Here is a 225,495-nt window from a genome sequence, read left to right as displayed (position 1 = left end):
TCCCGCAGACGATCCGCGGGCTGTCGGAGGCGCGGCCTTTGCGCCGTCGTCGAGCATCAGCTTCTCGCCCCTCGTTTTGCCAACGCGGCGACTTGCCAACGCGACGAGGCTCGGGCGCGTTCCGTCAATCGCGCGACCAGTCGCCCAGGACAGCCTGGATCACGGCCAAGGCAGCGACGGCCGCCGTATCGGCCCGAAGGATCCGGGGGCCGAGCGAGATCGGCAGCGTGTTGGGACGCGCCGCGATGAGGCGGCGCTCGGCGTCGTCGAAACCGCCTTCGGGTCCGATCAGGACCGCGACCGGGCTAGGAGGCCGGCGGGCCAGCGCGGCGATAGGGCTCTGCTGCGCCATGTCCTCATCGCAGAAGATCAACAGGTGCTCAGGAGGCAGCCCGGCCAGCGCCGCTTCCAGCGGCTGCTCGGGCTCGATGCGCGGCAGGCTCAAAATGCCGCATTGCTCGGCAGCTTCGATCGCATTCGCCCGGAGCCTCTCGAGGTTGATGCGCGAGACCTGCGTGCGGCGGGTGAGCACGGGCTGAAGCACGCCTGCGCCCATTTCCACCGCTTTCTGCGCCATATAATCCAGCCGCGCGTGCTTTAGCGGGGCAAAGAGATAATGCAGCGTCGGTGGCGGCGGCTGCGTCCTGACCTGCTCCGCGAGCGTCAGGCTCGCCTGCTTGCGTCCCTCCGGCGCGACATGGGCCAGCCATTCTCCGTCGCGCCCGTTGAAGACCCGTACGGCCTCGCCCGCCTTCAGGCGCAGCACGTTCAGCAGATAATTCGCCTGGTCGCGCTCCAGCACGAGCGTGCTGCCCACGCTGTAGGGAGCGTCGAAATAGAGCCGGTGGCGGGCGAAATCAGGCAGGGACATCGGCAAAGGAACCTCGCCGCATCGGCGGATGCGTAAGTTGAGTCGCAAAAAGCGCCACAATCCCGCTCTAGGGCAAGGGCTTCCGACAGAACGATGCGATTCCATCGATGTCTTCATGATGCGTCTACGCTGAAGGCCTCATGGACTCGCACGGGTTTTTGGCGTTAACAGCGGCAGCTGTTAAGCATAGCGGGCGGGAACGGCCAGAGGCGGCCGAGACAATCTGGAGAAGGACGGCATGCGGCGAAAGATGGCTTCAGGAGTGCTCGCGACCCTCGGCCTTGCGGCCGCGTCGCTGTTGAGCGCAGCTCCGGCCTATGCGCAGTCCAGCACAGGCTGCGAACAGATGCAGAAACTGCTGACCGAGCGCAGGTCGATGGTCGAGCGCATCGCCGCCGTCCAGAAAGCGAAGCGCAAGATGACCCCGCAGGAGGCTTGCTCCACTTTCGGGCGTCTGGCGAACAACGGTGAAGCGACGCTAAAATTTGCCACCGCCAACAAGGATTGGTGCCAGATCCCCGATACCTTCATCGATGGGATGACCACCGATAACAAGAAGATCATCACCATCCGTGGCCAGGCCTGCAATGCCGTCAAGCAGCAGGCTACGATGCAGAAGCGCGCGCAGCAGCAGGCCCAGGGCGCCAACCCGTTCGGCGGCGCCGATTCGGTGACGAGCGGCGCGGGCGGCGGACTGCGTGTTCCGCAAGGCGCGCTCTAAGGCTGTCTGATGACCGAGCGCGCGCGTCCCGGATCGCTGTCCGGCGAGGATGCGCCGCTCCCCGATGCGGTGAGCGGCCACTGGGTCGATACGCTCGCGCCACGCGCCACCCGGCCCTTCCTCAAGCTCGCCCGCATCGAGCGGCCGATCGGCTGGTGGCTCCTGTTGTTGCCCTGCTGGTGGTCGGCGGGGCTGGCCGCGATCGCGGCGGGACAGCCCTTGCCCAATCTTTGGCATGCTGTGCTCTTCCTGATCGGCGCGGTGCTGATGCGCGGCGCCGGCTGCACCTTCAACGACATCATCGACCGCAAACTCGACGCCGAGGTCGCGCGCACGCGCGGGCGGCCTTTGCCGTCCGGCCAGGTGACCACAAAAGCGGCCGCGCTCTTCATGGTCGCGCTCTCGCTCGGCGGCCTCGTCGTACTGCTGCAGTTCAACCGCTTCACGGTGCTGCTTGGCATCGCCTCGCTGGTGATCGTCGCGATCTATCCCTTCATGAAGCGCGTAACGAACATGCCCCAGTTTGTTCTGGGGCTCGCCTTCTCCTGGGGAGCGCTGCTGGCGTGGAGCGCGGTGTTCGGCCGCCTCGATGCGCCCGCCTATCTGATCTACGCGGCATCGGTCGCCTGGACCGTCGGCTACGACACGATCTACGCGATGCAGGATCTCGAGGACGACGTCCTTGCCGGGATCAAATCGAGCGCGCGCTATTTCGGCGAGTATACGCGAGAGGCGGTCGCGATCTGCTTTGGCTTGGCGGTGGCGTTGATCGCGACGGCGATCTGGCTCGTCTCGGGCGGCGTTGTCGCCTGGCTCGGCTTTGCGGGCTTTGCCGTGCATCTCGGCTGGCAGATCGCGCGCATCCCCGGCGCGAAGGCGCATGAAGCGCTGATGCTGTTCCGCTCGAACAAATGGGCCGGGCTTGTTCTCGCCGCCGGCCTCGCGCTCGATGGCGCGGGCCGCACTGCGCTCGGGTTTTAGTCCGTCAGCCGCTCGCCGGAGACCATGACCGGCAATTCGGCCAGCCGGCCGGGCTTGCGCCGGGTTAGGAATCGCGGCCTGCGCCCGGCCAGCAGCGCATAGCGCCGCCTGATCCGCGTCGGGCCAAGCGCGACGCGGCCAAGCTGGGGAAACGGTTCGGAGATGGTGCCCTCCCCGGTTTCCAAGAGCAAAGGCAAGCCGCTGGTGCGGCCGACATCGCGCCAGAGAGCGACGGCATCCTCCTGGTCCGCAGTGGCGATGACGACCGAGCGCCCGTCGCCTGCCGTCAGCGTCAACTCGAAGCGCTCATCGGTGCCGGTGGGGTTTGCCAGCCGCAGCGCGACGCCGCGCCAGCCGGCCGACGCCCGCAGGATGCGGACCGAGCCGATCCGCTCGAGGCCCGGCGCTGAGGGCTGCCGGGGCATCGGGTTGTGGGACACGATCGCTGATGTGATCGGTCCACCGGAGAGACGTGGTGCAAGACCACTCCCTCCGGCGACCGGCGTGACGCTGGCCATCGGTTATAACGCCTCTCTCAATCCCTGCCGCAGCGGAGCCCTCTGTCGATGCCGGGGCTCTCGTGCTTGCCTCACGAAGGTGGCCGGGGCCGGTGTGCGAGCGCTTAACCGGCGAGGTTAAAGGAGCGTGTTTCGAGCCTTATCGGCGGCCCAGGAGGGGCTTTCCGGCGTGATGCTTGACGAAGTCTTTCCATTGCGAAGCGCATTTTCGGCTTGAAACGACATCCCGCGCGTTCGATACCGGAGCCATGACCGCATCAACGCTCCCTATCGCCGCCGAACTGATGAGAGCGGTGAGCGAAAGCTGCCTGGAGGCCGGCGAGATCGCGCTGAACCTTTTCCGCCCCGGCGCGAAGACGGCGGCACGGACATGGGCGAAAAGCGGCGGCTCGCCGGTGACCGAAGCCGATATCGGCGTCGACACCTTCCTGCGCGTGCGGCTCTCCGCCCTCCTGCCAGAGGCGGCATGGCTCTCGGAGGAGACCGTCGACGATGCCCAGCGGCTCACCCGACGCCTCGTCTGGGTCGTCGATCCGATCGACGGCACGCGCGCCTATATGGGCGGATCGCCCGATTGGGCGGTCTGCGTCGCGCTTCTCGAAGGGAGCGAGCCTGTCCTCGGCATCGTTCATGCACCCGCCTGCAACGCGACCTATAGTGCCATCCGCGGCGCAGGCGCGAAACGCAATGGCGAGCCGATCCAGACGACCGTGCACCCGGCTTTGACGGATGCGCGCATCGCGGGCCCGAAGCCCATGCTCGACGCGCTGGCCCGGATCGCGACCTTTCATGCGGCCGACAAGATTCCGTCGCTGGCGCTGAGGCTTGCCCGCATCGCCGACGGCTCGATCGACGCAGGGCTCATCTCGGCGGGCGCGCGCGACTGGGATCTGGCTGCGGCCGATCTCGTCTTGAGCGAGGCGGGCGGTGTCCTCAACGGCGGCCAGGGCGAGGCCGTCGTCTATAACCGCCCGGTGCCGGTCCATGGCGTGCTGGTCGCGAGCGACGCGGCGCTTGCCTCCCCGCTGCTGCAAGCGTTGCGAGAGGCACGCGAACAGACGCAAACAAACTGAATTTTCCGCGCGGAGCGATTTTTTCGCGCCTGCAGCATTCGGCCGCCTCGCGCCCGCCGCCGCAATGGCTTATGGAGGCGCCCTACGGCCATGGAGAGAGCGATGAGCGCGGAACCGGACCAGAAGCAGCTTCTTCACCTCGTCTTCGGCGGCGAGCTCGCCTCCCTCGACGGCGTCACCTTCAAGGACCTGTCGAAGCTCGACATCGTCGGCATCTTCCCGGACTATGCCAGCGCCCATAACGCCTGGAAGGCAAAGGCGCAGCAGACGGTCGATCAGGCGCAGACGCGGTATTTCGTGGTGCATCTGCACCGGCTGCTCGACCCCGAAGCCACCAAGGCCTGAGCGGCCGGCAAGCACCGGAACGATGGGTTTCTCGATCCTCAAGACAAAGATGGCGCAGGAGACGCTCGGCAGGCTGCTCGCCGGCTATCTGCGCCTTGTGCGTCGCACGAACAGGATCGTTTTCGAACCTGCCGGGATTTACGAGCAGGTACGGCCGGAGCTGCCGCTGATCTACGCGATGTGGCATGGCCAGCACATCATGATCCCCTTCGCGAAGCCGGAGTGGATGAAGGCGTCGTCGCTGGTCTCGCGTCATGGCGATGGCGGCTTCAACGCGGTCGCTCTGCGGGAACTCGGCATCGGGGCGATCCGCGGTTCGGGCGCGCTCGGCAAGAAGATCCGCGAGAAAGGCGGCGCCAGCGCTTTCCTGGCCATGGTACGCAAGCTGGCAGCCGGCGAATCCATGGTGCTGACGGCGGATATTCCCAAGCGCGCGCGCATCGCCGGTCCCGGCATCGTCGCCCTCGCGCGAGCGTCAGGCCGGCCGATCCGGGCGGTGGCTGTGGTGACGAGCCGGCGCATCGACTTCAACAGCTGGGACAGGGCCTCGATCGGCCTTCCCTTCGGCCACGGCGCCGTCGTCGTGGGCGAGCCGATCTACGTCGCGCGCGACGCCGACGAGGCGACGCAGGAGGCCGCGCGCCTTGCCGTGCAGGCGAGCCTTGATACCGTCCATGCCCGCGCCTACGAACTGGTCGGCGCCCGCGACCCCGGCGCCGGGCTGCGCGGCGCTGGCGCGGCAGCAACTCCTTCCGCGAATGCGCCCGCTGCGACGGGGCCGGTCGCATGAGCCGGAAGGGATTGCCGCTGCGGGCCTACCGCATCGCCAGCGCGCTGCTGCAGCCGGCGGTAGCCGCGCTGCTGCTGGTGCGCCAGCGTCGCGGCAAGGAAGACCCGGAGCGTCTGGGCGAGCGGCGTGGCCTTGCCAGCGTCAAGCGACCGAACCGGCCGCTGGTCTGGCTGCACGGCGCCAGCGTCGGCGAGACGGTGACGCTGCTGCCGCTGATAGCGCGCCTGCAAAAGCGCGGCCTGACCGTGCTCGTCACCTCCGGCACGGTCACCTCGGCGCGGCTGATGGCGGCGCGCCTGCCGGCGGGCGCCATCCACCAGTACATCCCGCTCGACGTGCCCCGCTACATGCGCCGCTTCCTCGAGCATTGGCGGCCGGAACTCTGCCTGATCTGCGAATCGGAGATATGGCCGAATCTGCTGGTCGAGGCGCAGCGCCGCGCGCTGCCGGTCGTGATGGTCAATGGGCGAATGTCGGAGCGCTCCTTCGCGCGCTGGTACAAGATGCCGCGCTCGGCCCGCTTCCTGCTCTCCTGCTTCGAGGCCTGCTTGGCGCAATCACAAGCCGACGCCGAGCGGCTGGCGCAGCTCGGCGCACCGCGCGTCAGTGTCGCCGGCAATCTGAAATTCGACGTACCGGCTCCCCCTGCCGATGCCGACACGCTCGCCATCCTCGACGGGATGACGACCGGCCGCCCGGTCTGGATCGCCGCCAGCACTCACCCTGGCGAGGATGAGCTGGTGCTAGGTGCCCATCTCGCGCTGAAGCGCCATCTGCCGAAGCTCCTGACGATCATCGCGCCACGCCACCCGCAGCGCGGCAGCGACATCGTCGCCTTGGCGGAAGCAAACGATGTCGCGGTCTCCCGCCGTGCCGCCGGGGAAAGCCCGGAGCGCGACGTCGATCTCTACGTCGCCGACACGCTGAACGAACTCGGGCTGTTCTACCGGCTGTCGCAGGTCGCCTTTCTGGGGGGCTCGCTGATTGACGGCATTGGCGGTCATAATCCGATCGAGCCGGCCAAGCTCGGCTGCGCGCTGCTGCACGGACCCTTCGTGCATAATAATTCCGAAATCTTCGCAGCCTTCGACCAGGGCGGTGGCGCGCGCGAGGTTGCGGACGCGCAAGCACTGGCCGGCGCGGTGCATCGCTGGCTCAACGAGCCCGCCGGCGCCAGGCAGGCGGCACGTGCGGCCGCCCAAACCGCGAACCAGCTCGGCGGCGCGATCAACCGTACACTGGACGCGATCGAGCCCCTGCTGATGCGCGCCGCACTCGGGCAGCGCGAGACGGCGCCCTGATGCCAAGCGCGCCCGGGTTTTGGTGGCGCGAGAAGCCGACGCCGCTGGCTTGGCTGCTGGCGCCGCTGGGAGCGCTTTACGGCGCGGTGACGCTCCGGCGGATGCGACGAGCGGGCACGCCTGCCGGCCTGCCGGTGATCTGCGTCGGAAATTTCATCGCCGGCGGCGCCGGCAAGACGCCGACCGCGATCGCGCTGGTCGCCCTGCTCCGACAGCAGCGTCAAACGCCCTTCGTGCTGATGCGCGGCTATGGCGGAAAGCTGGCCGGCCCGCTCGAAGTCGATCCCTCGCGCCACACTGCAGCCGAAGTCGGCGACGAGCCCCTGCTGATGGCGCGCCATGCCCGCACGGTGATCGCCCGCGATCGGGTCGCAGGAGCCGCCCTGGCGCGGCGGGCCGGCGCCAGCCTCATCGTGATGGATGACGGTCTGCAGAACCCGGCGCTCATCAAGGATTTTAAGCTGGCTGTCGTCGATGGCGGCAGCGGCGTGGGAAACAGGCTCTGCCTCCCGGCCGGGCCTTTGCGGGCGCCGCTGTCAGGACAGCTCGCCGAGATCGACGCGGTGCTCGTGATCGGCGATGGAGAGGCGGGCGATCGCGTCGCGCGCCTTTCCCAGACCCGCGTGAAGGGCGTCTTCAAAGCCCGGCTCTTGCCGGATATCGCTACCGCAAACAGATTGCGGGGGCAGCACGTGCTTGCGCTTTCAGGCATCGGGCGGCCTGAAAAATTCCGGGCGACGCTGGATGGGATCGGGGCGAAAATCGTCGCCGAACGGCGCCTCAGTGACCACCACGCCTATTCCAGCAGCGATGTCGCCAGCATCGTCGCGCAGGCAAAGGATCTGGACACCCTCGTCGCCACGACCGAAAAGGACATGACCAAGCTCTCCGGGCTCTGGCCGGCGAGCGACGCCGCGATGCTGGTGCCTGTGCCGGTCACGCTTGTTTTCGAGGACCAGGCAGCGGTCGAGGCGCTTCTCCGCTCGGCGCTAGGCACGTCCGGCGCGGCGTAGGCGAAGGAGCGCTGCTTCAGGCGAAGCATAAGGCTCCTGCCAATCCACAGACCAATACCGGAGGTCGTCGAGGCGGATCGGCGCGCCGGTCACCGCGCAGCGCACGAAGGCGCCGGGCTTCACCACGCGGAACTCGCCATGGCCGTAGTCGAGGGCCGCCTCGGGACCCTGTGTCGGAAGGCGCTCGCTGATATTCATCAAACTTGCATCAAATCATTGATTTGCGGCGCAGGAAGCCGGAATAGTCGTTGGTCCCGGAAACACCCGGATCTTGATAAACCTCTGGTCGGTGATGTCCAGTCTGTGGCGCCTTCTGGCGTGCGTGATCAGTCTCGTTCTGCCCGCCCTGCCGGCTCTCGCCAGCGGCTATGAGCGCGTCGAGATTCCGATGGATGGCGGGCATCTCGACGGCGTGCTGTTCCGCCCTGCCGGCGCCGGCCCGTTTCCCGCGGTCATCGCGCTGCATGGCTGCGGCGGGCTGTGGCGCGAACCCGGCAAGCTTTCGCTGCGCCACGCCGATTGGGGCGAGAGGCTGGCGGCGGGCGGAATCGCCGTGCTGATGCCCGACAGCTACGGCTCGCGGGGGCTCGGTTCGCAATGCGGTGTCAAGGATCTCACCGTCCGCGCCGGGCGGGAACGCACCGGTGACGTCGCGGCCGCGCGCGCCTTCCTGCAACAGCGCGGCGATATCCGCGCCGCCGCGATCTCCCTGATCGGCTGGTCCGGCGGTGGCTCGACCGTGCTGAACGCCGTCCGCAAGGACCGCGCGCCGACCGACGGCAATCCGGATTTCCGTCGCGCGGTCACCTTTTATCCCGGCTGCCGCGCCCAATCGGAGACGCCGAGCTTCGCGGTCAGGATCCCGCTGCTGATTTTGATGGGGGCCGATGACGACTGGACCCCGGTGGCGCCCTGCGGCTACCTGACGCGCGCCGCCCAAATGCGGGGCGAGCCCGTGGAACTTGTCGTCTATCCCGGCGCCGTGCATGATTTCGACCATCCTCGGCTCGATCTCAACGAACGCGAGAACGTCGCCTTTTCGGCCAACGGCACCGGCAAGGTCACCGTCGGGACCAATCCGGCGGCGCGCGCGGATGCGCTCAAGCGCGTCGAGACCTTTCTCAAGGCGCCGTAAGGCTGCGTCTCAAAAAAGGTTGCCCTGGCTTGCCGCCTTTGGCCCTTCCTTGCGGGCAGGACGCGGCGGCTGAGCCCGGATCGGCGCATCGCCGCCTGCGACGATCGCGCCGAAATGGCCGTCACTGACCTGCACGTCGAGCAGGCGGCCCGGCTCGGCCTGTGCGATGCCTCGGACAAGCCCGCCGGATTCGTCGCGGATCAACGCATAACCGCGCGCAAGCACCGCATCGGGGCCAAGCGAACGGATCAAGGCCCAGAGCGAGGCGAGACGGTCCTGCCGCTTCGAAAGGCTTTGCGCAAAGGCCCGCTGCGAGCGACCGGCGGTCTGCTCGCTACGGTCGCGACGCCGCAGGATCGATTGGCCGAGTGCGTTGCGCATCCTCGCTTCGAGAACGCCGAGCCGGGCCTGATCAGTGCGAATGCGGGTGCGTTCGGCTGTAAGCGCATTGGTTCGCGCGGCGGCGAGCACCCTTCCGAACCCGGCAAGCTCGGCGCGCAGCTTGGCCAGGCGCAGACGCGGCGAATGATCGGAAAGGCGCCGCGCCAGAGCCTGGAGCTGCAGTTCATGCGCACGGGCATTGCGGGCGAGCGCAGGGGCGAGGCGCGCCGCTGCGAGGTCCAGCCGCTGGCGCGGGCCCGACAGCACGGCTTCGGCCGCCGGCAATGCACGCGCGAGCGAGCGCAGATCCGCGCGGCGCCGGTCGGAGAGCCTGCGCATCGCGCCATGCTGGCGCCGCGACAAATCCGCGACCGAGGCCATCAGCTCGGCCCGCACCGGCACGACCTTTTCTGCCGCGCCGGTCGGCGTCGGTGCGCGCAGGTCGGCTGCATGATCGATCAGTGTCCAGTCCGTCTCGTGGCCCACCGCGGAGACCAGCGGGATCTGAGAGGCGGCGGCGGCACGGACGACAGCCTCCTCGTTGAAGCCCATCAGGTCCTCGAGCGAGCCACCGCCGCGCGCGACGATGAGCACGTCGGGTCGTGGAATGCGCCCGGTTTCCGGCAGAGCATTGAAGCCGGAAATCGCGTTGGCGACCTCGGCGGCGCTGGTCTCGCCCTGCACCCGTACCGGCCAGACCAGGACATGGCGCGGGAACCGATCCTCCAGCCGATGCAGGATGTCGCGAATGACGGCGCCGGTCGGCGAGGTCACGACCCCGATCACGCGAGGCAGATAGGGAATCGCGCGCTTGCGCTCCTCGGCGAAGAGGCCCTCGGCGGCGAGCCGCTTGCGGCGTTCGTCGAGCAGCGCCATCAGCGCGCCGACCCCGGCCAGCTCCAGCGAATCGATCACGATCTGATAGCTCGACTTGCCGGCGAAGGTGGTGACCTTCCCCGTGGCGATCACCTCCAGGCCTTCCTGAGGCCGGGTTTTCAGCCGGCCGAAGACGCCCTTCCAGATCACCGCATCTATCTTGGCGTTGACGTCCTTCAGCGAAAAATAGACGTGGCCGGACGCGACCGGGCCGCGATACCCCGAAATCTCGCCGCGCACGCGCACGAAACCGAAATTATCCTCGATGGTGCGCTTCAACGCGCCGGACAGGTCGGAGACCGACCACTCGGGAGCGTTGCCGGCGGGCTTCTGCGATTCGCTGTCCATGGTCGGACCATAGCGGTGCGAAAGCCGCGGCAGAAGCGTTGCGGTGAATGTCTCCGGCCGCTATTGCGGCCAGACGAATATGGCTCCGGAACCCTTGCGGGTCATCCCGGACGGAGCAAAGCGCAGATCCGGGATCATGCCGGAACCCTTCTCGGTGAAGGTCCGGAATGGCTCCCGGATCTTCCTTCGGTCCCTCGGGATGAGCCAGGGACGGATGTCCGAACAGGAGACGGCAGCATGAAGATTCTTCTGATCGGGTCCGGTGGCCGCGAGCATGCCTTGGCCTGGGCGATCTCGGCGTCGCCGCTCTGCGACCAGCTCTTCATCGCGCCGGGCAATCCCGGCACGGCGCAATGCGGGGCGAACGTCGTGATCGACATCGCCGACCATCAAGCCGTCGTCGCCTTCTGCCGACTGCAAGGCGTCGGGCTCGTCGTCGTTGGGCCGGAGGGTCCGCTCGTCGCGGGCATCGCCGACGATCTCAAGGCCGCCGGCATCAAGGTCTTCGGTCCGTCGAAGGCGGCAGCGCAGCTCGAAGGGTCCAAGGGCTTCACCAAGGAGCTTTGCGCTCAGTTCCACATCCCGACCGCGGCCTTCGGACGGTTCTCCAATGCCGACACGGCGAAGGCCTATGTCGCGCGGCAGGGCGCGCCGATCGTGATCAAGGCGGATGGGCTCGCAGCCGGCAAGGGCGTCGTGATGGCGCAGACGCTGGACGAGGCCAATGACGCTATCGAAATGATGTTCGCGGGCGGGCTCGGAGCTGCCGGCGCGGAGGTCGTCATCGAGGAGTGGATGCAGGGCGAGGAGGCGAGCTTCTTCGCGATCTGCGATGGCAGCCATGCGCTGCCGTTGGCTTCGGCTCAGGACCATAAACGCGTCGGCGACGGCGACACCGGCCCCAACACCGGCGGCATGGGCGCCTATTCGCCTGCCCCGGTGATGACGCCCGCGCTTGAGCAGCAGGTGATGACCGAGATCATCCACCCGACGCTCGCCGGCATGGCCAAGCGCGGGATGCCGTTCCAGGGTGTGCTCTTCGCCGGGCTGATGATCACGACCGAGGGACCGAAGCTGATCGAATACAATGTCCGCTTCGGCGATCCCGAATGCGAGGTGCTGATGCCGCGCTTGCTCAGCGACATCGTGCCGGCGCTGCTGGCGGCCTGCGACGGCGTGCTTGGCAGCGTCGATCTGCGCTGGAAGGATCAAGCCGCGCTGACGGTGGTGCTGGCGGCGCGGGGATACCCGGCCCAGCCGGAGACCGGCAGCGTGATCCGCAAGCTCGACGCGGCCGAGGGTCTGGACGACGTGCTGGTGTTCCATGCGGGCACCGCGCAGAAAGGCGGCGAGCTCGTCGCGAGCGGCGGCCGCGTGCTTAACGTGGTCGGGCTCGGGAAGAGCGTGACCGAAGCGCAGGCCAAGGCCTATGGCGGCGTCGACCGTATCGATTGGCCGGAAGGCTTCTGCCGCCGCGACATTGGCTGGCAGGCTGTCAAGCGCGAGCAGGGCTGAGCGCGGGCCTCCGCACACGGCGGCTATCGGCCGACAACGCCTGCGGATCGGTCAGGCGCCGCTCCATCCGTTGTACGGCCAGCTGATCCGGGCTACCTCATGAGCATGGTCCGCTGCGCTGTCCTGCTGGCATTCCTGATCATCGGCTGCGGCGGCCCGATTGCGGCGGCCGAGCCGATCCTCGCCCAAATGAGCGGTGTCTGGGTCGGCGACCAGATGACGATCACGCTCGATGGCGAGCGCATGCAGGCCAATCTCGATAAGGAGCTGCCGTTCCAGCGCGAGCCGCTGATCCTGAAGAATATCGCCGGCTCGATGGTCGTCTTCGAGATCGGCAAGCGGCGCTTCATCGGGCTTTTCAAACCGGATGAACTCAGTCTTACGGGCGATGGTCTGGCCGGGTCAGTGACTTTGCGGCGCCTCACCATCGCGGCCCGAACCCGCTGACGATCGCACAGATTCAGTCGGCGGCCGGCGCGCGGGCCGCGAGTTCGAGAAAAACGACGACGCAGGCGAGCCAGACAATCCCGAGATAGATTAGCATGACCGATCGGTTCCTCTCTCGGCGCTCAGATGAACGACGTCATCGCGCCTAGCGCGTCGAGAGCCGCCACTAGATGGACGCCGCCGAGCAGCGCGACGGCCTGAGCCGTGGGCTGCCGCGGTCGCTCGGCAGCGCCGAAGATCGGGCGGGGAGCGGGTTCGTCGGCAGCCTTCATTGCCGGGCGCCGCCTTTGTCCCATGGCGAGCGCAGCGAGAGCGAGGCAGCCGGCCGCGAAGATCAGGAACAGCGCCAACGGAGCCCAGATCGGCGCAAAAACGAGGATCCATGACAGCGACGCGCCGGTCGCTTTGGCCGCAATCAAGACGGCCGTGAGCGCGAAAGCGCCGATTCCGATACGCATGCCCGTCGTTCGCTCCCTTGGCGGCTCTGCGGCCAGCCTTATCGTCGATTCGATAGAGCCCGTCCTTTAGCGCGCCGTTCGATGATATACAACTTTGACGTGTAATACTTTCGACTTGAGGTTGCGTATGTAGAGCGGCCGTAACAGCCTGTCGCGCTCTCCGAGATTTTGATCACGGCAGAGGGGCCCGAGCAGGTTGCCAGAAACTGCGACGCTCGCCAGATTCCCGTGATGAACGAGCCCCGCTCCGCAACGCCAGCGCTTTCGCCGGCGCCCGGCAATCCCGAGATCGCCCTGGCGCTCGGCGCAGGGGGCGCGCGGGGGCTGAGCCAGATCGTCGTGCTGGAGGCCCTGGACGAGCTTGGGATCAAGCCGACCCTGATCGCCGGCTGTTCCATCGGCGCGATCATCGGGGCGGCCTATGCCGCCGGAATTCCCGGTGCGGCCTTGCGCGAGCATGTCCAGTCCAGCTTCAGGGACCGCGCGCGGGTCGTTTCGCGGCTGCTGGAGGCGCGTGTCGGGAGGCTCGCCGATCTGGTGCGCGGACTGGGCAATCCCGTGCTGATGGACGGCGAAAGGCTGCTCGATCTGTTCTGGCCCGATGCGGTGCCCGACCGCTTCGAGGATCTCGCCATTCCCTTCTCGGCCACGGCGGCCGATTACCACCGGCATGTCGAGGTCACCCTGTCGCAGGGTCCGCTGACGCCGGCGGTCGCCGCCTCGCTCGCCATCCCGGGCCTCGTCAGGCCGGTCTCGCTTGGCGGTCAGGTTCTGATCGACGGCGGGGCGATCAACCCCCTGCCCTATGAGGCGTTGCTCGCGCCCGGCCGGATCGTGCTCGCCGTCGACGCGAGCGCGCCGCCCTCCGACGCGGCGGACGCGCGCGTGCCCGGCGCTGTCGAGGCGATTGTCGGAGCGTCGCAAATCCTGACACGCTCGCTCGTGCAGCGCATGGTGGCCCGGCAACCGCCCGACATCCTGATCCGCCATGCGCTGGAGGGCATCGGCGGGCTCGATTTCTTCAAGGCGCAGGCGATCCTGACCGCATCGGAGCCGTTGAAGGACGAGGTCAAGCGGGCTCTGGAACGCGCTCTTTCCGCGACCTGCTGAGGGACGGCTCGGGCGTGTCACACCGAAAGCCCGGTAACGCCGACGACAGCGCCGCAAATCCTTCGTCGGTCAAGGTCACGGCCCGGCTGTCCTTGCGACGGAGCGTCCAGCACTGCTCGAAGCAGCGGCAGGCCAGAGCCGCGGCGAGGTGCCCGGCAAGATGCGGCCGTCGCTCGCTCCAATCGAGACAGGGGCGCAGGGCGGCTCGGCCCGCCTTGCCCGGCGCCTCAGGATCGACGCCGAGTGCGGCGAAGACCCTCTTGCCGGTGTCGTTCAGCACATAACCGCCCGGACCGGCGCCGAGATGGCCGCCGGCCATCAGCGCATCGTGAATGCCGATACCCAGCCGTCCGGCAAAATGGTCGTAGCAGGTGCGGGCATGCGCCAGCTCGACGCCGACGCGCTGAGGCAGGCGACGCCCGCAATCTGTGCGCCCCGCCAGCACCATCAGGCCTTCCAGCGCCGCCGCGACTTCGGGCCCCTTCAACCGGTAGTAACGGTGCCGGCCCTGGCTCGCGACCTCGAGCAATCCGCCCTGCACCAGCTTGCCGAGATGCCCGCTCGCCGTCTGCGGAGCGACCCCGGCAAGCCAGGCAAGCTCCTTGGCCGTCAAGGCACGTCCGTCCATCAACGCATGCAGCATGTTGGCCCGCGCCGGGTCGCCCATGAGATGGGCGATCTCGGCGAGATAGGGACCGGCATAGGGAAGGGGCGTGCTCATCAGGCGATGATGCGCCGATCGCGCTTCGCAAGAAAGCCGGAACGCTACGGTGCTCGCCGTAGCATCGGCCCGCGACAGCGACGGTCTGTGCTGCCAGAACCGGGAGATGGACAACACGACCCTGCTTATCTTCATCACCGCGACCTTCGTTCTCGCCGGCTTCGTCAAGGGCGTGATCGGGCTCGGCCTGCCGACGATCGCTGTCGGCATCCTCGGCATCACGATGGCGCCTGCACAGGCGGCCGCGCTGCTCGTCATTCCCAACCTCGTCACCAATGGCTGGCAGATCGCGACCGGACCCAGCTTGTGGCCGATCATCCGGCGGCTTTGGCCGATGCTGGCGACGATCTGCCTGGGCACCTGGGCGGGCGCGGGGCTGCTGCAGCAAAGCAAGGGCGGCACCGCGACGCTCTGGCTGGGCATTGCGCTTATCGTCTACGCGCTGGTCGGGCTGAAGGCGGCGAAACTCCGCGTGCCGGCCCATCTGGAGCGTTGGCTCGGGCCGCTCATCGGCTTTACCACCGGGATGGCAACGGCCGCGACAGGGGTCTTCGTGCTGCCGGCCGTGCCCTATCTCCAGGCGCTCGGCTTCGACAAGGACGAGCTCGTCCAGGCGCTCGGCATCTCCTTCATCGTCTCGACGCTGGCGCTGTCGTTCGGGCTCATCGGGACAGGCGCGCTCGACCTCACTGTCGCTTGGCAATCGGGGGTGGCCCTGTTGCCGGCGGTTGCGGGAATGGCGGCGGGCCAATTCGTTCGTCAACGCATTTCGCCGGCGGCCTTCCGGCTTTGCTTCTTTGCCGGGCTTCTTCTGCTGGGTGTCTATCTGTGCTGGCGCAGCCTGGGCTGACGGCGCGCATCTTGCTTGATCCAATGAGAGGCCCAGCCGGCCGTTAACGCTCCGCTAACCATGCCGGCGCAGCCTCGAGCAGGCAGAAACTGGGAGCCTCGCCGGATGGACGCTTTCACCATGGTCATCGTCGCCTGCATCTCGGGCGAGCCGCATTGTTCGACATCGCGCGTCAACGAGGCGGAGTTCACCACCGCGCAAGCTTGCGAGGCGCGGATCGACGGCGTGACCCGGGGCATGACGCTCGACTTGGGGAAGCAGGGCTTCAGGGGCCGCGAGGTCACCTATGACGTCTCCTGCCTGAACCGCACCCAGCTCGCGCAGAAACTCGGCGTCGTCAGCTCCGACACCTAATCCTCAGCGCCGCGCGCGGAAGAAGTCCTTCAGCAGCGCGGACGCCTCGCTTTCGCGAAGGCCGCCATAGACTTCCGGGGCGTGGTGGCAGGTGGCGTGCTCGTAAAGCCTGATCCCGTTTTCGACCGCGCCGCCCTTGGGATCGGCGGCGGCGAAATAAAGCCGTCTGATCCGGGAGAACGAGATCGCCGCCGCGCACATCGGGCACGGCTCCAGCGTGACATAGAGGTCGCAGTCGATCAGCCGCTCGCTGCCGACGACCTCGCAGGCCAGGCGCAACGCCAGCATCTCGGCATGGGCGGTCGGGTCCTTCAGCTCCAGCGTGCGGTTGCCGGCAGCAGCCAGGACGACGCCCTCTCGCATCACGACGGCGCCCACCGGCACCTCGCCCCGCGCTGCCGCAGCCTTTGCCGCATCGAAGGCGAGCGACATGGCGTCGATGAGAGGGGACGGTTGCGGCATCGAAAATCCTGCTTTGGAACTCGCAGCCTGACGGGGCCTCTGCTACAAGCGCCGACGATAGCGCATAATCGAGCCTGGCCGTCCCCGCAAAGCGGATGTGCTCGGCAGGCTCAGGAGCCACCATGAAAGACGATAACAACAGCACAGGCCGCGGGCCCCGCAAGGGCGGCGGCAGCGGCAGCCGTGGCGGCCAAGGTTCGGGTGGCCAAGGTTCGGGCGGCAAGAGCTTCGGAGGCAAGACCTTCGGCGCCAAGAGCTTCGGCGGCAATCGTCCGGGCGGCGGCGCGGAAGGCCGCAGCTTCGGTGCCAAGCGCCCGGGTGGCTCCGGCGAAGGCCGCAGCGCCCCGCCCCGCGACGGCGGCGAACGCCGGGATACGCGCGAAGGCGCTGAGCGTCGCCCGTTCGGCGGCAAGTCCGACAGCGCAGAGCGCCCCGCGCGCCGCTTCGACAGGCCCGCGGGCGATGGCGCGCCTCGCACGCGTCGTCCCGATGGCGAACGTCCCGCCCGCACCGAGGGTGGGCCCCGCCCCTTCCGCGCACGCAGCGGCGAGGATCGCCCGCCCGGCGACGATCGCGGCAGCGAACGGAGCTTCCGCCCGCGTGTAGAAAGCGGGGATCGCACTGAGCGGCCTGCGCGCAGCGGCTTCGGTGGCGCTCCGCGCCGCAGCGAAGGCGAAGGCGAAAGGCGCTTCGAGCGGCCCAGAGCCCCGCGCGGAGATTTTGCCGATCGTGGTCCAAGGCCCGATCGTGGTGCAAGGCCGGAACGTGGTCCAAGGCCGGAGCGTAGCGAGCGGCCTCGCGAGGAGACGCCCGTCGAAAGCAAGCTGATCGTCGCGCAGGAGCCCGAGCGCATTGCCAAGGTGATGGCGCGAGCCGGCGTCGCGTCGCGTCGCGACAGCGAGGCGATGATCGCGGAAGGCCGCGTCAAGGTGAACGGGCAGGTGCTGGAAAGCCCGGCCTATGACGTCAAGCCGACCGACGCGGTGCTGGTCGATGACGAGCCGCTGCCGGCGCGCGAGCGCACGCGGCTGTGGCTGTTTCACAAGCCGCGTGGCTTCGTCACCACCAATTTCGACCCCGAGGGCCGCCCCACCGTCTTCGACACGCTGCCGGAAGATCTGCCGCGCGTGCTCACCATCGGCCGCCTCGACATCAATACCGAAGGGCTGCTGCTGCTGACCAATGATGGCGGCCTGGCGCGCGTGCTGGAGCTGCCGGAGACCGGCTGGCTCAGGCGCTACCGCGTGCGCGCCTTCGGCGAAGTGACGCAGGACGTGCTCGACACGGTCAAGGACGGCGTCACGATCGAGGATGTGCATTACGGGCCGGTGGTCGCGCGCTTCGAGCGGCAGCAGGGCTTCAACACCTGGCTGACGGTCGATCTGCGCGAAGGCAAGAACCGCGAGGTCAAGACCGTGCTCGAGCATCTCGGGCTGACGGTGAATCGCCTGATCCGCATCTCCTTCGGCCCGTTCCAGCTCGGCGACCTGCCGGAAGGCGAGGTCGAGGAAATCCGTTCGCGCGTCTTACAGGACCAGCTCGGCAACGAGCTTTCGGCCAAGGCCGGCGCCGATTTCGAGACACCCCGCCGCGACATGCTGCCGACCGCGCCACGCCCGGCCCCGGCGGGCGACGAGCGGCCACGCCGCCGCTCGGCCGATCCCTCGCGGATGGACGAAGCGCCCGCGCAGCGGCCGCGTGGCGACAAACCCTGGACGCGTGGTGTCTGGCGCGACGAGGCCTCCGAGACGGATCGGGTGCGCAAGCCGCCGCGCCGGGGTGCCGACCCCAAGCTCGAGCGCGATACCCGGGAGGCCAGCGGCGAGGTCGCGCGCAAGCGCGACAAGGCCATTGCCGATCCCAAGGGGCGGCGCGTTCTGGTCGAGCGCGTCAGCAGTGCTCGACGCGACGAAACCGCAGCCGAGCCGGAAGGCCGGCGCCGGCCGGACCGCAAGCCGCGCAACGAGCGCGGCAGCGAAGCGCGCCCGCCGCGCGCCTTCGAGCGCAGTACCGGCGGTGACAGGCCGGTGCGGCGCCCCCGCGAGGACATGGCCGGACGCGACCGAGCCGACGAGCGTCCCTGGCAGGATCGCGCCCCGCAGGGCGACCGCCCCGAGCGGGCTCCGCGCGGAAGACCTTCGCAAGATGGGGCCGAGCGCCCGGCCCGTCGCTTCACCGAACGTCCGGCCGGCGATAGCCCACGCGGCCGCAGCTTCAGCGACAGACCGGCCGGCAGATCATTCGGCGACAGACCCTCCGGGGCCCGCTCTTCCGAGCGACCGGCCGGCGGCGGGCGTCCCTTCGGCGGGAAGCCTGGCGGTGGCGGCGGGCGGCCCGGCGGGGGTCGGCCTGGCGGCGGGCGTCCTGGCGGCGCTGGCCCACGCTCGGGCGGCCCGCGCGGCAAGCGCGACTAGAGCTTAGGCCATGCGGATCGTCGGTGGGCGATTGGGCGGCCGGCCTTTGGCCGGACCGAAACCGGGGATCGGCAGCATCCGACCGACCTCGGACCGCTTGCGCGAATCGCTCTTTAACGTGCTCTCCCATGCCTATGACGAGGTGTTGGAGGGCGCGCGCGTGCTCGATCTCTTCGCCGGCACGGGCGCGCTCGGCTTCGAGGCGCTTTCGCGCGGGGCCGGCTTTGCGCTCCTGGTCGACGACGGCACGGAGGCGCGCGGATTGATCCGCGAAAACCAGATGTCGCTCGGGCTCGCAGGCCTCAGCCGCATCTTCCGCCGCGACGCGACGAAGCTCGGGCCGATCAGCGGCTTGGCCCCATTCGGGCTGGTTTTCTGCGACCCGCCCTATCGGAAGGGGCTGGGCGAAAAGGCGCTGGTTTCGGCCCGCGAAGGCGGCTGGCTGGAAACGGGCGCGCTCGTCGTGCTGGAAGAGGCGGCCGATGCGGAGCTGACACTACCCGACGGCTTCGAGGAGATCGAGCGGCGCGCCTATGGCGAGACGCAGGTGGTGTTCCTTCGGGCGGCCTAGGAGCGACGAGCACCTCCGGACTTATCCCCGGCACCCGAAGCGCTCTCACTCGTCCAGCAAGGCGCCGGCAGCCACGAGGGGTTTCCCGTTCGGGTATCGACTCAAATGAAGAGACAAAATCTCACTACGCTGTCGCAGCATGAGCTTGTCCAATTGTTCGAGCGGCTCTGCATCGAGCAGTACGACGCCTTGGACGGTAATGAAATGCGGGCTTTAACCGACGCTTTGATCGTGTTCTCGCCATAGAAAATGAGCTGAAATCGAGGCCCGGCGATCAAAGGCGGATACTGATGACGCTGTTTGACCATCCGAACATGCAGGTTCGCCTGACGGCTGCCCGCGCCAATCTCGCCGTGGACTACATTGCCGCGCGTCGAGAGCTTCAGGCCATCGTCGACGACGAATGGTTTCCGCAAGCTGGTGACGCCGGAATGACACTCTGGAACATCGATCGCGGCTTCTACCGCTCGACCTGACTCACCCGCCCCGCCGCGCCTTCTCGATCGCCGCCACGTCGATCTTCTTCATCGTCATCATCGCGGTAAAGGCGCGTTTGGCTTCCTCGCCGCCGGCCGCCATCGCCTCGGTCAGGACGCGGGGGGTAATCTGCCAGTTGAGGCCCCATTTGTCCTTGCACCAGCCGCAAGCGCTTTCCTGGCCGCCATCGCCGACGATGGCGTTCCAGTAGCGGTCGGTCTCGGCCTGATCGTCCGTTGCGATCTGGAAGGAGAAGGCTTCGCTTTGCGTGAAGGCCGGCCCGCCATTGAGCCCGATGCAGGGAATGCCGGCGACGGTGAACTCGACCGTCAGGACATCGCCCGCCTTGCCGGAGGGAAAGTCGGTCGGAGCGCGAAAAACCCCGGTCACCCGGCTGTCGGGGAAGACCGAGGCGTAGAAGTTCGCGGCCTCCTCGGCGTCCTTGTCGTACCAGAGGCAGATCGTGTTTTTGGCTGCGGGCATCAGACTTCCTCCCGTTGCTGGATGAGCCGCGGCTCGCCGGTTCGATCCGAAAGCACGCCAGCGCCACACGCCTTGATCGGCAAACTCCTCAACGCAAATGTGGCGAAGCCGCTTCGATGAGGCAAGTGGCATCCGGTGGATGCCCGGCCGCGCCGGGGCAACGGTCAACGGCGCCCGAACAGCTTCTCGATATCGCCGAGCTTCAGTTCTACATAGGTCGGCCGGCCATGGTTGCATTGGCCCGAGTTGGGCGTGACCTCCATCTCGCGCAGCAGAGCGTCCATTTCCTCCGGCCGAAGGCGCCGGCCGGCGCGGACCGAGTTGTGGCAAGCCATGGTCGCCAGCACATGGTCGAGGCGTCTTTCCAGTGAATCTGCCAGCGAGCCGGTGGTGCCGTGCTCGGCCAGCGCGTCGGCGACGTCGCGAACGAGGCGCTGAAGATTGCCGCCTGCGAGCTGGCTGGGGGCCTCGCGCACCAGCACCGCGCCAGGCCCAAAGGGCTCCAGCAGAAGACCCAGGCTTTCGAGCTCAGCGCTCGCGGCATTCAGCCGATCGGCCTCGACGGGGTCGAGTTCCACCACTTCGGGCAGGAGCAGGGGCTGGCGGGCGATACCTGAGCGCGCGCGCTCGGCCTTGAGGCGTTCGTAGACCAGCCGCTCATGCGCGGCGTGCTGGTCGACGAGGACGATGCCCTCGCGGGTCTGGGCGACGATATAAGTCCCGTGAAGCTGGGCACGCGCCGCGCCAAGCGGCCGGTCGAGTGTGTCGCTCGAAGGTTCGGCGAGATGGGCGCGGGCGTCGGCCGAGGATGCGGCGAAATCGGAGAAGCCACCCTGCGTCGCTTGCTCCGCCGGCAGGTTGTCGGCGCCGGGCCATGGCTCGGCGGCCTCCCAGCCGGGCGCTGTTGGAAAGGCGGGGCGCGGGATCGTCGTGCCGGTGCCGCCCATCGCGAACACTGCGCGGAAGGCATCGAGCGTGCGCGCTCCGCCGGTTGTCGTGGCGCGATGGCCGGCGGCGGCGAGCGCGGCCTTCAGCCCGGAAACCACGAGCCCCCGGACCAGCGCCGGATCGCGGAAGCGCACCTCGCTCTTGGCGGGATGGACGTTGACGTCGACCGAGCGCGGCTCGCAAGCGACATCGAGGAAGAGCACCGGATGCCGGTCCGAGGGCAGGACATCGGCATAGGCGCCGCGCACGGCAGACAGCAGCAGCTTGTCACGCACCGGACGGCCATTGACGGCGAGGTGGACGCCGGCCGAGGTGCCGCGATGGAAGGTCGGCAGGCCGGCAAAGCCCGAAATGTGGAAAGCCTCGCGCTCGGCCTCGATGCGCAACGCGTTCTCCGGGAAATCGCGCCCCAGCGCGCGGCCGAGCCGACGCAGCAGGCCCTCCTCGCCCATCGGTTCAGCCGGCCAGTCGAACGCACCGGCATGCTCGCCCGACAGCGAAAAACGGATTTCGGGATGGGCGATGGCGAGGCGTCGCAGCATGTCGGCCACGGCCTGCGCCTCGGCCCGGTCGCTCTTCAGAAATTTGAGGCGGGCGGGCGTGAAGATGAACAGATCCGAGACCTCGATGCGCGTGCCGGGAGCTGCCGCCACCGGCCGCACGACGCCCTTTTCGCCGGCTTCTACGACGAGGCCAATGCCCTGCGCGGCATCGCGGCGGCGGCTCTCGATCGAAAGTCGCGAGACCGAGCCGATCGAAGGCAGCGCCTCGCCGCGAAAGCCCAGCGACTGAATCGCGAAGAGGTCGCCATCCGGCAATTTGGACGTGGCATGGCGCTCGACCGCGAGCACCAGGTCTTCCGGCGTCATGCCGGCGCCGTCATCGACCACGCGGATCAGCTCGCGCCCACCGCCCGCGATCGTGACGGCGATCGTCTGCGCGCCGGCGTCGATCGCGTTCTCGACCAGCTCCTTCACGGCCGCAGCCGGCCGCTCGATCACCTCGCCGGCGGCGATGCGGTCGACGAGGATAGGATCGAGGCGGCGGACGGTCATGGTGTTCTAGGATCGAACCGACAGCACTCTGGCGTCATTCTCGGGCGAAGCGAAGCGTAGACCCGAGAATCTCTTGCCGAAAAAGGCACCCGAGCCTTCGCGTCATGAGATGCTCGAGTCAATCCCGAGTATGACGTCCACGAGGCAACGAGGCCGCTCAACTGCGCCCTTCCGCCAGGTACTGCTTGGCGAGCAGCTTGGCCTCCTCTACCGCCGGCTGGTCGAAGGGATCGACGCCCATCGCATAGCCGGTGAGGATCGTTTCCAGCATGAAGTGCATCAGCACCTCGCCATGGCTGGTCTCGTCGATATGCTCGACATGGAAGCGGCGCACGGCGCAGCCATTCTTGGCGAAGGTGTCGATCATGGCGATGCCTTGGGCCGCCACCATGTCACCAATGGTCTTGCCGGCGAAGTCGCCCTGCCCGATCTTTTCGGCAAGCTTGGCGTCGATCTGCGGGCCCTTGCCCTTCACGCCGGTGGTGAGCACGGTGAAGAAGCGGTCCTTCGGTCCGGCGAGATAAAGCTGCTGCTGCGAATGCTGATCGACCGGCCCGAGCGCACCGACAGGCTGCGTGCCCTTGCCGTCCTTGCCGAGGCTTTCGGCCCAGAGCTGCATCCACCAGCGATTGAGCAGCGCGAGCTTGTCCGCGTAGGGCATCAGAACCGCAATGTTCTTGCCGGAGCGCATCGCGGCGATGTGCAGCGCGGCACCGAGCGCAGCCGGCGTCTCGCGCACGTCCTTGCCGGCGAACAGCGGCGCCACGGCGCGACCGGCGCCTTGGCGCAGCGCGTCGATATCAAGGCCGAGCACGGCGGCCGGCAGCAGGCCGCAATTGGTCAGGACGGAATAGCGCCCGCCGACATCGGTGTGATGCTCGAGGAACGGCACGCCATAAGGCTCGAGCAGCGCGCGCAGCGGATGGAGCTTGCCGGGTTTGGCCGGCTCCGACAGGCCCTGAAAATGCTCGCCGATGGCGGTGTCGTCGATATGAGCACCGCGCAGGGCCTCGATCGCGGCGATCGACTGCAGCAGGGTCTCGCCGGTGCCGCCCGACTTGGAGATCGCGACGAATTTCGTCGTCTTCAGCGGCAGCTTCGTCAGCAGCGCGGCATAGGTCGCGGGGTCGAGGTTGTCGATGAAGTGGACGCGGGTGCCGGACATGAACTGCGACAGGCCCGCGATGCCGTAGCCCTTGAGCTGCGCCAGCGTCTGGCCGCCGAGGCTGGAGCCGCCGGTGCCGAGCACGAGTACGTCGGTGGCGCCGCCGCTCTTCAGGCGCTCGGCCGCAGCCTTGACCGGCCCGAGGTCATGGGTGTCGCTCGGCAGCTTCAGCAGCGGCAGCGAGCCGTCCTTGGCCTGCCCTTGGAGCTTTGCCAGAGCGGGCTTCAGATCCTCCAGAGCCTTGTCGAAGGTAGCGTCCGGAATGCCGCCCTTGCCGACCTTGGATTCGAGCGCGAGATCGAAGCTTTGCTGAAGCATGGCACCATCCATAGCGAAGAAAGAAGTTCGTTCAGACCAATCCGACCGGCTTGCCGACGGCCTGGACCAGCAGGTCCGGGTTGCCGAAAAGACGGGCCGCGACGCGTCGCACATCGGCGAGCGTGACGGCTGCGAAGCGCTTGTTGCGCTCGCCGAGGAAGGCCGGCGTATCGCCGCGCAACGCCAGATTGAGCAGTTCGCCCGCGATCTTCGGCGAGGTGTCGAAGCGCAGCGGGTAGGAGCCGACGATATAGCGCTTGGCCTCTTCGACCTCGTGTTCGCTTGGGCCGTCCGCAGCGAGCTTGGCCATCTCCTCGCGGATCACCTGGAGCGATTCCGCCGCGCGGTCGTTGCGGGTCGCCGTGCCGCCGACGACCATCGCCGCTTCGCGCAGTGGCATCAGGCTGGAGGAGACGCCATAGGCAAGCCCACGCTTTTCGCGGACTTCCATGAAGAGGCGCGAGGTGAAGGCCGAGCCGCCGAGGATGTGGTTCAGCACATTCGCGGCGATGTAATCCGGATCGTCCCAGAGGAGCCCCGGCCCGACGAAGCGGAGAACGGTCTGGGGCACATCGAGCTCGATCACATGGGTCTGGCCGAGGCCGTGGATCGGCAGCGGGCTCGTGGGAAGCGGGCGCGGGTCGCCTTTCGGCAAGGCACCGAAGAGAGCATCGAGCCGGCCGGCGAGTTCGTCTGCGCCGATATCGCCGACGACGACGATCTTGAGGCCTGCGCGATCGAGCAGGACCGGCGCGACGGCGCGAAGCGACGCCGCTTCGAGCCGCGACACGCTGTCGACATCACCTTTTTCCGGGCGCCCATAGGCATGGCCGGGAAAGGCCGTCGCATAAAGCGCGTTGCGGCACATGGTTTCGGGGTTTTTAGCCTGCCGCTGCAAGCCGGCAATGATCTGCGCCTTGACGCGCTGCACGGCGTCAGCGTCGAAACGCGGTTTGTTCAGCGCCAGGCCCAGCAGCTCGAAAGCCGTGTCGCGATGGCTGGACAGGGTCTGGAGATAGCCGTGGAACTCGTCGCGCCGGGCGTCGAAGCCGATATGGATGGCGTGATCGGCCATCTTGCCCTGAAAAGCCTCGGCATCGAGATCACCCGCGCCTTCGTCGAGCAGGCCCGAGACGAGGTAAGCGCTGCCGGCCGCGCCGAGCGGATCGCGCGAGGCGCCGCCGTCGAAGGCAAAGTCGATCGCGATCAGCGGCAGGCTGCGCTCTTCGACCAGCCAGGCTTCGATGCCGCCGGGCGAACGGACGGTCTGGACATCGAGGGCCGGCCCCTGCGTGTTAAGCGGCGGGACGGGCAGCGGTGCGTTGAGATTCGCAGTCATGGCGTATCCTGTCGGCGGCGTTGGAGCCCCGCCTGTTCGATCTGGGCGCGGCGGGTCAGGCCGGCAGGAGCAATCCGGTGACGCTGCGGTCAGGCTTGAGGTAGCGGCGCGCCGCCTCCATCACCGCCTCGCGCGACACGGCCTCGATACGCTGCGGCCAAGCCAGCACGTCCGCGACGGTTTCACCCACGGCGAGCGACGAGCCGAAAATACGCGCCAGCGAGGACTGGTTGTCACGGGCGAACACCGTCTCGGCGACAAGGCGCGTGCGGGCGCGGGCCATTTCCAGTTCGGTGGGGCCCTCTGCGAGGAAGGTCGCGAGAGTAGCGTCCAGCCCGGCTTCCATCGTCGCCATCTCGACGCCGGGACGCGGGCTTGCAGAAATCTGGAGCGCGGCGCGATCGACCATCGAGCCCATGAAATAGGCGTTGGCGCCTGCCGCCAGCTCCTGCTCGACACAGAGCTTGCGGTAAAGCCGCGAGGTGGTGCCCCCGCCCAGGATTTCCGCGACGAGCTCCAGAGCGAAGACCTCGTCGCGGTCGCCGCTGGTGTAGGTCGGCGTCAGCCAGCCGCGCCGCAGCGAAGGCTGCTGGACGCGCTCGTCGTTGAGCTGGACGCGGCGCGAGGCCCGCGGTTCCGGCTCGATCGGCCGGCTGCGGACGGGTGCCGCCCCGCGAGCCGCGATCTTGCCATAGGTCTCCTCGGCAAGATGCCGCACCTCGGCCGCATCGGTGTCGCCTGCTACCACCAGGATGGCGTTTTCGGGGGTGTAGAAGCGCTGGTAATAGGCGAAGGCATCGTCACGGTTCAGGCGCTCGATCTCGTGCTCCCAACCGATGATCGGCGTGCCGTAAGGATGGTGGAAGAACAGGGCCGAGGAAAACTCCTCGCCAAGCTGGGCTGCGGGATCGGAATCGACGCGCATGCGCCGCTCTTCCAGCACCACGTCGCGCTCCGGCCCGACCACGCTTTCGTCGAAGGACAGGCCGGTCATCCGATCGGCCTCGTAATCCATCATCGCGCGCAGGTGCTCTTTCGGCACGCGCTGGAAATAGGCGGTGTAGTCGAAGGAGGTGAAAGCGTTCTCCTGCCCGCCATAACCCGCGACGATCTTGGAGAACTCTCCGGCCGGCCAACGCTCCGTGCCCTTGAACATCAGATGCTCGAGGAAATGCGCGATGCCCGACTTGGCCGCCGGATCGTCGGCAGAGCCGTTCCGGTACCAGACCATATGCGTGACGACGGGTGCGCGCCTGTCGCTGACCACCACGACATCGAGGCCGTTGGCGAGGCGGAAGGATTCGACGGGCTCGGCCAGACCAGGCTGGCGCGCATGCATGTTCACCGGGCGATGTCTCCGCAGGGACAAAAAGGGGCGGGCACGATGCGCCCGCCCCTGGTCGACAACTTGGTCAGCTCACGGCGTTTCGGCAAGGGCCGAACCGCGCTTGCGACGATTACTGCTGCATCACCGGGCCTTGGCCGGTCGCGAATTCGCGAACGCCGACAGCCTGCTTGTCTTCGACGGGGCCGCCCTTGCCCGGGCCGATCGCGGCCGTCGCGGCGGGGCGACGATAGCCTGTCGGCGGCTCGGTGAGGAGCTTGCGCTGCGGCTCGGAGCCATAGGTCAGCGTCTCTTCCTCCGCCTGGAGGTTGCGACGCGCCGCGAGTTCCTTGCCCTGGCGGATCGGCGCGAGCACCGTGTTGTAGTTGCTTTGCTCCTCATAACCGTTCGGCGCCGCGTTCAGCGTGCGGCCACGGCGAAGCTCTTCCTGCGAGAGCACCGGATTATTGCGCGACTTCTCCGCCGCGGCGGCATAGCTCGCGGCCCTGTCTTCCCGCCGGCGCTCGATGTCCTGATCCTTCGGCCAGGCGGCGTTGCGGCTGCTGGCCGATTGCTGCGGGGCCGGCAGGGCCGAGTTCGGCGGCACGACCAGAGGCGCGCGGGCGCGGTAGTCGATATCGTCACCGGATTTGCCGCCGAAGGTGCCTTCGAACAGGTTCTTGAACAGCATGCCTTCCTGAGCAAACGCAGGCTGAGCCGCGAGAACAAGCCCGCCGGCAAGCAGCAGATGCGTCACGCGGATGCGTTGCGCCATGTCAAATCTCCCTTTGGACGATTGATGCCGTCCTTCAACCACGCACGGGCGGCGAAAGGATGGCAAAACCGTCTTCACGCTGGCTTTTCCCCAGCTGGTCGGAAGGACTCATACAGCAGACCCACTACGCCGACAACGATCGCGACATCGGCGATGTTGAAGATGTACCAGCTGAAATTGCCCCAGTGCAGATGGACGAAGTCGACGACCGCGCCATACCAGGCCCGATCAAGCCCGTTGCCGAGCGCGCCGCCGATGATCAGCGCGAGGGCGAAAACGGTGAAGCGGCTGTCGGTTCGCCACATCCAGCGCCAGAGCCAGATCGCCGCGATGAACGAGACGATCACCAGGAGCCAGCGACCGATATCCGTGCCCTGCTGGAACAGCCCATAGGAAATGCCGCGATTCCAGGCGAGCACGATCGTCAGGAAAGGCGCCACGTCGAAGGGGCCGTTTTCGGCAAGACCCGCCCCGTGGAGAAGCCAGAGCTTCAGCGCCTGGTCGGCGACGAAGACGATCAGGACCGTGGCGAGGCCGAGGCGGCGGGCCGGGCTCATTTGGGATGAACTCCCAGTTCCTGCAGGGCCTTGGCGTCACGCGGGGTGACGGCCGGATAGCCGGGGGCGGCGGTCGCGGGGTCGAAATACTTCCAGGAGCGGGCGCATTTCACGCCGTCCGCGCGATGCGGCACCACCGCGACACCGGGTACGTCAGCCAGACGGAAAGCGTCTGCCGGCCCCTCCCCGCCTTCGACGCGAATGCCGGAGGTGATGGCGATTTCCGCCAGATCGACGCCCGACAGCGCGGCGCGCAGATCGGGGTCGTCGATGAAGACCTGCGGGGACGCTTCGAGCGAGGAACCCAGCCGCTTGGCGGCGCGCTCCAGCTCCAGTGCGCCGGTGACGACGCGGCGGACCTTGCGGATTTTGGCCCAGCGCTCGGCCAGCTCGGCGTCGAGCCAGTCGGCCGGGGCCTGCGCGAACAGCTCCAGATGGACCGAGCCGTCGGCCGTTTTCGTGGCGGGATAGCGCTCCAGCCAGGCTTCCTCGGCGGTGAAGACCAGGATCGGCGCGAGCCAGGTCGTCAGGCAGCGGAAGAGATGGTCGACGACCGTCAGCGCGCTGCGGCGGACATGGCTCGACTGCGGATCGCAATAAAGCGCGTCCTTGCGCACGTCGAAATAGAAGGCCGAAAGCTCGGTGTTCATGAACTGCGAGAGCAGGGTCACGACCTTCTTGTAGTCGTAGGTGCGATAGGCCTCCTCGACCTGCGGCCCGAGTTCCGCCAGCCGGTGCAGCATCAGCCGCTCCAGTTCCGGCATCGTCTGCATATCCGCGACGCGGTGCTCCTCGCTGAAATGGGCGAGCGTGCCGAGCATCCAGCGCAGGGTGTTGCGCAGCTTGCGATAGGTCTCGACGAAGGTCTTCAGGATTTCCTTGCCGATGCGCAGATCGTCGGAATAATCCGCGGCGGCGACCCAGAGGCGCAGGATGTCGGCGCCGGAATCCTTGATGATGTCCTGCGGGGCGGTGACGTTGCCCTTCGATTTCGACATCTTCTCGCCCTTCTCGTCCAGGCAGAAGCCATGGGTGAGGACGATGTCGTAGGGCGCCCGGCCGCGCGTGCCGCAGCTTTCGAGCAGGCTCGAATGGAACCAGCCGCGATGCTGGTCGGAGCCTTCCAGATACATCACCCGGTCCTTGCCTCCGTCGATGATGCGGCGGGTGGCGAGGTCAGGGCGCTTTTCCAGCGTGAAGGCGTGGGTCGAGCCAGAATCGAACCAGACATCGAGCACGTCGGTGACCCGCTCGTATTTCGCGGGATCATAACCGAAGGGCTTGAGGAAACGGGCGCCGTCCGTATCGGTGAACCAGGCGTCGGCGCCTTCCGCCTCGAAGGCGTCCGCGATGGCGGCATTGACCTTGGCGTCGACCATGATCGCCTTGGTTTCCTTTTCGACGAAGACCGTGATCGGCACGCCCCAGGCGCGCTGGCGCGAGACCACCCAATCGGGGCGGTTGGCGATCATGCCGTTGATGCGGTTCTCGCCCGCGGCCGGCACCCACTGCGTCTCCTTGATCGAGCGGAGCGCGCGGTTGCGCAGCGTGTCGGTGTTACCACTGGGTGTCGGCGCCGGTGCGGACACATCTGGCGCGCCGGCCTCGCCGATCGGCTTGTCCATGGCGATGAACCATTGCGGCGTATTGCGGAAGATGACCGGCTTCTTCGAGCGCCACGAATGCGGGTACTGGTGCTTCAGACGGCCGCGCGCGACGAGGTTGCCGGCCTCGACCAGCGCCTTGATGACGACCTCGTTGGCGTTGCCCTTCTCACCCTTCTCGGTGATGACCTGCGCGCCCTCGAAGCCCGGCGCTTCCTTGGTGAAGCGGCCATCGGCATCGACGGTGTAGGGGATGCGGGTCTCGATGCCGCGCTCGGCGAGCTGGCGGCCATTCGCCATCCAGATGTCAAAGTCCTCGCGGCCATGGCCGGGCGCGGTGTGGACGAAGCCTGTGCCGGCATCGTCGGTGACATGGTCACCGTCGAGGAGGGGAACATCGAAGTCGTAGCCGTGGCCACGCAGGGGATGGGCGGCGGTCAGGCCGGCCAGTTCGGAGGCCTCGACATCGCGTACAAGCTCGAACGCCTCGACCTTGGCAGCCTTGAAGACGCTTTCGGCGAGGTTCTTGGCGAGCAGATAGGTCGCTCCGGTTTTGGCCCAGTTCGTCTCCGGCGCGGCGGTGACCTTGTAGAGGCCGTAGGCGATGCGGTTCGAGAAGGAGATCGCTCGGTTACCCGGCATCGTCCACGGCGTCGTCGTCCAGATGACGACGGAAGGACCCTGTCCGTCATGCTCGGGCTTGTCCCGAGCATCCACGTCTTGACCACCGCCCTCGCCGAAGGAAGGCGTGGATGGCCGGGACAAGCCCGACCATGACGACGGCGGATTCAGCACCGGAAACGCCACGAACACCGTGTCGCTGACATGCTCCTCGTACTCGACCTCCGCCTCGGCCAGCGCGGTCTTCTCGACGACCGACCACATCACTGGCTTCGAGCCGCGATAGAGCTGGCCCGTTTCGGCGAACTTCATGATCTCGCGGGCGATCTGCGCCTCGGCCGGGTAGGCCATGGTGAGGTAGGGATCGTCCCAGTCGCCCTCGACGCCGAGGCGCTTGAATTCGGCGCGCTGAACATCGACCCAATGCTCGGCGAACGAGCGGCACTCCTTGCGGAATTCGACGACTGGAACGTCGTCCTTGTTCAGGCCCTTGGCGCGGTACTGCTCCTCGATCTTCCACTCTATCGGCAAGCCGTGGCAGTCCCAGCCCGGTACGTAGTTGGAATCCTGGCCAAGCATCTGCTGCGAGCGGGTGACGAGATCCTTGAGGACCTTGTTCAGCGCGTGGCCGATATGGATGTTGCCGTTGGCGTAGGGCGGGCCGTCATGCAGCACGAATTTGTCGCGGCCCTGCCCGGCTTGGCGCAGCTTGCGATAGAGGTCGATCCTCGCCCAGCGCGCCAGCAGTTCGGGCTCGCGCGTGGGAAGGCCGGCGCGCATCGGGAATTCGGTCTGGGGCAGGAACAGGGTCTGGGAATAGTCGAAGCCCTGTGCGGCCTCGGTCGCCTGCGGGGCTTGGGTCTTGGTCTTGTCGGTCATATCCGGCTCGGACAATCGGGATGGCGGGCCGCATAAGCCTCAGCACATCCTCGCAAGGGAACGGAAAAGCGGTGTCGAACCCGGACTGCGCAGGCGCCCGCGCCTTAGCGCGAGGCGGCAGCCGGGCCCGTAATTCGCCGGAAACAATCGATGAGCAAGGCGCGGGCAGCGGGCATGAGGGGCTTCTAGCAGGCGCCGTTCACGGAAGGAAGGACGGCGTGACTGCCAGGATCGCGCGCGCCCGGGCGCTGTCGGCGTCCATCTGGACGATCAGCGCATCCAGCGAGTCGAACTTGGCCTCGCCCCTCAGCCACTCGACGAAGGCGACATCGACCTGGCTGCCATAGAGATCGCCCGAGAAATCGAAGACGAAGGTTTCAAGCCGCGGCGCCCCGTCGTCGAAGGTCGGCCGGCGGCCGAAGCTTGCAACGCCGTCATGCCAGACATCGTCGATCTTCATGCGCACGGCGTAGATCCCGAACCGCAGCCGGCAGTCCCGGGAGAGGTTCATGTTGGCGGTCGGATAGCCGAGGTCCCGCCCGCGCTTGTCGCCATGGGCGACGACGCCCCGCACGAACCAGGGACGGCCCAGGAAGGTGGCAGCGCGCGTCACATCGCCCGCTTCTAGTGCCGTGCGGATCAGCGTCGAGGACACCGGCTCTCCCTGCCAGGAGTAGGGCGGCACGACGATGACGGGAACACCGGCGCGCTGTCCGTGCGCCTGCAACATTTCCGGCGAGCCGGTCCGGCCCTTGCCGAAATGGAAATCGTAGCCGCAGACGAGACCGGTCGCACCAAGCTTTTCGAGCAGGATGTCATCGATGAACCGCTCGGCACCGATCGCGGCGGTATCGAGATCGAACGGCATTACGAAGGTGCGCACAAGGCCGACCCCACCCAGCAGTTCGGCTTTCAGCTGCGGCGGCGTCAACCGGAACACCGGTTCCTGCGGACGAAACAGGCTGCGCGGGTGCGGCTCGAACGTGAACGCGGCGGCCCTCTTGCCACGCTCGGTCGCCAACCGGCCGGCGGCCCGGCCGAGTGCGGCATGGCCGCGATGGACGCCGTCGAAATTGCCCAGCGCCAGAACCGCACCACGCAACGCTTCGGGCACGGGTTTTGCGAGATCGAGAACGAAGGCGGTCGGCTGTTGGCCGGAATCCGCCTCGGCTGGGGCAGTCATCGGTCGGAAACATCCTGCGGCGGGCATCCCGGGCCACGGAGCCCGGATCATCCGCCGTGTTTGCGGGGAAGGCCGGTAAGCGTCAAGCGTCGCGGTGCTCGACACCCCTGGCTGGCGGCATCGCGACCCAGGCTTCGCCCTCCAGCACGGACTTGCCGTCGACCAGGCATTCGCAGAAGAAGCGCGCCCGGCGCCGGTCCGCGATGAGTTCGACCACTTCGACGCGCGCTGTCACGACATCGCCGATCTTGACCGGCGCAAGGAAGGTCAGGGTCTGCGAAAGATAGACCGCGCCGGGACCCGGCAGGCGCGTGCCGAGCAACGCCGAAACAAGGCTCGCGGTCAGCATGCCATGGGCGATGCGCTGGCCGAATTTGGTCCCCGCGGCATAGCTTTCGTCGAGATGGATCGGATTGGCATCACCCGACAGTTCGGCGAACAGCGCGATATCGCGCTCCATGACGGTGCGCATCAGGCTTTCGCTTTGTCCCAAACGCAGATCCTCGAAGGCATGGATGGTGAAAGCGCCCATGGGCGACGGCTGAACGGTCATCATGCTGGCATGGCGGTGGTGCCGCCCTTGCTGGGAGGTATCGGACCTTCAACGTCTCGCAGGTGCAACAAGAGAGCAATGCGACTTTGGTGCAGCGCATCATCGATGCACCCGTAAGTCGAGGATCGGATTAACGGCTTTGCAACGGGCAGAGGCTATCAACACCGGACGCACAGCCACCGGGCTAACGGTGGCACGGCGTCGCTTGTCGACGCCGCAACCGCCGTGTCCCGGAGCATCGCAATGGGTCTCGACCCCACAATGCCGATCCTGGTCGTCGACGACTACCAGACGATGATCCGCATCATCCGCAACCTGCTGCGGCAACTCGGCTTCGAGAATGTCGACGACGCGTCCGACGGCTCGTCGGCCATCGAAAAGATGCGCGACAAGCGCTACGGGCTCGTCATCTCCGACTGGAACATGGAGCCGATGAGCGGCATCGAGCTGCTTCAGCGCGTCCGCGACGAGCACAAGCTGGCCGAGACGCCTTTCATCATGGTGACGGCCGAATCCAAGACCGAAAATGTGATCGCGGCGAAGAAGGCCGGCGTCAGCAACTACATCGTCAAGCCGTTCAACGCGCAGACGCTGAAGACCAAGATCGAGGCGGTCTGCGCCGGCTGAGCCGCCCGGATCTCACCAGACGAGATGCGGCAAGGCGTGGTCCGGCCGGTGCGTCTGGCGGTGGAACCAGCCGTGACGGTCCTCCCATGAGGCCTCCACCAGATCCTGTGCGTGGATTCCCGCCATCACCATGACTCCGGTGATGCCGAATTCCGAAGCGCCCGCGATGTCGGTGCGGATCGCATCGCCGATGGCGCAGATGCGGTTCTTCGGGATCGGAGCTCCCCGCTTGCCCTCGGCCATGGCAAGCGCGGTCTCATAGATCGGCCGATGCGGCTTGCCGGCATAGATCGCCTTGCCGCCGATCTCCTCATAGGCGAGCGCGACCGAGCCCGCGCACGGCACGATATGTCCACCGCGCTCGACGACGAGATCGGGATTGGCGCAGATCAGCTCGAGCCCGCGTGCCGCAAAACCCTGCAGCAGATCAGCATAGGTCTCCGGCGTATCGGCTTCGTCATCGAACAAGCCGGTGCAGAGCACATAGGACGCGTCCGCCGCGCTGACCTCCGGCGCATCGAGCCCGGCCGTCAGCGGCAGGTCGCGGTCGGGGCCGAGCCGGAACATCGGCTGGCCGGCGCGGGCTCCGATCAGCAGACGACAGACATCGCCCGAGGTGACGATCGCGTCCCAGGCCGAGCGAGGCACGTCGAAGCCGTCGAGCTGGCGGGCGATCAGATCGGCCGGTCTCGGCGCGTTCGTCATCAGCACGACGCTGGTGCCGCGCTGCCTCATCCGCACCAAGGCATCGACGGCCCCGGGAAACGCGGCGACGCCATTATGCACCACACCCCAGACATCGCAGAAACAGAGATCGAAACGGTCGGCGATCTCCGAAAAGCCCGCGAGCGCTAGAGTTTGGCCTGAAGCCGGCATCGGCATGATCCTGATCTGACTGAAGCGGTGCAGCCGCGTTCCAGCTCTAGACAGGAACCGTGCCGGGCGGAACCCGCCTTGTGCGTCCGGCCCTACCGGGCGGCTTGCTCAGGCTGTCGCGCGCCGCAGCACGGACCGGAACGGCACCCGCTGGGGCTTCGCGGGCTCGACCGGGATGGGTGCGGGCAAAGGCGGATATCCCAGGATCTCTGCGGAGCGCTGCATCTCGGCGGAGCGCAGCGTCTCGGCCGGCTGCGGTTGGGCCGGTTCAGGCTGGGCCGGTTGCTCCGGTTCGGCGAAGACATCCGGCTTGACGGGGCGAGGCGGCGAAAAGGCGGTGCCCTGCCCCATGCCGATGCCGAGTTCGATCATGTCGGCCGCTGCCGGATTGTCCTCGACGGCTTCGGCCACGAGCGCGACAGAGGCACGACTCAGCAGCGCGGCGAGATCGCCGACGTCGATGTCGCTGTGCAGACGTCCCTCGACATGCGCCTGCAACAGGCTTGCGGAGATCTTCACGAAGCGAATGCCACGGTCATGCAATGCCTGGGGATCGAAGCGGAGATCGCCGACGTCGTCGAGCGCGAACCGCACGCGGTTGGCCGACATGGCCCCGAGCAGGCCGAGGCTGGTGGGGTGAAGCGCGCGGAAGATCGTCTGCGGCACCTCCACCACAAGGTGCCCGGCATGGTCGCGATATTTGTCGAGAATGCGGGCGAGCGTCGCAAGCGCCCGGGCCGATTCCCAGGTCGAGGCGCTGAAATTGCAGGAGACGAAGATGTTGCCGGCCTTGGCGCCGAGATGGCGCGCGATCGCCAGCGCGCGGGTCAGGACGAGCGCATCGAGCGTCGGCCCGAAGCCGCGCTCCTCGACGGTGCGCATGAATTCATGCGGCATCAGCAAGGTGTTCTCGTCGAGCCGCAGGCGCGGCAAGGCCTCGTAGCCGAGCGTGCGCCGCTGCGGCAGCGAGACCATCGGCTGGAGATGCACCTCGAGGCGCCCTTCGCTGAGCGCGGCGCTGATGACCGCGGCGCGCTCGGCCTCGGCCTGTTCGTCTGCCGCCTTGGTCGCGGCGGCGCGCTCGGCGGCCAGTTTCTCGGCCCGTTCGCGGCGCTGCGCCTCGGGATCCAGCACCACCTCGGGCGCATTTGCCGGGATGGGCAGCACCAGCGCCGGCTGCGCCGTGTTGCGTGCCAGCTTCTCGTCGTGATCGGCCAAGGTCGTGGCGACCTGATGAATCAGGTCGCCGAGCAGCCCGACCTCGGCTGTGAGTTCGTTGATCGCGGCCCGGGCGGGCGCGGCGTCGACATCGCGCATCGGCATCTGCTCGACGCGCTGCGACACCGAATCGATCCGGATGGCGTTCGTCGCGAGCCTGACCTTCACCTCGCCGAGCCCGGCGAACAGCAGTTCGCGTTGCGTCGCCATCCTCGCCTCATAACCCCGCAGGCTCGCCGCAAGCCCGGCGCCCGCGAGCACGAGCCCCAGCGCGGCGCCCAGCGAGCTCGGCACGAGTATCGTGAGGACGGCGCCGGCCGCAACGCCGGTCACCGCGCCGGCGAGGGGATGCAGGGCTTTCAGGCGGACACGGGCCAAGGGAGCGCTCTCGCGTCGGAGTTGGGGGGACGAGACGAATCAGGCCAGTGGCATGCAGGATAGCGCTCCCAGCGGCAACAGGCGAGCCGGCGCTCTCGCAGCACCACGCTCGACCGGCAGTGGCTTCTCAACGCCAGCTGGGATGCAGCGATGCGCCACCCATCTCGACATCATTCGAAGCCGAGGTCTCCCATAAGGCGCTTTGCGACGTCCATGCCAAAACCCTTGCGAGCCATGTAGGCGTGCGGGTCGCTGCCAAAAATCGGCACCTGCTCGGCAAGCTGTCGGAGCAGCTCCTGCCGGTGCGGCAGATCGCCGTCGCGCCCCGCCTGCAGCGCCCTCGCCAGCAGACCGAGCGGGCTGGCATCCGCCGCCAGGAACCCGAAATAAGTCTGTGCCTGGCCGGGGGAGCCCGCCAAATATGCGGCGAGGTAGGCATAGAAATCATACCATGAGGGCCGGCCAGGCGTCAGTTCGACGGCCCGCTTCAGGAGCGGCAAGGCTTCTTCCGCGCGATTAAGCCGAACATAGATCGCGCCGAGGTCGGCCATGACCATCGGGTCGTAGGGGTTGCGGTTCATGGCTTCGCGGCCCGCATTCACCGCGTCGTCGGTGGCACCGCGCAGGAAAAGGGCGTCCATGACGACCTGCTGCGCTCGCGCGGACGACGGAGCGAGGCGCTGCGCCGTGAGAGCCGTCGACAGGGCGCGATCGAGCAATGGCTTGGCGTCGACGACGCGGCCCGACATGTATTCCGACATGAGCAGGCCGGAGAGATGCGCCCACGCCGGATAGAAGCCCGGATCGCGGGCGACGATCCGCTCCAGACATTCGAGCGCGGCCTGATGGYGCTCGCGGGTCAAAAAACGCTGATAGTCGAACGCGTCGTAGATGCAGCCGCCGGCGGTGGAAGCCGGATTCTGCCGTCCCTCGGCATGGATGATGCCGAAGGGCTCCGCCAACCGCGTGGCGATGCGGCGCATCCGCTCGCTGATATCCTGATCGGTCAGGACATCATGTGTCGGACGTCGGCTAGACGAAGCCCATATGATCCGTCCATCCTTGACCGCGCGAAGGCGGCCGAATCCCTCGAGCGTGCCGTCGGCCGCCCGCAGGGTGGCCTCGAGCACATAATCCGCATCGTCGGGCACCGGCGCACCGGGAGGCGGGGCCTTGACCACGACGAGATCGTCGAAGCGGGTCATCACATCGATCAAAGCGCTGGTGGAGCGATGCAGGCGATCGGCGAGCGCGGGATCGCTCGGGAGTTGCGGCATCATGATCGCGATCGTCGGCAGGTCGGGCGCGGCGCGGTCCTGAGAGCCGGCTGGTCCGGCCATGCCCGGATAAACATACCAAAGCACGAGCGCCATCAAGGCGAAGGCCAGCGCCGCGACTCCTGTAAACGGCCACCGCGAGACGCCCCAGAACGGGATGGTCCGCGCCTTTTCAAGCACTGGCGGAGGAGGTCCCTCGTCCGGCTCGCCCGCGGGCGGGCGGGCGTTCAGGAAAAGCGGCACGTAGGCGCCGACGGGAACGGCGATCCGCAGCGGGTCCTCACGCCCCTCCCAGGCATAATATTGCGTCAAGGCCCGGCGCAGGCGCCCGGCCTCGACGCGAACGATCGGGTCGCTCTGCGGATCGAACTCCGGCGCCCGGCCCAGCGCCTCGACCGCGATGGTATATCCCTTGAGTTCGGACCGGCGCCCCTCGACCGTGCGCTCGACGACAAAGGTCAGGAATGCCGAGAGCTGCGGCGCGGCGCGAAAGATGTCCGACGCGAGTACCCTGCCGAGCGCCGCGCGGATCTCGGCGGCGGCCTCGTCATCGAGCCGCTCCATGCCGTCGGCGCTGTCTCCCATCGAATTCCGTCCGGTCCTCCGCCTCGGTTCTCGGACGGGTTATGTCACAGGCGCCGTCCGGCGTCCCGCCCCGTCATGCGACGAACATTGCCAGACCCCCTACGGCGCGCAGCCATGGCCTGCAACGCGGCGATTTACAGCACGTCTGCGCCTGCTACGTTGAACCAACGTTAATCCACAGGACGCCGTGATGACCAACGCCTCGAATGCCGTGCCGAACGATCTCGAAGCCTATTGGATGCCCTTCACGGCGAACCGCTCGTTCAAGAAGAACCCGCGTATGGTGGCGCGCGCCGAGGGCATGTTCTACTATACGCCCGATAACAAACCCGTGATGGACGGCACGGCCGGGCTCTGGTGCTGCAATGCCGGCCATGCGCGCGAGCCCATCATTCAGGCCATCCAGGCCCAGGCGCGCGATCTCGATTACGCGCCCTCCTTCCAATATGGCCACCCGAAGGTCTTCGCCGCGGCGGCGCGAGTCGCGGCACTGGCGCCGGGCGACCTCGATCATGTCTTCTTCGCCGGCTCTGGCTCGGAAGCGGCCGATTCGGCGCTGAAGATCGCGCTGGCCTACTGGAACATTTCGGGCAAGGGGTCGAAGACCCGTCTGATCGGGCGCGAGCGCGGCTATCACGGCGTCGGGTTCGGCGGCATCTCGGTCGGCGGCATGGTCAACAACCGCAAATTCTTCGGCGGGCTGCTGACGGGCACGGACCATATCTCCCATACCTATGATCGCGAGAAGCAGGCCTTCAGCAAGGGCGAGCCGGAATACGGCGCGCACTTCGCCGATGATCTGGAGCGGATCGTAGCGCTGCACGACGCCTCGACCATCGCCGCCGTCATCGTTGAGCCGATGGCGGGCTCGACCGGCGCGCTGCCGCCGCCGAAGGGCTATCTCAAGCGCCTGCGTGAGATCTGCGACAAGCACGGCATCCTGCTGATCTTCGACGAAGTGATCACCGGCTTCGGGCGGCTGGGCTTCGCCTTCGCGGCCGAGCGCTACGGCGTGATCCCGGACATGATCACCTTTGCCAAGGGCGTGACCTCCGGCACCGTGCCGATGGGCGGTGTGATCGTGCGCAAGCACATCTACGACGCCTTCATGGGCGGGCCGGACAACGTCATCGAGCTGTTCCACGGCTATACTTATTCCGGCCACCCGCTGGCGGCAGCCGCCTGCCTTGCCGCGCTCGACATCTATCGCGAGGAAGGGTTGTTCGAGCGCGTGCGCGGCATGGAAGATGCCTGGGCCGATGCGGTGATGAGCCTGCGGGGCGAACCCAACGTCGTCGACATCCGCACGCTCGGGCTGGTGGGCGCCGTCGATCTGGCCCCTCGGGCAGAGGGCGTGGGCAAGCGCGGCTACGAGGTGATCGACCGCGCCTTCCACGAAGAAGGCCTGATGGTTCGCACGGCCGGCGACACGATCGCTTTCTCGCCGCCGCTGATCATCACGGAATCGCAAGTCGATGAGCTGATCGGGAAGCTGCGCCGGGTGATCCGGGCTGTGGCGAACTGAAGTTTCCCGTCATTGCGAGCTTAGCGAAGCAATCCAGGGTGACTGGGTCGAACGTTTCACCCGGTCCTTTCTGGATTGCTTCGTCGCTATGCTCCTCGCAATAACGGTACAGCCAGTATCAGAGAATGCGCGAACCGACCGTCTACATCATGGCGAGTGCTCGCAACGGCACGCTTTATGTCGGCGTAACCTCGAATTTGGGTGAACGCAGCTGGCAGCATCGGACGGGAGCCATAGCTGGCTTTACGAAACGCTATGGGTGCAAGTTGCTCGTCTGGTACGAGCGGCATGAGCGCATGGATGATGCGATTGCGCGCGAAAAGCAGATTAAGGGGGGATCACGTCCCAAGAAGCTCGCGCTGATCGAGGCTATGAACCCGGGCTGGCGCGACCTTTACGAAGACTTGGCCCGATAGGCTCCGTATGCCTGTCCGTCATTGCGAGCGTAGCGAAGCAATCCAGGGGCGCGTGCTCGGGCTGTACCCAGTCCTCCTGGATTGCTTCGCTACGCTCGCAATGACGGAAACTCAGGCCCGCCGCAGCTTGTTGTACCGTGCGATCACCCTCTCCCGTTTGAGCCGCGACAGGCGGTCGATCCAAAAGACGCCGTCGAGCTGGTCGATTTCGTGCTGGTGGCAGATGGCGCGGAAGCCTTCTGCATCTTCCCTCTGTTCAACGTTGTCGAGATCGCGATAGCCGATCGTCACTTGCGCCGGCCGCTCGATCTCCTCGGTGAGGCCCGGCATCGAGACGCTGCCTTCGACATGGCGGATCATCTCGTCGGACTTCGCAAGCAGCACCGGATTGACGTAGAACCCGACATCACCGGGCGTCAGCTCCAGCACGACAAGCCGCAGCGGCACGCCGATATGGGGCGCGGTGATGCCGACACCGGGTGCAGTGCGCATCGTTTCGAGCAGATCCTGGGCGAGCGCTTTCAGATCCGTATCGAAGCGCGTGACGGGCGCGGCCGCCAGGCGCAGACGTGGATCGGGAAACCGGATGATCGCCCGAATAGCCACGCGGCGGCGCTCAGGCCGCCGCCGTCTTCTCCACCGCGCCGTAGAAGCTCTCGCCGGTCTTGGCCATGCGTTTCAGCATGCGGTTGGGCCTGAAGCGCTCGCCATGGCGCTTCGCCAGCTTGTCGCAGAGCTTCACGAAGGCCGCCGCGCCCATATTGTCGATATAGGAGAGCGTGCCGCCCGACCAAGGTGCGAAGCCGAAGCCGATGATCGAGCCGACATCGGCCTCGCGCGGATCGGTGACGACGCCCTCCTCATAGGTTTTCGCCGCTTCCAGCGCCTGGGTGACGAGAAGGCGCTGCTTCAGCTCTTCCATATCGACGAGTTCGGGCGCGAGCCGGCCGCCCACGATCTCGGCCAAGCCCGGCCACAGGCGCTTCGGCCCGGCGTCCGGATAATCATAGAAGCCCTTGCGGTTCTTGCGGCCGAGCCGCCCGTTGGTTTCGACCATGGCGTTGAGCAGATGCTCCTGCTGGGGATCGATCGCACCCTCGCCGAGCTGCGCCTTCGTCGCCTTGACGATCTTGAGCGCCAGATCGATCGCGACCTCATCATTGAGCGAAAGCGGGCCGACCGGCATGCCGGCCTGTTTGCCGGCGGCCTCGATCATCGCCGGCGGCACGCCCTCCATCAGCATGAGATGGCCTTCGCGCAGATAATTGCCGACGCAGCGATTGGCGTAGAACCCCCTGACATCGTTGACGACGATCGGCGTCTTCTTGATGGCGCGGACATAGTCCAGCGCCATGGCGAGCGCCTTGTCGCCGGTCTTCTTGGCCATGATGACCTCGACCAGCAGCATCTTCTCGACCGGCGAGAAGAAATGGATGCCGATGAAGTTTTTCGGCCGCTGGCTCGTCTCGGCCAGGCCCGTGATCGGCAGCGTCGATGTGTTGGAGCCGAAGATCGTCTTCGGGCCCACCGCCGCCTCGACCTTGGCGATGACCTCGGCCTTGACCTTCGGGTCTTCGAAAACCGCCTCCACGATCAGGTCGCAGCCCTTGAGGTCGGCATAGTCGGTCGTCGCTGTGATGCGGCCAAGCAGCGCGTCGCGATCGGCGGTCTTGGCGCGGCCCTTCATGATCTGGTCGGAAACCAGCTTGTGCGAATAGGCCTTGCCCTTTTCTGCCGCCTCGATGTCGCGGTCGATCAGCACGACCTCCAGGCCAGCCAGTGCCGTGACATAGGCGATTCCAGCGCCCATGAAGCCGGCGCCGACGACGCCGACACGCTTGAGCTTCGAGGGCGGTACGTCGGCGGGGCGGCGGGCGCCCTTGTTCAGCTCCTGCATCGAGACGAAGAGCGAGCGGATCATCGAGGCCGCCTCCTTCGTCCGCAGGATCTTGGCGAAGTAGCGGCTCTCGACCTTCAGCGCGAGGTCGATCGGCAGTTGCAGCCCTTCATAGACCGCCGAAAGGATCGCGCGCGCGGCCGGGTAGTTATCGTTGGTTTCGCGGCGATAAATCGCATTGGCGGGCGGCCAGATCTGCATGCCGGCCGGCGAATGCACCTTGTTCGATGGCAGCTTGAAGCCCTTCTGGTCCCAAGGTTGGGTGGCCTGCGGGTTGGCTTTCAGCCAGTCCTTGGCGTTCTGGACGATCTCAGCCCGGGCTGCGACCGCATGGACGAGGCCGGAGTTGCGCGCCGGCAGCGGCTTCACCTGCTCGCCCTTGAACATCATCTGGAGCGCGTCGCCAGTCTGCATCAGGCGGGAGACACGCTGGGTGCCGCCGGCACCGGGAAACAGCCCGACCTTGATCTCAGGCAGGCCGACGCGGGTCGAAGCATCGTCCGACACGACGCGATACTGGCAGGCCAGCGAAAGCTCGAAGGCGCCGCCCAGGCAGACGCCATGGATCGCGGCGGCGAAGGGTTTCCCGCAGGTTTCGAGCTTGCGATAGAGCAGCGACAGCTTGCGGCTCTCGTCGAAGAAACTCTGCATCGCGACCTGCTCGCCCTTCTCCTTGGCGAGCTTCACATAGAGGTCGCGCAGGCCCTGCAGCATGGTCAGGTCGGCACCGCCGGAGAAGCTATCCTTGCCGGAGGTGACGACGCAGCCCTTGATCGCCTCATCGCCTGCAACGGCGTCGATGATCTGATCGAGCTCCGCCATCACCTCGGGGGTGATGACGTTCATCGAACGGCCCGGCATGTCCCAGGTCGCGACGGCAATGCCGTCGGCGTCGGTTTCGAAGCGGAAATTGGTGAGGTTCATGGTCATTCTCCTCAAACCCGTTCGATGATCGTGGCGACGCCCATGCCGACGGCGACGCAGAGCGTCACCAGCGCGACCTCCTTGTCCTGCCGCTCCAGCTCGTCGAGCACCGTTCCGAGCACCATCGCGCCGGTGGCGCCGAGCGGGTGGCCCATCGCGATGGCACCGCCGTTGACGTTCAGGATGTCGTCGTCGATGTCGAAGGCCTGCTGATAACGCAAGACGACCGAGGAGAACGCCTCGTTCAACTCGAACAGGTCGATGTCCTTCTTCGACATGCCAGCTTTCCTCAGGACCAGCTCGGTGACGTCGACCGGGCCGGTCAGCATCAGCGCAAGGTCGGAGCCGATCGTGGCGAAAGCCCTGATGCGGGCGCGGGGCTTGAGCCCCGCCGCCTTGCCGGCGCGCTTCGATCCGACGAGGACAGCGGCCGCGCCATCGACGATGCCCGAGGAATTGCCGGCGTGGTGGACGTGATTGACGAATTCGACATCCGGATGCGCGGCGGTCGCCACCGCATCGAAGCCGCCCATCTCGCCCATCTGGACGAAGGAGGCCTTCAGTGCGGCGAGCGCTTGCATGTTGGTGTCGGGCCGAATCGTCTCGTCGCGGTCCAGAATGGTGAGGCCGTTGACGTCGGTGACCGGGATGACCGAGCGCTTGAAGCGCCCTTCCGCCCAAGCCTTTGCAGCGCGCTGGTGCGAGCGCACGGCGAAGGCGTCGACATCGTCGCGCGAGAAGCCGTATTTCGTCGCAATCAAATCAGCCGAGATGCCCTGCGGCATGAAATAGGTGTCGATCGCGACGGAGGGGTCGACCGCGATGCCGAAGCCCGACGCACCCATGCCGACGCGCGACATCGATTCGACGCCGCCGCCGATCGCCATCTCCTTCATGCCGGACATCACCTGAGCCGCGGCGAAGTTCACCGCATCCAGCCCCGAGGCGCAGAACCGGTTGATCTGAACGCCCGGCACCTCCTTGCCGTAGCCAGCCTTGAGCGCGACCGTGCGGGCGATGTCGGCGGCGGCCTCGCCGACCGGATCAACGCAGCCCAGAACGACGTCCTCGACAAGCAGCGGATCGAGATCGTTGCGATCCTTGATCGCGCGCAGCACCTGAGTGCCGAGCTCGATCGCGGTGACCTCATGCAGCGAACCGTCGGCCTTGCCCTTCCCGCGCGGCGTGCGAACGTGATCGTAGATGAATGCGTCTGCCATGGAGGGCCTCCCGTCATCGTTATTTTGCAGCGAGCCTAGACCGTCATTGCGAGCGAAGCGAAGCAATCCAGAGGGACCGGGTCGGGGCGTCGAGCCTTGCGGCCTCTGGATTGCTTCGTCGCTACGCTCCTCGCAATGACGGCGAGGCCGGCGGGTCTCAGAACTGCTCGGCGCTCAGCGCCATCGTCGTATCCGCGCCCGCCGTGATCCGTGCCAGATGCGCCGCCGTCTCCGGCAGGGTCCTCTCCATGAAGAAGCGCGCCGTGACCAGCTTGGCGTTCATGCGTTCGGTCGCGCCGTTGGCACCGGCCTTCAGCTTCTCCTGCGCAGCCTTGGCCATCTTCGCCCACATATAACCAAGGGAAACGAGGCCGAGCAGGTGCATGAAATCGGTGGCGCCAGCGCCGGCATTATCGGGCTTTGCGAGGGCATTGTTCATGAACCACATCGCCGCCTGCTGAAGGTGACCGAGCGAGATCTGAAGCGGCCCGAGCAGAGGCTTCAGCGCCTCATCCTCGGCATTGTCCTTCAGGAAGCCGCCGACTTCGTTGAAGAACGCCATGATGCCGCGGCCGCCATCGCGGCCGAGCTTGCGGCCGACAAGGTCCATCGCCTGCACGCCGTTAGCGCCTTCATAGATCATCGCGATGCGGGCATCGCGGACGAACTGCTCCATGCCCCATTCGGCGATGTAGCCGTGGCCGCCGAACATCTGCTGGGCCTTGACCGCATTATCGAAGCCGACATCGGTCAACACGCCCTTCAGCACCGGCGTCATCAGGCCGAGCTGATCGTCGGCCGCCTGGCGCTCGGCCGCGTCCTGCGAGCGATGGGAGATGTCGGATTTCAGCGCATTCCAGATCACGAAAGCCCGCGCCGCCTCGTTGAAGGCCTTGATCGACATCAAGGTGCGTCGCACGTCGGGATGGACGATGATCGGATCCGCCGGCTTGTCCGGGTTCTTGGCGCCGGTGAGCGAGCGCCCCTGCAAGCGGTCCTTCGCATAGGCGACGGCGTTCTGGTAGGCGACTTCGGATTGGGCGAGGCCCTGGATCGCGACGCCGAGGCGCGCCTCGTTCATCATCACGAACATGGCGTTGAGGCCCTTGTTCTCGGCGCCGACGAGCCAGCCCTGCGCGCCGTCATAGTTCATGACGCAGGTGGCGTTGCCGTGGATGCCCATCTTGTGCTCGATCGAGCCACAGGTGACGTGATTGCTCGCCCCCACGGAGCCATCTGCGGCAATGCTGTTTCGCGGCACGACGAAGAGCGAGATGCCCTTCGTTCCAGCCGGCGCGCCCTCGATGCGGGCGATCACCAAATGGACGATGTTCTCGGTGATGTCCTGCCCGCCAGCCGAGATAAAGATCTTGGTGCCTGTGATCGCATAGGACCCGTCGCCGTTCGGCACCGCCTTGGTCTTGAGCAGGCCCAGATCGGTGCCGCAATGCGGCTCCGTCAGGTTCATGGTGCCCGACCAGGTGCCGTCGATCATCTTGGGCAGATAGGTACGCTTCTGTTCGTCGGAGCCATGGACATACAGCGCTGCGATCGCGCCCATGGTCAGGCCCGGATACATCGCAAGGGCCATGTTGGCGGAAGAGGCATACTCGTTCATCACGGCGCCGAGCGTGTAGGGCAGGCCCTGTCCACCATATTCAGGGTCCATCGCGAGGCCGATCCAGCCGCCGCCGGCATAGGCTTCGTGGGCCTGCTTGAAACCTTTCGGCGTGGTCACGCTGCCATCGGCGTTGCGGGTGCAGCCTTCCAGATCGCCGGACCGGTTGAGCGGCTGGAGGACCTCCTCGCAGAGCTTGGCGCCCTCTCCCAGCACCGCCTCGATCACATCGGGGCTCGCGTCGGCGAAACCCGGCAGGTTGTTGTAGCGCTCGATGTTGAAGACGTCGTTCAACAGGAACAGCGTGTCCTCGACGGGTGCCTTATAGCTCGGCATCTAAACCTCCCTCGCATCGCCAGGAACTCACATCGCCAGGATGCGTCGAAGCAATCCGGCTCAAGATAGTTCACATATAAACAATTTGGTCAGACTTGCAACCGACCGCCGTCTCCCCTCGCGAAGTCACCTAACAAAAACCCCGGCGCAGGGGCCGGGGTACTGTCTACTAGCTCTTTGGCAGGCGCTCGCCTTGGTGCCGCTTCAGCTCTTAGCGAGCTTGCTCAGCGATGCTTCCAGCTCCTTGATCGCGTTCTCGATCTCGGTGCGCTGGCTGCGCAGAAGCTCGAGCTGCTCGACGATTTGGTCGCGGGTGAGGTGAAGCCCGCCGACCGAGGCGGCGGAGGTGCCTGTTTCGGTCTTCTTGTCCTCGTTGGCGAGCATCGCGCGGATCTCGACCAGCGTGAAGCCAAGCTGCTTGCCCTTCAGGATCAACGCGAGACGCGCCCGGTCACGCGCCGAATAGACGCGGGTCATGCCCGAACGCGCCGGCGAGATCAGCCCGCGCGATTCGTAGAAACGGAGGGTCCGCAGCGTGACGCCGAAATCACGCGCCAGATCGCTGATGGTGAACCCGCCCTCCTGCTCGACGACATCCTCGGTACGGGCTTCATGATTCGAAGAACCCGCCATAGCGGAGCTGTGGCGTGACATTGCTTCATTCATTCCTTGAAGACAGGCGGACCGATGCGGTGCGCCGGTTTAAGTCGCGACCCTAGGCAGGCCTCTCCCGTAGCGTCAGGTAATGGCTGGCGGATGGGGGTAAGTTACCGTTATCTCGCCGGCAGCAGCGCCTTGTGGCGGCGCGCCACGACAGAAATTAACGAAACCTCCGTAATCGTTAACCGGCTGTTTACCATACCGACCAAATGTCGGCGTCGTGGTCCTACTCCCGCGAAGGTGTCAACGTTTCCTTCAAGGGATGATCGGGTCACGCGAGCTTGGCAGCGTCAGAACTGCAGGACTCGGGAGCAGAAACCCCTTAGGCGAGCATTAAAATGGCGAGCAGCTTGCCCTGGAGCGTCAAAGGCGTCGATCCGAGGACGCGCGACGCGGCGAAAGCTGCCGCACGTCGCGCCGGAATGACCCTTGGCGAGTGGTTGGATCACAAAATCCGCACCGAGGCGGCCGCGGCCGCCGAAGCGTCCCCGCGTGCGCCGGCCCCCGAGCAGCTCGATATCGCTGCTCTCTCGGAGAGGCTGGCCCGACTCTCGCGAGGACAGACAGACACTGCCGCCGCCACGCCCATCCCGGCTGAGCCGGCGCCTGCCGCGGAGCGCAGCGACGTCGAGTTGCTGGTGAAGCAGGCCGAGGTGATGGAACGCCTGACTCGCGAATCGAGCCAACGCACCGCCGGAGCGCTGGATTCGATCACGCGCTGGATCGAAAAGACCGAGGACCGGCTCTCGACCGGCGAGCGGACCGCCGCCGAGCGCCAGGAACGCGCCACCGGGGTCATCGCCGAGGCCATCAAGACGATCGGCGAGCGCATTGCCGATATCGAACGCAAATCATCGGACCCAAAGCCTCACGAAGCAGCGCTGCGCGCGCAGGTCGCGCCGCGCCTCGCGTTCAGCAGGGAAAGCCTCGCCGCCGCGGTGACCGACATCCGGACGCGTCAGCGTCATCTCGACCATGGCGAAGAGCCAGCCCCACAGGCGGCAAGTCCGCAGGACCGGATATCGGCACTTCGCGAAGATCTGCGCGAACTCAATGCCCGCTTAGGCTCTGACGCCGCGCGCCGACCGGCGCAGACGCAGCCAGCCGCGCAACAGCCTTCGCGAACCGAAGCCATCGTCCACGCCATCGAAACCAAGATCAACACGCTCGGCGAGAGGTTGGAGCGCCTGGACCGTCGCGATCAGTTCGAGCCGGTGCTGAAGCCGCTCGCCCGGATCGAGGCCGAGGTGTCGCGCCTCTCGCAGGATCGCTCGGGCGATGCCTATCAGCGCTTCGAGCTGGAGATCGCGCATCTTGCCGCCAAGATCGATGCGCTCGCCAGCCGGGGCGACGGGGCCAGCCTCGCTCCGCTGCTGCGCGACATGTCGGAGCTGCGCGAGATCGTGACGGCCGGCAGCCATGACGACCGGCTGCAGGAGCTGACTCACCAGATCGCCTCGCTGAGCTTCGAAGTCGGCCGCCTGCGCGAGGGCCAGCCCGACATGCGCGAGATGCGCAGCCTGTCGTCCGCGATCGAGGATGTCCGCAGCGTCGTCCTGACCAATCAGTCGCGCGATGTCTATTCCGCTCCGCTGGCCGATCTTGGCACGCAGATCGACGGTCTCGCCCATAAGCTCGACGTCCTCGCAAAGCACCGGCCGGCCGACAAGATCGAAGGCCGTATCGACGCCTTGCAGATGCGGATCGACCAGCTGGCCGAGGAGGGTCCGGCGGCGATCACACGTCAGATCGACTCGCTCGCGGCACGCATCGACGGTCTGGCCGCCTCCAACCAGCTCACCCGCATCACCGGTGAGGATGGAGCGATCGTGGACCTCAGCCCGATCGAGGCGATGCTGCAGAGGCTCGCCGAAAAGATCGACGAGGCCGGCGCGCCTGGCGCCAACACGGACTCCTTCGAGGCGCTGGAGCAGCAGATCTCCGGCCTTGCGACGCGGCTTGACGAGGCCGCCGCCACCCGCAACGCCGAAAGCGGTATCGAGCGCACGCTGCAGGATCTGGTCGTGCACCTGCGCTCCGCGCGGGACGAGACTGCGGCCGAGCGTGTCGCCCTCGCCCAGGCCACCAAGGTCGCCCCCGGAAAGGGCATCGCCGAGCTTTCCAGCCTGGTCTCCGGCCTGCGCGACACGCAGGTTTCGACCGAGCGACAGACGCAGGACACGCTGGGCGCTGTCCATCACACGCTCGAAGCGATCATGGGCCGGCTGGCGAACCTCGAAGGCGAGTTGATCGCCGACAAGCGGGCGACGCGGCCTTCCCTCCCGCATGCGCCCGAGCCGCAAATCAAGGCCGCGATAACGGCCGAGACGCGTGCCCCGGCTCCCCTCGTCGCTACAGCAGAAGATCGCGCGCCGATCGCCATCCCGCTCGCGGCGCGGACCGAGCCGAGCCTCGGCCTGCCGAGCGCCGCCTTCGACCTGCCGCTCGAGCCGGGGTCCGGCCGCCCGCGTCCGGACGCGGGCATCGCCGCCGGCCAGGACCAGCAGTCGGTCCGGCAAAGCCTCATCGCCGCCGCGCGCCGCTCGGCCAAGGCCGCCAGCGAGGCCGCCGCCGCCCCGGCTGCCGCCAGCACGGAGCCGACCGCCAAGAGCGCCGGCCGCCTGCGCGAGATCATGGCGAAGCGCAAGCGTCCGCTCCTCCTGGCGCTCGCTGCGGTGATCCTGGCGATGGGCACCGCCCATGTCGTCACCGGCGCGCTGCGCGGCGACGGGGCCAAGACGGCCCATAATGAAAATCCGGCGCTGGTGCCGCCTGCGGCGCAGCCTGCCACCCCCGAGGCGCCCCAGACCGCCCCGGCCTCGCCCACCAGAGAGCAGTCCTCGCTCGCTCCGGCGGCGCCCGAGGCGCCCAAGCTGGCCGAGGCTGATGCGCCCGCCGCCAGCCGCGCCATCCCCGCAACGCCCAGCATGATGGCGACCGATCCGCTCGCGCCCATCCCGCAGGCGGCGGCGCCCGCAGGGCTGCAGGCGGCCACGGGTCTCGGCGACCTGCCGACGGGTCTGGGTAGCGCCGGCCTGCGCAAGGCTGCGCTCGACGGAGATGCGAGAGCTGTCTACGAACTCGCGACGCGTGCCGCCGACGGCCCGGCCGGCAACCGCGACCCCAAGGTCGCGCTGCGCCTCTTCGAGCGGGCTGCCGTGGCCGGCCTCGCACCGGCGCAGTTCCGTCTCGGAAACATGTTCGAGAAGGGTGTCGGCACGCCACGCGATCTGGCCTTGGCGCGCACCTGGTACGAGCGCGCCGCCGAGCGTGGCAATGCCAAGGCGATGCACAACCTCGCCGTGCTCTACGCCGAGGGCGCGGCCGGCAAGCCCGATTACGCCACCGCCAACCAGTGGTTCGCCAAAGCAGCCGAATTTGGCGTGCGCGACAGCCAGTACAATCTCGCGGTGCTGCTCGGCCGTGGCCTCGGCGCATCGATGGACCTCGTCCAGTCCTATGTCTGGTTCTCGGTCGCCGCCGGCCAGGGCGACGAAGATGCCGCCAAGAAGCGCGACGAGGTTGCCCAGCGTCTGAAGCCGGAGGATCTCGCCACCGCCAAGGCCCGCGCCGCGAGCTGGAAGCCGAAGACGCTCGATACCCTCGCCAACGAAGTGACGCCGCCGGCCAAGGGCTGGGATGCGGCGCCGACAGCGGCTCTCCTGGGCAAGCCCGGAAGGCCGGCGCGCAGTTGAGCGAGCCAGTCATGGTGCGGACATGTTGACGCCGCAGCATAAAGAATAGTCTTCTGAGGCAGGCCTTTTCGGCCCGCCTTCCATTTTGGAACCGGCCTGAACCCGGACGGCATGATCCGGGACTTTTCGGCGCAGAGGGTTTGCTCCCGCGCCGGGCAAAAGGGGACGACGTGCAGATTTATCTGCCCATCGCCGAGCTTCCGATCAGCGTGCTGATGGTGCTGGGCCTGAGCGGCGCGGTCGGCTTCATCTCCGGGCTGTTCGGCGTCGGCGGCGGGTTTCTGCTGACACCCTTCCTGATCTTCCTCGACATTCCTCCGGCGGTCGCGGTCGCGACCGTGGCGGCTCAGGTCGCGGGCTCCTCGATGACGGGCGTGTTGACTTATTTCAGGCGGCGCGCGCTCGACCTCAAGCTCGGCGGCGTACTCGTCACGGGCGGCATCATCGGCACGGTCCTCGGCGTCCTGTTCTTCAACACGATGCGCCGCCTCGGACAGCTCGAATTGGTGATCACGCTGTCCTACGTCACGTTGTTCTCGGTGATCGGCGGGCTGATGCTCTACGACGCGTTGCGGGCGATGCTGCGCGTCAGGGCCGGCAAGCCGGCGCGGCTGAAGCGCAAAGGCGGCACGCATCCCTGGTGGATGGGCCTGCCGCTGCGACAGCGCTTCAGGCGCTCGGGTCTCTATTGCAGCGTGCTGCCGATCGCGACGCTGGCGACGATCATCGGCTTCATCGGCGCCGTGCTCGGCGTCGGTGGCGGCTTCATTCTGGTGCCGGCGCTGATCTACTTCTTCCGGATTCCGCCTGCGGTGGTCGTCGGCACGTCGCTGTTCCAGATCCTGGTGACGATGACGGGTGCGACCATTCTGCACGCGGTCACCAACCAGTCGGTCGATATCATCCTGGCCTCGCTGCTGCTGGTCGGCGGCGTCATCGGCGCGCAGTTCGGCGGGCGGGCGGCACGCAACCTCAATGTCGAATCGTTCCGGCTGCTGCTGGCGCTGCTGATCGTCTCGGTGGGCCTGCGCTTTGCAATCGAGCTTCTGATTCCGCCGAGCGAACCGTTTTCGGTGGTGCTGCCGGACGGCGCGCGATGAGGCGAGTCCTCGGGCTGTTTCTCGCGCTGTGTTTCGTCTCCGTGCCGGCCGGCGCGGAGACGCTGGTGGCGGCGATGTCGAGCCATCAGATCCAGATCACATCGAATTACACCGGCAGCCAGCTCACCGTCTTCGGCATGGTCGAGCGCGACGGGCGCAGCGTTTCGCGCGGCGATCCGAACGACATCGTCGTCACGGTGCGCGGGCCGAAGCGGATGCTGCTGGTGCGCGAGAAGGAAAACCTCGGCCCCGTCTGGATCAACCGGACGCAGCGGCGTTTCCCCGAAAGCCCGGTTTTTCTGTTCGTGGCCAGCAACCGGCCGGTCAGCGAGATGATGAGTGCCGAAATGGCGGAGCGAGGCCGGGTCGGCCTCGGGAATGCCGAAAGAACCGCGCAGGCGTGGTTCGACGACGCCAGCACGGTCCGCTTCCGCGACAGCCTCGTGCGGATCATGGTCGCCAAAGGCCTGTACGACTATCGCGAACGGGGCGTGACGTTTCTCTCGAACGCCCTGTTCAGCGCACCGGTCGACATCCCCGCGACGGCCCCGACCGGAACCTACACTGTCGATGTCGTCCTCTATGCCGGCGGCGTGCAACTGGCCCGCCAGCAGACGAATTTCGAGGTGATCAAGACCGGGTCGGAGCAGCGTCTGGCGTCAGCCGCCTATGACTTGCCCGTGCTTTACGGGCTGGCGACGGTCCTCATGGCACTGCTTCTGGGATGGGGGGCGAGCGTCGTCTTCCGGCGCGACTGAGCCTCAGCCGAGCAGATCCGCGTAAGTCAGGAATGGCTGCAGCGTGCCCTGCCGCGCGTGCTCGACCTCCTCCGCCAGCTCGACCAGTCCTTTCGACTGCGCCAGCGAGATCAGAGAGCCTGCGCCGATGCCGGGATGACGGATCGCCACAGGTGCACCGTCCGGTGCCGGTTGCAGGACAACGCGCAGGAATTCACGGCGGCCGGGCTGCTTGCGATAATCGAAACCGAGCTTCACCGGCCAACGCGGCAGCGGCGAACCCAGGCAGCCCGAAAGCTTCGCGATCAAGGGCCTGGCCACGAAGGCGAAGGTGACGAAGACCGCGACGGGATTCCCCGGCAGGCCGATGAAAGGAGTGCCAGCGATATGCCCGATCGCGACGGGTTTGCCCGGCTTGATGGCGATCCGCCAGAGATCGAGCGCCCCGCAACTGGCGACCGCGGCCTTGACATGGTCCTCCTCCCCGACCGAAACGCCGCCTGAGGTGATGACGAGGTCGCAATCCCGGGCGGCCTCGCTCAACCGGGCCGCCAGCGTTTCGCGATCGTCCCGCAGGATGCCGAGATCGACGGGCTCTGCCCCGGCCCTCGCCAGCAGTGCGCGCAGCATGGCCCGGTTGGCATCGTAGATCGCGGCGGCTGCAAGCGATTGCCCGGGTTCGGTCAGTTCGTCACCGGTGGAAAACAACGCGACGCGCGGGCGGCGCCGCACATCGACACGAGCAAGTCCCAGCGCGGCGAGCAGCCCGATATCCTGCGGGCGCAGGCGGTGCCCTTCAGCGAAAGCCCGCATGCCTCTGGCGACATCCTCGCCTGCTGGCCGGATATGGGCGCCATGCTTCGATCCGACCGGGACGACGATGCCGTTGCCATCGCGCCGCACCTCTTCCTGCATCACCACCGTATCGGCGCCGGCGGGGAGGGGCGCGCCTGTGAAGATGCGGACGGCGCTGGCGCGGCTCATCTCGATCGCAACCTGACCGGCCGCGATCCGGCCGACGACCGGCAGTCGCGTTTCATCCCCCACGGCAAGGTCGGCGTGACGCAGCGCATACCCGTCGACGGCGGAATTGGCGAAAGGCGGCAGCGACAGAGGAGCGGCGATATCCGCCGCAAGGACGCGTCCATCCGCATCCTCCAGCGCCGTGGTCACCGTCTCGCGAACGCGCTCGACCAGCATCGCGGCCTTTTCGCCGGCCTGCTCGATCGTCAGGAGAGGCGCTCTGGCCTCGTCCGCACTCAGGCGCGCCATGGCTGCCTCTGTCTCGCTGGGCCAGATGCCCGCATCGCGATTCCGACCTTTTCGCATTCGGGCTCAGCTCTCTTCGGCGCGGAGCACGAAACGGTCAAGCCGTGCAGCGGCTGGGTTGCCGGTTGGCGGAAAGCCGGCCTATGAACTCGCATGGAGACAATTCCGCTCGATCTGCGCGGCCTCAAATGCCCTCTGCCCGTCTTGCGGGTGCGCAAAGCGCTGAGCGAAGCGGCCGAGGGGACCCTCCTCGTCGTGCACTGCACAGACCCGCTGACCGCGATAGACCTACCCCATCTCGCGCGCGAAAACGGGGATATGATCGAGCAGCGGCCCGACGAGGGGCGCATCCTGGTTTTTCATATCCGCAAGGCCGGCGCCGGCCGCAGGGAGACAAGTCCGTGAGCCTCTCCGAAGCCGATATCCTGCGAGCGCTCGAACTGGTCAAACTTCCGGCCAGCGGCCAATCGCTTGCCGGGTCGGGCCGGGTCGCGAACATTCTGATCGAAGCTGGCAAGGTGATCTTCGCGATCGGCATCGATGCCACGGAGGCTGCCGCGATGGAGCCGGTGCGCAGGGCTGCAGAAAGCGCCGTCGGCGGGCTGCCGGGAGTGACGCAGGTGCTCGTCGGGCTGACCGCGGACAAAGCTGCCCCCTCGGCCGGCATGCAGGCCCGGCAGCAGGCGCAGCGGCCCGGCCCGGGCGGCGCGCCGCCGAAGCCTTCCGGCGTGCCAGGCGTCAAGCAGATCATCGCGGTCGCCAGCGGAAAGGGCGGCGTCGGCAAGTCGACCACGGCCGCCAACCTGGCGGTGGGACTCGCGACGCTCGGCCTCAAGGTCGGCGTGCTCGATTCCGACATCTACGGCCCATCCATGCCGAAGATTTTCGGCATCACCGGTAAGCCCCGGATCGTATCGGGCCGTACGCTGGCGCCGATGGAGGCCTATGGGCTCAAGATCATGTCCATCGGCTTCCTCGTCGACGAGGAGACGCCGATGATCTGGCGCGGGCCGATGGTGATCTCCGCCATCACGCAGATGCTGCGCGAAGTCGCCTGGGGCGAGCTCGACGTGCTTGTCGTCGACATGCCGCCCGGGACCGGCGACGCGCAGCTCACGATGGCCCAGCAAGTCCCGCTCGCCGGCGCCGTCATCGTCTCGACGCCGCAGGATTTGGCCCTGCTCGACGCAAGGCGCGGCGTGGCGATGTTCCGAAAGGTCGCGGTGCCGATCCTCGGGCTGGTCGAGAATATGAGCTATTTCATCTGCCCGGAGTGCGGCCATCGCTCCGATATCTTCGCCCATGGCGGGGCGCGGCACGAGGCGGAGCGGCTCGGCATTCCCTTCCTAGGCGAAATCCCGCTGGCGATGCCAATCCGCGAGACCTCGGATGGTGGCCGGCCCATCGTCGCCAGCGATCCGCAGAGCAGTCATGCGAAGGCCTATGTCGCGCTGGCAAGGCAGGTGCAGGCGAGCCTGCAGGGCACGACGCGGCCCGCGCCGCGGATCGTCATCGAATGAGCGCAGCGGCTAGGGCGCGTGGGTCTAGGCCCGCCACGCTGCCTCCGCCGCGATCAGATCGTCCGGCGTATTGACGTTGAAGAAGGGGTCGACCGGGTTCGCCGGCCATTCCGCGAGGGCTGCGCCATAGCTTGCCGTGAAGGCACCGAGGCGACGCTCGCCCGCCCCCAAAGCCGCGCGCAGCTCATCGCGCAGCGAGATCGGCCAGAGGCCGATCGCGTGGTGCCGGCGTCCGTCAGAAGCGGCACAGGCCAGTCTGGTTCCTGCTTCGGCTCGGGCAAGATGCAGACGCGACACGAGGTCCAACGGGATGAAGGGCGTGTCGGCCGCGACGCTGAGCAGCCATTCGGGATTCGTGCGGTGCATCGCGAGCCAGTCCAGCCCGGCCAGAATACCGGCGAGCGGCCCGGCGAAGTCCGGGATCGTATCGGGCACCACCACCAATCCATAAGCTGCAAAGCGCGCCGGATCGCTATTGGCGCTGAGCAGAAGCCCGTCGCATTGGCTTTCGAGACGCTCGACCAGATGAGAAAGGATCGGCCGACCATCGAGGCGCAGCAGCGCCTTGTCGGCCCCGCCCATGCGGCGTGCCCGCCCGCCGGCAAGGATCAGGCCGGGCGTCGGCGGATGATCGGGTGCGGTCAGCATCGGCAGGCCCGGGTCCGGCGGCGATCAGGCGACGATGCGGACCGCATCCAGCGCCCAACGTTCCGCCGCCGGGGCCTCGGCCGGCAGCTCGATCCAGTCCTCCCCGGCGAAGTCGCGCCAGGCGGGCAGGAAATCCTGCCGCACGGGAACGAGAGTCGGCAGCCCGGCAATGACCGCCTTCGCCACCTCATCGCGCAGGCCCTCACCCATGGCCTCCTGCTTGCCGAAGCGGTTGACCAGCACGAGGTCCGCCCGCCCCTCCAGCGCATCGGCAAAAGCGGTCGTCGCGGCTGCCAGACCGTTCGCATCGAGCCGGCACCCCTGCGCCGCCGCCCCGAGATCCTGGCTGATCGGGAAACGCGTGCCGTTGCCGAGATCCTCGAGCGACATCGCCATGCAGCGATCGGCGCAGTCGGGGTCATTGTGCTGGACGACGCCGCCGAGCCGCAGCCCGCGCTGCCGCAGGCGCACGACGAGATCGAGCATCAACGCGTCGATCCCGAAACCGCTCCGATAGGGTATGGCCGCCAGCGAGCTCATCGGCGATCCATCTCATGCCGGCTCGGCCAGCACCAGAGCAGCCGGGACATCCTGGCGTGGCGAAATGCGCACAGTGTTGCGCTGCACCTACAGTCGCGGGACCGGCAGGCGGCTAGGGTGGGCGCGGCTCGATCTCGGTGACCTGGCGAGCCGAGGCCTATCAGCCCGTCGGAACGCATGAACCGTCAGCATCCGCCCGCCCCGCTCGATCCCGCGCTCGACGCCGCGATGCTGCTGCGCCGCATCGGCTTCGGCCTGCTTGCGCTGGCGTTGCCCTTGGTCGCGCTGGTGTCCCGCCGCGCCGCCGTCGTGCTCGTTCCGATCGGCATCGTGCTGCTGGTCATCGCCGCGCTGATCGAGGAGCCGGGGCGTTTCCTGCGGGTTCTGCGCGATTCAATCATCAGCCGCCCCGGTTTGATTCTAGTCGGTTTGGTCGCGTGGGCCATGCTCTCGCTAGTCTGGAGCCCCTACCCCGCCGCCGCGTTGGAAAAGGCGACGAACCTGGCCTTGGCTGTGGCGCTTGGCTTTCTCGGTCTTTCGGCGCTGCCGGAGCGCATGCGCTCGACAAATCTCAACCTGGTCGCGCTGGGCAATGGCGTGACCGCGATCGCCGCACTGGCGCTGATCATCTCCGCCTTCCTTCGGCAGACCGACGCACCGCCGGCCGCCGTCGAGCGCGGCGTTTCGATCGTGCTGATCATGGCCTGGCCAGCGCTTGCATGGCTTCTGTCGCGCGAGCGGGGCATGAGCGCACTCGGTCTCGCCTTCGTCATCGCGCTTCTGTCTTTCACCCGCTTCGACGACGGCGAGACGATCCCGATGATGTTCGGCGCGGTTGCGTTCGGCGCCGTGACGGCGAGCCGCGCCAGCGCGACGCGGGCGATCGCGGCCATCGTGGCCGGGCTGATGATGCTGGCGCCGCTGCTGCCCTTCCTGCTGGCGCCCCTTGTCGCGGCACTACCCGACAGCGCCTCCGATTTCGCGCAGGCGCTCTGGATCTGGGCCGACGTGATCCGTCAGTCGCCGGTCGAGCTGATCACCGGTCACGGGCTCGACACGGTGCTGCGCGGGCAGATGAACGGCGTGCTGCCACCGGCCGCTCCCGCCTCGCTGCTGTTCGAGACCTGGTATGAACTCGGTCTCGTGGGCGCCTCGACAGCGGCTGCTGGCCTCTACTTCGCCATCCGCGCCGCAGGCCGCATGCCGGGCGCCCTGGCCGCCGGCGGTGTCGCTGCGTTCACCACCGCCTTTGCCCTGGGCGCGCTCGGCTTCGGGCCCCTGCTGCCGTGGTGGCTGATGACGCTGACCGCCGTCATCCTGATGTTCGGCGCGGTGGCGCGCGGGCAGTACCGAACCGACAGGCCGGCCGTGCCGCTGCCGATGCGAGCGGCCAACCATACCCGGCCGAAGGCGGGGCCGCCGGCCGGCGCCGCCTGAGCGCAGGCCGGCCCGTCCCGGCTTATCGCGACAGATCCGCGATCAGGCTCCGCACGAAGGCCGTTCCGACTTCGAGCTGGGCAACGGAAAGGAACTCGTCCGGCTGATGGGCCTGGGCGATGTCGCCTGGACCGCAGACCACGGTCGACCAGCCGGCGCGCTGGAACAGCCCGCCTTCGGTTCCGTAAGCCACGACATGCCGGCCGTTATCGCCGGTGAGGCGCCGGCACAGCGCTTCGGCCGCGCCGTCCGTCTCCGGCCCCATCGCCGGCGTATCGGACGTGACCTCGAAGTCGATGCCGGTCGCAGGCGCGATCGCCTTCATGATCGGTTCAATCTCGGCCAGCTTCGCCCGGTAGAGGGCGACGTAATCCTCCTGCCGCTCTCCGGGGATGCAGCGAACCTCATGGGTAAAGCTGCAATGCTCGGCGGCGATGTTGACCGCCGTGCCGCCCTCGACGACGCCGACATGCAGGGTGGAATAGGGCGGCTCGAAGCCGTTGCTGGCGGATGCCTGCGCCTTGTTGCGGGCCATCGTCTCGTTGTGCCAATGGATCAGCTCGCCTGCGACCATGACGGCCGAAACGCCGATATCGATGCGGCTGGAATGTACGGCATGGCCGCGCACCGCAGTGCGCATCCGCAAGCCGCCCTTGTGGCCGGTCACGACCTTCATCATCGAGGGCTCGCCTACGATGACGGCAGACGGCGCCATGCCGTCCTCGACCATCTTCTGGATCAGCACGCGCGCGCCACGGCAGCCGACCTCCTCGTCATAGGACAACGCGATGTGGATCGGCCGCTTCAGCGGTGCCGCCAGCATCTCCGGCACAAGGGCGAGCGCGATGGCGTCGAAACCCTTCATGTCGCAGGCGCCACGTCCGTAGAGCTTGCCGTCGCGCTCGGTCAGCGTCCAGGGATCGGAGGTCCAGGCCTGGCCCGCGACCGGCACCACGTCGGTATGTCCGGAGAGGACGACGCCCCCTTCGGTCCGGGGGCCGATCGTCGCATACAGGTTCGCCTTGTCGCCTTCGGGGCTTGGCGCGAGGTGGCTTTCGACGCCGAGCCCGGTGAGATAATCGCGGCAGAAATGGATCAGATCGAGATTGCTGCGTTGGGACTCGGTGTTGAACGAGACCAGCTTCGACAGCATCTCTTTCGGCGTCATCGTCACGGGCTGTTCTCCCAAACCAGGCCACAGGCCATTATCGTGCCATAGGCTAAGACCTTCCCGCTCATGAGGACAACCTGCCGCTACGAGAGGGCGAGGGCCGAGGCCAGCTTGACGGCGCTGCGGTGGCAAGCTCTCGTGCCGGCAAGAGACGCTACCGCCTTCTTGCCAGGATTGCCGCCATGTCCTTCGACGTCACCAAATCCTCCGACGTCACGATGTCCTTTGACGTCGCCATGCCCTTCGACGTCACGCTTGCCGATGTCCAGGCGGCCGCCACGCGCATCGCCGGCAAGGTCAGGCGCACACCGACTTTCCACAGCGCCGGCCTCTCGGGGCGGCTTGGCGTCGAGACCTGGGTGAAGGTCGAGAGCCTCCAGCTCGGCGGCTCCTTCAAGGTGCGCGGCTGCTTCAACCGTCTGATGGAGCTGAGCGCGGCCGAGCTCGCGCGTGGCGTCGTCACGGTTTCGGGCGGCAACCACGCCATCGCGCTTTCGCTGGTCGCCGGCAGCATGGGTGCGCGTGCGCTCGTGCTGATGCCGAAAGCGACGCCGGCCCTCAATATCGAGCTGACCCGGCAGATGGGCGGCGAGGTCGAACTCTGCGAGGATTCGGTCGAGGCCTTCGCCAGGGCGGAGGACTACGCCCGGCAGGGCATGATCCACGTCCATTCCTATGATGACCCGGCCATCATCGCCGGCCATGGCACACTCGGGCTGGAGCTTGCGACCGATGCCGGGGGGCGGCTCGACCATGTCTTCATCTCGATCGGCGGCGGCGGGTTTTCAGCCGGCGTCGGTGCGGCCCTGAAGGGGCTTGATCCCTCGATCCGCATCCACGGCGTCGAAACCGAGGGCGCAACGACGATGACGCAGGCGCTGGAGGCCGGGATGCCGGTGCCGATCCGGCCGACCTCGATCGCGCGCACGCTCGGCGCGCCCTTCGCGACCGAGCGGACGATGGCCGCCGCCCGGCAGTTCCTCGACGAGATCGTGGTCGTCCCGGATGCCGAGGCGGTGCGCGAACTCGTCTGGGTGCTGCAGAACGGACGCGTGCTGCTCGAACCTGCCGCATCCTGCGTCGTCGCGGCGGCGCTTCGGCGCAAGGAGATGTTCAAGCCCGGCGAGCGCATCTGCCTCGTGCTCTGCGGCTCGAATGTCGCGCTCGACGACATCACGCGCTGGCGGGCCGAGTATGGGGTGTGAGGTCCCATGCGCCTGCGTTCTTTCGCAGCCAGCGGTCCAGATTTCGTCATTGCGAGCGTAGCGAAGCAATCCAGGGGACGTAGCGCGCGGCCGCCCCTGGATTGCTTCGCTTACGCTCGCAATGACGGTTGCCGGCGAGCGTTCAGGGGTCAGCGGTTGTTGCGAGCGACGCGGGTGTAGTGGCTGCGCTGATGGGCCACGGCATAGCGGCTGCGCTTCTGGCCATGCCAGGAGGCCTCCCGAACGCCGACATCAGCATGGACGAGGCCGTTTGAATAAGTGCCGACACCGCCGACCGCTTCCAGCGAGCGCGCCGCAGCGGCGGCCTTGCGCGGCGAGGTCGCGAGCGGCCTGAAGTCGACGGCGCGGCCGAGATAATGCTGGGAGTGCCGGGCATGACGGCCGCCGCAGGTCGAGGTAATTTCGATCGGACCGATCTTGGCGACGAGATCGGCGATCATCGCCGTCGTCTCAGGCTTGAGGCAGCTCAGATTCCTGACCTGGGGTTGAAAGGATATCTTGTCGACCGGCATGTCAGCCAAGGCCGCCCGAGGCAAGAGGATCGACATAAACACAAGCAACAACAATCGACGCATAATCTTCCAGACTTGATGTGACACGGGGAATGGCTAGAGGCGGCATCGACGGGCCAGCCTGACCTGAGCGGCGGCTTCGCTATTGCCCTGACGTGACCAAATCATGGCTGGCTCGGATTTTGTCGTCTGGCGACAATGCGGCTGCGAAGCCGCTGGTCCGCGAAACGCTGCGGAATCCGGTGCTGACGCACCGGTCATGTCATGCATGCCCACCGCCCCGGCGCCTGTGGCTTGGACAGCCGGCGCAAAGCTGGGCTAGCTTCCGGATACGAGGCCTGCTTCCGCGTGGCCGCAAAGGCTTATCTCAGAGGATACGATGCCCAAGACCGACATCATCGCGGCGTTGACCCCCGAAATCACCGCGATCCGCCGCGATCTCCACCGCCATCCCGAACTGATGTACGAGGTGCATCGGACCGCCGGCGTCGTCGCCGAAAAGCTTCGGGAGTGGGGCGTGGACGAGGTCGTGACCGGCATCGGCCAGACCGGCGTCGTCGGCGTCATCAAGGGCAGGAACAACGGTTCGGGCAAGGTCATCGCGATGCGCGCCGACATGGACGCGCTGCCGATCCACGAACAGACCAATCTCGAGCACCGCTCGACCATTCCGGGCAAAATGCACGCCTGCGGCCATGACGGGCACACCGCCATGCTGCTCGGCGCGGCGAAATACCTGACGGAAACGCGCGATTTCGACGGCACGGCCGTGCTGATCTTCCAGCCGGCCGAAGAAGGCGGCGCCGGGGCGAAAGCGATGATCGACGACGGGCTCATTACCCGTTTCGGCATCCAGGAGGTCTACGGAATGCACAACAAGCCCGGCGTGCCGGTGGGGCGGTTCGAGATCACCAAGGGACCGGCGATGGCCGCCGCTGATCGCATCCACATCAAGATCGAGGGCAAGGGCGGACACGCCGCCGCGCCCCACAATGTCAACGACCCGATCGTCGCCTGCTGTTCGCTCGTCAGCGCGCTGCAGACCGTCGCCTCGCGCAACGTCAACCCGCTGGATTCGATCGTGGTGTCGGTGACGGCGCTCAATGCCGGCGAGGCCTTTAATGTCATTCCGCAGACGGCCGAAATCAAAGGCTCTGTGCGCACGTTGACGCCGCAGACCCGCGAGATCGCGCAAAAGCGCATCACCGAGATTGTCGATGGCGTGATGAAGGCCTTCGACATGAAATACGACCTCGAATACCATCTCGGTTATCCGGTGACCTTCAACCATCACGGCCAGACCGACTTCGTCACCAGCGTGACCAAGGAGGTCTTCGGCTCGGATGCGATCACCACCGACATGCCGCCGACCATGGGCTCCGAGGATTTCTCCTACATGCTGGAGGAACGTCCCGGCGCCTTCATCAACATCGGCAACGGCGATTCCGCCGGGCTGCATCACCCGGCCTACGAGTTCAACGACGCGGTTATTCCCGTGGGCGTGAACTATTGGGCGAGCCTGATCGAGATCTCGATGCCGCAACGCGCGGCCTGAGATGAACCGCTCCCTTCTCCCCTTGCGGGAGAAGGTGCCCCGAAGGGGCGGATGAGGGGTCACACCGACCTAACCGGGATTTCCCGATGTTCTTGCCGTAAGCTGTGACGATGGCCGTCCTCTTCTGTTGCGCAACCCCTCATCCGTCTCGGCTTCGCCGAGCCACCTTCTCCCGCAAGGGGAGAAGGAAAAAGTGAGTGACATCGATTGCCTGGTGATCGGGGCCGGCGTTGTCGGCCTCGCAGTGGCTCGCGAGTTGGCGCTGGCCGGGCGCGAGGTCGTCATCGCCGAGGCAGCCGACGGCATCGGCACCCAGACCTCGGCGCGCAATTCCGAGGTCATCCATGCCGGGATTTATTATCCGCCGGGCTCTCTGAAGGCGCGCGTCTGCGTTCAGGGACGCCGGCTTCTCTACGCCTATCTTCGGGAGCGGGGCTTGCCGCATAAGGCCTGCGGCAAGCTGATCGTCGCCACCTCCGAAGCGCAGAAGCCCGCGCTGGAGACGATCATGGCGCGCGCGCAGGCGTCCGGCGTTGATTCACTGCGGTGGCTTTCGGGCGTCGAGGCGAAGGCGATGGAGCCGGAGGTGCGCTGCGAGATCGCACTGCTTTCGCCCGAGACCGGCGTGGTCGACAGCCATGCGCTGATGCTCTCGCTCCTCGGCGAGTGCGAAGCGGCGGGCGGGTCGCTTGCGCTGAACACGCCGATTGCCGGCTGGCGGCGCGATGGCGAGGGCTTTGCGGTCGACTTCGGCGGGGATGATCCGGCGACCTACACCGTCCGCACCATCGTCAACGCCGCCGGCCACGGCGCTCCAAGGCTGCTGACGCGGCTGGAAGGGTTTCCGCCCGCATATGTGCCGGTGCAGCATTATGCCAAAGGCAATTACTTCGCGCTGACCGGGCGCCAGCCCTTCTCGCATCTGGTCTATCCGGTGCCGGAGGCCGCGGGCCTGGGCATCCATGCCACCATCGACATGGGCGGGCGGGTGAAGTTCGGTCCCGATGTCGAATGGGTCGAGAGCGATCAGGATTTGATCGTCGATCCGGCCCGGGCCGAAAAATTCTATGCCGCGATCCGCACCTATTGGCCGGCATTGCCGGACGGTGCGCTCGTCGCGGACTATGCCGGCATCCGGCCGAAGCTGCACGGGCCAACCGAGCCAATGCCGGATTTCCGCATCGACGGGCCCGACATCCATGGCGTGCCGGAGTTGGTCAACCTGCTGGGCATCGAGAGCCCCGGGCTGACCAGTTCGCTGGCGATCGCGGGGCTGGTGCGGGAGAGGCTGGCGGCTTGATCAAAGGCGTCATGCTCGGGCTTGACCCGAGCATCTCATGCCGCAGAAGGCGACAGCGCCTCCTCCTGCCGGAGATTCTCGGGTCTCCGCTCCGCTACGCCCGAGAATGACGCTTCTCAGCCCCTCGCTTTGGCGAAAGCCTCCTTGGCTTCGCGCGCCAACGTCGTGATGCGGTTCCAGTCCCCGGCCGCGATGGCATCGGCCGGCACAAACCACGAGCCACCGACGCAGATCACCTGCGGGAGGGCGAGATAATCAGCGAGGTTTTTCAAACCGACGCCGCCAGTGGGGCAAAAGCTCATCTGCGGGAACGGGCCGGACAGCGCCTTGAGCGCGGGCGGACCGCCGGCCTGCTCCGCCGGGAAGAACTTCGCGGTGGTGCGGCCGGCCGCGACGGCGCGCATGCAATCGGACGCCGTCGCGACGCCGGGCAGCCATGGTAGTCCGGCCTTGCGGAGCGCCTCATCGACGCCTTCGCTGAAGCCGGGGCTGACCACCGCCTGGGCGCCGGCGTCCTTCACCTGCGCGACCTGAGCTGGCGTCACAACCGTACCCGCCACAGCGAGCGCCTGCGGCACCGATTTGGCGATCGCCTCCAAGGCCTCCATCGCGGCGGGGCGGCGCAGGGTCACCTCGACGACATCGATGCCGCCGGCGACAAGGGCATGGGCGAGGTCGACGGCGCGCGAGGCGTCCTCGATGACGACGACGGGAATGACGCCGCAGTTTTTCAGCCGGGCAATCGCAGCGGTCTCGTCCATGGTCTCGTCTTTCAATCGATTCAGGGAGCCGGATTCAAGGCGCGCTTTGCGCTCTACGCCTTCGCCCAATAGACGTCGAGCCCCTGCGTCCGTCCCATCAGCAGGTCGACAGGCAAGGGTTTGGCGCGCTGCGGCGCTTCCGCGATCACCGCCTCCTTGACCGCGCCTGAAATCAGCAGGCTTGCCCATCCGGCGCCGGTCAGGCGGGCCGGCGAGAGCGAGAGCCGTGGCGGCAGGCCGGGCGGGCGGGCGACGACGATGCCGCTGTCCGGTACCGACAGGAAGCTCGCCTCGGCGCCGGGAAAGAGCGAGGCGACATGCCCGTCATTGCCCATCCCGCTGACGACGAGATCGAGCGGCGGCAATTCGGCCAGCGTGGAGGAGAGCACCGCGGCTGCGGCCTCGATGTCGCTGCCGTGACCGTGGAAGGACAAAAAGCGCACGCGCTGCTGCTTCAGCGGGACGAACTGCTCACGCAGCATCCGCTCATTGGACGCAGGATCGTCGGGCGCGACGAAGCGCTCGTCGGTCGGCAGCAGCGTCACCTTGTCCCAATCCAGATCATGCTCGCCCAAGGCGGCGAGGAATCGGGCAGGCGTGGTGCCGCCGGGCACCACGAGGCTGGCGGTATCCTTTTCGGCAAGCAAAGCACGCAGGCGGATCGAAACCGCTTCCGCCAGCGCCTCGGATGCGTCGGCGAGCGTAGCAAAACGGTGCCAGGCGAGAGGTCCGGCTTCCATCAGATCGGCTCCGGATCGGCCCAGGACCGACCGTCGCGTTCGATCAGCCCGATCGCTTGCGACGGCCCCCAGGAGCCGGCAGCGTAGCGGTGCGGATGCGGCGCGTAATCCTGCCAACCGGCGATGATCGGATCGACCCAGGCCCAGGCCTGCTCAACCTCGTCGCGATGCATGAACAGCGTCTGGTCGCCGCGGATCACGTCGGTCAACAGGCGCTCATAGGCATCGGGCGTGCGCTCGTCGAAGGCGGTCGAATAGCGCAGGTCGAGCTGGCGGGGCACGATCTTCAGCCGGCCCGAACCGGGAACCTTCATCATCAACTGAAGCTGCACGCCGTCATTGGGCTGGAGGCGGATGAAAAGGCGATTGGCGTCGAGCTTGTCTCCGCCGCCACCGCCGAAGATCGAATGCGGCACCGGCTTGAAGGTGACGACGATCTCCGAATAGCGCTGCGCCAGGCGTTTCCCGGTCCGGATATAGATGGGAACGCCGGCCCAGCGCCAGGAATCCAGCTCGCACCGAATGGCGACGAAGGTTTCGATATTGGAGCCGCGGCCGAGTTCGTCCGCGTAGCCCTTGACGCGCTGGCCGTCGCTCTGGCCCGGCCCGTATTGTCCGCGCACGGTGAAGCGCTGCACGTCCGAGCCGACGATGGGCCTGAGGGCCTTGAGCACCTTGATCTTCTCGTCGCGGACAGCGCCGGCCTCGATCATGTTCGGCGGCTCGATGGCGAAAAGCGTCAGCAGCTGCATGATATGGTTTTGCACCATGTCGCGCATATGCCCGGCCTTGTCGTAGTAGCCGGCGCGGCTTTCCAGACCGACGGTCTCGGCAACGGTGATCTGCACATGGTCGATATCGCGGCTCGACCATGAACGCTCGAACAGGGTGTTGGCGAACCGCAGGACGAGCAGGTTCTGCACCGTCTCCTTCCCGAGATAATGGTCGATCCGATAGGTGCTGCTCTCCGGGAAGATGCGCGCCACGGCATCGTTGATCTCCCGCGCGGAGGCGAGATCGCGGCCGAGCGGCTTTTCCATGATCACGCGCGACGTCGGCGTGACGATATCCGCCTTGGCGAGGTTCTCGCAGATCGGGATGAACAGGTCCGGCGGCGTCGAGAGATAAAACGAGCGCACGCGGTCCGAGGAACCCAGGGCCTTCTTGAGCGCCTCATAGGTCTCGGGTTTCAGCGCGTCGAGCAGCACCATGGTAAGGCGCTTCAGGAAGGACGCGATGTCTTCCTTGGGAATGCCCTCCTCCTGCAGACGTTTGGCGATCTGCTTCGGCAGCGCATCGACATCCTCGGTCTTGCGGACGATCGCCAGGATGCGGCTCTCCTCCGGCAGCACGCCCTCGCGATTGCGCTGACCGAGCGCCGGGAACAGCTTGCGCATGGCGAGATCGCCGCCCGCGCCGAAAATCACGAGATCGAAAGGGGGCACTGGCGTTCGCTCCGGAATGGTCTCCGGGCGAAGCTCGTGGTCGACGGCGGCATCCATGGGTGTTCGAACTCCCGACAGCGAAGCATGTTCGCATCAGCGAAGGCTGCGGCGACATTGGGGCGGATCGATCCGAATGCAAAGCGTTGAGTGTGCCGGCAGCGTTCTGAGCACGCCCTTCAAAAGCCCTGTCTGCGATCAGCAACGGTCGGGATCAGCCCTCTTTTGCAAGATTATGCACATGTCTTAGGCAATCGCCCGATATGTGCGGGCACCGTCCGTCACGCGCGCTCTTGCGTTGAGTCCCCACGCCGCTAACGTTCCGTGATGGGGCGCTCGGCCCCATCACGAAAGACGGGTCCAAGTCTTGGCTATCATCGCGGCGCTCAACCACGTCACGCATTATCGGTACGACCGGCCGGTCACGCTCGGGCCGCAGATCATCCGGCTGAGGCCGGCGCCGCATTGCCGCGCGGCGATCAATGCCTATTCGCTCAAGGTCTCGCCCGCCCAGCATTTCGTGAACTGGCAACAAGACCCTGCCGGAAACTGGCAGGCGCGCTTCGTGTTTCCAGAGCCGGTGACGGAATTCCGCATCGAGGTGGATGTCGTCACCGAATTGTCGATCATCAATCCGTTCGATTTCTTCGTCGAGACGCATGCCGAGATATTTCCCTTCAGCTACGAGTCCGAGCTCCGGACGGAGCTGGCGCCCTATCTCGTCACCGAGCCCGCCGGGCCGCTGCTGCAGGCGTTCCTGCAGACGATCCCGCGCGAGCCGACCAATACGGTCGATTTCGTCGTCGATCTGAATGCGCGGCTCGCCTCGACAATAGCCTACGGCATCCGCATGGAGCCGGGTGTGCAGGACACCGAGCAGACGCTCGACATCAAATCCGGTTCGTGCCGCGATTCGACCTGGCTCCTGGTGCAGATCCTCCGCCATCTCGGCCTCGCCGCCCGATTCGTCTCCGGCTACCTGATCCAGATGAAGGCCGATATCGACCCGCTCGAAGGGCCGCGCGGCACGGACAAGGACTTCACCGACCTGCATGCCTGGGGCGAGGTCTATATTCCCGGCGCCGGCTGGGTCGGGCTCGACCCCACATCGGGCCTGCTGACCGGCGAGGGGCATCTGCCGCTGGCGGCCACGGCGCATTACAGCTCGGCGGCGCCCGTTTCGGGCGTGGCGAGCTATGCGGAAACGACGTTCGACTTCCATATGAGCGTGGCACGCGTGCACGAGGTGCCGCGCATCACCCTGCCCTTCTCCGAGGAATCCTGGCAGGCGCTCGACGCCTTGGGCGAGCAGGTCGAGGCCGATCTGCAAGCGCAGGATGTCCGCCTGACCATGGGCGGCGAGCCGACCTTCGTCTCGATCGACGACCAGACCGGCGAGGAATGGAACACCGCGGCTGTCGGGCCGACCAAGAGGCAGCGTGCGGATACGCTGATCCGGCGTCTGCGCGAACGTTTCGCGCCGGGCGGAATGCTGCATTACGGACAAGGGAAATGGTATCCGGGCGAAAGCCTGCCGCGCTGGGCTTTTGCGCTCTATTGGCGCCGCGACGGCCAGCCGATCTGGCGGAATGCCGAGCTGATCGCACGCGAGCCCGGCGCCCAGACCGGCGGCGACAGAGAATTGGAAGCCCGCGCCACGATGCGGGATGCCGAGGCACTGGCCTCGACACTCTCCTCCACCTTGGGGCTGGGGGCCGATTATGTGATGCCGGCCTATGAAGACACCGGCCATTGGCTGCTCAAGGAGGCCCAGCTTCCGGACAACGTCGACCCGCTCGATTCACGCCTCGCCGATCCGGAAGAGCGGGCCCGGATGGCGCAGGTCTTCGAGCTCGGACTGGGCACGCCGCGCGGTTATGTCATCCCGGTGCAGCGCTGGCAGGCAGCGGCGAGCGACGCGCGCTGGCGCTCGGAGAAGTGGAGCCTCCGGCGCGGGAAGCTCTTCCTCGTGCCGGGCGATTCGGCGCTGGGCTATCGCCTTCCGCTCGGCTCGCTTCCGGTCGTCCCGAAGGCGGAATATCCGCATATCCACCCGCAGGACCCGCTAGAGGCCCGGGGCCCTCTGGCGGCGGCCCCTCCCCTCAGTCCTCTTCCCGAGAAGGCCGCGGACGTGGCCGCTCCTCCGGATGTAGGCTCGAGCGTCGGCGAGGCTCACGCGCAGATGTCGCTCCAGGGCGAGGCACCGGCCGGTGCGGGAGCTCAGGACCGGGTCGAGCAGGAGATTGGCGGCGAGCATGTGCGCACGGCGCTCAGCCTCGAAATCCGCGACAATATCCTTTGCGTGTTCCTCCCGCCGGTCGAGCGGCTGGAGGATTATCTCGATCTCGTCGCGGCCGTGGAAGCGGCGGCCGAGACGACCGGGCTGCCCGTCCATATCGAAGGCTATGCGCCACCCTTCGACCCCCGCATCGACTACATCAAGGTCACGCCCGATCCCGGGGTGATCGAGGTCAACATCCATCCGGCGACGGATTGGCGCCATGCTGTCTCGATCACGCAAGGCGTTTACGAAGAGGCGCGGCTGGCGCGGCTTTGCGCCGAGAAGTTCATGGTCGACGGGCGCCATACCGGCACCGGCGGCGGCAACCATGTCGTTCTCGGCGGCGTCACGCCGGCGGATTCGCCCATTCTGCGCCGGCCGGACCTCCTCAAGAGCATCGTGCTCTACTGGAACCGCCACCCCTCGCTGTCCTATCTGTTCTCGGGCTTGTTCATCGGCCCGACCAGCCAGGCGCCGCGTATCGACGAGGCACGGCAGGACCAGCTCTACGAGCTGGAGATCGCGCTGGCGCAGGTGCCCAAGCCCGGCGAGGCTCCGATCCCGCTCTGGCTGGTCGACCGGCTGTTCCGCAATCTGCTGGTCGATGTCTCCGGCAATACTCACCGCACCGAAATCTGCATCGACAAGCTCTATTCGCCGGACGGTCCGACCGGGCGGCTCGGGCTCCTGGAATTCCGCGGTTTCGAGATGCCGCCGGATTCGCGGATGTCGTTGGCGCAGCAACTGCTCCTGCGGGCTCTGATCGCCTGGCTCTGGCGTGAACCGCTAGAGGGCAAGCTGGTGCGCTGGGGCACCGCGCTGCACGACCGCTTCATGCTGCCGGAACTCGTCTGGCAGGATTTCCGCGAGGTGCTCGACGATCTCCAACGGGCGGGCTACGCGTTCGATCCGGTCTGGTTCGAGGCGCAGGCCGAATTCCGCTTTCCGTTTTTCGGCAAGGTCGCCCATGGCGGCGTCGAGATGGAAATCCGGCAGGCGCTCGAACCCTGGCATGTGCTGGGCGAAGAGGGGGCGATCGGTGGAACGGTCCGCTACGTCGATTCCTCGATCGAACGATTGCAGGTCAAGGCAAAGGGCTTCGTGCCGGGCCGGCACCTGATCACCTGCAACGGCCGGCGCCTGCCGATGACCGCAAGCGGCGTCAACGGCGAGGCGATCGCCGCGGTTCGCTTCAAGGCATGGCAGCCGGCCGCCGGGCTGCATCCGACCATTCCGGTCCATGCGCCCCTGACCTTCGACATCGTCGACACATGGGTCGGGCGCTCGCTGGGGGGCTGCGTCTACCATGTCGCTCATCCCGGCGGTCGCAATTACGAGACACCCCCTGTGAATTCCTACGAGGCGGAGGCCAGACGGCTCGCGCGCTTCGAGGCGATCGGTCATAGTCCCGGCGCTCTGGCGATTCCGCCGGAGGAACGCAACGCCGAGTTCCCGTTCACACTGGATCTGCGGCGCGGCGCGTCATCATAAGCGCGATCTCGTTCGCCGACCGATCAGGGTCGAACGAGAAGCGGCGGCTGGGGTCTGATAAAACACATGGCGGTGCAGGGGCGTATCCGCTCTGGACGCACGACGGCCGAGCGGCGTGCCACGCTGCTCGCCGGCTATCGGCCGTTGCCCGGCTCCTATGACGAGTTCATCGATGCGCGCGGCTCGGTGCGGCCGCATTGGGAACCGTTTCTGGATGAATGGTGCGCGCTGACGCAAGGGGAACTCGGCCAGCGCTTCGGGCTTGCCGACCGCCATGTCCACGATACCGGCGTCTCCTACCGCGTGAATGGCGATCTCGATGCCAGGGATCCCAGTGCGGGTGAGCGCGCCTGGCCGCTGAGCCATGTCCCGCTCGTGATATCCGGCGCGGAATGGCAGACCATCTCGGCCGGCATCGCCCAACGTGCCGAGCTTCTCTCGACGCTGCTCGACGACATCTATGGACCCGGCGAGCTGGTGGCCAAGGGCCTGCTGCCGGCGGCCGCGATCACGGGAAGCCCGGACTATCTGCGGCCGCTGCATGGCGCGCCCGGCGCGGCGGCTCTGCAGCTCTATGCCGCCGACCTCGGGCGTGGGCCGGACGGGCGCTGGTGGGTCCTGGAGGACCGCACGCAGGCGCCTTCCGGCACGGGCTACGCGCTCGAGAACCGGCTGGCGCTGACGCGCGCCTTCCCCGACATGTTCCGCTCGATGAACATCGAGCGGCTTGCGGCCTTCTTCCAAGGCTTTCGTGCCGGGCTCGTGTCCCGTTCCAAGCGCGTCGATCCGCGCATCTGCCTGCTGACGCCGGGACCGCTCAACGAGAGCTATTTCGAACAGGCCTATCTCGCGCGCTATCTCGGGCTGCTGCTGGTGGAAGGCGGCGACCTCGCGATGCACGAGAACCGCGTGCATGTGCGCACCATTGCCGGCCTCAAGCGCGCGGACGTGATCTGGCGACGCATCGACGGGGATTTCGCCGACCCGCTCGAACTCAACGCGCGGTCTCAACTCGGCGTCGCCGGCCTGGTCCAGGCCGTGCGCGAGGGTCAGGTGCACATCGCCAACGGGCTCGGCACCGGGGTCGTCGAGGCGCGCGCACTGATGAGCTTCCTCCCAGCGCTCGCCGAGCGCCTGCTCGGAGAAGAACTGATCCTGCCCAATGTCGCGACCTGGTGGTGCGGGCAGCCGAAGGAACGCGAAATGGTGCTGGCGCGGCTCGAGGATATGTGCGTCGCGCCGGCCTTTCGTCATGCCGGTACCACCGAGGCGCGTCCGGTTGTGGCCGGCGAGCTTTCGGCCAGCGAGCGCGATGCCTTGCGGACGAAAATCGCGACGCAGGGCCTGAACTATGTCGGGCAGGAGATCGCGCGGCTTTCGACCATGCCGGTCTATGAGGGCGGGCGTCTCGCGCCCCATCCCATGACGCTGCGCGTTTTCGCCGCCGCGACGCCGGATGGCTGGAAGGTGATGCCCGGCGGCTTTTGCCGCATTTCGGACGAGCCCGATGCCCGCGCCGTGAGCATGCGCAATGGCGTGCGGTCCAGCGATGTCTGGGTCACATCGCAGACGCCTGTCGAGCAGGTGACGTTGCTGCCCACCGCCGACCGCATCCCGATCCGGCGCATCACCGGCACGCTGCCGAGCCGCGCCGCCGACAACCTGTTCTGGCTCGGGCGCTATCTCGAGCGCGGCGAGGCGGTCTTGCGGTCGGTCCGGGCCCTGCTCGGCCGCCTGATCGATGCCGATACGCCTGCGCCCGGCCGGATCAAGGCCCAGAAGCAGCTTGGGGATCTCCTGGTGTCATGGGGCGCCACGCCGAGCGGCAAGGGCCAGAGGGCGGCCACGCAGGTCCATCACGCGCTGCACAGCCTGGACGATTATGGCTCGGCTGCCGCCTCGCTGCGAGAAGCCCGGCGGACCGCCTCCATCATCCGCGAGCGGCTTTCGGTCGATGCCTGGCGGCTGTTCGGCGATCTGCAACGGCAGCTCACGCCGACAGGTGAACGGCCGCTGCCGGAAGGCGAGGCCTATGAGCTTGCCGATCGCGCCCTGAAGACGCTCGCGGCATTCTCGGGCTTGAGCCAGGAGAACATGGTGCGCGGGCCGGGCTGGCGCTTCCTCGACATCGGCCGGCGGATCGAACGCGGGATTGCGACCTGCCGCTTTGCCCGCCAGTTTGCCGAGCCCGATGCCTCGAGCGAGTCTCTCGATGCACTGCTCGACCTGACCGATTCCCAGATCACCTATCGTTCCCGCTACATGATCGGAGCGAGCCTGCTGCCCGTGCTCGACCTCGTCATGCTCGACCCCTACAACCCTCGATCCTTCGCCTTCCAGGTCGACAGGCTCGATGCCGAAATCAAGGCGCTGCCTTCGCTGACCGAAAGCGGGATGCTGGAGGAGCCGCGCCGGCTCGCGCTTCGCCTCGCAGCCGATTGCCGCACGGTGGAGGCAGACCGTCTCGACCGTGCGCGCATCCTGCTGTTCGAGCAGTCCCTGATGGGCCTCTCCGGCGCGGTCGCCGACCGCTATTTTCTGCAGAATGGCGGGCCGGAACGTTCGCGGCTGACGGGTATCGCGTGATCTACGATATCCGCCACGTCACGACTTACGGTTACAGCCGCACGGTCCCCTTCGCCCGATGCGTTCTGAGGCTGTTGCCGCGGGACGATGCGGGCCAATCCGTGCAGAAAAGCGAACTGGCGATTACGCCACGCCCCGCCGAACGCAGCGACGGGCTCTGCTTCTTCGGCAACCGCATGACGATGGCGACCATCACCAAGCCGCATCGCGAGCTGAGGGTGGAGATGCGCGCGCGGGTCACCGTCGAGCGGGCGCCGGCGCCCCATCCCGGGCTGACCCGGAGTTGGGAAGAGGTTGCGGAACTTGCCTTGGGCTCGGCCAGCCTCGCACCTGACTCTCCGGCCCACCAGATCTATCCGAGCCGTCTGGTGCCCGCCGTGCCGGCCGTCGTCGCCTATGCTCGCGAGAGCTTCGGCGCGGGCCGGCCGATTCTGGAAGCTGCGAGCGAGCTCATGGCGCGCATCCGGCGGGATTTCACCTACGATCCGGATGCAACGGAAGTTTCGACGCCGCTGGCGGAGGCCTTCGCCGAGCGGCACGGCGTCTGTCAGGACTTCGCCCATATCATGATCGCGGGCTTGCGGGGCCTCGGCCTGCCGGCTGCCTATGTCAGCGGCTATATCCGCACCATTCCGCCACCGGGCCAAAAGCGGCTCGAAGGCGCCGATGCCAGCCACGCATGGGCGACCATCTGGTGCGGGCCGGAAATCGGCTGGATCGGCCTCGATCCCACCAACGACCTGATCGTCGCCGACGACCATATCGTCACGGCGGTGGGGCGCGACTATGCCGATGTCGCCCCGCTCGACGGCGTGCTCGTCGGTCCCGGGTCGCAGAAGATCGGCATCGCCGTCGATGTCATCCCCGTAGGCTGACGCTTCGGACATCCTGACCGATGCTCATCTTCAAACCGCTGGCCGACCGGCGCATCGCCCTGCTCTGGAGTTCGCAGCTCCTTTCCGCCACCGGTGCGGAATTCTACATGGTGGCCGTGATCTGGATCGCGTCGTCGCTGATCGGGCGCGATGCCGGCTACATCTCGGCGCTGCAATCGGCCGCTCTGCTTTTCGGCAGCCTGTTCGCCGGCGCCCTGACCGATCGCTGGCGGCATGGCACGACCATGGTCGCCGTCAGCATCCTTCGGGCGATCCTGCTTTTGCTGCTGGCGGCGGCGAGCGCCTTCGGCGTCATGAGCCTGCCGCTGCTCGCGGTGACGGCCGGTGCGGTCGCGCTCGCGACCTCGGTCTATGATCCGGCCTTGCAGGCGACGCTCCCGCGGCTCGCGCCGGGCACCTCGATCCGCCATGCCGTCAACGGGCTGTTCGACGCAACACGGCGGATGGCGCGCATCCTCGGCCCCAGCCTGATCGCGCTCGTCAACGGACTCATCCCCATCGGGCAGTTCTTCGCGATCACGGCGGGCGGGTTCCTGCTTTCGGCTTTGGGCGTCCGCGCGGCGCTTAAGAACGCACCGCTGCCGGCGCCGGAAACAAGCCGCGGCTGGTCCTCGGTCATCGACGCGATCATGGGCGGCGCGCGGGCCGTCAGGCGCCACCGCCTGATGCATTTCGGGCTGATCGCCGATTTCGTCGGCAATGTGACCTGGTCGATGGCCGTGCTGCTCGGCATGGCGCTGTATCTGCGCGCAACGAGCCCCGAACCCCTGACCGCCTACAGCCTGATGATGAGCGCCTATGGCGCCGGCAACCTCGCGGCCAACCTTGTTCTGGCCGGCATCACACCGAAGCGCCCATGGCTGTGGCTGGTGATGTCGAAACTCACCTTCGGGCTGGGCGTGCTGTTGATGCCCTTCGCGCCGAACACGGCTGCTCTGATGGCTTGCGCGGCGCTGGCCGCGATCAACGGGCCGTTCGAAAATCTCGCTTTGCTGCACATCATCCAGCACGATTTTCCGCCGCAGCGCATCGCCCAGGTCTATCGCCTGCAGATGTGCGCGGTGTTCGGCGGCTCGCTGGCTGGCTATCTGATGGCACCCACGCTTTTCGCCGCCTTCGGCCTTGCCCCCGTCATTGCGACGCTTGGCGGCATCACCCTGCTGACGGGGCTGGTCGGGCTTGCATTGGCGGACCGGCTCAGCGGGCCGGCCCCGACATGAAAACGGCCCCGGCGGTAAGCCGGGGCCGTGGGATCGTCCAGTCTGTTTGGACCGATCAGGCCAGCGTGTAGGCCGTCTTGACTGTGCTGTAGAACTCCTTGGCATAGGCGCCCTGCTCGCGCGAGCCGTAGCTCGAGCCTTTCCGGCCGCCGAACGGGACGTGATAGTCCACGCCCGCCGTCGGCAGATTGACCATCACCATGCCGGCCTCGCTGTTGCGCTTGAAGTGCGTGGCGTATTTCAGCGACGTCGTGCAGATGCCCGAGGACAAGCCGAACTCGGTGTCGTTGGCGACGTTCAACGCCTCGTCGTAATCCTTGACGCGGACGATGTTGGCGACCGGTCCAAAAACCTCCTCGCGCGAGATGCGCATGGCGTTGGTGGTCTCGGTGAACAGCGCCGGCTGGAGATAGAAGCCGGGGGTGTCGCGCTTGATGAGTTCGCCGCCGAAGACCAGCTTGCCGCCCTCGTCCTTGGCGATCTGGATGTATTTCAGGTCCTGATCGAGCTGGCTCTGGTCGACGACGGGGCCGATATGCGTGCCGGATTTCAGCGCATCGTCCACGACGACGCCCTTCAGTCGTTCGATGCAGGCCTCGACGAAGCGATCGTGAATGCCGGCCTGCACGATCAGGCGCGAGGAGGCGGTGCAGCGCTGCCCGGTGGAGAAGAAGGCACCGTTCACGGCGACCTCGACGGCCGTCTTGAGATCGGCATCGTCGAGCACGACGAGCGGGTTCTTGCCGCCCATCTCGAGCTGGACCTTCTTCATCGGGTTCGACGCGATGCAGGCGGCTGCGACCTTGCGGCCGGTCGCGACCGAGCCGGTGAAGGAGATCGCGGTGACGTCCTTGTGCTCGAGCAGCGCCTGGCCGACGACCGAACCACGGCCCATGACAAGGTTCAGCACGCCCTTGGGCAGGCCGGCACGCTGGATGATGTCGACCAGGGCCCAGGCCGAGCCCGGCACCAGGTCTGCCGGCTTGATGACGACGCAGTTGCCCCAGGCGAGTGCCGGCGCGATTTTCCAGGCCGGGATCGCGATCGGGAAGTTCCACGGCGTGATCATGCCGACAATGCCGAGCGGGTCGCGCGTGATCTCGACGCCGACGCCCGGACGGACCGACGGCATCATCTCACCGCCCAACCGCAGGCATTCACCGGCAAAGAAAGCGAAAACCTGCCCGGCGCGGCCAGCTTCGCCGATGCCTTCGGCGAGCGTCTTGCCCTCTTCGCGCGAGAGCAGCTTGCCGAGTTCTTCCTTGCGGGCGAGGATTTCGTCCGACGCCTTTTTCAGGACGTCGTAGCGCTCCTGCGGCGTCGTGCGGCTCCAGGCCGGGAACGCGGCCTTGGCGGCGGCGACGGCATTGTTCAGGTCCTCGACCGTGCCTTGCGCGTACTCGCCGACGACGTCGTTGGTGTCCGAAGGGTTGATGTTGCGGGAAGCGTTGGCCCCGCCGGCCCATTCGCCAGCGATCAGGTTCTTGAAGGGGGCGTTCATCGATCTCTCCCGGGCGGTGTGATGGCGGGCCGTTGTTAGCCCGTTTGCACTGCGCTGGCCATTGTTCGGGAGGGACGCGGCGTCCCACTCATCGCAGGACGCCCATGGCCTCACTTCTTTTCGACGGACAGGCCATTCTTGCCCACGGAAATCTCGACGCCTTCCGGCTTCTTGCGCTCCTGGTATAGAGAATAGCCGGTCACCGCGAGTGCAGCAACGAGGACGACGACGAGAAGAACAAGCAGGTTACGCGAAGCGGGCATGAATCATCCTTGGCAGAGCGGCAGAAAGCCGCGGCGGCACCCAAACGCGATCCTGCAGCCGAAGTTCCGCGACGTGTCGGAATTCGACCAGCCGGCGGCATATCGTCAGCGACCGTGACGTGTCATCATGTCGCGAGGAGGAGCGCGGCGATGCCCGAGACGGAACTGCAGGAACGCATCTGGACCGCGCTTTCCGCGCATCCGGTCTACATGGTCTCGCTGGTCACGGCGGAGGGCGTGAAGACCCGGCCGATGTCGGGCCATATCGACCGCGACCGTCACCGCCTGCTATTCATCTCTCACCGCCACACCGGCGTCATCGGCGAAGCCTTGCGCTCGCCCTCCGTCTCGATCGCGATCAGCCAGGAAGACCGCAATTTCTACGCGGCCATCACCTGCGCCGCATCGGAGGTGGTCGATCGTGCGCTGCTTCGCGATATCTGGACGCCCATGGCGGATGCCTGGTTTCCCAATCGCGCCGATGACCCAGATGCGACGATCCTGGCACTAACGCCGATCTCAGCCGAAATCTGGGACGGGCCCTCGAGCAGCGTACTGGTCGCGTTCAAGCTGGCCACAGCGCGGATTCTCGGGCGGACGCCCGATCTTGGGGTCAACGCTACCATAGACATGCGCTGAGTCAGGCCACTCAGGCCGGCTCGGACGAGGCCGCCCAGCGTCCGATCCAGGCCGTCACCAGGCTCGCCCAGGCGACGCCGAGCAGCCAGCCGCCAAGCACGTCCGTCGGCCAATGCACGCCGAGATAGATGCGGCTCAGACCGATCAGAACGGTCATCACCCAGGCGAGCGTGAGACAAAGTCTGGCGATATCGGCACGTTTGGACGCAAGTCCGACGAAGCCCGCAATCGAGAGCAGCGTTACGGCGGACAGGAAGGCGTGGCCACTCGGGAAGCTGGCCGTGAAGGTCAACGCTTCGTGAGTCACGATATCCGGCCGGGAGCGACCGATCGCCATTTTAAGGCCATTGCTCGCGATCAACGCCGCCAGCACGCTGATTGTGAGGCCAATGGCAAGACGCCGACGGTGGCAGACCCAGAGCGTCAGGACGGCCGTCAGCGTCATGAAGAACAGTCCGACGAAGCTGCCGAGCGAGGTCATGTCCCGCACCGCTTCCTGAAACCAGCTTGGCCCGAGCGGCGTCGAGGGGTCGCCGGGCACGCGCATCAGCAAGATCAGGCTGCGGTCGAAGGCGAAGTGATAGCCCCGCGCGATCAGTACGGTCAGGACAACGAATGCGAGACCCGCGGCGATCGGAAAGATGAGGTTGGGGCGCAGTGGCGCGGGCGTCCGGCTGGCGAGCGTGGGCTGAGCGGCGGCCCGGTCGATTTTCGCGGGAGGCAGGGCTTCCATCACGAAGCCTGCTTACGGCCGGCGATGACGTGCAGTGCCTTGGGAAGAACCGTATAGGCCTGCGCACCGCTCCGGCGCTCGACCTCTCCATCGAAGGTGACGTGCCCCCGGCGCTTGTCGCGCCGCTTCAAGGTGACGGCCTCCCCGGTGAAGGAGACCAGATTGCTCGACCCCCGCCAACGGCCGGACGCAACCGACAGCGCCGCCTTGGTTCGCGAATAAAGGCCGCCCGAATTGAGGATGTGAACCTCGAACGTCCCGCCATCTAAGGCGTCGCGGCGCCAATCGGCACCGTCGAAACGGTTGACCGTGACCAGCACCGCGTCGGCGTCGACCGTGACGTGGTCGTCGCCGATCAGAATATCCACACTGATCGGACGCGTGAACAGGATCGAGCGTGTCGCTGCAAACGCGAAAGCCACCGCCCGGCTGAACGGAAAGCGGCGCCGGGCGTGTTCGCGCTCACGCGCCATCAGGCTGAAAAAGCCTATCCCCGAAAGCGAATGGAACATGCGGTCGTTGACGCGGCCGACATCCATCCGGATCGGCTCGCCCTCGCAAAGCGCTGCAACCTGCTGCTCCAGCGTTCCGTAAAAGCCGAGATCCCGGCCCAGCACGTTGACCGTTCCCATCGGCAGCACACCGACAGGGCGCGGGGCCTGGATCAGAACGGGAAGAGCCCGGTTGATACTGCCATCACCGCCGGCGATCACAGGGATTGCATCATCGGCCTCGATAGCCAGCGAAAGAGCGTCGTCGATGTCGCGCGGCGGCACGAGCCTGATCTCCGCCTGCGACCCGCAGGCGGCGAACGCGGCCTTCAGCCTCGCCTCGAACACGTCGGCGCCGGCCTCCAGAACCGTGCCGGCGCGCGCATTCGCAACCACAATGTGACGTATCATGATGAACTTGATCTAAGCCGCAGGATGCCAGCAAGCTTACATCGCCGGCCGAACAGAAAACTGGCCGAAGGCCCGAGATGCGAGCGGCATCGGATTGTCGTCGATTTCCTCGGTGACGACCTCGAAGCGCTGCAGCGTATGCGGCCCGAAGGAGCTGATCATCGCGGTGTCCGTAGCATCCCGTCCCCGGCAGATCACGATGCGCCCGATGCGCGGCTCGTTATGGCGGGCATCGAAGGTGTGCCAGCGCCCGCCCAGATACACCTCGAACCAGGCGTTAAAATCCATCGGGGCCGGGTTGTAGGGCACGCCGATGTCTCCGAGGTAGCCATTGCAGTAACGGGCCGGGATGTTCATGCAGCGGCACAGTGCCACGGCCAAATGGGCGAAATCCCGGCAGACGCCGACCCGCTCATCGAAAGCTTCCGCCGCTGTCCGGGTCGAACGTGCGAAGTGATATCCGAAGGTCAGGTGATTATGCACGAAGTCCACGATCGCCTGGACACGCTGCCAGCCTGGGGTGGTGCTGCCGAAGAGGTTCCAAGCTTGCCCGCTGAGCTTGTCCGTCTCGCAATAACGACTACCGAGCAGGAACGGCAGCACCTCGTCCGGCAAACGTGCCGGCGGCACCTCCCGGGCATTCGGCACGATGGTGTCAGGTTTTCCCGAGTCGAAGATGACGCCTTCGGACTCCAGGCGAATACCGCCCGGAGGCGCAACAATCCTGCGGCAGATGTTGCCGTACGCATCGAGATGCTGACTGACCGCCACAGGCTGACGCTCATCCATCAATGATGTGACGCGCATCTCGTCGGGGCCCGTCAGGTCATGGCGCCGCGACGGGTGCACGTCCAAAAGGGTCATCAGCGCCGTTTCTGTCGCGCAGACCAGCTCGATCCGATAGCCGTAGCGGATTCGCATGTCCAATTCCTCGAGACAAACGCGCGGCAACAAGCGCGCACCGGTTCCCCATTTCCAAGTACAGACGCCGAAAGGAGCCGCAGGTTCCGTTCGGTCATCGGGAAAGGCGCCCTCCGAGTGCCCTTTATAAAACGGAAGATGCGGGCCTTTCGGCCCGCATCCCGCCGCCACGACGGTTCGGCTGGGGGGATAGCAACCGCCGCGACCTGCAACTGGCAGCCGCTACATCATCCAGTAGGGCATCGTGCCGTAGTAATCATGGACACGCTTGCCGTAAGCCTTGTCTTCCCAGTCGGGCTCGCCTTCGCTGTCGTACATCGGCGCGGCCTCCAACTTGTCCTTGGTGAGCGGCACCACATACCCACCGCGCTGCCGATCGTAATCGAGCACGCTCCAGGGAATCGGGTGGTACTTCTCGCCAAGGCCGAGAAAGCCGCCGAAGGACATGATCGCGTAGGCGACCTTGCCCGTCTGCTTGTCGAGCATCACGTCATAAATCTCGCCAAGATGATCGCCGGCGGCGTTATAGACATCCGTGCCGGCGACGCGGGCCCCGGCGATGAGCGGGCTACCGCTCGTCGAAACGCTGGACATCGACATCGTCTGCTCCTCCACTGTTCGGCATGGCAACGAACCGGCGTTCGCGGCCATATCCGTTGGACTTGCCAATGCAACGCCGGCTTTTCGGGAAGGTTCCAGGCTTTTGGCGAGGCTTCGAGGCGGCCATCGCGACCGGCCCAGCCACTCCGTCTAAAGCGCACCGACGCGGCCCAACGCATTTGCCTGACCGCGCTCAGGCGGCGGGAACCTTTGGTTCGACGCCCCGTTGAGGCGTCAGCGACACTGAAACCATCGGAGGAACACCGCCCATGAAGAAGCTCATGCTCATCGTCGCGCTCGGCGCAGCCATCGGCGCCTGCACCCCGCGCGAACAGAATGCCGGCACGGGCGCGCTCGTTGGTGCGGGTGCCGGTGCGATCATCGGTGGCGCGGCGACGGGCCGGGCCGGCGGCGCGCTTGCCGGCGCGGCCATCGGCGGTGCCAGCGGCGCCATCATCGGTGGCGCGGCGACGCAGCAGTCTTGCTACGGCCGCGACGAATGGGGCCGCCGCGTCAGCTACCCCTGCTGATCGACCGCTTCCAAAGCCTCTTCAAAGCCCGCCAGCGATGGCGGGCTTTTTTGTGTGAGCAGGTCCTGCGCGTCAGGCTGGGCCGTAAGGGCCGAAGCGCCCGACAAAGCGATGCCTCGGGCCTGGATAGAGCAATCTGACCGCTGTCACCGGCCGGTCCTGGTTCCAGGTCCGGCGCTCCACGAGCAAACATGGCTCGCCGTCCGGAACCTGCAACAGCGCGGCATCCGCCGTCGAGGCACCGACAGCGCTGATGGCATGCTCGGCTTGCGACCAGAGCGTGTTCCGGAGCAGCCAATCGCCCGGCGGCACCTGGGCGAAACTCTCCGCTAAAGCCCCCGGAACGGCCGCGAGGTGGATCACTCGCTCCTCCAACACATGCGGGCGCCCGTCGCCGCGATGCAAGACCGACAGGTGGACGACTTTATCCCCGCGCTTCAGCCCGAACCGCTCAGCAATCTCCGGCGAGACCTTACCGGTTCCGCGCGACAGGATCTCGTGGGCATAAAGCTGGCCCAGCCGTTCGACCTCCTCGGGTATCGAGAGGATGTCGAACATGGCATGGCTGGCGGGCGGGCTCGCCACGACGGTGCCGGAGCGGCGGCGGCGTGTGATCAGGCCTTCGCCCGCAAGCTGGACGAGCGCCCGGTGCACCGTCATGCGGGACGTCCCGAGTTGTTCCATCAGTGCATGTTCGGGCGGCACCGAGGTGCCCGGCGGCCAGGCGCCGCCCACCACGAGATCGCGGATGGCGCGCCGGATCTGATCATAGACCGGGCCGGCTCCGTCGAGCTTCACCGCGTCGAGCTGCGTCTGCGCCATCATCCGACCTAAGCTGCCAGCAGGCGGCGCATCGTCAAGCCGAAACGCGAGCGCACCTGCTCGCGGGCATGATGGCGGCCCTCGCTCACCACGGTCCTGCCACCGACGACCACGTCGCGCAAAGGCAGGGCGTTGGCCGCAAAGATCGCGCTGTCCAGCGCGTCTGCGCCGCTCTTGCCGACGATTGCGGGCTGGTCGAGATCCAGCGTGATAAAATCGGCGCGCGAGCCCGGCGCGAGCCGTCCAATCGCCCGGCCGCAGGCCCGCGCGCCGCCAGCGCAGGCGGCCTGCCAGAGGGCCAGCCCCGTCGATGCCTGGTCTTCGGAGAAGAGCGCGCGGCGCCTGTCGCGCAGGCGCTGGGAATATTCGAGCTGACGCAATTCGGCACCGGCATCGATCTGGATGTTGGAGTCGCTGCCGATCCCCAGCGCGCCGCCCGCCTCTCGATAACGGACACCATCGAAAATGCCGTCGCCGAGGCTCGATTCGGTGATCGGGCAAAGACCTGCGACCGCGCCAGAGTGGGCGATGCCGTCCCGCTCTGCGTCGCTGAGATGCGTCGCGTGGATCAGGCACCAGCGCCTGTCGAGCTGGACAGTCTCCATCAAGAGCTCGACCGGGCGCCGGCCGGTTAGCTTCAGGCTGTCCTCAACCTCCCGCATCTGCTCGGCGACATGGATGTGGACGGGTTCGTCCGGCCGCAGGGAGGCAAGCCAGCCGAGATCTTCGCGCGCCACGGCGCGCAGCGAATGGGGCGCGACCCCGAGCCGCGAATCCGGCAGATCGCGGATCGCAGCCATGCTCGCGTCCAGCAGGCGCCCATAAGACTCGTGGTCATTGACGAAGCGCCGCTGGCCATGGACCGAGGGCGCCTGGCCAAAATTGTCGTAGCGATAAAACACGGGCAGCAGGGTCAGGCCGAGCCCGGTCTCAGCGGCGGCCGCCGCGACCGCCTCGGCCATCGCGGCGATGTTCGCATAGGCTCGTCCGTCCTTATCGTGGTGCAGGTAGTGGAATTCGGCGAGAGCGGTGAAGCCGCCCTCGAGCATTTCGACGAAGGCCTGCGCAGCGATCGACTGCACATCATCGGGATCGAGCCTGTCGAGGAAGCGGTACATCACCTCCCGCCAGGTCCAGAACGAATCCTCCGGGGCACCTCGTCGCTCGGACAGCCCCGCCATGCCACGCTGGAAAGCATGGCTGTGCAGGTTCGGCATGCCGGGCAAGGCCAGGCCCGCGAAGCGACGGCCCGCACCGTCCGCCCGGCAATCGGCCTCGACCGCCGTGATCGTGCCATCCTCGACCGTCACCTTCACATTGCGGGCAAAGCCGAGCGGCAGCAGCGCTTCGGCCAGATGCAGGGTTTCGGTCACGGCTCGGCTCCGTCGAGATTTGCATATGCAAATAACCACTTGTCATTTGCATATGCAATTAGATAGCATATTCGCGACACAAGCATAGCGGGCAAGGCTCGCGGGGAGAATGCGACGTGGCCGAAACGCGAGACGGGACGACCAGCTGCGACCGGGTGTGGACGAACGCCCGACTGGCGACAATGGCCGGCGGGATGCCCTACGGCGCCATCGAGGACGGCGTCATCGCTGCTCGCGATGGCCGGATCGTCTATGCCGGCCCACGTCACGGCGTGCCCCCCTTCGAAGCCACCGAGACGATCGATTGCGAAGGGCGCTGGATCACGCCCGGGTTGATCGATTGTCACACCCATCTCGTGCATGGCGGCGACCGCGCCCATGAGTTCGAACTGCGCCTGCAAGGGGCCAGCTATGAGGAGATCGCGCGGGCCGGCGGCGGCATCCTCTCCACCGTCACAGCGACGCGCAGCGCCAGCGAAGACGCGTTGTTCGCCTCGGCCGACCGGCGCCTCGCCGCGCTGATGGCGGAAGGTGTCACGACGGTCGAGATCAAGTCCGGCTATGGGCTGGAGCGGGACGCCGAACTGAAGCAGCTGCGCGTCGCCCGGCGTATCGGCCGGGAGCGTCCCGTCATGGTGCGCACGAGCTTCCTTGGGGCCCACGCCGTGCCACCGGAATACAAGGGCCGCTCCGGCGATTATGCTGCCCTGGTCGCGGGTCCGATGCTCGATGCCGTCGTGGCCGAGGACCTTGCCGACGCCGTGGATGCTTTCTGCGAAGGCATCGCCTTTTCCGTCGCGGAAACCAGGATCGTCTTCGAGGCCGCCAAGGCCAAGGGCCTTGCGATCAAGCTTCATGCCGAGCAGCTCTCCAATCTCGGCGGGGCCAAGCTCGCAGCCGAGATGGGCGCTCTTTCGGCCGACCATCTCGAATATCTCGACGAGGCCGGCGTCGTGGCGATGGCCAAGGCCGGCACCGTCGCGGTCGTGCTGCCCGGCGCCTTTTATTTTCTGCGCGAAACGCAAAAGCCGCCGATCGAGCTGATGCGCAAGCACGGCGTGGCGATCGCGCTGGCGACGGACGCCAATCCGGGCTCCTCGCCGCTGACCTCGCCCTTGCTGGTGATGAACATGGCCTGCACGCTTTTCCGCATGACGCCGGAGGAGGCGCTGACGGGGCTGACCCGCAACGCCGCCCGCGCGCTCGGATTGCAGGACGAGACCGGGACGCTTGAGGCCGGCAAACGCTGCGACCTCGCCATCTGGAATATCGAACGCCCGGCCGAACTCGCCTATCGCATCGGCTTCAACCCGCTGCATGCCCGCATCTGGAACGGACAATGACACGCATCTCGCTTTCCCCCGGCGCCGCCTCGCTGACGGATTGGCGCGCCATTCTCGACGGCGCGACCGCGGCGATAGACGGCGACAGCGGCCGCTCGATTGCCGCAGGGCAGAAGATCGTCGACGAGATCGTCGCGGCCGGCACCGTGACCTATGGCGTCAATACCGGCTTCGGGAAGCTCGCCAGCGTGCGTATCGCGGATGCCGATCTGGCGCAGCTCCAGCGCAATCTGATCCTGTCGCATGCGGTCGGCACCGGCCCTGCCCTGCCCGACAGCATCGTGCGTCTGCTGCTGGCGATGAAGGCCGCCAGCCTTTCGCGCGGCGCTTCGGGCGTGCGCCTTGCCGTGGTCGATGCCTTGACGGCGGCGCTCGCCGCCGATGCCCTGCCTCTCATTCCTGCCAAGGGCTCGGTCGGCGCGTCAGGCGATCTGGCACCGCTGGCCCATATGACCGCGGCGCTGATGGGCTTCGGCGACATCCGGATCGATGGTGAGACGTTGCCGGCGGCCGCAGGGATCGAGCGCGCCGGCCTGTCCGTCCTGACGCTTGGCGCCAAGGAAGGGCTCGCGCTGATCAATGGCACGCAGGTTTCGACGACCATCGCGCTGGCCGGGCTCGTCGCGATCACGCGGGTGTTCGATGCGGCGATCGTGGCGGGCGCGCTCTCCGTCGATGCGCTGAAGGGCTCCGACACGCCGTTCGATCCGCGCATCCAGCAGCTTCGCGGCCAGCCCGGCCAGATCCGCGTGGCGCGGACCTTGCTGGAGCTGATCGCCGGCAGCGCCATCCGCGAAAGCCATCGCCATGGGGACAGCAAGGTGCAGGACCCTTATTCGCTGCGCTGCCAGCCGCAGGTAATGGGCGCGGTGCGCGACCTGCTTGGCAATGTCGCGGCGACGCTGGCGATCGAGGCCAATGCCGTCACGGACAATCCGCTCGTGCTCGGGCCGGGCGAAATCGTCTCGGGCGGGAATTTCCATGCCGAGCCGGTCGCCTTCGCGGCCGACATGCTGGCGATCGGCGTCTGCGAGATCGGCAATCTTTCGGAGCGGCGCATGGCGCTGCTGGTCGACCCCGTGATGAGCGGCCTGCCGCCCTTCCTCGCTCGCGATGCCGGGCTCAACTCCGGCTTCATGATCGCGCAGGTGACGGCCGCGGCGCTGGCCTCCGAGAACAAGCAGAAGGCCTATCCCGCTTCCGTCGATACGATCCCGACCTCCGCCAACCAGGAGGACCATGTCTCGATGGCAACGCATGGCGCCTTCCGCCTGATCGACATGGCGCGGAATGCCGCCAGCATCATCGGCGTGGAGCTGATGGCAGCGGCGGAGGCGATCGAGCATCACCGCCCGCTGAAGACCAGCGCCAGGCTGGAGCCGGTGCTGGCGCTGCTGCGGGAGAAGATCGCGCCACTGACCGAGGATCGCTACCTGGCGCCCGACCTCGCGGCGGCGACGGAATTCGTGCTGTCCGGCGCCGTCGGCACGGCGGCCGGGCTCGATACGTTCGCGGAGTTTTCAAAGTGATGCCGGACATCGTCACGGTCACCCCCGGCTCCTCCCCGCTGGTGCTGTCCATGCCGCATCCCGGCACCGGGCTCCCGCCTGAGGTCGCGGCGCAGCTGAACGAGCGCGGGCATCTGGTCGAGGACACCGACTGGCATATGCGGCAGGTCTACGCCTTCGCCGATCGCTTCCAGCCGAGCATCGTCGAGGCGAAGCTCTCGCGCTTCGTCATCGATCTCAACCGGGACCCTGCCGGCGTCTCGCTTTATCCCGGCCAGGCGACGACCGAACTGGTGCCGACCACGACCTTCGACGGGGCGCCGATCTGGCGGACCCCGCCGGATGCGGCCGAGATCGAGCGGCGCAGGATTGCGTATTTTCAGCCCTATCACGAGGCGCTCGCGGCGGAGATCGCACGGGTGAAGGCCGAGCATGGCTATTGCCTGCTGTGGGATTGCCATTCGATCAAGTCGGTCATCCCGCGGCTCTTTCCCGGCACGCTGCCGATGCTCAATCTTGGCACGAATTCCGGGACGAGCTGCGCAGCGGAGGTAGAGAACGCCGCGGCCGAAGCGATGGGTCGGCAGCCGCTGAGCCACGTCAGAAACGGCCGCTTCAAGGGCGGCTGGATCACCCGCCATTACGGCCGGCCGGCGCAGCAGGTCCACGCGATCCAGATGGAAAAGGCCCTGAGCGCCTATCTCGTCGCGGAAGGCGCGCCCTGGACCTTCGATGCGACCAGGGCGGCCACCCTGCAATCGGCGCTCGGCGCCACCATTTCCGCCGCGCTCGACGCAGCCGCCACCCTCCGACGGAGCCGTTCATGACCCGCATCGACAATAGCCGCGTCATCCGCAGCCCACGCGGCACGGAGCTTTCGGCCAAAAGCTGGCTGACGGAAGCTCCCTTGCGCATGCTGATGAACAATCTCGACCCGGACGTCGCCGAGAAGCCCGGCGAACTCGTGGTCTATGGCGGGATCGGCCGCGCTGCCCGCTCCTGGGAGGATTTCGACCGTATCGTAGCCTCTTTGCGGTCGCTGGAGGCCGACGAGACGCTGCTGGTCCAGTCCGGCAAACCGGTCGGCATCTTCAAGACCCACGCGGACGCGCCGCGCGTGCTGATCGCGAATTCGAACCTCGTCCCGGCCTATGCCAATTGGGAGCATTTCCACCATCTCGATAAGCTCGGGCTGATGATGTACGGCCAGATGACCGCCGGCTCCTGGATCTATATCGGCACGCAGGGCATCGTGCAGGGCACCTACGAGACCTTCGTCGAGATCGGCCGACAGCATTATGGCGGGTCGCTCAAGGGCAAATGGATCCTGACCGGTGGGCTTGGCGGCATGGGCGGAGCGCAGCCGCTGGCCGCGACGATGGCGGGCGCCTCGATGATCGCGGTGGAGTGCAAGCCGTCCTCGATCGAGTTTCGCCTGCGAACGCGCTATCTCGACGAGAAGGCCGACAGCATCGACGACGCGATCAAAATCGTTGAGGCGGCGCATGCCGAGGGCAAGGCCGTCTCGGTCGGCGTGCTCGGCAATGCCGCCGAGGTGTTTCCGGACATGGTCAGGCGCGGCATCCGCCCCGACGTCGTCACGGACCAGACATCGGCGCATGATCCGCTGAACGGCTACCTGCCCGCTGGCTGGACGCTGGACGAGTGGGAGGAGCGTCGGGAACGCGACCCCGCCGGCACCATTGAGGCCGCCAAGCGCTCGATGGCAAGCCACGTGAAAGCGATGCTCGACTTCCAGACGATGGGTGTGCCGACGCTCGATTACGGCAACAATATCCGCCAAATGGCGAAGGATATGGGCGTCGCCAACGCCTTCGATTTTCCCGGCTTCGTGCCGGCCTATATCCGCCCGCTGTTCTGCCGGGGCGTCGGGCCGTTCCGCTGGGCGGCGCTCTCAGGCGACCCGGAGGACATCTACAAGACCGACGCCAAGGTGAAGGAGCTGATGCCGGACGATGCGCATCTGCACAACTGGCTCGACATGGCGCGCGAGCGCATCCAGTTCCAGGGCCTGCCGGCACGCATCTGCTGGGTCGGGCTGGGTGACCGCCACCGGCTGGGCTTGGCCTTCAACGAGATGGTGGCGAAGGGCGAACTGAAGGCGCCCGTCGTGATCGGCCGCGACCATCTCGATTCCGGCTCGGTCGCCTCCCCGAACCGTGAGACCGAAGCGATGAAGGACGGCTCGGACGCCGTGTCCGACTGGCCGCTGCTCAACGCCTTGCTGAACACGGCCGGCGGCGCGACCTGGGTTTCGCTGCATCATGGCGGCGGCGTCGGCATGGGCTATTCGCAGCATTCCGGCGTGGTCATCGTCGCGGATGGAACGCCCGAGGCGGCCAAGCGGCTGGAGCGCGTGCTCTGGAACGACCCGGCGACGGGCGTGATGCGGCATGCCGATGCCGGCTATGACACCGCGCTGGATTGCGCCCGCGAGAAGGGCCTGAAGCTACCGGGGATCTTGGGCTGATGATCCGGTCATTCCGGGGCGCGCCAAAGGCGCGAACCCGGAACCCACGAGCGGGCGAGGCTTACCGTCATTCTCGCCCTCGTGGCGAGAACCCACGTCTTGACCACGACGCTCGCCGGAGAAGACGTGGATGGTCGGCACAAGGCCGACCATGACGAGAAGGACACGCCCGTTATGGTTTCGGGTCCTCCGCTGCGCGGGCTCCCGGAATGACGATGGAGGACATCATGCGCATCATCCGCGCCGCCGACTACGCGACGATGCCGTGGAAGAACGGCGGCGGAACCACCACCGAAATCGCTGTTTCGCCACCCGGCGCAGCCCTGAGCGATTTCGACTGGCGCATCTCGATGGCGCATGTCGGCGCGGATGGTCCGTTCTCGTCGTTTCCGGGTATCGATCGCACGCTGTCTTTGCTCGGCGGTCAGGGCCTGGCGCTGGTGTTCGACGATGGCGAGACGGTTGAACTCGATCGATCGTCCGAGCCGTTTTTCTTTGCCGCCGACCGCGCCGTGAGCGGCCGGCTGACTGACGGCCCGATCGACGATCTCAACGTGATGAGCCGGCGGGGTCGCTGGACGCACAACGTCTCGCGATTGACCAACGGGACCCATCAGATGGCGGCTGGCCGGGGATTACTGATTTTGGTGACACGGCGCGGCGCTTGGCACGTCAACGGTGAGGGTCTGGTCGCGGGCGACAGCGCGGTGCTCGATGGCCCGGGCACCGTCGAACTCACCATCGAGGGTGCAGGCGAACTTTTTGCCGTGACACTGTCCCCGGTGGCCTGAAGGCGGTCATTTCGGTCTGGCGCGGAGCGGGAATAGTTCCAGACCCGGCAGGAGGTTGGCCAAGACGCGTCGTCCTGATGACCAACCGGCCGCAGCCGGGGCAGGAGCCGGCATTTCTCCCATTCCTGCACCACTGAAGGCGCCTCAGTGATCGGCGGCGATCACCTCGGCGCGGATTTCCTCGACCAGGCGCTCTTTCAGCGCGACGAATTCCGGCGTCGTCTTGATGGTGTAGGGGCGCGGATGCGGCAAGTCGACGGTGATGTCGGCCTTGATCCGACCCGGGCGCGCACTCATCACCACCACGCGGGAGCCGACGAAGATCGCCTCCTCGATATCATGGGTCACGAACAGCACGGTCTTGCGCTCGCGTTCCCAAATGCCGAGCAGCATCTCTTGCATCAGCGCGCGGGTCTGGTTGTCGAGCGCGCCGAAGGGCTCGTCGAGCAGCAGGATTTTGGGGTCGTTGGCGAGCGCGCGGGCGATGGCCGTGCGCTGCTGCATGCCGCCCGACAGCTGCTTCGGGAAGTGATCGACAAAGCCTGACAGCCCGACCCGGCCAGCCCAGTCGCGCGCGATTTTGAGGCGCTGCTGCTCCGGCACGCCCTTTTCCCGCAGCCCGAAGGCGATGTTCTGCTGCACGGTGAGCCAGGGGAAGAGCGTGTAGCTCTGGAAGACGAAGCCGCGATCGGCACCCGGCCCGGCGACGGGCGCGCCGTCGAGCAGGATGCGGCCTTCGCTGGCCGCTTCCAGCCCGCCGACGATGCGCAACAGGGTGGACTTGCCGCAGCCGGAGGGGCCGAGGATGGAGATGAAGTCGTTGTCGCCTACGGTGAGCGAGGTCGGCATCAGCGCCCGTGTCGGCTGGCCTTCGCCTTGGGCCGGGAAGACCTTTCCGACGCCTTCGATCAGGAGCTTGCTCATAGCCGCGCCCATGGAAACAGGCGCTGGTTGACCGCCTTGAAGACAAAATCGGAGATCAGGCCGATCAACCCGATGATGATGATCCCGAAGATGATCTGGCCGGTGTTGAGCAGCGCCTGGCTATCGGTGATCATGTGGCCGATGCCCGACGACGAGCCGATCAGCTCCGCGACGATGACATAGGTCCAGGCCCAGCCCAGCACGAGGCGGAAGATCTCGGCGATCTGCGGCGCCGCATTAGGCAGCAGCACGCGGCGCACCACCGAGCGGTCGCTGGCGCCGAGCGTATAGGCAGCGTCGACGAGGTCGCGCCGGACCCCGCCCACCGCGACCGCGATCATCAGGATAAGCTGGAAGACCGAGCCGATGAAGATGACGAGCAGCTTTTGGGTCTCGCCGATGCCGGCCCACAAGATCAGCAGCGGGATGAAGGCCGAGGCCGGCAGATAGCGCGCGAAGGAGACGAGAGGCTCGAGGAAGGCCTCGATCGGTTTGTAGGCGCCCATCGCGATGCCGAGCGGCAGAGCCACAAGCGCCGCGATCATGAAGCCGCCGAGGACACGCCAGATCGTCATGAGGATGTCGAAGCCGAAGCCGTAGACCGTCATCAGCTTCCAGCCCTCGCCGACCATCGTCAGCGGATCGGCCAGGAAAAGGCGCTGGACATAGCCACCGAAGGTCGCGACCGCCCAGAGCGCCACGAACAGCGCGAAGAAGGCGAGGCCGTAAGTGATACGCGCCGGCACCGAGACAGGTTGAAGCGGTCTCATGCAGAAAATCCGGTCATCGTCTGAGCCATCTGCTTCCAAGGTTCGAGCGACCAGAAGCCGGCGGCAGCGCCGGAGGTCGAGGGCAGGACGAAGACCATGGCCTGCGCCAGCGTCGCCGGTTGCAGGCCATAAACGAGCGGACCGAAGCCGAGGATCGCCTGTGCGGCGCGTTTGCCGTTGAAGGCGAGCAAGCGTGGCTTGTATTCAGCGATCCGTCCGACCAGGCCGGCCGCATCGACATCCGCGAGACGCAGCGCCGAATCCGGACCCGCGCTCGACTTCGCGACATCGGTGAGACCGATCCCGTAGTCCAGCACGTCCCGATACTCCTCCGGCGCCAGCCGTCTGGGAGTGAGCCCGACCGCATGCAGCACCTGCCAGAACTTGTTGCCCGGTCCAGCGTAATAAGCAGCGAGACGAGCGGAGGCTGCGCCGGCCTGCGTGCCGCAGAAGACGACCCGAAGGCCAGGCGCGAGCACATCGGGAAGCACGGGCTGCTGGACCGTCATGGTCGGGCTTGTCCCGACCATTCACGTCTCGCTGGTCGAGACCTGTGTTCAAGACGTGGATGCTCGCCACAAGGGCGAGCATGACGGCGAGGCCCGGTCAATCCAACGGCCTCACTTGCCTTCGACGAACTTGGTGTCGACCAGCGTGGCGAAATCAGGCTTGGCCTTGATCAGGCCGATCTCCAGCAGCAGATCGGCCGCCTTGGCGTTGAAGGCTTGCCAGTCGCCGGCGAAGAACGCCTTGTTCCCAGCAGCATCCGACCAGCGCAGATATGCGGCCGATTTGCCGAACTCCTCGCCGCTCTGCTTCACATCCGCGCCCATGATGCCATAGGCCTTGGCCTGATCGGCCTTGATCATAGCGAGAGCCTCGAAATAGCTTTTGGTCAACGCTGCCGCCGCCTTGTCATCGGCCAGGAAGGCCGGCGTGCAGCCGAAGGTGTCCATCACCATCGGGTAGTCGAGCGTGGTGGCGATGATCTTGCCTGCGTCGGGCTTGTCGCGCACCGCGGAGAGATAGGGCTCATAGGTCAGCGCCGCATCGTTCTGGCCGGCGATGAAAGCCTGGGCGGCCGGGCCGGGCTCCATGTTGACGACCTTGACGTCCTTCACCGATAGGCCGTTCTCCTTGAGCATCCAGGCCAGCGCGAAATAGGGCGAGGTGCCGGGCGCCGAAGCCGCGACCGTCTTGCCCTTGAGATCCTTGATCGATGCAGTGTCCTTGCGCACCACCATGCCGTCGGCGCCGTAGCTCTTGTCGAGCTGGAAGATCTGCTTCGTCTTGATGCCGGCCGCATCCCAGACCAGCCAGGTCTCGACGGTGGTGGCCGCACACTGGATGTCGCCCGAGGCGATGGCGAGGTGGCGATCTTTCTGCGGAATCTTCTTGATCGTGACGTCGAGCCCGTTCTTGGCGAAGATGCCGGCCTCCTTGGCGAGCACCAGCGGCGCGAAGCCGGTCCAGCCGGAAATGCCGACCGCGACCTTGGTCTGCGCCTGAGCGCCGCCAGAGACGAGCAGCGCCGCCACACCCAAGGCCGCCCACGCACCAGCCCGCTTGAAATTCGTCATGGTCGACACCTTCCCCTGTTCGGCCTCATCGCCCGGTTCAAAGGCCATCGGCCCCGTCGCCCGCGCAATGCAACCTTCGTTCCAAGTCAGGTTAAATGCATATGCAAATCCGTCAAGCGGGCTGTGACGTGTGGCAAACGTCATCGCCAACCTCAGCCCTCATCCTGAGGAGCGATCCGCAGGATTGCGTCTCGAAGGATGCTCCAGAGGGCGCTATCGGAGCGAGCTGGAGCATCCTTCGAGACGCCGCGTGCCGCGGCTCCTCGGGATGAAAGCTCGGAAGCGAGGCGCGGCCATCGCCGATCACCGGGACGAGGGACAGCCATGACATTCTCTCGTTTGACAGAAGCCGCGCAATTTCCTCCCTTCTGAAGCCCGAGACGCCATGCGTCTCTTCCCTTCGCTTCATCCGAGGTTGCTGGAATGAACGGTGCCGACCGCCTTTGCGACACGCTACTGGTCAACGATGTCGATGTCTGCTTCGCCAACCCCGGCACGTCCGAGATGCATTTCGTCGCGGCGCTGGACCGCAAGCCGCAGATGCGCTGCGTGCTTGGGCTGTTCGAAGGCGTGGTGACGGGCGCGGCCGACGGCTATGCGCGCATGGCCGACAAGCCGGCCGCGACGCTGCTGCATTGCGGGCCCGGAATGGCAAATGCGCTCGCCAACATGCACAATGCGAGGCGCGCCTGGACGCCGATGATCAACGTCGTCGGCGACCACGCCACCTATCACCTCCAGCACGACGCGCCGCTGACCAGCGACATCGAGAGCCTGGCAAGGCCGATGTCGCATTTCGTGCGCCGCATCGCCTCGGCAGAGGATGTCGGCCCGGCCATCGAGGAAGCCTATGTCGCCTCTTTGACGCTGCCCGGCGTGACCACCGTGATCCTCCCGGCCGATTGCGCCTGGAACAGCGTCGAGCCGGCAGAGCTCAAACCGGTCACGCTGCCTGCGCTGAAAAGCGTCGATGCCAATACGATCCGCGACGTCGCGGTGGGGCTGCGAAAGCATGGCGCGCGGGCCGCGATCATGCTGACGGGGCTTGCCCTGCGCGAAAGGCCGATGGAGATGGCCGCACGGATTTGCGCCGCGACCGGTGCGCAAATCTTCGCCCAGATGTCGAACGGGCGCATCCAGCGCGGCGTCGGCCGCGTCGCGATCGCGAAGATCCATTACCCGATCGACAAGGCGCTCGAGCAGTTGAAGGATGTCGATTACCTCGTGTTGGTCGGCGCACAGGTTCCGGTCGGCTTCTTCGCCTATCCCGGCAAGCCGGGTCGGCTCGTCCATGAGGGGTGCGAGGTGGTCACGCTGGCAAAGCCCGGCGACGACCTGCCTCTTGCGATCGACACGCTCGCCGACGAGATGGGTGCGACGAAGATCGCGCCGGCCTCTATCGCGCCGCCGCGTAGCGAGGCGCCCGCGCTGCCGACCGGCAAGCTCGATGCCGACAAGGCCTGCGCTATTGTCTCGTCCCTGCTGCCTGAGAACTGCATCATCGCGGATGAATCGGTGTCGTCAGGCCGGATGTTCTATTTCGACTGCCACAGCGCGCCGCAGCACGACTACATCCAGCTCACGGGCGGGGCCATCGGCGAAGGCATTCCGCTCGCTATCGGCGCGGCAGTGGCATGCCCCGACCGCAAGGTCGTCGCCATGCAGGCGGACGGCGCCGGTATGTACACGGTGCAGGGGCTGTGGACGCAGGCGCGCGAGAAGCTCGATATCGTCACGGTGATCTTCGCCAACCGGACCTACCAGATCCTGCATGGCGAGATGCGCGCCGTCGGCGTCAATGATTTCGGCCGCAATGCCACATTGATGCTCAACATCGACGAGCCGGCGCTGGACTGGGTGCTGATGGCGCGCGGCATGGGCGTAGAAGCGGCTCGCGCGACGACTGCGGAGGAGTTCGCCGATCTTTTCAAGGCGGCGCTGAACCGGAAGGGGCCGTTTTTGATCGAGGCGGTGATTTGAGGACCGGCCCACGCCGCTCCGTCATGGTCGGCCTTGTGCCGACCATCCACGTCTCCGCTGGTCGAATGTCGTGTTCAAGACGTGGATACTCGCCACAAGGGCGAGCATGACGGCGTTTACGCTCTACTTCTTGAATCCGCCCAAAAACGCATCGAGGCAGTCGCCGATGGCCTCGATCGCGTAACCGCCCTCCTGCACCGCGAGCGTCGGCAGGCCGAGGCTCCTGATCTGCCGGCCGATCGTGCCGAAATCGGCGGCTTCGAGCTTCAGTACGCCGAGCGGATCGTCCTTATGCGCGTCATAGCCGAGCGCCACGACCAGCGCCTGCGCGCCGAAGTCGCGGATCGCGCGGCTGGCGCGGTCGATCGCGGCCTGCATCTCGGCCGAGCCCGCGCCGGGCGCCAGCGGCAAATTGAGGTTGAAGCCCTCTCCCGAGCCGTTGCCGCGCTCGTCCTCATATCCCGTGTAGAACGGATAGAAGCTCGACGGGTCGCCGTGGATCGAAACCGTGAGGACATCGTCGCGGCGATAGAAGATCTGCTGCGTGCCATCGCCATGGTGCACATCGACGTCGAGAACCGCGACCTTGTCGAATTTCGAGCGCAGGCGCTGCGCCGCCACGGCGCTGTTATTGACGTAACAGAAGCCGGTAGCACGGTCGGCGCGGGCATGATGGCCCGAGGGCCGGCAGAGCGCATAGACGACCTGCTCGCCTGCCAGGATGGCATCGGCGCCTGAAACTGCCGTCTCGGCCGAGCGCAGGGTCGAGGTCCAGCAATGCTCGCCGACGGGCACGGACATATCGCCGAGATACCAGCCCATCTGGCCGACGATGCCGGTCGGCCGGCAAGGCGGGCGGACATCCTCGTCGGTGCGTCCGCTCCAATAGGGAAAGGTGTTGGGCCACGCTTCCGGCCCGCGCTCGGGCAGCTTGGTCCAGCGCTCCCACAGCCCTTCGAGAAAGCGGATGAAACCCTCATCGTGCACGGCGAGGATCGGGGCCGTGCCATGGGCTGCCGGCCGCTCGGGCGTGATGCCGTGTTTCGCGAGCGCGGCCAGCAGGCGCTCCGTACGCTCGGGCAGGTCCTTGGGCGCGACGACCTTGCCGAAGCGCATATATTGCTGCGGATCGTGGAGGGCCTGGTCAGGGTGGTAGAAGGCGCGCATCGGCGAGATGTCCTGTCGAGACCGCTGCGAAGGAGCGGCAATCGATGCCATCGTAGCAAGCCTGCCTTTCACCGCCAGTCTCCCGGCGCGGCACGCCTCTGCGTCCGCCTTCGCTCAGCCCGGCGCGGGTGAGATCAGGGCCGCGAATTCGCCAGCCAGGGTCGCGATGTCGTGCCGTTCCGGCCGGTACCAATCCGTCGAGCCGTTCAGCGCACCGAGCAGGAAATTGCGCAACACGTCCGGCGCTCGCTCGGGCGGCAACGCGCCCGCCTGCTGCAGTTCCGCGATCAGCCCTCGCCAGACCTCTTCATAAGCGCGGCGCACGGCGCGCACGCTCTCCGGCGCCGGCGCCGCGCCGAAATTGAACACCTTGATGCTGGCCGAGGTGTAGTCGCCATGCCCGTGCAACGCCGCGAGATGCCCGCGGATCGCCGCCTCGAGCCGTTCGCGCGGCGGCCGCGCCGCTGTTCCTGCAAGTGCGGCGACGACCCCGTCATGGACGAAGCGAACGCCGTCGTTCACCACCGCCTCGACGATCTCCTCCTTCGAGCCGAAATGGTAGTAGAGGCTCGCCTTGCGGATCCCGACCGCCTCGGCGATCTCGCGCAGGGTCGTCTGATGGTACCCGCCATTGCTGAGCAGGCGCGCCGCATGGTCGAGGATGCGGCGGCGGGAGGCAGGTTCGGTGGGTTGATCGTCTTCGGCGACCACGCTCATCGGCAGCCCCCTCTGTCACTCCGGGGTTTCGCGCCAGCAAAGAACCCGGAACCCACGACCGGGTGAGACCTGTCAGGCGCGCAAGATTTCCGGAGCGCGTGGGCGTTCGCCCGGGTCACCCCGTCGTGGGTTCCGGGTTCGCGCCTTCGGCGCGCCCCGGAATGACGGCGGAGCTTCGTCACAGCCGCTTCGCCACCTCTTCGAGCATGACTTCGGTGGCGCCGCCGCCGATCGACTGGACGCGGGCGTCGCGCGTCATGCGCTCGATCGCGCTTTCGCGCATGTAGCCCATGCCGCCATGGAACTGCAGGCAGTCATACATCACCTCGTTGACCAGCTCGCCGCAGTAGGCCTTGACCATCGAGACCTCGCGGGTGGCGGCGAAGCCCTGCGCGTCGAGCCAGGCAGCGTGATAAACGAGCTGGCGGCCGGCTTCGATCTTGCCGGCGAGATCGGCCAGGCGCTGGCGGATCGCCTGCTTTTCCCAGAGCGGCGCGCCGAAGGCTTTTCGCGTTTTCACATAATCCAGAGTGAGGTCGAGCGCGGCCTGCGATTCGCCGATCGCCATGGCGCCGATCACCGTGCGCTCGTTCTGGAAGTTGCTCATGATCGCATAGAAGCCGCGCCCTTCCTGCCCGAGCAGGTTTTCGGCCGGGATGCGGCAATCGACGAAGGACAGCTCGGCGGTATCGGACGAGCGCCAGCCGTGCTTGTCGAGCGCACGAGAAACGGTGAAGCCGGGCGTGCCTTTCTCGACGAGGAAGATCGAGACCGATTGCGATGGCCTGGCCTGCGGATCGGTCTTGGCGGCGACGCAGTACAAATCGGCATGGACGCCGTTGGTGATGAACATCTTGGCGCCGTTCAGCACATAATGCTCGCCCTCGCGCCTCGCCGTGGTGCGGATGCCCTTCACGTCCGAGCCCGCATCCGGCTCTGTAACGGCCACCGCCACGATCTTTTCGCCGGCGATGATCGCCGGCATCAGCGCGTCCTTCTGCGCCTTGCTGCCAGCATGGGCGATGTGGACCGAGGCCATGTCGGTGTGGACCAAAGCCGTGATCGCGACGCCGGAAAAAGTCGAGCGGCCAAGCTCTTCGGCAAGGACCACGGTGGCAAGCGTGTCCATCTCCGAGCCGCCATATTCGGCGGGATAGCGGATGCCGAAGAAGCCGAGTTCGCCCATGCGGCGCAGGACCTCGCGCGGAACGAAGCCGTCCTCTTCCCACTGCAGGGCATGCGGCTTGATCTCGGTTTCAACGAAGCGGCGGACCTGGTCGCGCAGCGCCTCGTGCTCTTCGGTGAAATAGGGCGAGCGAGGGGCGCCCCCGCCTGCGAGCTTTTCGACGGCCGACATGGCGTTCCTCCTGCTTGACCGCGGCGCGGCGATGAGACTACCTACCGGACGGTAGGTCAAATCGGCGAAGCGATCAAGCTTCGTTGCCATTGAGTTAGACGCTGGGCCATCCCGGACAAGCCGCGCCAGCGGCGCCGATCCGGGATCCATTCCGGAACGGTTCAGGCATGGATCCCGGGTCTGCGCTTCGCTCCGCCCGGGATGACCGCAAGAGGAGCCGCGATGTCGGTATCGGCCGCAAGCCTAACAGCCCCTCCCCCGCTCGCCGCGATGATCGCCACCTTGCGCGAGCGCCACGGCGTCGTTGCTCAAGGCGGCGGCGACCGCATGCGCGCCCGCCATGAATCACGTGGCAAGATCATGGTGCGCGAGCGCATCGACCTGCTGCTCGATCCGCAGACGCCGTTCCTCGAACTGTCGCCGCTCGCGGCACATGGGTTGTACGGCAACGAGGTGCCCGGCGCCGGCATCGTCACCGGCATCGGCATGGTCGAGGGGCGCGCCTGCATGCTGATCGCCAATGATGCGACAGTGAAGGGCGGCTCCTTCTTCGCCGAGACAGTGAGGAAGCATCTGCGGGCGCAAGAGATCGCCGGGGAACACCGGCTGCCTTGCGTCTATCTCGTCGATTGCGGCGGCGCCTACCTTCCCGAGCAGGATCGGGTCTTCCCCGATCGCGATCATTTCGGCGGCTCCTTCCACAACCAGTGCCGGATGTCCGCGGCCGGCATCCCGCAACTTTCGATCGTCTTCGGAGGAGCGACGGCCGGCGGCGCCTACATTCCCGCCCTGTCCGACCAGGTCATCATGGTGAAGGGGACCGGCCGCATCCATCTCGGCGGCCCACCGATCGTGAAGGCTGCGATCCACGAGGTCGTCGATGGGGAAACGCTCGGTGGGGCGGAGATGCACACGCTGGTCTCCGGCGTCAGCGACCACCTTGCCCTGAGCGAAATGGAGGGGCTCGCGAAGCTGCGCGAGATCGTCGGCGCGCTTGGCGAGATCGGCCGCATCACCGCTCCCCCTCAAGCTCCAGTGGCGCCCAAGCTCGATCCCACCGAACTCGTCGATATCGTGCCGACCGATCTGCGTCGGCCCTACGACGTGCGCGAGGTCATCGCCCGCATGGTCGACGGCAGCGCGTTCAGCGTTTTCAAACCGGATTACGGCGCGACGCTCGTCACCGGCTTCGCCCATATCCACGGCTATCCGGTCGGCATCCTCGCCAATAACGGCGTGCTGTTCTCCGAAGCGGCGCTCAAGGGCGCGCATTTCATCGAGCTGTGCGACCAGCGCCAGATACCGCTGCTGTTTCTGCAAAATATCACCGGCTTCATGGTCGGCACCGAGGCCGAGCGCGGCGGCATCGCCAAGCATTCGGCCAAGCTCGTCTATGCGGTCTCGAATGCACGGGTACCGAAATACACCGTGCTGATCGGCGGGTCTTATGGCGCCGGCAATTACGGCATGTGCGGGCGCGGCTTCCGGCCGCGCTTCCTGTTCTCTTGGCCCAATGCGCGCATCGCGACGATGAGCCCCGAGGTTGCGGCCAACGTCGTCACCGAGCTTCGACGGCAGTCGCTGAAGGGCGATGCCGACGAGGCCGCCATCGCAGCGCTCGACGCGAAGACCCGCGCCCAGTTCGAGGAGCAAAGCGACCCTTATTACGCCACGGCGCGGCTGTGGGACGACGGCATCATCGAGCCCGACCAGACGCGCGACGTGCTGGGTCTGTGTCTCGCGCTCGCGGCTGGCGAACCGCGCGATAACAGCCCGCGGCCGGTCTATCGGATGTGATGGCGATGATGGCGCTCGACCTCCGTCATTCCGGGGCTTCGCGAAGCGGAAAACCTGGAACCCACGACCGGGTTCTCCCAAGGCCGCGACCCGCGTTTGCATTGTTCACCCAGTCGTGGGTTCCGGGCTCGCCCGTTGGGCGCCCCGGAATGACAAGGGGGCGCTGATGTTCTCCACCCTGCTCATCGCCAATCGCGGCGAGATCGCCTGCCGGATCATCCGCACCTGCCGTCACCTCGGCATCCGCACCGTGGCGGTCTATTCGGACGCCGATGCGAATGCGATGCATGTGCAACTTGCCGATGTCGCCGTCCGTATCGGCCCGTCGCCGGCGCGCGATTCCTATCTGCGGGCCGATCGCATCATCGAGGCCGCACTGAAGACCGGCGCGGAGGCCATCCATCCGGGCTATGGCTTTCTCTCGGAACGGCTTGACCTGATCGCCGCCTGCGAGGCCAACGGCATCACCTTCATCGGCCCTTCGGCTTCGGCGATCGAGGCGATGGGCGACAAGATCCGTTCCAAGCAGATCGCGCGTCAGGCCGGCGTGCCTGGCGTCCCCGGCTATGACGGGGAAGACCAGTCGTCCGAAATACTGATGCGCGAAGCCCTGCGCATCGGCCTGCCGGTGATGGTCAAGGCTTCGGCCGGTGGCGGCGGCAAGGGCATCCGCAAGGTGGAGCGCGAGTCCGATCTCGCAGCGGCAATCGACGCTGCCAGCAAGGAAGCCGAAGCCGCATTCGGAGACGGTCGCCTGCTCGTCGAGAAGTTCGTGACGCGGCCGCGCCATGTCGAGGTGCAGGTCGCGGGCGACCGGCACGGCCATATCGTCCACCTGTTCGAGCGCGACTGCTCCGTGCAGCGCTCCAACCAAAAGCTGCTGGAGGAGGCGCCGGCACCGAATTTGCGGCCCGAGACCCGTGCAGCCCTGCATGCCCATGCGCTGGCCCTGGCGCGGACGATCTCCTACGACAACCTCGGCACGGTCGAGTTTCTGGTGGATGCGCAGACGCAGGACGTCTTCTTTCTCGAGATGAACACGCGGTTGCAGGTCGAGCACCCTGTGACGGAGGCCATCACCGGCCTCGATCTGGTGGAATGGCAGATCCGAATCGCAGCCGGCGAGGCGCTGCCCCTGGCCCAGGACGAGGTCACCTGCACCGGCCACGCCATCGAGGCGCGGTTGACCGCCGAGCGGGCCGATGAGGGTTTTCGCCCCGACACAGGCACGATCGCGCTTTGGCGCGCACCGGACGGGCTGCGCGTTGACAGCGGCGTCGAGACGGGAAGCATCGTCTCGCCCTTCTACGATTCGATGCTCGCCAAGGTCATTGCACACGGGCCGGACCGCGAAACGGCGCGGCGGCGCCTGGCGGATGGGCTGGAGCGGATGACGGTGCTGGGGCCAGCAACGATCCGGCCCTTCCTGGTCGATGCCCTGCGGCACCCGACATTCGCAGATGGCGCAGCAACGACGCTGTTCATCGCCGAGAACTGGCCGGAAGGCTGGCGCCCGCGTGTGGCGGAAGAGGCGGCGCGCGATGCGGTCGCAGCCGCGATCTGGCTCGAAAGCCGCGACGCGGTCGCTGGACCATGGGGAACGCTCGGCGGTTTCCGCCTGCTTGCGCCAGCGGGCCGCGTCGCGGGCGGTCATCTCAGCGTGACGAGCGGTGGCGAAAGCCGGCGGCTCCTGGTCGAAACGGCCGGTCGCGGATACCGGGTGCTTTCCGGCGGCCAAAGCGTTTCATGCGTCGTCGAGCGGACGCCTGAGGCCCAGCGCTGGAGGGTTACGGTCGATGGCCGTCGATCCGAGGTCGATGCCATCTGCGATAGCGGGGGCCTTCAGCTGCGCTATGGAGCGTTCGAGGGCCAGATCACTATTGCGCTTGCCGTCGATGCGGCGGTTGCGGCACGCCAGGGCAGCGGCTTGGCGGGGGATTCGGTGCGAGCCGCAATGCCGGGCACGATCGCATCCGTGCATGTCAGCGAGGGTGATCGTGTCGCTGCAGGGCAAGTCGTGGCTGTACTGGAATCGATGAAGCTCTTCATGGAGTTGAAGGCGCCCGCGGCGGGCACGGTCTCGCGGGTCGCGGCCCAACCCGGCAAGACCGCGGCTGCCGGCGACCTGTTGATCGCAATCACACCGGACTGACGCTGCACGCGGATGCCGCGTGCATGCGATTCTGCCCGGCCTCAAGCACTCTTCTGGCTGCGAAACGAAACTCAACAGAGAAAGCGTGCCGAAGCCTGGAACCAAATCGGCTATCAGCCTTTGTTCATCATGCCGCTGACAGCATGGGCGTCGGGTTTCGTTCGGGCAGCCGGACGTCCGACAGGAAGGGAAACATGTCGTTCCAGAAATTGACCTTGGCCGTATTGGCTGGCGCGGCGATGTTCGCTGCCGCCCCCGCCGGCGCGCAATATTACGACCCTTATCGTCCGCGTTACGAATACGACCGGCCGCCGCCTCCGCCGCCGCGCTATGAGGACGAGTATCGGCGCCCTCCGCCGCCGCCGGATTACGGCTATCGCCGCCGTGGCCCGCCGCCGCCTGACGACTACGACTACGGCCCGCCGCGTGGCCCTCGAGCAGGCGGCATGTGCGTGACAAGCCGTGGAAGCTGCCCGACGCCGCCGATCTCACGCGGCGCTCCATGCCGCTGCGACATCCCCGGATTCGGCGAGAAGCGCGGCGTCATCCAGTAGAACATCCTGTCGCCCGTCGGCTCAGAGCCGGCGGGCGCTTTCCGTTCCGAGATAACAGATCCCCTCTCCCGGCTTGGCCTTCGGATTGGGGAAGATCATGAAGCCATCGCGCGGCATCGTGACGACCTTGCCGTCGGCGCGCTGCGCGATTGGCGTGTCCTTCGCGACCTGGTCGCCGGTGCGCCAACTGCCGACCAGTCGATCTCCCTCCGCCTCGCAGATCACCAGATCGTCCATCTGGACGACCGTGCGCCTCGCCGGTTCCGGCGGCGGCTCGTCGGTCAGGCCGAGACGGTCGAGCACGTTGCGGATCGCGGCATAGCCGATATCGGGCGAGGTCGAATCGTCGTGCTGCCCACATTCCAGCGTGACGCCATAGCCCCCGGCGAACCGCATGAATTCCGTCGTTCCGAACCCTTCGGTCACCGCGAGGCGTGGCAGGTCGAGCTGTTCGCGCGCCGCGATCAGGCGGACATAGATGTCGAGCCAGCCGTGGATCATCAGCTCGACGCCAAGACAGGCCGCAAAGGCGAGTTCGGCTGCCGCGTGGCGGAAGGGCTCGAGCGGCCCGCGATTATCCTCAGGCCCGAAGAAAACGAAGGGCACGCCCTCCCCGCTGAAGGAATGGATGTCGAGCAACATGTCGTGCTCGCGCAGGATCGCTGAGAGACGGTTGCCGATCCTGTCCTCGTTGTCGGCCGGTTGCGGGCGTTCGCGCAGGTCGCGGTTCAGATTGCGGTCCCCCTCGCGGGTCTTCTGGCGAAAGGCTTTGGGATTGGCGACAGGGAGAAACGTCACCTCTCCTCGCTGGATCGGGACACGGCCCGCGCGACAATCCTCGATCGCCTTGGCGATGGCGTTCGGACCGCAGGTTTCATTGCCGTGGACGGAGCCGAGGATGAGCAGCTTCGGGCCGGTCTTCAGCCCGTGGAAGCGAATGGTTTCGAGCGGCGGATCGAGCAGGTCAGGCGTTGTCATTCGTCTTGGGGCTTTGCGTCGTTGGGAACTGGGATCGAGAATGTCGCGCGGGCCGTCGCCAGGCAAGTCGAACCAGGAAGTCGACGTCCCCGCAGCCGCCCGAGCGGCAGCGTCTCAATCGTCTTTCGGCGGATCTCGCGTTCCGGCGGAACCAACGGCGGCAGCGGCGCATTGGTCTCGCAGCTTACTCGCGAGTCTCCCCATGAGCGCTCCTTCACCCTCCACTGCTGCTAAACTTGCCGCCTCCCAGACCCCTGCTGCCAAACGCTCGGCTTCGCGTTTGCGTCGTGCCACGGCAGACGAGTTGACGATCCGGAGGGTGCGCCACGGCAAATCCTTCGGCTACCGGGACGCCGATGGCGACAAGGTGACCGACGAGGGGACGCTGGCGCGCATCCGATCGCTGGCCATCCCGCCGGCCTATCAGGACGTGCGTATTTCCGACGATCCGCAGTCACATCTGCAAGCGGTGGGGCGGGATGAGGCCGGGCGCATCCAGCATCGCTACCATCCCGGCTGGGACAAGGTGCGCGAGCGTCGCAAGCTGAAGCGGCTGGCACTCCTGATCGCCGCGCTGCCGAAACTGCGCGCGCAGATCGCCATCGATATGCGCGGGCGCCAGCTCGACCATAACAAGGCGCTCGCCTGCGCCGCCGCGATCATCGACCGCTGCCACATCCGCGTCGGCAATGAGACCTATGCGAAGACCAATGGCAGCCATGGCGCCTCGACCCTGCTGAAGCGGCACGTCACGCTGTCCGGCAACGAGGTGGCGTTGCATTTCCGCGGCAAGAGCAGCAAGGACATCGCCTGCTCTGTCACCGACGCGGCGCTGGCCCGCGCCGTCAAGCGCATCGCGAGCCTTCCCGGCCGCAGGTTGCTGCAGTACCGCCGCGACGACGGTACGATCGCCGCGATCCATGCCAGCGAGATCAACGCCTATCTGAAGCGGGTTTCGGGCCTGCCGATCAGCAGCAAGGATTTGCGCATGCTGGCCGCCAATGCGGCGGCGGCCGAGCTGCTGCTCGCCGCCGAGGTTGCGATCAGCGAGACCGGCAAGAAGCGCCAACTCGCCGACATCATGCGGCAGATTTCCGAGCGGCTGTCGAACACGCCGGCCGTCGTCCGCAAAAGCTATGTGCACACCATCGTCGTTGACGCCTATGCGAGCGGACGCCTGCAGCGCAGCTACGCCCGGGTGCGGGCAAGCGGGCTTTGCTCGCGGATCGAGCGCGCACTGGGCCTTCTCGCCGCCTGACGATCCGGGTTCTGGAACGATGGCGAGCGCCATCGCTTCGTTGTTCAACCCCTCACACAGGAGACACGCCATGAACCGCACCGATGAAAGGCCTGACGCTTCCGCTCCACAAAGCCGTGATAACGAGCCTGGCGAGACGCTGACGCCGTTCGAGGCCAATATCGACTTTGAGACGACCGATGTGCAGCGCGTCAGCGAACGAACCAACATTCACGATGCGGGCAGCGACGCCAACGATACCGAGGACGGGCTGACCGAGAGCGAGGAAGCGGTTCGTCAAGCTGCCGAGGACATTCCCATCGGCGGCAACCCAGCCGCCCCACGAGACAGCATTCCCGTCTTCGATCGCGGCTCCCTGCCGCCAGAGGTCTGATCATCGGTTTTGCGCCGATGCAGCGGTAGCCGAAGCAACTCGGCTACCGCTTTTTTAAAGCGCCCGACCACCACGCAGGCTTGTCCTGGGCAACCCGCTTGGAAGATGGCGCTTGACTTCCGGCAAGTTCGCTGGCGCTAAGTTTATCACCATAACAGTATGATTTATAAGGGTATTTTATTTTTCGAGATATGCGGAACCTGGGCTGGGGATTCGGCGTTCTCCCCGCGCTAAACCCTCGTGGTGGAGTGGGATATGGACGAAGACAGAATCAAGCGGATCGCCCGCGCCATGTGCCGCGCGGCCAGGCTCGATCCCGACCAGCCGGCCGGCAATACCGGTCCTTTCACAATCTCGATGCAGTCGCCGGTGCACACGGTGCCCCAGCCCGCATGGATGCTCTTCAAGCCGGAAGCTGCGCGGTTCGCTGCGCAGAACCGCGAGATCATGCAGTCGCTCTGAGGCGAATGACAGGAAACGGTCACCCGCGATCAGCGGCGGTGGCCACGCAAAGGCCCGGACCTCCTCGCGGAGACCGGGCCTTTCTTTATCGCAGCCCGGCTTGGCTCAGAGCGATTTGAAGCTAGGGTAATGACCGCGAAAGCTGGTCTCGAGAATTTTCCCGCCGCCCCGCTCCTTCAGGGTTTCGGCGGCGGCCAGACCGATCGCGGCCGCGCGCTCAGACTCCCCGTGCTCGGTCACTGTCACACATTCGGTGCCGTCGATCGACGTGATCTGGGCCAGAAGGGCGAGCTTGCCGTCCCGCCAATGGGCGAAGGCGCCAACTGGAAGGCTGCAACCGGCGCCCAGCGCATGCATCATCGCCCGCTCCGCCTCGACCTCGGCACGCGCTCGCGGGCACTCGATCGATTTCAGGACCTGGATGACGGCCGTGTCCTGGGCGCGGGCTTCGAGGCCGAGCGCGCCTTGGCCGACCGCATAGGGGAAACGGGTCGGATCGAGCACCTCGGCCGTCGCGCCGTCCAGGCCCAGCCGCTTCAGCCCGGCCTGGGCGAGGATCACGGCATCGAGCCCGTCCTCGCCGTCGATCTTGGCCAGCCGCGGGCCGACATTGCCGCGGATCGGGACGACGGTCGCGTCCGGCCTGAGGCTGAGGATCTGTGCGCGCCGACGCAGCGAACCCGTTCCGACGCGCGCGCCTTGACGCAGTGTCTCCATCGTCGCCCCGCAAAGGGCGTCGCACGGGTCCTCCCGCTCCGGGACAGAGGCCAACACCAGCCCTTCGTGCAGGGTCGTCGGCAGATCCTTCAAGGAATGGACGACGAAATCGACCTCACGATTGACGAGCTGCTGTTCGTGCTCGATCGCGAACACGCCGACCATGCCGAATTCATGGAACTCGGATTTACGATCCTTGTCGGCAATCGTGGCGATCTGGCAAAGCGTGAATTCCGCGTCCGGAACCTGCGCCTTGATCAGCGCCATGACGTGATGGGTCTGGGCCATCGCCAGGGGGCTGCGGCGGGTGCCGATCCTCAGATGCATGGATTGAACTTTCACCACCTTGCGGGCCGGCGGCGACGCCGGCTGCTTTTCGCGCCGGCTATATCAGCCGCGCTCGATCATGACGAGTGCGGCTGCTGTCCTTGGCCGACAAGCCTGCTCACCATGCGGCCGAGAACATCGTCGATGCGACGATCCTGCATCTGCGCCACGTTGAAACGCATGAATTCGGAGGCCGTCAGGGCGGCGCTGAAGACATTGCCGGGGGCAAGCACCACGCCCTCGGCCAGCGCCAACCGGGACAGCTCGGCGGAATCGACGCCGGCCGGCAGGCGGCACCAAAGGTAGAACCCGCCGCGCGGGCTATGCCAGGGCCGGATATCCAGCGCCTCGAGCCGGCCCGCGACATCGCGCCTAGCCCTGGTCAGCCTCTGGCGGATCTCGTCGAGATGTCGGCGATACCCTCCGCCGGCGAGCAGCTCCGAGACCAGTCCGGCGGCAACCGGGCTAGGGCCGCCAAAACTCGTCGCGATCTGGAGATCGACCAGTTGCTCCATGATCTCGGCACGGGCGACGACATAGCCGCAACGCACCGATGCCGAGAGCGTTTTGGAGAAGCTACCGATGCGGATGACGCGATCCAGCCCATCGAGCACCGCCAGCCTCACCGACGGCTCGGGCTCGAAGTCGGCGAAGATGTCGTCCTCAACGATGGTCATGTCGCCGGCCGATGCGATTCCGAGCACGCGGTGCGCGGTCTGCGGCGAGATCGTCGCCCCGGTCGGGTTATGCAGCGCGGAGTTCGTCAGATAGAGCCGAGGGCGGGCGGCCGCGACAACCTCGGCGAAGATCGCAAGATCAGGCCCCGAAGGCGTGTAAGGCACGCTGACGACCCGCGCCTGATGCGCCCTCAGCAGAGCCTGGAAGTTGAAATAACAGGGATCGTCGACCAGCACCGTATCACCGGGGCGCAGCAGCAGCCGGCAGACGAGATCGAGACCTTGCGTGCCGGAACTGGTCAACACAAGCTGGTCGGGCGAGGCCTGCAGGCCTTCTTCGGCAAAGCGGGCCAGCAGCAGGCTGCGCAACACGGGCGATCCCCTTGTGCTTCCATAGTCGGCGAGGACCGCATCGCTCGACCGTGCCAGCGTCCGCAAACCCCGGCGCAAGGCCTCATGCGGCATCCAGTCGGCCGGCAACCAGCCACAGCCCGGCTTCGGGACCTCTTCGCCAGCGTCGAGCGACTGTCGCGATACCCAGAACGGATCGACGGCGCGTTCCTGCGCCGTCGCGGCTTGCCGTAATGACAACGACGGGGCGGCTCGCCCGGTCAGGTAAAATCCGGCGCCCGGCCTGGCGCGGACGAACCCTTCCGCCACGAGGCGGTCATAGGCTTCGGCAACCGTGGAAGGCGAAAGCTTCAGGGTCGATGCGAGGCGGCGGATCGATGGCATCCGCTCGCCGTTGGAGAAGCCACGCGTCGCGCAGTCCCTGATCGCGGCCATCGCCTCCGCCGTCCGCCTGCCTCTGCTCTCTGCCATGGCCCCTCACTGTATGGCCCAGTGTATCATACAGTCTCTTATAACTGTCATGAACTGTCCCTGTTGCAGGACCGGCATTTTGCTCAGAAAGGTTGTACGAAGGGGATCGTCATGGCTTGGTCGGACAAGGGATGGGGCAGCGGGCTGCTCGGCGTCGTCATCTTCAGCGGATCGCTCCCAGCGACGCGGCTGGCCGTCGCGGGCTTTTCGCCGCTGTTCCTGACCTCGGCACGCGCCGTCATCGCGGGGATCCTTGGCGCGATCTGCCTCGGGCTGTTGCGGCAGACGATGCCGCGACGGACGGATCTGATGCCGTTGGCGATTGTATCGCTCGGGGTCGTGGTCGGGTTTCCGTTGCTGACGGCGCTGGCATTGCAGCAGATCACGGCGGCACGCTCGATCGTCTCCATCGGGCTCCTGCCGCTTTCGACCGCCCTGTTCGGCGTGCTTCGCGGCGGCGAGCGGCCGAAGCTCGCGTTCTGGCTGTTCTCGGTGCTCGGCAGCGCCACGGTCGCCGGCTTCGCGCTCGCCCATAGCGAGCCCGGTTCGCTCGGCGGCGACCTCCTGATGATCGGCGCGATCGTGCTGTGCGGCCTAGGTTACGCGGAGGGTGCGACGCTGTCGCGACGCCTCGGCGGCTGGCAGGTCATCTGCTGGGCGCTGCTGTTTTCTCTGCCGGCGATGGCCGCGCTCGCGCTGCTTCAGTGGCCGAGTTCGTTGAGCGGCATCGGCGGATCGGCGTGGCTGGGCCTGGCCTATGTCTCGGTCTTCAGCATGTTGATCGGCTTCGTCTTCTGGTATCGCGGACTGGCGCTCGGCGGCATTGCCGGCGTCGGACAGCTGCAGTTGCTACAGCCGTTCCTCGGGCTGCTCCTTGCCGCGCTGATCCTGCACGAGCCGATCGCCTGGACGATGGTCGCGGCAACCGGAATCGTCGTTCTGAGCGTCGCGGGGGCGAAGCGCTTCGCCTGAGGGAAGCCCGCTTTAGCCGGGATGTTTGTGAATCGGGTCGACCCAGTAGACCGATTCCGGCTTCTCCACCGGGTCGACATCGGTGATGTTGACCACGACCGCCTCATTGTCCGAGCGCACCAGAACGCATTCCAGAACCTCGTCCGGCTTGGCGTTGATCTCCTGATGCGGAACATAGGGTGGCACATAGATGAAGTCGCCCGGCCCGGCCTCGGCGACGAATTCCAGCCGCTCGCCCCAGCGCAACCGCGCCCGTCCGCGCACCACGTAAATCACGCTTTCCAAGGCGCCGTGATGGTGGACGCCGGTCTTGGCGTCGGGCTCGATCGAGACGGTTCCGGCCCAGATCTTCTGCGCACCGACGCGGGCATGGTTGATCGCCGCTTGCCGGAACATGCCGGGCGTCTGCGCGGTGTTGGGGTCAAGCTGGTCGCCGGCGATGACGCGAACGCCATCATGCTTCCAACGAGCCTCGCCATCATGATGATGATGATGATCATCGCCGGCATTGTGGGGATGATCGTCGTTTGCGCCGCACATCGTCCGCTCCTGGGTTCAGCGCCATTCTCGCCCGTTCGGCGGGCATGGCAAGTCGAAGCGGCTCTCCTCGCCGTTCACTTCCGCGACGGCTGCGGCTTGGCCGTATCGCCCGGCGGAACAGACCATGTGACCGTCCAGGTTTCGCTCAGGGTGCGCTTGCGTGACCGGATGAACAGCCTGAGTTCCGCCGATTGCCCATCGGGCAAGGCCGCATCCACGATCGCCCGCACGCCTTTCAGAGGTGCGTTGAAGGTGAGGATCTTCGAGGTGATCTCGCCCGCCGTCGTGGAGGCGACCAGTTCCAGCCTCTCAGGCTCGTTTTGATAATAGGCCAGGTCGCCGCCCGAGAAATCGACGATGAAGCGCTTGGTGCCGCGCCCGTCGACAGAGCCGTCCTCGATGTCGGACCCATTGAAGCTCTGCTGGGCCTGCGCGAAGGGGTGCAGATTCCAGGTCGTCGACAAGGCCGATATCCGATAGCGCATTTCGGTCGGCTGGCCGGTCGGCAGTGGCGTATTGGGTGTCCAGCAGGCGACGATGTTGTCGAAGGCCTCGTTGACCGTGGGGATCTCGATAAGGTCGATCCGACCCTCGCCCCATTCTCCCTGCGGCTGGACCCAATAGCCCGGCCGGGCATCGTAGCGGGCTTCCAGATCCTGATAGCTTCCGAAATCGCGGTCCCGTTGCATCAGCCCGAAGCCACGCGGGTTCTTGTCGCCGAAGCTCGATATCCGCAGCGCCCTCGGGTTGCGGAGCGGCCGCCAGATCCACTCGCCACTGCCCGATTGCATCATCAGCCCGTCGGAATCATGGATTTCGGGCCGGAAATCGGTCCGCAACGACAGGTCGCCTTCGCCAGCCTGGAACATCGAGGTCAACGGCGCGATGCCGAGCCGGTCGATCGGCTTGCGCGGGATGATGGTCGCGGTCACGTCGACAAACGTCTCTTTTCCAGGGTTGACCACGTAGCGGTAAGCACCCGCGACCGAGGGCGAATCCAGCAGCGCATAGATCACGAGGTCGGTGCTGTCCGGCGAAGGTTCTTCCAGCCAGAGCGCGCGCATGAACGGGAACTCCTCGGGCTGCTTGCCGCCGACATCCAGAGCGAGTGAACGAGCGGAGAGGCCGTAGCGGTGCCCGCGCCCGATGAGGCGGAAATAGCTCGCGCCAAGGAACGAGATGACTTCGTCCTGCACTCTGGGGTCGTTGAGGGTCGTGGTGACGGCAAAGCCCGCGAAACCCAGCGCGGGCGACAGGCTCTTCGGCACCGACACCTTGCCGTATTCGAACAATCCGGTGGTGAAAGGGATCGGAACGGCCGTGCCGTGATTGATGATGTGCACCTGAACGGGCTTGTCGTGAAGGAAGCCGAGATGGAACGGCAGCAGGCGGAAATCCGAGCCGCCATCGCGCCAGAACGCCTTGTCACGCCGGAACCGGATCTCGCGATAGCTGTCATAGGTCAGCTGCGAAAGCTCTGTGGGGATGGCAGCGCTGCCGGCATCGAAGGGCCGCTCGGCAAGCGCTTTGGCCTGCTGGACGACATCGTCATAATTGAAGCCTCGCGGCCGGGCTGGCGCCGGCTGGGCCACGGCCGGCCGATAGGCGAGCGCACAGGCGCTCGACAGCAAGGCCAGCATCGTGCGGCGAGACGGAGCGAGCAAGGTCGACCTCTTTGGTTCTGGAGCTATCGAGCAGGCTGAACCAGTTCGGTCCGCCACAGTTCCCCTCGCCTGGCGGCTCAGGAGCCCTTGATGTCGGCCATGGGCGCGGCGAACCGCGCGATCAACCCGCCGGGCAACCACTGCTTGTCGACGCCGCCCCTGCCGAGAAGGCCCATCCGGATCAGGCGCGAGCCGAAACTGAGCTGGGTCGGCTCGCTCGCGGGTGGGCCTCCCGATTCCTGCCAGGTCATTCTCAACATCGGCTCGGCGGCGGTGTCATCGACGAGCCAGCTCAGGGAAACCTTGCCTTCCGGCCTCGAGAGCGCACCGTATTTGGCGGCATTGGTCGCCAATTCGTGCAGCAGCAGCGAGATCGAGACCGTTGCCCTCGGTCCGAGTTCGACATTCGGCCCGGACGTCAGGATGCGGCCGTTATCGCCGTGGAGTTCCAGCATCGGACGGATCACGGCGGCCAGCGACGCCGCGGTCCAGTCCTGCTGAAGAAGCTGGTCATGGGCCGCGCTCATCGCCGTGATGCGCCGCGTGAAGGCGTCGACCGCATCACGCTCCGACACCGCCTTCAGGGTCTGCGTCGCGATGGCCTGCACCATCGCAAGCGTGTTCTTCATGCGGTGGGCGATCTCGGCGTTCAGGACGGCCTGCTGCGCCTGAGCGGCGTCTCGCTCGCGCAGCGTCCGCCGCAACTCCAGCTGACGCATGACCTGGTGGGCCAGCACCTTGAGGGTATCCTGCTGGATCGAAGAGAGCTCGCGAGGCCGATAGTCCAGGACACAGACCGTTCCGATCGCATAGCCCTCAGCGGTCTTGAGCAGGGCCCCCGCGTAGAAGCGCAGACCGTTCTCGCTTGTCACCAGCGGGTTGCAATCGAACCGCGCATCCTTGGTCGCGTCGGGGATGATCATGAAATCCTGCTCCAGGATCGCCCTGGCGCAAAACGACGAGTCGAGCGGGGTTTCGCGTACACCCAGGCCGACCTCGGCCTTGAAGAACTGGCGACCCTCTCCGATCAGATTTACCACCGCGATGGGCGTCTCGCAGATCCGGGACGCAAGGTCGGCGATTTCATCGAAATCCTGCTCGCGGGGCGTATCCAGCATGGCGAAGCTGGCGAGTGCGCCCAGGCGCGCGCTTTCCTTGGACTCGATCTTCATAGGCACCTCCCGCCTCTCCTTGCAGGGATGGCACCCCGGAAATCAAGCTGATGGTCTTTAACGGATTTTCACAAATAGTCGCCTGTTATCGATTAGCGCGTCGCGTAGCTTTTGACATAGGTTCGAAGCCGCATATTCCATAGATTAGTCGTTCAACTTGCCCTTCGCCTTGGGAAGACCCCGTGCCCTCATCGAACCCGACCGCGTGGACCGCCAAGAGCCTTCGCCGCGCCATCAGTGCCGCGGGCGTCGCTCTCTGGGCCTGGAACGTCGAGACCGATGCCTTCTCAATGGATGATAGCGGCTTTGAGCTCTGGTCGGTCGAGCGCGCCGACGACGTGAAGTTCGAGGATCTCTCGGCTCGTATCCATCCGGCCGACCGCGACCGGGTGCGGGCGGCCTTCACCGCGACACGCGCCATCCTCGGCGCCTATGAAATCGACTTCCGCATCATGATCGGGGAGGAAATCCGGTGGATTTCCGCGCGGGGGATCGGCGATGATGTCGGCCTGCATAACCATCTCGCCTACGGCATCTTCCTCGATGTGACCGGCCGCAAACAGGCCGAAGAGGGCCATGAGCTGCTCGCCGGTGAAATGAGCCACAGGGTGAAGAACCTGCTCGCGATCGCTTCTGGACTGACCCAGATCGCGTCTCGTTCCTCGACCACGGCGGAGGAGATGGCCAAGGACCTGACCAGCCGCCTCACTTCGCTCGGCCGGGCTCACGATCTGGTGCGACCCCTGCCCGGCCACCAAGGCACCGCCGCCCTGCTCGGCGATCTGCTTTCCATCCTGCTCTCGCCTTACGAGGACATGGGCGCCTTCAGCGGACGCATCCGGGTCGCCGTGCCACGAATGGGCGTCGGCGAGGGGGCGGCCACGACGCTTGCGCTGGTGATCCACGAACTCGCGACCAACTCGCTCAAATACGGCGCACTCTCGGTCGAAACGGGCACGCTCGACGTATCGGGCTCCCAGGAGGACGACGAGATCAGGATCACGTGGACGGAGCGGGGCGGACCAGCCGTCGAGCTCCCGACCAAGTCCGCCGGCTACGGCAGCCGCCTTCTGCAGCGAAGCGTGACCGGCCAGCTCGGAGGCTCCATCGACTACGAATGGTCCGAGGGTGGGCTGATCGTCACGCTCCGCCTCAGGGCGTCCAAGCTCGCCGAATAGGCGGACCTGTGGATCGAGCCGGCGTGAGGGGCGCAGGCAGGAGCGTTTTCGCTGGCTTCTGACCGGACTGCGGTCGAACCCGGAAAGCCACACGTTTTAGCTGATGCGATGACTTCATGAAGCTGAGCGATCTGGCCGAATGACGCCAACATACAGCGTCGGACAGGCGCTCGCGGCAGGCCCACGCAATCACGACTCATTCGCGTCGGCATGCGTGGAAAGTGGTGCCGCTTGAGGGATTCGAACCCCCGACCCCCTCATTACGAATGAGGTGCTCTACCAGCTGAGCTAAAGCGGCGACGCTGGCGAGCCTCTATCAGCCCGGCCGATTCTTAGCAAGGCGAAGTCTTGCCTCTCGCCCGTCGGCATCACGGTTTGCGCAGTTTTTCCGTCTCCGGCTTCTCCTGGCCGAGTGCGACGATGCCGCGGCGGATGGCGCGGGTACGGGTGAAATGCTTGTGCAGCGTCTCTCCGTCGCCATAGCGGATCGCGCGGGTGAGCAAGGCCAGGTCCTCGTTGAAGCGGCCGAGCATTTCCAGGACCGCCTCCTTGTTGTGCAGGAAGACGTCGCGCCACATGGTCGGGTCCGAGGCCGCGATGCGGGTGAAGTCGCGGAAGCCGCCGGCGGAAAACTTGATCACCTCGGACTGCGTCACGGCCTCCAGATCCTCGGCGGTGCCGACGATGTTGTAGGCGATCAGGTGAGGCAGATGGCTGGTGACCGCCAGCACGAGGTCATGATGATGCGCGCTCATGACTTCGACGAGCGCGCCCATGCCCTCCCAGAACTGCCGGGTCTTTGCGATCGCGCCGGGCTCGGTGCCGTCGGGCGGCGTCAGAATGCACCAGCGGTTGAGAAAAAGGCTCGGAAAGCCGGCATCGGGGCCGGAATTTTCCGTACCGGCCACCGGGTGGGCCGGTACGAAAACGACACCCTCGGGCAGATGCGGGGTCACGGCATCGACCACCGAGCCCTTGACCGAACCGACATCGGAGAGGATCGCGCCCGGCTTCAGCTCCGCCGCGATCTCGGCTGCGACCTCCCCGCAAGCGCCGACCGGCACGCACAGGATGATGTGATCGGCGTCTCGCGCCGCTTCGGCGGCAGTCTCAACGACAGCGTGACCGAGTCCCAGTTCGCGCGCCCGCTTACGTACCCCTTCATCGCAATCGGCGAGCATGATCGTGCCGGCGAGGTTCAGTTCCTTCGCGGCGCAGGCGATCGAAGAGCCAATCAGTCCGATGCCGATGATGGCAAGCCGGCTGAAGACAGGCTCGGAGCGGCGCGGAGGAAGGCTTTCCATCATCTCGCTCATGGGTGGGGCGACAGGAAATCGGCGAGCGCCGCGACGACGAGGCGGTTGGCCTCCTCCGACCCGATCGTCATGCGCAGCGCGTCCGGCAGGCCGTATCCGCCCACCGCGCGCAGGATAAGGCCCCGCTGCGTCAGGAAGGCGTCGGCGTCCCCAGCGGTCTTGCCGGGGTCATTGGAAAAGTGGATCAGCACGAAATTGCCGACCGAGGGGGTAACAGTGAGGCCCAGCTTCTCCAGCTCGACCGTCGTCCAGGCCAGCCATTTGTCATTGTGCTCGATCGCCGCCGCGACATGCGCCTCGTCGGCCATGGCCGCAGCCCCGGCCTCGATTGCCGCGCCATTGACGTTGAAGGGGCCTCGAATGCGCTCCAGCGCGTCGAGGACATGGGCAGGACCGTAAAGCCAGCCGATGCGAAGATTGGCAAGCCCGTAGATCTTCGAGAAGGTGCGCGTCATCACGACATTCTCGCTCTCGGCCACGAGTTCGAGACCGGAGGCATAGTCGTTGCGACGGACGTATTCGGCATAGGCGGCATCGAGGACGAGCAGGACATGGCCCGGCAAGCCTGCCTGCAAGCGCTTGACCTCGTCGAAGGGCAGATAGGTCCCTGTCGGGTTGTTAGGGTTGGCGAGGAAGACGATCTTCGTCTTTGGCGTCACGGCGGCGAGGATGCCGTCGACATTGGCCGTGTAATCCTTCTCGGGCACGATCACTGGCTTTCCACCCGCCGCGAGGATGGCGATGCGGTAAACCAGGAAGCCGTACTGGCTGTAGATGCCCTCGTCCCCCTCCCCGAGATAGGCCTTGGTCACGAGTTCCAGCAGTTCGTCCGAGCCATTGCCGCAGATGATGCGCGCGGGATCGAGGCCATAACGGCCGGCGATGGCTTGCTTGAGGCGGCTCGAGGAGCCGTCCGGGTAAAGCTCGAGCTTGCCGGCAAGGCTGGCGAAGGCTTCCACGGCCTTCGGGCTCGGCCCCAGCGGCGTCTCGTTGGAGGAGAGCTTGTGGAGCTTCACCCCCGTCGGCGCATTCGACTTGCCGGGGACATAGGCCTGGATCTCGAGCACGCCGGGGCGGGGAACAGGGCGGGAGGTTGCGGACATGGTTCTAAGCTTTCGGTTTCATCCCCGCTCGGTCATCCCCGGTCTCCTTGCGGTCGCTGGGGATGACGGCGTCGAGGATGATCAGATCAGGAGCATGAGGACTTAGGAACGAGCGGATTTGACGGCGAAGCGGGCGGCGTGACTGCCGACCTCCGAAAAGTCGCTGAGACCGGCAGGCGCCAGCGCCGCACGGATCGCGGCCTGGTCGACCTCGCCGGACGCGGCGACCAGCAGCGAAAGATGCGAGCCATCGGCGGCCGAGGCCGAGACTTCGGCGAGATGCTCGGCAAGCCCATGCCGCAATCCGTCCGACCAGCGCTCGACGCGCGCAGCATAAAGCACGATCTCGCGCACGGCCGCGTCGGCGAGCGGCTTCGCCAGACAATAGACCGGGGTCCCGGCGGGATGATCCGGCCGCTCGATGAACGGCAACCGCGCGATGATCTTCGGCTTGTCGGCGCCGATCAGGTCGCGCCACCAGATGCCGGCGCTGGCCCCCTGGTCCATCCGAAAGATCCCGAGGTCGCCGGCGGATTCAGCAACGGCGCGGATGACCGCACGGGCATCCTCATGGGCGACGAAGGGCACCGTGAAACCGAAATGGAAGCGCGCGGAATCGCGCATCGCGGCATCACCGCCGGAGACGTCAGCATGAACCGCATAGCCCGCCTGCACATAGGTGAAGGTCGCGATGATGATGCGCCATATGCTCTCCACGGTGTCGAGCGGCAACAGGCCCTTATGGCTGAGCGCAAGCCGCTTCATGATGTCGGCTTCGCGGCCGGGGCGGAAGGCGGAGCCGGAGGCTTGCGTCTTCTTGATCGAAATCAGCGTCTCGATGATCTGCGAGCGTTCCATCAACAAGGCATGCATCGCATTGTCGATGCGATCGATTTCACCGCGCAGATCGGCGAGCGTGGTCGGGGCGGCTTCGGTCATGGGCAGGCGTGCGTTCCGAAAGGGCCACGCTCCTTAGCGCTCCCCTGCTGGCTTGGCAAAGCCGGGCGCGCAGTGCCGCGTTGACAGCGACGCGCCGCCACGTCATCGCTAGAGTTCTATTTTCCGAACGATTGGACCGGCAGGACAAATACATTCTGCCCGGACGGACGAGATGAGCGATCTTTCTCCTACCCTGGCCGACCCGCTGAAGGAGGCCAACGAGCCATCGAGCCAGGTCGCGCGGTTCGGCTCAGATGCCCCGCTGCTGATGGATTGCGGCGTCGTGCTCGACCGGTGGCAGATCGCCTACCAGACCTATGGCGAACTGAACGCGGCGAAATCCAACGCGATCCTGGTCTGCCACGCACTGACCGGCGACCAGTATGTCGCCAGCCGCAACCCGATCACCGGCAAGGGCGGCTGGTGGACGGCGATGATCGGGCCGGGCAAGCCGATCGACACCGAGCGGTATTTTATCATCTGTGCGAATGTCATCGGTGGGTGCACGGGCACGACCGGGCCGGCCTCGACCGACCCGAAAACGGGCCAGCCCTGGGGGCTGTCCTTTCCGATGGTGACCATTCGCGACATGGTGCGGGCGCAAGCGGCGCTGATCGATTCCCTCGGCATCGAGACGCTGTTTTGCGTCGCCGGCGGCTCGATGGGTGGCATGCAGGTGCTGCAATGGGCGGCGAGCTATCCGGGCCGCGTCTTCTCGGCGCTGCCGCTCGCGACCGGGGCCAAGCATTCGGCGCAGAATATCGCCTTCCACGAGGTCGGCCGGCAGGCGGTGATGGCCGACCCGGAATGGCGCGGCGGCCGTTATCTCGAAGAAGGCACGCGACCGTCCAAGGGATTGTCGGTCGCGCGCATGGGCGCTCACATCACCTATCTTTCGGAACAGGCGCTGCATCGCAAATTCGGCCGCAAGCTGCAGGATCGGGAGGCTCCGACCTTCTCCTTCGATGCGGATTTCCAGGTCGAGAGCTATCTGCGTCACCAGGGCCTAAGTTTCGTCGAGCGCTTCGACGCGAACTCCTATCTCTACGTCACGCGTGCGATGGACTATTTCGACCTCGCCGACGACCATGGCGGCGTGCTGGCAAAGGCGTTCGCCCGGACGAAGACGCGGTTCTGCGTGGCCTCGTTCACCTCGGACTGGCTTTTCCCGACCGCTGACTCCCGCGCCATCGTGCATGCGCTCAATGCGGCCGGTGCCTCGGTCTCCTTCGTCGAACTCGACAGCGACAAGGGACACGACGCCTTCCTGCTCGACGAGCCGAACCTGTTTGCGACGGCGCGCGGGTTTCTAGGCGCCGCGGCCCGGGCCAGGGGGATTTGATGCGCTCCGCCGCTTGTCATTCCGGGGCGGTCCGGAGGGCCGAACCCGGAACCCACGACCGGGTGAGACCGATCGACTGGATGTTGTTTTCCGTTGTGGCCAGTCGTGGGTTCCGGGTTCTTCGCTTTGCGAAGCCCCGGAATGACATCGGACTACGCGAGCCGGACGCACTGCCATGACCCTCCCCGATCACACCAATCGCATCGATCTCAAGCTCGTCGCCGAGATGGTGCGGCCCGGCACCCGGGTTCTCGATGTCGGCTGCGGCGACGGCGCTTTGCTCGCACTACTAGCCGAGACGCGCCAAGTCGACGCGCGCGGCATCGAATTGTCACGCGAGGGCGTGGCCGATTGCGTGACGCGGGGGCTCTCGGTGATCCAGGGCGATGCCGATACTGACCTCGCCGATTACCCGGACGACTCGTTCGACTACGTCATCCTCTCGCAGACGATCCAGGCGACCCGCAACCCAAGGCTGGTGCTGGAGCACATGCTGCGGATCGGCCGGCGCGCCATCGTCTCCTTCCCGAATTTCGGGCATTGGCGGATGCGCTCGCAGGTGTTCTTCCATGGGCGGATGCCTGTGACGGACTCCCTGCCCTATTCCTGGTGGGATACGCCGAACATTCATTTCTGCACGATCCGCGACTTCGTCACGCTGTGCGATCTCGTCGGCGCCGAGAAAGAGCGTGCGGTCGCTCTCGACGCGGCCGGTGGGCGTGTCGGCGTCAAGGCGCCTTGGTGGTTCTGGAACCTGTTCGGTGCGCAGGCGGTGTTCGTGCTGAAGCGGGGGTAGCTCGACGCACCCCGCTCCCCTTGCGGGAGAGGGCGGGGGTGAGGGGTCGCGCCGCGCTGAATCGTTAGCGCAGCTTCAGGTAGATCCTTCTCGAAGGTCGCGAGACCCCTCATCCGTCTCGGCTTTGCCGAGCCACCTTCTCCCGCAAGGGGAGAAGGACGCCGCCGCCCTCAATTCAGCGCAACGCCCACCGGCCGCTTTTCCTTCACGGACGGAACCGAGCCGAGCATCAGCGAGCCCGGCCCGACTGTGACCGGCACGTCCTCGCCATCCTTGATCTCGCCGGCGAGGATAGCTTCCGCCAGCGGGTCCTGCACCGACTTCTGGATGACGCGCTTGAGCGGGCGTGCGCCATAGGCGGGATCGTAGCCCTTGTCCGCCAGCCACTCGCGCGCCTCCTTGGAGAGTTCGAGCGTGATCTTGCGGTCGGTCAGCAGCTTGGCGAGCCGGCCCATCTGGATGTCGACGATGGCGCCCATGTCCTGCCGACGTAGCCGGTGGAACAGGATGATATCGTCGATGCGGTTCAGGAATTCCGGCCGGAATGCCTGCCGGACGACGCCCATCACCTCGTCGCGCACGGCCTCGCTGTCCTGCCCCTCGGGCTGGTTCACCAGATACTCCGAACCAAGGTTCGAGGTCATGATGATCAGCACATTGCGGAAATCCACCGTGCGACCCTGCCCGTCCGTCAGCCGCCCATCATCGAGAACCTGCAATAGAACGTTGAACACGTCGGGATGCGCCTTCTCGATCTCGTCGAACAGCACGACCTGATAGGGCCGGCGCCGCACCGCTTCCGTCAGCGCCCCGCCCTCCTCGTATCCGACATAGCCGGGAGGCGCGCCGATCAACCGGGCGACAGAGTGCTTCTCCATGTACTCGGACATGTCGATGCGGATCAGCGCAGAATCATCGTCGAACAGGAACGCGGCCAGCGCCTTGGTCAGCTCGGTCTTACCGACGCCGGTGGGGCCGAGGAACATGAAGGAGCCGATCGGGCGGTTGGGATCCTGCAGACCGGCGCGGGCACGACGCACAGCCGTCGAGACCGCCTCGACAGCCTCGCGCTGACCGACGACGCGGGACGCCAGAACCTCTTCCATGCGCAGGAGCTTTTCCTTCTCGCCCTGCAGCATGCGATCGACGGGAACCCCGGTCCAGCGGCTGACGATCTGCGCGACGTGGTCCGGCGTCACAGCTTCCTCGACCATGCCGCTGTCATTGCCTGTCGCCTCGATCTCGGCCAACGTCCGCTCAAGCTGCGGGATCTCGCCATAGGCGAGTTCGCCGGCGCGCTGATACTCGCCCTTGCGCTGAGCCTGGGCCAGCTCGGTGCGGGCGTTGTCGAGCTTGGTCTTGAGTTCGGCCGCCGCGCCGAGCTTGTCCTTCTCCGCTTTCCACTTGGCGGTAATGGTGTCGGAGCGCGTCTGGAGATCGGCGAGCTCGGATTCGAGCCGCTTCAGCCGCTCTTTCGAACCGGCGTCGCTTTCCTTCTTCAATGCCTCCTGCTCGATCTTGAGCCGAACGATCTCGCGATCGATCGAATCCAATTCCTCGGGCTTGGAGTCGACCTGCATGCGCAGCCGCGCGCTGGCCTCATCGACGAGGTCGATGGCCTTGTCGGGCAGGAAGCGGTCGGTGATGTAGCGGTTCGACAGGGTCGCGGCCGAGACCAGCGCCGAATCGGTGATGCGGACGCGGTGATGCTGCTCGTATTTCTCTTTAAGACCACGCAGGATCGAGATCGTGTCCTCGACGCTCGGCTCGTCCACAAAGACGGGCTGGAAGCGCCGAGCGAGCGCGGCGTCCTTCTCGACATATTTGCGGTATTCGTCGAGCGTGGTCGCGCCGACGCAGTGCAGCTCGCCGCGCGCCAAAGCGGGTTTGAGTAGGTTCGAGGCGTCCATCGCGCCATCGGCCTTGCCGGCGCCGACGAGCGTGTGCATCTCGTCGATGAACAGGATCACGCCGCCATCCGACGAGGACACTTCGGTCAGGATCGCCTTCAGCCGCTCCTCGAACTCGCCGCGATACTTAGCGCCGGCGATGAGGGAGCCCATGTCGAGCGCCAGCAACTGCTTGTCGCGCAGGCTTTCAGGCACGTCTTCATTGATGATGCGCAGCGCGAGGCCCTCGGCGATGGCGGTTTTGCCGACGCCGGGCTCGCCGATCAGGACAGGGTTGTTTTTGGTCCGGCGCGAGAGCACCTGAATGGTGCGGCGAATCTCTTCGTCACGGCCGATGACCGGATCGAGCTTGCCGTCGCGCGCCGCAGCCGTGAGGTCGCGGGTGTATTTTTTCAACGCGTCATAGGCCTGCTCGGCCCCGGCGGAATCGGCCGTTCGACCCTTGCGGATGGCCTCGATCGCCGTGTTGAGCGCCTGCGGTGTCACGCCGGCCTTGGCGAGCGCCTTGCCGGCCTCGGTGTCCTTCTCGATCGCGAGCGCCAGCAGCAGCCGCTCGACGGTGACGAACGAATCGCCGGCCTTCTCCGCCGCTTTTTCGGCCGTGTCGAAGACACGCGCCAGGCCGGGCGTCAGATTCAGCCCGCCCGAGCCGCCCGAAACTTTCGGCAGCTTGGCAAGCGCCTGCTCGACCGATTGCAGCGCGACGCGAGACTGGCCGCCGGCGCGGTCGATCAAGCCGGCAGCCATGCCCTCGGAATCGTCGAGCAGCGCCTTCAGCAGATGCTCGGCGGTGAATTGCTGGTTGCCCTCGCGCAAGGCGATGGTCTGTGCGGCCTGGAGAAAGCCCTTCGCGCGATCGGTATATTTCTCGATGTTCATTCAAACTACTCCGCCTGCAGCCCGCGCCCCGTAGCGACGCTGGGCCTGCCGCCCTCTCGATCAGGATCGGGCGCCGCTCACGGCCGCCCTCCGGGTCTGAAGATAGTGTGACATTGGCGCAACGGAAGAGGCTTGGACATAATTGACCGGCGGGCGCGGCCAAGCGCAGATCGAGCATGGCCGGGACCAAGCGACAGAAGGCGATTCGCGGCGCACTGAGAGCGCTGGCACCGGGCATTCCGCTGTCGGATGCCGAAGCCGTGCTTGCATTGGCCGAGCGTCGGCACATGAAAACACTGCCGCCCGCGACGGCGCTCTGGCTCGCGCTCGGCAGTCATGTCCGGCACAGCCACACCGATTACGACCGGTTGCTGGGCGAGGGATATGAGCGCGACGCGGCGCGCTTCTTCGTCGCCGACGACACCGATGACGTTCTGACGGGTTGGGGCTGCCAGCGCTCGGTCAGCGAGGGCGTCGATCCCGAAGCCGATGCCGGGGATTGATCGAAACGGTCACGGAAATTCAGCTGCCGACACTGGTGAAGACGATTATCACTCTCGTTTCGCCACACGACGACAGGACGACCATGCGCATCGAGACGCTGCACCGTTACCCGGTCAAAGGGCTTTCGCCGGAGCCGATCGGCGAGGCTGTTTTGGAAGCGGGCGGCTATTTTCCCGGCGACAGGCTCTTCGCCATCGAGAACGGCCCGTCCGGTTTCGATCCGGCGGAACCGGTCCATCAGCCGAAGATCAAATATCTGATGCTGATGCGCGATGAGGCACTGGCCAGACTGCGCAGCCGCTACGACGACGCCAGCGGCGAACTGGTCATCCAGCAGGACGACCAAGAGACGCTGCGAGCCGATACGACGACCGAAAACGGCCGTGTCGCCATCACACGGTTCTTTGAGCGCTTCATGCCGGGTTCGCTGCGCGGCGAAGCAAGGCTGCTCACCGCGCCACCGGCGTATCGCTTTACGGATTCCCGCTCGGGTTTCGTCTCCATCATCAACCGGGCCAGCGTTGCCGATCTCGAGCAGCGCATCGGCCTGCCGATCGACCCGTTGCGCTTTCGCGGCAACCTCCTCGTCAGCGGCCTGGACGCTTGGGCCGAGAACGAACTCGTCGGGCAGGATCTGGTCGGGCAGGACGGCCTCCGCCTGCAGGTCATCAAGCGGATCGAGCGCTGCGCCGCCACCAATGTCGATCCCGAAACCGGCGCCCGCGACCGGCAGATTCCGAAAGCGCTGATGAAGAACTACGGCCATGTCGATTGCGGCCTCTATTGCCGCGTTCTCACCGGCGGGGTTCTCAGACCAGGTCTGGTTTTGACGTCGGCCGAAGCCGTCGCGGCCTGACAAACGGCCCGACGCCGACGCGGCAGCAAAAAGGGCCCTCGCGGGCCCTTTTTCATTCATAATCGGTCACGTCGGGAGCATCAGCTCTCGGCTGAACCGTCGGTATCGGAGCCCAACGCATCCATCACCTCGCGCGGCGAGCGACGGCGGCGCGTACGCTTCGGCGCGGCTTCCGCGGACGGCTTGTCACCATTCTCAGCCGCGGCGGCCGGAGCAGCAGGTTCGACCGGGGCAGGCTCGGCCGGCACGATCCGCACCGGGTTGGTCAGGAAGGACGGCAGAGCCGAGGCGATGTCGTCGCCCTCGGGCTCCGGCTGGCGTTCGCGGCGCGGGCGACGTTCGGCACGGGGGGCGCGCTCGGGACGCTCGAAGCTGCGTTCGTCATTCTGCTGCGGCAGCGGTGCCGCTGCCTCGACGCCCAAGCCAGCGTCGGCAACCGGCATGTCGGACCTTGGCGCATCGGACCGGGGCGCGTAACTGCCCTGCCCTTGCTCGCCATTGCGGTCGAAGCGACGATCGCCGCGATCCTGCTGGTTCCGATCCTGCTGAGGGCGATCTTGCTGAGGGCGATCTTGCTGAGGGCGATCCTGCTGGGGCCGGTCCTGCTGAGGACGGTCCTGCGGGTTGCGATCTTGCGGATTACGATCGAAACGGCGCTCGTTATTGGGGTTGTTGTTGAAGCGCTCGCGGCGGTTCGGCCTGTCGAAACGCTGTCCGCCCTGCTGCTGACCGTCGAAGCCTTCACCGCCGTCGCTGCGTTGGCCGCCTTCGCTGCGCTGGCCGCCGTCGGCACGCTGCCCGCCTTGGCCGTTATAGCCATTGCCGTTCATGTGGCCGTTCTGAGCGCGCATATCGGGCTGGGGGCCGGAGCCGGGGATGAACCCGCCCTGGATATCCTCGTCGCCGTCCTCGTCGACCTCGTCCTCGACATCGACGAAAGCCCGGTTCGGCGGAAAAGCATGGCCGAACTGCTGGGTCATCTGCTCCTGAGCGGCGAGCAGGATGCGATAATAATGCTCCGCGTATTGGAAATAGCTTTCCGAAGCAACGGTATCGCCGGACGACTGAGCGTCGCGCGCGAGCTGCAAGTATTTCTCGGCAATGTTCTGCGCCGTGCCGCGGACTTTTACGTCCGGGCCGTTCGACTCGTAGCTGCGCTGCAACGGGTTCGGCGATTTGCGATTGCCGTTATTGTTGTTGTTATGGGTACCGCCGCTATTGTTACGGCCGCGCATACGCCGGTTCTGACCTGGTCTCATTCGCGTCTGTCTCGCGCTTCTTTGTTCAAAGCAACCGTGGCGCCGTCATGCGCGTTTCGACATGCGGCGGGTTGCGACGCCGTGTCGGACTAAGTGGACCTGAAGGGGCCGTGCGCCGTTCCTGGTCTTCACGCGCTCTTGTTCCAAAGGGTTTCTAACCCCGAATGCCGCGGGTGCGCCGCCTGCGCCCGTTCCAATCCGGCACGTCGAAGATGCCGTCGCGGACATTCATCCGAAAACGACCCGAGCTGAGCTAACCTACCAATCAAAGGGGCTGCCCAAGGCTTCGGCTCCGACGCCGCCAGCTTCGGCTAGGTGGTACATAGCCGTTTTCAGACGCGTCTCCAAGCGAAATCGACTGAAAGCTGTGGGCATCTTCATTGGGACGCGAAGATTAACGCGCGTTCATGGCCTCCGAGATCGCAGCGGCTGCTGCGAAGCTCCAGGCCCCCTTCCCGCATCAGCGCGACCACGTCGTCTTTCTGACCGGCACCGATCTCCAGGATAACGACGCCGCCTGGATTCAGCCGAGCTGGAAGGGAACAGGCAAAGGCGCGGTAGGGCGCCAGGCCATCCTGCCCGCCGTCGAGCGCAAGCCTCGGGTCATGATCCCTGACCTCGGGCGTCAAGGTCTCGATTTCGGCCGACGGAATGTAAGGCGGATTGGAGAGGATCAGGTCGAAGCGTTCGTCCACGCCATCCGCCCAATGGCCCTGCCGAAAGCGGGCGCGTGCGCTGACGCCATTGCGCTCGGCGTTTTCGCTCGCGGTCCGGCAGGCTTCCTCCGAAAGATCGATGCCGAGCCCGACCGCATGCGTGCATTCATGCAGCATCGCGATCAACAGGCAGCCTGTTCCGGTGCCGAGATCCAGAATGGCAAGCGGGTCGTCCTGCCGATTCTCAATGGCGGCCAGCGCGGCCTCGACGATCGTTTCACTGTCCGGGCGAGGCTCCAGCGTTGCTGGCGACAGCTGAAAGGTCAGCCCCCAGAACTCGCGCTCGCCGATGATGCGCCAGGTCGGTTCGCCAGCGATGCGCCGGTTTATGAGCGCCTGCAGTCTTGACCAGGTTTCGGGGGTCAGCGGGGTGTCGGGATCGAGCCCCTTGGTATCCACCTCTGTTAGCCAACGAACGTCGAGGGCTGCATTTTCGATGCCGGCTCGCTTCAAGGTCCGCACAAGCAAACGCCGCGCCGCCCTTTCGGTCGGCACGGCGCCATCAAGCTTGTCGTCGCCTGCGGGAGACAGCGAGCCTCCCGCCGAAATCAGTTGTTGCCCTGCATCTTCTGGTTGACGCACTGGCGCATCTTGACGCGGATGGACTTCTTGCTTTCGCGCGCTCCGCGCATCTCGGCGCGGCAAGCCTTGCTGGCCTGAGCCTGCGTCATCGAATTCATGAGCGCCGGGGACTGGCCCGAGGTCATCTTGCGCATCGTCTGGTCCTGCGCCTGCGAGGCGCCGCTGATCGCCAGCGTCATCATGCCGGCCATGGCGAACATCGAAAGGGTCTTGAGCATTGGAGGGTCCCCCCATTGTTGTGGATACCCTTGCAACCCCCGACAACCTGTTTTGTTTCGCATCACCTTGCGTCATGCCGGATTTTCCGAAGCGAGCAGCCTGGCTTGGTGTTCGGCCGTTAGCGCGTCGATCACCTCGTCCAGCACCAGCCCCTGCATCATCTCGTCGAGCTTGTAGAGGGTCAGGTTGACGCGATGATCGGTCATTCGGCCCTGCGGAAAATTATAGGTACGGATGCGCTCCGAGCGATCTCCCGAACCGACCTGCGCGCGGCGGTCGGCCGAGCGCTCCGCATCGATCTTCGTCCGCTCGATGTCGTAGAGCTTGGCACGCAACAGGTCATAGGCCCGCGCTTTGTTCTTGTGCTGGGAGCGCTCGTCCTGGACCAGAACGACCGTCCCGGTCGGGATATGGGTCAGGCGCACCGCCGATTCGGTCTTGTTGACGTGCTGCCCGCCAGCCCCGCCCGAACGCAGCGTGTCCGTCCTGATGTCGCCTTCGTTCAGCACGACGTCGACATCGGTGGCCAAGGGCAAAGTCGCCACCGTAGCGGCCGAGGTATGGATGCGCCCACTCCCTTCGGTATCGGGCACGCGCTGGACGCGATGCACGCCGGATTCGAACTTCAGCCTCGCATAGACACCGCGCCCGTTGATCTCGGCGATGACCTCCTTGTAGCCACCGGCCGTGCCCTCGCTCTCCGAGAGCACGTCGACGTTCCAGCCCTTTTGAGCCGCATAGCGTTGGTACATGCGCAGCAGGTCGCCGGCGAAGAGGGAGGCTTCGTCCCCGCCCGTGCCGGCACGGATTTCGAGGATGACACCACGCTCGTCCGCCGCATCCTTGGGCAGCAACGCGACCAGAATTTCGCGGGCCCGGGCCTCGATCTCGGTGCGCGCCTCGTCCCGTTCCTCATGGGCGAGATCGCGCAGTTCCGGGTCGGTGGCGGGATCGTCGATCAGCGCCTGCGCTCCGGCGAGCGTCATCTGTGCCTGGCGCCAGGTGGCGATCGCATCGACGACCGGAGCGAGCTCGGAGAGCTCCCGCGCCAGCTCCACCGTGCGAACCGGGTCGCTGGCATGATTGATCTCGTCGGTGGCAGTGGCGTGGCGGGCCACGATCCCGTCGAGACGGTCTTCGGGAAGTTGCAGGGACATGGGACTACGACTCTGGACATCGGGGACAGCGCTTCGAGAGCAGCCGGAGGCCGCTGACGCTCGCTAGACCGGAACCTTGAATTCGGATGCGAAGGCCGCGAGCTGCGGGCGCAGATTGGCCGTGCCTTCGGGAGAAACCAGCATCCAGTCTAGTCGCTCGCGCAGCTTGCCGGTGTCGAGCGCGCGCAGCATCGCCCGGATCGGCCCGATCGAAGCCGCTGACATCGAGAAGCCGCGATATCCCAGGCCGATCAGTGCCATCGCCTCGAGCGGCTTCCCACCCATCTCGCCACAGACGGTGAGCGGGCAATCGACCTCGGCTGCCGCTTCGACGATCGTCTTCAATGCCCTGAGCGCACCGACGCTGAGAGGGTCAAAACGGTCGGCGACGCGCTTGTTCTCGCGGTCGGCCGCGAACAGGAACTGCATCAGATCATTGGTGCCGATCGACAGGAAATCCGCCTCGCGCACGAGTTCCGGCAGCTCGAAGAGCAGCGAGGGCACCTCGACCATCGCACCAACACGCAGATCGCGCGGGGCCGCGACGCCCTGCTTTTCCAGCATCGCCTGCTCGCGATGCAGGATCATCCGGGCGCGCCTGAATTCGTCGGTCGTCGCCACCATCGGCAGCATGATCTTCAGGTCGCGGCCAACGCCTGCGCGCAGCATCGCGCGCAGCTGTCCCCGGAGGAGGCGCGGCTTGTCGAGGCCGATGCGGATGGCGCGCCAGCCCAAGGCAGGGTTCTCTTCCTCGATCCGCTCCATATAGGGCAGCACCTTGTCGCCGCCGATATCGAGTGTGCGGAAGGTGACCGGGCGGTCCTGCGCCGCATCGAGCACGGCGGTGTAGAGCGCCTGCTGTTCCGCCGTGGTCGGCATGTGCTGCGCGACCATGAATTGCAGCTCTGTGCGAAACAGCCCCACTCCGGCAGAGGCCGTCGCATCGAGATTGGGCATGTCGACGATCAGGCCGGCGTTGATCTGCAGTGTGATGTTCACGCCGTCCCTGGTGATCGAGGGCTGTGCCTTGAGTTTTTCATACTGCTTCTGCTTGCGTGCCCGCAGCCTCGCCTTGTCCTTGTAGGCGTTTTCGACATCCGGCTGCGGGCGGATCTGCACCTCGCCCGCCATTCCATCGACGATGACGGCGTCCCCTGCCTGCACCAGGGCGGTCGCATTGACGACCTCGCCGACCGCCGGAATCCCCAGCGCGCGGGCGACGATGGCGATGTGGCTGGTTGGCCCGCCCTCCTCCAGCACGAGACCGCGCAGGCGGCCGCGATCGTAATCCAGCAAGGCGGCCGGTCCCATCGACCTCGCGACGAGGATCGCGTTTTCCGGCATCTCCTCGCGCGCGACGCCGTTGGCGCGGCCCGTCAGCGTGCGCAGCAGGCGGTTGGCGAGGTCGTCGAGATCGTGAAGCCGCTCGCGTAGATAAGGATCGGTCTGACGCAGCATCTTGGCGCGTGTATCGGACTGCACGCGTTCGACCGCAGCCTCGGCCGTCAGGCCGGTCATCACGACGTCGCGCATCCGCCGCAACCAGCCCTGATCATGAGCGAACATGCGGAAGGTTTCGAGCACCTCCCGGTGCTCGCCGGTGTGGGCGACATCGCCGCGCTCAATCAGTTCGTCGATCGAGGCCCGCATGGCCCCGATCGCGTCCTCAAGCCGCTTGACCTCGGCCGCCGGGTTTTCGGCGATCAGGTTGGTGATCGCGACGCGCGGCTCGTGCAGCACCGCGTAGCCGAGCCCGACACCGTCCGCCAGCGCGACGCCGATGCCATGGATCGGCCTGTCCAGCCCGATCGAAGACCCCGGCAGGGCGAGCGATTTCAGCCCGCCTGCCGCGATCATCTCGGCCATGATCATGGCCGTGGTCTGCAGCGACTCGATTTCCTCGTCGTTGTAGACGCGCGAGGCGCGGTTCTGGATGACGAGAACGCCCATCACGGCGCCGCCGCGCAGGATCGGCACGCCCAGGAAGGACCGGTAGATCTCCTCGCCGGTCTCTGGACGATAGGAGAAGGACGGGTGCGCCTGCGCATCCGACAACGCGATCGGCTCGGCCTCGCTGGCGATCAGGCCGACGAGGCCCTCGCCGGCGCGCATCGTGGTGAGGTGAACGGCCTCCCGGTTGAGGCCTTCGGTGGCGTACAGCTCGAGCGAGCCGTCATCGCGCAGGACATAGACGGAGCAGACTTCGGCAACGAGATTGCCGGCGATCAGCACAACGATGCGATCGAGCCGCTCTTGCGGACTGATCGAAGCCGCCATCACCTCGCGGAGGCGGCGCAGCAGAACGCCCGGTCCCCCGAGAGCGCCTCGCATCGATCTCAGCCCTCCGCCAGCCTCTAGCCATCGACGATGCGATGCCTGTCCTCGCTCCGAGTCGCCCCACTCGTCACGCTTCGCCTTCTAGCGATCAAACGGCGCTTTCGGCAAGCCTGCTCGCGTCACCGTTCGAGATCATGCATCGGATGAGACGCTCCGACCACCTCAGCTTTGAACGATTCTCAGACGAGGATTGCCCTTACGGCTTTGCCGCGCAGGCGTCTTCGCCCCGGCCGGCACTGAGCGCGTCTTCCCCGTATTCTTCGGATCCCCGCCCTTGGCGCGCGAGCGCGGCGACTTGGGCGCCGGCATGTCGATCGGCCAGGCGCGCGGCTGTTCCGGCACGTCCAGGCCGATCGACAGCGCATCGAGATAACGCTGTGTCCACCATGCGATGTCGGTTGCGGCGATCGTCCGGTAGAGGCTTTCGAAGCGTCGGATGCGCTCCGAGAGCGGCATGGCCAGCGCGGTGCGGATCGCTTCGGCAACCTCATGGGTGTCGTAGGGGTTGACGATCAGCGCCTCGCCCATCTGCTGGGCGGCGCCAGCGAAGCGCGACAGCACGAGCACGCCCGGATCGGCCGGATCCTGCGCCGCGATATATTCCTTGGCGACGAGGTTCATCCCGTCGCGCATCGGCGTCACCAGTCCGACCTGGGCCCGGCGGTAGAAGCCAGCCAGCGCGCTGCGGGAATAGGCCTTCTTCACGACACGGATCGGAGTCCAGTCGAACTCGCCGAGCTGCGCGTTCAAGCGCCCGGCGACCTCGTCAGATTGGCGATCGAGCTCGGCGTATTCCGGCACGTCGCTGCGGGAAGGCGGCGCGATCTGGAGAAGGCTGACCCGTCCGCGCTGGTCGGGATGGCTGCGCAGGAACTGGCCGAAGGCTTCCAGCCGCTGGACGATGCCCTTTGAATAATCGAGCCGATCGACGCCGATGACGAGCTTGCGCTCGCCCAGCGATTCCCGGGTCGCCCGCAGCGGCGTCGCGGCCTGGCGGACCGATGCCGCGGCAAGCCGCCTGAAGGCATCGACGTCGATGCCGATCGGGAAGGCGCGCACCACCGTCTTGCGAGGGCCCAGCCGGATACCTCCCGCCTCTGCATGGGCGCCGCAGAGCGAAACCAGGCCGCCGACCAGATTGCGCGCATCGACTTCCGTCTGCATGCCGACGAGATCGTAGGAGGTCATCGTTCGGACCAGCGTCGCGCTGAAAGGAAGCGCGCCCAGCACATCGGCGGATGGCCATGGAATATGATGGAAATAGCCGATGCGATTGCTGATGCCCCGGCGGCGCAGCTCCGACGCCAGCGGAATCAGGTGATAATCATGGATCCAGATGACATCGTCCGGCTGGATCAACCCGGCCAAGGCCCTGGCGAAGCGCCGATTGACGCCGAGATAGCCCATATAGTCGCTGCGCTGAAATTCGGTCAGCCCGAGCCTGTAATGCATGATCGGCCACAGCGCCCGGTTCGAGAAGCCGAGATAGTAGCTTTGCCGCTCGGCCTCACTGAGGTCGGTCAACGCATAAGTCACATTGCCGCGCTGGACCTGATCGACTTCCTGAGCCGAGCCGTCGCCGGTCTTGCCGCTCCAGCCGAACCAGAGCCCTCCATGCGTCTCCAGCGCCTCCCTCAACGCGACCGCAAGCCCGCCCGCCGTCGCCTTCTCGTTGCGCTCGGGAACGGTCACACGGTTCGAGACGACGACGAGACGCATACCGGAAGACACTCCACATCAAACGAAGGGGCACCGGAGTTTTGTCATAGCCGGCAGGAACAGAACGCCATTGAGGGCGTAATGTTTCCGCATAGCACAAGCACGGCCGTGGCCGGCGATAGTGCGCCATGCTGCCTCGGGCAAAAAACTAGGCAGATACGCCACGAGCTTGTCGCCTCAAGGCTACCAACCCTGGCAAAGGACTGCCTATGATCGTGTCGTTCTTCCGCCGCGTTCATCACCCAGATACCGAGCGATGATGCCTTTGACCGAGCAAAACCTGTCTGGTGCAGCTGATCCCTCTCTCGCTCTCGAGCAGGGCATCGCCCTGTTCCTGGACTTCGACGGGACGCTGGTCGAAATCGCGCCGTCGCCTGAGGACGTGAAGCTCGACCGCCGCGTCGGTCCTGCGCTCGAGGCGTTGCGGCAGCAGCTCGACGGCGCCCTTGCGCTGGTGTCTGGCCGGCCGATCGCGTTCCTCGACGAGCAGCTGGCGCCGCACCGCTTCGACATCGCAGGGCTGCACGGGGCCCAGATCCGGCTCGACGACGCGGTGCGCTCGCAGGCCGAGGAGCCGCCGAACATGCCCGAAGCGCTGCGCGACCTCGTCCGCTTTGCCAACGGCCATGTCGGCATCATCGTCGAAGACAAACGCATCTCGGTCGCGCTGCATTGGCGTCTGGCGCCGCAGCTTCATGACGAGGCGCTCGACCTGATGCGGAAGACGGCGGCAAAGCTCGGACCGGACGTGCGGCTGCAGGAAGGCAAGGCGGTGGCCGAGATCGTCCCGGCCGGCGCGAGCAAGGGCAACGCCATCGCCTGGCTGATGAGTACGCCTCGTTATGCCGGGCGACGCGCTGTCTTCATTGGTGACGACATCACCGATGAGGCCGGTTTCGAAGCGGTCAACGCCATGGGTGGCCTGTCGATCCGTATCGGGAACGACCATGAAAGCCAGGCCAAGATCAGGCTGGCGTCCCCCACCGTGCTCAGGCACATCCTGATCGAGGCCGCCGAGAGCGGCCGCCTGACTGCCGCAAGCTTTTCCCGGGACTGATGATGACGGCTACGATTTCGACCGCGGGGCACCATTCCGCCTCGCTGGATCTCGGCGTGATCGGCAATTGCTCGATCGCCGCGCTGGTCGATCGGCGCGCCCGCATCGTCTGGGGCTGCTTTCCCCGCTTCGACCGCGACCCGGTCTTCTGCGCCCTGATCGACAATGAAGCGGACGATGGCGATGCCGAGCCGCAGAGGGGCTTTTTCGGGATCGAGCTCGTGGGCATGACCCGCTGCGAGCAGGGTTATCTCGACAACACCGCCGTGCTGTCCTCGGTGCTGTCGGACGACCAGGGCAATGCCATCGAGATCCTGGATTTCGCGCCGCGTTTCGTGCGCTATGAGCGCTTCTTCCGCCCGCCGCAGCTGGTCCGCAGGGTTCGACGAGTCTCGGGCCGCCCGCGCATTCGCGTCGTCGTGAAGCCCAGTCTCGGCATCGGCGAGGCGCCCGACGAGATGACGCGGGGCTCGAACCATGTCCGCTTCGTCGGCGCCGACCAGACGATCCGTCTGACGACCAATGCGCCTTTGTCCTATGTCGTCGAGGGCACGGCCTTCGCGGTGGACCAGACCTATTCCTTCTTCATCGGCTCGGACGAGGCACTGCGCGCCGAGATCGAGACGACGTCGCGCGAATTTCTCGACAAGACGACGGATTACTGGCGCGACTGGGTGCGCTCGCTGTCGCTGCCCTTCGAGTATCAAAGCGAGGTCATCCGGGCCGCGATAACCCTCAAGCTGTGCGCCTTCGAGGAGACGGGCGCCATCATTGCCGCGCTCACCACCTCGATCCCCGAGGCGCCGGGCACGCAGCGCAATTGGGACTACCGGTTCTGCTGGCTGCGGGACGCCTATTTCGTCGTCCACGCGCTGAACCGGTTGGGCACGACGCGGACGATGGAAGACTATCTCGGCTTCATCAAAAACATCGTCGACAACTTCACCGAAAGCGGCGCCGAGCACCTGCCGCCGCTCTACCCGATCACGCGCGGCGGCGCGCTGACGGAATTCGAGGCCACCAATCTATCGGGTTATCGGGGCCACCGGCCGGTGCGCTTCGGCAACGGCGCGGCGGGCCAGATCCAGAATGACGGCTATGGCGCGGTCGTGCTGGCAGCGACGCATGCCTTCTTCGACCGGCGGCTGATCCAGCCCGGCAAGGACACGCTGTTCAGCCAGCTCGAACACATGGGAGAGCGCGCCGTGCCGTGTTTGACAAGCCCGATGCCGGCCCGTGGGAGCTGCGAGAAAAGGAGGCCGTGCATGCCTTCTCGAGCGTGATGTGCTGGGCGGCCTGCGACAGGCTGGCGCGGATCGCCGGCACGCTCGGCCGCTCTGACCGCAAGGATTATTGGAAGACCGAAGCCAAACGTCTCAAGGCGACCATCACCGAGCGAATCTGGAACGAAACGAAGGGACATTTCGTCTCGACTTTCGACGGCGAGGAGCTCGATGCGACCCTGCTGCTTCTGGCCGAGCTGGGCTTCGTCAAACCCGACGATGCCCGCTTCGTCGCGACGGTCGAAGCGATAGGCCGCGACCTCAAGCGGGGCGACCTGTTGCTGCGTTACGCGACGCAGGATGATTTCGGCTACATGCACACCGGCTTCCTGATCTGCGCCTTCTGGTATGTCGATGCGCTGAACGCCATCGGGCGCAGCGAGGAGGCGAAGGAACTGTTCGGGCGCATCCTGCAACGCCGCAACAGCTTCGGCCTGCTCTCGGAAGACGCCGACCTTACGACCGGCGAACTCTGGGGCAACTTTCCGCAGACCTACTCCCATGTCGGCATGATCAACTGCGCGATGCGGCTCAGCCGGAACTGGGAAGAGGCGTTCTAGGCCCTCCGCTACCCCGTCCTTACGGGGCGGAGCGAAGCAATCCAGGACTGGGTTCAACTGTCCGAGCCAGTCCTCTGGATTGCTCCGTCGCTCTGCTCCTCGCAATGACGGTGGAGCCGGCAAGTCTCATAAAAAAAGGCCGCGGCGGGTGCCACGGCCTTTCGTTCGTTCAGGCTCGCTCGATCATTCCGCCGCTTCCTGCGGGGTTGCCGGCGTTACCGAGATCGCGGGCCTCGCCTTGCCGTCGGCCTTGGCCAAAGCGCGGCGGATGCCGTTGCCATAATCCGGGTGGACCTGATCGAAATGCGCCAGCTGGCGCGCCTCGATCTCGTGCGGGATGCCGCCCATCGCCGCGGCGATGTTGGAGCAGAGGCGCTCCTTTTCGCCAGCGTCGAACAGGTTGAACAGCGCGCGAGGCTGGCTGTAGTCGTCATTGCCGATGCGGTGGTTGTAACGATCCGCATCGCCCGAGATCCGCAACGGCGGCTCCTTGGCAGAAGGCGCCTCGACCGGGCCGCCGAACGAATTCGGCTCGTAATAGGCGTTCGGATGGCCGGTCTTGATGCCGCCATAGACGTTCATCTGGCCGTCGCGGTGATAATGCGCGACCGGAGCCTTCGGCTGGTTGACAGGGATCGTCTCGTAATGGGTGCCAAGCCGGTGACGATGCGCGTCGGCATAGGAGAAGATGCGCGCCTGCAGCATCTTGTCGGGCGAAAAGCCGATCCCGGGCACGATGTTCGACGGCGAGAAAGCTGCGTTCTCGACCTCGGTGAAGTAGTTCTCCGGGTTGCGGTTCAGCTCCATCACGCCGATGTCGATCGGCGGATATTCGCCATGCGGCCAGACCTTGGTCAGGTCGAAGGGGTTGTAGGAGGTCTTGTCGGCGTCCAGTTCGGGCATGATCTGGACCTGGACCTTCCACTTCGGGAATTCGCCGCGCTCGAGCGCGTTGTAGAGGTCTTCCTGCGTCGACTCGCGGGTCTTGCCGATGACCTGTTCGGCCTCCTCATTGGTCCAGTGCTTGTGGCCCTGCATGGTCTTGAAGTGGAACTTGACCCAATAGCGCTCGCCATTGTCGTTCCAGAACGAATAGGTGTGCGAGCCATAGCCGTTGATGTGGCGAACATCGGTCGGCAGACCGCGATCCGACATCAGGATCGTGACCTGATGCAGGCTCTCGGGGCTCAGCGACCAGAAATCCCACATCGCGGTGGGCGAGCGCATGTTGGTCTTGGGGTGGCGCTTCTGGGTGTGGATGAAGTCGGGGAACTTCACGGGATCGCGCACGAAGAAGACCGGTGTGTTGTTGCCGACGAGGTCCCAGTTGCCTTCCGGCGTATAGAACTTGATCGCGAAGCCGCGCACGTCGCGCTCGGCATCGGCGGCGCCCATTTCGCCGGCCACCGTCGAGAAGCGCAGCAGCAGCGGCGTCTCAGTGCCGGGCTGCAACGCCTTGGCCTTGGTGTATTTGGAGATGTCGCCGGTGATCTTCAGCGTGCCATAGGCGCCCCAGCCCTTGGCGTGGACGGCGCGCTCCGGGATGCGCTCGCGGTTCTGGTGCGCGAGCTTCTCGAGGAGCTGGTAGTCCTGCAGCAGGACCGGGCCGCGCGAGCCGGCCGTGATCGAATTCTGGTTGTCGGGAATCGGCGCGCCTGCCGAGGTGGTCATCGTGGCGCCCGGCTTCGGATGACCCGGATCATTGGCTGACATTGCGATATCTCCCTGCAAAAACGACCGGACGCGCCGTCGCATGCGCCGTCCGGTTTGGAATTGGAGGAACTAACAGCGCTTTGTGACGACAATGTCCAATACCGTTTACGGCGATCCACGATAAGTTTATCAAATCGACGATGATCACCTTGAAGCAGTTGCGCTATTTCGCGGCGCTGGCCCGGCACCGTCATTTTGGCCGCGCGGCGCAGGAGTGCCATGTCAGCCAGCCGGCACTCTCGCTGCAGATTCAGGAGATGGAGACCGAGCTCGGCTGCCAGCTCGTAGAGCGGCGCCGAAACGCGGTGGCGTTGACGCCGATGGGCTTGGATGTCGCCGAGCGGGCCCAACGAATCCTGCTCGAGGCCAGCGACCTCGTCGATCATGCGCGTCGTCAGCGCGGTGTCCTCGACGGATCGCTCGATCTCGGCGTCATTCCCTCGATCGCGCCCTATCTCCTGCCGGCGACTCTACCCCTGCTTCAGAGAAAGCACCCGGCGCTGCAACTGCGCCTTCGCGAAACGCAGACGGCGACCCTGATGGAGGAACTCGTCGGCGGGCGGCTCGACGTCGCCTTGCTGTCCTTACCCATCGAGCGGGCGGGAATCGTGACCCTGCCCCTGTTCGACGACCCGTTCCTGCTGGCGGTGCCGAAAGTGCCGCAAGCTCATCTGGCGCGGTTCGACCCGCATCGAGGGCTGTTCGGCGAGACCCTTTTGCTGCTGGAGGAAGGCCATTGCCTGCGCGACCAGGCGCTCAGCGTCTGCGGCACCGTTCCCGGCGGCTCGCGCCGGCAATACGGCGCCTCCAGCCTGTCGACGATCATGCAGATGGTCGCCAACGGCTTTGGCACGACGCTGCTTCCGGCGATGGCCTTGACGGTCGAGTTTCGGCCGGAGCTTCCGGTGAAGCTCTTCCGCTTCACCGAGCCGGGGCCGCGCCGCTCGATCGGCCTCGCATGGCGACGCACCTCCGCGCGTGCCGCCGATTTCGAGGCGCTGGGAGCCATCCTGGCCGAGATCGGGGCCGGTCTCTGCCAGATCAGACGCGAAGCGACCGAGCCCAGGACTGTCGACCTCCCTGCCTAGCTGCCTTCAAGCCAGCCCGGCGAGCCAGACCAGAATATAGGCCACCGTTCCGACCGCCATCGGCACCAGCGGGTTGACCTTGGAGCGATAGGTCACGACCGCCGTCGCGCCCGTGATCGCATAGCCGAACAGCCCGGCCCCGGCCGCCGCCGTCGCGACCGCGCCGCTTGCGAGCATCAACCCGAGCGCGATCGGCACCAGCGCGAGCGTGACGATCCGCACGATGCCATGGTCGCTCCAGCGCCGAAGCCCCCTGCCGCAGGACAAAGCAAGCAGCGAGGACGGGATCAGCATCGCCAGCGTGGCGACGAGGAGGCCTGGAATGCCCGCAACCTGCCAGCCGATGATGCTGGCGAGCATCACATTAGGGCCCGGCGCCGTCTGCGCGATAGCGAAGAGCCGCGCGAAGGTGGGCGCGTCCATCCAGGCCAGGACGTCGACGATCTGGCGATGCACCTCGGGCACGACGGCATTGGCGCCGCCGATCGCCATCAGCGAGATCGTGCCAAAAGTGATGGCGAGCTGGGTAAAGACGCTCCGTTCCATCAGCCACGCCTCGCTGCCACAGTCGCGGCCACCAACCCCAATGGCACGAGCACCAGCAACGCCGGCAGCATCGGCAATCGCAACACGCCGACCGCCAGGAAGGCCGCGGCCGCCATCGCCCATGCCCAGCGCGCGAGCCCGGCCCGGCTCATCAAACGCAGCGCCGTGCCCAGGATCAGTCCCGCCGCGCTCGCGGCCGCGCCGGTCAGCGCGATCTGCGCCAGCGGATGGGCGGAAAAGGCGTCATAGATATTGGCCAGCGCCACCAGCGCCAGCAACGGCATCGCCATCAGCGCGAAGACGCAGGTCAGCGCGCCCGCCACGCCGCGAAACCGGTCCCCCAGCACGACGGCGGCATTGACCGTGTTGGCGCCGGGCAAGGCCTGACAGATCCCCATCAGCTCCGCATAGGCCCGGTCGTCCAGCCAGGCGCGCTCCGCGACGATGATATGGCGCGCGATCGGCCCAACGCCGCCGAAGCCCATAAGCCCGATCTTGAGGAAGCCGGTGAACAATTCCGGCAGGGTCGGCGCGGCAAGCGGCGTGGCGAGGGGCGCGGCAGGCGGCGCAGGCGGTGTCGTGTCTGGCATGGAGAACGTCCGGCAAGGTCGGCTGCTTGGACCACGCCATGCTGCTCCCAGCAACTGACCTCTCCGCATGGCAAACCCCTGCCGACCGCTTGGGAACCCTGCTCAAGCCGTACCGTTAACCCAGCATCTGCCGTTAACCCGGCATCTGCCGTCACCCCAAGCCCCGCCGTTACCTCAAACCATCGCGAGGCGAGATCGTGTCTCTGTTCAGCCGCATCCTCTACATCGCGATCTCGATCGCACTGCTCTGCGCCGCGATCGCCCTGATCGGGGTCGCCGTGTGGCGTACGGCTCAAGGCTTCTGGACCGGCGACGGCGCGCTCGAGACAATGCTGGATGGTATTGGTCTGATCATCATCGCGGTCGCCGTCGCCGATGTCGGCAAGTTCCTCTACGAGGAGGAGGTCGTGTCCGACCGCGAGCTCCGTCGCCCGGCCGAGGCGCGGGGATCGCTGACCAAGTTCATGACGATCATCATCGTCGCGCTTTCGCTGGAATCGCTCGTCCTGATCGCGAAAACCTCGCGTGAGACGATGAGCAACATCGTTTATCCCGGTCTGCTCATGTCGATCGCCGTATTAGCGCTGGTCGGCCTCGGCCTGTTCCAGAGGCTGAGCCAGTCCACGACCGCCAGTATTTCGCCCGAGCTGGGGGAGAGCGGCGCAGACGCAGCCGATGAGAAGGCCGAGCAGAAGCTGCCAGTGGCGCCTTGACGGTCAGCGCGGCTCGTCCACCAGCATGAGGTCGGTGTCGCCCGGACGGCATCCGGCCGCCGTCAGCATGGCGTGAACCTGTCCGCGGTGATGGGTCTGGTGGTTGAACATATGGACCACCAGCAGGGCCTTCGGCCGCGTCATCTCGCGGCGGGCAAGACCCGAGGTCCAGGTGAGATCGCCCTTCAGCCAATCGTCGAGAGGGCCGGCCGCCCAATCGCGGATCGTCGCATCGGTCGCACGTCGCTCCGTGACGAGGTCATCCCAGGCGGCGATCATTCGCGGCGACTCCGTGCCCGGCCCGGTCGGCTTCGGCGTTCCAGCAAAGCGCGAGAGCCACATGCGATCGGCCCAGAGCAGATGGCAGAGCGTGCCATGGATCGAACCGAAGAAGGCGCCGCGATCCTCGCGACGCGCAGCGTCGGTCAGGGTCGCGGCGGCGCCGTAAAGGTTCTCGTTTTGCCAGGCGTTGTAAGCCGCCATGGTCCGCACATAGCCTGCATCGATCATGGCACGGTCCCGTCAGATGATATTTGCTTCCGCCAGCGGCCGCCCTGTCACGATGCGCTCATGGCCGAGATCGGCAAGATCGAGCGAGCGATAGCCGCCATGCAGGATGTGCTCGGCCAGGCCACGGCCGACCGCCGGCGATTGCTGCAGGCCGTGGCCGGAAAAGCCGTTGGCGAGATAGAGGTTCGGCACGTCGACCGCCGGCCCGACGATGGCGTTGTGATCGAGCCCGCACATATCGTAGGGGCCGGCCCAGGCGCGGCCGGGTTTGATCTGCTCGAAAGCGGGGATGCGGTGCGCGAGCGGCATCCACACCGCCTCCTCGAAGAAAGGCCAGTCGACATCCTCGACCGCCGGGTCCGTCTCGACCCATTCGACATCCTGCTCCGGCGTCAGCGGTGAACAGGAGCCGATGAAGAGTTGGCCCTCAGCCGTCCGTTGACCTTCCGGCCGGCACCAGGCGCCGCTCGTGTCGATCAGCAGCGGGCAGTTCCCGACATCACCCCTGCAGGTGAAGGAGAAAACATAGCGCTTCATCGATTTGACGGGGATGTCGACCCCGGCGGTGGCCGCCAGCCGCGCCCCATGCGTCCCGCTGGCGTTGACGGCGGCCCCGCATGCGATGCGGCGGCCGTCGCTCAGTTCGACCGCCGTGACGCGGCCGCCCTCGGTGAGATAGCGAGCGACTTCGCCCTGGCGATATTCGACGCCGAGACTGCGGGCCTTCTTGCGAAAGGCTTGCAGCAGCGCCCAGCCGTCGAACCAGCCCTCGCCGCTCGCCCCAAAAGTGCCGCAGGCCAGATCATCGACATTCAGCCACGGAAATTTGCTGCGCAGCATATCCGCAGCATAAAGTTCGATATCGGCACCTTCCTGTTGCTGAAGCCTCTGGTTGGCTTCGAGGATTTTTTGGCCGGTTTCGCTGGCGACATAGAGGTAGCCGCCCTCGTGCAGGTCGATCGTCGGCACTTCGCCCTCGACCGCGAGATGCTCGCCGATGCTGCGCAGGAAGGCGATGCCATGCAACGAGACGCGGATATTCACCGCGCTGGAGAATTGCTGGCGGATCGAAGCAGCTGATAGCGCGGAGGCCGAGTAGCGATAGGTCGGATCCTTCTCGACCACCACCACGCGGCCGGAAAAGCCGGGATCGGCGGCGAGGTGATAGGCTACGGATGAGCCGATCGCCCCTCCGCCACAAATGACGACGTCGGCGGTCTCTGAAGCAGACGGCATGGCGGCCTCGGCGGATCAGCGCAGCTGGAGCATCGAGATCGATCATCGTGACCGCGACCGGATGGACGCGCTATGATCGAGCGGGTTGGTGACTTCCGCGCATGAATGACGCGCAATGCCGGGCTTGTCGAGAGGCGGATCAGTCGGTGATGCCGCATTCGGCCAGCAGCCATTCGCGGAAGGCGACGACCGTCGGCCGGCTCGCCTTTTCCGTGGGATAGACGAGGTAATAGCCCTCCTCGCCGGTCACCGGTCGATCGACCGGGATCACCAGCGTGCCCGAACGCAGTTCCTCCTCGACGAGGAAGCGCGGCACGATGGCTAGACCCAGGCCCGCGACGGCTGCCTGGGCCACCATGGCGAACTGCTCGAAGCGCGGGCCCATCAAGGCGCGCTGCGGCGGCAGGCCTTGCCGCTCCAGCCAGTTCGCCCAGGCTCGCGGCCGCGTCGATTGCTGCAGCAGCGGCACCTTGAGCATATCCGCCGGCTCGGAAAGGCCGAAGCGCGACACCAGCGCGGGCGAGGCGACCGGCACGATCTCCTCCCCCATCAGCCTGTGCAGCCGGGCGCCGGCCCAGACCGAACCTCCAAAATGGATCGCAGCATCGAGGGCCTCTCGACCGAAATCGAAGGGCACCAGTTTCGTTGCAAAGTTGATGGTGATGCCGGGATGCGCATCGGTGAAACGCGGCAGCCGCGGGATCAGCCAGCGCGTGCCGAAGGTCGGCAGGATGGCGAGGTTGAGCACGCCGGCCGCGCCGCGAAACGCCATGGTCGACACCGTTGCCGCCGCCAGCCGCGAAAGCCCTTCGCGGATCTCGGCGGCATAGGACGCCCCCGCCGCCGTCAGGTTGACGCGCTTCTTGGCGCGCTCGAACAGCGCGACGCCGAGCGATTTTTCGAGTTGCCCGACCTGTCGGCTGACGGCGCCTTGCGTCAGGTTCAGCTCCTCCGCCGCACGCGTAAAGCTGCCATGCCGCGCGGCGGCCTCGAATGCCGCGAGCGCCGACAGAGACGGCACCGAAAGACGGCCGGGAACGAATGTATTATCCATGAGAACTTCTCACCAAGTGGTGAGAACATATCGGTTGCCCTCAACAGGTGGAAGAGGGCATTCTTGGTGGGATGTCGGGGATGCCCCTCGGCGCTCCGACAAGAGCCCTCATCCTGAGGAGCTGCGTCAGCGGCGTCTCGAAGGATGCACCAGATGGTTGCGAAACCCCTGGAGCATCCTTCGAGACGCAGGCTCGCGTTTGCTCCTCAGGATGAGGGCTGCGGTTCGCCGGCGATCAGGATAAAACTCAACCATGACCACCTCGCTTCCCAACGACACCCTCGCTTTGCTGAAGCGGCTCGGCGTCTCCGATGCCGCCTACGCCCCGACGGGCCTCTCCGCACGATCGCCCGTCTCGGGTGAGTCGGTCGCGACGCTGCGCGAGACCACGCCGGCCGAAGCAGAGGCCGCCATCGGCCGGGCGCAGGCCGCTTTCCTCGTCTGGCGCAGGGTGCCGGCGCCGCGCCGCGGTGAGTTCGTCCGCCTGCTCGGCGAGGAACTGCGCGCCGCCAAGACCGATCTCGGCATGCTGGTCACGCTGGAAGCCGGCAAGATCGTCTCCGAAGGCCTCGGCGAGGTGCAGGAGATGATCGACATCTGCGATTTCGCGGTCGGCTTGTCGCGGCAGCTCTACGGTCTCACCATCGCGACCGAGCGGCCGAACCACCGCATGATGGAAACCTGGCATCCGCTCGGTGTCTGCGGCGTGATCTCGGCCTTCAACTTCCCGGTCGCGGTCTGGTCCTGGAATGCGGCGCTCGCCTTCGTCTGCGGCGACAGCGTCGTGTGGAAGCCGTCCGAGAAGACCCCGCTCACCGCGATTGCCGTACAGGCCATCGTCGAGAAGACGATGAAGCGGTTCGGTCCCGAGGCGCCGGCCGGCCTCTCCGAAGTGCTGATCGGCGGGCGCGAGGTCGGCGACATCCTGGTGCAGGATCACCGCGTGCCGATCGTCTCGGCCACGGGATCGACCCGCATGGGCAAGGAAGTCGGCCAGAAGCTCGCGGCCCGCTTCGCGCGCGCCATCCTCGAACTCGGCGGCAACAATGCCGCGATCGTGGCGCCCTCGGCCGATCTCGACATCGCGCTGCGCGGCATCGCCTTCGCCGCGATGGGTACCGCCGGCCAGCGCTGCACCACGCTGCGGCGCCTGATCGTGCATGAAAGCGTCTACGACCAGCTCGTTCCGAAGCTCGCCAAAGTCTACGCCTCGGTGAAGATCGGCGATCCCCGCGAGGCCGGCACGCTGGTCGGACCGCTGGTCGACGAAGCCGCTTATCAGGGCATGCAGAAGGCGCTGGGCGAGGCCCGCGCCGAGGGTGGCGTCGTCCATGGCGGCGAGAAGGTCGAGGTCGGTGCAGGCGGCTTCTATGTTCGCCCAGCTCTGGTCGAGATGCCCCGGCAGTGCGGCCCGGTCGAGCGCGAGACCTTTGCGCCGATCCTCTACGTGATGAAGTACAAGTCGCTGGATGAGGCGATCGCGATGCAGAACGCGGTCGGCGCCGGGCTGTCCTCGTCGATCTTCACGATGAACATGCGCGACGCGGAACTGTTCGTCTCGGATGAGGGCTCCGATTGTGGCATCGCCAACGTCAATATCGGCCCCTCGGGCGCCGAGATCGGCGGGGCCTTCGGCGGCGAAAAGGAGACCGGCGGCGGCCGCGAGGCCGGCTCGGACGCCTGGAAGGCCTATATGCGCCGCGCCACCAACACGGTGAACTACGGCACCACGCTGCCGCTGGCGCAGGGCGTCAGCTTCGACGTGGATGCGTGATCGACAGCGTGATTGGAACACCACCATCATTGCGAGCCCTCGGGTCCTGCCTTCGGCAAGCCCAAGGACAGGCTCCGCGAAGCAATCCAAGAGCGGCAGCGCTCGACGTCCCCGTGGATTGCTTCGTCGCTTCGCTCCTCGCAATGACGGTGAGCAAGAACAATACGGGAGAGAACCGACATGGCCGCCAATCACAAGCTCGCCGAGCTGAATTGGGACGACGCCTTCCTGCTGGACGAGCAGCTCGGCGAGGACGAGCGGCTGATCCGCGACACCGCGCGTGATTACGCGCAGGAGAAGCTGGCCCCCCGCATCCATGACGCTTATCTCAATGAGGCGACCGACCGCTCGATCTTCAACGAGATGGGCGAGCTCGGCCTGCTCGGCGTCACCGTGCCGGAAGAGTATGGCTGCGCCGGCGCCAACTATGTCTCCTACGGGCTGGTGGCGCGCGAGGTCGAGCGGATCGATTCCGGCTACCGCTCGATGATGTCGGTCCAGTCCTCGCTGGTGATGTATCCGATCTATGCCTATGGCTGCGAAGAGCAGCGCAAGAAGTATCTGCCCAAGCTCGCCAGCGGCGAGTTCGTCGGCTGCTTCGGCCTGACCGAACCGGATGCCGGCTCGGACCCCGGAGGCATGAAGACCCGCGCCGAGAAGGTCGCCGACGGCTATCGCCTGACCGGATCGAAGATGTGGATCTCGAATTCGCCGATCGCCGACGTCTTCGTCGTCTGGGCGAAATCATCAGCACATGACAACCAGATCCGCGGCTTCATTCTCGATAAGGGGATGGCGGGTTTGTCGGCCCCGAAGATCGGCGGCAAGCTCTCGCTTCGCGCCTCGATCACCGGAGAGATCGTCATGGATGGCGTGATCGTACCGGAAGAAAACCTGCTGCCGAACGTCTCGGGCCTGAAGGGTCCGTTCGGCTGTCTCAATCGCGCCCGCTACGGCATTTCCTGGGGCGTGATGGGTGCGGCCGAAGACTGCTTCCACCGGGCGCGCCAATACGGCCTCGACCGCAAGCAGTTCAACAAGCCGCTGGCGCAGACGCAGCTCTACCAGAAGAAGCTCGCCGACATGCTGACCGAGATCACGCTCGGCCTGCAAGGCTCTCTCCGGGTCGGCCGCCTGCTCGACGAGGGCAAGATGGCGCCGGAGATGATCAGCCTGGTGAAGCGCAACAATTGCGGCAAGGCGCTCGATATCGCGCGTCAGGCCCGCGACATGCATGGCGGCAACGGCATTTCGATCGAATATCAGGTGATGCGCCACGCGGCTAACCTTGAGACGGTGAATACCTATGAGGGCACGCATGACGTCCATGCCCTGATCCTCGGCCGGGCGATCACCGGGTTGCAGGCGTTTTTCTGATCGATCCTCGCCGTCATGGTCGGGCTTGACCCGACCATCTCGTCCCGAGCGAACTTCCCCGGAGATGGTCGGGTCAAGCCCGACCATGACGGCGGTGTCCAAGCCGGAATGACGCCATGACAACCCCTCCCCTCGCCGGCCTGCGCGTTCTCGAACTGGCGCGCATTCTGGCCGGTCCCTGGATCGGCCAGTTGCTGGCCGATCTCGGCGCCGATGTCGTCAAGGTCGAGGCCCCGGAGGGCGACGATACCCGCAAATGGGGGCCGCCCTTCGTCGAAGGTGTCGATGGGGAGAACCTGTCGGCGGCCTATTTCCATTCGGCCAATCGCGGCAAGCGCTCGATCACGGCCGATTTTCGCACCGAGGAAGGCCAGGCCCTGGTGAAGCGCCTCGCCGCGCATGCCGATGTCGTGGTCGAGAACTTCAAGGTCGGCGGGCTCGTCAAATACGGGCTCGACGCTGTCTCGCTGCGCACCGAATTTCCGCGGCTGGTCTATTGCTCGGTCACGGGCTTCGGGCAGACCGGCCCCTATGCCCCGCGCGCCGGCTATGATTTCCTGGTGCAGGGCATGGGCGGACCGATGTCGGTGACCGGGGAGCCGGCAGGCGCACCGATGAAGGCGGGCTATGCCGTCGCCGACATCTTCACCGGGCTTTATGCGAGCACCGGGATCCTCGCCGCGTTGCGGCGGCGCGACCAGACCGGCGAAGGCGCTACGCTCGACATGGCGCTGCTCGACACGCAGATCGCGGTGCTCGGCAATCAGGCGATGAACTATCTCGTCGGAGGGGCTCCGCCGGCGCGGCTCGGCAACGCGCATCCCAACATCGTGCCCTATGATGTTTTCCCGGTCGCGGATGGTCACATCATCATCGCAACCGGCAATGACGGCCAGTGGCGCAAACTCTGCGAAGTGCTGGGCGAGCCGGCGTTGGCAGAGCACATCGACTACATCGACAACCGCTCGCGGGTGAAGAACCGCGTCGCGCTGACCGACATCCTGCACAGGCTTTGCCAGCGCTATGCAAAGCTCGATCTGCTGGCGGCCCTCGAACAGGTCGGCGTTCCGGCCGGGCCGATCAACGACATCGCTGAAGTCTTCGCCGACCCGCAGGTTGCCGCGCGCGGCGTCAAGGTGGAGCTGGCCAGCGACGTCGCGAAGGCGGGCCATATCCCGACGATCGCCTCGCCCATCGTCATGGACGGCGTGCGGCAGGTGTCGCCACGCCCGAGTCCGCGACTGGGCGAGCACGCCGCCGATATCCTGAACGACCCCGCCTGGGGCGGGTTGGCGCGATGACATCCGCCGTCATTGCGAGCGCAGCGAAGCAATCCAGGAGGGCGCGCTCGACGTCGTTCTGGATTGCTTCGTCGCTGCGCTCCTCGCAATGAGGGCAAGGACAGGGACAAGGAAAAAGAGCAATGACTCATCGCACCGGCGGGCAGATCCTCGTCGATCAGCTCATTCTTCATGGCGCCACCGACGCCTTCTGCGTGCCGGGCGAGAGCTATCTTGCCGTGCTCGATGCGCTGCATGACGCCTCGATGAAGGTGACCATATGCCGGGCCGAGGGCGGCGCCTGCATGATGGCGGAGGCCGCCGGAAAGCTGACCGGAAAACCCGGCATCTGCTTCGTCACGCGCGGGCCCGGCGCTACGAACGCCTCGCCCGGCATCCATATCGCCGATCAGGATTCGACGCCGCTGATCCTCTTCGTCGGGCAGATCGAGCGCGGCATGCGCGAGCGCGAGGCCTTTCAGGAGCTCGATTATCGCGCCGTGTTCGGCAGCATGACGAAATGGGCGACCGAGATCGACGATGCCGCGCGCATCCCCGAGATCATCAGCCGCGCCTTCCATGTCGCGACCTCGGGCCGCCCTGGCCCTGTGGTGATCGCGCTGCCGGAGGATGTGCTGACCGACCTCGCCGATGTCGCGGATGCCGAGCCCTATCAGGTGACGGAGACGCATCCGTCACTTTTGCAGACCATCGATCTGCAGAAGCGCCTCTGGGCTGCCAAGAAGCCGATCGCCATCCTCGGCGGCTCGCGCTGGAACCCGCAGGCGATCGAGCGGTTCCAGCGCTTTGCAGAGCGTTTCGAATTGCCGGTCGCGGTGTCCTTCCGCCGGCAGATGCTGTTTCCGGCCGACCATCCGAACTTCGCCGGCGATCTCGGCATCGGCCCAAACCCGAAGCTGCTGGCACGGATTCAGCAGAGCGATCTTGTCCTGCTGGTCGGAGGGCGGCTGTCGGAGATGCCAAGCCAGTCCTATACGCTGTTCGGCATTCCCAATCCGGGCCGCCCGCTCGTCCATGTGCATCCGGACCCGGAAGAACTCGGGCGGGTCTATCGTCCCAGCCTTGCCATCAACGCTTCGCCGACGGCTTTCTGTGCCGCGCTGGAGACTGTGCACCCGCCGCGGGAAATCGCCTGGGCCGGCGCGGCCACCGAGGCGCATGAGTCCTACATCGGGTGGAGCGAGCAGCCCGCGCCCGTCGCCGGAACCTTCCACCCCGGCGAGATGGTGCGCTGGCTGCGCAGCCAGCTTCCCGACGATGCCATCCTCTGCAACGGCGCGGGCAACTACGCGACCTGGGTGCATCGCTTCCACCGCTTCAACAAATTCGCGACGCAGCTTGCGCCGACCTGCGGCTCAATGGGCTACGGCGTGCCAGCAGCGATCGGTGCCAAGCGGCTCTTTCCGGAGCGGACCGTCATCGCTTTTGCCGGCGATGGCTGCTTCCTGATGAACGGGCAGGATTTCGCAACGGCCGTGCAGTACGACCTGCCGGTCATCGTGATCGTGGTCGATAACGGCATGTACGGCACGATCCGGATGCATCAGGAGAAGCACTATCCCGGCCGCGTTTCAGCGACGACGTTGAAAAACCCGGATTTCGCCGACTATGCTCGGGCCTTTGGCGGCCATGGCGAGCGCGTCGAACGGACCGAGGAGTTCGCCGCCGCCTTTGAGCGGGCACAAGCTTCCGGCAAGCCGGCTATCATCCATTGCCTGCTCGATCCCGAGGCGATCACCCCGGCAAAGTCGCTCTCGACCATCCGCGCCGAGGCGTTTGCCGCACAGGGCAAGGGCTAAGCCTCAGGTTCAGCGCCGCCCGAACCACATCCGGCCGAGCAGACCGTCTCGCCAAAACAGCWTGTGGACGGCGACCGCCGCCACATGCACGGCTCCGAGTGCGATCAGGAGATCGCCGGCCTTGTCATGCAATGCCAGCATCTGCCGATACAGCGCCGGATTAGGGCCATGCGGGTGCGGAACCGAGAAGAGGCCGAAATAGAGCGTCGGAATCTGGATCGGTGCCGCTGCCGCCATCAGCAGGCCGGTGACCGGCAGGGCGATGATGCAGCCATACAGGGCCGCGTGGACAAAACTCGCAGAGCGGCGCAGCCATGGATTCGCACTGTCCGGGGCGGGCGCCCGCACCGTCATGCGCAGCAGCAAGCGCAGCGCGACGAAGGCCGCAACCGTCAGCCCGACCGATTTGTGCAGCTGGTAGAGTTTGAAGCGGGAGACGAGGTCGCGCGTCTCGTCGCGCATCGGCCCCGCAACCCAGAACTGGAACAGGATGAGCAGTAGCGTCAGCCAGTGGAGAGCCACGCTGGCGGGATGCCAGCGGGCCGGCGCACGCACGGCCTGAGTCATCGCGCCAGTCGGCCCTTGATCTCGATATCGATCTGATCGTCGACGATGTTCACGCCGCGGCCGATATCGTAGCTCGGACGCAGGAAGCTGCCCTGGGCGTGGAAGGGCAGAGCCTCGCCGCGCCTTGCCTTGTCGATATCGCCATCGACCACCGCCTTGACGACGAAGGGATGTGTCACGCCCTTCAGCGTCAGCTTTCCATCGATCTCGATCTCGCGCTCTCCCACACGCTTAACAGCATCGGAAACGAAGCTGGCCGTCGGAAATCTAGCGCTGTCGAGCATGCTCTCTCCGGTGATAAAGCCATCCATCAAGGCGGAGCCGGCCTTGATCGAGCCAGTTTCGAGCAGCACGCGGATACGGCTCTTCTCGGGATGGTCGAAATCGATCGCGAACGTTCCGTCGAAGCGCTCGAAGCGGCCGTTCGCGACCGTCGCGCCGAACCGATGGCCGATAAAGCTGATCTCGGTCGCGCTGCGATCGAAATTCCAGGCGGTTTGGGCCCTTGCGATCGAGGCGGCGGAGATGGCGACGGCGAGAGCAACGGAAAAGACGCGCCTGATCATAACAACATTCCGGGTCGGACTGGGATTTTGAGCTAAGGCACCTTGCGTGAATGCGCGATGACCCGGCCTCCTGCCACACGCAAAGGTGAAGACGGCGCTCGCCGCCACATCCGCGCAATTTTTTCACCACATATGTGAATCGGCGGCGAACCTTTCGCGACCCTGGATCGTTGTCCCCGCGGCAACGACACAGGAGATCGAGACATGGTTCGCAAGGGTTCGGCACGTTGGGGGGTTGCCGCCGGGCTCATCCTGCTTGGCGCCTCGCAGGTGCAGGCGGCAAACATTTTCGACGACTTCGCCAGCGCCTTCTTCGGGGCGCCCCGGCGCCAGGCGCCGGTTGCGTCGATCGAGAATTACGACCCGCTCAATGTCACCGTGAAACCGCAGCGCCAATCCTATCCCGAGGTCTCCAGCAAGCCTTCGCCGCCCGTCGTGCAGCTCGACCCGTCGAGCGACCCGAACTGGTATCTGAAGGACCCGACCCTGCGGCGCGGCGACATCGTCGTCACGGCAGCCGGGGTCAAGGTCTATCAGGGCCGCGACGCCGACATGCTGGACAAAGCCGATTTTGCCGCGCTCGGTGGCAAGGCCGGAGACAAGGGCTGGAAGGGTCAGTTGCAGATGGCTGCGGCTGGTGGACGCACGTTTTTCCGTGACGGTGTGCCGACCAAGACCGCGACGGCATCGCTCAAGGACCAGCCGGTCGAGACAGCAACCCGCTGAGCGCGCCCAACCTCTTTTTTATCGCAATCCGTTTGAGGGAAGGGCCGGGCAATCCGGCCCTTCGTATTTTCAGAGGAGCTTTTCGGCGACGAGCTTGCGCAGGCCGTGCAGATCCTTGACGAAACCGCGGATTCCTTCCGCCAGCTTCTCTGTCGCCATCGGATCGTCGTTCATTGCGAAGCGGAAGGCTTTCTCGTCGAGTTCGAGCTTGGCTGGCGCTTCTCCGGGCGCGTCCGGGTTCAGCTTGCGCGGCATGTCCCCGGTCGCCTCCGCCAATTCATCGAGCAGGGCCGGACCGATCGTCAGCCGGTCGCAGCCGGCCAGCGCCTCGATCTCGCCGGTGTTGCGGAACGACGCGCCCATCACCACGGTCTTGACGCCGTAGGTCTTGTAATAAGCGTAGATGCTGCGCACCGAGACCACGCCAGGGTCGGTCTCGGCCGTGTAAGGCCCGGTTCCGGCCTTGACGTGCCAGTCGAGGATGCGCCCAACGAAGGGCGAGATCAGAAAGGCCTTGGCGTCGGCCGCAGCCACAGCCTGAGGCAGCGCGAAGAGCAGGGTTAGATTGCAATCGATGCCCTCGCTCTGGAGCACCTTCGCGGCCTGGATGCCCTCCCAGGTCGAGGCGATCTTGACGAGAATCCGGTCGCGCTCGACGCCCCGCTCCTTATAGGAGGCGATGATCGCCCGGGCCTTGTCGAGCGTCGCCTTGCCGTCGAAAGAAAGGTCTGCATCGACCTCGGTCGAGACCCGGCCGGGAACGATCTTGGCCAGCTCGGCGCCGAAATTGACGGCAAGGCGGTCGCACACGGCTTGGACGGCCTTCTCGCCGCTGCCCTGTTTCTTGCCCCACTGGATCGCCTCATCCACCAGATGGGCATAGGCCGGCGTCTCGACAGCCTTGAAGATCAATGTCGGGTTGGTCGTGCAATCGACAGGCTTGAGCCGGCGGACCGCCTCGATGTCGCCGGTGTCGGCGACGACGGTCGTCATCTCGCGGAGCTGATCGAGTTTGGAGGCCATGTCTGTTCCGGTCCCTTGCTGCGGCGGCTTCGGCTGTCATGCACTGCCGGGCTGTCCTGATCAATGTGGCGCCTCCCGGCCGGCATTGCGAGCCCATCGGCGTAAAGGCCGCTACGCTGTGTGCGGTATCGACCCCCGTCTATGGCAGGGCCGGGGCGCAGGATTGCGACAGCGTTTTCATCGAACTGTCGTATAGGGGGACTACCGGCACCCGATCCTGAAAGAGAGCCCACGGTGGAGAGACGCGATGCGTAGCAAGATTCTCGGCGCAGCCACGATGCTTGCCCTCGCGATGACCGCTGCGGCACACGCGCAGGCGGTCGAGGGCAAGCTCGTGCTCTATACCAGCCAGCCGAACACCGACGCGCAGCAGACGGTCGATGCGTTCAAGGCGAAATATCCGAAGGTCGATATCTCCTTCGTTCGTGACGGCACGCCGCGCATTCTCGCCAAGCTCAGGGCCGAATTCGAGGCCGGAGCACCGCAGGCCGACTTGCTGCTGATCGCCGATTCGGTGACGATGGAAGGGCTGAAGAAGGAAGGCCGGCTGGAGGCCTACGACAAGGCCGATGTCTCGGCCTATCCCGCCGGTATCCACGACCCGGCCAAGGTCTGGTTCGCGACCAAGCTGATCACCACCGGCATCGTCTACAACACCAAGGCGCCGCTGAAACCGACGAGCTGGCTCGACCTGGCCAAGCCGGAAGCGAAAAACCTCGTCGCGATGCCGAGCCCGCTCAATTCCGGCGCGGCGCTGATCCACACCATGACGCTGACCGGCAACCTTGGGGATGGCTGGGGCTATTACGAGAAGCTGAGGGATAATGGTGCGCTTGCCGCCGGCGCCAATGGCGACATCCTGCGCCAGGTCGCGACGGGCGAGAAGCTCTACGGCATGATCGTTGACTTCATGCCGATCCGCGAAAAGGCCAAGGGCGCGCCGGTCGAGTTCGTGTTTCCGAGCGAAGGCGTTTCGGCCGTCAGCGAGCCGGTCGCGATCCTGAAGGGCACGAAGAATGCGGCAGCCGCTCACGCCTTCATCGATTTCCTGCTGTCGAAGGATGGGCAGGAGGTCGCCTCGAAGCAGGGTTATGTGCCGGCGCTCGCCAGCGTCGCCCTTCCGGCCGGTTATCCGGCCCGCAGCGAGATCAAGCTGATGTCCTTCGACGCCGCGAAGGCGCTCGTCGATTCTGACGCCGCCCGCAAGCACTTCAGCGGCATCTTCGAGTGATCAGCCGGCGCTCGGCAACGGTGCCAGCGCGTTGACGCTGGCCTTCGGCCTTTCCCGGAAGCGCGAAGCCGCTGCCGGCCTGGGGCTGTCGCGTCCGGTTGGGCTCTGGCGAGCGCCGCGCGCGCCGTTTCTCCCGGCGCTGATCGTCCTGGTCGCGCTGCTGTTCGGGGCCCTGCCCTTCCTGCGGCTTTTGCTAGCGGCATTGATGCCCGGCGGACGCTTTGCGCCGGACGTTGCTTTCGAAGCCGTGGCGAGCCGTTCGGCCGTCGCGGCGACGCTCCACACCCTCGACACCGCGCTCTGCTCGACGCTCGGAGCGCTCATCCTCGGCACGCTGGTGGCGCTCGTGCTGGGAGTTACCGATGTCCGGGGAAAGCGGCCTTTGGCATTCGGCTTCGTCTTTTCGATGATGATTGCGCCGCAGGTCGCGGCCCTGGCCTTCCTGAGCCTTCTCGCGCCGAACTCGCCGTTGCTGGCGTTGGTGGGCCTGGCCCCGCCGCCCGGCACGCCCAACCCGCTGCTCGGCCGTGGTGGCATCATTCTGGTCATGGCCCTGCACCACGCACCGCTCGTCGCCATGACGGTCTGGAGCGGCTTGCGCAGCATTCCGCATTCGCTTGTCGAAGCGGCGCAGATGGAAGGCGCCGGGCCTGCTACCGTGACGACCCGCATTATCCTGCCGGTGCTGCGCCCTCAGCTTGCGGCTGCCGCACTGGTCGCCTTCGTCGCCGGGATCGGCAATTTCGGCATTCCGGCACTACTCGGCCTCCCCGCCAACTATCTGACATTGCCGACACTGATCTATCGCCGGCTGTCGAGTTTCGGCCCCGAAAGCCTGCCCGAATCTGCCGCGCTCGCGGTTCTTGTCGGCTTGGTCGCGATGGGCGGCGTCCTTTCCGGCATGCTGCTGAGCCGCAGGCAGAACGGCAAGGTCGAGATCGAACGGCCGCTCGAACCTTACTGGCGCCTCGGCAACATGCGTTCTTTCGCGACAGCAGCGCTCTGGCTCGTCCTGCTGCTGAAACTGGGCTTGCCGCTGCTGGCGCTGCTTTGCGACGCGCTGACGCCTGCGCTCGGCGTACCGCTCTCTTGGCAGAGCCTGACCCTCGACAAGTTCGCCGAGGTGCTGCTGCGACAAAGCGTGACGATTCGCGCCTTCCGCAACTCCTTCGGCTTCGCGGCCGTTGCCGGGATTGTGCTGGCGCTGAGCTCGATCGCCTTCGCCTATGGGCTGGAGAGGCGCCTCGGCAAGCTTCGGCGGGCTGTCGAGCTCATCGTCGAGTTGCCTTACGCCTTACCGGGCGTGGTGCTCGCGATTGCCTGCATCCTGCTGTTCCTGAAGCCGCTGCCGCTCGTCGGCGTCAGCATCTACGGCACGCCGTTCATCATCCTCTTCGCCTATATGGCGCGCTTCCTGCCGCTGGCGCTGAAGGCGCCTGTCGCGGCGATGGCCCAGATCGAAGCGCATCACGAGGAGGCCGCGCGGCTCGATGGCGCCGGGACGTGGCAGATGCTGCGCTATGTGGTGGCGCCGATCCTGGCGCCGGCAGCAGCCATCTCGGCGCTGATGGTGTTCCTCGTCGCATTCAACGAACTGACCGTCTCGGCGCTGCTGTGGTCGTCGGGAACCGAGACGTTGGGCGTCGTGCTGTTCAGCCTGAAGGAAGCCGGGCTTGCCGGCGAGGCGGCGGCGATCGCGATCAGCGCCAGTGCGGTCATTCTGGTCGCGATGCTCGGGCTCGACCTGATCGGCCGGCGACTACCGGAGAACGTTCTGCCCTGGCGGATATAAAGGGGCCATCGCCGCATGCTACCCGGGCCTTGAAGACGCTGGCAGCCGGGCTGAACCTCGCCGACCAGACGCTCTATATCGCCAAGCAGAACGGGCGAAACCAGGCCTGCTTCGACACCGAGCAGGCTATTCGGCGGCCGCCCGCCGCTCCATCTTCACGGTTTCACCCAGCAACAGCGCCCGCGAAGCCTTCGCTTCCCGCACCACGAAGTCTACGATGGCGCGCACCCGTGCGACGTCCTTCAGATCGGCATGAACCAGCAGCCAGAACGAGCGCGTGATCTGCACGGTCTCGGGCAGCACCGGCACGAGCAGCGGGTTTCCCTCGGCCATGAAATGGTGGATCACGCCGATGCCGGCGCCGGCTGCGACGGCATTCATCTGGGCGATGACGCTGGAGCTCTGCACCTGCGCGCGCAGACCCTTCGCGACCTCGTCGAGATAGTCGAGCTCGGGCGAAAAGATCAGGTCGTCGATATAGCCGATGATGCGGTGGGCAAAGAGGTCCTCAGGCGTGCCGACCGGCGGCGTGGCGGCCAGATAGGCCGGCGAGGCATAAAGGCCGAGGCGGTAATCGGCGAGCTTGCGGGCGACGACCTTGCCCTCCTTGGGCGGGGCCAGCGTGATCGCGACGTCCGCCTCGCGCTTCGAAAGGGAGAGCAGGCGCGGCATGGCGATAAGCTGGATTTCGAGCCCCGGATAGGCGCTGGCGAACTGCGCGAGACGCGGCGCCAGGAACGCGGTGCCGAAGCCGTCGGGCGCGCCGATCCGGACCGTGCCCGACAACGCCATGTCAGCACCGCCGATGTCACTCTGGATCGCCAGCGCTTCGGTTTCCATGCTCTCCGCCTTGGCCAGCAGGCGCTCGCCATGGGCGGTCAGCGTGTAGCCTTGCGGGCGACGCTCGAAGAGCTTCGCTTTCAGCGATTCCTCCAGAGAGGTGATCCGGCGCGACACGGTGGCATGGTCCGCGCCGAGGCGGCGCGCCGCAGCCGTCAGTCTGCCCGAACGCGCGACCGCCAGAAAAAACCGCAGATCATCCCAGTCGAAGCGCTCCAACAGGCCCTCCCCGTATTCGCGTTCTTGCACGGCCCGCGTTCAAGTGCCGCTATAGCCGTGCGCAAACGAGAATGGTAGTCAGGCCACAGGATCGTAAGATCGACAATTCGTAGGGAGGGCGCCATGCGTCAGGTCGGGCATTATATCGGCGGCAAGCACGTCGACGGCACCTCGGGGCGCACCGCCGACATCTACCAACCGATGGATGGCAGCGTGATCGGCAAGGTCGCTCTGGCGAGCCCTTCCGAACTCGACGCCGCCGTGCAAAACGCAGCCGAAGCGCAGGTGAAATGGGCCGCGGTTAACCCGCAGCGCCGCGCCCGCGTGCTGATGAAATTCCTCGACCTGATCGCGCAGAACAACGAGGAGCTGGCCGAGCTTCTGGCGCGTGAGCATGGCAAGACCATCCCCGACGCCAAGGGCGACATCCAGCGCGGCGTCGAGGTGGTCGAGTTCTCGCTCGGCATCCCCAACCTGATGAAGGGCGAGTTCACGGACGGCGCCGGCCCAGGCATCGACATCTATTCGCTGCGCCAGCCGCTTGGCGTCGTCGCCGGCATCACCCCGTTTAATTTCCCCGCGATGATCCCGCTCTGGAAGCTCGGCCCCGCGATCGCCTGCGGCAACGCCTTCATCCTGAAGCCTTCCGAGCGCGATCCCGGCGTGCCGATGCGCCTGGCCGAGCTTTTCGTCGAGGCAGGCGGCCCTCCCGGCATCCTCAACGTCGTCAACGGCGACAAGGAAGCGGTCGACGCCATCCTCGACCACCCCGAAATCAAGGCCGTCGGCTTCGTTGGCTCGACGCCGATCGCGGAGTATATCTACGCCCGCGGTTGCGCCAATGGTAAGCGCGTGCAGTGCTTCGGCGGCGCCAAGAACCACATGGTCATCATGCCTGACGCAGACATGGACCAGGCCGTCGATGCGCTGATCGGCGCGGGCTACGGCTCGGCCGGCGAGCGCTGCATGGCGATTTCGGTCGCGGTTCCGGTCGGCAAGGCCACCGCCGACGAGTTGGTGAAGCGGCTTATTCCCCGCGTCGAGAGCCTGAAGATCGGCCCCTCGACCGACTCCAGCGCCGATTACGGCCCGGTCGTTACGAAGGCGGCGGAAGAAAAGATCCGCTCCTATATCGAGCTTGGCGTCCAGGAAGGCGCGACGCTCACCGTCGACGGCCGCGACTTCAAGATGCAGGGCTACGAGAACGGCTTCTATGTCGGCGGTTGCCTGTTCGACAACGTCACCAAGGACATGCGCATCTATAAGGAAGAGATCTTCGGGCCGGTTCTCTCCGTCGTCCGTGCAGAGAGCTATGAAGAAGCGCTGAAACTCACCAACGACCACGAATACGGCAACGGCACCGCGATCTTCACCCGCGACGGCGATGCGGCGCGCGACTTCGCCTCGAAAGTGCAGGTCGGCATGGTCGGCATCAACGTGCCGATCCCGGTGCCGCTGGCCTATTACACCTTCGGCGGCTGGAAGCGCTCCTCCTTCGGCGACCTCAACCAGCACGGGCCGGACTCGATCCGCTTCTACACCAAGACCAAAACAGTGACGGCGCGCTGGCCTTCCGGCATCAAGGATGGCGCGAGCTTCGTCATTCCGACGATGAACTGAGCGAGCCAAGACGAGCGGATAGAAACGAGGTGGCCATGTTCTCGTTGACCGAGGATCAACTCGCCATCCAGGAGATGGCCACCGCTTTCGCCACTGATACCCTCGCGCCCAACGCCACGCGCTGGGACGAGGAGAAGCATTTCCCTGTCGAGGAAATGCGCCAAGCGGCCGCGCTCGGCATGGGCGGCATTTATATCCAGGAGGATGTCGGCGGGTCGGGCTTGAGCCGCCTCGACGCAGCCCTGATCTTCGAAGCGCTTTCGACGGGATGTCCGACGGTCGCGGCCTATATCTCGATCCACAACATGTGCGCCTGGATGATCGACCGCTATGGGTCGGACGAGCAGCGCCAGCGCGTCCTGCCGAAGCTCTGCACGATGGAGCATCTGGCGAGCTATTGCCTGACCGAGCCTGGTGCCGGGTCGGACGCCGCCGCGCTGAAGACCAAGGCGGTGCTCGACGGCGAGCATTACGTCCTCGACGGGCAAAAGCAGTTCATCTCGGGCGCTGGTGTTTCCGACATTTATGTCGTGATGGTGCGCACTGGCGAGGCCGGTCCCAAGGGCATCTCGACACTGGTGGTCGAGAAGGGCACGCCCGGCCTCTCCTTCGGCGCCGAGGAAAAGAAAATGGGCTGGAACGCCCAGCCGACGCGTGCGGTGATCTTCGAGAACTGCCGCGTACCCGTCGCCAACCGACTGGGGCCAGAGGGCATCGGCTTCAAGATCGCGATGGCGGGGCTCGATGGCGGGYGGCTGAATATCGGCGCCTGCTCTATCGGCGGGGCTCAAGCCGCGCTCGACAAATCCATTGCCTACGCGAAAGAACGCAGGGCTTTCGGCTCGGCGATCGCGGATTTTCAGGCGCTGCAGTTCAAGCTCGCCGACATGGCGACTGAGTTGGAGGCGGCCCGCAGCTTGTTGTGGCGCGCCGCCGCCGCCCTCGATGCCAAGGCACCGGACGCGACCAAGCTTTGCGCCATGGCCAAGCGCATCGCGACCGACACCGGCTTCGAGGTCGCCAACGACGCCCTGCAAATCCATGGCGGCTACGGCTATCTCGCCGATTACGGCATCGAGAAGATCGTCCGAGATCTCCGCGTCCACCAGATCCTCGAAGGCACCAACGAGGTGATGCGGATGATCGTCGCGCGCGGGCTGGTCGGCCGTGCGAAGGGGAATTGAGCAGCGCTGCTCACGTCAGAACTAGGGAGAGATGGCACCATGAGCAGCATCGCCTTTATCGGCCTCGGCAATATGGGCGGCCCGATGGCCGGGAACCTCGTCAAGGCTGGACATAGCGTCAAAGCTTTCGATCTCGTCGAAGCTTCGCGGCAGGCTGCTGCCGAACTCGGCGTCGGCATCGCTGCTTCCGCGAAGGAAGCTGTCGCCGAGGCCGAGATCGTCGTTACGATGCTCCCCGCGGGCAAGCATGTGCTGACAGTGTGGGCCGATATTCTGCCGGCGGTTAAGCCCGGCACGCTCCTGATCGATTCCTCGACGATCGATGTCGAGAGCGCCCGGAAAGCGCATGCGCTCGCAGCCGAACATGGCTGCCTGTCGCTGGATGCGCCGGTTTCCGGCGGCACCGGCGGCGCGAAGGGCGGCACGCTGACCTTCATGGTCGGCGGCAGCGAGGAAGCGTTCGATCGCGGCGAGCCTGTTCTGGCCAGGATGGGCCGCAAGATCGTGCATTGCGGCGCCGCCGGAAACGGCCAGGCCGCGAAGATCTGCAACAACATGATCCTCGGCGTCTCGATGATCGGCGTGTCCGAGGCCTTCGTTCTGGCGGAAAAGCTCGGCCTTTCGCATCAATCGCTCTTCGACGTGGCTTCGACTTCGTCAGGGCAATGCTGGTCGCTGACGACCTATTGCCCTGTGCCGGGGCCGGTGCCGACCTCGCCGGCCAACAACGACTACAAGCCCGGTTTCGCCTCGGCCTTGATGCTGAAAGACCTCAAGCTCGCGCAGGAGGCGGCACAGAGCGCCGGCGCATCGACGCCGCTGGGAGCCGCCGCCGCGCAGTTGTTCGGGCTGCACAATGCCTGGGGCGAAGGCGACGCGGATTTCTCGGGGATCATCCACATGCTGCGCGGGCGCGACAAGGGCTGACGCGTCGTGGAAGATCGGCGCGCGAGGCGCTTGCGCACCCCCGCCACGCGGCGTTAGACCCTTGCCATGACCGACACGACGCCTCGCCGCGAACGCTCCGCCCTCACAGGATTTGCGGATAACCGGCTCGACCGGCGCGAAGACCTGCGCAACAAACCCGATGCGGTGAGCGCGCTGCGCCACCGCTCCGACACCCGCATCACGGTGGTGGCCGGCGAGACGCCGGTGCTGAACCGCATGGGCACGGACGAACTCTCGATCTGGTTCAGCCATGGCGAGACCGAGATGCTCGGACCCGCGCTGGAGGAGATCTTTCTGGGCATGGCGGAAGATGGCTCGCCACGCTTCGGCCGCCTGCTCGACCGCGCGCTGATCGAGCCGCTGACGGCACGGCCCGAGTTGCTGCTGACCGATCTGCGCTCGGTGGCGCTGAAGCGTCTCGTGCCGACCGATGAGATCGGGCCCCTCGGCGAAGCCAAGGCCGTCCTGGACTGGCACGCTCGCCATCGCTTCTGCGCGCAATGCGGCGGGACGACCGTCGCGGGCGCCTCCGGCTGGCGGCGCGAATGCAGCAATTGCGGCGCGATGCATTTTCCGCGCACCGACCCGGTCGTGATCATGCTGGTGACGCGCGGCGACAACTGCCTGCTGGCGCGCCAGTCGCGTTTCGCGCCGGGCATGTACTCCTGCATCGCCGGCTTCGTCGAGCCGGGCGAAACCCTGGAGAACGCGGTGCGGCGCGAGAGCTGGGAAGAGACCGGCTTGCGCATCGGCACGGTGCGCTATCTCGCCTCCCAGCCCTGGCCATTCCCCTCCTCCATCATGGTCGGCTGCATCGCCGAGGCATTGGGCGACGAGATCACGCTCGACATGTCGGAGCTGGAGGACGGCCGCTGGTTCTCCCGCGACGAAGTGCTTCAGATGATGGAGGGCGCCCATCCCGACGGGCTGTCGTGCCCGCAGCATATCGCGATCGCCAACACGCTGGTGCGCGCCTGGGCGATCGAAGGCGAAAAGCCCTGACGCCGTCCGCTTTTAACGACAACCGCGATCTCGGGGCGCTGGAAGCATGACGGACGCCGTCAACGCCTTCGTACCGGGGCCGCGTGCCCGTATCGCCGGCACACAGGGCGGCCCGCTTTCCGGCCTGACCTTTGCGGTCAAGGATCTTTTTGACGTCGCAGGCGTGCCGACCGGCGGCGGCAATCACGATTGGGCCAAGGCGAACCCCGTTCCCGCTCGTCACGCCTGGGCGGTTCAGCGCCTGCTCGACGCCGGAGCGGAACTCGTCGGCAAGACGGTCACGGACGAAGTTTCGCTCGGAATTCTCGGCGAAAGCGCCTTCGACGGCACGCCGCTGAACAGCGCCGCACCGGAGCGCGTGCCGGGCGGCTCTTCGTCAGGCTCGGCGGCTGCGGTAGCCGCCGGTTTGTGCGACACCGCGCTTGGCACGGATACCGGCGGTTCGATGCGGGTGCCGGCGAGCTTCTGCGGGCTTTACGGCATCCGCCCGACCCATGGCCGGCTCGATTTGAGCGGGCTGATGCCGCAGGCGCCCAGTTCCGACACCGCCGGCTGGTTCGCGCGGGATGCCGCCACCTTCGCAAGGGTCGGCACTGCGATGCTCGGGGAGGCGCCGGGGCCGCTGCCGAACCAGCTGATCATCGCGGTCGACGCCTTCGGTTTCGCCGATCCCGACGTCGCCGAGGCGTTGCGGCCCATGGTCGAGCGGCTTGCAAAAATCCTCGGCGCGACAGCGCGCGAGGAGATCATGGCGCCACAGGGGCTTTCGGTCTGGGCGCGGGCGCAACGCTGCCTGCAACCGGTCGAGGCGTGGGCGACCTTCCGCCCCTGGATCGAGCAGCACAATCCGCGCATGGCCTTCGGCGTCGCGGCCGGGCTGATCGCTGGCTCGCAGGTTTCGGCGGCCGATCAGGGCTGGGCAGCGCTGATGCGCGAGGAGGCGCGCGCCAGGATGCGCCATCTGCTGTCACCGGGCGCGATCCTGTGCCTGCCGACGACGCCCTTCCCTGCGCCGCTGCGCGGCCAGTCCATTCCTGCGCTGCGGCCGGTGCGGGACCGGATCACCTGCCTCTGCGCCCAGGGGGGACTTGCCGGCCACCCCCAGGTGAGCCTGCCGGGAGCGACGGTGGACGGGGCGCCGGTCGGGCTTTCGATCATCGGCGGCCGTGGCACGGATGCCGCATTGCTGGCCGTCGCGCTCGCCATGGAGGATGCCGCGTGACGGACCTGACGCCCAACCTGCCCGATGTGGTCGCGGAGATCGGCGAACTCTTCGAGACATACGAGCAGGCGCTGATCGACAAGGACGTCGCGGTGCTGGACCGCACCTTCTGGAACAGCCCGCACACGATCCGCTACGCTTTCGCTGAGAACGGCTACGGCTTCGACGAGATCCATGCCCATCGCGTTGCGCGGCCGCCGGGACCGGGATCGAAAGAGAAGCGGCTCAGGCTGGAAATCCTGACGCTCGGCCGCGATTTCGCGACGGTAAACCTCGAATTCAAGCTGCGCGGCCGCGATCTCGTCGGCCGGCAGAGCCAAACGTGGGTGCGCTTCGCCGATCTCGGCTGGAAGGTCGTCTCGGCTCACGTCTCGACGATGGAGCCGCGAGGCTGACCGGCGGTCGAGACAACTCAGCACGTCGGCAACAGGCGATGCGGTTTCCCGTCATTGCGAGCAGAGCGAAGCAATCCAGGGGACGTAGCGCTCTGCCGCTCTGGATTGCTTCGCTGCGCTCGCAATGACGGGGATGATACCGAGGCGGCCACCCTATTCCGCCGGCTCTCCGAGGGTCGAGCGGAACTCGCTTGCCGGGTAGACGCCCATGATCCTCATCTCTTTCGAGAAGAAGGCGAGTTCGTCGAGCGCGCGGCGCAGCGCCGGGTCGTCGGGATGCCCCTCGACATCGGCATAGAACATCGTCGCCGAGAACAGCCCGTCGACCATGTAGCTTTCGAGCTTCGTCATGTTGACGCCGTTGGTGGCAAAACCGCCCATCGCCTTGTAAAGCGCGGCGGGAATGTTGCGGACGCGGAACATCAGCGTCGTCACCGTCCTGGCCTCGCTTTGGCGCGCGTATTCCGGATATTTCGACAGCACGACGAAGCGGGTCGTATTGTGCTTTTCGTCCTCGATATCCTCCATCAGGATGTTGAGGCCGTAGACCTCGGCGGCGATGCGGGGGGCAATGGCCGCATGGGTCACGTCGCCGGTCTCCGCGACCTGCCGGGCGGACCCGGCGGTATCGGCAGCGACCTCGGCCTTGAGGCCGAGCTTGCGGATGATCTTGCGGCACTGGCCGAGCGCATGGATGTGGCTCTGCACGGTTTTCACCGTCGCCAGCGTCGCGCCCTCCACCGCCATCAGATGGAAGCGGATCGGCAGGAAATGCTCGCCGATGATGTGCAGCCCCGAGCGCGGCAGAAGATGATGGATGTCGGCGACGCGGCCGGCGATCGAATTGTCGATCGGGATCATGCCGTAGCGCGCCTTGCCGTCGCTGACGGCCGCAAGCGCATCCTCGAACGTCGGGCAAGGCAGGAGTTCGCAGTCCGGAAACACCTGCAGGGCGGCCTGGGACGAGAAGGCTCCAGGTTCACCCTGATAGGACACGACGAAGGACATAGGGCGCTTTCCAGGCTCAGGCACGGATGGTCTTCAGGATCGCGCGGGCGCGGTCGAGATCGGGCGGCGTGTCGACGCCGCGCGGCACCTGATCGACGATCATCACGTCGATGCGCATGCCGTTTTCCAGCGCCCGCAGCTGCTCGAGCTTTTCGCGCAGCTCCAGCGGCGATTGCGGCAAGCTGACGAAGCGCTCGAGCGCGGGGCGGCGATAGGCATACAGGCCGATATGGTGGTAGAGCGGCCCCTCGCCATAGGGTGCGGTGGCGCGAGTGAAGTAGAAGGCGCGCAGATGGCGCGGCCCGATCTCGCTGCCGATGAGCTTGACCACGCTGGGCGCTGTCTTCTCCTCCTCCTCCGTGATCTCGCCGGCGAGCGTCGCGATATCCACCGCCGGGTCGGCAAGCGGCTTCACCGCCTCGCCGATGGCGGAGGGCGCCAGCGTCGGGAAATCCCCCTGTACGTTGACGATGATGTCGTAGCGCCGCTCCGGGTCGAGGATGTCGGCGGCTTCCTTGATGCGGTCGGAGCCGGTCTGATGGGCGGTGCTGGTCATCACCGCCATGCCGCCCGCTGCCTCGATGGCCGCGACGATGTCCGGCGAATCCGTGGCGACCGCCACGTCTCCGGCGCCAGACGCGACAGCGCGGCGCCAGACATGCACGATCATCGGCTCGCCATGGATGTCGGCAAGCGGCTTGCCCGGCAGGCGGGTCGCCGCCATGCGGGCGGGGATCAGGATCAGCGGATTCGGCATGGCTCGCTGCGGGTGCTGGCGGCGCCTCGTGCCGGCTGGCGAGAAGCGTCGAAAAGTCTCTAGGAAGCGCGCTTATACGAGTTGCAATCGGGCGCGCAAAGCGGTTAAGCAACAGCCGAGGCTGGAGCTTTTCAAAGCTCCGTCATGCGCAATCTCCGTCTCCGTGGCTCGGCTGCGGCAGGCTCCAGGGTTCGGATACGATGAACATCGAGGCCAATAAAGTCGCCGGCGCGCTTCTTTCCACGCTGCTCGTGGTGATGGGGCTTCAGATGGTGTCCGGCATCGTGTTCACCTCGCACAAACCCAAAGTGCCCGGCTTCGACCTGCCCAACGTCGAGCCGGCCGCTGCCGGCGGCGCTGCGCCCGCCGCCGTCGAGGATCCGCCGATCGTCGAGCGCCTTGCCAAGGCCGACCCGGCCAAGGGCGAAAAGGCGACCGCCGCCTGCAAGGCCTGCCATAACTTCGAGAAGGGCGGTGCCAACAAGGTCGGCCCGCATCTCTACGGCGTTTACGGCCGCAGCGAAGGCGCCGTCGAGGGCTTCGCCTATTCCGCCGCGATGAAAGCCCGCAACGACAAGAAGTGGGAGGCCGACGGCCTCGACCATTTCCTGAAGAACCCGAAGGCTTATGTGCCGGGCACTGCGATGTCCTTTGCCGGCATCAGCAACCCGACCACCCGCGCCGACGTGGTCGCTTATCTTAACACGCTGTCGGACGCGCCACAGCCGCTGCCGAAGCCCTGACGGGCGTCGAGGCAAGCGCGTCAGTCTTTCGATCAAGCCGGGCCTCGTGCCCGGCTTTTTCATGCGGCGCCTTGGCTTGCCCTCACCATCGCCGGAATCGCGGACCAAAGACCGTCATTGCCGATCCGGCGCCGGCAGGCGACATAGGATCAGGCGATTCGGACGAAGGAGACGCGAGACGATGGCGATGCGCATCACACGCCGATGGCTGTTGGAGGCCGGAGGCGTCATGGCGGCGACCGCTGCCCTGCCGGAACTGTCCGGGGTGGCGCAGGCGCAGGACGGCGAGATCCACGGCCTCTCCGTCTTCGGCGAGCTGGCGCTGCCGCCCGATTTCCCGAATTTCGCCTATGTGAACCCGAAGGCGCCCAAGGGCGGCACGCTGACGCTCCAGATCAAGCAGGCGGCCGGCAACCAGAGCTTCGACACCTTCAACACGCTCAACACCTTCGTGCTTCAGGGCGATGGCGCAGCCGGCATGGATGCCTGCTTCGACAGCCTGATGGCCGGCTCCGGCGACGAGCCCGGCTCCGTCTACGGGCTGTTGGCGAAGAGCGTGGCCGTCTCGCCCGACCGGCTGACCTATCGCTTCCGGCTGCGCCCGGAGGCGAAGTTCAGCGACGGCTCGCGCGTGACTGCGCGCGATGTCGCCTTTTCGCTCAACATCCTGAAGGCGAAGGGTCACCCGTCCTTCCGTCTCCTGCTCGGCGAATTGGTTTCGGCGGAGGCAGAGGGTGACGACATCGCCGTGATTAGCCTAAGCCCGACACGAAGCCGCGATCTGCATCTAATCGTGGCCGGCCTGCCCGTGTTCTCGGAAAAATATTGGTCGACGCGGGATTTCACCGCCTCGACCCTGGAGCCGCCGCTCGGCTCCGGCGCCTACAAGGTCGGGCGCCTCGAGCAGGGGCGTTTCATCGAGTTCGAGCGCGTGGCCGATTATTGGGCCAAGGATTTAGCCGTGAATGTCGGCACCAACAATTTCGACCGGGTACGCTGGGAGTATTTTCGCGACCGGCAGGTGGCGTTCGAGGCCTTCAAGAGCGGCATCATCACCTTCCAGGAGGAGTTCACCTCGCGCCTCTGGGCGACAGGCTACGATTTCCCCGCAATGAAGGAAGGCAAGGTCAGGAAGGAGGCGCTGCCGAAGACTGATCCGGTGGCGTCCCAAGGCTGGCTGTTCAATCTGCGGCGCGAGAAATTCGCCGATCCGCGTATCCGCGAGGCGATTGGCCTGGCGTTCGACTTCGAATGGACGCGCAAAACGATCATGTTCGGCTCTTATGAGCGCATGACGTCCTACTTCGAGAACTCCGACTCCAAGGCCGTCGGCAAGCCTTCGCCCGAAGAGCTCGCACTGCTGGAGCCGTTCCGTGGGCAGGTTCCCGACGAGGTCTTCGGCGAGCCCTATCTGCCGCCGGTCTCCGATGGTTCCGGCAGCGACCGCGCTCTGCTGCGCAAGGCCGACGAGATGCTGCGCGCCGCCGGCTGCAAGCGTGACGGCACCATGCTGAAGCTACCAAACGGCCAGCCCTTCGAGATCGAATTCCTCGATTCGAGTCCGGCGCTGCAGCCGCATACCCAGCCTTTCCAGGCCAATCTCAAGCGGCTCGGCATCAATGCGGTCTCGCGCCTCGTCGACCCCGCGCAATATCAGCGGCGCACGCAGGAGTTCGACTTCGACATCGTCAGCCAGGCCTTGTCGGGCAGCGCGATCCCCAGCGACTCCCTGCGGATCGTCTATGGTTCGGAAGCTGCGAAGACGCCGGGTTCGCGCAATCTCGTCGGAGTTGCCAGCCCCGCGATCGACACCATGATCGAAAAGATCGGCCAGGCGCAAAGCTATGCCGAGGTCGTGGTCGCCGCCAAGTGCCTCGACCGGCTGCTGCGCGCCGGCCGCTACTGGATTCCGATGTGGTGGAACAACGAGACCTGGATCGCCCATTGGGACATGTTCGAGCGACCGCAGACCAAGCCTAAATTCGGCTCCGGTGCGCCGGGAACCTGGTGGTTCGACGCCGAGAAAGCCAAGCGGATCGGGAAGGCGTGATGGAGTTGGCGTTTCGAAGCCCTTGCCGTCATTGCGAGCGTCGCGAAGCAATCCAGGGGGCTGGGCAGAAGCGTTCAACCCAGTCCCCCTGGATTGCTTCGTCGGCTTCGCCTTCTCGCAATGACGGGGTGTTCCGGACGTGTTGAGCTACATCGCCCGCCGCATCGCGTTGATGGTGCCGACCCTGCTGGGCATCCTGCTGGTGTCCTTCACCATCGTTCAGTTCGCGCCCGGCGGGCCGGTCGAGCGCGTGATCTCGCAGCTCCAAAACCCCAATGGCGGCGCGGCCGATCGTGTCGGCGGCGGCCAGGGGGGCGATGGCGGTGCGCATGGCGACGCATCGGCCTATCGCGGCGCACAGGGGCTCGATCCCGCCTTCATCAAGGAGCTGGAAAAGCAGTTCGGCTTCGACAAACCGGCTCCCGAGCGCTTCTGGAAAATGCTGACCGACTATGCCCGCTTCGATTTCGGGCGCAGCTATTTCCGCGACGCGCCGGTGCTGCAGCTGATCAAGGAAAAGCTGCCGGTCTCGATCTCGCTCGGTCTCTGGATGACGCTGCTCTCCTACATGATCTCGATCCCGCTCGGCATTCGCAAGGCCGTGCGGGAGGGATCGCGCTTCGACACCTGGACAAGCGCCGTCGTCATCGTCGGCTACGCCATCCCGAGTTTCCTGTTCGCGATCCTGCTGATCGTGCTCTTCGCCGGCGGCTCGTTCTGGCAGATTTTCCCGCTGCGGGGCCTAACCTCCGACAACTGGGCGCAGCTCTCGCTGCTCGGCAAGATCAAGGACTATCTCTGGCATATCGCCCTGCCGGTGACCGCGATGGCGCTCGGCGCCTTCGCGACCTCGACGCTGCTGACGAAGAACTCATTCCTCGACGAAATCAGGAAGCAATACGTCCTGACCGCGCGGATGAAGGGGCTGTCGGAGCGCGGGGTGCTCTACGGCCATGTCTTCCGCAACGCGATGCTGATCGTGATCGCCGGCTTCCCCGGCGCCTTCGTCAGCGCGCTGTTTGCCGGCTCGCTGCTGATCGAGACGATCTTCTCGCTGGATGGGCTCGGGCTTTTGTCCTTCGAGGCGATCGTCAACCGCGATTACCCCGTCGTCTTCGCCAACCTCTACATCTTCTCGCTGATCGGCCTGATCGTGCATCTTCTCACCGACCTGACCTATAGCTGGGTCGATCCCCGCATCGATTTCGAGACGCGGGACGCTTGAGATGAGCGACACGCTCCTTGCGCCTCCGCCTCCCTCAGCCCGCAGCGATGCTCCGCTTGCGCCGTCGCAGATGCGTGAGGGCTGGCTGAAGCTGACCCCGATCAATCGCCGCAGGCTCGACAACTTCAAGGCCAACCGGCGTGGCTGGTGGTCGCTCTGGTTGTTCCTCGCCCTGTTCCTGCTCTCGCTCGTTGCCGAGCTGATCGCAAACGATCGTCCCCTTCTCGTCAGTTACAAGGGCGAGTGGCTGGTGCCGGTGGCGGTGAACTATCCGGAGGAAAAGTTCGGCGGCTTCCTCGCCACGACCGATTATCGCGACCCGGTTATCGCCAAGGAAATCGACGCCAACGGTTTCGCGATCTGGCCGCCGATCCGGTATCGCTACAACACCAACAATCTCGATTTGCCCGTCCCCGCCCCGGCCCCGCCGACCTGGATGCTCAAGGACGAGCAGTGCAAGACCATCGCCGAGCGGACCGGCGGCTCGACCTGCCGCGACCTCGAATGGAACTGGCTCGGCACCGACGATCAAGGGCGCGACGTGGTGGCGCGGCTGATCTATGGCTTTCGGATTTCGGTGCTGTTCGGGCTGATCCTGTGCGCCTTCTCCTCGGTGATCGGCATCGCGGCCGGGGCCGTCCAAGGCTATTTCGGCGGTTGGGTCGACCTGATTTTCCAGCGCGTCATCGAGATCTGGACCTCGATCCCGGCGCTTTACCTGCTGATCATCGTCGCGGCGATCATCACGCCGAGCTTCTTCGTGCTGCTCGGCATCCTGCTGCTGTTCTCCTGGGTGTCGCTGGTCGGCGTCGTTCGGGCTGAATTTTTGCGGGCGCGCAACTTCGAATATGTCCGGGCGGCCCGCGCGCTCGGCCTGTCCAGTCGCACGATCATGTGGCGCCACCTCCTGCCGAACGCGATGGTGGCGACGCTGACCTTTCTGCCTTTCATCCTCAACGGCTCGATCACGACGCTAACCTCGCTCGACTTCCTCGGCTTTGGCCTGCCGCCCGGCTCGCCCTCGCTTGGCGAATTGCTGGCGCAGGGCAAGGCCAACCTTCAGGCGCCCTGGCTCGGCCTCTCCGGCTTTGCCGTGATCGCGCTGATGCTCTCGCTGCTGATCTTCATCGGCGAAGCGGTGCGGGACGCCTTCGATCCGCGGAAAACCTTCGCATGAGCGCGCCGCTACTATCTGTCGAAGACCTCTCGGTCGCCTTTCGCCAGGGCGGGCGCGAGACGCTCGCGGTCGACCGGGTTTCCTTTTCCATCGATCAGGGCGAGACCGTCGCGATCGTCGGCGAATCCGGGTCGGGCAAGTCGGTTTCCGCTCTCTCGATCCTGAAGCTGCTGAGCTATCCGGCGGCAAGCCACCCCTCGGGCAAGGTGCTGTTCAAGGGTCAGGATCTGATCGCGGCAGATGAGGACGCGATGCGCAAGGTGCGCGGCAACGACATCACCATGGTGTTCCAGGAGCCGATGACGTCGCTGAATCCGCTGCATCCCATCCAGAAGCAGATCGGGGAAATTCTCGAGCTGCATAAGGGGCTGCGCGGCGAAAAGGCCAAGGCGCGCACGCTCGAACTGCTCGGCCTCGTCGGCATCCGCGACGCGGAAAGCCGGCTCGGCGCTTATCCGCACCAGCTCTCGGGCGGACAGCGCCAGCGCGTGATGATCGCCATGGCGCTCGCCAACGAGCCGGACCTGCTGATCGCAGACGAGCCCACGACGGCGCTCGACGTCACCGTGCAGGCGCAGATCCTGACGCTGCTGAAGGAGCTTCAGGCCCGGCTCGGCATGGCGATGCTGTTCATCACCCATGACCTCGGCATCGTCAGGCGCATCGCCGACCGTGTCGTGGTGATGCTGAAGGGCAAGATCGTCGAGGAGGGGCCGGTCGCGGAGATCTTCGGCAACCCGCAGCATGCCTACACCAAGCGCCTGCTCGCGGCCGAGCCGAAGGGCCGGCCGGAGCCTGTGCCCGCCGACGCCGAGACGCTGCTCGAAGCCGGGCCGATGAAGATCTGGTTCCCGATCAAGTCAGGGTTCATGCGGCGCGTGACCGGCCATGTGAAGGCGGTGGACGGCATTTCGCTCATGGTCCGGGAAGGCGAGACGCTGGGCGTCGTCGGTGAATCCGGCTCGGGCAAGACCACGCTCGGCCTCGCCATCCTCAGGCTGATCGCGTCGGAAGGACCCATCGTCTTTCTCGGCGACCGGATCGACGGATTGTCGTCCAAGCAGATCAGGCCGAAGCGTGCGGATCTGCAGGTCGTCTTCCAGGACCCCTATGGTTCGCTTTCGCCGCGCATGTCCGTGGCGGAGATCGTGGCCGAGGGTCTCGGCGTGCAGCAGAAGAGCCTGTCCTACGAGGCAAAACGGGCCATCGTGGCGCAGGCGCTTGCCGATGTCGGGCTGGATCCCGCCGCGATGGACCGCTACCCGCACGAGTTCTCAGGCGGGCAGCGCCAGCGCATCGCGATCGCCCGCGCCATGGCACTCGATCCGAAATTCGTGGTGCTGGACGAGCCGACCTCGGCGCTCGACATGTCGGTGCAGGCGCAGATCGTCGATCTGCTGCGCGGGCTGCAGGCCAAGCGCAAGCTCGGCTACCTCTTCATCAGCCACGATCTCAAGGTGGTGCGGGCGCTGTCACACCGGGTCGTCGTGATGCAGAACGGCAAGGTCGTCGAGGAAGGGCCGGCGGAGGAGATCTTCGAGCGTCCGCGCGTGCCCTATACGCAGGCGCTGCTCGCCGCCGCGCTCAATCTCGAACCTGTCGCCGCTGCTGCCGTGAGGGAGTGAGGATGCCACGCGCCCTGCTCATCGTGCTCGACTCGGTCGGTTGCGGTGGCGCCGAGGATGCCGCCACCTATGGCGACGAGGGCGCCGATACGCTCGGCCATATCGCGCAGGCCTGCGCCGACGGACGAGGCGACCGGGACGGGTTGCGCAGCGGACCCCTGCATCTGCCGAACCTGGTGCGCCTCGGCCTCGCCCATGCCTGCGAAGCCTCCACGGGCCGCCCGCTGGCCGGCGTCGCGAAGCCATCGCGCGTGGCGGGGCGATGGGGCTATGGCGTCGAGACCAGCCAGGGCAAGGATACACCGTCCGGCCATTGGGAAATCGCAGGCTGCCCGGTGACGTTCGATTGGGGCTACTTTACCGCGCTGGAGAACTCGTTCCCCCCGGAGCTCATAGCCGGCATCGTCAAGGAAGGAGCCCTGCCAGGTATCCTCGGCAACAGGCATGCGCCCGGCGTCACCATCATCGAGGAGCTTGGAGCCGAGCACATCCGGACGGGCAAGCCGATCTGCTACACCTCGGTCGATTCGGTGCTCCAGATCGCGGCCCATGAGGAGCATTTCGGGCTGGAGCGGCTCTACAGACTGTGCAGGACCGCCCGCAGGCTGGTCGATCCGCTGCGGATCGGCCGGGTGATTGCTCGGCCCTTCATCGGCTCGCCCGAGAAAGGGTTTACCCGCACCGGAAACCGCAAGGACTTCGCCATTCCGCCGCCCGGCGAGACGCTGCTCGACCGGCTGGAGGCGCAAGGCCGCGCGGTGATCACCGTCGGCAAGATCGGCGATATCTTCGCCCACCGCGCCACCGGCGAAGAGATCAAGCCGTTCGGCAACGCGGCGATGCTCGACGCTGCGCTCGAGGCCTGGGACAGGCTGCCCGATGGCGGCTTCTGCTTCGTCAATCTCGTCGATTTCGACACCGAATACGGCCACCGGCGCGATGTGCCGGGCTATGCAGCGGCGCTGGAGGCGTTCGACCATTTGCTGCCGCGGCTGGAGAGCGTGCTGCGACCCGGCGATCTCGCGGTGATCACGGCCGATCACGGCAATGATCCGACCTGGCGGGGCACGGACCATACCCGCGAGCACGTTCCGATTCTGGCGTTCGGACCGGGTCTGTCCTGCGAACCCGTCGGGCGTCGCGAGAGCTTTGCCGACATTGCCGCGACCCTCGGTGCCTGGCTCGGCGTCGGAGGGGCCGGGCCGGGTAAAAGCTGGTAGGCTTCAGGCTGCCGCGACGGTGCCGCAGAAGCGCGCCACGTCGGCGCGGATCGCCTGCGCCTGGCGGGCCAGAGCGGCTGCGGTTTCCTGAAGCTGCGTCGCGGCGCCATGGGTTTCCACCGTCATCACCTCGAACCCTCCCGCGATGTCGGCGCTGCGCTGCGCGCCCTCGAAGGACAGCCGGACCTGATAGGCGATCTCGGCGGTCGCGCGGCTCTGTTCGTCGACCGAATGGGCGATCGCATCGGCAAGGCTCTCGACCAGGCCGATCGAACTGGCGATCTCGCGCATCGCCTTCAGCGAACGTTGCGTCGCCTCCTGCATGGCCCCGATCTGGCCGGAGACCTCGTCGGTCGCCTTCGCCGTCTGGGCCGACAGGATCTTCACCTCGCTGGCGACGACGGCGAAGCCGCGACCCATCTCGCCCGCACGCGCGGCCTCGATCGTTGCATTCAGGGCAAGCAGGCTGGTCTGCGCGGCGATGCCGCGAATGATTTCAACGACAGCCCCGACATTCTCGCTGCGCTGCGCGAGATTCTCGATCTCATCGCTGGCGTGCCGCGCCAGATCGGCAGCGGATTTCGATCCGCTGGCCGAATCGCCCGCATTGCGGCTGATTTCGCCGATCGAGGCCACGAGCTCGGTGCTGGCGGCGGAGAGCTGATCGATGCTGTCCATCGTGCCGGCCGCAGCCTCGGATACGCGTGAGGTCTGCGCCCGGACCTGATCGGACGTCTCCGTCAGCGACCCCGCTTTGGTGCTCATGACAGCGGCCGAGCGGTCGAGCAGTGCCATGGCCTGTTCCATCTGATCGCGGAAGCCGGCGACCAGCATCCGCAGATGCTCGCTGCGCTGGCTGAGCTTGCCGGCGAGATCGCGCTCCTTCTCGTGGACCTGCCTTTCCCTTTCGGCAGCTTCGCTCGCGAGGGCGAAGTTGGACTCGCTTTCGAGGATGCGGCGCTGCAGGAGCACCGCGAAGGTCGCGAGGAAGGAGGTTTCCATCAGCACGATGACCGCGTGAAGCAGCACCCGCAGCAGGCTGCCGCCCTGGTAGAACACGGCCGAGGGCAGCGCGTATTGCAGGACGAGGTGATGGCAGGCAGTCAGCGCCGCGCCGAGCACGATCGGGCGCCAGTCGCAGAACGCAGCCAGCACGGCCAGGATCGCGAAATAATACATGTGAATATCGGCCTGCCAGGGGTGGCCCGCAAAGCTGAAGACGAGCCCCGACACCTGTCCGATCAGGACGGTCGCGATCGCCAGCTGGGTCACGAGCGCAGCGCCGGCAAACCGGTAGATCAGCGGCAAGGTCGCCGCCGGAAACGCGGTCATCGCGAGCGAAAGTGGACCGGTCTGGGCATGCACCCACAGGCTGAGCGCCAGCAAAGGCACATGAAACAGCGCAAGAGCGATCAGCGCGCGGGCGACACGGTCGCGCAGAAAATCGAGGGACCAGTTCACGGCAGCTCTCCGGCAGCGGCGTCGAGGCAACCGGCCAGGCCCTTCAAGGCGATGGACAGCCAGGCTCCGCGTGGCAGCACGCCGCCGGGCAGTGGTGCTGCGACGACGATGCTTTCCGTCCGCCCGGTCCGCATGACGCTATAGCCCGCATCCAAGCTGCGCGAGACCGCCTGCGAACGATCGAACCAGGGAGGAAAGATCAGGGCGACCGGGCGCTCTCCAAGCGAGCCGGCAGGCAGACTCGCAAGCGCGCCCAGGCTGACGCACAGCAGCAGAAAGGCGACCAACGCGAAATCGCCGATCTTTCGCCCCGCGCTCCCGCGATCGATCAGGGGGAGACGGTTATCGGCAGGCATCGAAGGCAAATCCGCAGGCAGCAGCACCCGACCAACCAACGACGGATCCGTAAAGTTTGACTTAAGAAGCCGCATTGCGGGAAGGCATCTCTTCATCCCGATTTCGAGAGCCGAAGCGATGCGTCAGCGGCCCTTCGAGGGCAGTCGAGCCCAAGTCCTAAGCCCTTTGGCCTAGCCTCGCAGCCGCTCCTTGATGCGGCGGGTCAGGCCGTCGCGGACGTCGCGATAGGCATCGAGCTTCTGATCGCGCGAGCCCTGGACGATGGTCGGGTCCATGGTGGGCCAGTATTCCACGTCCGCAGCCAAGGTCCGGGTCAGTTCCAGTGCCTTGTGATGTGCCTCTGGCGAAAGCGAGACGATCAGGTCGAAATTCAGCCCCTCCCACTCCTCCAGTTCCTCGACGGATTTCGGCTTGTGCCGGGTGAGGTCTATGCCGATCTCGTCGAGCACCGCCTTGGCGAAATCGTCGAACTCGCCTTTTCTGGCGCCAGCGGACTGGACATAGATCGACTTGCCGAAAAAATGCTTTGCCAGGGCTTCCGCCATCGGCGAACGCACCGCGTTCATCGCGCACATGAAGAGCACGCTCTGGACGCGACGGGGAGTGCCCTCCCCGTTCAAACCGGGAGGCCCGGCACCCGGCGGGTCGCTGACGCTCACGCGCGTCAGCCTTTCCAGTGGAGCGCGTAGATCAACGTAAACAGCCGCCTCGCCGTATCGAAATCGATCTCGACCTTGTTCGCCAATCGCTCGACGAGAATGGTCGCCGCCTCGTCGTGGAGCCCGCGCCGGCCCATGTCGATCGCCTCGATCTGCTCCGGGGTCTGCGTCCGGATCGCGGCGTAATAGTTTTCGCAGATCAGCTCGTAGTCCTTGACGATGCGCCGGAACGGGCTGAGCGACAGATGGTGGCTGATGATCGGCGAGCCATCGGCCGCCTTGACGTCGAAGACGAGCCGGCGCTCGACCAAAGCGAGATGCGCCAGATACGGACCGCCTTCATGGCCGGGAACGGCGAAGCGGTTGCGCTCGATCAGATCGTAGATCGCGATCGCGCGCTCGTGCTCCTGATCGGGCGAGCCACGGCCGAGCGAGGATTCATCCAGCGTCACGCCAATGAGGCAATGATTGTTCAATGAGGCTTCGCCCGACATCGCCGCTCCTGTCGTGACGCCGCGATGGTCGCGGCGCTCAGAGATTGAGCCTGATCGTCACGGAACGGCCGTGCGCCTGCAAGCCCTCCGCTTCAGCCAATTGCGTGGCGGCGGAAGCCAGAGCCCGCAATCCCTCCGGGCCGCATTTCAGCAGCGAGGTGCGCTTCATGAAATCCGCGACGCCAAGGCCGGACGAAAACCGGGCCGAGCGGGCCGTCGGCAGCACATGGTTGGGGCCGCCGACATAGTCGCCGATCGCCTCCGGCGTATGCCCCCCCAGGAAGATTGCGCCGGCGTTGCGGATCATCGCGGCGAGACGATCGGGATCGGCCGTCATGATCTCGAGATGCTCCGGCGCCAGCCGGTCGACCAGCGGCACCGCCGCTTCCAGATCGGAAACCAACAGGATCGCGCCGAAATCACGCCAGCTCGCTGCGGCGATGGTGGCACGCGACAGCGTGACGAGCTGCGCTTCGACCGCTGCCTCGACCTGCGCCGCGAGCCCGGCATCGTCCGTCATCAGGATCGACTGGGCGGATGCGTCGTGCTCCGCCTGTGCCAGCAGGTCGGCTGCGATCCAGTCCGGGTTGGCGGTGCTGTCTGCGATGACGAGGACTTCGGACGGACCGGCGATCATGTCGATGCCGACCTGCCCGAAGACGCGCCGCTTGGCGGCGGCGACATAGGCGTTGCCTGGCCCCACGATCTTCGCGACAGGCGCGATGCTGGCGGTGCCGTAGGCCAGGGCCGCAACGGCCTGGGCGCCGCCGATCCGATAGATTTCGTCGACGCCGGCAAGCCTCGCTGCCGCCAGCACCAGCGGATTCGTCTGGCCTCGCGGCGTGGGCGCCACCATGACGACGCGCGGCACACCGGCGACCTTGGCCGGGATCGCATTCATCAAGACAGAGGACGGGTAGCTCGCGGTTCCGCCGGGCACGTAGAGCCCGACGGCCTCCACAGCGCTCCAGCGCCAGCCGCTTTCGACGCCGGCCTCATCCTTGACCCAGGAGTCGGCTGGCTTCTGCCGCTCATGATAGATCTCGATGCGTTGCCGCGCTGTCTCCAGGGCCGCTAGCAGCTGAGGCGAGCAGGCGGCAACCGCCGCAGCGATCTCGTCTTCGCCGACACGCAGCGTCGCGGGCGTCAGGTCGAGCCCGTCGAAGCGGCTTGTGTAGGCGATCACCGCGTCGTCGCCCTTCTCGCGGACATCGGCGATGATATCGGCGACGATCCGGTCGACCTCTTCGGAGACCTCGCGCTTGGCGGCGAGCAGCGCGCTAAATCCAGCCTCGAAACCGGCTTCGCTGTCGTCGAGCCTGATCGGCATCGTGCTTCCTTCGGCGCTGCGATGACGGCCGTGCCGTCGCGAGCGGTCTCTTAGACGATGCGCCGCGAAGGATGAAGCCCGATCACGATGCGGCGGCGCCATCAGCCTCGGGGTGGCCGGGCGTCGCCACGGCCTCCCACATCGGGCCCAAATCCTTCATCTGCGACTCGATGCATTCGACCATGAGGCGGATCGCGGCGCCGTCCGAGAAATGCAGCGTGACCTCCCCACCAGGGGCGTCCGCGACTTCGAAGGTCACCGCCAGCAGGTTGAGCACGCGCTCGGTATCGTTCTTGTCGAGATTGCTGCTGCGGACGCTCAGCACACGATCGAAATGGAGCGCGGCGAGCCGGCGGCGGCGATGGCCATGCGCCGCGCCTTCCCAATCGAAGCGCCGCGCGGCCAGAGCAAAGCGACGCTCCTTCGCCAGATAGACGATATCGGCCATCTTCAGGACGGCATCCTGAAGATGGGCCGAGACGATGGCGAGGTCGTCGGCGTCGAGCGCAACGAGCTTCAGGGGGTCGGCGGCGGCATCGGACATGATGCTGTTTTGCCGAGGCACCGCCGGAAAAGCAATCGGCGATCGCCCCGAAACGCCTCAGCCGCTGATGCGCTCGACCAAAGCGCCGCAACGCGTCAGCTTTGCTTCCAGAGCCTCGAAGCCCCGGTCGAGGTGGTAGACCCGGTTGATCGTGGTATCGCCCTCGGCCGCAAGCCCGCCGATCACGAGCGAGACCGAAGCGCGCAGATCGGTCGCCATCACCGGGGCGCCGGTGAGCTTGGCAACGCCCTCCACCATGGCGACATCGCCGTCCAGCTTGATGCGGGCGCCGAGACGGGCGAGCTCCTGCACATGCATGAAGCGGTTTTCAAAGATGGTTTCGCGGATGCGCGAGGTGCCTTTCGCCGTCGTCATCAGCGCCATGAACTGGGCCTGGAGATCGGTCGGAAAGCCGGGAAACGGCTCGGTCTCGATATCGACCGCGTCGATGCCATGGCCGTTGCGGCGCACGCGCACACCCTCATTCGTCGAGGTGATGTCCACGCCGGAGCGGCCGAGGATATCGAAGGCCGATTGCAGCAGATCGGTGCGTGCGCCTTCCAGCAGGACGTCGCCGCCGGTCATCGCCACTGCCATGGCATAAGTGCCGGTCTCGATCCGGTCCGGCAGCACGGCGTGGTGCGCGCCGCCCAGGCGCGCGACGCCCTCGACCACGAGGCGGGACGTGCCGACCCCTTCGATCCTGGCGCCCATCTTGATCAGGCATTCAGCGAGATCGGTGACCTCCGGTTCTCTGGCCGCATTCTCGATCACGGTCGTGCCCTTGGCCAGCACCGCCGCCATCAGCGCGGTATGGGTGCCGCCGACCGTGACTTTCGGGAAGACGATCTCGGCACCTTTGAGGCCGTGAGGCGCGCGGGCCAGCGCATAGCCGTTCTCGATGACGATCTCGGCCCCGAGCTTTTCAAGCGCCATCAGCAGGAGATCGACGGGGCGGGTACCGATGGCGCAACCGCCGGGCAGCGAAATCTTGGCCTCGCCCATGCGGGCGAGGATCGGCGCGATGACCCAGAAGCTGGCGCGCATGGTCGAGACCAACTCGTAGGGCGCGCAGGTATCCACGATCTGGCGCGCGGTCAGCGAGATCGTCTGGCCGGTTTCGGCCGACTGGCCGATGCGGCGGCCGGCCACGGTTCGGTCGACGCCGTGATTGGACAGGATGCGGGACAGGGCCGTTACGTCCGAGAGGCGCGGGACATTGGTCAGCGTCAGAGTCTCGTCGGTCAGCAGGCTCGCGATCATCAGAGGCAAGGCGGCGTTCTTGGCGCCTGAAATCGGAATGGCGCCATTGAGGCGCTGGCCGCCGGTGATGCGGATCTTGTCCATCTTGGGAATCCTGCGGGCCGCCAGACGTGCCGGGGCGCCGGTGAAAGAGGGCAGTCAGGTGCGACGATCGTCGACCTGGGCAGACGGCGCGGGTTCAGCCGGGCGCGCATCCTCCGAACGGCGAGCGCGGGCCTGAGCCTTGCGGCGCTTCAGGTTCTCGCGGAGCGCGGCCGCGAGGCGCGCCTGTTTCTCGTCATCTGTCTGGGAGCGAGTCACGGCATCAACTCGGCATCGGGGTTTTGAACGCGGGAACGCGGCGAATTCGCGGCCATGGTTAGCCCTCCTGCCGCGTCCCGACAAGCAGCGCGGCGCAAGGCCGCGTCCCGCGACAGGACAGGAGCCGTCTCAATTCGGGCGACCTTGCATGGCTCAGGCGTCGCCCACCATCCCCCATTGATTGCCCGAACCCCCTGACAGGAAAGGGGCAATCGCCCGCAGGACCGTCGTGGACCCCTCTCCGTTCCTGGTGGCGCGCATCCTGCTTGAAGACGGCGAACAGCCTCGAAACAAGGCGACCGTTGCCGCAGCGGCAGGCGAAAAGCTTAATGAAATTAACCATTTCCGCTTGAACTCGTTTACAGTTTGTTAAGCTCGTTTAGAGTGTGCGTGGTCAGGGCTGCGGGAGTGACGACATGTTGCAGGCAGTAACCACGAATTCGCGGATACAGGGTCCGGCTCTGCTGGAGAGCTGCGAAGTCATCGATGCGATCCGCTACAATGCCGGCTTCCTGCCGGAAGTGGAACTGGCCTATGAGGCCGAGATCAAGACGCTCTGGGTCACGATCAAGCCCGAGCTGAAGCCGGTCTTTACGCTGCAGTTGCTTGAAAGCCTGGTAAAGATCCAGGGCGCGATCTTCGCGCTGTGGGGCGCGCCGGACCAGTATCATCGGGCACCAATCCGCTTCCTCGCCTTTCGAGGTACGGGCCCCTTCTTCACGTTGGGCGGCGATCTCGACTTCTACCTCGACTGTCTCGCGAAGAACGATCGCGCCTCCCTCAAGGAATACGCCCGCCTTTCGGCCGAGGGCGCGATCTGGAACACCAGCGGCCTCAACGGCCTCGTCGTCACGCTTTCGACGATCCACGCAAAGGCGATCGGCGGCGGCATCGACGCGCCGCGCTCCTGCAATGTCATGATCGCCGAGGAGCAGGCTTCGTTCGTCTACCCGGAGATCAAGTTCAACCATTTCCCGATCACGGCCGTCGCGATCCTGTCGCGGCGAATGGGACCCCGGGCCGCCGAGCAGATGCTGCTGTCCGGCGAGGAGATGAGCGCGCAGGAGTTCATGCAGGCGGGCGGACTCGAGGCCGTTGTGCCGGAAGGAAGGGGCGAAAGCTGGATCCGCAAGTACTGCGCCGATTCACTGCCGATTCATGCGGCCCGGACCGCCTTGTTTTCTGCCTTCAACCGGCGCGCGGGAGATCTGCGCGAGGAACTGGATCAACTCGGGCAGATCTGGACTGATTGCATGCTGAGACTGAGCCCGAGCGCGATCTCGAAGCTGCAGCGCATCGCGCAGACGCAGGACCGGATGCTGGCGCGGGTCTATCATCGCCAGGCCGAACGGGCCTGAAGCGGCGGCCGCATCGCTCGACAAAGGCCAATCGACGGCAGAACTGGCTTGCCTTGCCGTCGATAAACCTCACGAAGCATTTACCTCTGCTGGTTTAAAGCTTGCCCATGATACGCGCGGCGGCAACGCTGCGCGTATCGGACCGCATCAGGCGGTAAAAGGCAGGGTTGAATGGCAGACGCTTTCAGGCGTTTGAACGAGGCCATCCGCGAGCAAGGCGACGATGTCGACTTGACCGGTTATACCCTGCTGGTCAATTCGCTCTTCTCCTCGCCGGCCTCGATCATCCCGGGTGGCATCGCCGGCATCCTGACGCCCTTCCTGTGCTGGGTCGCGACGCGGGACCCCGTCTTCGTCAGCTTGACGCTTCTCGTCATTCTGATCGTCGTACTGCGTCTGATGACGGTGATCGCCTATCGCCGGCGCAATCATGCCGATGATAGCTATGCGCAGACCCGCCGCTGGGACCGCGACTACTTCCTGGGAGCGACCGCCTTCAGCGCCGCGCTGGGCTACAGCTGTTACGTCGCGCTCGTCCATACCAACGATCCGGCGGCGCATATCACCTCAGTCTCCTCGACGATCGCGCTTGCCTCCGGTTATGTCTCGCGCAATGCTGGCCGGCCGAAATTCGTCGCCGTCCAGTTGCTGATCTTCTGCGTGCCGATGGCGCTCGGGCTGATCGGGGCGGACAATCCCTACTATAGCTACATCGGCTATTTCGCGTTTTTGTATGTGGCGGCCAACATCGCGATCACCAATTCGCTGCATCGCAATCTGCTGGCTCTCAGCGATGCGACGAAGCAGTCCAAGGCGCTGGCCTTGGCGCTGCATTCGCAGAACCTCACGCTCGATGCGGCGCTGAACACGATGATCGACGGGTTGGCGATGTTCGATCGCGGCCTCAAGCTCGCGGTCAGCAACAAGCCGCATGGCTCCTTGTACGGCCTGCCTGATACGCTGACATTGCCGGGAACACCGCTGACCGCCCTTGCCCGCTTTCTGGTCGAGCGGCAGGTGATCAGCCAGGACCAGCTGCGCGATATCCGATCGGCCCTGGTCAGCGTGCAGACGCAGCAATTGCCGGCGAGCCGCGAGGTGGTGACGCGTGGCGGGCTCGTCCTGGTCGTGACCTTCGCCCCGGCGGCCGAGGGCGGCATCCTGATGCTGACGGAGGATGCGACGGAGCGAAAGCGCACCGCCGCCCGCATCGAGCAGATGGCGCGGTTCGACGAGCTGACCGGACTGCCCAACCGCTTCGAATACAACAATCAGATCTCCGATGCCTTCGCGCGGTTGGACAGAACCGGCGAGGTCTTCGCGCTGCTCTATGTCGATCTCGACGGCTTCAAGCAGGTCAACGATTCGCTCGGCCACGATGTCGGGGACGTTGTGCTGATGGAAACCGCCAGCCGCCTGCGCAATGCGATCCGCGGTCACGACCGGCTGGCTCGCTTCGGCGGGGACGAGTTCCTGCTGATCTTACCCTCGGCCGACCATGTCGTCGTCACGGCCATCGCGCAGCGGATGATCGACGCGATGTCGCGGCCCTTCGATGTTGATGGCAAGACGGTCTATGTCACCGCCAGCATCGGCATCGCGATGGCGCCGCATGACGGTGCTTCGCCGGCCGACCTGCTGCGCCATGCCGATACCGCGCTCTACAAAGCCAAGGCGGCCGGTCGAAACGCGCTGATGTTCTTCAACCCCGCCATGGCGGAGGAGATCATGGAGCGGCACGAGATCGAGCTCGACCTGCGCCGGGCCTCCGCCGACGGCGCGCTCGAGCTCTTCTACCAGCCGATCATCGACCTGAAGACGCAGAAGGTCGTGGCGCGCGAGGCTTTGATGCGCTGGCGCCATCCGCGCCGTGGAATGGTGCCCGCCGGCGTGTTCATCCCGATCGCGGAGCAGACCGGCCTGATCGGCGCCATGGGCGAATGGGCGATCAAGCGCGCCTGCATGGATGCCGCGGGCTGGGAACCGGAGATCAGCGTCTCCGTCAACGTCTCCGCCTTGCAGTTCCGCGAGCCGCGCCAACTGGTCGATGCCGTCAAGGATGCGCTGCTCACTTCCGGCCTGAGTTCTCGCCAGCTGACGCTCGAAATCACCGAATCGCTCCTCGTCGAGGACAACAAGATGACCTTGGGGGTGCTGGAGGAATTGCGGGCGCTTGGCGTGAGCTTCGCGCTCGACGATTTCGGCACCGGCTATTCCTCGCTCGCCTATCTCTCGACCTATCCGATCGCGCAGGTGAAGATCGACCAGAGCTTCGCCCGCGATGTCCATGTCAGCGAGGCCTCGAAGGCGATCATCGAAGCGGTCTGCCAACTCGCCAGACGGCTGCAGATGAACGTCGTGGTCGAGGGTATCGAGACCGACCAGCAGCGGATCGCCGTGCAGTTGCTGGGCGCCCACCGGGCGCAGGGGTTCCTGTTCGGCCGCCCGGAGCCGCTCGCCGACTTCAGCCCGACCAAGGGCGACCGCCACGTCGCCTGACCGGCCATCGTTTTTCGGACGCCGCCTTGATTCCGCCGGCCCCACAACGCATCAGCGAGGCCAGTTTCAGGCGGAGCAGATGATCCCGTGAGCGACGGCAAGGTCGATAGCGCCAAAGGGGCCAAAATTGCTGCGTTGACGCCGGATATCTGCGTGATCGGCGCAGGCTCCGGCGGCATCGGGGTTGCGACGGCGGCCGCTGCCTTCGGCGTACCGGTCGTCCTCGTCGAACGGAGAGAGACCGGAGGCCGGGACGCAGGGCTCGTGATCAAGGCGCTGGTCGAAGCGGGTTCTCAGGCACAGAATTTTCGCGATGCGACCCGGTTCGGGTTCGGCGCACAGGAACCGACGCTCAACCCGGTTGAGCTTTACAACCACATTCAGCGAACCCTGGCCGTGCCTGCCGCCCATCACCGGGCCGAGCGATTGCAGGCTCTGGGCATCACCTTGCTGCGCGGCGAGGCCCATTTCGTCAGCCGCAGCGCCATTTCGGTTGGCAGCCAGTTGGTGAAAGCCAGGCGCTTCGTCGTCGCGACCGGTTCCAGGCCGCAGCGGCCGGCTCTGGTCGATGGCCTCGACCCCGCGCTCGTCCTCACCGAAGATGATCTGGCGACAGTGAAGCGACTGCCGGAAAGCCTCGTGGTTCTGGGTGCGGGCGGCAGGGCCACGGCTCTGGCGCAGGCCCTGAAGCGCCTGGGAAGCCATGTCACGCTCGTTGCGCCCGGCGGCCTGCTGCCGGATTACGACGCCGAAGCGGTAATGCTCCTGCGGCGCAAGCTGTTACGGGAAGGTGTTCAGCTGCACGAAGACGGCGAAGCCCTGAGGGTGGAAGCCAGCAAGACCGGGGTGCGCGTCATCATCCGCAACGCCGGCGGTGAACTCGTGTTGGAAGCGGCGCGCATTCTGGTCTGCGATGCCGACCAGGCGGATATCGACGGGCTGGATCTCGACCTCGCCGGCGTCCGGCGCGACCCGAAAGGCATCGTCGTCGATGCAGGGCTCAGGACCGCCAACCGCCGCGTTTATGCGATCGGGAGTTGTGCCGGCGGGGGGGCAGCCGGCGTCGGCGACCCTGCGGCCGACGAGCATGTCGGCATCGTTCTTCGCGATGCGCTCTTCCGCCGATCCAGCCGCGTCGATGCCTCGCTCAATCCGCATATCGTCTGGAGCCGTCCGGAAATCGCCACCGTCGGGCAGCCGGATAGGGGCGTCGCCAAGCCTGGCACGCTGCGCTTCCTGCGGGCACCTTTCGCTGAAACGCCGGGAGCACTGGCTTCCGGCGATACCGAAGGTTTCGTCAAGATCGTGAGCGATTCGAAGGGTCGCGTCTTAGGCGTCACGATCGTGGGGCTTGGCGCGGCCGAGATGATCGCGCCTTGGTGCGTGGCCATGAAGGCCTCGCTGAACGTGTCCGACATCGCCGCGATGCCGTTCGCAACGCTTTCGGGGTCCGAAGCGTCGCGCCGTGCGGCCCTGTCGTTCCATGGACCGGCAACCGGCAGCCCGAGTGTCCGGCGGCTGATCGGCTTCCTGCGGCGTTTCGGCTAAGATCAACCGGATGCATTCACCGGGTCCGCAGACACGCCATCTCTCGATCAGCCTGCCGCGCGGCCTGACGCGGCTCGGCCTGTCGGCCAAGCTGCTGCTGGTGACGGTGCTTTTCGTCATGCTGGCGGAGGCGCTGATCTATTTTCCGTCGATCGCGAATTTCCGCCGCAACTGGCTGAACGACCGCATCGCCGCCGCGCAGGTGGCAGCGCTGGTGTTGGAAGGCGCGCCGGAAGACGGGCTGCCGGAGGGGAGCGAGAACCGGCTGCTGATGGGTGTCGGCGCACGCGCCATCGCCGCGCGCGTCGGAGGGGCACGCCGCCTGCTCAGCCTCGATTCGATGCCGCCGCCGGAGGTTTCGCGCGCGATCGACCTGCGCAGTCTCAACTGGATGAGCGCAATCGAAGAGGCCGTCGCCGTCATGGTCGCTCCGGCGACGATGCCGATCCGGGTCGTCGGCGAAGCGGTCGGCGGCGCCGACTTCGTCGAGATCGTTATCGACGAGGCCCCTTTGCGCCGCGCGATGCTCAAATTCTCCTGGAGCCTGCTGCTGGTTTCGCTGCTGATCACGGTGCTGACCGCGATCGCGGTTTATGTCGCTCTCAATGCGCTGATCATCGGACCGATCCGGCATCTGGCCGCCAATGTGATGGAGTTCGAGGCGGAACCGGAGAATCCGCAACGGATCATCGTACCCTCGCTCCGTGCCGACGAGATCGGCGAGGCCGAACGCGCGCTGGCGCGCATGCAGATGACGCTCGCCGACGAGCTTCGGACCAAGAAGCACCTTGCCGAACTCGGTCTCGCGGTCAGCAAGATCAACCATGATCTGCGCAACATGCTGGCAGCCGCCCAGCTGATGTCGGACCAGCTCATCGACACGCGCGACGTCAAGATCCGCCGCTTCGCGCCCCGGCTGATCGCGACGCTGGGACGCGCCATCGACTTCTGCCAGGCGACTTTGGCCTATGGCCGCGCCGCCGAGGCGACACCCGTGATCAGGCCGGTCGGCCTGCGCCAGCTCGTCGTCGAGCAGGCGGAATTGCTCGGGCTTTCGGAAAACCGGCAATTGCGCTTCGAAAACCAGGTGCCGGCCGAGCTTCTTGCCTCCTGCGACCCCGACCAGATCGCGCGGGTGCTGACCAATCTGATGCGCAACGCCATTCAGGCGCTGACGCAGGCGGGCGCGGAGGGCAGCGTGCAGCCGGTGCTCATGATCGTAGCAGTGGCGACCTCAGGCGGCGTCGTCCTGCGCGTCGTCGACAATGGGCCGGGTGTGCCGCAGCGGGCGCGGGCCAATCTGTTCCAGGCGTTCCGCGGCTCGGTGACGCCCGGGGGAACGGGTCTCGGCCTCGCGGTGGCCGCCGAGCTCGTGCGATTGCATGGCGGCACGATCGAGCTCGAACCTTCACCGGTCGGCGCGATCTTCAAGGTCGTCCTGCCCACCCAACGCAACGGCGCCTGATGGTTACTGGCTTGCCCAGATCACGCGGGCCATAAAGGCGATGTCGGCGAGGTTGAAGATCCGGTCGGCATGCTCGGGGTTGAGCGAGGCGAGTTCGACCGTCTTCGCCGTCTGGCGCTTGAGCTGCTTGGCCAACACCTCGCCCTCGGTGGTCTTGACCACCACCCTGTCGCCGCGCCTCACCGTTGCCGTCGGCGAGACGATGATGGTGTCGCCGTCGCGGTAGAGCGGCAGCATCGAATCGCCGGATATCTCCAATGCGTAGGCCTTCTCGTCGGACGCGCCGGGAAAGGCGACCTCCTCCCAGCCGGCGCCCACCGGAAAGCCGCCATCGTCGAAAAAACCGCCCGAGCCCGCCTGGGCGAAGCCCATCAGGGGGATCGTCCGCGCCGGAGCGACATCGCGCCTCAGGACAACGCTCATGAACTCGTCCAGCGAGGCCCCTGTCGCCATCAGGATCTTGGCGATCGATTCGGTCGAGGGCCAGCGCTCGCGGCCATCAGGCGCGATGCGTTTCGAGCGGTTGAAGGTCGTGGCGTCGAGGCCGGCCTTGCGGGCGAGGCCCGATGCGGTGAAGCCGTAGCGCTGGGCCAACGTGTCGATCGCGCTCCAGATCTGGTCATGTGACAGCATTGCGCAGGCCTCATCGCTCATGCCGCTGGGCGGAGATTCGAATTAGGAAATATCCCCTATCAAATAAGATTTCAATCCGATTTTTGCCGCATTGATGCAGCGGCTTGCAGAAACTTCCTGACACGGCCTATGCCGTCAAGTCGCCCGAAACGAGGTCGCCATGTCATTGATCTACAAGATATGCCCTGCCGCGCTGTGGGATGAGGCCGTCGACAATAGACGCTTTGTCGGCGCGCCCGTCGATCTCGCGGATGGGTTCATCCATTTCTCCACCGCCACGCAGGTGCGCGAGACGGCTCGGCGGCATTTTGCCGGACAGGATAAGCTTTTGCTGGTCGCGATCGATGAAGCGAAACTCGGCCCGGCGCTTCGCTACGAGCCCTCTCGCGGCGGCGCGTTGTTTCCGCATCTTTATGCCCCGCTGGGGCTCGACGCCGTGCGCTGGGTCATGCCGCTGACGCTTAGCGCCGAAGGGCATGTGTTTCCCGACAGCCTGCCCGGCTGAGATCGCGATGAAATCCGTTCCGCTCTGCGTCGTAGCGCGCTAAAGCCGCCCTCATGCTTGCCAACCTCTTCGCCCTCGCCCGCCCGCTCGTCCACCGCATCGATGCCGAGACGGCGCATCGGCTGACCGTCACAGCGCTGGCGGCGGCGCCCGTCTTGAAGCCGGGCGCGGACGATCCCGTGCTGGCGACCGAGGCTTTTGGCCTCTCCTTTTCCAACCCGGTCGGGCTTGCCGCGGGCTTCGACAAGAATGCCGAGGCTGTCGACGGCGCGCTGGGCCTGGGCTTCGGCTTCGTCGAGGCAGGCGGGGTGACACCGCTGGCGCAGCCCGGCAACCCGCGCCCACGTGTTTTCCGGCTGATCGAGGACGAAGCGGTGATCAACCGTTACGGACTTAACAGCGAGGGAATGGAGGCCGTCGCGAGGCGACTGGCCGCGCGAAGGGGCCGCGGCGGCATCGTCGGGATCAATCTCGGCGCCAACAAGGATTCGGCCGACCGGGCCGCCGATTACGCGGTTTTAGCAGGGCGGCTGGCCCCTCTCGCCGATTTCCTGACGATCAACGTTTCCTCCCCCAACACGCCGGGGCTACGGGACCTGCAGGCCGAGAGCGTGCTGGACGATCTGGTGGCGCGCACGCTGGCCGCGCGCGACGAGGCGGCGGGCGGCGGGAAGCCCACGCCAATCCTGCTCAAGATCGCCCCGGATCTCACCCTGCCCGAGCTGGACGGCATGGTCGCGGTGGCGCGCAAGCGCGGCATCGAGGGGATGATCGTGTCGAACACCACGATTGCGCGGCCGCCAAGCCTGCGCAGCGCCGCGAAGGCCGAGACCGGCGGTCTTTCCGGCAAGCCCTTGTTCGAGGCTTCGACGCGGATGCTGGCCGAGACCTTCCTGCGCGTCGAAGGCCAGTTTCCGCTCGTCGGTGTCGGCGGCGTCGATTCCGCCGAGACGGCGTTCGCCAAGATCCGGGCCGGCGCGACACTGCTGCAATTCTATTCGGCGATGGTGTTCAAGGGGCCGGGGCTTGCCAAGGAGATTAAGGCCGGACTCGCCAGGCAGGCGCGGCAGGCCGGCCTCCCCCGCCTCAACGCCTTGATCGGACGCGATGCCGCCGCGATCGCACGCGGCGAAGGCCTCTGAGGCCTCAGCGCCTCGCTGCGAAGAGCCGGCTGATCAGCCAGAGCGGCACGACGATCAGCGCCCCAGCGATGATCCACTGCCCGACATCGCGCACCGCGCCAAAACCGAGACCCGTGATCGAGCGCAGGAACCGCAGAGCCGAATCGTAAAGCGACTGCGGTGAAAGACCGAGGAAGGCCATGACCGCGCCGACGAGCAGCGAGATGAAGATCAGGCGGACCAGGACGCCGAGCGGCGAGCCGCCGATAAACCGTTCCATGAAAGTCCTGCCCACCCTCTGCAAGCGCCAAGGCGACGCTTCGCAAACCGTCTAACCTGAAACGCTTTTCGCTTGAACCCGATATGAACGCCGCTCAGGCGGTGGCGGAAGCACCCGCCGTCGCCCAGGCCGTGCCGGCGATCTTCGAGGCGGCGATCACCGCTTGTGTGCGGCTGTCGACGTCCAGCTTGGTCAGGATTGCCGAGACATGCGCCTTGACCGTCGCTTCGGAGACGCCTAGTTCGTAGGCAATCTGCTTGTTGAGCAGCCCTTCCGACAGCATCATCAGCACACGCACCTGCTGCGGCGTCAGCGTCGACATACGGCGCACCATGTCGGCGATCTCCGGCTCGACCGGCGCGGAGAGATCGACGCCCGGCGGGGTCCAGACGCTGCCGTCGAGCACGGCGCCGATCGCCTCCCCCATCTGCGCGACATCGGCGGTCTTCGGCAGGAAGCCAAGCGCGCCGAATTCGATGCAGCGGCGGATCACGGCCGGATCGTCATTCGCAGAGACCACGATCACCGGGATCTCGGGATGGTCGGCACGCAGGAAAAGCAGGCCGGAGAAGCCCTGCACACCCGGCATGGTGAGATCGAGCAGAACAAGGTCGGCATCGCCGCCGCTCGCCAGCGCCTCGGTCAGGGCCTCGAGAGAGCCGACCTCGCTGACATCGGCGCCTTCGATGGCGTGGGACACGGCCTGCCGCAAGGCGCCGCGAAACAGCGGGTGATCGTCCGCGATGACGATCCTCGTCGAGGGCTGCTTGCTCATCGCGCCGGCTCCGTGCTGCGTACCGCCCCGCTCTACCAAGGCGCGAAACCGATCTCAATCACCGCAACGGCGGGCTTGCAAGATTGCCGGTGCCACTGAATGGCATCGCCACCGAGATATCGCCGTCCAGCGGCGGGATTCCCGGGGATCGACCGCCCGCGCTCCTTCCCGCTCTGCGTCACGCGCCGGCCGGCAGCATCGCTTCCAGCAGCTCGATATGATCGGCCTCGTTGGGCGGCTTGTCCCAGCGGATGCGGTTGATGCGGGGAAAGCGCATCGCCACGCCGGATTTATGCCGCGTCGAACGCTGCAAACCTTCAAAGGCGACTTCGAAAACCAGCCCGCTCTCGGCGGTATGCGCGACTTCGCGCACAGGGCCGAAGCGGTTCAGCGTGTGCTTGCGAACGTATTTGTCGATCTCGAGAAGCTCTTCGTCGGTGAAGCCGAAATAGGCTTTGCCGACAGGCACGAGTTCGAGCTCGCCACCCTCGCCGACACGCCAGACGCCGAAGGTATAGTCCGAATAGAAGGACGAGCGCTTGCCGTGCCCGCGTTGGGCATACATCAGCACGCAATCGACCAGCCGGGCCTCGCGCTTCCATTTCCACCAATAGCCTTTGGGCCGGCCCGGCAGATAGGGCGAGTCCAGCCGCTTGATCATGCAGCCCTCGACGGCGTCGGCATCCGCGCCCGCCCCGGCGGAGGCAGGGTCGGCGCGGGCGGCCGTCAGATCCTCCCAGTTCGAAAAGGGAATGGTCGGTGAAAGGTCGAACCGCACGCTGGCGAGGCGCCCGAGGAACGCTTCAAGCCGCTTGCGCCGCTCGACGAAGGGCAGATGGCGAATGTCCTCCTCGCCATCGATCAGGAGGTCGTAGACCCGGATATGGGCCGGAAATTCTCCCAACATCTTGGCCGTCACCGCCTTGCGATTCAGCCGTTGCTGCAAGGTGTTGAAGCTCTGGACCGTGCTTTCACGCATGACGAGAAGCTCGCCGTCGATCGCCCCGTCCTGAGTCAGTTCCTCGACCAGATCGGGAAAGGCACCGGCGATGTCCTCGCCAGTGCGGGAGTACATGCGGGTGACGCGCGTGCCGTCTTCCCTCACCCCGCTCGCCACCTGCACGCGGATGCCGTCCCATTTCCATTCGGCACTGAATTCCGCGGGCTTGAGCTTGTCGAAATCGCCGTCTTCAAGCGGATGCGAGAGCATCACTGGCCGAAACGGAGCGGGATCGGTCGCTTCGGGGCGAGGGCCTCTGCCCTCCAGCCAGGCGAAGAGTTCGGTATAGGGCGGCTCCAGCCCATGCCAGACATGCTCGACCTCGTCGGCCGGGATGCCGCCGAGACTTGCGGCGGCCGTCTTGGCGAGGCGGGCCGACACGCCGATGCGCAAGGAACCGGTGATCAGCTTGAGCAAGGCCCAGCGCCCGGTCTCATCGAGCGCATCGAGCCAGGACGCGACGAGGCGCGGCAGGTCGGTCTTGCCGGCCTCTCGCAGCGCCTCGACCACCTCCGGCAGATGCGGCACAGCATTGGCGCCGTGCTTCACCGGCCACATCAGCGCGACCGTCTCGGAAAGGTCGCCGACATAATCATAGGACAGGGCGAACAGCACCGGGTCGGTTCGCTCCGCGATCAGCGCGCGGATCAGCCCTGCCTTGGCGTTGCGGAAGACAAGGCCTCCCGTCATCGCCGCCAAGGCATAGCCACGATCGGGATCAGGGGTCGTGCGCAGATAATTCGCGATCAGAGCGAGCTTGCCGTTGCGACGCGGCTCATAAGCCAGCCGGTCGAGCAGCCAGGCGAAGCGGTTGAGGCCGTCGTCGTCGTGACGCTCGCTGGCGGGGGTCGCTGGGTTGCTCGCGATCATTCAGGCGCCATTCATGAATGAAACATTACCGGTTGAGCGGTACAAGGACATCGCTGTCGGGGATCGAACTTGATGCGCTTTGCGTTGCGGCTTCTTGCCTTGCCTGCTCTTGCTGCAACGCTGACGATCGGGACCGCCGCCCAGGCGGCCGGCTTCTCCTGCCGTGAGACCCCAATCGTGCGCTCCAATGCCGCGCTCGGGACGATTGGCAAGCGCGTCGCTCAGGGTCAGCCGCTTTCGATCCTTGCGATCGGCTCCTCCTCGACCGAGGGCATCGGCGCCACCGCCAAGGACAAGACTTATCCGGCACGCCTCCAGGCGCTGCTCGGCAAGGCTTGGCCGAAATCGAGGATCGAGATCGTCAATGCCGGCATCGGTGGCGAGACCGCGCCTCAGACGCTGGCCCGGATGAAGGCCGCGCTGACCGAGCGCCGGTACGATCTCGTGATCTGGCAGGTTGGCACCAACGATGCCGTCAAGGGCGGTGACCTCGACGCGTTCAGGGTCATGGTGGGCGAAGGTGTCACGATGGTGAAGGAGGCAGGCCCCGCGCTCGCCATCCTCGATCCGCAATATTTCCCCTCGATGAAGGAGCCGGAGCGGTATGCCGGCTACGTTGCGGCGGTGGGCGAAGTGGCCCGGCGCGAGGGCGTGCCCGTCTTCGCCCGCTATGAAGCGATGAACGAATGGCACCGCACCGACGCGGAAGCCTTCAAGGCGGCGCTCTGGACCGATGGCTTCCACATGAGCGATGCCGGCTATGATTGCCTGGCGCGCGACATGGCGCTGTCGTTGACCGAAATGACGGCGCCGAGCCGCCCGGTCGTCGCGCAGTCGCGCTGAGCGGTGAGCGTCCTCGTCCTGCGGGCAACTCGTGGGGGCGAATCGGCGTCTTACGTCATTGCGAGCACAGCGAAGCAATCCAGGAAGACGTAGAGCGCTGCCGCCCCTGGATTGCTTCGCTGCGCTCGCAATGACGAGAGAGCTGTCTTGTCGCTCGTCCAGATCAACCCGCCGCCACATCTGCCACCTCCCCTTCCGACTCAGCCTCTCCTTCGTCGCCGTAACCGACGAGATGCAACGGCTTGGCGCGCAGCCCTTGCGTCCCGCACCAATGCACGAGAGCCTCGGCCTCGCCATGGGTCACCCAGATCTCGCCGGCCTGAACCTCTCGGATCGTCGCCTGCAGATCGTCCCAATCCGCATGGTCCGAGATCACCAGCGGCAGCTCGACGCCCTTTTGCCGGGCGCGGGCCCTGACACGCATCCAGCCGGAGGCGAAACCGGTCACCGGGTCGGGAAAGCGGCGGGCCCAGACATCCTGCGCCGCGCTGGGCGGGCAGATGACGATCTCGCCGCCCAGGCTTTTCCGCTCCGTCGCCACCACCTTGCGGACATCGCCGAGCGGAATGCCCTCGGATTGATAGAATTCCGTGATCTTCTCGACTGCGCCGTGGATATAGATCGGCCGCTCATAACCTCCCTCCCGGATCAGGGCCATGACGCGCTGCGCCTTCCCGAGCGAATAGGCGCCGACGATGTGGGTCCGTTCCGGAAAGAGCCGGACGGATTCCAGCAGCTTCGCGACCTCCCCATCGGCCGGCGGATGGCGAAAAACCGGCAGGCCGAACGTCGCCTCGGTGATGAAGATGTCGCAAGGCACGACTTCGAAGGAGGCGCAGGTGGGGTCGCGCTCGCGTTTGTAGTCTCCGGACGCAACGATGCGCAGGCCGCGACTTTCGACCACGATCTGGGCCGAGCCGAGAACATGACCGGCCGGCATGAAGCGGAAATCGACCTCACCGATGCGCGTCGTCTCGCCGGGAACCGCTTCCTGCCGCTGGCCGGTGAAATCCTCCCCGTAGCGCAGCGCCATGATCGCCAGCGTCTCGCGGGTCGCCAGCACGGCGCCATGCCCGGAGCGCGCATGGTCGGAATGGCCATGGGTGATCAAGGCGCGGTCCACCGGCCGCACCGGGTCGATATAGATGTCGGCCGGCGGGCAATAGAGCCCGGCCGGCGTCGGAATGAGCAGTTCGGAAGGCCGCCAGCGGGGGCTTTGTCTGGCCAGTGTCATTCTCCTCGGATAAAGCCGCTGTAATGACGGAAAAGGGCCTCGCCACGCATTTCGCCTCGTCCGGCAACCCGGCGCTCGACCGGCGCTATGCCTGGGCCGAAGCGGCCCTGAAGGAGGGCGACGCACAGGCCGCGGCCGAGATCCTCGACCAGACGCTGGCGGAAGCCTACCACTTCACCGCCGCATGGCATCTCTACGGCCTCGCCAAGGAAGCGCTGGGACAGCGCGAGGACGCGGCGACCGCCTGGCGGCAATGCCTGGACCTCGACCCCAACGACCATTTCGGCGCGCGGCTCGATCTGGCGCGCATCGGCGCGATGGCAGCCGAGCAGGCCACTTCCGAAAATTTCTCCGGCGCTCTGTTCGACGGCTACGCGGACCGTTTCGACAGCCATCTGACCCAGACCCTGCGTTACAACGCCCCCGAACTGCTCAAGGACGCTCTCGTGCGCTGTTGCAGCAACGCCGGGCGGCCCTTCCGGTTCGACACGGTGCATGATCTCGGCTGCGGCACCGGGTTGATGGGCGAGGCTATCCAGGAGCAGGCTGGCTTCCTCGCCGGCTGCGACCTCTCGCCTCGCATGATCGAGCGGGCTCAGGCGAAGATCGGGATCGACGGCGCCCCGCTCTACGACAAGCTCGCGGTCGCCGGGTTGACGGCCTATCTCGCCAGCCGGCCCGACCGCAGCGCCGATCTCATCCTCGCCGCGGACGTTTTCGTCTATCTCGGCGAACTCGCGCCTTGCTTCAGCCAGAGCGCGCGCGTGCTGGAGCAAGGCGGGCTGCTGGCCTTCACGGTGCAGAGCCATGACGGCGAAGGCGTCGTCGTCGGCGCGGATCGGCGGTTCGCTCATGCGGAGGGCTGGCTGCGGCAGAGATTGAGCGAAGCGGGGCTCGTACCGGTATCGCTTGAGCCTGCCAGCACGCGGCAGGATCGAGACGTGCCGGTGGCGGGGCTGCTGGTGGTGGCGGAGCGGCGCTAGCGCGAACCTTTCGTTCCGCGCGGCCTCACCCTATCTTTGGCCGACATGGTGCCGCCCTCCCCGCTTCCGCCCGCCTTCGAGGCCTGGTTCTCCAGTCGGGGCTGGCGCGTGCGGCCACACCAGCTCGCGCTGCTGGAGGAGGCTCGCGCCGGGCGCTCGACATTGCTGGTCGCGCCAACCGGTGCCGGCAAGACCTTGGCCGGCTTTCTGCCGTCGCTGGTCGAGCTGGCGGCCCGCACAGGCAAGCGCGATGGACTGCACACACTCTACATCTCGCCGCTGAAGGCGCTCGCGGTCGATATCGCCCGAAATTTGGAAGCCCCCGTGCAGGGGATGGCACTGCCGATCACGATCGAGACACGCACGGGCGACACCTCCGCCGCCAAGCGGACACGGCAAATCCAGCGCCCACCCGACATCCTGCTGACGACCCCGGAGCAGCTGGCGCTGCTGGTCTCGCATCGCGACGCCGCGCCCTTCTTCGCCTCGCTGCGACGCATCGTGCTGGACGAACTACACGCGCTCGTCACGTCCAAGCGCGGCGACCTGCTTTCGCTCGATCTGGCGCGTCTGAAGGCGCTGGCGCCACAGGTCTCAGCCGTGGGCCTGTCCGCTACGGTGCGCGAGCCCGCCGATCTGCAGCGCTATCTCGGCGGAGCCGAAACGCCGGCGGGGCTCGTCACTGTCGCCGGCGGGGCCCAGCCCCGGATCGGCATTCTCGATACCGAGCGGCGCCTGCCCATCGCTGGGCACACCACCCAGCACGCGATGGCCGAGATCTACCAGGCGATCAAAGCCCACAAGCTGACGCTGGTTTTCGTGAACACGCGCATGCAGGCCGAGTTCGCGTTCCAGGCCCTATGGAGTCTGAACGAAGACAGTCTGCCGATCGCGCTGCATCACGGCTCGCTCGACGCCACGCAGCGCCGCAAGGTCGAGGCCGCGATGGCCGACGGGCGGCTCAAGGCCGTCGTCTGCACCGCGACGCTCGATCTCGGCATCGACTGGGGCGATGTCGATCTCGTGGTCAATCTCGGCGCGCCGAAAGGCGCGAGCCGGCTGATCCAGCGCATCGGCCGCTCCAACCACCGCATGGACGAGCCCTCCGAGGCGCTGCTGGTGCCCTCCAACCGGTTCGAAATGCTGGAATGCCGCGCCGCGCTGGAGGCCGTGCACGAAGCCGCGCAGGACACGCCGCCTCCGCGCATCGGCGCGCTCGACGTGCTGGCCCAGCATGTGCTCGGCGTCGCCTGCTCCGACGGCTTCGACAGCGAGACGCTTTACCGGGAGGTGCTGACGGCTTCGCCCTATGCCGACCTTGAGCGCGGCGATTTTGACGCCGTCGTCAATTATGTCGCGACGGGCGGCTATGCCCTCAAAAGCTATGAGCGTTTCGCCAAGCTGCGGCAGGACAAGACCGGCCTGTGGCGCGCCAGCCATGCCAAAATCATCCAGCAATACCGCATGAATGTCGGCACCATCGTGGAATCGACCATGCTCAAGGTCAGGCTCGGTCGAGGGCGCGCGAGTAAGCCCGGCATGCTGACGCGCGGCGGGCGCGTGCTCGGCGAAGTGGAGGAATATTTCGCAGAGACGATGGTGGCGGGCGACACCTTCGTCTTTGGTGGAGAGGTGCTCCGCTTCGAGGGCATCGTCGAAAACGAGGCCATCTGCTCGCGTGCCTCGCCGGGAACGGACCCGAAAGTGCCTTCCTATGCGGGGGGCAAGTTTCCGCTCTCGACCTTTCTCGCGGCGCGCGTTCGCGCCATGCTGGCCTCGCCCGATCTCTGGCACACGCTGCCGGACGAAGTCGCGACATGGCTTCATGCCCAGAAGGCAAAATCCCGCCTGCCCAAGCCCGGCGAGCTTCTCGTCGAGACCTTTCCGCGCGCCGGGCGCTTCTATCTCGTCGCCTATCCGTTCGAGGGCCGCCTCGCCCACCAGACGCTGGGCATGCTGCTGACGCGCCGGCTGGAACGCGCCGGGATGCGCCCGCTCGGCTTCGTCTGCAACGATTACGGCATGGCCTGCTGGACGCTCGGCGACATGACGGCTGCGATCGCGCGCGGAGCACTCGACCTCGACGAACTCTTCGCGCAGGACATGCTCGGCGACGATCTCGAGGAATGGCTGGCGGAATCGGCGCTGATGAAGCGCACCTTCCGGCAATGCGCGGTCATCGCCGGGCTGATCGAGCGGCGCTTTCCGGGCCAGGAGAAGAATGGCCGGCAGGTCACGATGTCGACGGACCTCGTCTACGACGTCCTGCGCCGGCACGAGCCGGACCATATCCTGCTCAAGGCGGCGCGCGCCGATGCGGCGACGGGCCTGCTCGACATTCGCCGGCTTGGTGAGATGCTGACACGAATCAGCGGCCGAATCATTCATCAGCCGCTCGACCATGTTTCGCCGTTGGGCGTCTCGGTGATGCTCGAGATCGGGCGCGAGGCGGTCTATGGCGAGGCGGCGGACGAGATCCTGGCGGAGGCGGAAGCGATGCTGACGGAAGAGGCGATGGCGTGAGCGTTGCGGCAGCGAGCGTGGCACGCGTGAGCGAGGCCTTCATGCTGGGCCGGCTTGCGATCGTGCCGGATTTGTCGGGCGCGCTGTGGCTGCCCGACGAGCGCACGCTCGTCGTCGCCGACCTGCATCTCGAAAAGGGCTCGTCCTTTGCGATGCGCGGAATGATGCTGCCGCCTTACGATACCTCCGTGACCCTGGCCGCGCTCTCGGCCGTGATGCTGCGATTACAGCCTGCGCGCGTGATCGCGCTGGGCGATTCCTTTCACGATCGGCACGCCGAGGAGCGGCTCGCGCCGCAGACGCTGTCTGCGCTGCATCTGCTGCAGCAGGGCCGCGACTGGCTCTGGATCACCGGCAACCATGATCCCGCGATCAGCCGGCGCGTCGGCGGGGAGAGCGCCGCTTTCGCCGTGCTCGGTGGCGTGACCCTGCGCCATGAACCCGACCCGGCAGAAACGGGGCCCGAGATCGCCGGGCATCTGCACCCCGCCGCAAAGGTGCGGACGCGCGGCGGCAGGGCGCTGCGCCGCCGGTGCTTCGCATTGTCGCCACGGCGCTGCGTGATGCCCGCGATGGGGGCCTATGCCGGTGGCCTCAACCTGCGCGACCGCGCCTTTCGCCCGCTTTTCGACGAAGGGCTGAGCGCGCATCTGCTGGGCGATGGACGGGTCTTTCGCATCGATCCACGGCTGCTGCTGCCGGATTGACGCTGGGCCCAGCATCGGAGACCGGCGCGTTTGCCACATCGGGCCGGCGATTTGAACGAAGGACCGGAACCGTGGCCGTCGTAGCCGCGCGACCCTTCGCCTGTCTTTGCCTCCGCAGAAGCGCCGCGACGGGTTGCGTCGGCCCCGCGCTTATGGCATCAGGGCGCCGCTTCGGAACGACGCCACGCCCGCAATCGCTTCACCGCGACCGCGACGCGCCCCGGCTGCCGGACCTGCTGCGGTAGCTCAGTGGTAGAGCACTCCATTGGTAATGGAGAGGTCGAGAGTTCAATCCTCTCTCGCAGCACCATTTATTCCCAATAGAATTAGGCGCTTAGCCGTTAATCGGAAGCTGCCCCTTCGGCATAATTCGGCGAACGCATGCAGAAGATGGCAGGCCATGTCGTGGAAAACGCGTGCCGTTGTTCCAGGCATGCTCCGGTTTCCCATCTTGCTACGGAGGCGCCCATGTCTGACCTCACCTCCTCTGTCTCGGAGGGTTCTGGATTTACGAAGGGGCGGCCGATCCTGTTCAGCGGGCCGATGGTTCGCACTCTGCTCGACGGGCGAGGACGCGGACGCGGCGGATCATCAAACCGCAGCCCTATACGCATGGCTCAATTCGCATTGAGCACTACGAGGGCACCCGCACTTTCAACCTGCACACCAACCGTCATTGAGCGCTAGGATCTCGAGCGGTATCCCAAAGCACCGCAAAGCCCGGCCCCGCCGAAGCGAGACCGGGCGATTGTTTAGTATCTGCACGGCTTGATCAATTCGCCTGACGATCGCCGGCACGTCAGGATACCGGAGCCTCAAAAGTCGGCCGGACGCGATGACTGACGTTCCGACCGCAAGGCGATATAGCCTAAGATTTCAGCCCGCCCGGCGAAGAAGTCTCTCTTCCATTCGGCCGGCGATGTACCGAAGGTCCGCGGTGCTCGGACCTGTCCGGAAGCTTGCGACAAGCCCGTTCAGCTTGTTGATCTGGTCGCTGAGAGACGTAGCGCTTGCTGCGCTCTCTTCGGCAAGCGCGGCATTCTGCTGCGTCATCTCGTCCATATGAGCGACCGTCTGGCTCATCTCGTCGATACCATTGGCCTGTTCTCCCGATGCAGCAGAGATTTCGGAGACGGTTGCAACGACCTTGCGGGACGCATCAACGATTTGGCCCAGAGCCTCGCCGGCGGAACGGACGAGGGTGACGCCCTGTTCGACCTCGGCTGCGGATTCCGCAATGAGGGACGTGATGTCCTTAGCGGCATCGCTTGACCGCTGTGCGAGCGTGCGCACCTCGGATGCGACGACTGCAAAACCCTTGCCGGCATCTCCAGCGCGCGCTGCCTCAACCGCCGCGTTCAGCGCTAGCAGATTGGTCTGGAAGGCGATCTCATCGATGACACCCGTGATGTCGGAAATCTTCCGGGATGCACCCTCGATCCGGTTCATGGCCTCGACCGCAGTGGTAACGATCGACCCGCCCTTTTCGGCGACGTTCATCGCCTCCTGAGCCATCGCCACAGCCTGCCTCGAAGCGTTCGCCGAGGCTTTCACCGATGCCGCCAACTCCTCGGTCGTCGCAGCCGTCTCTTCGAGCGAGGACGCCTGCTCCTCGGTACGCTTAGACAGATCGTTAGCGCCCATATTGATCTCGCGAGCCGCCGTGCTGACTTCGACCGAGGTTGTCTGGATGGTCTTGACCGTATCAGAGAGCCCTTCGAGGGCGCCGTTGAAGTCATCGCGCAGCTTGATGTAATCGGACGCGACGCTGTCGGTCAGGCGGCAGGTCAGGTCACCCTGGGCGAGGCGGTCCAGCCCATCGGCGAGCATGCCAACAACGTGTTGCTGCTGCTTGGCGAGATCGATCCGCTCGACCTCGACCCGTCGGCGCTCGCCCTCATGGGCTTGGCGCTCGACGTCGGCGGCCGCTTCACGCTCTGCTTTTTCGACCTCCAACCGGCGCATTGTCAGTCCGTTTTCTTTGAAGATCATGACGGCGCGGGCCATGGTGCCGACCTCGTCCCTGCGCTCGGCACCCACGACGTCCGCCTGTAATGTCCCGCCAGAAAGCTCACCCATTGTCGCGGCCAGGCGCTGGAGCGGGCCGGTAATAGTCCTCGACGCCAGCACTACCGCTCCAGCCAGGCCCAAGAGCAGCCCCATTACCGCAGCGCCAAGCATGATGATCGAGGCCCGATCGCTTCCGGCCGACAGTTCGGCCGATTGGGCGTCGGTTTTCGCCAGAACGGCCGTATTAAGGTCGGCTATCGACTGAACCAGTGCCGCCAGCTTCCCGTCGATGGTATCCATGACGGCAAGGGCTTTTTCGTTTTCGTCCCGCTCTCCGAAAGCAACGGCTTGGTCGACGCTGGACTTAAGTCCAAGGAAGTTGTTCCGGATGGCCTCGAAGGCAGGCTTCTCGGAAGGAAGCGCCTGGCCGGCCTCGTCCAAGTAAGCCAGTGTGTCCTCGTAGGCTTTCTGCCCGTCGACTTTCGCCTTCTGGATATTCGGTGAGCCGAGCGGATACGCGATGATCTTGTAGGTCTGGGCGATGAGATTGGCGCCTGCGCGAGACGCCCGCGCTGAGGCCAGCAGCGCCTTCGGACGCGTTTGTAGCATCGCCGCATAGCTGCGGTCGATCTGTTGCAGCTGAGCGCTGCCGAAGACCGACACCCCTACGCCGATCAGCCCGGCGATGAGGACCGCAAGCATGATCTTTGTGCGAATTTTCAAATTGTTGAGCGTCATGAGCGCGGTCCAGGGTCAACTGCTGCATACAAGCTATGGAAGCTCTGGACATCGCTAACGAACCCCTAACCGGTCGGAATTTAACGAGCTTTGCGTAACGGAATCAGGAGAAGCAGCGCGTCGACCCGGTTCTCAAAAGGCAAGCGGTGAAGGACACATATACGGATTGGACAGATACCCTCGAAGTGCAACTTGAAGTTTATTATTGCGTTCTAAAGACCTTTGATAATCTGAGTATCCGCGATGCCTCGTTCGCCTGCAAATTCAATTTACAAGGCCCTCGCCTTCATTAGATGCTTGCCTGCAGCGGTATTGGTAGGATGGCTGGCAGTTCAGGGGCAAAGCTCTGCGGAGGCGAAATCGGAATGCTTGGCCGCGCCGATGCTGGCGCCGGATATCCCGCGCGCGCAATTCTGTGGATGCTATGTGGGCAAGGTGAACTCGGTGTGGAACCGGCTCCATAGAGCTTTTTCCGACAGGCAAGAGCGGCACAGCAATCTTCACGGCATCGTCTATGAGTACTCGGCCGCTGCCTTGCGCTCGGAAGCCGATAGCACCGAGCGGAACGGGGCACCGATCCGGCTCTAGCTGTTCTGCGACGGCAGCACACGCGCCGCCAAAAGATCTCGCGCGATCGGGCGGGCACCGAGCGGGATACCGCAGGTCGGCAGGACTGAACGACATCCGCGATGCCAAGTGGACCAGCGGAGTCGACCGCCGCCACAAGGACGACCAGGCCGCCACCTGAGAGCGCGCTATCTCAGCGGGTTCTGACCTTCCTCAAGTTCGACCGGCGCCGTGTATCGTCGGTTCTCTACGGAGCCCGGCTGACAAGCCTCAAAGACCCCAGTGCTCTGGCTGCCATCGAGCCGGCGCTTGTAAAATTTCACAGAGTGTCTACGCTGCTTTCATACCGCGACGCGCCTTTGTGGCGAAGAAGCGCGGAGCTTTAGGGAGACTAGGACTGCCGCAGCGCGGCATCCGAACTGCATCTCCTCGACTGTTCATCTGAGCCTTGCTCGCTGCCATTGCCTTGTCCGCTCGTTTATCCAACGCTGGGCGGGACAGCTTTGGTTGCGGCGGTCCTCACGGCCATTGAAACTGACCCGGCAAACGGGGCAATCGGAGGAAGCCATGACCAAACTCACCCGCCGGACGGTTCTGGCCGCAGCCGGCGCCACAGCGGCGCTTGGCGCCACTTCGGCTTTCGGCCAAGCCAAGACCGTCATCACTTTCGCCGCCGCAACCTTCGCCGAAGCCGGACGGGGCGACAAGCTCAAGGCCTGGATCGAGAAATTCAACGCCTCGCAGGACAAAATCGAGGTCCGGCCGATCGCGATCTCGTTCTCCCAGCTCGCCAACACGGTCTTCACCCAGATGGGCGGCGGCGGCGGGCCGGATTTGGTGCGCTTCGACCAGACCGACTTCTTCGCGGCTCTGCCGGGCAAGCGCATCCTGCCGATCGATGAGCTCGTCGATGCGAGCAAGTACACGTTCCAGGCTCCCGACAAATTCCTCAACGTCGAGGGCAAGCGCTACGGCGTCGTCTTCGAGCTGGCCAACTACCAGCTGATCTACAACCCCGCTTTGCTGAAAGGTGGCGAGCCGCCGAAGACCTTCCCCGAGTTCCTGGCCGCCGCCAAGGAAGCCACCGGCAAGGGCCTGTTCGGCTACGCCTTCCGCGCCACGATGCCCGAGCGCTCCGGCTTCTGGCAGGACATGACGAATTACGTCTATGGCTTCGGCGGCAACTGGGCCGACGGCAAGCAGCTCACCCTGAACAGTCCGAAGGTGGTCGAGGCGATCACTGCCTACAAGCAGGTCTACGACGCCGGCGTCATTCCAAAGGGTGCCGACGCCGCGACCTATCGGCGGATGTTTTGGGAGGGCAAGATCGCCATGAACATTGACAATGGCGGCGTCGCCGGGATCTTCGCGGCGCAGAATCCCAATCTCGGCTTCAAGGCCGCGCCTTCGCCTTTCGCGAACCGCCAGCAGGGCCTGATCCTGACCTCGCTCTCGGTCAACGCCAATACCAAAAACAAGGAAGCCTGCGGCACCTTCATCAACTGGGTGCTGCAGCCGGCGGCGCAGAGCGAATTGCAGGGCATCCTCGGCGCGGCCAGCGTCGCGACGCCGGTCGAACGGCCGAAGGCCGATCTGGAGCGCGCACCCTGGCTTGGCGTCTATGACGCACAGACCCCCTACGCGCTGCCGCAGCTCGTGCTTGGCTTCGAGACCAAGACGCTGGAAATCCAGCAGATCGTCGTCGAGCAGGTGCTGAAGATCCTTGTCGGCAATGCCGATGTGCAGAAGACGCTCGACGAGGCGCAGTCCCTGGCGCTCAAGCGTATCGAGCGGCAGTGACATCATGAGCGAGGTCGCCAGCCCGGCTTCGGCAACCGCCGGCCACTCTCCGCATCGCGGTGGGCGGGACCGGGAGAGTCGCTGGACGCCCTATCTCTTCATCGCGCCGGTGGCGGTCTACCTGGCGGTTTTCCAGGGTTATCCGCTGCTGAGCGAATTCGTGCTCAGCTTTACCCAGACCTCGCTGCTGGCTCCTCAGGATGCCCGCTATGTCGGGCTGCGCAACTATCGCGATCTGGCCAGCTCCGGCGATTTTGCCGCGGTGCTGTGGACGACGACGGCCTATACGGTCGCCTGCGTCGTTTTCGCCATCGCGCTCGGGCTGGGCGCGGCACTCCTGCTGGACCGGCCCTTCCGCGGCCGCGGATTGGCGCGGGCGCTCGTGACCGTGCCGTGGGCGGCGCCGCCTGTCGCGGTCGCGACGATCTTCGCCTGGATGCTGAACGCGCAATACGGCATCTTCAACCACGCGCTGAAGCTGATGGATTTCGAGATCGGCTATGAGAGCTGGCTCGACAATCCCAAGCTCGCCTTGCCGGCAATCCTGTTCACGACGGTCTGGCAGATCTTCCCGTTTTCCTCCGTGGTGCTCCTCGCCGCCCTGCAGGGCGTCTCCGAGGAGGTCCGCGAAGCCGCGACGCTGGATGGGGCCGATCGTCTCAGCGTGTTCAAGGTCGCGGTCTGGCCGACGATCCAGCCCGCGGTCGCGCTGCTCTCGCTCTTCGTCACGATCTGGTCGCTGCGCCGCTTCGACCTGATCTGGGTGATGACGCAGGGCGGGCCGATAGGTGCCACCAAAACGCTGGTCATCGAGCTCTACACGCGCGGCTTCGTCGCCCGCGAACTTGGCGAGGCCGCTGCCGTGGGCATGATCGGGCTGACGGTCGCGCTTGTCGTGACCTTCGTCTATTTCTGGTACACGCAGCGCACCGAGCGCGCGCACGGGCGCCATTGATGAGCTCGCCCGCCTCCCACGCGCTGCGCATGGCGCTGATCATGGTGCTGCTCAGCGCGGCCCTGTTCCCGATCTACTGGATGGTCGTGACCTCGCTGACCTCCTCGGCGAACCTGTTCGCCGACCGGCCGCAGATGCTCCCCGACCCGGCGCAGGCTTTCAATTATGCCGAGACCTTCGCCAAGACCGGCGTACTGCTCTGGCTCAGGAACAGCGCCATCGTCGCGGTCGGCACGATGGTGCTGTCGATCCTGCTCGCTATCCTGCCGGCCTATGCGCTGTCGCGTTTCAAATTCCGTGGCAAGGGCGTCGTCGGCTTCGTGCTCTTCGCGACGCAAATGCTGCCCGAGGCAATGCTGGTCGTGCCGCTCTATGCGATCTTCGCCAAGCTGCTGCTGCTCGACACGCTGGGCGGGCTGATTCTGGCGAACGCAGCCTTCACCGTGCCGGTCATTACTTGGATCCTCAAGGGCGCGATCGACGGCGTCCCGCTGGAGATCGAGGAGGCTGCGCGGATCGACGGCTGCTCGCGTCTGGACATCGTGCTGGCGATCGTCCTTCCGGTCGTGGCGCCGACTTTGGCGGCGGCCGCGGTCATCGCCTTCTTCCACGGCTGGAACGAATACGTCTTCGCGCAGACTTTGGTGTTGAGCCAGGATTTGCGCACGGCCTCCGTCGGCCTCGCCAGTTTCGTCGGCGAGCTTTCGACGCCCATCCATACCGTCATGGCCATCGGCGTGATGTACACGCTGCCCGCCGTCGCCTTCTATCTGATGGTCCAGCGTTATGTCGTGGCGGGCATGACCGCCGGCAGCGTCAAGGGCTGAAAGAGAAACATAAAAATGGCCTCGATCACCCTCAACCACGTCGCAAAGCATTTCGGCAACAAGGTCGCGATCGCCGATATCGACCTTGAGGTCGTGGACGGCGAGTTCCTCGTCCTGCTCGGCCCTTCCGGCTGCGGCAAGTCCACCCTGCTGCGCATGCTCGCGGGTCTCGAAACCGTCACCGCAGGAGAGATCCATGTCGGCGGCCGGCGCGTCGACCAGCTGCCGCCGAGCGCGCGCGACATGGCCTTCGTCTTCCAGTCCTACGCGCTCTATCCGCATATGACGGTGCGGCGGAACATCGCCTTCCCGCTGATCATGCGGCAATTCAAATGGTGGTTTCATATCCCGATTTTAGGCGGGCTCGCCAAGCGGCGCATCGAGCGCTCGCCTGATGTCAGCGACCTCGTCGAGAAGACGGCGAAGACGCTCTCGCTGACCGAGATGCTGGATCGCTATCCGCGGACGCTCTCGGGGGGACAGCGCCAGCGCGTCGCTCTGGGGCGCGCGATGGTGCGACAGCCCGAGGTCTTCCTGATGGACGAGCCCCTCTCCAATCTCGACGCCAAACTGCGCTCGGCGATGCGCGCGGAGATCACACGCCTGCACGCCCGCGTCGGCGGCACCTTCGTCTATGTCACGCATGATCAGGTCGAGGCGATGACCATGGGCACCCGCATCGCCCTGATGCGCGACGGCGTGATCCAGCAGTTCGGTACGCCACGCGAGATCTACACCGCTCCGGCGAACACCTATGTGGCGCGCTTCATCGGGTCCCCGCCGATGAACCTGATCGAAGGCGAGGTCGAGCAGGGCGCGATCCGCGTCGGCACGGTCAGTCTGCCATTCGCGAACGCGCCCACTGCTGCTGCGACGGACGGTGTCCTTCTCGGCATCCGACCGAACGCGTTGACCGTGGCGGGCCCCTCTGCCGAACACACCGGCCTGCGCGGCACCGTCAGCCTCGTCGAGCATGTCGGTGCCGAATCCGTGATCGCGGTGAAGCTCGCGGACGGCACGACGGCCCATGACGAAGAGGGCTCCGTGCCCGGCGAGATCATGGTGACGGTTCAGGGCTACAGCGATCTTGCGCCGGGGGCAGAGGTCTCCATCGGGCTCGATCTCTCGGAAGCGGTCCTGTTTTCCCGCTCGACCGGCCGTCGTCTCAAGGCGGGATCGACCAGTCCTACCGTTTGACGCCGCGGATACCGGATAACGAAGTCCGCGCCTGTGATCGAAGGCCTAATTGCTGAGGAAGAACTTCACCATTTCGCGCGACGCATCCGGACCCGTCGGATCGACATAGCTGCCGGTGCCATCGCCACCTGACCACGCGTGACCTGCGCCATCGATCAGAAGGTGCTCGGCCAGGGTCTCGCCTGCCGCGTCGATCAGGATCTGGCGAGCGGCCCCGCGCCCGGCATCGTTGCCGTCACTGAGAACGACGGTCGATCCCGGGCTCCGCGCGCGCATCTGTTCGAAAAGCTCGGCGCCATTCGACGGATGGACGGTCGCGTCGGCCGAGCCTTGGATGATGATCTTACGACTACCCAGCGCGCTTTTGCTGTGCCGGCTGCCGGACCCATTGCCTTTCATGGCGGCGAACGCAGACATCACGTCGTGAGCGGCGCGATGAGGCAGGCCGGAGTGAAGGCCGACCCTGGAGAACAGCTCGGGATAGGTTTCGGCGAGAACGTCCGCCATCGCCGCTCCAGCGGACAGGCCTGCCGCAAAGACGCGATTGGAGGCGATGCCGAACTCCGACGCCAAGGCCTGGGCCAGCGCCGCCAGTCGCGCAGGTTCCCCGGTGCCCGCCGACTGGTGGCGCGGATCGAACCAGTTCCAGCAACCTTGGGCGTTGGCGGTGCGCGGCTGATGAGGATAAGCGACGACCAGGCCGAATTCGTCCGCCAAGTGGTTCATCCGCGTGCCCCGGGCAAAATCGTCGGGATCCTGTGTGCATCCATGCAGCATCAGGACAAGCGACAGTTCGCGGCTGCGATCCTCCGGGACGTAGAGCTTGTAGCGAAGGCTTCCGGCGGCTGCACCGAGCGACCGCCAGATGAAGCGAGGGTCGTCCTGAAGGGGTTTCCGGGTCGGATCAGGCATCGGGGAAGAAAGCCCGTGATGCTGTGCCTTGAGCAAAGTCAGCACGTCGCCGAGCCGTCGCGCAGCGCGATCGGCAAGAGGATGGACTGGCGTGACGCGTGGCGACGCAGAGTTTGTCGAGCTCCCGCAGCTCAAGGCGTCGCGAAGCGCCTTGGTCGCGCCGGCGACGTCGGATGTCTTGAGGCGGGCCATCGCATCGGCGACGGCATCGGGAACGCGGAAAGTCATGATGTCGTCCTTGCGGGTCAGGAGAGGCGGTCAGCCAGGGCGGCCCTGACCTCCCGGGAAGCGTGGAAGGCGCCGAGGACCGTCAGCGAAGCGATGGTCTTGCGAGCCAGGTCAGGCGGGACGTCATCGGCGATGATCGCCAGGCCAAGGACGCGGATCTCGAGGCGTTCATTCGCTGCGGCCACCGCCTCGAGGTCCCGACGGGTGAAGGTCCGCAGTCCGAGGTCGAGCGACAGGCGGTTCATCGCCTGGGTAGCGACTTCGGCATGGGTGACAAGTTGATTGCGGATGGCGGTGCGAATGAAGTCGGACCGGTTCGAGTAGAATCCGTCTCGAACGAGCAGATCGATCCTGCCGAGATCGACGAAGCCAAGATTGATCGTGAGTTTCTCGCTATCGGGGGTCTTCATTTTTCATCCATACGCCATCCGTATGGCTGGTATATGGATGCCTGACTGCCGCTTTCAAGTGCTGTAGCGCGGCCGGCCGATCCAGCCGTCAATGTTCGGCGCTGCGTGGTATGCAAAGCCTGCGGGCGTTCAGCCACGGGCCGCGACATCTAGCCAAAGCCGAGCCTGAAGAATTCCGATTTCAATCGCTTAGACTTCGGGAGGTCGAGATGTCGCGCCGACGACCGTACAATCGTGGGAACCCGACGGGGTCGGCGCCTGTTGATGGGCCAGTTCATCAGTGAGGTGGTAACGTGATCAGGCTTATTCTTGCAGGCACCGCAGGCTACATGCTGTGGACGAGGCCTGAACTGCGCGAGCGCGTCTTCGGATTTGCGCGAGGTATGATGCAGCGCCTGACAGCGCCGCCGAGAGCCTAATTGCAAATCGGGGCGCCCGTCTTGCCGGGCGCCCCGATTTTTCTCCTTGCAGGCCCTGCGTTAACAGATCCCGCAATCCGGCCTTGCCGGCATCAAAACGTTTGCGCCGATATTCTTCAGCGACCCGCTTCCTCCCCGAGCTGCAAGGCGTCGGTACGCTTTGAGCGCGTGGTGCTGACAACGACCGCGATCAGCCCGACAGCCGAGGTGATCGCTCCGGCCACCGCGACCATCGGATAGCCGAGGCCTGCAGCGATCACGCCTCCCCCGAGCGCCGCCCCTAGCGCATTGCCAAGGTTGAAGGCGCCGATGTTCACGGCCGAGGCCAGGTTCGGCGCGTCCGAGGCCGCCGACATCACCCTGACCTGCAGCGGTGGGACCAGCGCGAAGCTGGCGATGCCCCACAGGAAAATCAGCACGGCGCTCGCCGACGCATGGCCCATCAGCGCGGCGAAGGCGACAAGGACCACCGACAACGAGGCCAGCGTGACGATCAAGGTTCGGTCGATCGATCGGTCGGCGAAGCGGCCGCCGAGCCAGTTGCCGATGGTCAGCCCCACCCCGTAGGTGAACAGCATGGCCGTGACGAAGGCGGGGGAGGCGTGGGTGGCGCCCTGCAAGATCGGGGCGATATAGGTGAAGACCGTGAACATGGCGCTGGACGAGATGACGGTGAGGGCCAGCGCTCCGAGCACGGTGCCGCGGGTCAAGGCGCGCAGTTCCGCCACGACCTTGACTCCCTTCGGCGCCGGCAGCGGCGGCAATGTCAGCCGCAAGGCGGTCATGGTCGCGACTCCGAGTGCCGCGATGCCCCAGAACGAAGCCCGCCAGCCGAGATGCTCGCCAGCCCAGGTCGCGAGCGGGACTCCCACGACATTGGCGATGGCGAGACCCGCGAACATCGCGGCCACCGCGCCCGCCTGACGCTGCGGCGGCACGAGTCCGGCCGCAACGACCGAGCCGATGCCGAAGAAAGCTCCATGATTGAAGGAGGTCAGGATGCGTGCCGCCATGAGCATCCCATAACTGTCCGAGATCGCGGCTAGCAGGTTGCCGGCCGTGAAGATGCCCGCGAGCATGATCAGCAGCGTGCGACGTGGAATACGGCCAGTGGTCAGGGTCATCAGCGGCGCGCCGATCATCACGCCCAACGCATAGGCGCTGATCAGCAGGCCCGCGCTTGGAATGGAGACTCCGAGGTCTGCCGCGATGACGGGCAGCAGCCCCATCGGCGCGAACTCGGTCACGCCGATGCCGAAGGCCCCGACCGATAGGGCTATCAATCCAGGATTGAGCTTCACGATGGCACCTCAGACTGCGCGGGGAGCCAGGCGGGCAAAGCCCTCCTGCTGGCGATAGGGCGTGTGGGGATAGGGCGGCAGCACCTCGCTCGCCGCGTCAAGTGCGGCGATCTGCTGCGATGTCAGCGACCAGCCCACGGCACCGAGATTCTGGCGCAGCTGCTCTTCGTTGCGCGCGCCGATGATGACGGACGACACCGTCGGCCGCTGGAGCAGCCAATTGAGCGCGATCTGCGGCACGCTGCGGCCGGTCTCGGCGGCAATGGCCTCGATCGCGTCGATCACGCGGTAGAGATGCTCGCTCTCGACCGGCGGCGCGAACTGTTCGGTCTCGTGCAGCCGGCTCCCCTCCGGCACCGGCCGGTTCCGGCCAATTCTACCTGTCAGGCGGCCCCAGCCCAGCGGGCTCCAGACCAAGGCGCCGATGCCCTGGTCGAGCCCCACCGGCATCAGCTCGTCTTCATAGGCCCGGCCGATCAGCGAATAATACACCTGATGCGCGACAAGCCGCGGCCAGCCATGGCGATCGGCAGCGCCCTGCGCCTTCATCAGCTGCCAGCCCGGGTAATTCGAGACGCCAGCATAACGCAGTTTGCCCTGCTCAATCAGCAAGGCAAGCGTGCCCATCAGCTCGTCGACCGGCGTCGAGGCGTCGAAGGCGTGGAGCTGGAGCAGGTCGATATGGTCGGTGCCGAGGCGCTTCAAGGACGCCTCGACCGCGCGGATGAGACGCGCCCGCGACGCGCCCCAATCCTGCGGCCCATCGCCCATCGGCAAACCTGTCTTGGTCGAGATCAGCACGTCTTCGCGGCGCCCACGCAACGCCTCTCCAAGGATCTCCTCGGAGGCGCCGTTCGAATAGACATCGGCAGTGTCGAACAGCGTCACGCCGGCCTCAAGGCAGATGTCGATCAGCCGCCGCGCCTCGCGGGCATCGCTCTGCCCCCAGGCGCTGAACAAAGGCCCTTTGCCGCCGAAGGTGCCGGTGCCGAAGCTCAGGGCCGGAACCCGCAGTCCCGACGATCCCAGTTGACGATAGTCCATGGCGCGCTCTTCTGTTGCTACGTTGATGCACAGATAGCGATGAAGCTGGCCACAGATTATCTGGCATGATCGGCGAGGACATGTGCGATGGACGCAAAGATGCAGTTGGGCGCCGACCGCGCGCATTCACTTGCGATGTTCGCCGCAGTGGTCGAGCATGGCAGTTTCTCGGCTGCGGCTCGCCTTTTGGGGATGAGCCCTTCGGCGGTGAGCCGCACCATCGACCGTATCGAGGCGCGGCTCGGTGTCCGGCTGCTGTTGCGGTCGACGCGCGCGTTGTCGATCACGGCCGAGGGCCAAACCTATCTGCAAGCCGCCCGGCGAATCCTGGCCGATCTCGACGATGCCGAGCAGCGGATCGCCGACCAGGGGGCGCCGCGCGGACGGTTGCGCGTCACCGCCGCGCTGTCCCACGGGCGGCTCTGCGTCGTTCCGCTGCTGTCCGAATTCGTGGCGCTTTATCCTGACATTCTCGTCGATATCGCATTGACCGACACGCTGGTCGACATCGCCGCTGGTCAGGCCGACATCGCGGTCCGGTTCGGGCCGCTTCCGGACAGCTCGCTGACGGCGCGCAAGCTCGGCGAAACGCGGCGCGTCATCGTGGCCTCGCCAGCCTATCTGGAACGATACGGCACGCCGCAGGCGCCCGAGGACCTTCATCGTCACAACTGCCTGAACTTCAACTTCCAGCGTGCCGAACCGGTTTGGCCGTTCTGTCGATCCGGCCATGACTTCGCGCTGTCCGTGAAGGGGAGCATCGAGGCGAATAATGGCGAGACGCTGGGCCAGCTTGCTGCGATCGGCGTGGGCGTCGCGCGCGTCGGGGCCTTCAGTGTCATGCAGGAGATCATGGACGGGCGATTGGTTCCGATCCTGGAGGAGTTCAATCCCGGCGATGTGGAGCTGATCCATGCCGTGTTCGTCGGTGGCGCGACCACGCCGGCCCGCATCCGCGCTTTCGTCGACTTCCTGGCGAAACGCCTCTGAGGGCGTGAGAGCGGCCGAGCAGCTGGTTGACCCATTCGGGATGACCTCAAGGAACAACGTAACCTCGCCGCTCGTTTCCGGGGACGCAACGTCAGGCCGGAAATCTCCATGTCCAGTGTATCGGTTTCTGCGGGCTCGGCGTCGATCCCGGACGACAAGAAGCGTGCGACGAGAGCGCTGAGCGCACTCAACTTCTTCATGGCTGACATGCAGGCCGGGATCGGGCCCTTTCTCGGCGTATTCCTGCAGCAGAATGGCTGGTCGACGGGGCCGATCGGAACCGTGATGACGCTTGGCGGTGTCGCCGGCATGGCGATGACGGTGCCGGCCGGCGCCTTCATCGACTATACCGAGAAGAAGCGCTGGGTGGTCGTCATCACCGGCATCTGCACGGTGCTGGCGTCCTTTCTCATCCTGTTGTCGCAGTCGGCGCTGGTCGTGACGGCAAGCCAGATCGCGACCGCGATCGCAGGCGCGGCGATCGGGCCGGCAGTGGCCGGCATGACCCTGGGCGTTGTCAGGCAGAAGGGCTTCAATGTCCAAAACGGCAAAAACCAGGCCTGGAACCATGCCGGCAACATGATCGGGGCCGGCCTGTCCGGTTATCTCGGCTGGCGATACGGCATGCCGGCGATCTTCTTTCTTGCCGCGCTCTTCGGTGTCTTCGCGATCATTTCGGTCCTTTCGATCCCGGAACGGGCGATCGACCATCGGGCCGCGCGAGGGCTCGAGGATGGCGACGGGAAGGATGACGGTGGCCAGGCCGAAGGCTTCAAGGAGTTGCTTCGCAACAAACCTATGCTGCTTTTGGCAGCTGCGCTTGCCTGCTTTCACCTCGGAAACGGTGCGATGCTGCCGCTTTACGGGCTGGCTGTGGTTGGCGAAGGCAAGGGCAATCCGGCTGTATTCACCGCGCTCACCGTCGTCGTCGCGCAGGCGGTGATGATCGGGGCATCAATCGTTGCGATGCGCATGGCGTCGAGCCGGGGCTACTGGCTGGTGCTGCTGATCTCCTTCATCGCCCTGCCGCTGCGTGGCTTCCTGGCCGGCAGCATCATCGAATCCTGGGGCGTGTGGCCGGTTCAGGCACTGGACGGGATCGGAGCCGGCTTGCAGAGCGTCGCCGTTCCAGGCCTCGTCGCCTGCCTGCTGCGTGGCACCGGGCGGGTCAATGTCGGGCAAGGCGCGGTGATGACGGTCCAGGGCGTCGGCGCGAGCCTGTCCCCGGCAATCGGCGGCTGGCTTGCGCAAATTCTCGGCCCACAGCGTTTTATGTGCTCGGCAGCTTCGCGCTCGTCTCGGTCGCACTCTGGATCGGGTTTCACGGCCTGCTGCGGCCCGCCTGTTCGGGCATGGATGGCGATGCGAAGGTGGAGCCGTCCGCGTGAGCACCCTCTCATTCCTGCAGGTCGGCGATCTGCATATGGACGAGGCGAATGGCTGGGAAAGCCTTCCGCGCCTCGAAGCCATTGTGGCCGAAGCCAACCGGCATCTGCGCGACACCGTCGACTTCGTCTTCCTGCCCGGCGACAACGCCAATCACGCGACGGACCCGCAATATGCCGCGATCGCTCGCGCGCTTGCGCCTCTGCGACTTCCCTGGCGCGTCATTCCGGGTGACCACGATTACGAGGCCGGCGATCTGCGGGCCTACGAAGCGACCTTTCCTGAAGCCAACCGTCCAGAGGTCGAGGTCTTCGCGGGGCACCGCTGCATCTTTGTCGATGTCGTCTCGGCCGGTGCGGGTGGCCCGGATTTCCGTCTGACGATGCATCACCGCAACCGGCTGATCAAAGACCTCGCCCGCGCAACCGCCGATGCCCAGCCGCCGGTCGTTTTCATGCATGCCTATCCGGACGATCTCGCCGCGGATGGCGCGGAGATCGCCCAACTGTTTTCCGACGCGGGCGTTGCCTTCGTCGCCACCGGCCATACTCATTACAACGAGCTGCTCAATGACGGCCGCGTCGTCTATGGCGCGGTACGCTCCACAGGCGAGATCGAGGAGGATGGCGGACAGGCCGGCTTCGCGCTGATCACCATCCACGACACGGTGCCGAGCTGGCGTTTCAAGCGGATCGGCAGCGGCTGGCCGTTCCTGCAGATCGTGTCACCTTGCGATACGCGATTGGTCACCAGGCCGGCGGATCCGCGACAAATCCCGCGCCCCGGCCAGATCGAGGTCACAGCGAGAGTTTTCGGCTCCGCAGTGGAAAGCCCGGTCGTCTCGGTCGATGATGGCACGCCAACCGTGATGCAGCCTTCAACGCGCGGGCTCTGGTCGGCGCCGGTAGAGGTCCGGGCTGGATTGCACCGGATCACCGTCGAAAGCGGGTCGGCGCGCGACATGATCCACGTTCTGGTCCGGGCGGCCGACGCCATCCCGATGCGCAGACCGCCCGTCATGCTCGGCCACGCCTGCCATTCGATCGGCTCCTGGCCGGACGCCGGCATCGACGGCATGCGCCTCGGCCCGAACTGCAACGGACGGCACTGGTAAGGCCGGCGGCCGCCTCGTTCTCATTTGCTGTCATGCCGTCGCTGTCCGGCGGCGTGGCAACGGGTATCGCTGATCGCTCGGCGTCAGCGTTCCCGGAACGCGTGCTCGATCTGGTCACGCATCGGTTTGACCAGATAGCTCATCAAGGACCGGCTCTCCGTTCGAATGAAAACCTCGACGGGCATGCCGGGCAGGAGGTCGAGTGCCTTCAAGGGCTCGCTTCGGCCGAAGCGAAGCCTGACGACGGAATACGGCTCCGGAACGCGCTCGTCCTTCACCGCGTCGGCGCTGACGCGGGTTACGATTCCTTCGATCTCCGGCGTCGTTCTTTGATTGAAATTCGTGGAACCTGAGCGTCGCGGGCTGGCCGACCCTGACTTCATGGATATCCGACGTCGAAGCCGGGAGCCTGCCTTGCACGCCGCAGTCACTAACGGCATGCCAACATAGCCGACACCGATGATCCCGATACGTTAAGCCTTCGACGAAAGCCGCGAGATTTTGGTCGTCCAAATCTGCTCCGGCGCCTTAGTCGGGATGGATGACGATAAAGACATCAACAACCGGCCAGCTTCGATGCGAGCGAGGCGGCATTCGCTTCCGCGGCAACGCCGACGCCGCTGACATCTGTCAACGCGCTGGAGCAACCGTGATATCGCTCACTGGCGAATTTCTCCTTCCGAAAGGCCGTCGACATCGCAACATTTCGCGCGCCGTCCGAAAATCGAGGATGACAACACGAGACTCCGGCGCTAGATATTGCGTTAGGGTGCCTCACGTCTTTCCGCACTCCATGCGGGCGTAGTTCAGTGGTAGAACGTCAGCTTCCCAAGCTGAATGTCGTGGGTTCGACCCCCATCGCCCGCTCCAATTATTTCAAGGGTTTAGAGGCGCTTCTGCCTTGCCCCGAAATTCCAGCAGCTACATAACAGCTACAAAGCGACAGAGGGCTAGCGAGGTTTTCCGCTAGCTTGTTTACCCGTCTTGGATCGGCCGGGCCCGCGCTTAGGGAGCGGCAAATCTGCTGCCGCTGTTTCATCGATGAGATCGGCAACCTTCACACCGAGCGCCGTCGCCAGCTCAAAGAGCGTGATGACGGTCGGGTTCCGCCGCCCGCGTTCGAGGCTGCTGATGTACCATTGGCTGTAGCCGGATCGCTCTTCGACCTGCTCCTGAGTCAGGCAGCGCTCTTCACGCAATCGCGCAAAATTTAATCCGACAAGCTCGCGCATATCCATGCGCTCAGAGCTGGCAATTTTCCGCAGTTCGAATTACCAATTATAGTTGGTAATTCGTGATGACGGGGCTATGCAGACGATGGGCGTTTCCACCAGACCGGCCGCAGGTAATGGTCGAAACGACCAAACTTCATCCCTTGTCGAGATACGCACTCCCGCCTTTGGGCTCACGGATCTCGATCCCCGAAAAAGCTCGCCAAGATTTAAACTGCTGAGAATGCTAACGGCGATTGCGTCATTCGCTGCGGGGACGTGTCACGCTGAAGATCGCCAGTTCGCAACGGCTGGCGGGCTTGGCGGCATGAAATACTACGAGTCGTCCGTGCAGAAATTCGCCAAAAATGGCGAGGTATTTTTTGGCGTCACCGGCTACGGGCAGAACCCCGGCCATGCGCCGAAAATGGACTTCCGTGTGATTTTCAATTGCGGCAATCGATCAAAAATCGGCGTGGTGATCGAGCGACACATGCGAAACGAATACCGTATAGAGGATCGTGTCAGCTCCGTACCGACGCGCCGCAATATCTGGTATTCTCTCCAGTCATACCATTGCCCCGACAATCACTTCGACCGCGACCCGAACGAGCTTTGGCAATGAACCAAATGCCGGTAAGCTTTTGCGCCGCATAGCGAATTTGGCTGGGGGATAGTTTCATGAGATTTGCGGGCAATGTGCTCTGGTTCATTCTAGGGGGAGCGATCACAGCGTTGATCTGGCTCATCGGCGCTATCGTCTTCGCTCTCACGATCATAGGCTTGCCGCTGACGAGGGCAGCGCTGGAAATGGCGAAGATGTCAGCCTTTCCGTTCGGCAAGGACGTGGTTCATATCAGAGAGCTAGACGGCAAGGGCATAACGCTTTCGACAGGCACCACTGGCACCATCGGCTTCATTGCCAACCTGTTATGGGCCTGCACATTCGGATTGGTCCTGTTCGTCTCCTACATCATCGCTGGCGTTCTCAATTGCCTGACGATCATCGGCATTCCGTTTGGGCTTCAAGCTTTCAAACTCGCTGGCCTTTCGCTTTGGCCGGTTGGTAGACGCGTCGTCTCAAAAGAGCTCGCGGCTTTAGCGCGTCAACATGCTGCGGAGGAGAAATTTAACAAGCTACGCGGACCGCGACTGGTCTGACATGAGGAAGTCCGAGTGATGAGAAATAGCCAAGTCACGCTGCTGCCGCTCGCATTAGCAGCTATCATGTATACGCAGCCCACCTCCGCAGTGGCCGAAAATTTCAGCTGGCTCACGGCGCCTGTACGTATGAAGCCTATCAAACAGAAGGCCGAAGGCTACCTCGTCGAGGGGTTTGATGTTACCGATGCAGAAAATAAATACACCATAATATGCAAGGTATCTAACATGGGTACACCAACAATTTCTGAATGGAACGGCGCCATGAGGGTCGAAGAGATCAACGAAAAGCCGTATTTTTTACTAAATAATGCACGTGGTTTTAGTGAATTAAAGCTCAAATGGGCTGAAGCTTGTCGCAAAATTGTGAAATAAATGACTGTGATTTCGATTATTTAAATTAATTATCCTATTTTCTTGGGCCAACAATTCTGCGCCGTCCACATCGGGGGTCGTCTGTCCGGCAGTTCGGTAGCAGCCGGGGGCAGGCGCTGTCGGCATCGCGATCTCTCTCCTGTTCCTGCTCGGATCGGCGCTCGTCATCGCCGTGCCACGGGCAGCTCAGGTTCGCTTCATCATCGCGGCTGTGATCGCTTTCCTCAATCGGGCTGCTTTTCTCGATCTGATGATTTGGGGCATCATTTCCATCGCATTAAGCCTGATGAGCTACTACGGCAATCGCGAACTGAAGAAGCGCAAAGCTCAAGCTGCAGCAGCATCCGAAGCCGCACCAATTTAATCGGGTAGGGGTTGATCGGGTTGCCTGTGTACGGCCGGTTGGGGCCACAGAGCGGACACGGCCAACTGGTCCGGAAGCAGACGTTCCACCTCTGGCCGTTGGGCACCATCGGGGGTGAAAGTTGCCCCGCTAGTGGTCGCCGACCCTCGCGCGACGTAAGTGGGGCACGACTTCCTCGTCTAACGGACAGGCGGCGCCGGCGGTGCGCCGTGCGAAGGCAATGCTGAGATCAAGGAAACCCGCCTCGTCCGAAACGGGGGCTCGTGCGCCCAGCCAGCTGTCTTGCACGGTTTCATGGCCGACCGCCCATGGTACCCATTCACAGAGCTTTGAAAGCCGCAAAAGTACGGCCACAGCTGCGGCGCCTAGCAGCACGTCGACCTTCACAGCTTCGCAATAATCTCTTTGGGCTTGTGCTTCGTCTGCGGCATAATCGGCATCCTCCAAGGCTCAAAAGCCTACTTCAGGGAGGATCACTTTTCAGGGGGGCAGGCCAGCCGCAGTCGCCGGCATCGCCGACGCCGTCGGATCGCAAGGCTGACGCTAGTCTAGGCGCCCAAGACGCCTAGCTCGAACAACGACGCTTCGGCCTCTCGTCGTGCAATTAAACCCTTCGCCTTCGGTTTACCTTCCCAAAGCCGCTTCATTAAGCGAATCTGGCTCGGGATTTCATCGAATTTCCTCGCAATCATCGCCTCTTTTATTGCTCTAATTTCTCGGCGAGGATCGTTTACAAGTCCAGCATCTTTGGTCGCGGAATTGTAGTAAGAAGCTGAACCCCTGTTAAAAACGATACTTACAAGCGCACCAAATGCGTCGTCCTTGAGTTCCTTCGTGTTGGCAAAGGCAGTCTCCGTCTCTGCTACGTAAAATGGCAGCGTCTTGATCAGAAATTGCTTTTGAGCGACCGTCCAAGATATCTGGATGCTTGATACACTTGATAGCGACGCTTGCGCGTTTGGCCCCTTTCGCCCAACCACGGTCGTGAGCAAAGAAATCTGCTGCTCATCCAAATACCCATCCCAGTTTTCTTTAAAATCATCGATCCGAACGTACCCGAGATCATAGCCGACCCCGATTGTCACGCCGGAAGCGTTTTCCGGCCAGATTGGTGATTTATAAGCAGCGTTGTAGCGCTCGGGGCTTGTGACCTCGCAACGAATGATGAGAGAATTTGCTAGCTCGCCTATTTTGCGGTTGGATCGCTTCTGAAGGCGTATCGAACCCGATGCTGTACCAATGTTCGGGACTACAACGTATTGAAACTCGTGTGTATCTAGTTCACGGAATTGACGAAGCTGCGGCCCCGCTGTCGCGTTCAATTCGTTCATCGCTGATCGGAACTTRTCATCTGCCGGGCCCGCCAAAGCCGGCGCTTCGACTGCGGCCCAGGCCGCAAGGCCGGATAGCATAACCTGCCGACGAGTCCGATTCGACATTTTCTAAATCCCCAGAGCTGAAGCAGATTTGCCGTAAGCATCATCTAAGTTGAATCCAGCTATGCCATGCTGATAACCAGATAACACCCATTGCATTCTCTGTTCGGGTGTCCCGTGAAAATTTGGGTCATTGAACGCGTAAGTTCCCTTATTGTAAATCGACTTCGCTGCGGTCATCGAATCTATACCGCTAGACTTGGGATCAATCGACATTTGCCCGCAGAACCAACCACCCAGGAAGTCTGCATGCAGCTCACGTTGCACGGTTATCTGCGATGCCATTTTGCGCTTAAATTGTAGTATATGTCCGTATTCATGCGCATGGATCAACGTAACTGAAGATTGCCATAGAGTAAATTCCTTTATTTCTGAGTGAAAAAGTCCGGATCCAAATAATATTGTACCGTCTAGAGAGCACTTATCGTCAATAAAACTTGCGTCAACAGCGAATGCATTCGGTTTATTCCCATCATCGTAGAATCCTACTTGCGGCTCCACTCCACTTCGGCGAGCTAACCAAAAGTGGGTATTATAGAAACCGGTGACAATCTTGTTGTCGAAATCCGCTAAAAACGAGTGCTTGATTGTACTGACGAATTCCAGCGGCAGTGCACTACCTACCGAGCAACCCTTGGTCGCTAGTGCGCCGCCGATGGTTGGAGCGTTTGCGCAGGTTTTTGTGTCGCCAGGGGGCCACGCCAATGCTGGGGCGCCGCACGAACACACTGCGGCTCCTGCAACAAAACGAAGGGCTGAGCGTCGGTTCATTCAACTTCGACTTTCTCAAGAACAAACGACAGAATAAGTGCTACAGAGCCCTTGTATTTGTTTTTGTGCTCGCTATACCGAACATAGATAGTGAAATCGTCGCTTAAACGCTGACTAAAAATTGGAAATTTAGAAGTCTCGGACTCTCTGTACAGCGGTTTTCTCTTCAATAATTCTCGAGGGACACACTGAACCACAGAATTTATCAAGTCGTCTCGATAGACGGAAATCATTTCGCTCGCCGATTCCAAGAATTTCCAATCGCAACTAAATTTACGGTAACTAGAATCTTTTTCATTATAAAATTCAATGGAACATACATCAGCGCCTGGTAGCTTTATATTGGATCTATACAATCCGATATCCTTATCGAAGGCGCCTCTTAACGCGACGAAGTCTGAATTTCTTTCATCGAACACGCTTTTAAATATTTCGCAATCCGACGCGCGAGCGTCGAAGTTTACGAGAACGCATGCGAGCGCAAGCGCGGCATACCTATAATTCTTCATGTCAGCCTCTTTTCTTTGAGACTACTAACCTCCGCTTGCATGTCAATGCGCCGGAGCCGCTTCTTCTCGCCATTCTGGCCCTGTTCTTCTGCCTGCCCTATCGCATCGGCCCAAGCCAGAGCAGTATGCAGTGCACGCCGGTAAACTCGGCCCGCTCTTTTCAGCGGTCGCCTGGGTCGATGCTGGTACGTCGCGAATTCGGAGATTCCGACAAGACGTAAAACACCATCCGCTCCGTGATCGGGTTTTCATTTGGATGTGGCTTTCAGCGAGCATTCTGTTCGTAACGCTGAGCACAAGGCCGAAGCTGAGTGCCAGAGCGCCAGGGACACGTCCTATGGCCCTCATACCCGTGGATGTGCAGAAATCATGAGTTTCGCACAAAGCGCTCACGCTCATAATTTCAAGACGTTACGTTGTGCATATCATACGTGCATAATGGAGCGGCTGGATGGGGCGGATTTTGGGGTATGCGCGAGTTTCGACTGATGGCCAGTCGCTCGATTCACAAGAGGAGCAGCTCAAGGCCGAAGGCTGCTCGAAGATTTTCGCCGAAAAGGTCTCAGGCGCTAAGCGCCAGCGGGCTCAACTCGACAGGCTGCTCTCATCGTTGGAAGTGGGCGATATCGTTCTGATCTCGCGTCTGGATCGGCTTGCTCGCTCGACACGCGACCTGCTTAACATTCTCGGCCTCATCGCTGATCGCGGAGCGGCCTTCCGTTCTCTGTCCGATGGCTGGGCCGACACCACAACGGCTCATGGCCGGTTGATGCTGACGGTCTTAGCCGGGCTGGCTGAGTTTGAGCGGGAACTGATTCGTGCGCGAACAAGCGAAGGGCGCGAGCGAGCTAAGCTTCGCGGAGTGAAGCTTGGTCGTAAATCTAAGCTAACGCTTCACCAACGCACGGAAGCCTTGCGGCGCCGGGAAGCCGGTGAAGAAACGCTAACCGATATCGGCAGGAGCTACAACGTCTCCCATTCGACAATATCGCGATTATAGGCCAGCCCGCTGAACGCTGCCTGCCCCATACCTCTAAGAAAGCCACGCGCCTTGGCCGCCGAGCTAGAATTAACTGCTCAGCTTCGACGAACGCCACTTCGCATTTTTGCATTTGAAGAATGCCCGGGGCGCAGCGCGGCCTAATGAAGGCCTGCCGCTCAAAGCGGTGCACACGCTCGATTCAAAGTTAAATTCCCATCAGCTTGGATCGATGAGCAAAAAAAGCGCAGGCTCCGCCACCGTTCCACCCGACCGACGAACTTATTCCACCGGGCTCCCCCCGAATCACGGCGTCAAGGCGTTTCACGCAATGGCTTGCGATATGTGGCCCTTGTTCGATACCGAGAAATTCACGTCCCATTTTCATAGCTACCGACGCAGTAGTGCCAGAACCCAAGTAGGCATCTAGAACAAGATCACCGGGATTGCTCGCAATATGAATTATGCGCGCAACAAGTCCCTCTGGTTTCGGCGTGTCAAAAACTGCTTCTTTTGGAAGCATTGAGAGCAAATGTTTTTTAGCTGAATCTGTTGTACCAACCTCATCAGCCGTCCAGAGCGTCGATGATGCTACCCCGATCTTGGATTCTCTCAGGTATTTTTTTATTCTGGGCACAGAATTGCCGTCCCGCCCAAAATATACTCGACCAGCTTTTATTTCTATCTCCATTTTTGGCTTGCTATAAACCCAGCATCGACCCTTTGGGGGCGCATGCAGGGTTCCGTTTGGCGCAGCAAGCATATAGAATTGAGACTTCGTAGCGTGTCCATCCTGCACATTGGCCGATACCGATTGCCATGCGCCTCTGGGATCATTATCCGGATTCTTATACCGACTTAGCAGCTCAGGCGGTGCGTCAAGCAAATTTCTTGCTCTCTTAAAGGCAGCTGCTTCCCTAGCGTAACATAAGATATACTCATGATTATTCGAAAAAGGACGCCGGTTTTCTCTTGTCTTGCGATGATTCCAAACAATATTTGCTACAAAATTTTCTGAGCCAAATACTTCATCGCAAATCACTCTCAGGTTGATAAGCTCGCTGTCATCAATAGATACCCACAGCGAACCATCTAACGTAAGCGTGTCCCGCAAAGCCTTAATTCGAAGCATCATGCGGTCAAGCCAAACACGTCTCCCCAGACGATCATCATAATGCCTGTATACCTCGGCATTATTGTAGGGCGGATCGATATACACACACTTAACTCGGCCTTTAATTTCGTCCCCTAGGTCAGAAAGCACCGAAAGGTTCTCGCCGTGGATAAGTGTGCTACCGGCGTGTGAGCCTCCGAGGCTTAACATTGGTTCATGGGTGAAGTGTTTGATACCGGCTAATATTTGCGCTAGCGGCGTGCATGCGACAGCGGCTCTCGGCTTGCTTTTCATTCAACACGGTACCTATCGCTGCTTGCCGCCTTCTGGCGCTTTCACGGTCTGACACGAGGATATCAAAAGTTTTGACGAAAAACAGCGCTTCGAAGGGCGAACGCGCTTCGCCGACCCGGCGTTCGCATGCAGACCCTGGCTATGTTTTCAGGCCAATCCATTACCTAGGGAGCAAACTAAGGTTTCTAGAAGCGATTGAGAGCGCGATAAACGATATTGATCCGTCCGGGGGGCCGGTCTGCGATCTTTTTTCTGGCTCTGCTACGGTGTCTCGCTACCTGTCACGAAGCCGTCGCGTAATAGCCGTCGATATTCAGGAGTATGCTCGGGTACTCGCCGACGCTGTTTTAAACGGTGCCACATCGCCATCGACGGATTTTTCCGCTCGGGCTTCGCTTACCGACCGTCGGGCCGAAGCAATCCGGAGAGCCCTGAGGCCGATAATCGAGCTTGAAAACGAAGTGACACAGCTCGCCGAAGGCGGCGAAATAGCCCCATTATGCGAGCTGATTGAACTAGGAAACTTGGAGCGTGACGGAGAACCGGCTTCTTATCTTCGTCCACGCCATGCTAGAGCTGTCAAGGAAGCTAAGCTCAACCTCAAGTCTCTCGGACTGCCCCTGAGCAACACTGTGTGCGTCCGCCACTTTGGTGGGTCGTTTTTTAGCTTCGCGCAGGCCATCGAATTAGATATGCTCACAACATCTGCGAGAGAAACTAACAATCCGGTCCTTCTGGCCGGTGTCCTTAGTACTGCAAGCCACCTTGTCAATTCAATTGGAAAGCAATTTGCTCAGCCTATCCGGCCAAGAGATAAAGCGGGCAATCTAAAACGCCACGTTGTAAAGAAAATTCTGAACGAAAGGAAAATTGCCGCACTAACTGTCTATCTTGAATACATCGATAGGTATCAGAGTCTGTCGATCAACAGAACTGACCATATCGCGATTCGCTCAGATTACCGGGACGCCCTATCACACACAACAGTAAAACCCACAGTTGTATATGCCGACCCGCCATATACCCGGGATCACTATAGCCGATTTTATCATACTCTCGAAACAATCGCGTTAGGCGACGAACCGACGATAACCAACAGCAATATTGGTGGCGGACATACGCATAGCCGCGGCGGTTATCGAGCAGGACGACATCAGTCGCCATTCTGCATCAAATCGCAGGCGCCTGCCGCATTTAGCGACCTATTTCTCGGGGTAGCCAAACTCGGAGTGCCGCTCGCACTGTCTTACTCGGGTTATGACCCATCGACGGGAGCACGCCCGAGGGTCATTGGCATCGACGAGCTAATCAAAATTGCATCGCGCTATTTCAGCCACGTCCGAATTCAAGAGATCGAGAATGCGCAACATGCAAAACTGAATTCTAGCCCATTAAACAAAGCCGCTAGTGGCACCACTGAAATTTTGCTGCTCTGCAGCTAGTGCATCAGCGATGGATTGGCGGCCCATGCGGCCTGAACGTCACTCTTGGTTACAACAACACGCCGCTTCGAATTTCCTGACGCAAAATAATTTTTGTCGAGAAAGTCTTGAACATCTTTGTGGCCCGGCTCGTTAGGTTTCAGTAAGACGTATCTATATTCCGACTTTCCAATTCGTTCGAATATCAGGATGAAATGGCCTTTCGCTGGATGATTGGCGCCGCTTAGGGCTTCCACCTCGAACCGATAATTGCTGCTCTTAACAGCAACAGCCTGCCGATGCTCCGGATGAGCTAGCGATCCGTCCGGCATGACTTGATAAAATGTTACGTTTCTGGGCTTTCCGATGGTGACACCGAAGAAGCCTTGATAAGTAGCAATACCGAAATCGGCCTGCCCAGGCCGATTCTTCGGGACCTCCGCTATCAAATACGGATTGAGTGACTCTGCCTCCATCGCCTCTGCATGCAATGCCGCGAGCGCCTCGGCATCCGTCTCCTTTACAGCTTTTTGGATTTTTTGCCGGGTAGCCGCGTTGAGTGCCGCCTGAGCCGCGACCTGCGGGTCATTCACTTCCAACAAATGGGCCGCATGGTCCTTGATCCAATCCGCCCACTGTTTCTCAAGCCCAATCGCATCCGGCTCGGAAATGTCCGCTTTCCAGAAGGCCTCCCAGTTGTTCCGCAAGCCGCCTAAGGTTAAATTCCCTGATCCCGTAATACAAGATCCGCCTAATGCATTTCTAACAAACATCAATTTAGGATGGTAAAGTACACCACCCTTCGGGTTATGAAACATCTTAATTGATGCCTTCGGCAGGGCTGCCTTGGCTGTCTTTAAGGCTTCGACCGCCGATGTATCCGTGATCGCGTCCATTCCAATTACTAGCTGGAATTTTCCCAGCTCTATGAGCTTACGTATTGTTGGCTCCGCAAAAAAGGTGTCCACGCCAGTGGCTGTCGCAAATGCGAAGCTAGCGAATCCCGCGGAAGCACCAGTCGAGGCCTTGGAAGCTGCAGCGTGAAGCGTAAACGCACCTCCGGGCACTTGCAGTACAAGCGTCATCTATCATAGCCCCAAAAATGAACAATGCTGCCAACTGCCTATCCCCGCGGGTTCAATTTGAACGCCAAGCACGGATCCCATCGGCTTCGATTCGCTTAAAATTAGGATGAAAACTCATCTACACGCAATAGTTGGCGGCTCTAGTTTTAGAGTAGGAGCCGCATTGGCTAGCCCCTAAGCCCTGCGGATCGGCTATTTGGCGGCTTTATAGGATACCACCTTGTTTGCTGGCTGGACCAGCAGCAAGGTTGCAGCGAATTGCTCTGCTCCGCCCAAAGCTCTCGCGCTCAGTCCCAAGCGGACATAACACTTATCGGACGATGCCAGTGCATAAGCCTCTCGTCTACCACTGTCGCATGGTTCGCTTCAAAGGCAGACTTCCGTGGGCATGGACCTCGGATCAGGTGAAGCGACTTCCGTTTTTCACCAGCCAGTAGAGCACTGAAACACCAATCCCGAAGGCTGAGCCACCATTGATCTCACCCTGCGAAACAACGGAGCGACCTGTTAAGCCCTGAGATATTGCCGAGATTGCCTCTTTATGGACAGCTGCGGCATCGCCGCGGGAAACGATTGCGCGATTTATTCCTGCCGAATATTTTACAGCTCGGGCTAATTTAGCCGGCACCATTCGGTCAAGATGTGTGGCAAGCAGTAGTGAATAGACGCTCGTGTGATGATGCGCGAGACGCAAAGCCTTTTCCTCGTCCGCTGTAGTGGCGTGCGTGTAATGCTTCAGAGCCCCAAAGGCATCGAAAGTGTACATCGCTTTGAGCTCAACGAGCCCGGCGGGCGTTCCGTCTGGGTCAAGAACAGCAAGATCGATGCGGTGCCATTCACGAGCAACAACGAAGTGCGGATCGTAATCTTGATGGAGGCGAAAAGCGAGGCGATCCCTAATGGGGTGCTCGACCTTCGTGGTTAACGCCAGATAAGCTAGTTCATTGGGCTGGAATTCTGAATCAAGGTTCGCGAGCTTTGCCGCAATTCCAAAATCTGCCTTTTGCAAAATGGCGAATCCTTCAGGCTAGCCATGTCGATCCTTTAGAGAGACGCTCGGTGGATGGGCGGCGTCGAACCCTGGCGAAAAACCCGCGCATAGCAGTCGGTGTTCTCGTAGCCACGGCTCTGGGCGATCCGGAAGCCAACATCATATGCAGACCGATCCTGCGCTACAGCGGGAGACGCCAGAATCGCTCCGAGAAAAACCAACCGCCACATCAGCTGCGCCTCCGACATGAGGCAGCGGAAACCTGATGGGAAATGCTGTCAACACGCGAAGGTCAGCCTGTGAGGTCTCGCCTTCAGGGACCGGGCAGAAACCCTCAGCGAACCAGCGATAGGCTGCGTCAGGGTCGGCGGCATCGACATCGCACCGGCTAATCGAGAGCCCTGTTCAGCGCCCTGAGGGCTGCGGAGCATCAAGGCCAACGGTGATCGGCCCTTGCGCAAAACGGGGGCCTGAGGCCATGCTCTTAAACTAACTATGCGTGGAATACGGGAAGCCGAAGATGGCCAAGATCAGCAGCATTGCGGTTGTCGACATGCCCGATAAGCGCAGCCACACGTTCCGCACGACGAAGGCACTTATGGCCGCTGCGTCGGAATTCGGATGGACATTCAAAGGCCTCACCGCGGCGGACAATAGCTCCAACGAAGCCTTGGTAGGGCTTCCCAAATTCGCAGAGTTGGCAGGCCCGATGCTCAATGGCCATACGCCGAGCGGAGGAGCTAAAATTAGATATGAGACGTGGGAAGCAAACCGCTTCTACTCTGAGTAACGAAGCGTGATGGGGCGGCTCGCTCGCCACTGATCAGGGTCGTCGCCTGCTTCGAAGATAAACTGCCCTCAGCAAACCAGCGATAGGCAGCGTCGGGATCGGCGGCATCGACATCGCATTTGCTGATCGAGAACCCTGTCCAGGTTCCTGAGAGGACCGTGGCGGCTGCTGTCCGGAAGTCCTGCTCATGGACTGGATGGACCAAGAACAAGGCCCTGACGACCGGAGCTGCCCTCGTCGCCGATTTCGTGAGGTAGCCGACGCCGACATGCTGATGCTCGAGGGCTGCCGGGCCATAGGCCAATCGGGACAGCTCGTGGTTCAGATCGTCGAAGGCCGCCCATAGCTCGTCGTCATCGGCGCCGGGGCATTCGAACTCGATGACGTGAAGGTAGTGATCAAGGCTATGTCGGAATCCGCTTGCCGGTGGACATCCGAACCTCTCAACCCAGCAGTGACGGAAGATCGTCTTGATCGAATGAGAGACCGACCTGACACGTTCGATCTCAGGCGAAAACTGCATGATGCGCTCCCCGCTTAGGGACGTATCATAACGGCTTTTATTCCTAGTAAAATGCCGAAGGTAGCCATTCGGAACCACCTTCGGCGTCGTCATGCCTTATGCCGACAGAGGCGCTAAAGCCAACCAACCGTTACGTCGAAATCCACCGAAGGTTGTCGCCCGCATCGGGCCTGTGATCCAGGGCGTACATGATCTGCAGTGCTATATCCTCGTAAGGCGAAGCGTCATCGAGATCTGAATCGACCACATAGGAGATTTGCAGTCCCAGGCGATCCGCCGTGCCGTCAATGGCTCGCTCCTGATGAGCCTTGAACTGCAGGGGATGGATCAAGGCCACAGCATCGACACCAGCGGGCCGGCCCGCGATCAATGGTGAGCAGCTAGCGAGCGTGAAGCAGCCGCCTGGAGCAGTCGCATTGACGGCTCTCATAAACAATCTCCAGCGCATCTCGAAAGACAGGAGCGCATCCTGCCGCGTCATGAGCGGAGAGATGTCCATCTGCACCCATGCGGTATGATAGAGGACGAGATCGTCGGTGCTGAAGCCGTCGACCTCTGTATCGACATCAACTACCCACCGATGAGCGAAACGCTGACGGATCTGACCAACGAAACGGTTGAATTTAGCGACCATTCCTCAGCCCTCTTTTGAAAAGGCAACGCTGAGATTGGGTTCGACCATGTCGTATCGATCGTCTCGACCTTGATAAAATCCGTTTTGATGCATGATGCCGTTCAGGCAATAGTGCACCGTGTCTCGCACGGGTTTATCGTTGCGGTATTCCTCCCAATAAAGCCCATTGCGATGACGCATCTGCTGCAATCTAAGCTGATGTTTTACGCTTGCAGCCAAATCCGGATGAAGGACCAATATCGCGTGAATATGAGCCCCGACGCTGGAATCCGACCAACGACCATCACGGCTTCCGGCATAGTCCATGGCGAACATGCCGACCGGCTTTCGCTGTTGAACCCAACGACGCCGCGCCCGTCCATTCTGGACAGCGACTTCCTTGATTAAACCGCGATACCAACGCCGGAATCCGTCCATCAAATTTTCACGTGGACCGAGATCGTCGAAGACGCGATATGTCACGAAGATCGTATGATCAATCATTGGATCAATGGCTTCGTATAAAGACCAATATCCATAATATACTTGAATTATACGCGCATATAGCATTTCTGATATCGTATTTTGCTGAATCAATACGTTGTTTAACATTTGATATATCCTTTAAAATTGACAATATAAATCCATACCCAATGAGTGAACATTGAATTTTGGTGTTTTTAAAAACCCGTTTTTTCGCAATGGCAGAAAATGTGGGCGGCTCGCATCGATTCTTATTATTTATAAAGAATCGCCCGTTGATGACGACGCAACGTCGTCATCAATGAGTACATAATAACGTAAAATACTGCTAGGGTCTGGACTCATAACCAGTAGCTGACGGTCGCTGCGATGCAGACTGCTGCGAGGAAGTTGACGGCGTTTCGATCGTATCGCGTGGCGACGCGGCGGAAATCCTTGAGGCGGCAGAACATCCGTTCGATGGCGTTGCGGTCGCGGTAGAGGACCGGGGAGAAGCAGTTCTTCCAGCGCCGGTTGGCCTTGGGCGGGATGTTGGGCATGGTGCCGTTCTCCTCGACCTGCCGGCGGATGGCGCG

The 225,495-nt window shown here is 65.2% G+C and carries 202 protein-coding genes, 3 tRNA genes and 4 pseudogenes; 102 read left to right on the top strand and 107 right to left on the bottom strand.

Going from position 1 to position 225,495, the window contains the following annotated elements; translation table 11 throughout:
- Window positions 1–124: 124 nt before the first annotated feature.
- On the bottom strand, window positions 125–871 hold the full coding sequence (locus tag AC1DR6_RS07910; protein ID WP_476828651.1) for a 16S rRNA (uracil(1498)-N(3))-methyltransferase: 747 nt from the start codon (window positions 869–871) through the stop codon (window positions 125–127).
- Between the two features lie 376 nt (window positions 872–1,247).
- Here AC1DR6_RS07910 and AC1DR6_RS07905 point away from each other — a divergent pair, with 376 nt between their 5' ends.
- The gene (locus AC1DR6_RS07905; RefSeq protein ID WP_476828650.1) at window positions 1,248–1,592 is read left to right on the top strand and encodes a hypothetical protein; all 345 of its coding nucleotides are present in this window, start codon (window positions 1,248–1,250) and stop codon (window positions 1,590–1,592) included.
- Window positions 1,593–1,601: 9 nt separating this feature from the next.
- Window positions 1,602–2,573: a 4-hydroxybenzoate octaprenyltransferase gene (ubiA, locus tag AC1DR6_RS07900; protein WP_476828649.1), complete on the top strand. Its 972-nt coding sequence runs from the start codon at window positions 1,602–1,604 to the stop codon at window positions 2,571–2,573.
- On the opposite strand, the gene AC1DR6_RS07895 is transcribed toward ubiA, so the two are convergent.
- Window positions 2,570–3,091, bottom strand: a complete 522-nt coding sequence (locus AC1DR6_RS07895) for a DUF6101 family protein (protein ID WP_476828648.1) — start codon at window positions 3,089–3,091, stop codon at window positions 2,570–2,572. The two genes, ubiA and AC1DR6_RS07895, sit on opposite strands and share 4 nt — an antisense overlap.
- Window positions 3,092–3,339: 248 nt before the next feature.
- Between AC1DR6_RS07895 and AC1DR6_RS07890 the strand changes: the two genes are divergently transcribed.
- From AC1DR6_RS07890 to lpxK, 5 genes are all read left to right on the top strand, one after another.
- Window positions 3,340–4,164, top strand: coding sequence for a 3'(2'),5'-bisphosphate nucleotidase CysQ (locus tag AC1DR6_RS07890; protein ID WP_476828647.1), 825 nt, complete (start codon window positions 3,340–3,342; stop codon window positions 4,162–4,164).
- 102 nt (window positions 4,165–4,266) lie between these two features.
- Window positions 4,267–4,509, top strand: a complete 243-nt coding sequence (locus AC1DR6_RS07885; protein WP_476828646.1) for a DUF4170 domain-containing protein — start codon at window positions 4,267–4,269, stop codon at window positions 4,507–4,509.
- A 22-nt stretch (window positions 4,510–4,531) separates the two neighbouring features.
- Entirely contained in the window at window positions 4,532–5,299 is a 768-nt protein-coding gene (locus AC1DR6_RS07880) for a lysophospholipid acyltransferase family protein (protein ID WP_476828645.1), read from the top strand.
- On the top strand, window positions 5,296–6,600 hold the full coding sequence (locus tag AC1DR6_RS07875) for a 3-deoxy-D-manno-octulosonic acid transferase (protein ID WP_476828644.1): 1,305 nt from the start codon (window positions 5,296–5,298) through the stop codon (window positions 6,598–6,600). The genes AC1DR6_RS07880 and AC1DR6_RS07875 overlap by 4 nt, the downstream gene beginning before the upstream one ends.
- Window positions 6,600–7,613, top strand: coding sequence for a tetraacyldisaccharide 4'-kinase (gene lpxK, locus AC1DR6_RS07870; RefSeq protein ID WP_476828643.1), 1,014 nt, complete (start codon window positions 6,600–6,602; stop codon window positions 7,611–7,613). The genes AC1DR6_RS07875 and lpxK overlap by 1 nt, the downstream gene beginning before the upstream one ends.
- Here the strand turns inward: lpxK and AC1DR6_RS07865 are convergent.
- Window positions 7,590–7,811 carry a DUF2093 domain-containing protein gene (locus AC1DR6_RS07865; protein ID WP_476828642.1) on the bottom strand — a complete coding sequence of 74 codons (222 nt, stop codon included), beginning with the start codon at window positions 7,809–7,811 and terminating at the stop codon, window positions 7,590–7,592. The two genes, lpxK and AC1DR6_RS07865, sit on opposite strands and share 24 nt — an antisense overlap.
- A 73-nt stretch (window positions 7,812–7,884) precedes the next feature.
- Between AC1DR6_RS07865 and AC1DR6_RS07860 the strand changes: the two genes are divergently transcribed.
- Entirely contained in the window at window positions 7,885–8,748 is an 864-nt protein-coding gene (locus AC1DR6_RS07860; protein WP_476828641.1) for a dienelactone hydrolase family protein, read from the top strand.
- 9 nt (window positions 8,749–8,757) lie between these two features.
- Here AC1DR6_RS07860 and xseA read toward each other — a convergent pair whose 3' ends face one another.
- Window positions 8,758–10,353, bottom strand: coding sequence for an exodeoxyribonuclease VII large subunit (gene xseA, locus AC1DR6_RS07855; protein ID WP_476828640.1), 1,596 nt, complete (start codon window positions 10,351–10,353; stop codon window positions 8,758–8,760).
- A 237-nt stretch (window positions 10,354–10,590) separates the two neighbouring features.
- Between xseA and purD the strand changes: the two genes are divergently transcribed.
- Window positions 10,591–11,868, top strand: a complete 1,278-nt coding sequence (purD, locus tag AC1DR6_RS07850) for a phosphoribosylamine--glycine ligase (RefSeq protein ID WP_476828639.1) — start codon at window positions 10,591–10,593, stop codon at window positions 11,866–11,868.
- 99 nt (window positions 11,869–11,967) lie between these two features.
- On the top strand, window positions 11,968–12,315 hold the full coding sequence (locus tag AC1DR6_RS07845) for a hypothetical protein (protein WP_476828638.1): 348 nt from the start codon (window positions 11,968–11,970) through the stop codon (window positions 12,313–12,315).
- A gap of 122 nt (window positions 12,316–12,437) precedes the next feature.
- Here the strand turns inward: AC1DR6_RS07845 and AC1DR6_RS07840 are convergent, their stop codons facing one another.
- Window positions 12,438–12,773: a hypothetical protein gene (locus AC1DR6_RS07840; RefSeq protein WP_476828637.1), complete on the bottom strand. Its 336-nt coding sequence runs from the start codon at window positions 12,771–12,773 to the stop codon at window positions 12,438–12,440.
- A gap of 231 nt (window positions 12,774–13,004) precedes the next feature.
- Here AC1DR6_RS07840 and AC1DR6_RS07835 point away from each other — a divergent pair, with 231 nt between their 5' ends.
- Window positions 13,005–13,883, top strand: coding sequence for a patatin-like phospholipase family protein (locus AC1DR6_RS07835; RefSeq protein ID WP_476828636.1), 879 nt, complete (start codon window positions 13,005–13,007; stop codon window positions 13,881–13,883).
- On the opposite strand, the gene AC1DR6_RS07830 is transcribed toward AC1DR6_RS07835, so the two are convergent.
- On the bottom strand, window positions 13,843–14,604 hold the full coding sequence (locus AC1DR6_RS07830; RefSeq protein ID WP_476828635.1) for an ArsR/SmtB family transcription factor: 762 nt from the start codon (window positions 14,602–14,604) through the stop codon (window positions 13,843–13,845). The genes AC1DR6_RS07835 and AC1DR6_RS07830 overlap by 41 nt on opposite strands.
- A gap of 106 nt (window positions 14,605–14,710) precedes the next feature.
- Between AC1DR6_RS07830 and AC1DR6_RS07825 the strand changes: the two genes are divergently transcribed.
- The gene (locus AC1DR6_RS07825; RefSeq protein ID WP_476828990.1) at window positions 14,711–15,454 is read left to right on the top strand and encodes a sulfite exporter TauE/SafE family protein; all 744 of its coding nucleotides are present in this window, start codon (window positions 14,711–14,713) and stop codon (window positions 15,452–15,454) included.
- 105 nt (window positions 15,455–15,559) lie between these two features.
- The gene (locus tag AC1DR6_RS07820) at window positions 15,560–15,808 is read left to right on the top strand and encodes a hypothetical protein (protein WP_476828634.1); all 249 of its coding nucleotides are present in this window, start codon (window positions 15,560–15,562) and stop codon (window positions 15,806–15,808) included.
- Between the two features lie 3 nt (window positions 15,809–15,811).
- Here AC1DR6_RS07820 and AC1DR6_RS07815 read toward each other — a convergent pair whose 3' ends face one another.
- Window positions 15,812–16,270: a nucleoside deaminase gene (locus tag AC1DR6_RS07815; RefSeq protein ID WP_476828633.1), complete on the bottom strand. Its 459-nt coding sequence runs from the start codon at window positions 16,268–16,270 to the stop codon at window positions 15,812–15,814.
- Between the two features lie 824 nt (window positions 16,271–17,094).
- Between AC1DR6_RS07815 and AC1DR6_RS07810 the strand changes: the two genes are divergently transcribed.
- The 3 genes from AC1DR6_RS07810 (at window position 17,095) to AC1DR6_RS07800 (ending at window position 19,731) form a co-directional block, all read left to right on the top strand.
- Window positions 17,095–18,684 carry a pseudouridine synthase gene (locus AC1DR6_RS07810; RefSeq protein ID WP_476828989.1) on the top strand — a complete coding sequence of 530 codons (1,590 nt, stop codon included), beginning with the start codon at window positions 17,095–17,097 and terminating at the stop codon, window positions 18,682–18,684.
- Between the two features lie 10 nt (window positions 18,685–18,694).
- Window positions 18,695–19,255, top strand: coding sequence for a 16S rRNA (guanine(966)-N(2))-methyltransferase RsmD (rsmD, locus tag AC1DR6_RS07805; protein WP_476828632.1), 561 nt, complete (start codon window positions 18,695–18,697; stop codon window positions 19,253–19,255).
- 242 nt (window positions 19,256–19,497) lie between these two features.
- Complete coding sequence (locus tag AC1DR6_RS07800) at window positions 19,498–19,731, top strand: DUF2019 domain-containing protein (RefSeq protein ID WP_476828988.1); 234 nt, start codon at window positions 19,498–19,500, stop codon at window positions 19,729–19,731.
- A gap of 1 nt (window position 19,732) precedes the next feature.
- Here AC1DR6_RS07800 and AC1DR6_RS07795 read toward each other — a convergent pair whose 3' ends face one another.
- The 10 genes from AC1DR6_RS07795 to AC1DR6_RS07750 form a co-directional block, all read right to left on the bottom strand.
- Window positions 19,733–20,215, bottom strand: coding sequence for a VOC family protein (locus AC1DR6_RS07795; RefSeq protein ID WP_476828631.1), 483 nt, complete (start codon window positions 20,213–20,215; stop codon window positions 19,733–19,735).
- A gap of 164 nt (window positions 20,216–20,379) precedes the next feature.
- A complete protein-coding gene (gene mutL / locus AC1DR6_RS07790) occupies window positions 20,380–22,218 on the bottom strand; it encodes a DNA mismatch repair endonuclease MutL (RefSeq protein ID WP_476828630.1) in 1,839 nt (612 codons plus the stop codon).
- A 157-nt stretch (window positions 22,219–22,375) separates the two neighbouring features.
- A complete protein-coding gene (locus AC1DR6_RS07785; protein WP_476828629.1) occupies window positions 22,376–23,701 on the bottom strand; it encodes a glucose-6-phosphate isomerase in 1,326 nt (441 codons plus the stop codon).
- Window positions 23,702–23,732: 31 nt separating this feature from the next.
- The gene (locus AC1DR6_RS07780; RefSeq protein WP_476828628.1) at window positions 23,733–25,040 is read right to left on the bottom strand and encodes a M16 family metallopeptidase; all 1,308 of its coding nucleotides are present in this window, start codon (window positions 25,038–25,040) and stop codon (window positions 23,733–23,735) included.
- A 55-nt stretch (window positions 25,041–25,095) separates the two neighbouring features.
- Complete coding sequence (locus AC1DR6_RS07775; RefSeq protein WP_476828987.1) at window positions 25,096–26,379, bottom strand: M16 family metallopeptidase; 1,284 nt, start codon at window positions 26,377–26,379, stop codon at window positions 25,096–25,098.
- 118 nt (window positions 26,380–26,497) lie between these two features.
- Complete coding sequence (locus AC1DR6_RS07770) at window positions 26,498–27,139, bottom strand: hypothetical protein (RefSeq protein ID WP_476828627.1); 642 nt, start codon at window positions 27,137–27,139, stop codon at window positions 26,498–26,500.
- A gap of 74 nt (window positions 27,140–27,213) precedes the next feature.
- Complete coding sequence (gene lspA, locus AC1DR6_RS07765) at window positions 27,214–27,696, bottom strand: signal peptidase II (RefSeq protein WP_476828626.1); 483 nt, start codon at window positions 27,694–27,696, stop codon at window positions 27,214–27,216.
- Window positions 27,693–30,800: an isoleucine--tRNA ligase gene (ileS, locus tag AC1DR6_RS07760; RefSeq protein WP_476828625.1), complete on the bottom strand. Its 3,108-nt coding sequence runs from the start codon at window positions 30,798–30,800 to the stop codon at window positions 27,693–27,695. The genes lspA and ileS overlap by 4 nt, the downstream gene beginning before the upstream one ends.
- Before the next feature lie 199 nt (window positions 30,801–30,999).
- Window positions 31,000–31,983, bottom strand: a complete 984-nt coding sequence (locus AC1DR6_RS07755) for a bifunctional riboflavin kinase/FAD synthetase (RefSeq protein WP_476828624.1) — start codon at window positions 31,981–31,983, stop codon at window positions 31,000–31,002.
- A gap of 82 nt (window positions 31,984–32,065) precedes the next feature.
- Window positions 32,066–32,515, bottom strand: coding sequence for a MaoC family dehydratase (locus tag AC1DR6_RS07750; protein WP_476828623.1), 450 nt, complete (start codon window positions 32,513–32,515; stop codon window positions 32,066–32,068).
- A 264-nt stretch (window positions 32,516–32,779) separates the two neighbouring features.
- Between AC1DR6_RS07750 and AC1DR6_RS07745 the strand changes: the two genes are divergently transcribed.
- Window positions 32,780–33,163 carry a response regulator gene (locus AC1DR6_RS07745; protein ID WP_476828622.1) on the top strand — a complete coding sequence of 128 codons (384 nt, stop codon included), beginning with the start codon at window positions 32,780–32,782 and terminating at the stop codon, window positions 33,161–33,163.
- A 12-nt stretch (window positions 33,164–33,175) separates the two neighbouring features.
- Here the strand turns inward: AC1DR6_RS07745 and AC1DR6_RS07740 are convergent, their stop codons facing one another.
- The 3 genes from AC1DR6_RS07740 to AC1DR6_RS07730 all read right to left on the bottom strand — a co-directional run bounded on the left by AC1DR6_RS07740 (window position 33,176) and on the right by AC1DR6_RS07730 (window position 37,497).
- Window positions 33,176–34,039, bottom strand: coding sequence for a TIGR01459 family HAD-type hydrolase (locus tag AC1DR6_RS07740; protein WP_476828621.1), 864 nt, complete (start codon window positions 34,037–34,039; stop codon window positions 33,176–33,178).
- A 108-nt stretch (window positions 34,040–34,147) separates the two neighbouring features.
- Entirely contained in the window at window positions 34,148–35,635 is a 1,488-nt protein-coding gene (locus AC1DR6_RS07735; protein WP_476828620.1) for an EAL domain-containing protein, read from the bottom strand.
- Window positions 35,636–35,805: 170 nt separating this feature from the next.
- On the bottom strand, window positions 35,806–37,497 hold the full coding sequence (locus AC1DR6_RS07730) for a tetratricopeptide repeat protein (protein WP_476828619.1): 1,692 nt from the start codon (window positions 37,495–37,497) through the stop codon (window positions 35,806–35,808).
- Between the two features lie 190 nt (window positions 37,498–37,687).
- Between AC1DR6_RS07730 and aptA the strand changes: the two genes are divergently transcribed.
- Together aptA and AC1DR6_RS07720 are read left to right on the top strand one after the other, a co-directional pair.
- Complete coding sequence (aptA, locus tag AC1DR6_RS07725; protein WP_476828618.1) at window positions 37,688–39,022, top strand: omega-aminotransferase AptA; 1,335 nt, start codon at window positions 37,688–37,690, stop codon at window positions 39,020–39,022.
- A gap of 125 nt (window positions 39,023–39,147) precedes the next feature.
- Window positions 39,148–39,438: a GIY-YIG nuclease family protein gene (locus tag AC1DR6_RS07720; protein WP_476828617.1), complete on the top strand. Its 291-nt coding sequence runs from the start codon at window positions 39,148–39,150 to the stop codon at window positions 39,436–39,438.
- A gap of 111 nt (window positions 39,439–39,549) precedes the next feature.
- On the opposite strand, the gene AC1DR6_RS07715 is transcribed toward AC1DR6_RS07720, so the two are convergent.
- The 5 genes from AC1DR6_RS07715 to AC1DR6_RS07695 form a co-directional block, all read right to left on the bottom strand.
- Entirely contained in the window at window positions 39,550–40,044 is a 495-nt protein-coding gene (locus tag AC1DR6_RS07715; protein WP_476828616.1) for a peptide deformylase, read from the bottom strand.
- A gap of 10 nt (window positions 40,045–40,054) precedes the next feature.
- Window positions 40,055–42,259: a 3-hydroxyacyl-CoA dehydrogenase NAD-binding domain-containing protein gene (locus AC1DR6_RS07710; RefSeq protein WP_476828615.1), complete on the bottom strand. Its 2,205-nt coding sequence runs from the start codon at window positions 42,257–42,259 to the stop codon at window positions 40,055–40,057.
- A gap of 11 nt (window positions 42,260–42,270) precedes the next feature.
- Window positions 42,271–43,479, bottom strand: coding sequence for an acetyl-CoA C-acetyltransferase (locus AC1DR6_RS07705; protein WP_476828614.1), 1,209 nt, complete (start codon window positions 43,477–43,479; stop codon window positions 42,271–42,273).
- Between the two features lie 157 nt (window positions 43,480–43,636).
- Complete coding sequence (locus AC1DR6_RS07700; protein WP_476828613.1) at window positions 43,637–45,433, bottom strand: acyl-CoA dehydrogenase C-terminal domain-containing protein; 1,797 nt, start codon at window positions 45,431–45,433, stop codon at window positions 43,637–43,639.
- A 204-nt stretch (window positions 45,434–45,637) separates the two neighbouring features.
- Window positions 45,638–46,087, bottom strand: coding sequence for a MerR family transcriptional regulator (locus tag AC1DR6_RS07695; protein WP_476828612.1), 450 nt, complete (start codon window positions 46,085–46,087; stop codon window positions 45,638–45,640).
- A gap of 344 nt (window positions 46,088–46,431) precedes the next feature.
- Between AC1DR6_RS07695 and AC1DR6_RS07690 the strand changes: the two genes are divergently transcribed.
- The 3 genes from AC1DR6_RS07690 (at window position 46,432) to AC1DR6_RS07680 (ending at window position 51,646) form a co-directional block, all read left to right on the top strand.
- Window positions 46,432–49,788 (top strand): tetratricopeptide repeat protein, encoded by a 3,357-nt coding sequence (locus AC1DR6_RS07690; protein WP_476828611.1) that lies wholly within the window; start codon window positions 46,432–46,434, stop codon window positions 49,786–49,788.
- A 170-nt stretch (window positions 49,789–49,958) separates the two neighbouring features.
- Window positions 49,959–50,888: a sulfite exporter TauE/SafE family protein gene (locus tag AC1DR6_RS07685; RefSeq protein ID WP_476828610.1), complete on the top strand. Its 930-nt coding sequence runs from the start codon at window positions 49,959–49,961 to the stop codon at window positions 50,886–50,888.
- Window positions 50,885–51,646, top strand: coding sequence for a TIGR02186 family protein (locus tag AC1DR6_RS07680; RefSeq protein WP_476828609.1), 762 nt, complete (start codon window positions 50,885–50,887; stop codon window positions 51,644–51,646). Before AC1DR6_RS07685 ends, AC1DR6_RS07680 begins: the two co-directional genes overlap by 4 nt.
- 3 nt (window positions 51,647–51,649) lie before the next feature.
- Here AC1DR6_RS07680 and AC1DR6_RS07675 read toward each other — a convergent pair whose 3' ends face one another.
- Complete coding sequence (locus tag AC1DR6_RS07675) at window positions 51,650–52,897, bottom strand: molybdopterin molybdotransferase MoeA (protein ID WP_476828608.1); 1,248 nt, start codon at window positions 52,895–52,897, stop codon at window positions 51,650–51,652.
- A gap of 150 nt (window positions 52,898–53,047) precedes the next feature.
- Here AC1DR6_RS07675 and AC1DR6_RS07670 point away from each other — a divergent pair, with 150 nt between their 5' ends.
- On the top strand, window positions 53,048–53,299 hold the full coding sequence (locus AC1DR6_RS07670) for a sulfurtransferase TusA family protein (protein ID WP_476828607.1): 252 nt from the start codon (window positions 53,048–53,050) through the stop codon (window positions 53,297–53,299).
- Window positions 53,296–54,414, top strand: coding sequence for an Mrp/NBP35 family ATP-binding protein (locus AC1DR6_RS07665; protein ID WP_476828606.1), 1,119 nt, complete (start codon window positions 53,296–53,298; stop codon window positions 54,412–54,414). The genes AC1DR6_RS07670 and AC1DR6_RS07665 overlap by 4 nt, the downstream gene beginning before the upstream one ends.
- Window positions 54,415–54,438: 24 nt before the next feature.
- Here the strand turns inward: AC1DR6_RS07665 and mobA are convergent, their stop codons facing one another.
- Both mobA and AC1DR6_RS07655 read right to left on the bottom strand, forming a co-directional pair.
- The gene (gene mobA / locus AC1DR6_RS07660; RefSeq protein ID WP_476828605.1) at window positions 54,439–55,062 is read right to left on the bottom strand and encodes a molybdenum cofactor guanylyltransferase MobA; all 624 of its coding nucleotides are present in this window, start codon (window positions 55,060–55,062) and stop codon (window positions 54,439–54,441) included.
- A gap of 24 nt (window positions 55,063–55,086) precedes the next feature.
- Complete coding sequence (locus AC1DR6_RS07655) at window positions 55,087–55,602, bottom strand: DUF2478 domain-containing protein (RefSeq protein ID WP_476828604.1); 516 nt, start codon at window positions 55,600–55,602, stop codon at window positions 55,087–55,089.
- A gap of 177 nt (window positions 55,603–55,779) precedes the next feature.
- Here AC1DR6_RS07655 and AC1DR6_RS07650 point away from each other — a divergent pair, with 177 nt between their 5' ends.
- Window positions 55,780–57,039: a peptide ABC transporter permease gene (locus tag AC1DR6_RS07650; RefSeq protein WP_476828603.1), complete on the top strand. Its 1,260-nt coding sequence runs from the start codon at window positions 55,780–55,782 to the stop codon at window positions 57,037–57,039.
- A gap of 22 nt (window positions 57,040–57,061) precedes the next feature.
- Here the strand turns inward: AC1DR6_RS07650 and argE are convergent, their stop codons facing one another.
- Entirely contained in the window at window positions 57,062–58,207 is a 1,146-nt protein-coding gene (gene argE, locus AC1DR6_RS07645) for an acetylornithine deacetylase (protein WP_476828986.1), read from the bottom strand.
- A gap of 185 nt (window positions 58,208–58,392) precedes the next feature.
- On the opposite strand from argE, the gene AC1DR6_RS07640 reads away from it, so the two are divergent.
- Window positions 58,393–59,415 carry a threonine ammonia-lyase gene (locus AC1DR6_RS07640; protein WP_476828602.1) on the top strand — a complete coding sequence of 341 codons (1,023 nt, stop codon included), beginning with the start codon at window positions 58,393–58,395 and terminating at the stop codon, window positions 59,413–59,415.
- A gap of 149 nt (window positions 59,416–59,564) precedes the next feature.
- Here the strand turns inward: AC1DR6_RS07640 and AC1DR6_RS07635 are convergent, their stop codons facing one another.
- Window positions 59,565–59,876: a hypothetical protein gene (locus AC1DR6_RS07635; RefSeq protein WP_476828601.1), complete on the bottom strand. Its 312-nt coding sequence runs from the start codon at window positions 59,874–59,876 to the stop codon at window positions 59,565–59,567.
- A gap of 451 nt (window positions 59,877–60,327) precedes the next feature.
- Between AC1DR6_RS07635 and AC1DR6_RS07630 the strand changes: the two genes are divergently transcribed.
- The gene (locus tag AC1DR6_RS07630) at window positions 60,328–61,503 is read left to right on the top strand and encodes a M20 aminoacylase family protein (protein WP_476828600.1); all 1,176 of its coding nucleotides are present in this window, start codon (window positions 60,328–60,330) and stop codon (window positions 61,501–61,503) included.
- A 193-nt stretch (window positions 61,504–61,696) separates the two neighbouring features.
- Window positions 61,697–62,803 (top strand): NAD(P)/FAD-dependent oxidoreductase, encoded by a 1,107-nt coding sequence (locus AC1DR6_RS07625; RefSeq protein ID WP_476828599.1) that lies wholly within the window; start codon window positions 61,697–61,699, stop codon window positions 62,801–62,803.
- A 116-nt stretch (window positions 62,804–62,919) separates the two neighbouring features.
- Here AC1DR6_RS07625 and eda read toward each other — a convergent pair whose 3' ends face one another.
- The 3 genes from eda to zwf are packed head-to-tail and all read right to left on the bottom strand — an operon-like array spanning window position 62,920 to window position 65,806.
- Window positions 62,920–63,564 (bottom strand): bifunctional 4-hydroxy-2-oxoglutarate aldolase/2-dehydro-3-deoxy-phosphogluconate aldolase, encoded by a 645-nt coding sequence (gene eda / locus AC1DR6_RS07620; RefSeq protein ID WP_476828598.1) that lies wholly within the window; start codon window positions 63,562–63,564, stop codon window positions 62,920–62,922.
- 53 nt (window positions 63,565–63,617) lie between these two features.
- Entirely contained in the window at window positions 63,618–64,304 is a 687-nt protein-coding gene (gene pgl / locus AC1DR6_RS07615; protein ID WP_476828597.1) for a 6-phosphogluconolactonase, read from the bottom strand.
- Window positions 64,304–65,806 carry a glucose-6-phosphate dehydrogenase gene (gene zwf / locus AC1DR6_RS07610; protein ID WP_476828596.1) on the bottom strand — a complete coding sequence of 501 codons (1,503 nt, stop codon included), beginning with the start codon at window positions 65,804–65,806 and terminating at the stop codon, window positions 64,304–64,306. The genes pgl and zwf overlap by 1 nt, the downstream gene beginning before the upstream one ends.
- A gap of 307 nt (window positions 65,807–66,113) precedes the next feature.
- On the opposite strand from zwf, the gene AC1DR6_RS07605 reads away from it, so the two are divergent.
- From AC1DR6_RS07605 to AC1DR6_RS07590, 4 genes are all read left to right on the top strand, one after another.
- Window positions 66,114–69,518, top strand: coding sequence for a transglutaminase family protein (locus AC1DR6_RS07605; protein WP_476828595.1), 3,405 nt, complete (start codon window positions 66,114–66,116; stop codon window positions 69,516–69,518).
- A 66-nt stretch (window positions 69,519–69,584) separates the two neighbouring features.
- The gene (locus AC1DR6_RS07600; protein ID WP_476828594.1) at window positions 69,585–72,104 is read left to right on the top strand and encodes a circularly permuted type 2 ATP-grasp protein; all 2,520 of its coding nucleotides are present in this window, start codon (window positions 69,585–69,587) and stop codon (window positions 72,102–72,104) included.
- Window positions 72,101–72,979 (top strand): transglutaminase family protein, encoded by an 879-nt coding sequence (locus AC1DR6_RS07595; RefSeq protein WP_476828593.1) that lies wholly within the window; start codon window positions 72,101–72,103, stop codon window positions 72,977–72,979. Before AC1DR6_RS07600 ends, AC1DR6_RS07595 begins: the two co-directional genes overlap by 4 nt.
- A gap of 20 nt (window positions 72,980–72,999) precedes the next feature.
- Entirely contained in the window at window positions 73,000–74,220 is a 1,221-nt protein-coding gene (locus tag AC1DR6_RS07590) for an MFS transporter (RefSeq protein WP_476828592.1), read from the top strand.
- A 55-nt stretch (window positions 74,221–74,275) separates the two neighbouring features.
- Here AC1DR6_RS07590 and AC1DR6_RS07585 read toward each other — a convergent pair whose 3' ends face one another.
- Window positions 74,276–75,721 (bottom strand): aldehyde dehydrogenase family protein, encoded by a 1,446-nt coding sequence (locus AC1DR6_RS07585; protein ID WP_476828591.1) that lies wholly within the window; start codon window positions 75,719–75,721, stop codon window positions 74,276–74,278.
- 110 nt (window positions 75,722–75,831) lie between these two features.
- The gene (locus tag AC1DR6_RS07580; protein WP_476828590.1) at window positions 75,832–75,984 is read right to left on the bottom strand and encodes a hypothetical protein; all 153 of its coding nucleotides are present in this window, start codon (window positions 75,982–75,984) and stop codon (window positions 75,832–75,834) included.
- Between the two features lie 150 nt (window positions 75,985–76,134).
- Between AC1DR6_RS07580 and AC1DR6_RS07575 the strand changes: the two genes are divergently transcribed.
- Window positions 76,135–76,623, top strand: coding sequence for a pyridoxamine 5'-phosphate oxidase family protein (locus AC1DR6_RS07575; RefSeq protein WP_476828589.1), 489 nt, complete (start codon window positions 76,135–76,137; stop codon window positions 76,621–76,623).
- 10 nt (window positions 76,624–76,633) lie between these two features.
- Here the strand turns inward: AC1DR6_RS07575 and AC1DR6_RS07570 are convergent, their stop codons facing one another.
- From AC1DR6_RS07570 to AC1DR6_RS07555, 4 genes are all read right to left on the bottom strand, one after another.
- The gene (locus AC1DR6_RS07570; RefSeq protein WP_476828588.1) at window positions 76,634–77,356 is read right to left on the bottom strand and encodes a phosphatase PAP2 family protein; all 723 of its coding nucleotides are present in this window, start codon (window positions 77,354–77,356) and stop codon (window positions 76,634–76,636) included.
- Window positions 77,356–78,258, bottom strand: a complete 903-nt coding sequence (locus AC1DR6_RS07565) for a diacylglycerol/lipid kinase family protein (protein WP_476828587.1) — start codon at window positions 78,256–78,258, stop codon at window positions 77,356–77,358. The genes AC1DR6_RS07570 and AC1DR6_RS07565 overlap by 1 nt, the downstream gene beginning before the upstream one ends.
- A gap of 36 nt (window positions 78,259–78,294) precedes the next feature.
- On the bottom strand, window positions 78,295–79,179 hold the full coding sequence (locus AC1DR6_RS07560) for a transglutaminase-like domain-containing protein (protein WP_476828586.1): 885 nt from the start codon (window positions 79,177–79,179) through the stop codon (window positions 78,295–78,297).
- A gap of 222 nt (window positions 79,180–79,401) precedes the next feature.
- A complete protein-coding gene (locus AC1DR6_RS07555; RefSeq protein WP_476828585.1) occupies window positions 79,402–79,779 on the bottom strand; it encodes a PRC-barrel domain-containing protein in 378 nt (125 codons plus the stop codon).
- A gap of 269 nt (window positions 79,780–80,048) precedes the next feature.
- Here AC1DR6_RS07555 and AC1DR6_RS07550 point away from each other — a divergent pair, with 269 nt between their 5' ends.
- Window positions 80,049–80,309, top strand: coding sequence for a glycine zipper domain-containing protein (locus AC1DR6_RS07550; protein ID WP_476828584.1), 261 nt, complete (start codon window positions 80,049–80,051; stop codon window positions 80,307–80,309).
- A gap of 72 nt (window positions 80,310–80,381) precedes the next feature.
- Here the strand turns inward: AC1DR6_RS07550 and AC1DR6_RS07545 are convergent, their stop codons facing one another.
- Both AC1DR6_RS07545 and AC1DR6_RS07540 read right to left on the bottom strand, forming a co-directional pair.
- Entirely contained in the window at window positions 80,382–81,134 is a 753-nt protein-coding gene (locus AC1DR6_RS07545; RefSeq protein WP_476828583.1) for a UTRA domain-containing protein, read from the bottom strand.
- Window positions 81,135–81,139: 5 nt separating this feature from the next.
- Window positions 81,140–82,504 (bottom strand): formimidoylglutamate deiminase, encoded by a 1,365-nt coding sequence (locus tag AC1DR6_RS07540; RefSeq protein ID WP_476828582.1) that lies wholly within the window; start codon window positions 82,502–82,504, stop codon window positions 81,140–81,142.
- Between the two features lie 182 nt (window positions 82,505–82,686).
- On the opposite strand from AC1DR6_RS07540, the gene hutI reads away from it, so the two are divergent.
- The 5 genes from hutI to AC1DR6_RS07515 all read left to right on the top strand — a co-directional run bounded on the left by hutI (window position 82,687) and on the right by AC1DR6_RS07515 (window position 88,637).
- Entirely contained in the window at window positions 82,687–83,847 is a 1,161-nt protein-coding gene (gene hutI, locus AC1DR6_RS07535) for an imidazolonepropionase (RefSeq protein WP_476828985.1), read from the top strand.
- Window positions 83,844–85,376 (top strand): histidine ammonia-lyase, encoded by a 1,533-nt coding sequence (gene hutH / locus AC1DR6_RS07530; protein ID WP_476828581.1) that lies wholly within the window; start codon window positions 83,844–83,846, stop codon window positions 85,374–85,376. The genes hutI and hutH overlap by 4 nt, the downstream gene beginning before the upstream one ends.
- On the top strand, window positions 85,376–86,182 hold the full coding sequence (hutG, locus tag AC1DR6_RS07525; protein ID WP_476828580.1) for an N-formylglutamate deformylase: 807 nt from the start codon (window positions 85,376–85,378) through the stop codon (window positions 86,180–86,182). Before hutH ends, hutG begins: the two co-directional genes overlap by 1 nt.
- On the top strand, window positions 86,179–87,846 hold the full coding sequence (gene hutU / locus AC1DR6_RS07520; RefSeq protein ID WP_476828579.1) for a urocanate hydratase: 1,668 nt from the start codon (window positions 86,179–86,181) through the stop codon (window positions 87,844–87,846). Before hutG ends, hutU begins: the two co-directional genes overlap by 4 nt.
- Window positions 87,847–88,073: 227 nt before the next feature.
- A complete protein-coding gene (locus AC1DR6_RS07515) occupies window positions 88,074–88,637 on the top strand; it encodes a HutD/Ves family protein (protein WP_476828578.1) in 564 nt (187 codons plus the stop codon).
- A gap of 144 nt (window positions 88,638–88,781) precedes the next feature.
- Here the strand turns inward: AC1DR6_RS07515 and AC1DR6_RS07510 are convergent, their stop codons facing one another.
- The 4 genes from AC1DR6_RS07510 to AC1DR6_RS07495 all read right to left on the bottom strand — a co-directional run bounded on the left by AC1DR6_RS07510 (window position 88,782) and on the right by AC1DR6_RS07495 (window position 91,911).
- Entirely contained in the window at window positions 88,782–89,561 is a 780-nt protein-coding gene (locus AC1DR6_RS07510; protein ID WP_476828577.1) for an ABC transporter ATP-binding protein, read from the bottom strand.
- Window positions 89,558–90,331 (bottom strand): ABC transporter permease, encoded by a 774-nt coding sequence (locus AC1DR6_RS07505; RefSeq protein WP_476828576.1) that lies wholly within the window; start codon window positions 90,329–90,331, stop codon window positions 89,558–89,560. Before AC1DR6_RS07505 ends, AC1DR6_RS07510 begins: the two co-directional genes overlap by 4 nt.
- Window positions 90,328–90,861: a mismatch-specific DNA-glycosylase gene (locus AC1DR6_RS07500; RefSeq protein ID WP_476828575.1), complete on the bottom strand. Its 534-nt coding sequence runs from the start codon at window positions 90,859–90,861 to the stop codon at window positions 90,328–90,330. Before AC1DR6_RS07500 ends, AC1DR6_RS07505 begins: the two co-directional genes overlap by 4 nt.
- 90 nt (window positions 90,862–90,951) lie before the next feature.
- Window positions 90,952–91,911, bottom strand: coding sequence for an ABC transporter substrate-binding protein (locus AC1DR6_RS07495; RefSeq protein WP_476828574.1), 960 nt, complete (start codon window positions 91,909–91,911; stop codon window positions 90,952–90,954).
- 423 nt (window positions 91,912–92,334) lie between these two features.
- Here AC1DR6_RS07495 and AC1DR6_RS07490 point away from each other — a divergent pair, with 423 nt between their 5' ends.
- Window positions 92,335–93,891 (top strand): acetolactate synthase large subunit, encoded by a 1,557-nt coding sequence (locus AC1DR6_RS07490; RefSeq protein WP_476828573.1) that lies wholly within the window; start codon window positions 92,335–92,337, stop codon window positions 93,889–93,891.
- Window positions 93,892–94,014: 123 nt separating this feature from the next.
- Here AC1DR6_RS07490 and AC1DR6_RS07485 read toward each other — a convergent pair whose 3' ends face one another.
- From AC1DR6_RS07485 to AC1DR6_RS07475, 3 genes are all read right to left on the bottom strand, one after another.
- Complete coding sequence (locus tag AC1DR6_RS07485; RefSeq protein WP_476828572.1) at window positions 94,015–95,058, bottom strand: histone deacetylase family protein; 1,044 nt, start codon at window positions 95,056–95,058, stop codon at window positions 94,015–94,017.
- Between the two features lie 114 nt (window positions 95,059–95,172).
- Entirely contained in the window at window positions 95,173–95,775 is a 603-nt protein-coding gene (locus tag AC1DR6_RS07480) for a TetR/AcrR family transcriptional regulator (protein WP_476828571.1), read from the bottom strand.
- 178 nt (window positions 95,776–95,953) lie between these two features.
- A complete protein-coding gene (locus AC1DR6_RS07475) occupies window positions 95,954–97,132 on the bottom strand; it encodes an acyl-CoA dehydrogenase family protein (protein WP_476828570.1) in 1,179 nt (392 codons plus the stop codon).
- 201 nt (window positions 97,133–97,333) lie between these two features.
- On the opposite strand from AC1DR6_RS07475, the gene AC1DR6_RS07470 reads away from it, so the two are divergent.
- The 3 genes from AC1DR6_RS07470 to AC1DR6_RS07460 all read left to right on the top strand — a co-directional run bounded on the left by AC1DR6_RS07470 (window position 97,334) and on the right by AC1DR6_RS07460 (window position 101,635).
- A complete protein-coding gene (locus AC1DR6_RS07470) occupies window positions 97,334–98,929 on the top strand; it encodes an acyl-CoA carboxylase subunit beta (protein ID WP_476828569.1) in 1,596 nt (531 codons plus the stop codon).
- 166 nt (window positions 98,930–99,095) lie between these two features.
- Window positions 99,096–101,081, top strand: a complete 1,986-nt coding sequence (locus AC1DR6_RS07465) for an acetyl/propionyl/methylcrotonyl-CoA carboxylase subunit alpha (RefSeq protein ID WP_476828568.1) — start codon at window positions 99,096–99,098, stop codon at window positions 101,079–101,081.
- A 194-nt stretch (window positions 101,082–101,275) separates the two neighbouring features.
- Window positions 101,276–101,635, top strand: coding sequence for a hypothetical protein (locus AC1DR6_RS07460; RefSeq protein ID WP_476828567.1), 360 nt, complete (start codon window positions 101,276–101,278; stop codon window positions 101,633–101,635).
- 21 nt (window positions 101,636–101,656) lie between these two features.
- Here the strand turns inward: AC1DR6_RS07460 and AC1DR6_RS07455 are convergent, their stop codons facing one another.
- Entirely contained in the window at window positions 101,657–102,613 is a 957-nt protein-coding gene (locus AC1DR6_RS07455) for a succinylglutamate desuccinylase/aspartoacylase family protein (protein ID WP_476828566.1), read from the bottom strand.
- A gap of 202 nt (window positions 102,614–102,815) precedes the next feature.
- Between AC1DR6_RS07455 and AC1DR6_RS07450 the strand changes: the two genes are divergently transcribed.
- The 3 genes from AC1DR6_RS07450 (at window position 102,816) to AC1DR6_RS07440 (ending at window position 104,706) form a co-directional block, all read left to right on the top strand.
- Window positions 102,816–103,871 (top strand): DNA topoisomerase IB, encoded by a 1,056-nt coding sequence (locus AC1DR6_RS07450; protein ID WP_476828565.1) that lies wholly within the window; start codon window positions 102,816–102,818, stop codon window positions 103,869–103,871.
- Between the two features lie 19 nt (window positions 103,872–103,890).
- Window positions 103,891–104,244, top strand: coding sequence for a hypothetical protein (locus AC1DR6_RS07445; protein WP_476828564.1), 354 nt, complete (start codon window positions 103,891–103,893; stop codon window positions 104,242–104,244).
- 255 nt (window positions 104,245–104,499) lie between these two features.
- Entirely contained in the window at window positions 104,500–104,706 is a 207-nt protein-coding gene (locus AC1DR6_RS07440; protein ID WP_476828563.1) for a hypothetical protein, read from the top strand.
- Between the two features lie 105 nt (window positions 104,707–104,811).
- Here the strand turns inward: AC1DR6_RS07440 and hemC are convergent, their stop codons facing one another.
- Together hemC and AC1DR6_RS07430 are read right to left on the bottom strand one after the other, a co-directional pair.
- On the bottom strand, window positions 104,812–105,750 hold the full coding sequence (gene hemC, locus AC1DR6_RS07435; protein WP_476828562.1) for a hydroxymethylbilane synthase: 939 nt from the start codon (window positions 105,748–105,750) through the stop codon (window positions 104,812–104,814).
- Window positions 105,751–105,827: 77 nt separating this feature from the next.
- Entirely contained in the window at window positions 105,828–107,249 is a 1,422-nt protein-coding gene (locus tag AC1DR6_RS07430) for an aminotransferase-like domain-containing protein (RefSeq protein ID WP_476828561.1), read from the bottom strand.
- Window positions 107,250–107,360: 111 nt separating this feature from the next.
- On the opposite strand from AC1DR6_RS07430, the gene AC1DR6_RS07425 reads away from it, so the two are divergent.
- Window positions 107,361–108,221 (top strand): DMT family transporter, encoded by an 861-nt coding sequence (locus AC1DR6_RS07425; protein WP_476828560.1) that lies wholly within the window; start codon window positions 107,361–107,363, stop codon window positions 108,219–108,221.
- A 12-nt stretch (window positions 108,222–108,233) separates the two neighbouring features.
- Here AC1DR6_RS07425 and AC1DR6_RS07420 read toward each other — a convergent pair whose 3' ends face one another.
- The 3 genes from AC1DR6_RS07420 to AC1DR6_RS07410 all read right to left on the bottom strand — a co-directional run bounded on the left by AC1DR6_RS07420 (window position 108,234) and on the right by AC1DR6_RS07410 (window position 111,597).
- Window positions 108,234–108,761, bottom strand: a complete 528-nt coding sequence (locus AC1DR6_RS07420) for a cupin domain-containing protein (protein ID WP_476828559.1) — start codon at window positions 108,759–108,761, stop codon at window positions 108,234–108,236.
- A gap of 74 nt (window positions 108,762–108,835) precedes the next feature.
- The gene (locus AC1DR6_RS07415) at window positions 108,836–110,425 is read right to left on the bottom strand and encodes an OpgD/OpgG family glucan biosynthesis protein (protein WP_476828558.1); all 1,590 of its coding nucleotides are present in this window, start codon (window positions 110,423–110,425) and stop codon (window positions 108,836–108,838) included.
- 77 nt (window positions 110,426–110,502) lie between these two features.
- Window positions 110,503–111,597 carry a sensor histidine kinase gene (locus AC1DR6_RS07410; protein WP_476828557.1) on the bottom strand — a complete coding sequence of 365 codons (1,095 nt, stop codon included), beginning with the start codon at window positions 111,595–111,597 and terminating at the stop codon, window positions 110,503–110,505.
- A gap of 182 nt (window positions 111,598–111,779) precedes the next feature.
- Here AC1DR6_RS07410 and AC1DR6_RS07405 point away from each other — a divergent pair, with 182 nt between their 5' ends.
- Window positions 111,780–112,775 (top strand): sensor histidine kinase, encoded by a 996-nt coding sequence (locus AC1DR6_RS07405; protein ID WP_476828556.1) that lies wholly within the window; start codon window positions 111,780–111,782, stop codon window positions 112,773–112,775.
- A 222-nt stretch (window positions 112,776–112,997) separates the two neighbouring features.
- On the opposite strand, the gene AC1DR6_RS07400 is transcribed toward AC1DR6_RS07405, so the two are convergent.
- The 4 genes from AC1DR6_RS07400 to AC1DR6_RS07385 all read right to left on the bottom strand — a co-directional run bounded on the left by AC1DR6_RS07400 (window position 112,998) and on the right by AC1DR6_RS07385 (window position 116,133).
- Window positions 112,998–113,073, bottom strand: a tRNA-Thr gene (locus AC1DR6_RS07400).
- A gap of 70 nt (window positions 113,074–113,143) precedes the next feature.
- Complete coding sequence (locus AC1DR6_RS07395; RefSeq protein WP_476828984.1) at window positions 113,144–114,082, bottom strand: prephenate/arogenate dehydrogenase family protein; 939 nt, start codon at window positions 114,080–114,082, stop codon at window positions 113,144–113,146.
- Window positions 114,083–114,087: 5 nt separating this feature from the next.
- Window positions 114,088–115,194, bottom strand: a complete 1,107-nt coding sequence (gene hisC / locus AC1DR6_RS07390) for a histidinol-phosphate transaminase (protein ID WP_476828555.1) — start codon at window positions 115,192–115,194, stop codon at window positions 114,088–114,090.
- A 102-nt stretch (window positions 115,195–115,296) separates the two neighbouring features.
- Complete coding sequence (locus AC1DR6_RS07385; protein ID WP_476828554.1) at window positions 115,297–116,133, bottom strand: chorismate mutase; 837 nt, start codon at window positions 116,131–116,133, stop codon at window positions 115,297–115,299.
- A 172-nt stretch (window positions 116,134–116,305) separates the two neighbouring features.
- On the opposite strand from AC1DR6_RS07385, the gene metX reads away from it, so the two are divergent.
- Entirely contained in the window at window positions 116,306–117,475 is a 1,170-nt protein-coding gene (gene metX, locus AC1DR6_RS07380) for a homoserine O-acetyltransferase MetX (protein WP_476828553.1), read from the top strand.
- A gap of 175 nt (window positions 117,476–117,650) precedes the next feature.
- On the top strand, window positions 117,651–118,271 hold the full coding sequence (metW, locus tag AC1DR6_RS07375; protein ID WP_476828552.1) for a methionine biosynthesis protein MetW: 621 nt from the start codon (window positions 117,651–117,653) through the stop codon (window positions 118,269–118,271).
- Window positions 118,272–118,441: 170 nt separating this feature from the next.
- Here the strand turns inward: metW and clpB are convergent, their stop codons facing one another.
- On the bottom strand, window positions 118,442–121,060 hold the full coding sequence (gene clpB, locus AC1DR6_RS07370) for an ATP-dependent chaperone ClpB (protein ID WP_476828551.1): 2,619 nt from the start codon (window positions 121,058–121,060) through the stop codon (window positions 118,442–118,444).
- 176 nt (window positions 121,061–121,236) lie between these two features.
- Here clpB and AC1DR6_RS07365 point away from each other — a divergent pair, with 176 nt between their 5' ends.
- Both AC1DR6_RS07365 and AC1DR6_RS07360 read left to right on the top strand, forming a co-directional pair.
- Window positions 121,237–121,563, top strand: a complete 327-nt coding sequence (locus tag AC1DR6_RS07365) for a DUF2293 domain-containing protein (protein ID WP_476828550.1) — start codon at window positions 121,237–121,239, stop codon at window positions 121,561–121,563.
- 83 nt (window positions 121,564–121,646) lie between these two features.
- The gene (locus tag AC1DR6_RS07360; RefSeq protein ID WP_476828983.1) at window positions 121,647–122,420 is read left to right on the top strand and encodes an MOSC domain-containing protein; all 774 of its coding nucleotides are present in this window, start codon (window positions 121,647–121,649) and stop codon (window positions 122,418–122,420) included.
- A gap of 80 nt (window positions 122,421–122,500) precedes the next feature.
- Here the strand turns inward: AC1DR6_RS07360 and AC1DR6_RS07355 are convergent, their stop codons facing one another.
- The 7 genes and pseudogenes from AC1DR6_RS07355 to otsA form a co-directional block, all read right to left on the bottom strand.
- Complete coding sequence (locus AC1DR6_RS07355; RefSeq protein WP_476829010.1) at window positions 122,501–122,863, bottom strand: hypothetical protein; 363 nt, start codon at window positions 122,861–122,863, stop codon at window positions 122,501–122,503.
- 597 nt (window positions 122,864–123,460) lie between these two features.
- A pseudogene (locus AC1DR6_RS07350) lies at window positions 123,461–123,655 on the bottom strand (DUF4167 domain-containing protein); the annotation flags it as partial.
- A 401-nt stretch (window positions 123,656–124,056) separates the two neighbouring features.
- Window positions 124,057–125,040, bottom strand: a complete 984-nt coding sequence (prmC, locus tag AC1DR6_RS07345) for a peptide chain release factor N(5)-glutamine methyltransferase (RefSeq protein WP_476828549.1) — start codon at window positions 125,038–125,040, stop codon at window positions 124,057–124,059.
- Window positions 124,944–125,195, bottom strand: a complete 252-nt coding sequence (locus AC1DR6_RS07340) for a hypothetical protein (protein ID WP_476828548.1) — start codon at window positions 125,193–125,195, stop codon at window positions 124,944–124,946. The genes prmC and AC1DR6_RS07340 overlap by 97 nt, the downstream gene beginning before the upstream one ends.
- A gap of 72 nt (window positions 125,196–125,267) precedes the next feature.
- Window positions 125,268–126,353, bottom strand: a complete 1,086-nt coding sequence (gene prfA, locus AC1DR6_RS07335; protein ID WP_476828547.1) for a peptide chain release factor 1 — start codon at window positions 126,351–126,353, stop codon at window positions 125,268–125,270.
- 63 nt (window positions 126,354–126,416) lie between these two features.
- Complete coding sequence (ptsP, locus tag AC1DR6_RS07330; RefSeq protein WP_476828546.1) at window positions 126,417–128,684, bottom strand: phosphoenolpyruvate--protein phosphotransferase; 2,268 nt, start codon at window positions 128,682–128,684, stop codon at window positions 126,417–126,419.
- Between the two features lie 168 nt (window positions 128,685–128,852).
- Window positions 128,853–130,409, bottom strand: coding sequence for an alpha,alpha-trehalose-phosphate synthase (UDP-forming) (otsA, locus tag AC1DR6_RS07325; RefSeq protein WP_476828545.1), 1,557 nt, complete (start codon window positions 130,407–130,409; stop codon window positions 128,853–128,855).
- A gap of 256 nt (window positions 130,410–130,665) precedes the next feature.
- Here otsA and otsB point away from each other — a divergent pair, with 256 nt between their 5' ends.
- Genes otsB through AC1DR6_RS07310 form a run of 3 tightly spaced genes read left to right on the top strand, consistent with a single transcriptional unit; the run spans window position 130,666 to window position 133,309 of the window.
- Complete coding sequence (gene otsB / locus AC1DR6_RS07320) at window positions 130,666–131,466, top strand: trehalose-phosphatase (RefSeq protein ID WP_476828544.1); 801 nt, start codon at window positions 130,666–130,668, stop codon at window positions 131,464–131,466.
- Window positions 131,467–131,468: 2 nt separating this feature from the next.
- On the top strand, window positions 131,469–132,749 hold the full coding sequence (locus AC1DR6_RS07315) for a glycoside hydrolase family 15 protein (protein WP_476828543.1): 1,281 nt from the start codon (window positions 131,469–131,471) through the stop codon (window positions 132,747–132,749).
- Complete coding sequence (locus AC1DR6_RS07310) at window positions 132,677–133,309, top strand: glycoside hydrolase family 15 protein (RefSeq protein ID WP_476828542.1); 633 nt, start codon at window positions 132,677–132,679, stop codon at window positions 133,307–133,309. The genes AC1DR6_RS07315 and AC1DR6_RS07310 overlap by 73 nt, the downstream gene beginning before the upstream one ends.
- A gap of 183 nt (window positions 133,310–133,492) precedes the next feature.
- On the opposite strand, the gene AC1DR6_RS07305 is transcribed toward AC1DR6_RS07310, so the two are convergent.
- Entirely contained in the window at window positions 133,493–135,022 is a 1,530-nt protein-coding gene (locus AC1DR6_RS07305) for a catalase (protein ID WP_476828541.1), read from the bottom strand.
- Window positions 135,023–135,162: 140 nt separating this feature from the next.
- On the opposite strand from AC1DR6_RS07305, the gene AC1DR6_RS07300 reads away from it, so the two are divergent.
- Window positions 135,163–136,110 carry a hydrogen peroxide-inducible genes activator gene (locus AC1DR6_RS07300; RefSeq protein WP_476828540.1) on the top strand — a complete coding sequence of 316 codons (948 nt, stop codon included), beginning with the start codon at window positions 135,163–135,165 and terminating at the stop codon, window positions 136,108–136,110.
- A gap of 6 nt (window positions 136,111–136,116) precedes the next feature.
- On the opposite strand, the gene AC1DR6_RS07295 is transcribed toward AC1DR6_RS07300, so the two are convergent.
- Window positions 136,117–136,656 carry a chromate transporter gene (locus AC1DR6_RS07295; RefSeq protein WP_476828539.1) on the bottom strand — a complete coding sequence of 180 codons (540 nt, stop codon included), beginning with the start codon at window positions 136,654–136,656 and terminating at the stop codon, window positions 136,117–136,119.
- Complete coding sequence (locus tag AC1DR6_RS07290) at window positions 136,656–137,246, bottom strand: chromate transporter (RefSeq protein ID WP_476828538.1); 591 nt, start codon at window positions 137,244–137,246, stop codon at window positions 136,656–136,658. Before AC1DR6_RS07290 ends, AC1DR6_RS07295 begins: the two co-directional genes overlap by 1 nt.
- 197 nt (window positions 137,247–137,443) lie before the next feature.
- On the opposite strand from AC1DR6_RS07290, the gene AC1DR6_RS07285 reads away from it, so the two are divergent.
- Window positions 137,444–137,959, top strand: coding sequence for a hypothetical protein (locus tag AC1DR6_RS07285; protein WP_476828537.1), 516 nt, complete (start codon window positions 137,444–137,446; stop codon window positions 137,957–137,959).
- 3 nt (window positions 137,960–137,962) lie between these two features.
- On the opposite strand, the gene AC1DR6_RS07280 is transcribed toward AC1DR6_RS07285, so the two are convergent.
- The 3 genes from AC1DR6_RS07280 to gcvA form a co-directional block, all read right to left on the bottom strand.
- Entirely contained in the window at window positions 137,963–138,469 is a 507-nt protein-coding gene (locus tag AC1DR6_RS07280) for a DinB family protein (protein ID WP_476828536.1), read from the bottom strand.
- A 12-nt stretch (window positions 138,470–138,481) separates the two neighbouring features.
- A complete protein-coding gene (locus AC1DR6_RS07275; protein ID WP_476828535.1) occupies window positions 138,482–139,705 on the bottom strand; it encodes an NAD(P)/FAD-dependent oxidoreductase in 1,224 nt (407 codons plus the stop codon).
- Between the two features lie 139 nt (window positions 139,706–139,844).
- Window positions 139,845–140,759 carry a transcriptional regulator GcvA gene (gcvA, locus tag AC1DR6_RS07270; RefSeq protein WP_476828534.1) on the bottom strand — a complete coding sequence of 305 codons (915 nt, stop codon included), beginning with the start codon at window positions 140,757–140,759 and terminating at the stop codon, window positions 139,845–139,847.
- Between the two features lie 253 nt (window positions 140,760–141,012).
- Between gcvA and amaB the strand changes: the two genes are divergently transcribed.
- From amaB to AC1DR6_RS07250, 4 genes are all read left to right on the top strand, one after another.
- Window positions 141,013–142,533, top strand: coding sequence for an L-piperidine-6-carboxylate dehydrogenase (amaB, locus tag AC1DR6_RS07265; protein ID WP_476828533.1), 1,521 nt, complete (start codon window positions 141,013–141,015; stop codon window positions 142,531–142,533).
- Between the two features lie 180 nt (window positions 142,534–142,713).
- Window positions 142,714–143,910, top strand: coding sequence for an acyl-CoA dehydrogenase (locus AC1DR6_RS07260; RefSeq protein WP_476828532.1), 1,197 nt, complete (start codon window positions 142,714–142,716; stop codon window positions 143,908–143,910).
- Window positions 143,911–144,026: 116 nt separating this feature from the next.
- Window positions 144,027–145,211: a CaiB/BaiF CoA transferase family protein gene (locus AC1DR6_RS07255; protein WP_476828531.1), complete on the top strand. Its 1,185-nt coding sequence runs from the start codon at window positions 144,027–144,029 to the stop codon at window positions 145,209–145,211.
- A 122-nt stretch (window positions 145,212–145,333) separates the two neighbouring features.
- Window positions 145,334–147,010 carry a thiamine pyrophosphate-binding protein gene (locus tag AC1DR6_RS07250; RefSeq protein WP_476828530.1) on the top strand — a complete coding sequence of 559 codons (1,677 nt, stop codon included), beginning with the start codon at window positions 145,334–145,336 and terminating at the stop codon, window positions 147,008–147,010.
- A 9-nt stretch (window positions 147,011–147,019) separates the two neighbouring features.
- Here AC1DR6_RS07250 and AC1DR6_RS07245 read toward each other — a convergent pair whose 3' ends face one another.
- Together AC1DR6_RS07245 and AC1DR6_RS07240 are read right to left on the bottom strand one after the other, a co-directional pair.
- Entirely contained in the window at window positions 147,020–147,577 is a 558-nt protein-coding gene (locus AC1DR6_RS07245) for a cytochrome b (RefSeq protein ID WP_476828529.1), read from the bottom strand.
- Window positions 147,574–148,143: a YceI family protein gene (locus tag AC1DR6_RS07240; protein WP_476828528.1), complete on the bottom strand. Its 570-nt coding sequence runs from the start codon at window positions 148,141–148,143 to the stop codon at window positions 147,574–147,576. Before AC1DR6_RS07240 ends, AC1DR6_RS07245 begins: the two co-directional genes overlap by 4 nt.
- Window positions 148,144–148,347: 204 nt before the next feature.
- On the opposite strand from AC1DR6_RS07240, the gene AC1DR6_RS07235 reads away from it, so the two are divergent.
- Window positions 148,348–148,869, top strand: a complete 522-nt coding sequence (locus AC1DR6_RS07235; RefSeq protein WP_476828527.1) for a hypothetical protein — start codon at window positions 148,348–148,350, stop codon at window positions 148,867–148,869.
- A 69-nt stretch (window positions 148,870–148,938) separates the two neighbouring features.
- Here AC1DR6_RS07235 and tal read toward each other — a convergent pair whose 3' ends face one another.
- Window positions 148,939–149,892: a transaldolase gene (tal, locus tag AC1DR6_RS07230; RefSeq protein ID WP_476828526.1), complete on the bottom strand. Its 954-nt coding sequence runs from the start codon at window positions 149,890–149,892 to the stop codon at window positions 148,939–148,941.
- 247 nt (window positions 149,893–150,139) lie between these two features.
- Here tal and AC1DR6_RS07225 point away from each other — a divergent pair, with 247 nt between their 5' ends.
- Both AC1DR6_RS07225 and AC1DR6_RS07220 read left to right on the top strand, forming a co-directional pair.
- A complete protein-coding gene (locus AC1DR6_RS07225) occupies window positions 150,140–151,123 on the top strand; it encodes an ABC transporter substrate-binding protein (RefSeq protein ID WP_476828525.1) in 984 nt (327 codons plus the stop codon).
- Between the two features lie 31 nt (window positions 151,124–151,154).
- The gene (locus tag AC1DR6_RS07220; RefSeq protein WP_476828524.1) at window positions 151,155–152,915 is read left to right on the top strand and encodes an ABC transporter permease; all 1,761 of its coding nucleotides are present in this window, start codon (window positions 151,155–151,157) and stop codon (window positions 152,913–152,915) included.
- Between the two features lie 126 nt (window positions 152,916–153,041).
- Here AC1DR6_RS07220 and AC1DR6_RS07215 read toward each other — a convergent pair whose 3' ends face one another.
- A complete protein-coding gene (locus AC1DR6_RS07215) occupies window positions 153,042–153,974 on the bottom strand; it encodes a LysR family transcriptional regulator (protein WP_476828982.1) in 933 nt (310 codons plus the stop codon).
- Window positions 153,975–154,097: 123 nt separating this feature from the next.
- On the opposite strand from AC1DR6_RS07215, the gene AC1DR6_RS07210 reads away from it, so the two are divergent.
- From AC1DR6_RS07210 to hpxZ, 6 genes are all read left to right on the top strand, one after another.
- Entirely contained in the window at window positions 154,098–155,594 is a 1,497-nt protein-coding gene (locus AC1DR6_RS07210) for a CoA-acylating methylmalonate-semialdehyde dehydrogenase (RefSeq protein ID WP_476828523.1), read from the top strand.
- A 35-nt stretch (window positions 155,595–155,629) separates the two neighbouring features.
- Window positions 155,630–156,778, top strand: a complete 1,149-nt coding sequence (locus AC1DR6_RS07205) for an isobutyryl-CoA dehydrogenase (RefSeq protein ID WP_476828522.1) — start codon at window positions 155,630–155,632, stop codon at window positions 156,776–156,778.
- A gap of 39 nt (window positions 156,779–156,817) precedes the next feature.
- Window positions 156,818–157,705 carry a 3-hydroxyisobutyrate dehydrogenase gene (gene mmsB / locus AC1DR6_RS07200; protein WP_476828521.1) on the top strand — a complete coding sequence of 296 codons (888 nt, stop codon included), beginning with the start codon at window positions 156,818–156,820 and terminating at the stop codon, window positions 157,703–157,705.
- Window positions 157,706–157,771: 66 nt separating this feature from the next.
- A complete protein-coding gene (gene nudC / locus AC1DR6_RS07195) occupies window positions 157,772–158,728 on the top strand; it encodes an NAD(+) diphosphatase (RefSeq protein ID WP_476828520.1) in 957 nt (318 codons plus the stop codon).
- 46 nt (window positions 158,729–158,774) lie between these two features.
- Window positions 158,775–159,950, top strand: coding sequence for an amidase (locus AC1DR6_RS07190; RefSeq protein WP_476828519.1), 1,176 nt, complete (start codon window positions 158,775–158,777; stop codon window positions 159,948–159,950).
- A complete protein-coding gene (gene hpxZ / locus AC1DR6_RS07185) occupies window positions 159,947–160,345 on the top strand; it encodes an oxalurate catabolism protein HpxZ (protein WP_476828518.1) in 399 nt (132 codons plus the stop codon). Before AC1DR6_RS07190 ends, hpxZ begins: the two co-directional genes overlap by 4 nt.
- Before the next feature lie 153 nt (window positions 160,346–160,498).
- On the opposite strand, the gene AC1DR6_RS07180 is transcribed toward hpxZ, so the two are convergent.
- Complete coding sequence (locus AC1DR6_RS07180) at window positions 160,499–161,353, bottom strand: prephenate dehydratase (protein WP_476828517.1); 855 nt, start codon at window positions 161,351–161,353, stop codon at window positions 160,499–160,501.
- A 16-nt stretch (window positions 161,354–161,369) separates the two neighbouring features.
- Window positions 161,370–162,110 carry a 3-deoxy-manno-octulosonate cytidylyltransferase gene (locus AC1DR6_RS07175; protein ID WP_476828516.1) on the bottom strand — a complete coding sequence of 247 codons (741 nt, stop codon included), beginning with the start codon at window positions 162,108–162,110 and terminating at the stop codon, window positions 161,370–161,372.
- Window positions 162,111–162,310: 200 nt separating this feature from the next.
- Here AC1DR6_RS07175 and AC1DR6_RS07170 point away from each other — a divergent pair, with 200 nt between their 5' ends.
- From AC1DR6_RS07170 to AC1DR6_RS07145, 6 genes are all read left to right on the top strand, one after another.
- Complete coding sequence (locus tag AC1DR6_RS07170) at window positions 162,311–162,853, top strand: c-type cytochrome (RefSeq protein ID WP_476828515.1); 543 nt, start codon at window positions 162,311–162,313, stop codon at window positions 162,851–162,853.
- Between the two features lie 181 nt (window positions 162,854–163,034).
- Window positions 163,035–164,903, top strand: a complete 1,869-nt coding sequence (locus AC1DR6_RS07165) for an extracellular solute-binding protein (RefSeq protein ID WP_476828514.1) — start codon at window positions 163,035–163,037, stop codon at window positions 164,901–164,903.
- Window positions 164,904–165,042: 139 nt separating this feature from the next.
- Window positions 165,043–166,128 (top strand): microcin C ABC transporter permease YejB, encoded by a 1,086-nt coding sequence (locus tag AC1DR6_RS07160; RefSeq protein WP_476828513.1) that lies wholly within the window; start codon window positions 165,043–165,045, stop codon window positions 166,126–166,128.
- A 1-nt stretch (window position 166,129) separates the two neighbouring features.
- Window positions 166,130–167,305, top strand: a complete 1,176-nt coding sequence (locus AC1DR6_RS07155; RefSeq protein ID WP_476828512.1) for an ABC transporter permease — start codon at window positions 166,130–166,132, stop codon at window positions 167,303–167,305.
- Window positions 167,302–168,930 (top strand): ABC transporter ATP-binding protein, encoded by a 1,629-nt coding sequence (locus AC1DR6_RS07150; protein ID WP_476828511.1) that lies wholly within the window; start codon window positions 167,302–167,304, stop codon window positions 168,928–168,930. Before AC1DR6_RS07155 ends, AC1DR6_RS07150 begins: the two co-directional genes overlap by 4 nt.
- 2 nt (window positions 168,931–168,932) lie before the next feature.
- Window positions 168,933–170,150 (top strand): phosphopentomutase, encoded by a 1,218-nt coding sequence (locus AC1DR6_RS07145; RefSeq protein ID WP_476828510.1) that lies wholly within the window; start codon window positions 168,933–168,935, stop codon window positions 170,148–170,150.
- 3 nt (window positions 170,151–170,153) lie between these two features.
- On the opposite strand, the gene AC1DR6_RS07140 is transcribed toward AC1DR6_RS07145, so the two are convergent.
- The 7 genes from AC1DR6_RS07140 to murA all read right to left on the bottom strand — a co-directional run bounded on the left by AC1DR6_RS07140 (window position 170,154) and on the right by murA (window position 176,342).
- On the bottom strand, window positions 170,154–171,611 hold the full coding sequence (locus tag AC1DR6_RS07140; protein WP_476828509.1) for a methyl-accepting chemotaxis protein: 1,458 nt from the start codon (window positions 171,609–171,611) through the stop codon (window positions 170,154–170,156).
- Window positions 171,608–171,967, bottom strand: coding sequence for a hypothetical protein (locus AC1DR6_RS07135; protein ID WP_476828508.1), 360 nt, complete (start codon window positions 171,965–171,967; stop codon window positions 171,608–171,610). The genes AC1DR6_RS07140 and AC1DR6_RS07135 overlap by 4 nt, the downstream gene beginning before the upstream one ends.
- A 171-nt stretch (window positions 171,968–172,138) precedes the next feature.
- Window positions 172,139–172,543, bottom strand: a complete 405-nt coding sequence (locus AC1DR6_RS07130; protein WP_476828981.1) for an arsenate-mycothiol transferase ArsC — start codon at window positions 172,541–172,543, stop codon at window positions 172,139–172,141.
- Between the two features lie 89 nt (window positions 172,544–172,632).
- A complete protein-coding gene (locus AC1DR6_RS07125; protein ID WP_476828507.1) occupies window positions 172,633–173,121 on the bottom strand; it encodes a UPF0262 family protein in 489 nt (162 codons plus the stop codon).
- Window positions 173,122–173,158: 37 nt separating this feature from the next.
- Window positions 173,159–174,451 carry a histidinol dehydrogenase gene (gene hisD / locus AC1DR6_RS07120; protein ID WP_476828506.1) on the bottom strand — a complete coding sequence of 431 codons (1,293 nt, stop codon included), beginning with the start codon at window positions 174,449–174,451 and terminating at the stop codon, window positions 173,159–173,161.
- An 82-nt stretch (window positions 174,452–174,533) separates the two neighbouring features.
- Window positions 174,534–174,995 (bottom strand): DUF2948 family protein, encoded by a 462-nt coding sequence (locus AC1DR6_RS07115; protein WP_476828505.1) that lies wholly within the window; start codon window positions 174,993–174,995, stop codon window positions 174,534–174,536.
- Between the two features lie 57 nt (window positions 174,996–175,052).
- Entirely contained in the window at window positions 175,053–176,342 is a 1,290-nt protein-coding gene (murA, locus tag AC1DR6_RS07110) for a UDP-N-acetylglucosamine 1-carboxyvinyltransferase (protein WP_476828504.1), read from the bottom strand.
- Window positions 176,343–176,974: 632 nt separating this feature from the next.
- On the opposite strand from murA, the gene AC1DR6_RS07105 reads away from it, so the two are divergent.
- From AC1DR6_RS07105 to AC1DR6_RS07090, 4 genes are all read left to right on the top strand, one after another.
- Window positions 176,975–177,916 (top strand): enoyl-CoA hydratase-related protein, encoded by a 942-nt coding sequence (locus AC1DR6_RS07105; RefSeq protein ID WP_476828503.1) that lies wholly within the window; start codon window positions 176,975–176,977, stop codon window positions 177,914–177,916.
- 171 nt (window positions 177,917–178,087) lie between these two features.
- Complete coding sequence (locus tag AC1DR6_RS07100; RefSeq protein WP_476828502.1) at window positions 178,088–180,415, top strand: putative bifunctional diguanylate cyclase/phosphodiesterase; 2,328 nt, start codon at window positions 178,088–178,090, stop codon at window positions 180,413–180,415.
- An 87-nt stretch (window positions 180,416–180,502) separates the two neighbouring features.
- Complete coding sequence (locus AC1DR6_RS07095; protein ID WP_476828501.1) at window positions 180,503–181,963, top strand: FAD-dependent oxidoreductase; 1,461 nt, start codon at window positions 180,503–180,505, stop codon at window positions 181,961–181,963.
- A gap of 10 nt (window positions 181,964–181,973) precedes the next feature.
- Window positions 181,974–183,428, top strand: a complete 1,455-nt coding sequence (locus tag AC1DR6_RS07090) for a sensor histidine kinase (RefSeq protein WP_476828500.1) — start codon at window positions 181,974–181,976, stop codon at window positions 183,426–183,428.
- 3 nt (window positions 183,429–183,431) lie between these two features.
- On the opposite strand, the gene AC1DR6_RS07085 is transcribed toward AC1DR6_RS07090, so the two are convergent.
- On the bottom strand, window positions 183,432–184,061 hold the full coding sequence (locus AC1DR6_RS07085) for a S24 family peptidase (RefSeq protein WP_476828499.1): 630 nt from the start codon (window positions 184,059–184,061) through the stop codon (window positions 183,432–183,434).
- 160 nt (window positions 184,062–184,221) lie between these two features.
- On the opposite strand from AC1DR6_RS07085, the gene AC1DR6_RS07080 reads away from it, so the two are divergent.
- Window positions 184,222–184,566 (top strand): DUF952 domain-containing protein, encoded by a 345-nt coding sequence (locus AC1DR6_RS07080; RefSeq protein ID WP_476828498.1) that lies wholly within the window; start codon window positions 184,222–184,224, stop codon window positions 184,564–184,566.
- Between the two features lie 53 nt (window positions 184,567–184,619).
- Window positions 184,620–185,708 carry a quinone-dependent dihydroorotate dehydrogenase gene (locus tag AC1DR6_RS07075; RefSeq protein ID WP_476828497.1) on the top strand — a complete coding sequence of 363 codons (1,089 nt, stop codon included), beginning with the start codon at window positions 184,620–184,622 and terminating at the stop codon, window positions 185,706–185,708.
- A 4-nt stretch (window positions 185,709–185,712) separates the two neighbouring features.
- Here the strand turns inward: AC1DR6_RS07075 and AC1DR6_RS07070 are convergent, their stop codons facing one another.
- The 3 genes from AC1DR6_RS07070 to AC1DR6_RS07060 form a co-directional block, all read right to left on the bottom strand.
- Window positions 185,713–185,967: a DUF6460 domain-containing protein gene (locus AC1DR6_RS07070; protein WP_476828496.1), complete on the bottom strand. Its 255-nt coding sequence runs from the start codon at window positions 185,965–185,967 to the stop codon at window positions 185,713–185,715.
- A gap of 94 nt (window positions 185,968–186,061) precedes the next feature.
- Window positions 186,062–186,742 carry a response regulator gene (locus tag AC1DR6_RS07065; protein WP_476828495.1) on the bottom strand — a complete coding sequence of 227 codons (681 nt, stop codon included), beginning with the start codon at window positions 186,740–186,742 and terminating at the stop codon, window positions 186,062–186,064.
- 178 nt (window positions 186,743–186,920) lie between these two features.
- A complete protein-coding gene (locus tag AC1DR6_RS07060; RefSeq protein ID WP_476828494.1) occupies window positions 186,921–188,612 on the bottom strand; it encodes a cisplatin damage response ATP-dependent DNA ligase in 1,692 nt (563 codons plus the stop codon).
- 72 nt (window positions 188,613–188,684) lie between these two features.
- Between AC1DR6_RS07060 and AC1DR6_RS07055 the strand changes: the two genes are divergently transcribed.
- On the top strand, window positions 188,685–189,455 hold the full coding sequence (locus tag AC1DR6_RS07055; RefSeq protein ID WP_476828493.1) for an SGNH/GDSL hydrolase family protein: 771 nt from the start codon (window positions 188,685–188,687) through the stop codon (window positions 189,453–189,455).
- A gap of 163 nt (window positions 189,456–189,618) precedes the next feature.
- On the opposite strand, the gene AC1DR6_RS07050 is transcribed toward AC1DR6_RS07055, so the two are convergent.
- A complete protein-coding gene (locus AC1DR6_RS07050; protein ID WP_476828492.1) occupies window positions 189,619–190,689 on the bottom strand; it encodes a ligase-associated DNA damage response exonuclease in 1,071 nt (356 codons plus the stop codon).
- Between the two features lie 317 nt (window positions 190,690–191,006).
- Between AC1DR6_RS07050 and AC1DR6_RS07045 the strand changes: the two genes are divergently transcribed.
- From AC1DR6_RS07045 to AC1DR6_RS07030, 4 genes are all read left to right on the top strand, one after another.
- A complete protein-coding gene (locus AC1DR6_RS07045) occupies window positions 191,007–191,672 on the top strand; it encodes a class I SAM-dependent DNA methyltransferase (RefSeq protein ID WP_476828491.1) in 666 nt (221 codons plus the stop codon).
- A gap of 45 nt (window positions 191,673–191,717) precedes the next feature.
- Window positions 191,718–194,195, top strand: a complete 2,478-nt coding sequence (locus AC1DR6_RS07040; protein ID WP_476828490.1) for a ligase-associated DNA damage response DEXH box helicase — start codon at window positions 191,718–191,720, stop codon at window positions 194,193–194,195.
- Between the two features lie 41 nt (window positions 194,196–194,236).
- Window positions 194,237–194,902 carry a ligase-associated DNA damage response endonuclease PdeM gene (gene pdeM, locus AC1DR6_RS07035; protein ID WP_476828980.1) on the top strand — a complete coding sequence of 222 codons (666 nt, stop codon included), beginning with the start codon at window positions 194,237–194,239 and terminating at the stop codon, window positions 194,900–194,902.
- 235 nt (window positions 194,903–195,137) lie between these two features.
- A tRNA-Thr gene (locus AC1DR6_RS07030) sits at window positions 195,138–195,212 on the top strand.
- Between the two features lie 566 nt (window positions 195,213–195,778).
- Here AC1DR6_RS07030 and AC1DR6_RS07025 read toward each other — a convergent pair.
- Window positions 195,779–197,650, bottom strand: a complete 1,872-nt coding sequence (locus AC1DR6_RS07025) for a HAMP domain-containing methyl-accepting chemotaxis protein (RefSeq protein ID WP_476828489.1) — start codon at window positions 197,648–197,650, stop codon at window positions 195,779–195,781.
- 1,134 nt (window positions 197,651–198,784) lie between these two features.
- On the opposite strand from AC1DR6_RS07025, the gene AC1DR6_RS07020 reads away from it, so the two are divergent.
- Genes AC1DR6_RS07020 through AC1DR6_RS07005 form a run of 4 tightly spaced genes read left to right on the top strand, consistent with a single transcriptional unit; the run spans window position 198,785 to window position 202,996 of the window.
- Window positions 198,785–200,017, top strand: coding sequence for an extracellular solute-binding protein (locus AC1DR6_RS07020; protein WP_476828488.1), 1,233 nt, complete (start codon window positions 198,785–198,787; stop codon window positions 200,015–200,017).
- A gap of 4 nt (window positions 200,018–200,021) precedes the next feature.
- Window positions 200,022–200,972: a carbohydrate ABC transporter permease gene (locus AC1DR6_RS07015; protein WP_476828487.1), complete on the top strand. Its 951-nt coding sequence runs from the start codon at window positions 200,022–200,024 to the stop codon at window positions 200,970–200,972.
- The gene (locus tag AC1DR6_RS07010) at window positions 200,972–201,799 is read left to right on the top strand and encodes a carbohydrate ABC transporter permease (protein WP_476828486.1); all 828 of its coding nucleotides are present in this window, start codon (window positions 200,972–200,974) and stop codon (window positions 201,797–201,799) included. The genes AC1DR6_RS07015 and AC1DR6_RS07010 overlap by 1 nt, the downstream gene beginning before the upstream one ends.
- Before the next feature lie 15 nt (window positions 201,800–201,814).
- Complete coding sequence (locus AC1DR6_RS07005) at window positions 201,815–202,996, top strand: ABC transporter ATP-binding protein (RefSeq protein WP_476828485.1); 1,182 nt, start codon at window positions 201,815–201,817, stop codon at window positions 202,994–202,996.
- A 45-nt stretch (window positions 202,997–203,041) separates the two neighbouring features.
- On the opposite strand, the gene AC1DR6_RS07000 is transcribed toward AC1DR6_RS07005, so the two are convergent.
- The 4 genes from AC1DR6_RS07000 to AC1DR6_RS06985 form a co-directional block, all read right to left on the bottom strand.
- Complete coding sequence (locus tag AC1DR6_RS07000; protein WP_476828484.1) at window positions 203,042–204,136, bottom strand: extracellular catalytic domain type 1 short-chain-length polyhydroxyalkanoate depolymerase; 1,095 nt, start codon at window positions 204,134–204,136, stop codon at window positions 203,042–203,044.
- Window positions 204,137–204,153: 17 nt separating this feature from the next.
- A complete protein-coding gene (locus tag AC1DR6_RS06995) occupies window positions 204,154–204,546 on the bottom strand; it encodes a CopG family transcriptional regulator (protein ID WP_476828483.1) in 393 nt (130 codons plus the stop codon).
- Window positions 204,547–205,081: 535 nt separating this feature from the next.
- Complete coding sequence (locus AC1DR6_RS06990) at window positions 205,082–206,266, bottom strand: MFS transporter (protein ID WP_476828482.1); 1,185 nt, start codon at window positions 206,264–206,266, stop codon at window positions 205,082–205,084.
- Window positions 206,267–206,275: 9 nt separating this feature from the next.
- Window positions 206,276–207,310: an aldo/keto reductase gene (locus tag AC1DR6_RS06985; RefSeq protein ID WP_476828481.1), complete on the bottom strand. Its 1,035-nt coding sequence runs from the start codon at window positions 207,308–207,310 to the stop codon at window positions 206,276–206,278.
- Between the two features lie 87 nt (window positions 207,311–207,397).
- Here AC1DR6_RS06985 and AC1DR6_RS06980 point away from each other — a divergent pair, with 87 nt between their 5' ends.
- The 3 genes and pseudogenes from AC1DR6_RS06980 (at window position 207,398) to AC1DR6_RS06970 (ending at window position 210,800) form a co-directional block, all read left to right on the top strand.
- Window positions 207,398–208,300, top strand: coding sequence for a LysR family transcriptional regulator (locus AC1DR6_RS06980; RefSeq protein ID WP_476828480.1), 903 nt, complete (start codon window positions 207,398–207,400; stop codon window positions 208,298–208,300).
- A gap of 108 nt (window positions 208,301–208,408) precedes the next feature.
- A pseudogene (locus AC1DR6_RS06975) lies at window positions 208,409–209,491 on the top strand (MFS transporter); the annotation flags it as partial.
- Between the two features lie 232 nt (window positions 209,492–209,723).
- Complete coding sequence (locus AC1DR6_RS06970) at window positions 209,724–210,800, top strand: metallophosphoesterase family protein (protein WP_476828479.1); 1,077 nt, start codon at window positions 209,724–209,726, stop codon at window positions 210,798–210,800.
- Between the two features lie 83 nt (window positions 210,801–210,883).
- Here the strand turns inward: AC1DR6_RS06970 and AC1DR6_RS06965 are convergent, their stop codons facing one another.
- On the bottom strand, window positions 210,884–211,012 hold the full coding sequence (locus tag AC1DR6_RS06965; RefSeq protein WP_476829009.1) for a hypothetical protein: 129 nt from the start codon (window positions 211,010–211,012) through the stop codon (window positions 210,884–210,886).
- Window positions 211,013–211,015: 3 nt separating this feature from the next.
- A pseudogene (locus tag AC1DR6_RS06960) lies at window positions 211,016–211,183 on the bottom strand (beta-barrel domain-containing protein); the annotation flags it as partial.
- Between the two features lie 412 nt (window positions 211,184–211,595).
- On the opposite strand from AC1DR6_RS06960, the gene AC1DR6_RS06955 reads away from it, so the two are divergent.
- A tRNA-Gly gene (locus AC1DR6_RS06955) sits at window positions 211,596–211,670 on the top strand.
- Between the two features lie 80 nt (window positions 211,671–211,750).
- Here the strand turns inward: AC1DR6_RS06955 and AC1DR6_RS06950 are convergent.
- Entirely contained in the window at window positions 211,751–212,038 is a 288-nt protein-coding gene (locus AC1DR6_RS06950; RefSeq protein WP_476828478.1) for a helix-turn-helix transcriptional regulator, read from the bottom strand.
- A 70-nt stretch (window positions 212,039–212,108) separates the two neighbouring features.
- Here AC1DR6_RS06950 and AC1DR6_RS06945 point away from each other — a divergent pair, with 70 nt between their 5' ends.
- The 4 genes from AC1DR6_RS06945 (at window position 212,109) to AC1DR6_RS06930 (ending at window position 213,911) form a co-directional block, all read left to right on the top strand.
- Window positions 212,109–212,636 carry a hypothetical protein gene (locus AC1DR6_RS06945; RefSeq protein ID WP_476828477.1) on the top strand — a complete coding sequence of 176 codons (528 nt, stop codon included), beginning with the start codon at window positions 212,109–212,111 and terminating at the stop codon, window positions 212,634–212,636.
- A gap of 56 nt (window positions 212,637–212,692) precedes the next feature.
- Window positions 212,693–213,172, top strand: coding sequence for a YccF domain-containing protein (locus AC1DR6_RS06940; RefSeq protein ID WP_476828476.1), 480 nt, complete (start codon window positions 212,693–212,695; stop codon window positions 213,170–213,172).
- A gap of 18 nt (window positions 213,173–213,190) precedes the next feature.
- On the top strand, window positions 213,191–213,547 hold the full coding sequence (locus tag AC1DR6_RS06935; RefSeq protein ID WP_476828475.1) for a hypothetical protein: 357 nt from the start codon (window positions 213,191–213,193) through the stop codon (window positions 213,545–213,547).
- Window positions 213,548–213,719: 172 nt separating this feature from the next.
- Window positions 213,720–213,911, top strand: a complete 192-nt coding sequence (locus AC1DR6_RS06930; RefSeq protein ID WP_476828474.1) for a hypothetical protein — start codon at window positions 213,720–213,722, stop codon at window positions 213,909–213,911.
- 548 nt (window positions 213,912–214,459) lie between these two features.
- Here AC1DR6_RS06930 and AC1DR6_RS06925 read toward each other — a convergent pair.
- On the bottom strand, window positions 214,460–215,242 hold the full coding sequence (locus tag AC1DR6_RS06925; protein WP_476828473.1) for a hypothetical protein: 783 nt from the start codon (window positions 215,240–215,242) through the stop codon (window positions 214,460–214,462).
- A gap of 111 nt (window positions 215,243–215,353) precedes the next feature.
- Window positions 215,354–216,118 (bottom strand): hypothetical protein, encoded by a 765-nt coding sequence (locus AC1DR6_RS06920; RefSeq protein ID WP_476828472.1) that lies wholly within the window; start codon window positions 216,116–216,118, stop codon window positions 215,354–215,356.
- Window positions 216,119–217,078: 960 nt separating this feature from the next.
- Here AC1DR6_RS06920 and AC1DR6_RS06915 point away from each other — a divergent pair.
- Window positions 217,079–217,627: a recombinase family protein gene (locus AC1DR6_RS06915; protein WP_476828471.1), complete on the top strand. Its 549-nt coding sequence runs from the start codon at window positions 217,079–217,081 to the stop codon at window positions 217,625–217,627.
- Window positions 217,628–217,814: 187 nt separating this feature from the next.
- On the opposite strand, the gene AC1DR6_RS06910 is transcribed toward AC1DR6_RS06915, so the two are convergent.
- Window positions 217,815–219,014, bottom strand: coding sequence for a site-specific DNA-methyltransferase (locus tag AC1DR6_RS06910; RefSeq protein ID WP_476828470.1), 1,200 nt, complete (start codon window positions 219,012–219,014; stop codon window positions 217,815–217,817).
- A gap of 71 nt (window positions 219,015–219,085) precedes the next feature.
- On the opposite strand from AC1DR6_RS06910, the gene AC1DR6_RS06905 reads away from it, so the two are divergent.
- Window positions 219,086–220,456, top strand: a complete 1,371-nt coding sequence (locus AC1DR6_RS06905) for a DNA adenine methylase (protein WP_476828469.1) — start codon at window positions 219,086–219,088, stop codon at window positions 220,454–220,456.
- Here AC1DR6_RS06905 and AC1DR6_RS06900 read toward each other — a convergent pair.
- Window positions 220,453–221,403, bottom strand: coding sequence for a phospholipase D family protein (locus AC1DR6_RS06900; RefSeq protein ID WP_476828468.1), 951 nt, complete (start codon window positions 221,401–221,403; stop codon window positions 220,453–220,455). The two genes, AC1DR6_RS06905 and AC1DR6_RS06900, sit on opposite strands and share 4 nt — an antisense overlap.
- Before the next feature lie 517 nt (window positions 221,404–221,920).
- Window positions 221,921–222,529 (bottom strand): hypothetical protein, encoded by a 609-nt coding sequence (locus tag AC1DR6_RS06895; protein WP_476828467.1) that lies wholly within the window; start codon window positions 222,527–222,529, stop codon window positions 221,921–221,923.
- A gap of 502 nt (window positions 222,530–223,031) precedes the next feature.
- On the opposite strand from AC1DR6_RS06895, the gene AC1DR6_RS06890 reads away from it, so the two are divergent.
- Window positions 223,032–223,301, top strand: a complete 270-nt coding sequence (locus tag AC1DR6_RS06890; RefSeq protein WP_476828466.1) for a hypothetical protein — start codon at window positions 223,032–223,034, stop codon at window positions 223,299–223,301.
- Here AC1DR6_RS06890 and AC1DR6_RS06885 read toward each other — a convergent pair.
- From AC1DR6_RS06885 to AC1DR6_RS06870, 4 genes and pseudogenes are all read right to left on the bottom strand, one after another.
- Window positions 223,258–223,824: a hypothetical protein gene (locus tag AC1DR6_RS06885; protein ID WP_476828465.1), complete on the bottom strand. Its 567-nt coding sequence runs from the start codon at window positions 223,822–223,824 to the stop codon at window positions 223,258–223,260. The genes AC1DR6_RS06890 and AC1DR6_RS06885 overlap by 44 nt on opposite strands.
- 130 nt (window positions 223,825–223,954) lie before the next feature.
- Window positions 223,955–224,458, bottom strand: coding sequence for a hypothetical protein (locus tag AC1DR6_RS06880; RefSeq protein WP_476828464.1), 504 nt, complete (start codon window positions 224,456–224,458; stop codon window positions 223,955–223,957).
- Window positions 224,459–224,461: 3 nt separating this feature from the next.
- Entirely contained in the window at window positions 224,462–225,049 is a 588-nt protein-coding gene (locus AC1DR6_RS06875) for a hypothetical protein (RefSeq protein ID WP_476828463.1), read from the bottom strand.
- A 212-nt stretch (window positions 225,050–225,261) separates the two neighbouring features.
- Window positions 225,262–225,495 (bottom strand): annotated as a pseudogene (locus AC1DR6_RS06870) (IS5/IS1182 family transposase); the annotation flags it as partial.

Source organism: Allobosea sp. P5_A5 (genome assembly GCF_056400625.1).
Note: the sequence above shows the minus strand (reverse complement) of the source record. Positions and strands in the feature narration are given on the sequence as shown.

What these genes read in the sequence shown, in the direction of transcription:
- AC1DR6_RS07910 (WP_476828651.1), bottom strand. Translation starts at nt 871, where the DNA reads ATGTCCCTGCCTGATTTCGCCCGCCACCGGCTCTATTTCGACGCTCCC.
- AC1DR6_RS07905 (WP_476828650.1), top strand. Translation starts at nt 1,248, where the DNA reads ATGGTCGAGCGCATCGCCGCCGTCCAGAAAGCGAAGCGCAAGATGACC.
- ubiA (WP_476828649.1), top strand. Translation starts at nt 1,602, where the DNA reads ATGACCGAGCGCGCGCGTCCCGGATCGCTGTCCGGCGAGGATGCGCCG.
- AC1DR6_RS07895 (WP_476828648.1), bottom strand. Translation starts at nt 3,091, where the DNA reads ATGGCCAGCGTCACGCCGGTCGCCGGAGGGAGTGGTCTTGCACCACGT.
- AC1DR6_RS07890 (WP_476828647.1), top strand. Translation starts at nt 3,340, where the DNA reads ATGACCGCATCAACGCTCCCTATCGCCGCCGAACTGATGAGAGCGGTG.
- AC1DR6_RS07885 (WP_476828646.1), top strand. Translation starts at nt 4,267, where the DNA reads ATGAGCGCGGAACCGGACCAGAAGCAGCTTCTTCACCTCGTCTTCGGC.
- AC1DR6_RS07880 (WP_476828645.1), top strand. Translation starts at nt 4,532, where the DNA reads ATGGGTTTCTCGATCCTCAAGACAAAGATGGCGCAGGAGACGCTCGGC.
- AC1DR6_RS07875 (WP_476828644.1), top strand. Translation starts at nt 5,296, where the DNA reads ATGAGCCGGAAGGGATTGCCGCTGCGGGCCTACCGCATCGCCAGCGCG.
- lpxK (WP_476828643.1), top strand. Translation starts at nt 6,600, where the DNA reads ATGCCAAGCGCGCCCGGGTTTTGGTGGCGCGAGAAGCCGACGCCGCTG.
- AC1DR6_RS07865 (WP_476828642.1), bottom strand. Translation starts at nt 7,811, where the DNA reads ATGAATATCAGCGAGCGCCTTCCGACACAGGGTCCCGAGGCGGCCCTC.
- xseA (WP_476828640.1), bottom strand. Translation starts at nt 10,353, where the DNA reads ATGGACAGCGAATCGCAGAAGCCCGCCGGCAACGCTCCCGAGTGGTCG.
- purD (WP_476828639.1), top strand. Translation starts at nt 10,591, where the DNA reads ATGAAGATTCTTCTGATCGGGTCCGGTGGCCGCGAGCATGCCTTGGCC.
- AC1DR6_RS07845 (WP_476828638.1), top strand. Translation starts at nt 11,968, where the DNA reads ATGAGCATGGTCCGCTGCGCTGTCCTGCTGGCATTCCTGATCATCGGC.
- AC1DR6_RS07840 (WP_476828637.1), bottom strand. Translation starts at nt 12,773, where the DNA reads ATGCGTATCGGAATCGGCGCTTTCGCGCTCACGGCCGTCTTGATTGCG.
- AC1DR6_RS07835 (WP_476828636.1), top strand. Translation starts at nt 13,005, where the DNA reads ATGAACGAGCCCCGCTCCGCAACGCCAGCGCTTTCGCCGGCGCCCGGC.
- AC1DR6_RS07830 (WP_476828635.1), bottom strand. Translation starts at nt 14,604, where the DNA reads ATGAGCACGCCCCTTCCCTATGCCGGTCCCTATCTCGCCGAGATCGCC.
- AC1DR6_RS07825 (WP_476828990.1), top strand. Translation starts at nt 14,711, where the DNA reads ATGGACAACACGACCCTGCTTATCTTCATCACCGCGACCTTCGTTCTC.
- AC1DR6_RS07820 (WP_476828634.1), top strand. Translation starts at nt 15,560, where the DNA reads ATGGACGCTTTCACCATGGTCATCGTCGCCTGCATCTCGGGCGAGCCG.
- AC1DR6_RS07815 (WP_476828633.1), bottom strand. Translation starts at nt 16,270, where the DNA reads ATGCCGCAACCGTCCCCTCTCATCGACGCCATGTCGCTCGCCTTCGAT.
- rsmD (WP_476828632.1), top strand. Translation starts at nt 18,695, where the DNA reads ATGCGGATCGTCGGTGGGCGATTGGGCGGCCGGCCTTTGGCCGGACCG.
- AC1DR6_RS07795 (WP_476828631.1), bottom strand. Translation starts at nt 20,215, where the DNA reads ATGCCCGCAGCCAAAAACACGATCTGCCTCTGGTACGACAAGGACGCC.
- mutL (WP_476828630.1), bottom strand. Translation starts at nt 22,218, where the DNA reads ATGACCGTCCGCCGCCTCGATCCTATCCTCGTCGACCGCATCGCCGCC.
- AC1DR6_RS07785 (WP_476828629.1), bottom strand. Translation starts at nt 23,701, where the DNA reads ATGCTTCAGCAAAGCTTCGATCTCGCGCTCGAATCCAAGGTCGGCAAG.
- AC1DR6_RS07780 (WP_476828628.1), bottom strand. Translation starts at nt 25,040, where the DNA reads ATGACTGCGAATCTCAACGCACCGCTGCCCGTCCCGCCGCTTAACACG.
- AC1DR6_RS07775 (WP_476828987.1), bottom strand. Translation starts at nt 26,379, where the DNA reads ATGCATGCGCGCCAGCCTGGTCTGGCCGAGCCCGTCGAATCCTTCCGC.
- AC1DR6_RS07770 (WP_476828627.1), bottom strand. Translation starts at nt 27,139, where the DNA reads ATGGCGCAACGCATCCGCGTGACGCATCTGCTGCTTGCCGGCGGGCTT.
- lspA (WP_476828626.1), bottom strand. Translation starts at nt 27,696, where the DNA reads ATGAGCCCGGCCCGCCGCCTCGGCCTCGCCACGGTCCTGATCGTCTTC.
- ileS (WP_476828625.1), bottom strand. Translation starts at nt 30,800, where the DNA reads ATGACCGACAAGACCAAGACCCAAGCCCCGCAGGCGACCGAGGCCGCA.
- AC1DR6_RS07755 (WP_476828624.1), bottom strand. Translation starts at nt 31,983, where the DNA reads ATGACTGCCCCAGCCGAGGCGGATTCCGGCCAACAGCCGACCGCCTTC.
- AC1DR6_RS07750 (WP_476828623.1), bottom strand. Translation starts at nt 32,515, where the DNA reads ATGGGCGCTTTCACCATCCATGCCTTCGAGGATCTGCGTTTGGGACAA.
- AC1DR6_RS07745 (WP_476828622.1), top strand. Translation starts at nt 32,780, where the DNA reads ATGGGTCTCGACCCCACAATGCCGATCCTGGTCGTCGACGACTACCAG.
- AC1DR6_RS07740 (WP_476828621.1), bottom strand. Translation starts at nt 34,039, where the DNA reads ATGCCGGCTTCAGGCCAAACTCTAGCGCTCGCGGGCTTTTCGGAGATC.
- aptA (WP_476828618.1), top strand. Translation starts at nt 37,688, where the DNA reads ATGACCAACGCCTCGAATGCCGTGCCGAACGATCTCGAAGCCTATTGG.
- AC1DR6_RS07720 (WP_476828617.1), top strand. Translation starts at nt 39,148, where the DNA reads ATGCGCGAACCGACCGTCTACATCATGGCGAGTGCTCGCAACGGCACG.
- AC1DR6_RS07710 (WP_476828615.1), bottom strand. Translation starts at nt 42,259, where the DNA reads ATGAACCTCACCAATTTCCGCTTCGAAACCGACGCCGACGGCATTGCC.
- AC1DR6_RS07705 (WP_476828614.1), bottom strand. Translation starts at nt 43,479, where the DNA reads ATGGCAGACGCATTCATCTACGATCACGTTCGCACGCCGCGCGGGAAG.
- AC1DR6_RS07700 (WP_476828613.1), bottom strand. Translation starts at nt 45,433, where the DNA reads ATGCCGAGCTATAAGGCACCCGTCGAGGACACGCTGTTCCTGTTGAAC.
- AC1DR6_RS07695 (WP_476828612.1), bottom strand. Translation starts at nt 46,087, where the DNA reads ATGTCACGCCACAGCTCCGCTATGGCGGGTTCTTCGAATCATGAAGCC.
- AC1DR6_RS07690 (WP_476828611.1), top strand. Translation starts at nt 46,432, where the DNA reads ATGGCGAGCAGCTTGCCCTGGAGCGTCAAAGGCGTCGATCCGAGGACG.
- AC1DR6_RS07680 (WP_476828609.1), top strand. Translation starts at nt 50,885, where the DNA reads ATGAGGCGAGTCCTCGGGCTGTTTCTCGCGCTGTGTTTCGTCTCCGTG.
- AC1DR6_RS07675 (WP_476828608.1), bottom strand. Translation starts at nt 52,897, where the DNA reads ATGGCGCGCCTGAGTGCGGACGAGGCCAGAGCGCCTCTCCTGACGATC.
- AC1DR6_RS07670 (WP_476828607.1), top strand. Translation starts at nt 53,048, where the DNA reads ATGGAGACAATTCCGCTCGATCTGCGCGGCCTCAAATGCCCTCTGCCC.
- mobA (WP_476828605.1), bottom strand. Translation starts at nt 55,062, where the DNA reads ATGCTGACCGCACCCGATCATCCGCCGACGCCCGGCCTGATCCTTGCC.
- AC1DR6_RS07655 (WP_476828604.1), bottom strand. Translation starts at nt 55,602, where the DNA reads ATGAGCTCGCTGGCGGCCATACCCTATCGGAGCGGTTTCGGGATCGAC.
- AC1DR6_RS07650 (WP_476828603.1), top strand. Translation starts at nt 55,780, where the DNA reads ATGAACCGTCAGCATCCGCCCGCCCCGCTCGATCCCGCGCTCGACGCC.
- argE (WP_476828986.1), bottom strand. Translation starts at nt 58,207, where the DNA reads ATGACGCCGAAAGAGATGCTGTCGAAGCTGGTCTCGTTCAACACCGAG.
- AC1DR6_RS07640 (WP_476828602.1), top strand. Translation starts at nt 58,393, where the DNA reads ATGTCCTTCGACGTCACCAAATCCTCCGACGTCACGATGTCCTTTGAC.
- AC1DR6_RS07635 (WP_476828601.1), bottom strand. Translation starts at nt 59,876, where the DNA reads ATGATCGCCGATCTCGTCGCCAAGATCGGTCCGATCGAAATTACCTCG.
- AC1DR6_RS07630 (WP_476828600.1), top strand. Translation starts at nt 60,328, where the DNA reads ATGCCCAAGACCGACATCATCGCGGCGTTGACCCCCGAAATCACCGCG.
- eda (WP_476828598.1), bottom strand. Translation starts at nt 63,564, where the DNA reads ATGGACGAGACCGCTGCGATTGCCCGGCTGAAAAACTGCGGCGTCATT.
- pgl (WP_476828597.1), bottom strand. Translation starts at nt 64,304, where the DNA reads ATGGAAGCCGGACCTCTCGCCTGGCACCGTTTTGCTACGCTCGCCGAC.
- zwf (WP_476828596.1), bottom strand. Translation starts at nt 65,806, where the DNA reads ATGGATGCCGCCGTCGACCACGAGCTTCGCCCGGAGACCATTCCGGAG.
- AC1DR6_RS07600 (WP_476828594.1), top strand. Translation starts at nt 69,585, where the DNA reads ATGGCGGTGCAGGGGCGTATCCGCTCTGGACGCACGACGGCCGAGCGG.
- AC1DR6_RS07590 (WP_476828592.1), top strand. Translation starts at nt 73,000, where the DNA reads ATGCTCATCTTCAAACCGCTGGCCGACCGGCGCATCGCCCTGCTCTGG.
- AC1DR6_RS07585 (WP_476828591.1), bottom strand. Translation starts at nt 75,721, where the DNA reads ATGAACGCCCCCTTCAAGAACCTGATCGCTGGCGAATGGGCCGGCGGG.
- AC1DR6_RS07580 (WP_476828590.1), bottom strand. Translation starts at nt 75,984, where the DNA reads ATGCCCGCTTCGCGTAACCTGCTTGTTCTTCTCGTCGTCGTCCTCGTT.
- AC1DR6_RS07575 (WP_476828589.1), top strand. Translation starts at nt 76,135, where the DNA reads ATGCCCGAGACGGAACTGCAGGAACGCATCTGGACCGCGCTTTCCGCG.
- AC1DR6_RS07570 (WP_476828588.1), bottom strand. Translation starts at nt 77,356, where the DNA reads ATGGAAGCCCTGCCTCCCGCGAAAATCGACCGGGCCGCCGCTCAGCCC.
- AC1DR6_RS07565 (WP_476828587.1), bottom strand. Translation starts at nt 78,258, where the DNA reads ATGATACGTCACATTGTGGTTGCGAATGCGCGCGCCGGCACGGTTCTG.
- AC1DR6_RS07560 (WP_476828586.1), bottom strand. Translation starts at nt 79,179, where the DNA reads ATGCGAATCCGCTACGGCTATCGGATCGAGCTGGTCTGCGCGACAGAA.
- AC1DR6_RS07555 (WP_476828585.1), bottom strand. Translation starts at nt 79,779, where the DNA reads ATGTCGATGTCCAGCGTTTCGACGAGCGGTAGCCCGCTCATCGCCGGG.
- AC1DR6_RS07550 (WP_476828584.1), top strand. Translation starts at nt 80,049, where the DNA reads ATGAAGAAGCTCATGCTCATCGTCGCGCTCGGCGCAGCCATCGGCGCC.
- AC1DR6_RS07545 (WP_476828583.1), bottom strand. Translation starts at nt 81,134, where the DNA reads ATGATGGCGCAGACGCAGCTCGACGCGGTGAAGCTCGACGGAGCCGGC.
- hutI (WP_476828985.1), top strand. Translation starts at nt 82,687, where the DNA reads ATGGCCGGCGGGATGCCCTACGGCGCCATCGAGGACGGCGTCATCGCT.
- hutH (WP_476828581.1), top strand. Translation starts at nt 83,844, where the DNA reads ATGACACGCATCTCGCTTTCCCCCGGCGCCGCCTCGCTGACGGATTGG.
- hutG (WP_476828580.1), top strand. Translation starts at nt 85,376, where the DNA reads ATGCCGGACATCGTCACGGTCACCCCCGGCTCCTCCCCGCTGGTGCTG.
- hutU (WP_476828579.1), top strand. Translation starts at nt 86,179, where the DNA reads ATGACCCGCATCGACAATAGCCGCGTCATCCGCAGCCCACGCGGCACG.
- AC1DR6_RS07515 (WP_476828578.1), top strand. Translation starts at nt 88,074, where the DNA reads ATGCGCATCATCCGCGCCGCCGACTACGCGACGATGCCGTGGAAGAAC.
- AC1DR6_RS07510 (WP_476828577.1), bottom strand. Translation starts at nt 89,561, where the DNA reads ATGAGCAAGCTCCTGATCGAAGGCGTCGGAAAGGTCTTCCCGGCCCAA.
- AC1DR6_RS07505 (WP_476828576.1), bottom strand. Translation starts at nt 90,331, where the DNA reads ATGAGACCGCTTCAACCTGTCTCGGTGCCGGCGCGTATCACTTACGGC.
- AC1DR6_RS07500 (WP_476828575.1), bottom strand. Translation starts at nt 90,861, where the DNA reads ATGGTCGGGACAAGCCCGACCATGACGGTCCAGCAGCCCGTGCTTCCC.
- AC1DR6_RS07495 (WP_476828574.1), bottom strand. Translation starts at nt 91,911, where the DNA reads ATGACGAATTTCAAGCGGGCTGGTGCGTGGGCGGCCTTGGGTGTGGCG.
- AC1DR6_RS07490 (WP_476828573.1), top strand. Translation starts at nt 92,335, where the DNA reads ATGAACGGTGCCGACCGCCTTTGCGACACGCTACTGGTCAACGATGTC.
- AC1DR6_RS07485 (WP_476828572.1), bottom strand. Translation starts at nt 95,058, where the DNA reads ATGCGCGCCTTCTACCACCCTGACCAGGCCCTCCACGATCCGCAGCAA.
- AC1DR6_RS07480 (WP_476828571.1), bottom strand. Translation starts at nt 95,775, where the DNA reads ATGAGCGTGGTCGCCGAAGACGATCAACCCACCGAACCTGCCTCCCGC.
- AC1DR6_RS07475 (WP_476828570.1), bottom strand. Translation starts at nt 97,132, where the DNA reads ATGTCGGCCGTCGAAAAGCTCGCAGGCGGGGGCGCCCCTCGCTCGCCC.
- AC1DR6_RS07470 (WP_476828569.1), top strand. Translation starts at nt 97,334, where the DNA reads ATGACCGCAAGAGGAGCCGCGATGTCGGTATCGGCCGCAAGCCTAACA.
- AC1DR6_RS07465 (WP_476828568.1), top strand. Translation starts at nt 99,096, where the DNA reads ATGTTCTCCACCCTGCTCATCGCCAATCGCGGCGAGATCGCCTGCCGG.
- AC1DR6_RS07460 (WP_476828567.1), top strand. Translation starts at nt 101,276, where the DNA reads ATGTCGTTCCAGAAATTGACCTTGGCCGTATTGGCTGGCGCGGCGATG.
- AC1DR6_RS07455 (WP_476828566.1), bottom strand. Translation starts at nt 102,613, where the DNA reads ATGACAACGCCTGACCTGCTCGATCCGCCGCTCGAAACCATTCGCTTC.
- AC1DR6_RS07450 (WP_476828565.1), top strand. Translation starts at nt 102,816, where the DNA reads ATGAGCGCTCCTTCACCCTCCACTGCTGCTAAACTTGCCGCCTCCCAG.
- AC1DR6_RS07445 (WP_476828564.1), top strand. Translation starts at nt 103,891, where the DNA reads ATGGCGAGCGCCATCGCTTCGTTGTTCAACCCCTCACACAGGAGACAC.
- AC1DR6_RS07440 (WP_476828563.1), top strand. Translation starts at nt 104,500, where the DNA reads ATGGACGAAGACAGAATCAAGCGGATCGCCCGCGCCATGTGCCGCGCG.
- hemC (WP_476828562.1), bottom strand. Translation starts at nt 105,750, where the DNA reads ATGCATCTGAGGATCGGCACCCGCCGCAGCCCCCTGGCGATGGCCCAG.
- AC1DR6_RS07430 (WP_476828561.1), bottom strand. Translation starts at nt 107,249, where the DNA reads ATGGCAGAGAGCAGAGGCAGGCGGACGGCGGAGGCGATGGCCGCGATC.
- AC1DR6_RS07425 (WP_476828560.1), top strand. Translation starts at nt 107,361, where the DNA reads ATGGCTTGGTCGGACAAGGGATGGGGCAGCGGGCTGCTCGGCGTCGTC.
- AC1DR6_RS07420 (WP_476828559.1), bottom strand. Translation starts at nt 108,761, where the DNA reads ATGTGCGGCGCAAACGACGATCATCCCCACAATGCCGGCGATGATCAT.
- AC1DR6_RS07410 (WP_476828557.1), bottom strand. Translation starts at nt 111,597, where the DNA reads ATGAAGATCGAGTCCAAGGAAAGCGCGCGCCTGGGCGCACTCGCCAGC.
- AC1DR6_RS07395 (WP_476828984.1), bottom strand. Translation starts at nt 114,082, where the DNA reads ATGATGGAAAGCCTTCCTCCGCGCCGCTCCGAGCCTGTCTTCAGCCGG.
- hisC (WP_476828555.1), bottom strand. Translation starts at nt 115,194, where the DNA reads ATGTCCGCAACCTCCCGCCCTGTTCCCCGCCCCGGCGTGCTCGAGATC.
- AC1DR6_RS07385 (WP_476828554.1), bottom strand. Translation starts at nt 116,133, where the DNA reads ATGACCGAAGCCGCCCCGACCACGCTCGCCGATCTGCGCGGTGAAATC.
- metX (WP_476828553.1), top strand. Translation starts at nt 116,306, where the DNA reads ATGAGCGATCTTTCTCCTACCCTGGCCGACCCGCTGAAGGAGGCCAAC.
- metW (WP_476828552.1), top strand. Translation starts at nt 117,651, where the DNA reads ATGACCCTCCCCGATCACACCAATCGCATCGATCTCAAGCTCGTCGCC.
- clpB (WP_476828551.1), bottom strand. Translation starts at nt 121,060, where the DNA reads ATGAACATCGAGAAATATACCGATCGCGCGAAGGGCTTTCTCCAGGCC.
- AC1DR6_RS07365 (WP_476828550.1), top strand. Translation starts at nt 121,237, where the DNA reads ATGGCCGGGACCAAGCGACAGAAGGCGATTCGCGGCGCACTGAGAGCG.
- AC1DR6_RS07360 (WP_476828983.1), top strand. Translation starts at nt 121,647, where the DNA reads ATGCGCATCGAGACGCTGCACCGTTACCCGGTCAAAGGGCTTTCGCCG.
- AC1DR6_RS07355 (WP_476829010.1), bottom strand. Translation starts at nt 122,863, where the DNA reads ATGCCGGTTGCCGACGCTGGCTTGGGCGTCGAGGCAGCGGCACCGCTG.
- AC1DR6_RS07340 (WP_476828548.1), bottom strand. Translation starts at nt 125,195, where the DNA reads ATGCTCAAGACCCTTTCGATGTTCGCCATGGCCGGCATGATGACGCTG.
- prfA (WP_476828547.1), bottom strand. Translation starts at nt 126,353, where the DNA reads ATGTCCCTGCAACTTCCCGAAGACCGTCTCGACGGGATCGTGGCCCGC.
- ptsP (WP_476828546.1), bottom strand. Translation starts at nt 128,684, where the DNA reads ATGCGAGGCGCTCTCGGGGGACCGGGCGTTCTGCTGCGCCGCCTCCGC.
- otsA (WP_476828545.1), bottom strand. Translation starts at nt 130,409, where the DNA reads ATGCGTCTCGTCGTCGTCTCGAACCGTGTGACCGTTCCCGAGCGCAAC.
- otsB (WP_476828544.1), top strand. Translation starts at nt 130,666, where the DNA reads ATGATGCCTTTGACCGAGCAAAACCTGTCTGGTGCAGCTGATCCCTCT.
- AC1DR6_RS07315 (WP_476828543.1), top strand. Translation starts at nt 131,469, where the DNA reads ATGACGGCTACGATTTCGACCGCGGGGCACCATTCCGCCTCGCTGGAT.
- AC1DR6_RS07305 (WP_476828541.1), bottom strand. Translation starts at nt 135,022, where the DNA reads ATGTCAGCCAATGATCCGGGTCATCCGAAGCCGGGCGCCACGATGACC.
- AC1DR6_RS07300 (WP_476828540.1), top strand. Translation starts at nt 135,163, where the DNA reads ATGATCACCTTGAAGCAGTTGCGCTATTTCGCGGCGCTGGCCCGGCAC.
- AC1DR6_RS07295 (WP_476828539.1), bottom strand. Translation starts at nt 136,656, where the DNA reads ATGGAACGGAGCGTCTTTACCCAGCTCGCCATCACTTTTGGCACGATC.
- AC1DR6_RS07290 (WP_476828538.1), bottom strand. Translation starts at nt 137,246, where the DNA reads ATGCCAGACACGACACCGCCTGCGCCGCCTGCCGCGCCCCTCGCCACG.
- AC1DR6_RS07280 (WP_476828536.1), bottom strand. Translation starts at nt 138,469, where the DNA reads ATGATCGATGCAGGCTATGTGCGGACCATGGCGGCTTACAACGCCTGG.
- AC1DR6_RS07275 (WP_476828535.1), bottom strand. Translation starts at nt 139,705, where the DNA reads ATGCCGTCTGCTTCAGAGACCGCCGACGTCGTCATTTGTGGCGGAGGG.
- gcvA (WP_476828534.1), bottom strand. Translation starts at nt 140,759, where the DNA reads ATGGATAATACATTCGTTCCCGGCCGTCTTTCGGTGCCGTCTCTGTCG.
- amaB (WP_476828533.1), top strand. Translation starts at nt 141,013, where the DNA reads ATGACCACCTCGCTTCCCAACGACACCCTCGCTTTGCTGAAGCGGCTC.
- AC1DR6_RS07260 (WP_476828532.1), top strand. Translation starts at nt 142,714, where the DNA reads ATGGCCGCCAATCACAAGCTCGCCGAGCTGAATTGGGACGACGCCTTC.
- AC1DR6_RS07255 (WP_476828531.1), top strand. Translation starts at nt 144,027, where the DNA reads ATGACAACCCCTCCCCTCGCCGGCCTGCGCGTTCTCGAACTGGCGCGC.
- AC1DR6_RS07250 (WP_476828530.1), top strand. Translation starts at nt 145,334, where the DNA reads ATGACTCATCGCACCGGCGGGCAGATCCTCGTCGATCAGCTCATTCTT.
- AC1DR6_RS07240 (WP_476828528.1), bottom strand. Translation starts at nt 148,143, where the DNA reads ATGATCAGGCGCGTCTTTTCCGTTGCTCTCGCCGTCGCCATCTCCGCC.
- AC1DR6_RS07235 (WP_476828527.1), top strand. Translation starts at nt 148,348, where the DNA reads ATGGTTCGCAAGGGTTCGGCACGTTGGGGGGTTGCCGCCGGGCTCATC.
- tal (WP_476828526.1), bottom strand. Translation starts at nt 149,892, where the DNA reads ATGGCCTCCAAACTCGATCAGCTCCGCGAGATGACGACCGTCGTCGCC.
- AC1DR6_RS07225 (WP_476828525.1), top strand. Translation starts at nt 150,140, where the DNA reads ATGCGTAGCAAGATTCTCGGCGCAGCCACGATGCTTGCCCTCGCGATG.
- AC1DR6_RS07210 (WP_476828523.1), top strand. Translation starts at nt 154,098, where the DNA reads ATGCGTCAGGTCGGGCATTATATCGGCGGCAAGCACGTCGACGGCACC.
- mmsB (WP_476828521.1), top strand. Translation starts at nt 156,818, where the DNA reads ATGAGCAGCATCGCCTTTATCGGCCTCGGCAATATGGGCGGCCCGATG.
- nudC (WP_476828520.1), top strand. Translation starts at nt 157,772, where the DNA reads ATGACCGACACGACGCCTCGCCGCGAACGCTCCGCCCTCACAGGATTT.
- AC1DR6_RS07190 (WP_476828519.1), top strand. Translation starts at nt 158,775, where the DNA reads ATGACGGACGCCGTCAACGCCTTCGTACCGGGGCCGCGTGCCCGTATC.
- AC1DR6_RS07180 (WP_476828517.1), bottom strand. Translation starts at nt 161,353, where the DNA reads ATGTCCTTCGTCGTGTCCTATCAGGGTGAACCTGGAGCCTTCTCGTCC.
- AC1DR6_RS07175 (WP_476828516.1), bottom strand. Translation starts at nt 162,110, where the DNA reads ATGCCGAATCCGCTGATCCTGATCCCCGCCCGCATGGCGGCGACCCGC.
- AC1DR6_RS07170 (WP_476828515.1), top strand. Translation starts at nt 162,311, where the DNA reads ATGAACATCGAGGCCAATAAAGTCGCCGGCGCGCTTCTTTCCACGCTG.
- AC1DR6_RS07165 (WP_476828514.1), top strand. Translation starts at nt 163,035, where the DNA reads ATGGCGATGCGCATCACACGCCGATGGCTGTTGGAGGCCGGAGGCGTC.
- AC1DR6_RS07155 (WP_476828512.1), top strand. Translation starts at nt 166,130, where the DNA reads ATGAGCGACACGCTCCTTGCGCCTCCGCCTCCCTCAGCCCGCAGCGAT.
- AC1DR6_RS07150 (WP_476828511.1), top strand. Translation starts at nt 167,302, where the DNA reads ATGAGCGCGCCGCTACTATCTGTCGAAGACCTCTCGGTCGCCTTTCGC.
- AC1DR6_RS07145 (WP_476828510.1), top strand. Translation starts at nt 168,933, where the DNA reads ATGCCACGCGCCCTGCTCATCGTGCTCGACTCGGTCGGTTGCGGTGGC.
- AC1DR6_RS07135 (WP_476828508.1), bottom strand. Translation starts at nt 171,967, where the DNA reads ATGCCTGCCGATAACCGTCTCCCCCTGATCGATCGCGGGAGCGCGGGG.
- AC1DR6_RS07130 (WP_476828981.1), bottom strand. Translation starts at nt 172,543, where the DNA reads ATGTGCGCGATGAACGCGGTGCGTTCGCCGATGGCGGAAGCCCTGGCA.
- AC1DR6_RS07125 (WP_476828507.1), bottom strand. Translation starts at nt 173,121, where the DNA reads ATGTCGGGCGAAGCCTCATTGAACAATCATTGCCTCATTGGCGTGACG.
- hisD (WP_476828506.1), bottom strand. Translation starts at nt 174,451, where the DNA reads ATGCCGATCAGGCTCGACGACAGCGAAGCCGGTTTCGAGGCTGGATTT.
- AC1DR6_RS07115 (WP_476828505.1), bottom strand. Translation starts at nt 174,995, where the DNA reads ATGTCCGATGCCGCCGCCGACCCCCTGAAGCTCGTTGCGCTCGACGCC.
- murA (WP_476828504.1), bottom strand. Translation starts at nt 176,342, where the DNA reads ATGGACAAGATCCGCATCACCGGCGGCCAGCGCCTCAATGGCGCCATT.
- AC1DR6_RS07105 (WP_476828503.1), top strand. Translation starts at nt 176,975, where the DNA reads ATGTTGCAGGCAGTAACCACGAATTCGCGGATACAGGGTCCGGCTCTG.
- AC1DR6_RS07100 (WP_476828502.1), top strand. Translation starts at nt 178,088, where the DNA reads ATGGCAGACGCTTTCAGGCGTTTGAACGAGGCCATCCGCGAGCAAGGC.
- AC1DR6_RS07090 (WP_476828500.1), top strand. Translation starts at nt 181,974, where the DNA reads ATGCATTCACCGGGTCCGCAGACACGCCATCTCTCGATCAGCCTGCCG.
- AC1DR6_RS07085 (WP_476828499.1), bottom strand. Translation starts at nt 184,061, where the DNA reads ATGCTGTCACATGACCAGATCTGGAGCGCGATCGACACGTTGGCCCAG.
- AC1DR6_RS07080 (WP_476828498.1), top strand. Translation starts at nt 184,222, where the DNA reads ATGTCATTGATCTACAAGATATGCCCTGCCGCGCTGTGGGATGAGGCC.
- AC1DR6_RS07075 (WP_476828497.1), top strand. Translation starts at nt 184,620, where the DNA reads ATGCTTGCCAACCTCTTCGCCCTCGCCCGCCCGCTCGTCCACCGCATC.
- AC1DR6_RS07070 (WP_476828496.1), bottom strand. Translation starts at nt 185,967, where the DNA reads ATGGAACGGTTTATCGGCGGCTCGCCGCTCGGCGTCCTGGTCCGCCTG.
- AC1DR6_RS07065 (WP_476828495.1), bottom strand. Translation starts at nt 186,742, where the DNA reads ATGAGCAAGCAGCCCTCGACGAGGATCGTCATCGCGGACGATCACCCG.
- AC1DR6_RS07060 (WP_476828494.1), bottom strand. Translation starts at nt 188,612, where the DNA reads ATGATCGCGAGCAACCCAGCGACCCCCGCCAGCGAGCGTCACGACGAC.
- AC1DR6_RS07055 (WP_476828493.1), top strand. Translation starts at nt 188,685, where the DNA reads ATGCGCTTTGCGTTGCGGCTTCTTGCCTTGCCTGCTCTTGCTGCAACG.
- AC1DR6_RS07050 (WP_476828492.1), bottom strand. Translation starts at nt 190,689, where the DNA reads ATGACACTGGCCAGACAAAGCCCCCGCTGGCGGCCTTCCGAACTGCTC.
- AC1DR6_RS07045 (WP_476828491.1), top strand. Translation starts at nt 191,007, where the DNA reads ATGGCAGCCGAGCAGGCCACTTCCGAAAATTTCTCCGGCGCTCTGTTC.
- AC1DR6_RS07040 (WP_476828490.1), top strand. Translation starts at nt 191,718, where the DNA reads ATGGTGCCGCCCTCCCCGCTTCCGCCCGCCTTCGAGGCCTGGTTCTCC.
- pdeM (WP_476828980.1), top strand. Translation starts at nt 194,237, where the DNA reads ATGCTGGGCCGGCTTGCGATCGTGCCGGATTTGTCGGGCGCGCTGTGG.
- AC1DR6_RS07025 (WP_476828489.1), bottom strand. Translation starts at nt 197,650, where the DNA reads ATGACGCTCAACAATTTGAAAATTCGCACAAAGATCATGCTTGCGGTC.
- AC1DR6_RS07020 (WP_476828488.1), top strand. Translation starts at nt 198,785, where the DNA reads ATGACCAAACTCACCCGCCGGACGGTTCTGGCCGCAGCCGGCGCCACA.
- AC1DR6_RS07015 (WP_476828487.1), top strand. Translation starts at nt 200,022, where the DNA reads ATGAGCGAGGTCGCCAGCCCGGCTTCGGCAACCGCCGGCCACTCTCCG.
- AC1DR6_RS07010 (WP_476828486.1), top strand. Translation starts at nt 200,972, where the DNA reads ATGAGCTCGCCCGCCTCCCACGCGCTGCGCATGGCGCTGATCATGGTG.
- AC1DR6_RS07005 (WP_476828485.1), top strand. Translation starts at nt 201,815, where the DNA reads ATGGCCTCGATCACCCTCAACCACGTCGCAAAGCATTTCGGCAACAAG.
- AC1DR6_RS07000 (WP_476828484.1), bottom strand. Translation starts at nt 204,136, where the DNA reads ATGACTTTCCGCGTTCCCGATGCCGTCGCCGATGCGATGGCCCGCCTC.
- AC1DR6_RS06995 (WP_476828483.1), bottom strand. Translation starts at nt 204,546, where the DNA reads ATGAAGACCCCCGATAGCGAGAAACTCACGATCAATCTTGGCTTCGTC.
- AC1DR6_RS06985 (WP_476828481.1), bottom strand. Translation starts at nt 207,310, where the DNA reads ATGGACTATCGTCAACTGGGATCGTCGGGACTGCGGGTTCCGGCCCTG.
- AC1DR6_RS06980 (WP_476828480.1), top strand. Translation starts at nt 207,398, where the DNA reads ATGGACGCAAAGATGCAGTTGGGCGCCGACCGCGCGCATTCACTTGCG.
- AC1DR6_RS06970 (WP_476828479.1), top strand. Translation starts at nt 209,724, where the DNA reads ATGGACGAGGCGAATGGCTGGGAAAGCCTTCCGCGCCTCGAAGCCATT.
- AC1DR6_RS06950 (WP_476828478.1), bottom strand. Translation starts at nt 212,038, where the DNA reads ATGGATATGCGCGAGCTTGTCGGATTAAATTTTGCGCGATTGCGTGAA.
- AC1DR6_RS06945 (WP_476828477.1), top strand. Translation starts at nt 212,109, where the DNA reads ATGCAGACGATGGGCGTTTCCACCAGACCGGCCGCAGGTAATGGTCGA.
- AC1DR6_RS06940 (WP_476828476.1), top strand. Translation starts at nt 212,693, where the DNA reads ATGAGATTTGCGGGCAATGTGCTCTGGTTCATTCTAGGGGGAGCGATC.
- AC1DR6_RS06935 (WP_476828475.1), top strand. Translation starts at nt 213,191, where the DNA reads ATGAGAAATAGCCAAGTCACGCTGCTGCCGCTCGCATTAGCAGCTATC.
- AC1DR6_RS06925 (WP_476828473.1), bottom strand. Translation starts at nt 215,242, where the DNA reads ATGAACGAATTGAACGCGACAGCGGGGCCGCAGCTTCGTCAATTCCGT.
- AC1DR6_RS06920 (WP_476828472.1), bottom strand. Translation starts at nt 216,118, where the DNA reads ATGAACCGACGCTCAGCCCTTCGTTTTGTTGCAGGAGCCGCAGTGTGT.
- AC1DR6_RS06915 (WP_476828471.1), top strand. Translation starts at nt 217,079, where the DNA reads ATGGGGCGGATTTTGGGGTATGCGCGAGTTTCGACTGATGGCCAGTCG.
- AC1DR6_RS06910 (WP_476828470.1), bottom strand. Translation starts at nt 219,014, where the DNA reads ATGAAAAGCAAGCCGAGAGCCGCTGTCGCATGCACGCCGCTAGCGCAA.
- AC1DR6_RS06890 (WP_476828466.1), top strand. Translation starts at nt 223,032, where the DNA reads ATGGCCAAGATCAGCAGCATTGCGGTTGTCGACATGCCCGATAAGCGC.
- AC1DR6_RS06885 (WP_476828465.1), bottom strand. Translation starts at nt 223,824, where the DNA reads ATGCAGTTTTCGCCTGAGATCGAACGTGTCAGGTCGGTCTCTCATTCG.
- AC1DR6_RS06880 (WP_476828464.1), bottom strand. Translation starts at nt 224,458, where the DNA reads ATGGTCGCTAAATTCAACCGTTTCGTTGGTCAGATCCGTCAGCGTTTC.
- AC1DR6_RS06875 (WP_476828463.1), bottom strand. Translation starts at nt 225,049, where the DNA reads ATGTTAAACAACGTATTGATTCAGCAAAATACGATATCAGAAATGCTA.